This window comes from Amycolatopsis sp. WAC 01416 (assembly GCF_003947485.1).
Lineage (GTDB): Bacteria > Actinomycetota > Actinomycetes > Mycobacteriales > Pseudonocardiaceae > Amycolatopsis.
Window position 1 is genome coordinate 336620 of the sequence record NZ_QHHX01000007.1, and the last position, 228336, is coordinate 564955.

At 68.8% G+C, this 228336-nt stretch carries 215 protein-coding genes, 1 pseudogene and 1 riboswitch (2 of these 217 only partly in view); of the genes and pseudogenes, 113 read left to right on the forward strand and 103 right to left on the reverse strand.

From position 1 onward, the window contains the following. Together DL990_RS25415 and DL990_RS25420 are read right to left on the reverse strand one after the other, a co-directional pair. On the reverse strand, positions 1–618 hold the 5' portion of the coding sequence (locus DL990_RS25415; RefSeq protein ID WP_125787458.1) for a TioE family transcriptional regulator. The gene continues 87 nt to the left of window position 1, outside the view; only the first 618 of its 705 coding nucleotides appear in the window; it begins with the start codon at positions 616–618; the stop codon falls past the left edge of the window. Positions 619–639: 21 nt separating this feature from the next. Then, the gene (locus DL990_RS25420) at positions 640–1116 is read right to left on the reverse strand and encodes a DUF6194 family protein (RefSeq protein ID WP_125800123.1); all 477 of its coding nucleotides are present in this window, start codon (positions 1114–1116) and stop codon (positions 640–642) included. 59 nt (positions 1117–1175) lie between these two features. Between DL990_RS25420 and DL990_RS25425 the strand changes: the two genes are divergently transcribed. Then, positions 1176–1916 (forward strand): MerR family transcriptional regulator, encoded by a 741-nt coding sequence (locus tag DL990_RS25425; protein ID WP_233620565.1) that lies wholly within the window; start codon positions 1176–1178, stop codon positions 1914–1916. On the opposite strand, the gene DL990_RS25430 is transcribed toward DL990_RS25425, so the two are convergent. Beyond that, on the reverse strand, positions 1880–2134 hold the full coding sequence (locus DL990_RS25430; protein ID WP_199746589.1) for a hypothetical protein: 255 nt from the start codon (positions 2132–2134) through the stop codon (positions 1880–1882). The two genes, DL990_RS25425 and DL990_RS25430, sit on opposite strands and share 37 nt — an antisense overlap. A 115-nt stretch (positions 2135–2249) precedes the next feature. Here DL990_RS25430 and DL990_RS25435 point away from each other — a divergent pair, with 115 nt between their 5' ends. The 4 genes from DL990_RS25435 (at position 2250) to DL990_RS25450 (ending at position 6346) form a co-directional block, all read left to right on the forward strand. Further along, a complete protein-coding gene (locus DL990_RS25435; RefSeq protein WP_125800124.1) occupies positions 2250–3053 on the forward strand; it encodes a class I SAM-dependent methyltransferase in 804 nt (267 codons plus the stop codon). A 62-nt stretch (positions 3054–3115) separates the two neighbouring features. Then, entirely contained in the window at positions 3116–4705 is a 1590-nt protein-coding gene (locus tag DL990_RS25440; RefSeq protein ID WP_125787461.1) for an adenylate/guanylate cyclase domain-containing protein, read from the forward strand. 186 nt (positions 4706–4891) lie between these two features. Further along, entirely contained in the window at positions 4892–5563 is a 672-nt protein-coding gene (locus tag DL990_RS25445) for a papain-like cysteine protease family protein (protein WP_125787462.1), read from the forward strand. 9 nt (positions 5564–5572) lie between these two features. Beyond that, a complete protein-coding gene (locus DL990_RS25450; RefSeq protein ID WP_125787463.1) occupies positions 5573–6346 on the forward strand; it encodes a hypothetical protein in 774 nt (257 codons plus the stop codon). Here DL990_RS25450 and DL990_RS25455 read toward each other — a convergent pair. Continuing rightward, the gene (locus DL990_RS25455) at positions 6333–7247 is read right to left on the reverse strand and encodes a helix-turn-helix transcriptional regulator (RefSeq protein WP_125787464.1); all 915 of its coding nucleotides are present in this window, start codon (positions 7245–7247) and stop codon (positions 6333–6335) included. The two genes, DL990_RS25450 and DL990_RS25455, sit on opposite strands and share 14 nt — an antisense overlap. Before the next feature lie 159 nt (positions 7248–7406). On the opposite strand from DL990_RS25455, the gene DL990_RS25460 reads away from it, so the two are divergent. From DL990_RS25460 to DL990_RS25495, 8 genes are all read left to right on the forward strand, one after another. After that, positions 7407–8483 carry a M20 family metallopeptidase gene (locus tag DL990_RS25460; RefSeq protein ID WP_125800125.1) on the forward strand — a complete coding sequence of 359 codons (1077 nt, stop codon included), beginning with the start codon at positions 7407–7409 and terminating at the stop codon, positions 8481–8483. A 56-nt stretch (positions 8484–8539) separates the two neighbouring features. After that, entirely contained in the window at positions 8540–8812 is a 273-nt protein-coding gene (locus DL990_RS25465) for a hypothetical protein (RefSeq protein WP_199746590.1), read from the forward strand. Between the two features lie 57 nt (positions 8813–8869). Beyond that, positions 8870–10690 (forward strand): glutamine--fructose-6-phosphate transaminase (isomerizing), encoded by a 1821-nt coding sequence (gene glmS, locus DL990_RS25470; RefSeq protein ID WP_125787467.1) that lies wholly within the window; start codon positions 8870–8872, stop codon positions 10688–10690. 27 nt (positions 10691–10717) lie between these two features. Next, positions 10718–11071 carry a YciI family protein gene (locus DL990_RS25475; protein ID WP_125787468.1) on the forward strand — a complete coding sequence of 118 codons (354 nt, stop codon included), beginning with the start codon at positions 10718–10720 and terminating at the stop codon, positions 11069–11071. Positions 11072–11076: 5 nt separating this feature from the next. Continuing rightward, positions 11077–12264, forward strand: coding sequence for an RNA polymerase sigma factor (locus DL990_RS25480; protein ID WP_125787469.1), 1188 nt, complete (start codon positions 11077–11079; stop codon positions 12262–12264). A 62-nt stretch (positions 12265–12326) separates the two neighbouring features. Continuing rightward, a complete protein-coding gene (locus tag DL990_RS42215; protein WP_255431391.1) occupies positions 12327–12449 on the forward strand; it encodes a hypothetical protein in 123 nt (40 codons plus the stop codon). Then, a complete protein-coding gene (locus DL990_RS25490) occupies positions 12446–13339 on the forward strand; it encodes a carbohydrate ABC transporter permease (protein ID WP_125800126.1) in 894 nt (297 codons plus the stop codon). The genes DL990_RS42215 and DL990_RS25490 overlap by 4 nt, the downstream gene beginning before the upstream one ends. Positions 13340–13341: 2 nt before the next feature. Beyond that, positions 13342–14169 (forward strand): carbohydrate ABC transporter permease, encoded by an 828-nt coding sequence (locus DL990_RS25495; protein ID WP_199746591.1) that lies wholly within the window; start codon positions 13342–13344, stop codon positions 14167–14169. Positions 14170–14613: 444 nt separating this feature from the next. On the opposite strand, the gene DL990_RS25500 is transcribed toward DL990_RS25495, so the two are convergent. The 5 genes from DL990_RS25500 to DL990_RS25520 all read right to left on the reverse strand — a co-directional run bounded on the left by DL990_RS25500 (position 14614) and on the right by DL990_RS25520 (position 24385). After that, entirely contained in the window at positions 14614–15795 is a 1182-nt protein-coding gene (locus DL990_RS25500; RefSeq protein WP_370451375.1) for a DUF222 domain-containing protein, read from the reverse strand. 135 nt (positions 15796–15930) lie between these two features. Next, positions 15931–17292 carry a GH1 family beta-glucosidase gene (locus DL990_RS25505; protein ID WP_125800257.1) on the reverse strand — a complete coding sequence of 454 codons (1362 nt, stop codon included), beginning with the start codon at positions 17290–17292 and terminating at the stop codon, positions 15931–15933. Between the two features lie 11 nt (positions 17293–17303). Beyond that, positions 17304–18563, reverse strand: coding sequence for an ABC transporter substrate-binding protein (locus DL990_RS25510; protein ID WP_125800128.1), 1260 nt, complete (start codon positions 18561–18563; stop codon positions 17304–17306). 44 nt (positions 18564–18607) lie between these two features. Next, positions 18608–22261: a BTAD domain-containing putative transcriptional regulator gene (locus DL990_RS25515; RefSeq protein WP_125800258.1), complete on the reverse strand. Its 3654-nt coding sequence runs from the start codon at positions 22259–22261 to the stop codon at positions 18608–18610. Positions 22262–22321: 60 nt separating this feature from the next. After that, positions 22322–24385 (reverse strand): BTAD domain-containing putative transcriptional regulator, encoded by a 2064-nt coding sequence (locus DL990_RS25520; RefSeq protein WP_125800129.1) that lies wholly within the window; start codon positions 24383–24385, stop codon positions 22322–22324. A gap of 237 nt (positions 24386–24622) precedes the next feature. Here DL990_RS25520 and DL990_RS25525 point away from each other — a divergent pair, with 237 nt between their 5' ends. Continuing rightward, on the forward strand, positions 24623–24874 hold the full coding sequence (locus DL990_RS25525; RefSeq protein WP_125787475.1) for a hypothetical protein: 252 nt from the start codon (positions 24623–24625) through the stop codon (positions 24872–24874). Between the two features lie 82 nt (positions 24875–24956). Beyond that, positions 24957–25592 (forward strand): response regulator transcription factor, encoded by a 636-nt coding sequence (locus tag DL990_RS25530; protein WP_125787476.1) that lies wholly within the window; start codon positions 24957–24959, stop codon positions 25590–25592. Between the two features lie 103 nt (positions 25593–25695). Here DL990_RS25530 and DL990_RS25535 read toward each other — a convergent pair whose 3' ends face one another. The 3 genes from DL990_RS25535 to DL990_RS25545 all read right to left on the reverse strand — a co-directional run bounded on the left by DL990_RS25535 (position 25696) and on the right by DL990_RS25545 (position 27740). Continuing rightward, the gene (locus tag DL990_RS25535) at positions 25696–26622 is read right to left on the reverse strand and encodes a hypothetical protein (RefSeq protein ID WP_233620566.1); all 927 of its coding nucleotides are present in this window, start codon (positions 26620–26622) and stop codon (positions 25696–25698) included. Positions 26623–26715: 93 nt separating this feature from the next. Beyond that, positions 26716–27243, reverse strand: a complete 528-nt coding sequence (locus tag DL990_RS25540; protein WP_199746592.1) for an EF-hand domain-containing protein — start codon at positions 27241–27243, stop codon at positions 26716–26718. 98 nt (positions 27244–27341) lie between these two features. Continuing rightward, a complete protein-coding gene (locus DL990_RS25545; RefSeq protein WP_125800130.1) occupies positions 27342–27740 on the reverse strand; it encodes a YafY family protein in 399 nt (132 codons plus the stop codon). Between the two features lie 88 nt (positions 27741–27828). Here DL990_RS25545 and DL990_RS25550 point away from each other — a divergent pair, with 88 nt between their 5' ends. From DL990_RS25550 to DL990_RS25580, 6 genes are all read left to right on the forward strand, one after another. After that, positions 27829–29067, forward strand: coding sequence for an MFS transporter (locus tag DL990_RS25550; protein WP_125800131.1), 1239 nt, complete (start codon positions 27829–27831; stop codon positions 29065–29067). A gap of 35 nt (positions 29068–29102) precedes the next feature. After that, positions 29103–29309 carry a hypothetical protein gene (locus DL990_RS25555; protein WP_125787479.1) on the forward strand — a complete coding sequence of 69 codons (207 nt, stop codon included), beginning with the start codon at positions 29103–29105 and terminating at the stop codon, positions 29307–29309. A gap of 76 nt (positions 29310–29385) precedes the next feature. Continuing rightward, the gene (locus DL990_RS25560) at positions 29386–29562 is read left to right on the forward strand and encodes a CsbD family protein (protein WP_125787480.1); all 177 of its coding nucleotides are present in this window, start codon (positions 29386–29388) and stop codon (positions 29560–29562) included. 94 nt (positions 29563–29656) lie between these two features. Then, positions 29657–30316 (forward strand): pentapeptide repeat-containing protein, encoded by a 660-nt coding sequence (locus DL990_RS25565; protein ID WP_125800132.1) that lies wholly within the window; start codon positions 29657–29659, stop codon positions 30314–30316. Positions 30317–30377: 61 nt separating this feature from the next. Then, on the forward strand, positions 30378–30824 hold the full coding sequence (locus tag DL990_RS25575) for a helix-turn-helix domain-containing protein (protein ID WP_370451373.1): 447 nt from the start codon (positions 30378–30380) through the stop codon (positions 30822–30824). A gap of 4 nt (positions 30825–30828) precedes the next feature. After that, entirely contained in the window at positions 30829–31161 is a 333-nt protein-coding gene (locus DL990_RS25580) for a helix-turn-helix domain-containing protein (protein ID WP_125787482.1), read from the forward strand. A 3-nt stretch (positions 31162–31164) separates the two neighbouring features. On the opposite strand, the gene DL990_RS25585 is transcribed toward DL990_RS25580, so the two are convergent. The 3 genes from DL990_RS25585 to DL990_RS25595 are packed head-to-tail and all read right to left on the reverse strand — an operon-like array spanning position 31165 to position 33652. Continuing rightward, positions 31165–31755: a ClpP family protease gene (locus DL990_RS25585; RefSeq protein WP_125787483.1), complete on the reverse strand. Its 591-nt coding sequence runs from the start codon at positions 31753–31755 to the stop codon at positions 31165–31167. Then, positions 31752–32378 (reverse strand): ClpP family protease, encoded by a 627-nt coding sequence (locus DL990_RS25590; protein ID WP_125787484.1) that lies wholly within the window; start codon positions 32376–32378, stop codon positions 31752–31754. Before DL990_RS25590 ends, DL990_RS25585 begins: the two co-directional genes overlap by 4 nt. 56 nt (positions 32379–32434) lie before the next feature. Then, positions 32435–33652 carry a serine/threonine-protein kinase gene (locus DL990_RS25595; RefSeq protein ID WP_125800134.1) on the reverse strand — a complete coding sequence of 406 codons (1218 nt, stop codon included), beginning with the start codon at positions 33650–33652 and terminating at the stop codon, positions 32435–32437. A 117-nt stretch (positions 33653–33769) separates the two neighbouring features. Between DL990_RS25595 and DL990_RS25600 the strand changes: the two genes are divergently transcribed. Continuing rightward, entirely contained in the window at positions 33770–35329 is a 1560-nt protein-coding gene (locus DL990_RS25600) for a helix-turn-helix domain-containing protein (protein ID WP_125800135.1), read from the forward strand. Here DL990_RS25600 and DL990_RS25605 read toward each other — a convergent pair. The 3 genes from DL990_RS25605 to DL990_RS25615 are packed head-to-tail and all read right to left on the reverse strand — an operon-like array spanning position 35317 to position 37915. Next, positions 35317–36186: a polysaccharide deacetylase gene (locus tag DL990_RS25605; RefSeq protein ID WP_125800136.1), complete on the reverse strand. Its 870-nt coding sequence runs from the start codon at positions 36184–36186 to the stop codon at positions 35317–35319. The two genes, DL990_RS25600 and DL990_RS25605, sit on opposite strands and share 13 nt — an antisense overlap. Continuing rightward, positions 36183–37304 (reverse strand): tRNA-dihydrouridine synthase, encoded by a 1122-nt coding sequence (locus tag DL990_RS25610; protein ID WP_125800137.1) that lies wholly within the window; start codon positions 37302–37304, stop codon positions 36183–36185. The genes DL990_RS25605 and DL990_RS25610 overlap by 4 nt, the downstream gene beginning before the upstream one ends. After that, a complete protein-coding gene (locus DL990_RS25615) occupies positions 37301–37915 on the reverse strand; it encodes a DUF1989 domain-containing protein (protein WP_125800138.1) in 615 nt (204 codons plus the stop codon). Before DL990_RS25615 ends, DL990_RS25610 begins: the two co-directional genes overlap by 4 nt. 210 nt (positions 37916–38125) lie before the next feature. On the opposite strand from DL990_RS25615, the gene DL990_RS25620 reads away from it, so the two are divergent. The 3 genes from DL990_RS25620 (at position 38126) to fahA (ending at position 40763) form a co-directional block, all read left to right on the forward strand. Beyond that, the gene (locus DL990_RS25620; protein ID WP_125800139.1) at positions 38126–38668 is read left to right on the forward strand and encodes a MarR family winged helix-turn-helix transcriptional regulator; all 543 of its coding nucleotides are present in this window, start codon (positions 38126–38128) and stop codon (positions 38666–38668) included. 80 nt (positions 38669–38748) lie between these two features. Further along, the gene (locus DL990_RS25625; protein ID WP_125787491.1) at positions 38749–39591 is read left to right on the forward strand and encodes a hypothetical protein; all 843 of its coding nucleotides are present in this window, start codon (positions 38749–38751) and stop codon (positions 39589–39591) included. Beyond that, positions 39588–40763 (forward strand): fumarylacetoacetase, encoded by a 1176-nt coding sequence (gene fahA, locus DL990_RS25630; RefSeq protein WP_125787492.1) that lies wholly within the window; start codon positions 39588–39590, stop codon positions 40761–40763. Before DL990_RS25625 ends, fahA begins: the two co-directional genes overlap by 4 nt. A 127-nt stretch (positions 40764–40890) precedes the next feature. Here fahA and DL990_RS25635 read toward each other — a convergent pair whose 3' ends face one another. Genes DL990_RS25635 through DL990_RS25660 form a run of 6 tightly spaced genes read right to left on the reverse strand, consistent with a single transcriptional unit; the run spans position 40891 to position 46466 of the window. Then, positions 40891–42198 (reverse strand): ABC transporter substrate-binding protein, encoded by a 1308-nt coding sequence (locus DL990_RS25635; RefSeq protein ID WP_125800140.1) that lies wholly within the window; start codon positions 42196–42198, stop codon positions 40891–40893. Further along, on the reverse strand, positions 42195–43214 hold the full coding sequence (locus DL990_RS25640; RefSeq protein ID WP_233620567.1) for a branched-chain amino acid ABC transporter permease: 1020 nt from the start codon (positions 43212–43214) through the stop codon (positions 42195–42197). Before DL990_RS25640 ends, DL990_RS25635 begins: the two co-directional genes overlap by 4 nt. Further along, positions 43198–44076 carry a branched-chain amino acid ABC transporter permease gene (locus DL990_RS25645; RefSeq protein ID WP_125787494.1) on the reverse strand — a complete coding sequence of 293 codons (879 nt, stop codon included), beginning with the start codon at positions 44074–44076 and terminating at the stop codon, positions 43198–43200. Before DL990_RS25645 ends, DL990_RS25640 begins: the two co-directional genes overlap by 17 nt. Before the next feature lie 11 nt (positions 44077–44087). Next, positions 44088–44792, reverse strand: a complete 705-nt coding sequence (locus tag DL990_RS25650) for an ABC transporter ATP-binding protein (protein WP_125787495.1) — start codon at positions 44790–44792, stop codon at positions 44088–44090. Continuing rightward, positions 44779–45549 carry an ABC transporter ATP-binding protein gene (locus tag DL990_RS25655; protein WP_125800141.1) on the reverse strand — a complete coding sequence of 257 codons (771 nt, stop codon included), beginning with the start codon at positions 45547–45549 and terminating at the stop codon, positions 44779–44781. Before DL990_RS25655 ends, DL990_RS25650 begins: the two co-directional genes overlap by 14 nt. Before the next feature lie 59 nt (positions 45550–45608). After that, positions 45609–46466 (reverse strand): serine aminopeptidase domain-containing protein, encoded by an 858-nt coding sequence (locus tag DL990_RS25660; RefSeq protein ID WP_125787497.1) that lies wholly within the window; start codon positions 46464–46466, stop codon positions 45609–45611. Between the two features lie 140 nt (positions 46467–46606). On the opposite strand from DL990_RS25660, the gene DL990_RS25665 reads away from it, so the two are divergent. From DL990_RS25665 to DL990_RS25675, 3 genes are read left to right on the forward strand one after another with little or no spacing between them, the layout of a single operon-like run. Next, positions 46607–47203, forward strand: a complete 597-nt coding sequence (locus tag DL990_RS25665) for a QsdR family transcriptional regulator (protein WP_125800142.1) — start codon at positions 46607–46609, stop codon at positions 47201–47203. A 48-nt stretch (positions 47204–47251) separates the two neighbouring features. After that, entirely contained in the window at positions 47252–49618 is a 2367-nt protein-coding gene (locus tag DL990_RS25670) for a LuxR family transcriptional regulator (protein ID WP_125800143.1), read from the forward strand. 46 nt (positions 49619–49664) lie between these two features. Further along, positions 49665–50492: an LLM class F420-dependent oxidoreductase gene (locus DL990_RS25675; RefSeq protein ID WP_125800144.1), complete on the forward strand. Its 828-nt coding sequence runs from the start codon at positions 49665–49667 to the stop codon at positions 50490–50492. 95 nt (positions 50493–50587) lie between these two features. Here the strand turns inward: DL990_RS25675 and DL990_RS25680 are convergent, their stop codons facing one another. After that, positions 50588–51592, reverse strand: coding sequence for a prenyltransferase/squalene oxidase repeat-containing protein (locus DL990_RS25680; protein ID WP_233599050.1), 1005 nt, complete (start codon positions 51590–51592; stop codon positions 50588–50590). A gap of 132 nt (positions 51593–51724) precedes the next feature. Then, positions 51725–51868, forward strand: a riboswitch (cobalamin riboswitch). Between the two features lie 66 nt (positions 51869–51934). Here DL990_RS25680 and DL990_RS25685 point away from each other — a divergent pair. Genes DL990_RS25685 through DL990_RS25710 form a run of 6 tightly spaced genes read left to right on the forward strand, consistent with a single transcriptional unit; the run spans position 51935 to position 59417 of the window. Beyond that, the gene (locus tag DL990_RS25685) at positions 51935–54379 is read left to right on the forward strand and encodes a hypothetical protein (protein ID WP_125800145.1); all 2445 of its coding nucleotides are present in this window, start codon (positions 51935–51937) and stop codon (positions 54377–54379) included. After that, positions 54376–54954 (forward strand): flagellar hook-length control protein FliK, encoded by a 579-nt coding sequence (locus DL990_RS25690; RefSeq protein ID WP_125800146.1) that lies wholly within the window; start codon positions 54376–54378, stop codon positions 54952–54954. The genes DL990_RS25685 and DL990_RS25690 overlap by 4 nt, the downstream gene beginning before the upstream one ends. Then, positions 54951–55883 (forward strand): ABC transporter substrate-binding protein, encoded by a 933-nt coding sequence (locus tag DL990_RS25695; RefSeq protein ID WP_125800147.1) that lies wholly within the window; start codon positions 54951–54953, stop codon positions 55881–55883. Before DL990_RS25690 ends, DL990_RS25695 begins: the two co-directional genes overlap by 4 nt. Beyond that, on the forward strand, positions 55883–56995 hold the full coding sequence (locus DL990_RS25700; RefSeq protein WP_125800148.1) for an energy-coupling factor transporter transmembrane component T: 1113 nt from the start codon (positions 55883–55885) through the stop codon (positions 56993–56995). The genes DL990_RS25695 and DL990_RS25700 overlap by 1 nt, the downstream gene beginning before the upstream one ends. Continuing rightward, positions 56992–58587 (forward strand): ABC transporter ATP-binding protein, encoded by a 1596-nt coding sequence (locus tag DL990_RS25705; protein ID WP_125800149.1) that lies wholly within the window; start codon positions 56992–56994, stop codon positions 58585–58587. The genes DL990_RS25700 and DL990_RS25705 overlap by 4 nt, the downstream gene beginning before the upstream one ends. After that, on the forward strand, positions 58584–59417 hold the full coding sequence (locus DL990_RS25710; RefSeq protein WP_125800150.1) for an ECF transporter S component: 834 nt from the start codon (positions 58584–58586) through the stop codon (positions 59415–59417). The genes DL990_RS25705 and DL990_RS25710 overlap by 4 nt, the downstream gene beginning before the upstream one ends. A 4-nt stretch (positions 59418–59421) precedes the next feature. Here DL990_RS25710 and DL990_RS25715 read toward each other — a convergent pair whose 3' ends face one another. Next, positions 59422–59775, reverse strand: coding sequence for a hypothetical protein (locus tag DL990_RS25715; RefSeq protein WP_125787507.1), 354 nt, complete (start codon positions 59773–59775; stop codon positions 59422–59424). Positions 59776–59806: 31 nt separating this feature from the next. Next, positions 59807–60436 (reverse strand): SRPBCC family protein, encoded by a 630-nt coding sequence (locus tag DL990_RS25720; RefSeq protein WP_125800151.1) that lies wholly within the window; start codon positions 60434–60436, stop codon positions 59807–59809. Between the two features lie 115 nt (positions 60437–60551). Between DL990_RS25720 and DL990_RS25725 the strand changes: the two genes are divergently transcribed. The 4 genes from DL990_RS25725 (at position 60552) to DL990_RS25740 (ending at position 62647) form a co-directional block, all read left to right on the forward strand. After that, complete coding sequence (locus DL990_RS25725; protein ID WP_125800152.1) at positions 60552–61208, forward strand: TetR/AcrR family transcriptional regulator; 657 nt, start codon at positions 60552–60554, stop codon at positions 61206–61208. Positions 61209–61271: 63 nt separating this feature from the next. Continuing rightward, on the forward strand, positions 61272–61862 hold the full coding sequence (locus DL990_RS25730; RefSeq protein ID WP_125800261.1) for a hypothetical protein: 591 nt from the start codon (positions 61272–61274) through the stop codon (positions 61860–61862). A gap of 114 nt (positions 61863–61976) precedes the next feature. Continuing rightward, entirely contained in the window at positions 61977–62273 is a 297-nt protein-coding gene (locus DL990_RS25735; RefSeq protein ID WP_125787510.1) for a hypothetical protein, read from the forward strand. A gap of 140 nt (positions 62274–62413) precedes the next feature. After that, positions 62414–62647, forward strand: coding sequence for a hypothetical protein (locus DL990_RS25740; protein WP_125800153.1), 234 nt, complete (start codon positions 62414–62416; stop codon positions 62645–62647). Positions 62648–62651: 4 nt separating this feature from the next. Here the strand turns inward: DL990_RS25740 and DL990_RS25745 are convergent, their stop codons facing one another. After that, the gene (locus DL990_RS25745) at positions 62652–62876 is read right to left on the reverse strand and encodes a hypothetical protein (RefSeq protein WP_125800154.1); all 225 of its coding nucleotides are present in this window, start codon (positions 62874–62876) and stop codon (positions 62652–62654) included. 228 nt (positions 62877–63104) lie between these two features. Here DL990_RS25745 and DL990_RS25750 point away from each other — a divergent pair, with 228 nt between their 5' ends. Together DL990_RS25750 and DL990_RS25755 are read left to right on the forward strand one after the other, a co-directional pair. Next, a complete protein-coding gene (locus DL990_RS25750) occupies positions 63105–63422 on the forward strand; it encodes a hypothetical protein (RefSeq protein ID WP_233620568.1) in 318 nt (105 codons plus the stop codon). Between the two features lie 26 nt (positions 63423–63448). Beyond that, positions 63449–64162 (forward strand): hypothetical protein, encoded by a 714-nt coding sequence (locus tag DL990_RS25755; RefSeq protein ID WP_125800155.1) that lies wholly within the window; start codon positions 63449–63451, stop codon positions 64160–64162. A gap of 348 nt (positions 64163–64510) precedes the next feature. Here the strand turns inward: DL990_RS25755 and DL990_RS25760 are convergent, their stop codons facing one another. Further along, the gene (locus DL990_RS25760) at positions 64511–66166 is read right to left on the reverse strand and encodes a glutamate--tRNA ligase (protein ID WP_125800156.1); all 1656 of its coding nucleotides are present in this window, start codon (positions 66164–66166) and stop codon (positions 64511–64513) included. Positions 66167–66337: 171 nt separating this feature from the next. On the opposite strand from DL990_RS25760, the gene DL990_RS25765 reads away from it, so the two are divergent. The 4 genes from DL990_RS25765 to DL990_RS41535 all read left to right on the forward strand — a co-directional run bounded on the left by DL990_RS25765 (position 66338) and on the right by DL990_RS41535 (position 70194). Then, positions 66338–67576: a hypothetical protein gene (locus tag DL990_RS25765; protein WP_125800157.1), complete on the forward strand. Its 1239-nt coding sequence runs from the start codon at positions 66338–66340 to the stop codon at positions 67574–67576. Then, complete coding sequence (locus DL990_RS25770; protein WP_125787516.1) at positions 67573–69108, forward strand: substrate-binding domain-containing protein; 1536 nt, start codon at positions 67573–67575, stop codon at positions 69106–69108. The genes DL990_RS25765 and DL990_RS25770 overlap by 4 nt, the downstream gene beginning before the upstream one ends. Continuing rightward, positions 69095–69868, forward strand: coding sequence for a hypothetical protein (locus DL990_RS25775; RefSeq protein WP_125787517.1), 774 nt, complete (start codon positions 69095–69097; stop codon positions 69866–69868). The genes DL990_RS25770 and DL990_RS25775 overlap by 14 nt, the downstream gene beginning before the upstream one ends. Positions 69869–70017: 149 nt before the next feature. Further along, the gene (locus DL990_RS41535) at positions 70018–70194 is read left to right on the forward strand and encodes a hypothetical protein (RefSeq protein WP_199746593.1); all 177 of its coding nucleotides are present in this window, start codon (positions 70018–70020) and stop codon (positions 70192–70194) included. Here DL990_RS41535 and DL990_RS25780 read toward each other — a convergent pair. Next, the gene (locus DL990_RS25780) at positions 70141–71082 is read right to left on the reverse strand and encodes an MBL fold metallo-hydrolase (RefSeq protein ID WP_125800158.1); all 942 of its coding nucleotides are present in this window, start codon (positions 71080–71082) and stop codon (positions 70141–70143) included. The genes DL990_RS41535 and DL990_RS25780 overlap by 54 nt on opposite strands. 82 nt (positions 71083–71164) lie before the next feature. On the opposite strand from DL990_RS25780, the gene DL990_RS25785 reads away from it, so the two are divergent. Both DL990_RS25785 and DL990_RS25790 read left to right on the forward strand, forming a co-directional pair. Continuing rightward, positions 71165–72022, forward strand: coding sequence for a LysR family transcriptional regulator (locus tag DL990_RS25785; RefSeq protein ID WP_125800159.1), 858 nt, complete (start codon positions 71165–71167; stop codon positions 72020–72022). Between the two features lie 29 nt (positions 72023–72051). Then, entirely contained in the window at positions 72052–72468 is a 417-nt protein-coding gene (locus DL990_RS25790) for a hypothetical protein (protein WP_125800160.1), read from the forward strand. Positions 72469–72548: 80 nt separating this feature from the next. On the opposite strand, the gene DL990_RS25795 is transcribed toward DL990_RS25790, so the two are convergent. Beyond that, positions 72549–73454, reverse strand: a complete 906-nt coding sequence (locus DL990_RS25795) for a glutaminase (RefSeq protein ID WP_125800161.1) — start codon at positions 73452–73454, stop codon at positions 72549–72551. A gap of 171 nt (positions 73455–73625) precedes the next feature. Here DL990_RS25795 and DL990_RS25800 point away from each other — a divergent pair, with 171 nt between their 5' ends. Further along, positions 73626–75014, forward strand: coding sequence for an amino acid permease (locus DL990_RS25800; protein WP_125787522.1), 1389 nt, complete (start codon positions 73626–73628; stop codon positions 75012–75014). Between the two features lie 66 nt (positions 75015–75080). Here the strand turns inward: DL990_RS25800 and DL990_RS25805 are convergent, their stop codons facing one another. Together DL990_RS25805 and DL990_RS25810 are read right to left on the reverse strand one after the other, a co-directional pair. Continuing rightward, the gene (locus DL990_RS25805) at positions 75081–76565 is read right to left on the reverse strand and encodes a CoA-acylating methylmalonate-semialdehyde dehydrogenase (protein WP_125800162.1); all 1485 of its coding nucleotides are present in this window, start codon (positions 76563–76565) and stop codon (positions 75081–75083) included. Positions 76566–76585: 20 nt separating this feature from the next. Further along, positions 76586–77455, reverse strand: coding sequence for an aldolase (locus DL990_RS25810; protein WP_125800163.1), 870 nt, complete (start codon positions 77453–77455; stop codon positions 76586–76588). A gap of 109 nt (positions 77456–77564) precedes the next feature. Between DL990_RS25810 and DL990_RS25815 the strand changes: the two genes are divergently transcribed. Further along, positions 77565–78314, forward strand: a complete 750-nt coding sequence (locus DL990_RS25815; RefSeq protein WP_125795292.1) for a GntR family transcriptional regulator — start codon at positions 77565–77567, stop codon at positions 78312–78314. On the opposite strand, the gene DL990_RS25820 is transcribed toward DL990_RS25815, so the two are convergent. The 4 genes from DL990_RS25820 to DL990_RS25835 form a co-directional block, all read right to left on the reverse strand. After that, positions 78294–79751, reverse strand: a complete 1458-nt coding sequence (locus DL990_RS25820; protein WP_125800164.1) for an APC family permease — start codon at positions 79749–79751, stop codon at positions 78294–78296. The two genes, DL990_RS25815 and DL990_RS25820, sit on opposite strands and share 21 nt — an antisense overlap. A 287-nt stretch (positions 79752–80038) precedes the next feature. Further along, complete coding sequence (locus DL990_RS25825) at positions 80039–80500, reverse strand: MoaF C-terminal domain-containing protein (RefSeq protein ID WP_125787528.1); 462 nt, start codon at positions 80498–80500, stop codon at positions 80039–80041. A 99-nt stretch (positions 80501–80599) separates the two neighbouring features. Then, positions 80600–81073 carry a carboxymuconolactone decarboxylase family protein gene (locus DL990_RS25830; protein ID WP_125800165.1) on the reverse strand — a complete coding sequence of 158 codons (474 nt, stop codon included), beginning with the start codon at positions 81071–81073 and terminating at the stop codon, positions 80600–80602. Between the two features lie 78 nt (positions 81074–81151). Continuing rightward, entirely contained in the window at positions 81152–82000 is an 849-nt protein-coding gene (locus DL990_RS25835; RefSeq protein ID WP_125800166.1) for a cobalamin-binding protein, read from the reverse strand. 141 nt (positions 82001–82141) lie between these two features. On the opposite strand from DL990_RS25835, the gene DL990_RS25840 reads away from it, so the two are divergent. The 10 genes from DL990_RS25840 to DL990_RS25885 all read left to right on the forward strand — a co-directional run bounded on the left by DL990_RS25840 (position 82142) and on the right by DL990_RS25885 (position 95347). Further along, a complete protein-coding gene (locus DL990_RS25840) occupies positions 82142–83023 on the forward strand; it encodes an SIS domain-containing protein (RefSeq protein WP_125800167.1) in 882 nt (293 codons plus the stop codon). A gap of 7 nt (positions 83024–83030) precedes the next feature. Then, entirely contained in the window at positions 83031–83921 is an 891-nt protein-coding gene (locus DL990_RS25845; protein ID WP_125800168.1) for a 1-phosphofructokinase family hexose kinase, read from the forward strand. Between the two features lie 8 nt (positions 83922–83929). After that, positions 83930–84811: a class II fructose-bisphosphate aldolase gene (locus DL990_RS25850; protein WP_125800169.1), complete on the forward strand. Its 882-nt coding sequence runs from the start codon at positions 83930–83932 to the stop codon at positions 84809–84811. 81 nt (positions 84812–84892) lie between these two features. After that, positions 84893–86284 (forward strand): ABC transporter substrate-binding protein, encoded by a 1392-nt coding sequence (locus tag DL990_RS25855; protein WP_125800170.1) that lies wholly within the window; start codon positions 84893–84895, stop codon positions 86282–86284. Next, positions 86284–87228 (forward strand): carbohydrate ABC transporter permease, encoded by a 945-nt coding sequence (locus DL990_RS25860; RefSeq protein WP_125800171.1) that lies wholly within the window; start codon positions 86284–86286, stop codon positions 87226–87228. Before DL990_RS25855 ends, DL990_RS25860 begins: the two co-directional genes overlap by 1 nt. Before the next feature lie 10 nt (positions 87229–87238). Next, positions 87239–88168: a carbohydrate ABC transporter permease gene (locus DL990_RS25865; protein ID WP_125800172.1), complete on the forward strand. Its 930-nt coding sequence runs from the start codon at positions 87239–87241 to the stop codon at positions 88166–88168. A 6-nt stretch (positions 88169–88174) separates the two neighbouring features. Continuing rightward, positions 88175–89242 (forward strand): ABC transporter ATP-binding protein, encoded by a 1068-nt coding sequence (locus DL990_RS25870; protein WP_125800173.1) that lies wholly within the window; start codon positions 88175–88177, stop codon positions 89240–89242. After that, positions 89239–91095: a DUF5107 domain-containing protein gene (locus DL990_RS25875; RefSeq protein WP_125800174.1), complete on the forward strand. Its 1857-nt coding sequence runs from the start codon at positions 89239–89241 to the stop codon at positions 91093–91095. Before DL990_RS25870 ends, DL990_RS25875 begins: the two co-directional genes overlap by 4 nt. A 126-nt stretch (positions 91096–91221) precedes the next feature. Then, the gene (locus DL990_RS25880; protein ID WP_125787539.1) at positions 91222–92007 is read left to right on the forward strand and encodes a DeoR/GlpR family DNA-binding transcription regulator; all 786 of its coding nucleotides are present in this window, start codon (positions 91222–91224) and stop codon (positions 92005–92007) included. Positions 92008–92212: 205 nt separating this feature from the next. Continuing rightward, a complete protein-coding gene (locus tag DL990_RS25885) occupies positions 92213–95347 on the forward strand; it encodes a TIM-barrel domain-containing protein (protein ID WP_233620569.1) in 3135 nt (1044 codons plus the stop codon). A 182-nt stretch (positions 95348–95529) separates the two neighbouring features. On the opposite strand, the gene DL990_RS25890 is transcribed toward DL990_RS25885, so the two are convergent. Next, positions 95530–96171 (reverse strand): FMN-dependent NADH-azoreductase, encoded by a 642-nt coding sequence (locus DL990_RS25890; RefSeq protein ID WP_125783248.1) that lies wholly within the window; start codon positions 96169–96171, stop codon positions 95530–95532. 82 nt (positions 96172–96253) lie between these two features. Here DL990_RS25890 and DL990_RS25895 point away from each other — a divergent pair, with 82 nt between their 5' ends. After that, positions 96254–96733, forward strand: coding sequence for a MarR family winged helix-turn-helix transcriptional regulator (locus DL990_RS25895; RefSeq protein ID WP_125783246.1), 480 nt, complete (start codon positions 96254–96256; stop codon positions 96731–96733). Here DL990_RS25895 and DL990_RS25900 read toward each other — a convergent pair. Both DL990_RS25900 and DL990_RS25905 read right to left on the reverse strand, forming a co-directional pair. Further along, positions 96730–97032 carry a DUF6506 family protein gene (locus tag DL990_RS25900; protein ID WP_125800175.1) on the reverse strand — a complete coding sequence of 101 codons (303 nt, stop codon included), beginning with the start codon at positions 97030–97032 and terminating at the stop codon, positions 96730–96732. The genes DL990_RS25895 and DL990_RS25900 overlap by 4 nt on opposite strands. 141 nt (positions 97033–97173) lie before the next feature. Further along, on the reverse strand, positions 97174–97995 hold the full coding sequence (locus DL990_RS25905) for a LysR family transcriptional regulator (protein ID WP_125800176.1): 822 nt from the start codon (positions 97993–97995) through the stop codon (positions 97174–97176). A 38-nt stretch (positions 97996–98033) separates the two neighbouring features. On the opposite strand from DL990_RS25905, the gene DL990_RS25910 reads away from it, so the two are divergent. Then, positions 98034–98570: a DUF4352 domain-containing protein gene (locus tag DL990_RS25910; protein WP_233598759.1), complete on the forward strand. Its 537-nt coding sequence runs from the start codon at positions 98034–98036 to the stop codon at positions 98568–98570. 166 nt (positions 98571–98736) lie between these two features. Here the strand turns inward: DL990_RS25910 and DL990_RS25915 are convergent, their stop codons facing one another. From DL990_RS25915 to DL990_RS25935, 5 genes are all read right to left on the reverse strand, one after another. Further along, positions 98737–99450: an ABC transporter ATP-binding protein gene (locus DL990_RS25915; protein ID WP_125783240.1), complete on the reverse strand. Its 714-nt coding sequence runs from the start codon at positions 99448–99450 to the stop codon at positions 98737–98739. Further along, positions 99440–100213 (reverse strand): ABC transporter ATP-binding protein, encoded by a 774-nt coding sequence (locus DL990_RS25920; protein ID WP_125783238.1) that lies wholly within the window; start codon positions 100211–100213, stop codon positions 99440–99442. Before DL990_RS25920 ends, DL990_RS25915 begins: the two co-directional genes overlap by 11 nt. Next, complete coding sequence (locus DL990_RS25925; RefSeq protein WP_199746594.1) at positions 100210–101349, reverse strand: branched-chain amino acid ABC transporter permease; 1140 nt, start codon at positions 101347–101349, stop codon at positions 100210–100212. Before DL990_RS25925 ends, DL990_RS25920 begins: the two co-directional genes overlap by 4 nt. Beyond that, positions 101346–102317 carry a branched-chain amino acid ABC transporter permease gene (locus DL990_RS25930; RefSeq protein ID WP_125783234.1) on the reverse strand — a complete coding sequence of 324 codons (972 nt, stop codon included), beginning with the start codon at positions 102315–102317 and terminating at the stop codon, positions 101346–101348. Before DL990_RS25930 ends, DL990_RS25925 begins: the two co-directional genes overlap by 4 nt. A gap of 114 nt (positions 102318–102431) precedes the next feature. Continuing rightward, positions 102432–103586 carry a branched-chain amino acid ABC transporter substrate-binding protein gene (locus DL990_RS25935; protein WP_125783232.1) on the reverse strand — a complete coding sequence of 385 codons (1155 nt, stop codon included), beginning with the start codon at positions 103584–103586 and terminating at the stop codon, positions 102432–102434. Between the two features lie 464 nt (positions 103587–104050). Between DL990_RS25935 and DL990_RS25940 the strand changes: the two genes are divergently transcribed. Continuing rightward, positions 104051–104863, forward strand: coding sequence for a S9 family peptidase (locus tag DL990_RS25940; protein ID WP_125783230.1), 813 nt, complete (start codon positions 104051–104053; stop codon positions 104861–104863). Here DL990_RS25940 and DL990_RS25945 read toward each other — a convergent pair. After that, the gene (locus DL990_RS25945; protein WP_125800177.1) at positions 104829–105797 is read right to left on the reverse strand and encodes a LysR family transcriptional regulator; all 969 of its coding nucleotides are present in this window, start codon (positions 105795–105797) and stop codon (positions 104829–104831) included. The genes DL990_RS25940 and DL990_RS25945 overlap by 35 nt on opposite strands. Positions 105798–105953: 156 nt before the next feature. Then, positions 105954–106382: a PaaI family thioesterase gene (locus tag DL990_RS25950; protein WP_125800178.1), complete on the reverse strand. Its 429-nt coding sequence runs from the start codon at positions 106380–106382 to the stop codon at positions 105954–105956. A 183-nt stretch (positions 106383–106565) separates the two neighbouring features. On the opposite strand from DL990_RS25950, the gene polA reads away from it, so the two are divergent. The 7 genes from polA to DL990_RS25985 all read left to right on the forward strand — a co-directional run bounded on the left by polA (position 106566) and on the right by DL990_RS25985 (position 117392). Beyond that, positions 106566–109307, forward strand: coding sequence for a DNA polymerase I (gene polA, locus DL990_RS25955; protein WP_125783224.1), 2742 nt, complete (start codon positions 106566–106568; stop codon positions 109305–109307). Positions 109308–109371: 64 nt separating this feature from the next. Beyond that, positions 109372–110976, forward strand: a complete 1605-nt coding sequence (locus DL990_RS25960; RefSeq protein ID WP_233620570.1) for a serine protease — start codon at positions 109372–109374, stop codon at positions 110974–110976. After that, the gene (locus DL990_RS25965; protein WP_125800179.1) at positions 110973–113216 is read left to right on the forward strand and encodes a serine/threonine-protein kinase; all 2244 of its coding nucleotides are present in this window, start codon (positions 110973–110975) and stop codon (positions 113214–113216) included. The genes DL990_RS25960 and DL990_RS25965 overlap by 4 nt, the downstream gene beginning before the upstream one ends. Before the next feature lie 55 nt (positions 113217–113271). Further along, complete coding sequence (locus tag DL990_RS25970) at positions 113272–114687, forward strand: VWA domain-containing protein (RefSeq protein ID WP_125783220.1); 1416 nt, start codon at positions 113272–113274, stop codon at positions 114685–114687. Continuing rightward, entirely contained in the window at positions 114684–115772 is a 1089-nt protein-coding gene (locus tag DL990_RS25975; protein ID WP_125800180.1) for a hypothetical protein, read from the forward strand. The genes DL990_RS25970 and DL990_RS25975 overlap by 4 nt, the downstream gene beginning before the upstream one ends. After that, positions 115769–117058, forward strand: a complete 1290-nt coding sequence (locus DL990_RS25980) for an ABC transporter substrate-binding protein (protein ID WP_125783216.1) — start codon at positions 115769–115771, stop codon at positions 117056–117058. Before DL990_RS25975 ends, DL990_RS25980 begins: the two co-directional genes overlap by 4 nt. 10 nt (positions 117059–117068) lie before the next feature. Continuing rightward, the gene (locus DL990_RS25985; RefSeq protein WP_125783214.1) at positions 117069–117392 is read left to right on the forward strand and encodes a CU044_2847 family protein; all 324 of its coding nucleotides are present in this window, start codon (positions 117069–117071) and stop codon (positions 117390–117392) included. 359 nt (positions 117393–117751) lie between these two features. On the opposite strand, the gene DL990_RS25990 is transcribed toward DL990_RS25985, so the two are convergent. The 6 genes from DL990_RS25990 to DL990_RS26015 form a co-directional block, all read right to left on the reverse strand. After that, entirely contained in the window at positions 117752–118330 is a 579-nt protein-coding gene (locus DL990_RS25990) for a TetR/AcrR family transcriptional regulator (protein WP_125783211.1), read from the reverse strand. After that, positions 118327–120222, reverse strand: coding sequence for a YhgE/Pip domain-containing protein (locus DL990_RS25995; RefSeq protein ID WP_125783209.1), 1896 nt, complete (start codon positions 120220–120222; stop codon positions 118327–118329). The genes DL990_RS25990 and DL990_RS25995 overlap by 4 nt, the downstream gene beginning before the upstream one ends. Further along, positions 120219–120914, reverse strand: coding sequence for an ABC transporter ATP-binding protein (locus DL990_RS26000; RefSeq protein WP_125800181.1), 696 nt, complete (start codon positions 120912–120914; stop codon positions 120219–120221). The genes DL990_RS25995 and DL990_RS26000 overlap by 4 nt, the downstream gene beginning before the upstream one ends. Positions 120915–121085: 171 nt before the next feature. Then, on the reverse strand, positions 121086–122015 hold the full coding sequence (locus tag DL990_RS26005; protein ID WP_125783264.1) for a GNAT family N-acetyltransferase: 930 nt from the start codon (positions 122013–122015) through the stop codon (positions 121086–121088). Positions 122016–122047: 32 nt separating this feature from the next. After that, the gene (locus DL990_RS26010) at positions 122048–122950 is read right to left on the reverse strand and encodes a GNAT family N-acetyltransferase (RefSeq protein ID WP_125800182.1); all 903 of its coding nucleotides are present in this window, start codon (positions 122948–122950) and stop codon (positions 122048–122050) included. Further along, a complete protein-coding gene (locus tag DL990_RS26015; protein WP_125783203.1) occupies positions 122947–123798 on the reverse strand; it encodes a class I SAM-dependent methyltransferase in 852 nt (283 codons plus the stop codon). Before DL990_RS26015 ends, DL990_RS26010 begins: the two co-directional genes overlap by 4 nt. Positions 123799–124101: 303 nt before the next feature. On the opposite strand from DL990_RS26015, the gene rpsA reads away from it, so the two are divergent. Next, positions 124102–125610, forward strand: a complete 1509-nt coding sequence (gene rpsA / locus DL990_RS26020; protein WP_125783201.1) for a 30S ribosomal protein S1 — start codon at positions 124102–124104, stop codon at positions 125608–125610. A 174-nt stretch (positions 125611–125784) separates the two neighbouring features. Here the strand turns inward: rpsA and DL990_RS26025 are convergent, their stop codons facing one another. Further along, complete coding sequence (locus tag DL990_RS26025) at positions 125785–126009, reverse strand: hypothetical protein (protein WP_125783199.1); 225 nt, start codon at positions 126007–126009, stop codon at positions 125785–125787. Positions 126010–126206: 197 nt separating this feature from the next. Between DL990_RS26025 and coaE the strand changes: the two genes are divergently transcribed. Next, a complete protein-coding gene (gene coaE, locus DL990_RS26030) occupies positions 126207–127391 on the forward strand; it encodes a dephospho-CoA kinase (protein ID WP_125783197.1) in 1185 nt (394 codons plus the stop codon). Between the two features lie 7 nt (positions 127392–127398). On the opposite strand, the gene DL990_RS26035 is transcribed toward coaE, so the two are convergent. The 3 genes from DL990_RS26035 to DL990_RS26045 all read right to left on the reverse strand — a co-directional run bounded on the left by DL990_RS26035 (position 127399) and on the right by DL990_RS26045 (position 131196). Beyond that, complete coding sequence (locus DL990_RS26035; protein ID WP_125783195.1) at positions 127399–128919, reverse strand: glycosyltransferase family 39 protein; 1521 nt, start codon at positions 128917–128919, stop codon at positions 127399–127401. A gap of 89 nt (positions 128920–129008) precedes the next feature. Beyond that, entirely contained in the window at positions 129009–130541 is a 1533-nt protein-coding gene (locus DL990_RS26040; RefSeq protein WP_125783193.1) for a glycosyltransferase family 39 protein, read from the reverse strand. Positions 130542–130680: 139 nt separating this feature from the next. After that, entirely contained in the window at positions 130681–131196 is a 516-nt protein-coding gene (locus DL990_RS26045; RefSeq protein WP_125783191.1) for a DUF402 domain-containing protein, read from the reverse strand. A gap of 142 nt (positions 131197–131338) precedes the next feature. Here DL990_RS26045 and DL990_RS26050 point away from each other — a divergent pair, with 142 nt between their 5' ends. Continuing rightward, positions 131339–132622: a DUF5685 family protein gene (locus DL990_RS26050; RefSeq protein ID WP_125800183.1), complete on the forward strand. Its 1284-nt coding sequence runs from the start codon at positions 131339–131341 to the stop codon at positions 132620–132622. A gap of 51 nt (positions 132623–132673) precedes the next feature. Then, complete coding sequence (gene uvrB, locus DL990_RS26055; protein WP_125800184.1) at positions 132674–134830, forward strand: excinuclease ABC subunit UvrB; 2157 nt, start codon at positions 132674–132676, stop codon at positions 134828–134830. A gap of 216 nt (positions 134831–135046) precedes the next feature. Here uvrB and DL990_RS26060 read toward each other — a convergent pair whose 3' ends face one another. From DL990_RS26060 to DL990_RS26080, 5 genes are all read right to left on the reverse strand, one after another. Continuing rightward, a complete protein-coding gene (locus DL990_RS26060) occupies positions 135047–136456 on the reverse strand; it encodes a S28 family serine protease (protein WP_125800185.1) in 1410 nt (469 codons plus the stop codon). Between the two features lie 90 nt (positions 136457–136546). Beyond that, complete coding sequence (locus DL990_RS26065; protein ID WP_125783182.1) at positions 136547–137317, reverse strand: enoyl-CoA hydratase/isomerase family protein; 771 nt, start codon at positions 137315–137317, stop codon at positions 136547–136549. A gap of 46 nt (positions 137318–137363) precedes the next feature. Continuing rightward, positions 137364–137786, reverse strand: coding sequence for a hypothetical protein (locus tag DL990_RS26070; RefSeq protein ID WP_125783180.1), 423 nt, complete (start codon positions 137784–137786; stop codon positions 137364–137366). 257 nt (positions 137787–138043) lie between these two features. Beyond that, positions 138044–139003: an ABC transporter permease gene (locus DL990_RS26075; RefSeq protein WP_199746595.1), complete on the reverse strand. Its 960-nt coding sequence runs from the start codon at positions 139001–139003 to the stop codon at positions 138044–138046. Next, complete coding sequence (locus tag DL990_RS26080; protein WP_199746596.1) at positions 138996–141905, reverse strand: alpha/beta fold hydrolase; 2910 nt, start codon at positions 141903–141905, stop codon at positions 138996–138998. Before DL990_RS26080 ends, DL990_RS26075 begins: the two co-directional genes overlap by 8 nt. A gap of 318 nt (positions 141906–142223) precedes the next feature. Between DL990_RS26080 and DL990_RS26085 the strand changes: the two genes are divergently transcribed. Further along, complete coding sequence (locus DL990_RS26085; protein WP_125783177.1) at positions 142224–143198, forward strand: TerC family protein; 975 nt, start codon at positions 142224–142226, stop codon at positions 143196–143198. A gap of 30 nt (positions 143199–143228) precedes the next feature. Next, complete coding sequence (locus tag DL990_RS26090; RefSeq protein ID WP_125800187.1) at positions 143229–145190, forward strand: S9 family peptidase; 1962 nt, start codon at positions 143229–143231, stop codon at positions 145188–145190. 79 nt (positions 145191–145269) lie between these two features. Here DL990_RS26090 and DL990_RS26095 read toward each other — a convergent pair whose 3' ends face one another. The 3 genes from DL990_RS26095 to DL990_RS26105 form a co-directional block, all read right to left on the reverse strand. After that, a complete protein-coding gene (locus DL990_RS26095) occupies positions 145270–145926 on the reverse strand; it encodes an RES family NAD+ phosphorylase (protein ID WP_007028108.1) in 657 nt (218 codons plus the stop codon). Positions 145927–146120: 194 nt separating this feature from the next. Next, entirely contained in the window at positions 146121–146702 is a 582-nt protein-coding gene (locus tag DL990_RS26100) for a DNA-binding protein (protein ID WP_125783173.1), read from the reverse strand. 333 nt (positions 146703–147035) lie between these two features. After that, positions 147036–148016, reverse strand: a complete 981-nt coding sequence (locus DL990_RS26105) for a LacI family DNA-binding transcriptional regulator (RefSeq protein ID WP_125783171.1) — start codon at positions 148014–148016, stop codon at positions 147036–147038. A 114-nt stretch (positions 148017–148130) separates the two neighbouring features. Here DL990_RS26105 and DL990_RS26110 point away from each other — a divergent pair, with 114 nt between their 5' ends. Continuing rightward, positions 148131–149654 carry an FGGY-family carbohydrate kinase gene (locus DL990_RS26110; RefSeq protein WP_125783169.1) on the forward strand — a complete coding sequence of 508 codons (1524 nt, stop codon included), beginning with the start codon at positions 148131–148133 and terminating at the stop codon, positions 149652–149654. Here DL990_RS26110 and DL990_RS26115 read toward each other — a convergent pair. Then, on the reverse strand, positions 149585–150277 hold the full coding sequence (locus tag DL990_RS26115) for a helix-turn-helix domain-containing protein (RefSeq protein WP_233620571.1): 693 nt from the start codon (positions 150275–150277) through the stop codon (positions 149585–149587). The two genes, DL990_RS26110 and DL990_RS26115, sit on opposite strands and share 70 nt — an antisense overlap. 30 nt (positions 150278–150307) lie before the next feature. Here DL990_RS26115 and DL990_RS26120 point away from each other — a divergent pair, with 30 nt between their 5' ends. From DL990_RS26120 to DL990_RS26130, 3 genes are all read left to right on the forward strand, one after another. Further along, positions 150308–150712 carry an NUDIX domain-containing protein gene (locus tag DL990_RS26120; RefSeq protein ID WP_125783167.1) on the forward strand — a complete coding sequence of 135 codons (405 nt, stop codon included), beginning with the start codon at positions 150308–150310 and terminating at the stop codon, positions 150710–150712. A gap of 201 nt (positions 150713–150913) precedes the next feature. Beyond that, on the forward strand, positions 150914–151402 hold the full coding sequence (locus tag DL990_RS26125) for an MmpS family transport accessory protein (RefSeq protein ID WP_125800188.1): 489 nt from the start codon (positions 150914–150916) through the stop codon (positions 151400–151402). 26 nt (positions 151403–151428) lie between these two features. Beyond that, positions 151429–152196, forward strand: a complete 768-nt coding sequence (locus DL990_RS26130; protein ID WP_125800189.1) for an ABC transporter permease — start codon at positions 151429–151431, stop codon at positions 152194–152196. Here the strand turns inward: DL990_RS26130 and DL990_RS26135 are convergent. The 10 genes from DL990_RS26135 to DL990_RS26180 form a co-directional block, all read right to left on the reverse strand. Then, a complete protein-coding gene (locus tag DL990_RS26135; protein ID WP_125800190.1) occupies positions 152159–152845 on the reverse strand; it encodes a histidine phosphatase family protein in 687 nt (228 codons plus the stop codon). The two genes, DL990_RS26130 and DL990_RS26135, sit on opposite strands and share 38 nt — an antisense overlap. A gap of 19 nt (positions 152846–152864) precedes the next feature. Continuing rightward, positions 152865–154733, reverse strand: a complete 1869-nt coding sequence (locus DL990_RS26140) for a Na+/H+ antiporter (protein ID WP_199746608.1) — start codon at positions 154731–154733, stop codon at positions 152865–152867. 40 nt (positions 154734–154773) lie between these two features. Continuing rightward, on the reverse strand, positions 154774–155169 hold the full coding sequence (locus tag DL990_RS26145; protein ID WP_125800191.1) for a VOC family protein: 396 nt from the start codon (positions 155167–155169) through the stop codon (positions 154774–154776). Positions 155170–155174: 5 nt separating this feature from the next. Next, complete coding sequence (locus DL990_RS26150) at positions 155175–155579, reverse strand: helix-turn-helix transcriptional regulator (RefSeq protein WP_198941864.1); 405 nt, start codon at positions 155577–155579, stop codon at positions 155175–155177. Between the two features lie 117 nt (positions 155580–155696). Then, the gene (locus DL990_RS26155) at positions 155697–158795 is read right to left on the reverse strand and encodes a CBM35 domain-containing protein (protein ID WP_125783157.1); all 3099 of its coding nucleotides are present in this window, start codon (positions 158793–158795) and stop codon (positions 155697–155699) included. Between the two features lie 136 nt (positions 158796–158931). Then, the gene (locus DL990_RS26160; RefSeq protein ID WP_125800266.1) at positions 158932–159318 is read right to left on the reverse strand and encodes a YchJ family protein; all 387 of its coding nucleotides are present in this window, start codon (positions 159316–159318) and stop codon (positions 158932–158934) included. Positions 159319–159337: 19 nt separating this feature from the next. Beyond that, positions 159338–159715, reverse strand: coding sequence for a DUF1801 domain-containing protein (locus DL990_RS26165; RefSeq protein WP_125800192.1), 378 nt, complete (start codon positions 159713–159715; stop codon positions 159338–159340). 73 nt (positions 159716–159788) lie between these two features. After that, a complete protein-coding gene (locus tag DL990_RS26170; RefSeq protein ID WP_125783153.1) occupies positions 159789–159992 on the reverse strand; it encodes a helix-hairpin-helix domain-containing protein in 204 nt (67 codons plus the stop codon). A 28-nt stretch (positions 159993–160020) separates the two neighbouring features. Beyond that, positions 160021–160650: a hypothetical protein gene (locus tag DL990_RS26175; RefSeq protein ID WP_199746597.1), complete on the reverse strand. Its 630-nt coding sequence runs from the start codon at positions 160648–160650 to the stop codon at positions 160021–160023. A 547-nt stretch (positions 160651–161197) separates the two neighbouring features. Beyond that, a complete protein-coding gene (locus tag DL990_RS26180; protein ID WP_125800193.1) occupies positions 161198–162451 on the reverse strand; it encodes an HNH endonuclease signature motif containing protein in 1254 nt (417 codons plus the stop codon). A gap of 176 nt (positions 162452–162627) precedes the next feature. Between DL990_RS26180 and DL990_RS26185 the strand changes: the two genes are divergently transcribed. Continuing rightward, a complete protein-coding gene (locus DL990_RS26185) occupies positions 162628–162924 on the forward strand; it encodes an antibiotic biosynthesis monooxygenase (RefSeq protein ID WP_125800194.1) in 297 nt (98 codons plus the stop codon). A gap of 245 nt (positions 162925–163169) precedes the next feature. Beyond that, positions 163170–163967: a DUF1684 domain-containing protein gene (locus DL990_RS26190; RefSeq protein WP_199746598.1), complete on the forward strand. Its 798-nt coding sequence runs from the start codon at positions 163170–163172 to the stop codon at positions 163965–163967. On the opposite strand, the gene DL990_RS26195 is transcribed toward DL990_RS26190, so the two are convergent. From DL990_RS26195 to DL990_RS26220, 6 genes are all read right to left on the reverse strand, one after another. Continuing rightward, the gene (locus tag DL990_RS26195; RefSeq protein ID WP_125800195.1) at positions 163949–164944 is read right to left on the reverse strand and encodes a BtrH N-terminal domain-containing protein; all 996 of its coding nucleotides are present in this window, start codon (positions 164942–164944) and stop codon (positions 163949–163951) included. The genes DL990_RS26190 and DL990_RS26195 overlap by 19 nt on opposite strands. Beyond that, the gene (locus DL990_RS26200) at positions 164941–165744 is read right to left on the reverse strand and encodes a MerR family transcriptional regulator (RefSeq protein WP_125800196.1); all 804 of its coding nucleotides are present in this window, start codon (positions 165742–165744) and stop codon (positions 164941–164943) included. The genes DL990_RS26195 and DL990_RS26200 overlap by 4 nt, the downstream gene beginning before the upstream one ends. 46 nt (positions 165745–165790) lie before the next feature. Then, positions 165791–168697 (reverse strand): alpha-L-fucosidase, encoded by a 2907-nt coding sequence (locus DL990_RS26205; protein WP_125800197.1) that lies wholly within the window; start codon positions 168695–168697, stop codon positions 165791–165793. A 157-nt stretch (positions 168698–168854) separates the two neighbouring features. Continuing rightward, complete coding sequence (locus DL990_RS26210) at positions 168855–169541, reverse strand: hypothetical protein (protein ID WP_125783142.1); 687 nt, start codon at positions 169539–169541, stop codon at positions 168855–168857. A gap of 36 nt (positions 169542–169577) precedes the next feature. Continuing rightward, positions 169578–170303: a HEAT repeat domain-containing protein gene (locus DL990_RS26215; protein WP_125783140.1), complete on the reverse strand. Its 726-nt coding sequence runs from the start codon at positions 170301–170303 to the stop codon at positions 169578–169580. 190 nt (positions 170304–170493) lie between these two features. Beyond that, entirely contained in the window at positions 170494–170979 is a 486-nt protein-coding gene (locus tag DL990_RS26220) for a hypothetical protein (protein WP_125800198.1), read from the reverse strand. Positions 170980–171239: 260 nt separating this feature from the next. On the opposite strand from DL990_RS26220, the gene DL990_RS26225 reads away from it, so the two are divergent. Next, a complete protein-coding gene (locus tag DL990_RS26225) occupies positions 171240–172397 on the forward strand; it encodes a hypothetical protein (protein WP_125783136.1) in 1158 nt (385 codons plus the stop codon). A 3-nt stretch (positions 172398–172400) separates the two neighbouring features. Here the strand turns inward: DL990_RS26225 and DL990_RS26230 are convergent, their stop codons facing one another. Further along, positions 172401–173078 carry an MBL fold metallo-hydrolase gene (locus tag DL990_RS26230; RefSeq protein ID WP_125800199.1) on the reverse strand — a complete coding sequence of 226 codons (678 nt, stop codon included), beginning with the start codon at positions 173076–173078 and terminating at the stop codon, positions 172401–172403. Between the two features lie 107 nt (positions 173079–173185). Here DL990_RS26230 and DL990_RS26235 point away from each other — a divergent pair, with 107 nt between their 5' ends. Beyond that, on the forward strand, positions 173186–174409 hold the full coding sequence (locus DL990_RS26235; protein WP_125800200.1) for an acyltransferase: 1224 nt from the start codon (positions 173186–173188) through the stop codon (positions 174407–174409). 77 nt (positions 174410–174486) lie between these two features. Further along, entirely contained in the window at positions 174487–177342 is a 2856-nt protein-coding gene (gene uvrA, locus DL990_RS26240) for an excinuclease ABC subunit UvrA (RefSeq protein ID WP_125783130.1), read from the forward strand. Between the two features lie 72 nt (positions 177343–177414). Here the strand turns inward: uvrA and DL990_RS26245 are convergent, their stop codons facing one another. Next, positions 177415–178056: a fibronectin type III domain-containing protein gene (locus tag DL990_RS26245; RefSeq protein WP_125800201.1), complete on the reverse strand. Its 642-nt coding sequence runs from the start codon at positions 178054–178056 to the stop codon at positions 177415–177417. A gap of 261 nt (positions 178057–178317) precedes the next feature. On the opposite strand from DL990_RS26245, the gene DL990_RS26250 reads away from it, so the two are divergent. From DL990_RS26250 to DL990_RS26265, 4 genes are read left to right on the forward strand one after another with little or no spacing between them, the layout of a single operon-like run. Then, on the forward strand, positions 178318–178869 hold the full coding sequence (locus DL990_RS26250) for a sigma-70 family RNA polymerase sigma factor (RefSeq protein ID WP_199746609.1): 552 nt from the start codon (positions 178318–178320) through the stop codon (positions 178867–178869). Further along, positions 178866–179576: an anti-sigma factor gene (locus DL990_RS26255; protein ID WP_125800202.1), complete on the forward strand. Its 711-nt coding sequence runs from the start codon at positions 178866–178868 to the stop codon at positions 179574–179576. Before DL990_RS26250 ends, DL990_RS26255 begins: the two co-directional genes overlap by 4 nt. After that, complete coding sequence (locus DL990_RS26260) at positions 179573–180046, forward strand: SRPBCC family protein (RefSeq protein WP_125800203.1); 474 nt, start codon at positions 179573–179575, stop codon at positions 180044–180046. The genes DL990_RS26255 and DL990_RS26260 overlap by 4 nt, the downstream gene beginning before the upstream one ends. A gap of 9 nt (positions 180047–180055) precedes the next feature. Beyond that, positions 180056–180760, forward strand: a complete 705-nt coding sequence (locus DL990_RS26265; protein WP_233620573.1) for a carbon-nitrogen hydrolase family protein — start codon at positions 180056–180058, stop codon at positions 180758–180760. Here DL990_RS26265 and DL990_RS26270 read toward each other — a convergent pair. Next, complete coding sequence (locus tag DL990_RS26270; protein ID WP_125800204.1) at positions 180739–182148, reverse strand: MFS transporter; 1410 nt, start codon at positions 182146–182148, stop codon at positions 180739–180741. The genes DL990_RS26265 and DL990_RS26270 overlap by 22 nt on opposite strands. 97 nt (positions 182149–182245) lie before the next feature. Here DL990_RS26270 and DL990_RS26275 point away from each other — a divergent pair, with 97 nt between their 5' ends. Next, positions 182246–182647, forward strand: a complete 402-nt coding sequence (locus tag DL990_RS26275) for a helix-turn-helix domain-containing protein (RefSeq protein ID WP_007028064.1) — start codon at positions 182246–182248, stop codon at positions 182645–182647. Here DL990_RS26275 and DL990_RS26280 read toward each other — a convergent pair. Both DL990_RS26280 and DL990_RS26285 read right to left on the reverse strand, forming a co-directional pair. Continuing rightward, the gene (locus DL990_RS26280) at positions 182637–183218 is read right to left on the reverse strand and encodes a DUF6000 family protein (RefSeq protein WP_125800205.1); all 582 of its coding nucleotides are present in this window, start codon (positions 183216–183218) and stop codon (positions 182637–182639) included. The two genes, DL990_RS26275 and DL990_RS26280, sit on opposite strands and share 11 nt — an antisense overlap. A gap of 79 nt (positions 183219–183297) precedes the next feature. Further along, complete coding sequence (locus DL990_RS26285) at positions 183298–184620, reverse strand: cation:dicarboxylate symporter family transporter (protein ID WP_125789895.1); 1323 nt, start codon at positions 184618–184620, stop codon at positions 183298–183300. Positions 184621–184824: 204 nt separating this feature from the next. Between DL990_RS26285 and DL990_RS26290 the strand changes: the two genes are divergently transcribed. The 3 genes from DL990_RS26290 (at position 184825) to DL990_RS26300 (ending at position 187847) form a co-directional block, all read left to right on the forward strand. Then, a complete protein-coding gene (locus DL990_RS26290; protein ID WP_125800270.1) occupies positions 184825–186459 on the forward strand; it encodes a sensor histidine kinase in 1635 nt (544 codons plus the stop codon). Further along, entirely contained in the window at positions 186456–187124 is a 669-nt protein-coding gene (locus DL990_RS26295) for a response regulator (protein WP_125789886.1), read from the forward strand. Before DL990_RS26290 ends, DL990_RS26295 begins: the two co-directional genes overlap by 4 nt. A 174-nt stretch (positions 187125–187298) precedes the next feature. Continuing rightward, positions 187299–187847 carry a snapalysin family zinc-dependent metalloprotease gene (locus DL990_RS26300; protein WP_125789885.1) on the forward strand — a complete coding sequence of 183 codons (549 nt, stop codon included), beginning with the start codon at positions 187299–187301 and terminating at the stop codon, positions 187845–187847. Between the two features lie 119 nt (positions 187848–187966). Here DL990_RS26300 and DL990_RS26305 read toward each other — a convergent pair whose 3' ends face one another. Continuing rightward, a complete protein-coding gene (locus tag DL990_RS26305; RefSeq protein WP_125800206.1) occupies positions 187967–189220 on the reverse strand; it encodes a choice-of-anchor Q domain-containing protein in 1254 nt (417 codons plus the stop codon). Positions 189221–189287: 67 nt separating this feature from the next. On the opposite strand from DL990_RS26305, the gene DL990_RS26310 reads away from it, so the two are divergent. After that, positions 189288–190397 (forward strand): DUF5005 domain-containing protein, encoded by a 1110-nt coding sequence (locus DL990_RS26310; RefSeq protein ID WP_125789883.1) that lies wholly within the window; start codon positions 189288–189290, stop codon positions 190395–190397. Between the two features lie 98 nt (positions 190398–190495). On the opposite strand, the gene DL990_RS26315 is transcribed toward DL990_RS26310, so the two are convergent. From DL990_RS26315 to DL990_RS26355, 9 genes are read right to left on the reverse strand one after another with little or no spacing between them, the layout of a single operon-like run. Beyond that, entirely contained in the window at positions 190496–191083 is a 588-nt protein-coding gene (locus DL990_RS26315; RefSeq protein WP_125800207.1) for a hypothetical protein, read from the reverse strand. Positions 191084–191140: 57 nt separating this feature from the next. Then, positions 191141–192553, reverse strand: a complete 1413-nt coding sequence (locus tag DL990_RS26320; RefSeq protein WP_125800208.1) for a beta-N-acetylhexosaminidase — start codon at positions 192551–192553, stop codon at positions 191141–191143. A 1-nt stretch (position 192554) separates the two neighbouring features. Continuing rightward, entirely contained in the window at positions 192555–193427 is an 873-nt protein-coding gene (locus DL990_RS26325) for a carbohydrate ABC transporter permease (protein WP_125789880.1), read from the reverse strand. Beyond that, positions 193418–194377, reverse strand: coding sequence for a carbohydrate ABC transporter permease (locus DL990_RS26330; protein WP_125800209.1), 960 nt, complete (start codon positions 194375–194377; stop codon positions 193418–193420). Before DL990_RS26330 ends, DL990_RS26325 begins: the two co-directional genes overlap by 10 nt. After that, positions 194378–195661: an extracellular solute-binding protein gene (locus DL990_RS26335; protein ID WP_125789878.1), complete on the reverse strand. Its 1284-nt coding sequence runs from the start codon at positions 195659–195661 to the stop codon at positions 194378–194380. Between the two features lie 12 nt (positions 195662–195673). Next, positions 195674–196804, reverse strand: a complete 1131-nt coding sequence (locus DL990_RS26340; protein ID WP_125789877.1) for a lactonase family protein — start codon at positions 196802–196804, stop codon at positions 195674–195676. A gap of 27 nt (positions 196805–196831) precedes the next feature. Next, positions 196832–198220 carry a GntP family permease gene (locus DL990_RS26345; RefSeq protein ID WP_125789876.1) on the reverse strand — a complete coding sequence of 463 codons (1389 nt, stop codon included), beginning with the start codon at positions 198218–198220 and terminating at the stop codon, positions 196832–196834. Beyond that, positions 198217–199812 carry an amidohydrolase family protein gene (locus DL990_RS26350; RefSeq protein WP_125800210.1) on the reverse strand — a complete coding sequence of 532 codons (1596 nt, stop codon included), beginning with the start codon at positions 199810–199812 and terminating at the stop codon, positions 198217–198219. The genes DL990_RS26345 and DL990_RS26350 overlap by 4 nt, the downstream gene beginning before the upstream one ends. Positions 199813–199845: 33 nt before the next feature. Beyond that, on the reverse strand, positions 199846–201150 hold the full coding sequence (locus DL990_RS26355) for an amino acid deaminase (RefSeq protein ID WP_125800211.1): 1305 nt from the start codon (positions 201148–201150) through the stop codon (positions 199846–199848). Positions 201151–201300: 150 nt separating this feature from the next. Here DL990_RS26355 and DL990_RS26360 point away from each other — a divergent pair, with 150 nt between their 5' ends. From DL990_RS26360 to DL990_RS26370, 3 genes are read left to right on the forward strand one after another with little or no spacing between them, the layout of a single operon-like run. Next, a complete protein-coding gene (locus tag DL990_RS26360; RefSeq protein WP_233620574.1) occupies positions 201301–202242 on the forward strand; it encodes a sugar kinase in 942 nt (313 codons plus the stop codon). Continuing rightward, a complete protein-coding gene (locus DL990_RS26365; RefSeq protein WP_125800213.1) occupies positions 202239–203003 on the forward strand; it encodes an IclR family transcriptional regulator in 765 nt (254 codons plus the stop codon). Before DL990_RS26360 ends, DL990_RS26365 begins: the two co-directional genes overlap by 4 nt. Further along, the gene (locus DL990_RS26370) at positions 203000–203383 is read left to right on the forward strand and encodes a RidA family protein (RefSeq protein WP_034321592.1); all 384 of its coding nucleotides are present in this window, start codon (positions 203000–203002) and stop codon (positions 203381–203383) included. The genes DL990_RS26365 and DL990_RS26370 overlap by 4 nt, the downstream gene beginning before the upstream one ends. A gap of 208 nt (positions 203384–203591) precedes the next feature. On the opposite strand, the gene DL990_RS26375 is transcribed toward DL990_RS26370, so the two are convergent. From DL990_RS26375 to DL990_RS26385, 3 genes are all read right to left on the reverse strand, one after another. Then, complete coding sequence (locus DL990_RS26375; RefSeq protein WP_125800214.1) at positions 203592–204587, reverse strand: 1-aminocyclopropane-1-carboxylate deaminase; 996 nt, start codon at positions 204585–204587, stop codon at positions 203592–203594. Continuing rightward, the gene (locus tag DL990_RS26380; protein ID WP_125800215.1) at positions 204584–205231 is read right to left on the reverse strand and encodes a GntR family transcriptional regulator; all 648 of its coding nucleotides are present in this window, start codon (positions 205229–205231) and stop codon (positions 204584–204586) included. The genes DL990_RS26375 and DL990_RS26380 overlap by 4 nt, the downstream gene beginning before the upstream one ends. Positions 205232–205326: 95 nt before the next feature. Then, positions 205327–205686, reverse strand: a complete 360-nt coding sequence (locus DL990_RS26385) for a DUF1844 domain-containing protein (protein ID WP_005163289.1) — start codon at positions 205684–205686, stop codon at positions 205327–205329. A gap of 268 nt (positions 205687–205954) precedes the next feature. On the opposite strand from DL990_RS26385, the gene infC reads away from it, so the two are divergent. The 7 genes from infC (at position 205955) to DL990_RS26420 (ending at position 215408) form a co-directional block, all read left to right on the forward strand. After that, the gene (infC, locus tag DL990_RS26390) at positions 205955–206530 is read left to right on the forward strand and encodes a translation initiation factor IF-3 (protein WP_125789870.1); all 576 of its coding nucleotides are present in this window, start codon (positions 205955–205957) and stop codon (positions 206528–206530) included. Between the two features lie 70 nt (positions 206531–206600). Beyond that, the gene (gene rpmI / locus DL990_RS26395; protein WP_007028043.1) at positions 206601–206795 is read left to right on the forward strand and encodes a 50S ribosomal protein L35; all 195 of its coding nucleotides are present in this window, start codon (positions 206601–206603) and stop codon (positions 206793–206795) included. 63 nt (positions 206796–206858) lie between these two features. Beyond that, a complete protein-coding gene (rplT, locus tag DL990_RS26400; RefSeq protein ID WP_005163284.1) occupies positions 206859–207236 on the forward strand; it encodes a 50S ribosomal protein L20 in 378 nt (125 codons plus the stop codon). Further along, positions 207233–208066 carry an RNA methyltransferase gene (locus tag DL990_RS26405; protein WP_125800271.1) on the forward strand — a complete coding sequence of 278 codons (834 nt, stop codon included), beginning with the start codon at positions 207233–207235 and terminating at the stop codon, positions 208064–208066. Before rplT ends, DL990_RS26405 begins: the two co-directional genes overlap by 4 nt. A gap of 235 nt (positions 208067–208301) precedes the next feature. Beyond that, on the forward strand, positions 208302–209366 hold the full coding sequence (gene pheS, locus DL990_RS26410; protein ID WP_125800216.1) for a phenylalanine--tRNA ligase subunit alpha: 1065 nt from the start codon (positions 208302–208304) through the stop codon (positions 209364–209366). Then, positions 209367–211934, forward strand: coding sequence for a phenylalanine--tRNA ligase subunit beta (gene pheT / locus DL990_RS26415; RefSeq protein WP_125800217.1), 2568 nt, complete (start codon positions 209367–209369; stop codon positions 211932–211934). 87 nt (positions 211935–212021) lie between these two features. Further along, positions 212022–215408, forward strand: coding sequence for a tetratricopeptide repeat protein (locus DL990_RS26420; protein WP_125800218.1), 3387 nt, complete (start codon positions 212022–212024; stop codon positions 215406–215408). On the opposite strand, the gene DL990_RS26425 is transcribed toward DL990_RS26420, so the two are convergent. Beyond that, entirely contained in the window at positions 215389–216081 is a 693-nt protein-coding gene (locus tag DL990_RS26425; protein ID WP_125800219.1) for a DNA alkylation repair protein, read from the reverse strand. The two genes, DL990_RS26420 and DL990_RS26425, sit on opposite strands and share 20 nt — an antisense overlap. A 185-nt stretch (positions 216082–216266) precedes the next feature. On the opposite strand from DL990_RS26425, the gene DL990_RS26430 reads away from it, so the two are divergent. Both DL990_RS26430 and DL990_RS26435 read left to right on the forward strand, forming a co-directional pair. Then, positions 216267–217853 (forward strand): alpha/beta hydrolase, encoded by a 1587-nt coding sequence (locus tag DL990_RS26430; protein WP_125800220.1) that lies wholly within the window; start codon positions 216267–216269, stop codon positions 217851–217853. 366 nt (positions 217854–218219) lie between these two features. Next, a complete protein-coding gene (locus tag DL990_RS26435; RefSeq protein ID WP_125800221.1) occupies positions 218220–218714 on the forward strand; it encodes a helix-turn-helix domain containing protein in 495 nt (164 codons plus the stop codon). A 42-nt stretch (positions 218715–218756) separates the two neighbouring features. On the opposite strand, the gene DL990_RS26440 is transcribed toward DL990_RS26435, so the two are convergent. Next, positions 218757–219722 (reverse strand): YafY family protein, encoded by a 966-nt coding sequence (locus tag DL990_RS26440; RefSeq protein ID WP_125800222.1) that lies wholly within the window; start codon positions 219720–219722, stop codon positions 218757–218759. A gap of 90 nt (positions 219723–219812) precedes the next feature. Here DL990_RS26440 and argC point away from each other — a divergent pair, with 90 nt between their 5' ends. From argC to argH, 8 genes and pseudogenes are all read left to right on the forward strand, one after another. Beyond that, positions 219813–220841, forward strand: a complete 1029-nt coding sequence (gene argC / locus DL990_RS26445; RefSeq protein WP_125800223.1) for an N-acetyl-gamma-glutamyl-phosphate reductase — start codon at positions 219813–219815, stop codon at positions 220839–220841. Beyond that, positions 220838–221998 (forward strand): annotated as a pseudogene (argJ, locus tag DL990_RS26450) (bifunctional glutamate N-acetyltransferase/amino-acid acetyltransferase ArgJ). The gene argC and the pseudogene argJ overlap by 4 nt, the downstream one beginning before the upstream one ends. Beyond that, positions 221995–222915 carry an acetylglutamate kinase gene (argB, locus tag DL990_RS26455; RefSeq protein WP_125800224.1) on the forward strand — a complete coding sequence of 307 codons (921 nt, stop codon included), beginning with the start codon at positions 221995–221997 and terminating at the stop codon, positions 222913–222915. Before argJ ends, argB begins: the two are co-directional and overlap by 4 nt. After that, complete coding sequence (locus DL990_RS26460; RefSeq protein ID WP_125800225.1) at positions 222912–224105, forward strand: acetylornithine transaminase; 1194 nt, start codon at positions 222912–222914, stop codon at positions 224103–224105. The genes argB and DL990_RS26460 overlap by 4 nt, the downstream gene beginning before the upstream one ends. Before the next feature lie 16 nt (positions 224106–224121). Next, positions 224122–225051: an ornithine carbamoyltransferase gene (gene argF, locus DL990_RS26465; protein WP_125789858.1), complete on the forward strand. Its 930-nt coding sequence runs from the start codon at positions 224122–224124 to the stop codon at positions 225049–225051. Continuing rightward, complete coding sequence (locus DL990_RS26470; protein WP_034321647.1) at positions 225048–225569, forward strand: arginine repressor; 522 nt, start codon at positions 225048–225050, stop codon at positions 225567–225569. Before argF ends, DL990_RS26470 begins: the two co-directional genes overlap by 4 nt. Then, positions 225559–225912, forward strand: coding sequence for an argininosuccinate synthase domain-containing protein (locus DL990_RS26475; RefSeq protein ID WP_125789857.1), 354 nt, complete (start codon positions 225559–225561; stop codon positions 225910–225912). Before DL990_RS26470 ends, DL990_RS26475 begins: the two co-directional genes overlap by 11 nt. 26 nt (positions 225913–225938) lie before the next feature. After that, entirely contained in the window at positions 225939–227354 is a 1416-nt protein-coding gene (gene argH / locus DL990_RS26480; protein WP_125800226.1) for an argininosuccinate lyase, read from the forward strand. 60 nt (positions 227355–227414) lie between these two features. On the opposite strand, the gene DL990_RS26485 is transcribed toward argH, so the two are convergent. Further along, positions 227415–228110 (reverse strand): TetR/AcrR family transcriptional regulator, encoded by a 696-nt coding sequence (locus DL990_RS26485; RefSeq protein ID WP_125800227.1) that lies wholly within the window; start codon positions 228108–228110, stop codon positions 227415–227417. Positions 228111–228144: 34 nt separating this feature from the next. Here DL990_RS26485 and DL990_RS26490 point away from each other — a divergent pair, with 34 nt between their 5' ends. After that, positions 228145–228336: the start of a serine hydrolase gene (locus DL990_RS26490; RefSeq protein ID WP_125800228.1), read on the forward strand. It continues 1185 nt past the right edge of the window; 192 of the gene's 1377 nt are visible here — the first part of the coding sequence; its start codon is at positions 228145–228147; the stop codon falls past the right edge of the window.

Sequence of the window (228336 nt, forward strand, 5' to 3'; positions counted from 1 at the left end):
TGTCGACTCGAGCGGCACGACACCTCCGGCCGAGCGGACCTGGTCGATCAGCGGCGCTATCCGCTCCAGGAGGTAGCCGCCCCGCCGGAGCTGACGGGCCAGCTTGGCGTCGCGCACGTCGGCCGCGCTGTAGACGCGGTAGCCGGTCCGCGGGTCGCGTTCGGGCCGGAGCAGGCCCGCACGTTCCCATTCGCGCAGCGTGGCGGGCCGGACGCCGAGTTTCCTGGCCAGCGGACCGACGAACATCTCGCCCCGCTCGTGCGGCACGGGTTCGAGATCGCGGAGCGCGTCCGCGACGGCCTGGAGGGTGCGGCGATCCTCCAGCAGCTGCGCGTGGCTCTCGTCGACGAGCCTGAGCGCTTCCTCGACCGCGTCCCGGTTGACCGCCTCCATGATCGACGCCGCCGTCGCGTGACCGTGCCCGGGTACGAGGGCCAAGAACGCCCGCAGGGCCTGGGCGTGCCGGGGCGTGTAGGTGCGATAGCCGTGCGGACCGCGTTCGGCGGCGGGAAGGATGCCGTCCGCCTCGTAATTGCGGACGGCCTGCGTGGACAGGCCGTGCTCACGTGCCAGGTCGACCGGCCTGAGCCGCTCGCGGGTTTGAAGGTTTCGGCCCACCGCCCCACGATATTCGGTCCGCTAACCGCGCGAGGAATCCGCGCGCCGTTCGTACCGTGCGCGGGCCAGCCGGTAGGCCGTGCCGAGCAGTTCGCGGATGACCGCTTCGGTCTTCAACGCCGGGTTCACCACCGCCAGCCAGCCCGCCGTCCCGTACACCGGGTGGGCGATCACAGTGTCTTCGACGGCGGGGTCGATGTCGGTTTCGGCCGCGTCGCGGGGAGCGCGGCCGAGCAGGCGGGTGAAGTCCTCCCTGCCCGCGTGGATGTTCACGCGGAACGCGCCCGGCCGGTCCAGCCGCGAGGCCTCGTCGCCGGGGTAGTTCTTGGTCACGACCGTCGCGAAGGGCTGGACGTTCGCCGGGACGACGCCGTCGGGGGAGTAGTAGAAGAACGCGTCGCCCCAGCTGAGCTCCGGCCACTCGTCGCCCGGCCCCGGCGTGAGGGTCAGGACGCCGTCGAGGTCCGAAACGAAGCCGATGATGTCGTCGATGTTCATGTGTTCAAGCGTCGCATTAAAGTGCTTATGGAGGGTTCGGGTACGTTTTCGACGAGGTGATGGTGTCAAGTCTCAAATCACTGCGCACAGCGGAGATCGCTCGCCTGGCGGGCTACTCTGTGCAGCAGGTGCGGAATCTCGAACGTGACGGCGTGCTCCCGGCGGCGACGCGGACGGCCTCCGGCTACCGGAGCTACGAGGAGATCCATCTCCGGTCCGCGCTGGCCTATCGCGCGCTCGCCGCCGGAGTGGGGCCGGTCGAGGCGAAGAAGATCGTCCGCGCTCTGCATCGGGATCCGCTCCCCGACGTCCTCGCGCTCCTCGACGCCGCCCACGCCGGGGGCGACGCCGAACGCGCGGACCTCAAGGAGGCAAGGGAAGCCGTCCGGGTGATCTCCCGCGAACCGATCGCAGACGTCCGCGGCTCGGACTCGATGAGCGTCTCCGAACTGGCGTCGGCGCTCGGCGTGCGTCCTTCGACGTTGCGTCACTGGGACGCGGAACGGCTCGTCGTCCCCGGCCGCGACGAGCGGGGGACGCGGCGGTACACGCCGTCCCAGGTGCGGGACGCGCGGATCGTGCAGCAGCTGCGGTTGGCCGGGTACCGCGTCGCGCCCCTTCGGGCCCTGATGCCGGAGCTGCGGCGATCCCGGAGGCTGGAGGACGTCGCGGCCGCGCTCTCCGCCCGGGGCGCCGGGATCACGGCCCGCTCGCGGGCTCTTTTCGACGGCACCGCCGAGCTTTCCCGCGTGGTGGAGCCGGATCAGCGGGTGCAGCACCAGAAGACCGTCGCGTCGTAGGGCGAGATGACCAGCTTGAAGTACTCCTCGCAGTCGGTGAACCCGGCCCGCTCCGCCTGGGTCCTGGCGTCGTGGCGCGCGTGGAACAGCGCGAGGCCGAAGTCGCTCGACCCGTGGCCGACGAATTCCCTGGTCTCGAGCGGACTCGCGGAAGCAGGGGTGGCGATCGCGCCCATGACGGCGGCCGCGCCGAGCAGTCCGAGCAAGGTTCTCCTCATACCGACCACGCTAGGGCCGGTCCAGTGCGCGATTCGCCCACTGGATGGAGGTTCCTGCTGCCGCCGTCCGTCGCAGGCGGGTTCGCACGGGGCGCGAACCGGATATCGTCACGGCATGTCTTCTCGCGAAGTGGGAACCCGGCGCGCCTTCGACGCCGCGGCCGCCGATTTCACCGCGCTGGGCCGCCATCTGTGGGAGCCGATCGGCGCGGCCACGGTCGCGGCCGCCGGACTCGGTGAAGGTGACCGTGTCCTCGACGCCTGCTGCGGCACCGGGGCCTCGGCGATTCCCGCGGCGCGTGCTGTCGGGGCCGGCGGCGTGGTGGACGCGATCGACCTCTCCGGCCCGATGATCGGCGAGTTGCGCCGCCGTTCGGCGGATCTGCCGCAGCTGCGCGTGCACGAAGCCGACGCGACGGCGTGGGACACGGGCGACTACGACGTCGTGCAGTCCGCGCTCGGCATCTTCTTCTTTCCCGACATGACGGACGGCACCGAGCGGCTGATCTCCCGGGCCCGGTCCGGCGGCCGGGCCGTGTTCACCATCTGGCGCGGCGGATCCATGGTGGCGGCGGGCCGTCACCTCGGCCGCGCGGTGGCCGAGGTGACCGAGTCCGCTCCGCCACCGGAACGGAAACCGGGTTTGATCGACCGCGTCGATCAGGCCGACACTTATGCCGCATGGCTTTCCGAGCGGAATCTGTCCGATGTGGACGTCGTGGTCAACGAGCTGCGGCTGACCATGACACCGGAGGTCGCCTGGCTGGTCGTCATCGGCTCCGGGTTCCGTGGTCTTCTCGCCGACCTCGAACCCGGCGCCGTCGAGCAGGTGCGTGAGCGCTACCTCGATTCCCTGCGCGCCGAAGGCGTGACAGAACTCGACGCGACGACGCTGATCGGCTCCGGCACCGTCCGCTGACGACAGTGTCCGCTTCGGTGTACAGTCGTTCACTCAAACCGGGGTGAACGGGTGGGACACGGGTGCGACCAGACAACGACTCCACTGTCCGGGGCCGAGGGCAAGGACCGTTCGGCTCCTGGCTGCTCGGTCCGCTCGATCAGGACTCGGCCGTGTTGCGGCGCCGCGTCCAGGGGCTGCTCACCGGGACGCTGATCGCGACCAACGTCATCGGCGCGCTGGTCGTGGTCGGACTGGCGGCCCTGCTCATGCCCGCTCCCGGCATGTCCGGCGATCTCGTCCGCGTCACCGCGATCGCGGTCCCCGTCTACGTGGTCTCCGCCGTGGTCGTGGGCGCGCTGTGGGGCACCCGCGGCGCGTTGCGGACGTTGCGCTGGGCGGCCGACGGCCGGACGCCGACCGACGAGGAGCGCGCGGCGAGTCTTCGTGTCCCGTTGCGCCTGACGCTGGTCCAGGCGGTGCTGTGGGGCGTCGCGACCGTGGTCTTCGGCGTGCTGGCCGCGCTGGTGCAGCCGCGGGTGGTGCTCACCGAACTGCTCGTCGTCGCGTTCGCGGGTGTGGTCGTCTGCGCGATCGCTTATCTGGCGGGAGAGTTCATCCTGCGGCCGTACGCCGCCTTGGCGCTGACGGGCACCTCGCCGGCGCGGCGGCTCAGCGGCGGGGTCAACCTGCGGATGCTGCTGTTCTGGTGCCTCGGCACCGGCGTGCCGGTGGCCGGGCTGGTGGTCACGGCGGTGCTGGCGTGGGCGCGCGGCGACGTGTCGACCACGAAGCTCGCCATCTCGGTCATCGTGCTCGGCCTGGTGGTGCTGGTCTTCGGTCTGCTGGTGACCGTGTTCACCGCCCGCGCCGTGGTGAACCCGATCCGGTCGGTGCAGCACGCGCTCGGCCGGGTGCGTGCCGGTGACTTCGCCGTGGAGATCCCGGTCTACGACGGCACCGAACTCGGTCTGCTGCAAGCGGGCTTCAACGGGATGGCCGCCGGTCTCGCGGAACGCGAACGTTTGCGCGACCTGTTCGGCAGGCATGTCGGCGAGGACGTCGCGATCGAGGCGATGCGCACGTCCGCCGAACTCGGCGGCACGGTGCGGACGGTGTCGGTGTTGTTCGTCGACCTGATCGGGTCGACCGCGCTGGCCGCGAGCCGTCCGCCCGAAGAGGTCGTCGGCCTGCTCAACCGGTTCTTCGCGGTGGTGGTCGACGAGGTCGACCGCAACCACGGGCTGGTCAACAAGTTCGTCGGTGACGCCGCGCTGGCGATCTTCGGCGCACCGGTGCGGCTGGAGGACCACGCGACCCTCGCGCTGTCCGCCGGACGGGCGATTTCGCGCAGGCTGGCGGCGGAGGTGCCCGAATGCCCGGCCGGGATCGGCGTGGCGACGGGTGAGGTGGTCGCCGGGAACGTCGGCGACCCGCGCCGGTTCGAGTACACGGTGATCGGCGACCCGGTCAACGAAGCCGCCCGGCTGACCGAACTGGCGAAGAACGTCGAAGCCCGGTTGCTCGCTTCGTGGACGGCGATCGAGTCGGCGGCCGAAGACGAGGCCGCACAGTGGATGGCGACGGAGGACGTCACGTTGCGGGGCCGCAGCCGGCCCACCACGCTCGCGACACCCAAGTCCCGACCTGTGGTGGATTCACAGCCCTTGTGAAGGGGCCGTGAATCTTGCGCGGCGGCCCTCGCTCCGCCACACACGGACCTGATGTTTCCTGGCACGCGAGCGCGTCCATGCCCTGTGAACGATCACAGCGGCTCCTTCGCGCCCGGTGAGGGCGTTGTTCCCGAAGCCGGAGCGGCGCACGGTGATCTCCCCATCCCCGTGTCAAAGGAGACATCTGTGAAGAGTCTTTCGAGGGCCGCGCTGGCCACCGGAGCCGCCGTCTTCGCGCTGGGCATGCTGCCCGCCACCGCTCTCGCGCAGCCCGGCGACGCCGGGGACCGGCCCCACGGCCTGATCCAGACCCAGACCCACACCCAGGTGCGCGAGGTCGCGCCGGTGGCGGGGACCGCGATGACGGTCGCCGCGACCGCCGCCTCCAAGCAGCTGAACTACACCCAGCAGGTGCAGCAGTACAACCAATGGTGCTGGGCGGCGGACGGTTCGAGCATCGAGCGGTCGATGGGCGGCACTGCCACCCAGGCTCAGTTCTGCGCCGCGGGCAAGGGCACGTCGGCCGGGTACTGCCCGAACCAGCCCGCCCAGATCCCCGAGATCGTCCGCGGTTTCCGCGGCACCGGCTTCTCCGCGCAGGACGCGGGCGGGCCCATCGGTTTCAGCTCCGTCGTCAGCCAGATCGACGCCGGGATCCTGAACCTGACGGGGATCTACTGGACCTCCGGCGGCGGCCATGCCGAGGTGATCTACGGCTACGACTCGGCGAACCAGTCGATCATGGTCGGCGACCCGTGGCCTACGTATCAGCGCTACCAGACCTGGAACTACAACCAGTACCGCAGCAACGGCCAGTTCCGCTGGAACGACACCATCGTCAACATCCGGAAGGGCTGACCCGCGGTCATGAACACGATCTGCCGGAAGTTCGCCGGTTGTCTCGCGGTGGCCGTCGCGACGCTGCTGCCCGCCACGCTTCCCGCCGCGGCGGGTGAGGGAGTCGTCCCGCTTTCGGACGGCGATCTCGCGGCCGCCGTGCGTGTCGCCGGGCAGCCGGACGCGATCGGCCTCGCGAGATCGAACTTCCGGCAGGTCGCCCGGATCGAACCCCGGCGGATCACCATGGGGGAGAAGGGAATCCCGGTCTACACCCTCAATCCCGACTTCGTCAGGGGCATCACCGGCGCGCCCGCGGGTGTGCTGAGATCCGTCGCGGTGACGGCCACCGCGGATTCCGGCCAGAAGGCCACGCTGCAAGCGATGCCCGAGGGCGCGGGAAAATGGGTCGCGGCGAGCGTGTTCTCAGGCAACGACGAAGAAACCCTGAGCGTGCGGCTGAAGCCCGGTTCGGTCCTGCTCAACGAACCCCAGATCAACGGCTGGTACGAACTGGGCCCCGACGGTGTGGTGCTCCTGCAGGCGAGCCTGCCGCAGTCGCCGGTGGGGAAGTTCGTGCCGCTTTCCGGCTATCAGCGGGAAGTACACGGCCGCTACGCCGACAAACTGCCGGGATCGGACTACCAGCGCGATCGCGGGATCGGCTTCAGGCAGGCCGTGCCCCCGCCCGTCGACACCGGGCCGCCGGTCGCGATCGTGGCCGGTCTGATCGCCGCCGGGGTCGCCGGGGCGGGAGTCGTGCTGGTCGCGGTGTGGCGGAAACGCCGCCTCACTCCCAGATGAGGTCGATCCCCGCTATCCCGACGCCGAGATCCTCGAAGTAGGCACTGACCGTCGCACCCGGCCCGGGGTGCAGCGGTTCGCTCACCACGGGGGCCAGTTCTTCGCGCTCCCGCACGGTTTTGACGCAGCGGGCCGGGATCGCGCCGTCGTCGAACCGTATCCGGAGCAGATACGCCGACATGCGGGAGCGCACCGTCCGGTGGAAACAGGTCGAACGGACTGACGCGGCCAGGCGCAACGTGAACGCGAAGGTGTGTGTTTCCCCTTCGGCCAGGCCGCGGTCGAAGAGGAGCTCGAACACCATCCCCGGCGACGAGGCGCTTCGGCGCACTCTGCCTCTTCGGCAGCCGTCGGTCGCGAAGACCGTCGTGGCCTCCATGTCGGTGCCGGGTTCGTCCTGATGGGTCACCACGAAACCGTCCGCGCCGGGCTCCCGGGCCCGCACCACCATGGTCGAGGAGATCTCCGAGATCCGGCCTTCCCCGGTCATGGTCAGCACGTCGACGACGGTCGCGACGTCGAGCTTCGCGTTTCCCGCCGCGCCGGGTGTTTCGCTCAGTTCGTCCAGCAGCGAGCAGGTTTCGGTCCAGCTTTGCCGCAGTTCCGGCAACGAGGGCCTGCGGTCGTCGCCGGGCGGCCGCCGTTGCGGGCCGATCAGGACGACCAGACTGTCCGCGGGCAGGCCCAGCACCGCTTCGAGCGCGCGAACGACGTCGAGCGAGCGCGGCGTCGACGGATGCCGGAGCCCACGCTGCCAATAGCTCAAGGTCGATTCGGCCACGGAAACCCCGCGTGCCGCCAGATGCGCGCGGATCCGGGACAGGGAAAGCCCGCGGTGCTCCACCGCTTCGGAAAGCGCGCGGGGGAACGGGCTGGGCCTGAACTCGCGTTCCTGGTACATGGACACCCCCCACCGACGCCGGGTTGGCGCAAAGCATGCGCAGTCCGGCGCCGGTCGGCAACCGCCTAAGGTCGAAAACCGGACTTTCAGGCGAATTCGAGCCGCAGGCTTGCCCGATCCCATGCGCGGCGCCGACGGCGTATACGCGAAAGTGTTCGCATGACAGCCGACGCGATGATCGAAGACCTCAGGACGCTCGTCGAGATCGAGTCTCCTTCGGGGGACATCAAGGCTTTGACGGCCTCGGCCGAAGCCGTCGCCGCTCTCGTCGAGACCCGTCTCGGCGGAACCGCGACCCTGGTGGAGAGCGCGGCGGGACCGCACGTCCGGTGGTCCGGCGGCGGCGAGCCGCGCGTGCTGATCCTGGGGCACCACGACACCGTGTTCCCGATCGGCACCTTGGCGCGCCGCCCGTTCGCGGTGGCCGACGGCCGGGTGACCGGTCCGGGGGTGTTCGACATGCTCGGCGGACTGGTGCAGGCGATCCACGGCCTGGCGGCGCTCGAGGACCTGACCGGCGTCGAGATCCTGGTGACGGCCGACGAAGAAACGGGCTCGCACGAATCCCGGGCGCTCATCGAGGAGCGTGCCCGCGCTTGCGGCACGGTGCTGGTGTTCGAAGGAGCGGCCGACGGCGGCGGTCTCAAGATCGCCCGCAAGGGCTGCGGCACGTTCGAGGTCGTCATCACCGGCCGGGCGTCGCACGCCGGTCTCGAGCCGGAGGCCGGCGTGAACGCGCTGACCGAAGCCGCGCATCAGGTACTGGACATCGTCGCGCTCGGCAGGCCCGAGATCGGGACGAGCGTCACCCCGACCGTCGCTTCGGCGGGAACGGCGAGCAACGTCGTGCCCGCCTCCGCGACCGTCGTGGTCGACGTGCGGGTCGAGTCCGCCGCGGAGAAGGAGCGCGTCGAAGCGGGGTTCGCCGCGCTGACCCCGCGCCTCGAAGGGGCGGAAATCATGGTGCGGGGCGGGATCCACCGGCCGCCGATGCCCGAATCGGCCGCGGCGGATCTGTTCGCCGTCGCCGGGCGGCTACTGCCCGGAGTCGCCGGGGTGGCCGTCGGCGGCGGGAGCGACGGCAACCTGACCGCCGCGATCGGCGTCCCGACCCTCGACGGGCTGGGCGCCGTCGGCGGCGGAGCCCACGCCGATCACGAGTACCTGCTGGTCGAGTCGATGGTGGAGCGGGCAGGCCTCGTCACCGGCCTGGTGACGGCGACCCGAGGCCGCTGACCCGCTGTTCTTGCCCGATTTCGGGCAAGAACTGGCGTTTCGGAGGCCCGATGTGCATGATGGGCTCCGTGGAGGACGCGGACATCGTCGAGCAGGTGGCCTTGTCGACAGGTCTGTCGACGGCCATCGCCGCCCGTGTCGTCGAGGACGTCCTGGCGTTCTATCGGCAGTCTGTCGAGCAGTACGTCCGGGAGCGGCATGCCCGATTGCAGGCCGAGGGCGGGAAGAACCCCGAGATCTTCCCCCGGATCGCCGGAGAACTGAGCCGTCGTCTCGTCGCGCCTCCCGACCTGTCCGAGCGGCAACTGCGCCGCATCGTCTACGGCTGACGGAGCGCGCCCGCTCTTCGCGTGCCCTGTCCGTTTTCTCTGTGAGGTTGACTCGTCATGTGCGGAATCGTCGGCTACATCGGCGGCCAGAACGCCGCCCCGATCCTGATCGAGGGGCTGACGCGGCTGGAATACCGCGGCTACGACTCGGCCGGGATCTCCGTCCTGGGCGGTAAAGGCGCCCAGGTGCACCGGATCGTGGGGCGGGTGCGGAATCTGACCGCGGCCCTGCCCAAACGGCTCGCGGGCAAGGTCGGCATCGGGCACACGAGGTGGGCGACGCACGGTCCGGCGACCGAGGCCAACGCCCATCCGCACGTTTCCGAGGACGGCCGGATCTCGGTGGTGCACAACGGGATCATCGACAATGCCGACGCCCTCCGCGAGCAGCTCACGCAGGCCGGGGTGACGCTGACGTCGGAGACCGACACCGAGGTGCTCGCACACCTCATCGCGAGGTCGGGCGCGAAGACCCTCGAAGACGCGGTCGTCGAGGCCGTCTCGCGGGTCACCGGTACCTACGCGATCGCCGTGACCGACACCGGGCACCCCGACCGCGTCGTGGTCGCGCGGAACGGTTCGCCGCTGATCATCGGCGTCGGCGACCGCGAGATGTTCGTGGCCAGCGACCTGTCCGCGCTGGTCCGGCACACCTCGCAGGTGGTGCACCTCGACGACGGCGAGTTCGCCAGCGTCTCGGCCACCGGCTACCGCACCTTCACCGTCGACGAGAGCGACACCGGCAAGGCCGCCACGGCGATCGACATCCAGGCAGACGATCTCGACCTCGGCGGGCACCGGCATTACATGTACAAGGAGATCCAGGAGCAGCCGGAATGCCTGGAGCGCATGATCCGGGGCCGTCTCGACGACCGGTTCGGAGTGTCCCGTTTGGACGGTCTGAACCTGACTCCGCGTGACCTGCGTGGTTTCGCGAGGGTGAAGATCCTCGGCTGCGGCTCGGCGTACTACGCGGGCCAGATCGGCGCGACCATGATCGAGGACCTGGCGCGGGTCCCGGCCGACGCGGAGGCCGCGTCCGAGTTTCGCTACCGCAACCCCATCATCGAAGCGGACACGCTCTACATCGCGGTCAGCCAGTCCGGCGAGACGGCGGACACCGCGTTCGCCGTCGAAGAGGTCAAGCGCAAGGGCGGCCGGGTGGTCGGCCTCGTGAACGTCGTCGGCTCGACGATCGCGCGGGCCTGCGACGGCGGCCTGTATCTGCACGCCGGTCCGGAGATCGCCGTCGCTTCGACCAAGGCGCTCACCAACATGGCCGTCGGTTTCGCGATGATCGCGCTGGCGCTCGGCCGCGTCCGCGATCTGTCCAATGCGGACGGACAGCGGATCGTCGCGGCACTCCGCGCGTTGCCGAAGCAGGTCGCGGAGATCGTCGAGGCGGAGGCCCAGATCGCCGAGCACGCCAAGATCTGCGCGGACGCGCGGAGCCTGTTCTTCATCGGCAGGGTCCGCGGCTTCCCGGTGGCGCGGGAGGGCGCCCAGAAGTTCAAGGAGATCTCGTACCGGCACGCGGAGGCCTACCAGACCTCGGAGCTCAAGCACGGCCCGCTCGCGCTGATCGACGAGGAGCTGCCGACGGTCGCGATCGTGCCGTCCGACGACCTCGCCGACCGCAACCTGGCCGCGATGCAGCAGATCAAGGCACGCAAGGGCCAGGTGCTGGCGATCACCCACGCCGACGTGGATTTCGGCGATCTCGACGTGCCGCGGTTCGTCGTCCCGCGTTCGGAGCCCGAACTCGACCCGATCCTGCTCACGATCCCGTTGCAGCTGCTGGCTTACCACGCCGCGCTGATCCTCGGCCACGACATCGACAAGCCGCGGAATCTCGCGAAGTCCGTCACCGTGGAATGATCTCCTGAGCCGTCGAAGGGGTCAGTCATGAGGCAGTACCTGCTCGCCGTCCAGCTCGACGAGAGCACGCGGGACGCGCCCGAGGACGAGGTCCTGGCGATGATGGCCAGGACGGGCAAGGTCACCGACGAGATGAAGGCCGCCGGGTCCTGGGTCTTCGTGGGCGGCCTGGAGCACTCGGACGTCTCCACGGTCGTCCGTCCCGAAGGCGGCACGACCACGATCACCGACGGGCCGTTCGCCGAGACGAAGGAACAGCTCGGCGGGTTCTGGGTGATCCAGGTCGACGACCTCGACCAAGCGCTGGCCTGGGCCGAGAAATGCGCGCTCGCCTGCGGGCAGCCGATCGAAGTGCGGCCGTTCGGCGACCCGCGGCGTTGACGTCGATGGATTTCGACGGGATCTACCGGGCGGAGTACGGCCGGTGCGTGGCCACCCTGACCCGCCTCCTCGGCGACATCTCGCTCGCCGAGGAGGCGGTTCAGGACGCGTTCTCGACCGCGGTCGAGAAGTGGGCCGAGCCACCGCCCAATCCAGGCGGCTGGATCGTCACCACCGCCCGCAACCGGGCGATCGACCGCCTGCGCCGGGAATCCACCCGCGAGGCCCGGCACGCGCAGGCCTTGCTGCTGCACCAGCCGGATGAGCCCGCCGAGGTCGGGCCGGTGCGCGACGACCAGCTCCGCATGATCTTCACCTGCTGCCATCCGGCGCTTTCGCCGCTCGCGCGGACCGCGCTCACCCTGCGGCTGCTCGGCGGGCTGGAGGTGGGGGAGATCGCGCGGGCGTACCTCGTCCCGGAAACGACCGTCTCCCAGCGGATCGTCCGAGCGAAGAAGAAGATCCGCGACGCGGGCATCCCGTATCGGGTGCCGCGGGACGATGAACTCCCCGATCGGCTGGGCTCCGTGCTCACCGTGCTCTACCTGGTCTTCAACGAGGGATACACGTCCACGTCGGGAGACCTGCTGCGGACGGACCTCTGCCTGGAAGCGATTCGCCTCGCGAGAGCGCTCGCCGAGCTGATGCCGGACGAGCCGGAGGTGCTCGGGCTGCTGGCGCTGCTCCTGCTCACCGAAGCCCGGCGGCCGGCGCGGGTCGGGCCTTCCGGTGAGCTGGTGGTGCTGGCGGACCAGGACCGGTCCTTGTGGAATCGCGAGCTGATCGCCGAGGGGCACGAACTGGTGCGGCGATGCCTGCGTGTCGACCGGCCGGGTCCGTACCAGGTGCAGGCCGCGATCAACGCCGTGCACACGGACGGATCGGCGACCGACTGGACGCAGGTGCTGGCGCTCTACGACCGGCTGTGGCGGCTCACCCCGACACCGATCGTCGCGCTCAACCGCGCGGTCGCCGTCGCCGAGGTGCACGGCCCGGCGGCGGCACTGGACGGGATCGCCGAGCTGGATCTGCCGGGCTACCATCATCTGCCCGCCACCCGCGCGAACCTGCTCGCCCGCCTCGGCCGGACTTCGGAAGCCATCGCTTTCTACGACGAGGCGGTCGCCTTGGCCACCAACGACACCGAACGAGCCTTCCTGGAGAACCGCCGGGCACGCCTCGGGTCCCCGTGACGATCTCGACCAACTATTGTCGCGGTGACCGCTCATCCGCCAGGGCAGGAGGTGAGGCGACGGTGAAACGCGCGGCCCGCTTCGGGGATCTCGGTGACGTCGACACCCTGATCACCGACACCCGCGTCGATCCACAGGTGGCCGACGAGATCACCCGGGCTGGGGTCAAGGTGATCACCGTTTGAAGCGTACGGGCGAGCGGCTCGCCGGATATCTGATGACCGCGCCGTTCTACGTCCTGTTCGGCGTGTTCGGTCTCTTCCCGCTGCTCTACACCGCCTGGGTGGCGCTGCACCACTGGCATCTGGTCAACGGTGACACCGGGTTCGCCGGTCTCGGCAACTTCGCCGCCCTGCTCCAGGATCCGAAGTTCTACAACGCGCTCTTCAACACGGTCAGCATCTTCGTTCTTTCGACCGTCCCGCAACTGCTGGCCGCGCTCGGGCTCGCAGCACTCCTCGACCGCCCGTTGCGCGCGCGGACCCTGTGGCGGGCCAGTGTGCTGCTGCCCAACGTCGTCTCGGTGGTCGCGGTGGCGCTGGTGTTCAGCCAGCTCTTCGCCGAGGACTACGGCGTCGTCAACTGGGTGCTGGGCCTGGCGGGGTTCGACCCGGTGGACTGGCGGACGGACCGGTTCGCCGCGCACGTCGCGATCAGCGTGATGGTGATGTGGCGCTGGACCGGCTACAACGCGCTGCTCTACCTGGCGGCCATGCAGTCCGTGCCGCAGGAACGCTACGACGCCGCCATGCTCGACGGTGCCTCGCGCTGGCGGACCTTCTGGTCGATCACCGTGCCCGCGATCCGCCCGACCATCGCCTTCACCGTCGTCGTCTCGACCATCGGCGGGTTGCAGTTGTTCGCCGAGCCGCAGTTGTTCGACGACACCGGGACCAACGGCACCGGCGGCGCCGACCGCCAGTTCCAGACACTCGCCATGTACTTGTACGAGAAGGGGTTCGGCGAGTTCGACGCCGGATACGCGGCGGCCATCGCGTGGCTGCTCTTCCTGTTCTCGGCGGGCTTCGCGCTGGTCAACTTCTCGCTCGTGCGCCGGATGCGGGGCGGTGAGTGATCGTGGCGGCGAGGGAACGGACCGGATTCGTCGCCTACGGGCTGCTGCTCGCTGTCGCCGTCGCGTCGATCTTCCCGCTGTACTGGTCGTTCGTGGTGTCCTCGAAGGACAATTCCGCGCTCGGCGAGACGACTCCGCCGCTGCTGCCCGGCGGCAACCTGATCGAGAATGTGGGCAAGGTCTTCGACACCGTCGATTTCTGGCTGGCGATGCAGAACTCGCTGATCGTCGCCGGCACGGTGACCGTGTCGAACGTGCTGCTCTCCAGCATGGCCGGATTCGCCTTCGCGCGCCTGCGTTTTCCCGGCCGCGACTCGCTCTTCCTGGTCGTCATCGGCACCGCCATGGTGCCCGCCCAGCTCGGGGTGATCCCGCTCTACCTGGTGGTCGGCGAACTCGGCTGGTACGGGCGGCTGGAGGCGGTGATCGTGCCGGGCCTGGTCGGTGCCTTCAGCGTGTTCTGGATGCGGCAGGCGTGCGAGGAGGCGATCCCCGGCGAACTGCTCGACGCCGGCCGCGTCGACGGCTGCTCGACGGTGCGGCTGTTCTGGAGCGTCGCCCTGCCCGCCATCCGTCCTCAGGCAGCCGTGCTCGGGATGCTGACGTTCATGACGGCATGGAACGACTTCTTCTGGCCGTTGATCGTGCTCGACCCCAACGCGCATCCGACCGTCCAGGTGGCGCTGTCGCGGCTGGCGAGCGGTTACTTCACCGACTACTCGTTGATGCTGACCGCGGCCACGATCGGTGTGCTGCCCGTGATCGTGCTGTTCATCGTGCTGGCCAGGAAGGTGGTCGACGGCGTCATGCGTGGCGCGCCACGGGGCTGACGACCGCGGTCGCGTCGAGCGCCTGGGCTCGGTCTGGCAGGCGGGCTGTTGCCGTGTTTCGGTGATGTAGATGGGCTGCGGGTGGTTGCCCGGCCACCGCCAGACCAGACCAGACCAGAGTGTGGTCATGTCGGGTACCTGTGCAAGTTCATGAGTGGGTTCCGGCCGCGATCGAGTCGTTGCCGTATTTTGGCGACAGGGCTGGCGCCGATCGCGCAATCGCGGTCGTGGCGCCGTTGCCGTATTTCGGCGACCGGGCCGGTGGCGGTGGTCGCGGGTTCGGGCTGTTGCCGTGTTTCGACGATGCTGATGGGGTGCGAGTGGTTCCCCGGACACCGCCAGACCAGACCAGACCAGACCAGAGCGTGGTCACGTCAGGCGCCTCTGCAAGTTCATGAGCGGATTCCAGACCCGATCGAGCCGTGGCCGTATTTCGGCAACGGCTCAGAACGGTGGCGGTTCCTCGGCGCGGGGTTCGTGCAGTGGCGGCGGTGTGCTGTCGTAGCTCCGCCCCGTGGGGGTGGTGATGGTGAGAGTCCCGTCGGAAGCCAGCCGGTAGACCCAGCCGGGTTCGTCTTTGAGGCGGTGGTCACGGCGGCAGAGGTCGATCAGTTCGGTATCACTGGTGTGGCCGCCGTGTTGCCACGGCAGCGAGTGGTCGAGGTCGCAGGCTTGGGCGACGCGGTGGCAGCCGGGTCTTCGGCATTCCCGGTCGCGTACCCGCACGAACTCGCCCAACCCGGCGGTGGGCCGATACCGGTCACGGCCCAGATCCAGGACCTGTCCGGAGAGCGGGTCGGTGATGATCCGGCGCAGCACGGTGTCCGGCCCGGACGCGATGTGCCGGGCCAGCGAGGCCGGGATGTGGCCGTGTCCGGCCAGCTCGGCGGGATCCTCGTTCACGCCCAGATAGGTGTTGAGATCCATGTAGAGGAACACTTCGCACCGTTCACTCTTGCCGCCTTGACCACTGAGCAGGAGATCGAGGGCGACGTCGGCGCGGAGCTGGTCGAGGGTGCGGGGCTCGTCGCCGGTCTTGAGAGCGCGTGCTTCGCGGTCGATCCGGGTGTAGGCGGCGGCGACTTTCTCGACGGGGCCGTCTTCGACCTCGATCGAGGCGACCCCGGTCTCGCCCTGCCGGATCGAGAGGCGGCGCCCGGCGCGGTGGCGTTCGGTCCGAAGACCCGCCCCGTCGCGGTCGGCCATCATCGCCGCGTGGTTCGCCGCTTTCCGGATCTGGTCGGAGTTCCTGCCCGGTAACCGGTCCTCCAGTACCTCGTCCACCGCACGTGCGTCGTCGTTGGACAGCCACGCGGTGGCCGTGGCGACTTTCATCGCCCCGTAGCCGCCCACCTGCCCGCGATCCAGGAGCCCCAGTGTTCGTGGCAGCCGGGTGGTCAACGCCTGGGCCGTCGACACCAGTCCAGCCGCGTGACCGTCCACAACAGACAGAGCGAACGCGACTTCCTGCGTCACGCCGGCCGCACTGTCGCGGTGACGGTTCAGTTGCGCGAGAGCGCGGAAACGGACCGCTTCCAGTCGCGCGATTCCCTCCGACGCCGCCACGGCAGCGTCGACAGCATCCTTGTCCTCCAACGAATCCAGCGCGACATTGACCTCCTTCAACGCGGCAGAGGAGGTGATTTCCTTGAGTAGCGCCACAGTGGCGTTGCGTGTGTCCACACAGAGAACGTACAACCGACCACCGACAGTTTCCGGAGGCCGATTTTCGGCAACAACGAGGCCGGCCCTTCGGAACCGCTAGAGCCCGTTGCGCGCCACCACGTCCGCGTAGAACCGGGCGCTGTCCTTGAGTACTCGTTCCTGCGTCTCGAAGTCGACGTGCACGAGGCCGAACCGCTGCGTGTACCCCATGGCCCACTCGAAATTGTCCAGCAGCGACCAGGCCATGTAGCCGCGGACGTCGGCGCCCTGTTCGATGGCGTCGTGCACGGCGGCGAGGTGTTCGGCGAAGTACCGCACGCGTTTCGCGTCGTGCACGCGCCCGTCGACGACCTCGTCCTCGAACGCGGCGCCGTTCTCGGCGATCAGGAGCGGCAGGCCGGGGCAGTGTTCGTGCAGCCACAGCAACAGATCGGTGAAGGACGACGGCCGCTGCTCCCAGCCGAGCGAGGTCAGTTCGCCGCGTGGTCGCTGGACGTCCATCCCGCGCAGGCCGGGTAACGGGCAGTTGCTGTCGGCTTCGGGATCGTCGAGCCGTCCGGCGCGGGCGGGCGCGTAGTAGTTGACGCCCAGGACGTCCAGCGGCTGCGCGATCACTTCCAAGTCGCCGTCGGCGATCGCCGATTCCAGCGTGCCGAGATGCGCCAGATCCGCCAGCAATTCGGGCGGATAGCCGCGGCCGAGCAGGGGATCGAGGAAGAACCTGTTGTGCAGGAAGTCGAATTTGCGCGCGGCCTCGCGGTGCGCGGCGTCGTCCACGTCGGTCAGCACGGGGGCGAAGTTGAGCACGATGGACACTTCCTGCTCTCCGCCACCGGCCCGCAACGCCTGCGCGGCCCGGCCGTGCGCGAGCAGGAGGTTGTGCCCGGCGACCAGCGCCGCGCCCTCGTCCCGGATACCCGGCGCGTGGTCGCCGTTGCCGTAGCCGATGAAGGCGGCGCAGAACGGCTCGTTGATCGTGGTCCATTGCCGGACGCGATCGCCGAGTGCTTTGTGGACGGTCAGCGTGTAGTCGGCGAAACGGTCCGCGAGATCGCGGTTGGGCCAGCCGCCTTCCGCTTGCAGTGCCTCCGGCAGATCCCAGTGGTAGAGCGTCACCATCGGAGTGATCCCGTGCTCCAGCACCGTGTCGACGAGGCGATCGTAGAAGGCGAGGCCGCGCGGTTCGCTCGTGCGGCCGTCCGGCATCACCCGCGACCACGCGACGGAGAAGCGGTAATACGGCACGCCGAGTCCGCTCAGCAGGCCGATGTCCTCGCGATAGCGCCGGTAGTGGTCACACGCCGGTTCGCCGGTGGCGCCGTCGAGCACCCGGCCGGGCCGCGCGGTGAAAGTGTCCCAAATGGACGGTCCGCGGCCGTCGGCCGTCGTCGAACCCTCGATCTGGTAAGCCGCCGTCGCCGTGCCCCAGCGGAACCCGGCCGGAAACCCGCGTGTCACGTCGTCCTCGCTCATTTGGCGGCCGCGGCGCGGCCCTCCGTCGAAGCCTGGTTCCAGGCCTCGTCGAGCGATTGCCGTCCCTCCTCGACGCGGCCGAGCGCGTGCCCGTACACGGGCCGCACCTCGCCGTCACGCAGCCCGCGGTAGTTCGGCCGCAGCGCTTCGGCGGAGGCGGCGAAGATCTTGCCGACCGGCGCGTCGCCGAAGTACTTGCTGGTGTGGGAAAGCACGGCGCTGTCCTGATAGGCGCCGAGTGAGCTCGGCAGCAGCCCGCTTTCCAGGAAGATCCGTTTCTGCTGTTCGGGCGCGGTGAGCCAGACGGCGAGATCGTAGGCCTCCTTGCGGTGCGCGCCCTGTTTCGGCACGGTCAGGAACGAGCCGCCCCAGTTGCCCGCCTTGCCGGGAACCGCGGTGACGTCCCATTTGCCCGCCAGCTCCGGTCCGCCCGCCTCTTCGATCTGGGTGAGCATCCACGCGGGACAGGTGATGGCGGCGAACCGGCTCTGCTTGATCGCCACCGTCCACGGCTGCGTGAACGTGGTGACCGCCGCCGTCTCCTTCTTCAACGCCATCCCGCCCGCCAGTTCGAAAGCCTTGCGCACGTTGGGGTTCTTGTCCGCGACGAACGTGTCGTCCTTGGCGAAGTAGTTCTCCTCCGCCTGGTTGAGCATCGCCGTGTAGATCGTGCCCGCCGAGTCGGCGAATTTGACGTCTTCCGGCGCCTTGGCACTGAACCGCTCCCCGGTTTCGGCGAACTTCTCCCAGCTCGGCCACAGCGCGGCCACCTGATCGCGGTCGGTCGGCAGGCCGGCGTTCGCGAACAGGTCGCGGCGGTAGCAGAGGGCGAGGCTGCCCATGTCGGTGCCGAGCCCCATCACGAACTTCCCGCCGTCCGCGGTGCCCTGATCCCATTTCCAGGCAGGCCACTGCTCGCGGAGACCCTGCGCGCCGAATTCGGACAGATCGGTGAACTTGTCCGTGGACTGGCGGAACTTGGGAAGGTACTGCTCCTCGATCGCGACGACGTCCGCGCTGCCGCGTCCGGCGCCGAGGCCGGTGGCGAGCTGCCGGTGGTGCGTCTCGAAGTCGGCGACCCGGCCCTCGACGGTGATGCCCGGATGCGCCTTCTCGTAGTCGTCGAAGAGTTTCTCGTACCCGAACTCGCCGAAGGTGGCGACGGTGAGCTTGATCGGGTCGCCGGGTTCCGGCGTGCCCGAACAGCCGGTGAGCAACAGCACGAGGGCCGTCAAGCCGGCCAGCACGCGGTTCATGGTTCTCCTCGGTCGTACGGTGATGATCGCGTTCACGCCGGCCTTCACGCGAGCCGTCTGGGCAGCTGATCGCCGACGGTCAGCCGGGAATCCGCGTGCAGTTTGGTCAGCACCCTCGACACCAGCGACTGCACCGTCCTCCTCGGCAGGCTCAGCTCCGCGGCGATCTCGGGATTGGACAGTTTCGCCGCCACCAGCCGCGCGACCCGCAGCTCCAGTGGCGACAACGCGCCGCTGTGCCGGGGTCCGCGCGCGGCGCGGCTCAGCACCCCGTAGCGGCGCATCCGGTTTTCCGCGCGACGAATGCTCCAGGTGGCGCCCACTGGCCCGAGCACTTCGCACGCCTCGGTGAGCGAGCGGGTGGCCGCTTCGAGGTAACCGGCGCGGCCGAGCAGTTCGGCGGCGTCCTCCAGGGCGGCGGCGAGTTCGATCGGGCGGCCGACCTCGCGGTAGTGATCGGCCGCGGACAGCATGCCTTCGGCGTCGCCGTCGATCAGCGCGCGGCATCGGGCGGCGGCCGCGGTCGCCCTGGCGGGCACGGTCTCCTGGCTCGCCTCTTCGGCGCAGACGGCGAGCGCTTCCCGCGCGACGGCGTCGTTCCCGGCCGCGAGCGCGACGCGGACGACGTCGGGAAGCCATTGGTGGCGCAGCATCATCCGGGCGTAGTCGGGGCGCAGCACCGGCGCGATCAGCCGTAGCGCGTCGTCGAGCGCGCCGCGCTGTTCGGCGGCCATCGCCAGGGCAGCGAGGTAGAAGTCGCAGCTCTCGCGCTCGGACGAGTTCGACGGCGAATGCGCCTCGGCGGCTTCCAGATGGGCGCGGACGGAGACGCGTTCGCCCCGGTGGCCCGCGATGAGGGCGGCGACCCCGTGCAGCAACAGCGCGGCGGCGCCCGGCTCGCGCACCCCGTAGAAGGTGATCGCCGGGCCGTCCTCGGTGACCGAGTCCAGTTCGGCCAGCGCCTCGTCCCAGCGGCCGGTCCAGTAGTAGTGCACGGCCGCCGAAACCTGCGGACCGGTCGGCAGGCCGTGCCGGGCCGCCGTCTCGTACCCGGCGTGCAGCGTCGCGTCGGCCTCGGTGAGCCGGTCGAGGTTCTGCAGGGTGAAGAGGCGGTTGTCGAGCAGGTCGAAACGCAGGGTCGCCAGCTCGGCCTGGTCACCGGTGGTCTCGAGCGCGGCGTCGATCGCGGTCAGCGCCCGGTCGTGCTCACGGCGGATCGAGTGCACGAGCCACAACGTCTGCTGCGCGTGCGCGGCGGGATAGCGTTCGCCCGCCTCGACGGCTTCGGTGTGCAGGCCCCGCGCGATCCGTTCGGTCTCGTCGAGATCGTCGAGGGTGCCGCGCCGGAAGTTGGCGAGCAGGGTCCGGGTGCTGGTGCGCCACAGTTCCGGTATCGACGGATCGTCCGCGGTGTCGGCGAGTGCCTCGATCGCGCCGGGCGTGTCGCCCCGGCGGTAGCGCAGCGCGGCGAGGAAATGCCGCATCTGCGCCAGATCCGCCTTGTCTTCGACCATCTTCACCGCCTGCTCGGCTTCGGCCTCCGGCGCCTGTTCGAGACGGAACAGCACCCGCACCAGCGCGGCGATCAGCGTCCCCCGCTGTTCGCGGGTGGGCACCGTGCTGTCGAGCGCGTCGCGGAGGAGATCGGCCGCGATATGCGGGGCACGGTTGGACACCGCGACGTGGTTGGCGGTGAGCCAGCCCGCCAGCCACGGGTCGAACGGCACCGGCCCGGCCGCCAGCTGCTCGGCGACCCGTTTGACCGGCGCGCCCGCCCGCGCGAGCGACTCGGCGGCACGCCGGTGCAGCGCGGCGCGGACCGGTTCGGCGATGCCACCGTAGAGCGCCTGCCGCTGAAACGGATGGTGGAAGGCGAGTTTGTCGCCTGCGTACTCGATCACGCCCGCGGTGGTGGCCGGTTCCAGTTCCCGCAGGACCTCCAGCGGGCTCTTGCCCGCCAGCGTGGCGAGGTCTTCGACGGCGAATTCCGCGCCCAGCAGGGAGGCGGTGCGCAGGATCTCGGTCGTGGCCGGATCGAGGCATCCCAGCGTGCGGGCCACCGCGGCGAGCAGTGACCGCGGCGCGTTCTCGGTGCCGTCCAGGGTCACCTCGGCCACGCCCGCCTTGATCAGCAGCGAGCCGGTGCGCACCAGGTCGTGCGCGATTTCCCTGGCGTAGAGCGGGTTCCCGGCCGCGCGCCGGACCAGCGGACGCAGGCTCGGCCCCAGCCTGGCCCCCAGCACCACTTCGAACACGGCGGCGATCTCGTCGTCGCTCAGCACCTCGACCGGCATGATCTCGCCGTCCCTCGCCTCGACCCCGCGGCGCAGCCGGGCAAGGTCCCGGCGGCCGTGCCCGGTGCGGGTGGCGGCGACCAGCAGCAACGGCAGCTGGCGGGTGGCGGCGGCCAGCCGCTGCCACAGCAGCACACTGGCCTCGTCCGCCCAGTGGAGGTCGTCGATCACCAGCACCAGCGGGCCCGCCGCGCAGGTGTCGTCGACCAGTGCCAGCAGCTTGTCCACAGTGGACAGGATCGGGTCGGCGGGGCCCCAGTTCCCGTGCGCGGGCTCGGCGTGCAGCTCGCCTGCCAGCTTGGCCTTGGCCGGATCCGCCGCGCCGTGGTGCACGCCGAGGCATTCCATGATCACCTGCAGCGGGAAACGTTGCTGGAGCTCGTCGGCCGCGGTCCAGGCGAGCTGGCAGCCGCGTGCCGCGGCGCCCGACAGCCCGGCGATCAGCAGCTCCGATTTGCCGATGCCCGGTTCGCCTTCGAGCCAGACCGGACGGCCGCGGCCGGCGAGCACGTCGGTGACGAACCCGTCCAGCCGTTCGACCTGCCGGGTCCGGCCGGGCAGCCGGCTCTGGCCGCCGCGTTCGATCGCCTTGGCCACCGGCGGCGGCACGACCCGGATCGGGGCCGGTTTCGCGTCGGTGACAGGTTTTTCGGTGCCGCTCAGGATGCGCTGGTGCAGGTCACGCAGCGGGGCGCCGGGTTCGACGCCGAGCTCGTCCCGGAGTATTCGCCTGGCCTCGCGGTACGCGGCGAGCGCCTCGATCTGGCGGCCGCTGGCGTGCAGGGCACGCATGAGCGTCTCGTGCAGCGACTCGCGCAACGGATGCCGCCGTACCAGCGCGGTCAGCTCGGCCACCAGTTCGCGGTGGTCGCCGAGGCGGAGCAGCGCGGTGGCGCGCAGCTCGGTGGTGGCCAGCTGGAGTTCGGTCAGCCGGACGCGTTCCGCTTCCGCGAACGGGCCCGGTACGCCGGAATAGGCCTCGCCGCGCCAGACCCCGAGCGCGGTGGTGAGCCGCGTGGCCGCGCCGCGCTGGTCGGCGTGGGCGAGCAGCCTCCTGGCCGCGGCGGCGTCCTGTTCGAACCGGTGGACGTCGAGCGAGTCGCGGTCCAGCCGCAGGGCGTAACTCGATCCGGACGAACGCAGCATTTCGTGCGCGTCGCCGCCCGCCTTGCGGATCGCCCCGCGCAGGCCGGAGACGTAAGTGTGGACACTGCCGGTGGCACTGGCGGGTGCCGACTCGCCCCAGACGCTCGAAATCAGTTCGCCGAGCGAGATCGCCTGGCCGCGGCGAGCCGCCAGGGTGGCGAAAACCGCGCGCTGGCGGGCGGGCCCGAGCTTCAGCTCGACGTCTTCGAGCCAGGCACGAGGCGGCCCGAGCAACTCGACGCGCAGCCCGTTCGTCACGCCGGCTCCGTTTCTCGTCATGCACCGAAAGTGGCCGGATCACTACTGTGTCCCCGCAGTTTAGGACGTCCTCGGCGCGGTTCGGTCGCGCACCCGGGCGAGCGCGTGCAGCGGTGTGCACCAGGGCTGGGCGGGCAAGGAGGGCACAGCGTCCGTCGCGGGCAGCAGCAGCAGCGCGGCGAGTTCGCCCGCCAGGTCCTGATGCTGCTCCTCGGTGAGATTCCGTTGGCGAGAAAGCAAATGGAGCAGCTCGACGGCGGGTCCGGCCGGCAACGCGCGGACGTTGTCGAGCACCCATCGCGGGATCCAGGGCGCCGTCAGTTCGTCGCCTGCCTGGAGCAGTTGCTCGGCGACCCGGTCCGCGGGCGCGCCGGAGTCCGCCATGGTCGCGGCGATCTCCTGGTGCAGTACGGCGCGGATGGCGGGCGGGGTGTTCGCGGCGAAGACGGAGGCCACCAGCGGGACGCGGAACCGCAGGCGTTCTCCGTCGGATTCGAGCACACGCGCGGCGAGCGCCTCTTCGACCGCTTCGCTGAGCGCCGTCGGTTCGCGGCCGGTGACGTCCGCCAGCCCGGCGACCGTGAACGACGAGCCGAGCAGTGCGGCCGAGTTGAGTGTTCGCTTGCACGCCAACGAAAGCGTGGCGAGATGAGCTTCCACGATCGAGGCGATCCGGCTGTGCGGCGCGGTGGTCGCCTCCCGGCCGTCGGCGAACTCGGCGAACAGTTCGCACAGGTAGCCGACGTTCCCGGCGGTGTACTCGGCGGCGAATTCGAGGAAGTCCCGGCCGGGGCCCCTGGCCAGCGTCTCCTCGGCCAGCCCGGCGACGGCCGGGGCGTCGAACGGCGGCAGCGAGACGATCTCGCCGTCGAGCTCCGAGCGGAGGACGTCGAGCAGGCGGCGCCGGGGGAGCGGGCGCGCCGAACCGATCAGCAGCAGCGGCAGCCGCGCGGTGAACCGGTGAAGCCGCTGCCAGGCGAGCAGGCTCTCCTCGTCGGCCCAGTGCAGATCTTCGAAGACGAGCACCCGCGGCCCGGCTTCGCACAGTTCGGTGACCGTTTTGCCGAGATCGTCGAGTGCTTCGCCGCCGAGGCTGTCGGCGATGAGGTTCAGCGGGACCGCGCTGGTCAGTTCGTCGGCCGTGACCCAGCGCGTGCGGCTTCTCACCGAGGCGAGGGCCTGCGCGAGAAGCGTGCTCTTGCCGCTGCCCGCCTCGCCGTCCAGCCAGACCGTCCCGCCGCGGCCTTCGTTCAGCAGGGCGGACAGGTGCCGTCGCAGCCGGGCGAGCTCGAACTCGCGGCCGACGAAAATGGACGGCCGTCCGGGCGGCGTCGTCGGCCGGTGCCGTTCCGGCTGGTCGCGGTGGTGCAGCGACGGATCGTCGTCCAGGACTCGCTGCCGAAGGGTCAGCAGTTCCGGGCCGGGTTCGAGGCCGGACTGCTCGATGATCGTCTCGCGGGCGCGGTCGAACGCGGCCAGCGCCTCGGCCTGCCTGCCCGCCCGGAACAACGCGGTGACCAACATGCGGTGCAGACCTTCGCGCAGCGGATGGCGCTCGACCAGCACCGTGAGCTCGTCCACGAGTTCGCGGTAGCCGCCGAGGTACAGCGCGACCTCGGCCTGGCGTTCGAGCGCGCTCATGCGCAGTTCGTCCAGCCGGGCGCGCTGGGTCTCGGCGAACGGGCCGGGGATCCCGTCCAGCGCGGACCCCCGCCACTGCCCGAGCGCGGAGCGAAGCGACTCCAGTTCCCGCTGGTGCGCGCCGGCTAGCCGATGCGCGCGGGCGCGTTCCAGTTCGGCTTCGAAGACGTGGACGTCGACCTGCTGCTTCGGCAGGTCGAGGCGGTAACCGGCGCGGGAGGCGACGAGCGGTCCGCCCACCGGCTCCAGCGCGCGGCGCAGCGCGGAGATGTAGGTGTACACGATGCCGGTGGCACTGTCCGGCGGCTGCTCGCCCCAGACGGCGTCGATGAGCTCCTTGCGGGAGACGAACTGACCGGCGTGCAGGGCGAGCGCGGCGAACACCGCTTGCCGCTGAGCCGGCCCGAGGGCGATCTCGCCGGCGTCGGACCGGGCAGGGGGACCGCCCAGCAACCGCACCGTCAGCGAGGAAACCTCGTCCATGACCTGCCGCCTGTGCTTCCGACTGCCGAAAAAAAGGGGTCCTGCTCAGCAGAAAGCCTACTGGCGCCGATGTGGGCTTCGCAATCAAGCGGGCACCCACCGTATGGGTTTCGGCCGCCGGGTGAGGAACTGTTCTCCCGGACAGGTGACGGGCGAGTGGGCAAACCCGGACGTTCGCAGGGGCAAAGTGTCGTCCGGCGCTGGTGGCGGGTATGCGCGGCTGTGCATGCTGTGCCGGTGAGCCAGGATCAGGAGCTGTTCGCCGGAGATGTCCTGCTCAGCCTCGCCCAGAACGGCAGGCTGGTGCTCGACGCCGACGAGGCCGAAGCACGCATCACCGAGCTTCGGCGCACGCTGGCCTTCGGTCACGCCCTGCTCGCCGACCCGGACTACACCGGTCCCGAAGCCAGGCTCCGCGAAATCCTCGACGAGCTGCCGAAGTACGTGGAGGCGTTTCAGCTGGCCACGAAGTCCTTCACGCCTCGTTGAGAACTCGTGGAGACTTCGTGAAGAGCTCCTTCGCAGACTGTGTCCCATCCGACTGGGGCCGCGGACAAGCGGAGGGGACGAAGTGGACACGGAAACCCGACAGATCACCGTGGCGGTGCACGCGCCCGACCCGATCACCACGGCGGGCCTGGCCAGTCAGCTGGGCACGCAGCAGGGGATCGTCAGCCGGGATTGGGAGCGGCGCGCCGAGACCGACGTACTGGTGTTCGCCACCGAACGGCTGACGCCCGAAACGGTGCTCTGGCTGCGGCGGCTCGCCGCCGAGGACGGCAAGCCCGTGGTGCTCGTGGTGAGCCAGATCAGCGAGGCGGAACTCGTACCCGCCATCGAATGCCGGGTGGTGGCGGTGCTGCCGCGATCGGCCACGACCGGCGAACGGCTGGCGCACGCCGTCCGCGCCGCGGCCACCGGCGGCGGCGTACTCCCGCCGAGCCTGCTCGGCGAGCTGCTCAAACACGTCGAACGGCTCCAGCGCGAAGTGCTCGACCCGATGGGTGTCAACACCGCCGGGCTCACCACGCGGGAGATCGACGTGCTGCGGCTGATGGCCGAGGGCAAGGACACCGTCGAGATCGCCGGCGAGCTCAGCTACTCGGAACGCAGCGTGAAGCACATCATCCAGGGCATCACCGGACGGCTGAAGCTGCGGAACCGCCCGCACGCCGTCGCCTACGCCGTGCGGGCCGGGGTCATCTGACCGGAGCCCGACCTCACGTGATCAGAGGCGTAACTCACGTGATTGGAGACGTAACTCGCGTGATTGGAGACCGCACTGCGTGTTACGCCTCCAATCACGCGTGTTACGGGTTGTGCCGGGCCAGGCGTTCGGTGACGACGGCCAGTTCGAGGGGCTGATCGCGTTCGCGGGCGAGCCAGAGGCATTCGCCGGCGGGCTCCTCGCCGAGGCAGGCCCGGACCAGGTGTCGATGCAGCAACACGCGTCCCGTCGGCATAGCGGTGGCGAGAGTCTCCAGCGCGTCGAGTGCCTGCTTCGCCGCTGCCCGGTCGTTCCTCCGCAACGCGAGTTCGGCGAGATCGGCCCAGGCGATGTCCGTGCCGACGGCGAGCCCGCGAGTGGCCGCGTGCAGGCGCCGGGCGGCGCGGTCGGTTTCGCCCGCCGCGATGTCGACACGTGCTTCCGCGATGTCGAGCAGATGCGCCAGCGTCGGCGCCGTGGCGCGGGCCGAGGCCAGCAGTTCCCGTGCCTCGGCGGGCCGCCCCTGTGACAGCAGGACCGACACGGTCGAAAGGTGCATCGCGGCCGAGCCGATGTCGTAGCCGCGCGGCGAGCGGTCGGCGATGGCGCGGCGGGCGAGGTCGATCGCCCGGGCGGGCCGGCCGCGCATGGCCGCGAGCATCGAACGTTCGCCGTCCCGCAGGCCGGATTCGGGGAAGGCCTCGTCGGAGAGCAGCTTTTCCGCGCGAGCTCGTTCGCCCAGCACCAGCAACGCGGAGACGTACGAGGTGATCTGCTCGTTCCGGTGCAGCGGCACCGTCCTCAACGGCCACCGCTCGCGTTCGGTCAAGTTCGCGCCGAACCGTGCGGGCCGGCCGTTCCAGAGCTCGGCCAGGCCACCGAAGAGCTCGCCCAACATGGCCGAAACCGCCGACTCGGTGCGCCAGAAAACGTTCTCCGCCAACAGTTCCGCCGCTTCGGCCCACCGGTCCCGCAGGCACAGCGCGATCGCGCTCGAGACCGTCGAGTCGGCTTCCTGTACGGCGTCCACGCCTGCCATCGTGAGCCGACAGGGCGTTCAAGACGTGGTACGTGGCGGGGTCTGGCCCGTATGGACGCCGGGTCGGCCCGAAAGCCGCGACGGTCAGGCCGCGAGTGGTCCGAAGACCAGGGTGCCCGGCGCCTCGGCGTCGTCACCCGCCCAGAACTCCAGCCACAGCGCGGCGAACTCGTCCCGGGACAGCATTCCGTCACCGTCGGAATCCAGCAGCGGGAAGGTGGTGTCGGTGTCGGTGGGGCGGCCGTTCCAGACCTCGATCAGCTGGTGGTACTCCGCCGCGGAGATGAGGTCGTCGCGGTTCTCGTCGATCGCTTCGAACATCGCGTCGGCGGTCGCGGTCACGGCCTCGGGCGTGTCCGGCAGCTTGTCCACCACCAGCAGGACCTCGTCGAGGGTCACCTTGTCGTCGCGGTTCAGATCCGAGGCCGCCAGCAACGTCGTCCACCAGCTCAGCATGATGCCGGTCAGGTGCCGTTCGTCACCCGGCCCGCGCCGCCGCGCCCAGCGCTCGGCCAGTTCTTGGAAGTCCCGCTCCCGCAGGAAACCATCGCCGTCGGCATCCATCGCGGCGAAAACGCCCGAGATCTTGCGCCGTTGCAAGTCGCTAGCCATGCGTCCGAACGATAGAACCGCATGCGGTAAAGGCATATCGGCCATTCAGGGGCCCGGCGAGCCACGATCGGGGGACGGTCGTTCACTGGTTCCCGAGGTCATTTCCTGGTGAGCGCCGCGAGGATCTTGCCCAGCGCGGACTGCGCCACCGCCGAGGTGTACGGACCGACGGCGACCATGGAGGCGATGAGCGCCGAGGCCTCGCCCGGCGTCAGCGAGATCGGCGGCAGTACGGGACGTGCGTCGATGCCATAGCCGCCGCGCGGCCCCCGGTGAATGGTGATGGGAACGCCCGCTTCGCGCAGACGGGTGATGTCGCGTTCCACGGTCCGCAGGCTCACCCCGGTCGCCTGCGCGAGGCTCGCGCCGGTCACCCGGCGCGGCGCCCGCACCCGCAGGAGTTCGATGATCGCGTGCTGTCGCTCGATCAGGGGCGCAGCCTGGTGCAGCTGGATCATTCCCGCGATTCCCGGGGAACCGACCGGCCGCTGGGGCATTTCCGCTCTCCTCGACTTCGAATAACCGACCCGGCTTTGACGTCTATTGGATCTTAGGCTCGTTTTTCCTTCCAGTGATCGGATTTCGATGCCTTCATCTTTCGCGTTCCCCGGTGACTTCCGGCGCCTGTGGATCGGCCAGACGATCAGCGCGTTCGGCGACAAGGTTTCGCGGATCGCGTTGCCGACCGCCGCCCTGCTCGGGCTCGGCGGGACCGCATGGGACGTCGGACTGCTGGCCGCGCTGAGGTTTCTGCCGTTCGTGCTGATCGGCACCCTGGCGGGGGTGTGGGTCGACCGGCTCCCGCTCCGCGAGACGATGATCGGGGCCGATGCCGGCAGGCTGGTGGCGATGGGGTCGATCCCGGTCGCGTACCTGTTCGACGTGCTCACCCTCGCTCAGTTGTTCGTGGTCGCAGGTGTGGTCGGCGTGCTGACGGTCTTCTTCGAAATCGCCGCCCAGTCCTATCTGCCGGTACTCGCCGGACCTGAGGGCATCGTGGCGGGGAACGAACGGCTGCAGACCTCCCGCGCGGTCGCCGAGGTCGGCGGTGCGGCCGCCGCGGGCGGGCTGATGCAGATCCTCGGCACCGCGCTGGCGATCCTGGCCGACGCCCTGTCCTTTCTCGCTTCGTTGCTGACCTTGATGCTGATGCGCCACCGCGAACCGCCCCAGGCACGGGCCGGGGAGCCGCGATCGGCGCTGCGAGAGGCCAAGGAGGGCCTGACGGTGTTGTTGTCCGACGTCAGGCTGCGCAATCTGATGTTCGCGAGCACGACGGTGAATCTCGGCGTGGCGACAGGGAACGCCCTCGTGCTGGTCTTCGCCTACGGGGACGGAAAGCTGAGCCCGGGCGCCGTCGGTCTCGCGTTCGCGATCGGCACGGCCGGCCTGATCTTCGGCGCGATGTCGTCCGGCGCGATCGCCCGCAGACTCACCCTCGGCCGGACGCTGGCCACCTCGATCCTGCTGACCGGAGCGGGCTTCCTGCTGTTGCCGATCGGCGGAAACGAAGCCGCGTTGATCATGCTGATCGTGAGCCAGTTCCTCATCGGTTTCGCCGACTCGGTCTTCAACATCCACGTGCTCAGCCTGGTTCAGCGCATCACGCCGCCGAAGCTGATGGGCCGGGTCAACGGGACCGCGCTCTCCGTGGTCTTCGGCACCGGAACCCTGGGTGGCCTCGCGGCCGGCTTCGTCGGCACGGTCTTCGGCGCGCTGCCCGGACTGGTGCTGTCGGGCGCGATCATCTGCTGTGGCGCGGTATTCGTCCTCGGTCGACCTGATGACGGGCGTACCGGGGCGAAAGTATGTATAACGACCTAGACGGCCGGACGCCAAGCCGAACCTGGAGGTGGCGGATGACAGCCGAAGTCGAGCGGGCGGCGCACGCCTACTGCCCCGTCTGCAACCCGGATCCCGGACTCGGTGAGCGGGTCGCCGCGCTTTGCGGGGCCGTCCATCCCTACTGGGGCCGTCGCGAACGGCCGGTGAACAACTGCCCGGCGTGCGAAGCCCTCGCCGCGAAGACGGTGTACCCGTGCGGCCACACGGGTGGCGAGAGATGAGGGCCACAGCGGATACGCCGTTTCCGGAGGCGGAGGCCGGGTATCCGGAGGCGGCCGACAATGAAGGGAGGCCCTGATGAACGACAAGGCCGAGAACAAGGTCGAAGAGCTCAAGGGTAAGGCGAAGGAGGCCGTCGGCGACGCCACGGACAACGAGCAGTGGCAGGCCGAAGGCAAGACCGAGCAGGGCAAGGCCAACGTCAAGCAGGCCGGCGAGAAGATCAAGGACGCGGTGAAGGGCGTCCGCGACTGACTTGCGGGCCACCAGCGTGTGATGGCCCCCTTCCCTCGGCTCAGTCGTGGCAAGGGGGCCTTCACGCGCGAGCCCCTGCGGTACGGTCCGGATCATGGACTTCCGGGATTTCGACGGCATCAAGGTGCGGCGCCCTTCGGTCGAGCGTGACGGCCTCGAAAGCGAATCCGCCGTGCTCCGGGGCGACTTCGAATTCGACTCGGTCCATCTCGACGGCGGCGACCAGGACGGGGTCCGTGGCGGCGGCGAGATCGCGCATTGCCTCGTCTCCGACGTCAGCCTGGCGAACGCCCGCCTCGACAGGTTGGCGCTCTCCGACGTGACCCTCGAAGGGGTCGACCTGTCGAACGCGGCGATCCGCGAACTGACCGCACGCCGGGTCGAAATCCTTCGCTGCCGGGCGATCGGGCTGGGGGTCGCGATCGCGTCGGCCGTCGATCTCTATGTCGAGAACGCGCGGTTCGACTACGCGTCGGTGACGGTCGAGCGGGTGAAGAGTCCGGTCGTGTTCTCCGGCTGTTCGTTCCGGGAGACGGTGTTCTCCGGCGACCTGTCCCGGTTGACCTTTGTGGACTGTGAGTTCACGGACACGGAATTCGCCGCGACCGGCGCGCTGGACTGCGATCTCCGCGGCTCGCGGTTGTCCGGCGTCCGGGGGCTGGTGACTTTGCGCGGCGCGAAGATCACCGGCGAACAAGCCGTCTCGGTCGCGGGGATCCTGGCGACCGAGAGTGGATTGTCGGTCGTCGGATGACCTCCTTACCTGGCAACGAGTTCTGGAGGCAGAGCGTGCACCCGGTCGCCGAGGCGGGCACGTGCCACGAACCGGCCGGAGCGTGCAGGAAGGGATCCATTTCCAGCACATTGGCGTGCGCGCCGTCCGCTCTTGTCCACAGTGGACGCACGCCGCCCTCGTCGCCCGGCACATGGTGATGCCGCCGCACCGCGACGGTGGTCAGGCACAGTTCGTGCCTGCCCCGTCGCCCGGCGACGAGCTGGACGGTCTCCTCGAGTGGGCGGGCGACCGCCTCGGGACACCGTTGTCGGTGGGCGATCTGGCCGCGCACCTCAACGTCTCGCCCCGCACGCTCGCCCGGCGGTTCGCCGATCAGTTGGGCACCACGCCGGGGGCATGGCTGTTGACGCGCCGCGTGACCGAGGCGCGCGCTCCGCTCGCCGGGCGCGTACCGGCGCGCGTTCCGGGGCCCGGTTTCGCCTTGAGCGGAACGGCGCCCGCGCGTCCCGGCGCGATGTCACGATGATCGTATGGCGGACATCCTCCCTTTTCAGCAGAAGCGGCCCGAACCGGAGCCGCTGTGGCGTGACGTGCTCGGCAAGAGCCTGCGCGCCGCGCGGGAGGACCAGGGCGGCCGCCTCGTCGACATCGCGGAACGCGCCGGGATCTCGCCGCAGTACCTCTCCGAGATCGAACGCGGCCGCAAGGAACCGTCCAGCGAGATGATCGCCGCGGTCACCGGCGCGCTCGGGATCGACCTGGCGGACCTCCTCTTCGGTATCGCGGGCACGATCAGCCGGGGCGGCAGCACGGGTCTCGCGGTCGGCCGCCGCCCGCGAGGACCCGTACTCATGGCTGCGTAGGCGCTAGGCTCGTTCGTCGAGGACGCGGTCCGCGAGTCCGTAGGCGACCGCGCCCGCCGCGTCGAACACGCGGTCCCGGTCGGTGTCGTGCCGGAGATCCGAGACGGTGCGGCCGGTGTGCACGGAAAGGATCTCCTCCAGCTGCGTCCGCACCCGCACGACTTCGTCGGCTTGAAGGATGAGGTCCGGGATGGTGCCGCGTCCCTGTGCGGCGGGCTGGTGGAGCACCACCCGGGTGTGGGGCAGCACGAACCGGTGCCCCGCCTCGCCCGCGGCCAGCAGGATCGCGCCCGCCGCGACGGCCTGGCCGACGCAGGTCGTCGCCACCGGCGCCTTGATGAAGCGCATCGTGTCGTACAGCGCGAGCATCGCCGACGGGTCGCCGCCCTCGGTGTTGATGTAGAGGTTGATCTCCTGCTCGGGGTTGTCCGCCTCCAGGTACAGCAGTTGCGTGATCAGGGCGTTCGCCACGCCGGAGTCGATCGCGGTCCCGAGATAGATGATCCGCTCCGACAGCAGATGCGAGTAGACGTCCATGATCCGCTCGCCGGCGGGACTGCGGGAGATGACGTTGGGGATGGTGTAGGTGCTCATGCGCCCGCACCCCTTTCCGTGCCGAGGCCGAGTTTGTGCGTGCGGACGGGGACGACCTGGTCGAGGCTCTCGACGATGTGGTCGATGAAGCCGTATTCGCGCGCTTGCTCGGTGGTGAACCAGCGATCGTGGAGGGAATCGGCGAAGATCCGGTCGATGGGCTGCCCGGTGTCGTCGGAGATGAGGCCCAGCACCGTGTCCCGCGTGTAGCGCAGGTCGTCCGCCTGCACCTCCACCTCGACGGCCGAACCGCCGATGCCCGACGAGCCCTGGTGCATCAGGATCCGCGCGTGCGGCAGGGCGAACCGTTTGCCAGGGGTGCCCGCGGAAAGCAGGAACTGCCCGGCACTGCAAGCCAGCCCCAGCGCGAGGGTGGCGACGTCGCACGGCACGAGCCGCATCACGTCGCGGATGGCCAGCATCGAGGGGACCGAACCGCCCGGCGAATGGATCCACAACGCGATGTCCTTGCGGGGATCCTCGCTCGCCAAGGACAGGAGCTGGGTGGTGAGGACCGTGCCGTTGTCGTCGTCGAGCGCGCCGTCGAGTACCAGCACACGCTGGCTGAAGAACCGTTCCCGGAGCCGTTGGTCGAAGAGTGGCTGTTTCTCGTAGTCGGTCATGCCCCGACGATGCCGCCGGGGCGCGGGCGTCCGCCGGTTTCTCTGCTGTGAGCGGATCAGCCCACAGCAGGACGCTTGGCCGGGACCAACCAGGCGAGTCCCGCCAGGACGACGGCGAAGACGAGGACGAGGACATCGATGGTGAGACCCGGCTGAACCGGAAGGCCGAGGTGCACCCGTTCCTCGCCGAGGAAGGTCAGTAGACACATCGAGAGCAGGGTCAGCGCCGCGGAGACGCTGAGCATGATCTGCCCCGCCCGGACCCTGGCGAGCAGGCTCGCGCCACCCGCGACCGCGGCCACGCCGGCGAGGACCAAGCTGATGTCTCCCACCGTGATCGACAGATGCGCGAACTCGAAGAAGTAGTACGCCTGGTGCATGAGCATCGCGTTGCCGAGCAGTGCAAAGCCGAGCACGATGCCCGCCACCCCGGCCAGGACCGCGAACACGGAGGGCGGGGTCAGCCCGGGCCGCCGCGGCGCGGGCAGGATCGGCACCGGGGTTTCGATCCCGTTCGCGGCCTGGGCCAGCAGCGGGAGCGCGTGATCCGGCAGCAGGCGCGCTTGCGGCGCTTTCGCCAGCAGCCCGCGGAGGACGTCCGCGAGTGGCCCGTACGTCCGGTCGAGGGGCGGCTGCTCGTTGACGACGGCGTACAGCGTGGCCGCGACGTTCGCCCGTTGGAAGAAATTCCCGCCCTCGCTCGCACTCAGCAGGGTCACGCCGAGCGCCCAGAGATCCGAATGGGGAGTGCCCTCGTGCCCCGCGATCGTTTCGGGGGCGAGGAAGGCCGGGGTACCGACCGGGTCGAGGGCCTTGGCGATCCCGAAGCCGGTCAGTTTCACCGTGCCGTCGGGACCCACCAGGATGTTCGCGGGCCGGACGTCCCCGTGCACGATGCCCGCGGTATGCGCGGCGGCTAGCGCGCCGAGCACCATTCCGCCGATTTCGGCCACGAACCGCGGCCGCATCGGACCCGCCGACGCCAGCTCCTCCAAGGTCCGCGCCTCTACCAGGTCCATCACGATGAACGCCGTCCCGTTGTCAGCGACGACGTCGTGCACGGGCACCACCGACGGGTGATCCACCGCGACGCTGGCCTCCCGCTGGAGGCGTTCCACGACGGCGGGCTCGTGGGTGGGCAGCGGCAGTTCCTTGATCGCGACCCGGCGGCCGTCCGGCCCGTCCTCGCCACGCCACAGCACGGCCGTCCCGTCGCGACCCAGCTCCTCGAGCAGGGTGTAGCGCTCGGCGATCGTGCGGGAAACTGCCGTCACAGTGGCTCTCCTCGAATCCTGAAGGGTCTCCGAGGCACGCTAACCAGCGCTCATGACAAAACGATGAAATGGCCGTTCATCCATAAAGGACGTACGCGGCTGGATATATTCACAGTCATGCTGACGCTGGCGGCCCTGGCCGACGACCCGGATCTCGAACTGCGGGTGGTCGTCCCCGGCCGCGACGGGGCGCTCACCGAGCAGGTGCTGTGGGTGCACAACACCGAGCTTCCCGATCCCGGGCCGTACGTGCGCGAGCACGAGGTCGTGCTGACCAACGGCCTGTGGCTGGACCGCGTCGAGCCGTCGGAGTTCGTCGCACGGGTGGTCGGTGCCGGAGCGGCGGGGATCATCTTCGGGCTGCGCGTGGAGCAACGCGACACCCCTCCGGCGCTCGCCGAGGCGTGCCGGGAAGCCGGGTTGCCGCTGCTGGAGATCTCGGTGGCGGTGCCGTTCACGGCGGTCACCCGCGCGGCGGCCGCGATCCAGGCCGCGGACCGGCAGAACGCGTTGATGTCGCTGGTGCGCCGAGGGGACGAGCTCACCTCGGCGCTGTCGAGGGGCGCGGGCACGGCCGGGGTGCTCGCGGTCCTCCGCCGTGAGCACGAACTGCCGCTGGCGGTCGTGGACCGCATGGGCCGGGAGCTCGCGTCCGCCGGCGCCGGACTGGACGCCGGGCAGTCACGCGCCGCGGCGGAGGCCTTGGCCGGGCATCCGCCGCCACTGGAGGCGGATCTGGGCGCGGGGACCCGGGCGGCGTTGTTCCCGGTGGGCGCGATCCGGGCCGCGGACGCCGCGCTGCTGTGCCTGCGTCCCGTGGCCGACCTGACTCGCGAGGAGCGGGACGCGCTGGAGCAGACCGCGCGGTACCTCAGCCTGGAGGTGGCCCGGCATCAGGCGGTGCAGGCGATCGAGATGCGGTTCGCCGTCGAACTGCTGGACATGGTGCTCTCCGGCGCGCAACGCGTCGCGGAGGTGCCCGGCAGGCTGCGGGCGTTCGGGGTCGACCCGGACGGGCCGCTGGCGGTGATCGCGCTGGCGTTCGCGGGTGACGACGCCGCGACGCGGGCGGGGATGGCGGAGGCCGTGACGGACTTCCTGCTGGCGGACGGGCTGCCCGCGGTCGTGGCGGCGGGCAGCCGAGACGTCGTCGCGGTGCTGCCGTTCCGGTCGGGAAGGCAGTCGCCCGCCGCTTTCACGCCCCGGCTGGCGGCGGCGGTGTCACATCGGCTCGGCGGCGGGCGCGTGGTCGTCGGGCTCGCCGATCCCGTATCCGGCGCGGCCGAACTGCGCGTGCCGTTGTCGCGCAGCCGCGAAGCCTGCCGTGTGCTCCGCGGCAGGCGTGGCGGCCCGGTGGCGGCGAGTTTCGCCGAACTGGGCAGCTACCGGCTGCTGCTGGAGTCGCACGACGAGCAGTGGCGGCATACCTTCGCCGACGCCCTGCTCGGCCCGTTGCGCGAGCACGACCGCCTCCGCGACGGCGACCTGGAGACGACCCTGCGGGCGTTCCTCGACCATGACGGCCAGTGGGCGGCCACCGCCGCGGCGCTGTACGTGCACGTCAACACCTTGCGCAACCGGCTGGCCAAGGTCACCGAGCTGACCGGCCGCGACGTCGGGCGGACCGCGGACCGGGTCGACCTGTTCCTGGCGCTGGAGGCCGCTCAGTCCGGATAGACCGCCGGATCGATTTCGAGGCGCCGCAACGGTTCCACGGGCAAGGCAGGGTCGGCCAAGGCCGCGGCGGCCACGTCACGGCACCGGGCGAACCGGACGTCGCCGAGGCCGAGCCCGAACTCGATGAGCGAGCGCACGGCGGCCAGGCGCCCGGGCCTGCCCGACAGGAACGGGTGCAGGCACAGGTTGAACAGGCATCGGTAGCGGCGCATCGCGTCCAGCTCCGCGCGCCACATCTCCAGCACCCGCACCGGAGACGTGATCACCGAACCGATCTGCGGCGCGGGAAGGAACGCGTACTGCTCCCAGTCGTCGAGCGACCAGTGCACCGGCAGCTCCGCGATCCGGCCCGCCCCGGTCTCGATCAGGTACGGCCGGTCGTCGGCCATCAGCGACGAGTCGTAGCTCAATCCGTGCTCGGCCACCAGCGCCGGAGTGTCCCAAGTGGACTCCCAGCCCGCCGCGCGATGCCCGCTGATCTCGATGCCCTGTGCGGCGAAGACCGCCATGCCCCGTTCGAAATCGGCGCGCTGCTCGGCGGCGGTCATCGTGGTCGGCGGCCGGTGGCTGTAGGAGTGGTGGGCCACCTCGTGCCCGCGCTCCACGATCGCGGCGGCGAGGGCGGGCCGCTGTTCGGCGACCCAGCCCGGCACGAAGAACGTCGCGGGCACGGCCAGTTCGTCGAGCAGGTCGAGGACGCGTGGCACCCCGACGCGAGGCCCGTACGCCTGATGGGACATGGTCGACAGGTGTTCGGCGTAGCCCCGCCCTCGCGCGAGGATCGGGGATTCCGCGTCCACGTCGAAGGTCAGGGTCGCCACCGCAGCCGCGCCGCCGTGCCAGCTTGGTTCCGTCACGCTTGCCGACTCTCCCGCCAACGGCGCGCGTTCGCCACCGTGACCGTCGGGGAGACCATCGCCCGGTCGAACTCGGCCAGGGGTCGCGCCGCGGCGACGCGGGCGGGCAGATCCGGGTTGGCCAGCGCGCCGTGCCCGAGGGAGAGCAGGTCGGCGTGCCCGCCGGCGAGGACCTCGTGCGCCTGGGTGAGGTCGTGCATCCCGCCGTTGGCGATCACCGGCAGCCCGGTGACCTGCCGGGCGAGGGCGGTGATGGTGCCGCCGTCGGCCAGCTTCGCCGTCTCGAGCCAGTTCCGGCCCTCGCTGGCGATGTGGAGGTACTGCGCGCCCGCCTCCGCGACCGCGGCGAAGATCACCTCGGCGTCGTCCCGCCCGCCGGGCCAGCGGTAAGTGAAGTCGTTGACCTTCGTTTGCGACAGCCGCACACCGGTCACGAGCTCCGGCACGGCCTCGGCGACGGCGGTCACGACACCGGCGGTCAGCCGGATCCGGTTCGCGACCGGTCCGCCGTACGAGTCCGTGCGATGGTTGGTGTAGTCGGTGAGGAACTGGTCGAGGAGGTATCCGTTGGCCGCGTGCACCTCGACGCCGTCGAACCCGGCCTGACGGGCACGTACGGCCGCGGCCGCGAAGCCATCGACGACGTCGTCGATCCCGGCGGTGGTCAGCTCGCGGGGGACCGGCCACGGCCCGGAGCCGCCGTACGCGGGCATCATCTCCCTGCGCGGCTGGACGGCCGAAGGAGCGACGGTGTGGTCGCGGTGCGGATTTCCCTGGGAGATCGCCCCGGCGTGCATGAGCTGGGCGATCATCCTGCCGCCCGCCGCGCGTACTCCGGCGGTGACCACTCGCCAGCCCGCGACGTGTTCGTCCCGCGCGAGGCCCGGCTGGTTGAGGTAGCCCTGGCTGGCCGCGCTGTCGGGATAGGTGCCCTCGCTGAACACCAGCCCGAAGCCGCCGCGGGCGAATTCGGCGTAGTAGTCGGCCATTTCGCCGGTCGGGGTGCCGTCCGGGCCCGCCGAGACGCGGGACATGGGGGCGACGGCGTAGCGGTTGCGCAGCGCGAGGCCACCGAGCGTGGTGGGGGCCAGCGCGGGGTGCCCGACGGTCGTGGTCATGACTGAGTTCCTCCATTGTGGACGGTTTCGATGGCGAGCGGGGAGAGTCCGGCGTCACTGATCCGGACGAGGTCCTGCGGGCACGCGGAGACCACGACGACGCAGTCCAGTTCGGCGCGCAGGGTCACCGCGTCGCCTGGTCGCGAAGACGCGGTCAGCCAGCTCAGGCGCCCGCCCTCGCCGACCGGGATACGCATGAAGACGTTGATCGGCTGCGGCGTCGGACCCGCGAAGCTCAGGCCTTCGTCTGCCAGCGCCTCACGCAGGTTCGCGGCACAGGACCGGTGGCCTGGAGCGCCCAGCGCGGCGTACCGGGCCGGGTCGCAGGCCGGGATGAGCATGTCGTGCTCGCCGGGTGAGGTGTCTTCGACCAGGGTCAGGATCGGGCGGCGCAGGCCGGTCACGAAGGATTCGCCGACCGCGGGGAACAGCCGATCGATCCCGGCGCGGGTGTGCGCCGCACTGTGGTGCTCGGCCAGTTCGGCCCCGGTGTCGGTGAACGCGAACACGTCGCCGACCTGGCCCCCTTCGACGTCGATTACCCGGACGAGGTCTCCGGCGGCCACCCGGACGGCCTTGGCGGTACCCGGTGGGACTTGCGTTCTGCTCATGCCTTCAGCAAACAGGTGACGACTTGCGGTTCGCTATGGAGGAACCTCCAAGATCGAGCAGGCTGGATGGAGGAATCTCTACGCCGACGGCTTGGGGTCGATGCGGCGGCAGCGAGTTGCCCCCAATGTGCGCGGACCGGCCCTGGCGAAAGCGGGCGAAAAGTAGTTTCGACTTTGACCATTTTAGAGATACCGGGTTAGTGTCCGGCGATGGAAGACGTGGACGCTGTGGACGCGGCCGGACTGGACTTCTGGTCGTTCGTAGCGCTGGCGAACCGGCGGCTCGCGCAGGAGTACGGCTTCCGGCACCAGTTGGCGACCGAGGTGCTGCTGACCCTCAACCGTGCCTCGGACCTGGTGACCTACGACCTCGAAGCCGCGGTGCACCGGCCACGCGGCCGGTCGTGGTCGGCGTTCCGGCTGCTTTTCGTGGTCTGGCTCGCCGGACCGCTCGAACCGACCAGTGCGGCCCGGCTGACCGGGATGAGCCGGGCGGCGGTGTCGAATCTGGTCAAGACGCTGGTCGCGGAGGGGATGCTCCACCGGGTCCCGGACGAGCGCGACGGCCGTTCGGTGCAGCTCTCGCTGACCGAGGCGGGGCACGAGGAGATGGTCTCGGTCTTCCGCGAGCACAACGAGCGCGAGTTCGGCTGGACGAACGCGCTGACCGAGACCGAACAGCGCATCCTCGTCATGCTGCTGGGCAAGCTGATCACGAGCCGCGCCGGGTTCGGCACCCGGAGCCGCAAGTAGGCCTTCCCGTCGCGAGGACGACCCGGCTACGCTGCCCGAGGGGTAGTCAAAGTGTGAACTAAATCGGCGAGGAGGAGACCATGGTGGACGGCGGACGGATTCCCGCGCTCTTCGCCGGGCTGTGCGACGACGCCGCGGTGTTCCCGCCGGGGCTGGCCCCGTTGCCGGACGCCGTCGCGGCGCACGACGAGCACGTCTCCGCCTGGTACGCCGACCTGGTCGGCCCGCTCGTCATAGCCGCCACCGCGCTCGGCGACCTCGCCGAAGTGCTGGGTGGCCGGGACACCCCACTGCCGGTCTCGGTGACCCTGCCCGGCGGGCCCGCGCAGCTCGACGGCGTGCTCGAAGCCGTCGCCTCACTGCCGGTGGACCTCGACGCGCTCGAGATCGCCGTCCCGGAGGGGATGGGCGCGGACGAGGTGCTCGCCGCGATTTCGGGTGCCACCGCACCGGTTTTCGTCGAGATCCCGCGTGACGACCGGCGTCTTCCGTTGCTGACCGCCCTTTCCGGCACCGGCCACCGCGCGAAGTTCCGCACCGGTGGCGTCCGGGCCGACCTGTACCCGGGCGAAGCCGAACTCGCCGCCGCGGTCCGGGCCGCCGTCGGGGCGGGCGTTCCGTTCAAGGCCACCGCCGGGCTGCACCACGCCCTCCGCAACACCGATCCGGAGACCGGCTTCGAACAGCACGGCTTCCTCAACCTGATGCTCGCCGCGGACGCCGTCCTCACCGATGGCGACGCCGAAGCCGTTCTCGCCGAACGAGACGGCGCCGTCATCGCCGGACGGCTTCGGGCGCTGGACGCGGATCGCGTCGCCGCCGTCCGTGCGGCGTTCACGTCGTTCGGCACCTGCAGCATCACCGACCCCCTGACCGAACTGGCCGGACTCGGCCTGCTCGAGGCGCTCCGAGGAGAGGCATGACCACGATCGACGTCCCCGCAGGCTCGCTGTTCGGGATCGACAACCTGCCGTACGGCGTGTTCTCCGTCGACGGTGATTCCCCGCGCGTCGGCGTGCGCGTCGGCGACTCCGTTCTCGACCTGGCCGCGGCCCTCGGCGACGACGTCTTCGCCGCGCCGACGCTCAACCCGTTCATGGCGCAGGGATACGACCGCTGGGTGGCGGTCCGGGAGCGGATCCGCGACCTGGTCGACGGCGAGGTCCCCGACGGCGCGATCCACGCGATCGAACGGGTGACCCTCCACCTGCCGATCGAGGTCGCGGACTACGTCGACTTCTACGCCTCCGAGCACCACGCCTCGAACGTCGGCAGGTTGTTCCGCCCGGACGCGGAACCGTTGCTGCCCAACTGGAAACACCTCCCGGTCGGCTACCACGGACGGTCCGGCACCGTCCTGGTCTCCGGTACGGACATCGTGCGCCCGAGCGGCCAGCGCAAGGCTCCCGCCGACGCGGCGCCGGTGTTCGGTCCGAGCACGCGGCTGGACATCGAGGCAGAAATGGGGTTCGTCGTCGGCACCGGAACCCCGCTGAACGCCCCGATCGCCCCGGATGCCTTCCCTCGCCACGTTTTCGGCGCCGTCCTGCTCAACGACTGGTCGGCCCGCGACATCCAGGCGTGGGAATACGTGCCGCTGGGTCCGCACCTCGGCAAGAGCTTCGCGACGTCGATCTCCCCTTGGGTGGTGCCGATCCTGGCGCTGGAGGCCGCGCGGATCCCGCTGCCCGGCCAGACGGATCCGGAACCGCTGCCGTACCTGCGGGAGAGCGACCCGTGGGGCCTCGACATCGACCTGGTCATCGCATGGAACGGCGAGGAGGTCAGCCGCCCGCCCTTCCGCGAGATGTACTGGTCGCCGGCGCAGATGCTCGCCCACCTGACAGTCAATGGCGCCTCCTCGCGCACGGGCGACCTGTACGGTTCCGGCACGATCTCCGGACCGGAGAAGCACCAGCGCGGCGCGTTCCTCGAATTGTCCTGGGGCGGTAAGGAACCGCTCACGGTCAAGGGGGAGGAACGCACCTTCCTGCTGGACGGCGACGAGGTCGTGATCACCGGGACCGCGCCCGGCGCGAACGGCTCGCGGATCGGGTTCGGTGAGGTGCGGGGACGCGTGCTGCCCGCGGGTTGAGTCGGGTAGCGGCCGTTCCGTGAAGGACTCCTTGAGGGACCCAGAGTCTCTCAAGGAGTCCTTCACGGACCCCCGGAAGGCCATCACGAGCCTCGGCAGCACGCCACGGTTGCCTCACGACCACCTCTCAGCTACCCGGAATCCCGTTGGGCGGCGGCGCGTCGTTCGCCGCGGAGTCGTCCGCCTTGATGGGCGCGTCGTCGAGGTCGGTCACCAGTACCGGCGTCAGATCCTTGCCGACGCCTCCCTTGAGCTCGACCACCGACATCCCGGAGATGCCGAGGTGGCTGTCGGCGGAGTAGCGGAACGGCGCCAGTCCCGGTCCCTCGAACGCCTTCCCGGACTGCTGGATCACCTCGACGAGGCGCTCGCGCGTCAGATCCTTTCCGGCCGCCTGCAACGTTTGGACGAACGTGTACGCCTGCGCCATCCCGTAGACGCGGTAGTTCGTCAGGTCGCCGCCCTTGCCGTGCGCCTTCCAGATGTTCTGCCACAGCTTGGTCCACGCGTTGTCCGGCGCGTCGACACCCGGCAGGTACTCGGTGGTGATCACGCCGTCGATGAGCGACGCGCCGTTGGTGACCTTGCCTTCGGAGAACCGCGCGAGCAGTGAGCCGACGAGCGCCGGATCGGAGCCGACGTTGCTGTAGACCCACTTCGGTTTGAACCCGATCTTCAGCGAAGCCAGCTGCGAAAGCGCGGTGTACGACGGAACGGTGAAGCCCAGCACCAGATCGGCGCCCGCGGCCTTGAGTTTCGCGATCTGCGGCGCGATGTCGGTGTTGCCAGGGGAGTACTTCGCGACCTCCACGATCTGCTGGCCGAGATAACGCCGGGCGCCCTTCTCGCCGTCGCGGCCGAAGTCGTCGTCCTGGAGGAACAGGCCGACCTTGGCGTTCGGCAGGTTCTTCCGCACCCAGTCGCCGATGATCTTGCCTTCGATCTCGTAGTCCGGCTGCCAGCCGAAGGTGACCGGCGCCTTCTTCGGATCGTCGCCCCAGCGCAGCGAACCCGACGACACGAACAGGTCCGGCACCTTCGAGGTGTTCAGGAACTCGACGACGGCGCTGTGCGTCGGCGTGCCGAGGCCGCCGACCATCGCGAAGATCTCGTCCTTGAGCACCAGTTCGTTGGTGACGGCGCTGGTGTTGGTCGGGTTGTAGCCGTCGTCCTTCACCACGAACTCGATCTTGCGGCCGTTGACGCCGCCGTTCGCGTTCACGTAGTCGTAGTAGGCCTGGTGCCCGCTCGGGATCTCGCTGTAGCCCGGCGCGGCGACCCCGGTCAGCGGGAAATGCGCGCCGATCTTGATGGTCGTGTCGGTGACGCCGACCGTCGAGCCCTTCTGCTCGCCCTCGGGTCTGCCGCCCGCGCCGCAGGCGGCGGTGACCGTGACGGCCAGGAAGACGGCCACGGCCTTGGTCCAGCGTTTCATGAACTTCTCCTCGAGTGGATGAGTTTCCGCAGCCCGCCGGCGAGACCGGCGGGTGCGAGCAGCACGATCAGGACGGTGACCAGGCCGTAGATCAACGGCGCCAGATGCGCGGCCTGCACGTCGGAGAGGCCGAGATCCGTGCCCGCGCCGGTCACCAGCGGCGGCAGGAAGGTCAGCAGCGCGGCCCCGGCGAGTGCTCCGGTGAGGCTCCCGAGACCGCCGAGCACCACCGCGGACACCAGCAGCAGCGACAACGTCAGCGCGAACCCGCTCGGCGCCGCGAGCCGCGCCGACAACGCCATGAGCGCTCCGGCCAGCCCCGCGCAGCCCGCGCTGACGACGAACGCCCGTACCCGCGTGCGACCGAGGTCGATCCCGGCCAGTTCGGCGGCCACGTTCTCGTCGCGCACCGCCCGCCAATCGCGTCCGACGCGGCCACGGGACAGGTTCGCCAGCAGCACGAACACGACGATCACCGCGAGCCACGAAAGGTAGGCGAGGTAACGGATCGACGTGAGATCCTGGCCGGTGACGAAGTACGCGGCGTCGGCCAGCCAGCCGGGTATCTCCGGCATGCGCACGGGCAAGCCCTGCTCGCCGCCGAGCGCCTCACCGAAGAACAACGGGATGCCGGGCACGGCGACGGCGAGCGCCAGTGTCGCCCCGGCGAGATACGGGCCGTGCAACCTGGCCGCGGCGACCCCCACGAGCGCCCCGACGGCGAGCGTGATCACCACCGCCAGCAGCAGGATCACCGGCAGCGGCAAGACCGCCGACTTCAGCAGGAGCGCCGTCGAGTACGCGCCGACGGCCATCAAGGCGCCATGCCCGAGCGAGAGCTGCCCGTTGAGTCCGGTGAGGACGGTCAGGCCGCCCGCCGCGATCGCGAGGTACGCCATCGTGGTGAATTGCGCGGCGAGGAACGGCCCGGAAGTCTCCAGGACGAGTACGACGACGACCAGCGCGGCGAGCCCGCCCAGCAGATGACCGCGCAGCACCTCAGACCCTCCGTTCACGGACGACGGCGAACAGGCCGCCGGGTTTGAGCAGCAGCACCGCCATGAGCAGCACCAGCGCGGCGAGCGGCACCAGTTCCGCGCCGACGTAACCGCTCACCAGGCTCAACGACAGGCCGAGGACGACACCGCCGACGACCGCGCCGACCGGGCTGTCCAGCCCGCCGAGCACCGCGGCCACGAAGCCGTACACCACCACACCGTCCATATAGGACGGATGGACGAGGCCGCCGCCGGCGATCAGCAGGCCCGACAGCGAACCGGCGAGAGCGGCCAGCGCCCAGCCGAGGGTGAGCATCCGCCCGACCCGCACGCCGAGCAGGCGGGCCACTTCCCGGTCGAACGCCGCGGCGCGCATCCGCAGGCCAAGGTCGGTACCGCGGAACAGCACCACGAGCCCGATCAGCACGACGCCGACGGCGGCGATGGTGAACACGCCGAATCCGGTCAGCGCGATCGTCGTGTCGCCGACCCGGAACCCGGTGAGCCCGAACGGTGCCGGGAACGACCGGTACCGCGAGCCGAACACCAGCGCCGCCAGCGCGTGCAACACGATGAACAACCCCAGGGTGAGGATGACGGCGTTGATCTCGGCCTTGCCGTCGACGAACCGGACGACGAAGCGTTCCACCAGCGCGCCGAGCACGAGCCCGGAAAGCAGGGCCACCGCGAAACCGGCCCAGTACGACCAGCCGGCGTCGATCAGGACCAGCGCGAGGTAGGTGGTGATCATCGCCATCGGAGCCTGCGCGAAGTTCACGATCCGCGTCGCCCGCCAGATCAGCACCAGCGCCAGCGCGAACGCGGCGTACACCGCACCCAGCGTCAGGCCGGTGAGCGCGGTGGTGAGCAGTTGCTGCACAGTGCTCCCTTTCAGAATCCGAGGTAGGCGTGCCGGAGGTCGTCGTCCGCGACGAGCGCGGCCGCGTCCCGCCGGACGACGACCTCGCCGAGGTTGAGCACGACGCCGTGGTCGGCGATGGACAGCGCGCTGCGCGCGTTCTGCTCGACCAGCACGACGGCCAGTCCTTCGTCGTGGACGAGGCCGCGCAGCAGGCCGAAGATCCGCGCCACGATCCGGGGCGCGAGCCCCAAGGACGGCTCGTCGAGCAGCAGCACCTTCGGCCGGGAAAGCAGCGCGCGGCCGATGACCAGCATCTGCCGTTCCCCACCGGAAAGGACGTGCGCGGAACCGTTCTTGCGGTCGGCGAGCGCCGGGAAGAGGTCGTAGATCCGGCGGAGATCGGCCGCCGACGCGCGACCGCGTGCGCCGAGGGCGCCGAGCCGCAGGTTCTCCTCGACGGTCAGTTCGGCCAGTACGCCGCGGCCTTCGGGCACCTGCGCGAGTCCGAGCGCAGGAAGGTCCTCTGTGGACACTCGGCTCAGGTCCCGTCCCGCGAGCGAGACGCTGCCGCCCGTCGGCCGGACGAGTCCGGAGATGGTTCGCAGCAAGGTGGTCTTGCCCGCGCCGTTCGCGCCGAGCACCGCGGTGATCTCGCCTTCCGCGGCCGAAAGGCTCACGGAATCGAGCGCGCGCACCGGGCCGTAGCTCGCCGAAAGGTTCTCAACGGTCAGCACCGGCCACCTCCTCGCCGAGGTAGGCGGCCTGGACCGCCGGGTCGGCGCGGATCTCGTCCGGTGTCCCGCGGGCGATGACCCTGCCGAAGTCCAGCACCACGATCTCGTCGCAGACGCCCATCACCAGATCCATGTGGTGCTCCACGAGCATCACCGACATGCGTTCGGTCAGCCCGCGGACCAGGTCGCCGACCTCGGCGATCTCGGCCGACGACAGGCCGCCCGCCGGTTCGTCCAGCAGCAGCAGATCCGGTTCGGCGGCCAGCGCTCGCGCCAGAGCGATCCTTTTCCTCACCGGATAAGGAAGAGCGGCGGGATAGCGATGCGCGAGGTCGGCGATGCCGAACTCCTCCAACCGCGCCATCGCCCGTTCGGCCAGTGCCTTCTCGCTCTTCGTCATGCCCAGCAACGAAGTCCAGAAGCCGGACTTCGCATGCCTTCCCGCGCCCACGAGCACGTTCTCCAGCACGGTCATCCGGTCGAACAGGCCGAGTTCCTGCAGGCTGCGGGCGATCCCGAGGCCGGCGAGGTGATGCGGGCGCAACCGCCGCAGTTCCGTGCCGCGCCAGGCCAGCGTGCCGGTGTCCGGGCGGACGAACCCGCACGCGACGTTGAACAGCGGGGTCTTGCCCGCCCCGTTCGGGCCGATCACGCCGAGCACCCGGCCGGGCGCGACGCTCAGGGAGACGTCCGACAGCGCGACGAGACCCCCGAAGGTCACCGACACGCCGGACATCTCGAAGGTCGACAGGGTCACGCAAGAACTCCCAACGGAGAGAGGAGGTCCCGGCGCGGGTGCGCCGGGACCCAAGACACTCAGGCGTGCGGACACGTGTCCCGGTAGTCGCTGATCGTGCGGTCGTCCGGGGCCGGGCAGAGGAACTGTTCGTAGCGGGTGTCGTTGTCCACGAACCGCTTCAGCCACGAGATCGTGTACTTGGCCATGGTCGTGTTCGCGGTGTTCGGGAAGAAGTGGCTCGCGTTGTCCAGTTCCATGTACGCCTTCTCCGCCGAAGCGGGAATGCTGGTGTAGAACGGGATCGAGTGCGACGCCACCGGCGCGACCGAGTCGGACTCACCGCCGATGACGAACGTCGGCACCCGCAGCGAAGACCAGGACTTCTGGGTGTTCCACGGCGCGAGCGGCACCGCGGCCTGCAACGAAGGCCGGTCCTGAGCCGCTTCGAGCGAACCGCCGCCGCCCATCGAGTGGCCCGCGACCGCGAGCCGGGTGGTGTCGACGCGGGACCGGACGGTGCTGCGCTGGGTCAGGTAGTCGAGCGCGGCCAGCAGTTGGTCACCGCGGCTGTCGGGCTGGTCGTAGATCGTGTTGGTGTCGATCGTGAACACCACGAAGCCCTGCGACGCCAGCCGCGGGCCGATCCACGCGATGCTCGACTGGGTCGCGGTGAATCCCGGCGAGATGGCGACCGCGCCGAACGTGCCCTGCGTGGTGCTGGTGGGGTAGTAGATGGTGCCACCGCCGAACCCGGTGACGGCCAGGCTCGAAACGGAGGTCTGCGACACCGCGAACGAGCCGCGGGAGGCTTCGATGCTGCTTTCCGTCGGGTCCGGGCCTCGTTCGTAGGGATTCTCGGCGGCATAGGCCGTGGGAGCGATAGCGAGTGCCGCGACGGTGGCCAGTCCACAAAGGATCCGGGTCGTACTACGCATGGTGCCCTCTCCGTTCGCCGTTGAACACAGTCCGTGGTGATGGACTGTGGCAAACGGCCGGAGGAGGCTGCATCGGTGAAATCGCCAGTCTTGATCCGCGACCGCCCCCGCCGGGCCGCCCGCCCGTACGATCGGCGATCGTGAACCCCTCAGCCGAGGACATAGTCCGCACAGCGGCGCGGTGGATCGATCGCGGTGTCCGCGTCGACACCTCCGCCTTCGCCCAGGATCTCGGCATCTCGCGCAGCACCCTGTTCCGCCGTGTCGGCAATCGGGAAGACCTGCTCGGTGATGCCCTCTACTACCTGTCCGAGCGCACCCTGACGGCCGCCGCGCGCACCTGGGAGCGCGAAGAGGGCGACGTGGTGCGCAACGCGGCCGGTGAACTGCGCTGTCTTTCGATCATGCGCGAGTACCGGTCCGTGCTGGCGGCGAGCTCCGGGTTCCGGCGCTTCCTCGACGACGAGCCGGTGCTGGCGATCCGGCTGCTCACCGACCCGGACGGACGCGTCCAGCCGAGGGTGATCGCGGCCCACGTCGAGCTGCTTCGCCGGGACGTCGGGGACGGCGGTTTCGTGCCCGCGGTCGGCCTGGACAGCCTCTGTTACGCGATCGTCCGACTGGGAGAGGCGTTCCTGTACTCGGACGTCCTCGCCTCCCGGACACCCGATCTCGACGCGGCGTCGACACTGCTCGGAGCCCTCGTGGAAGGACGGGTGCCGACCAGGACCTTGTGAAACACTTGCGCCTGGTGTTTCATCGAGAGGGATCTCGAGGAGGCGCCGATGCCTGTGTACCCGCTGCGGGGCAGGGACGACCTCTTCGGTGGGCTGCGTTCGGTCGCCGGCCGTGCAGTGCTGGTCCACGGCACGGAGGGGCTTGGTAAATCGGCCCTGCTCACCGCGTTGCGCGCCACCCTCGGCGTCCGTCTCGTCGGGGTGCGGGGCCTGCGGGCCGAAAGCACGCTGCCGTATGGCGCCCTGCATCGGATGTTCGGCGCGTCCGTCTCCGGCGGAGCGGAGGCCAGGGACCGGCTCGGCGCCGTTTCGGCACCGACGATCTGCTGGGTCGACGACGCGCAGTGGGTCGATCCGGAATCCTTGGCGGCCCTGGGTTTCGCGGGCAGGCGGCTGGCCGGGGCCCCGGTCGGCATGGTGCTCGCGTCGCGATCCGGGTCCGACGAGTTCGACTCCGTCGAGCTGCCGCCGTTGACCGAATCCGCCGCCGACCTGGTGCTGCGCGATCGCGGTGTACCCGCAGGGGTACGCCCGCAGCTGGTCGAACTCGGCGACGGGAACCCCGCCGATCTCGTCGCGCTGGCGGCTTCGTTGACGCCCGCGCAGGCGGCGGGACGGGAACCGGTGTCGCCGATCCTTCGGGACCGCTTGCCTCGCTACGCGGCCGAGCTCGACGCGATGTCGTTCGAGGAACGCCTCCGGTTCCTTGCCACCTGCATGGACTCTTCCGCGAGGAACGCGACGTGGTACGCGGCGGCGTCACCGGCCGACCGTAGGGCGGCGCACGCGCGGCTGGCCTCCGCCGAGGAGGGGCCTGACGCGCTGTGGCATCGCGCGATGGCGGCCGCCACGCCGTCCGCGCCGCTCGCCGACGCGCTCGCCGCCGCACCGGCGGCGGACCACGCGGCCGCGGCACGGCAGCTCGAACGCGCCGCCGCCCTGACCGCCGATCCGGCCGCCCGGGCGGACCGGTTGCTGGCCGCCGCGGACGCGGCCTGGCAGGCGGGAAGACCAGGGTGGGCTCGGCTACTTCTGTCCAAAGTGGACAGAAATCCGGCTGCGGTGGCGTTGCTGCACGGGGAGATCGAGCTGCGCGACGGCGATCCCGCCGTCGCCACCCACGAACTCGGCGCGGCGGCGGAACTGCTGCCCGATCCGTCCGCCGCGCTCCTGCTGGCGGGCGAGGCACGGCGGCTCGGCGGCGACCTGAGCGGCTACCGGGCGCTCGCGCGGACGGTCCCCGACGGCGAGGGGCTTGCCTTCTCTCATTTCCGTGGTCTGACGTCGGTCTACGCCGGACGTCACGAGGACGCGGTCCTTCCGCTGAACGAGGCCGCCGGCCGGGGGATGGCCGGCGCGGACGTCGCCGGAGCCGTCTGGGCCGCCGAAGCGGCCTTCGCCCGCGGGCATGCCGAAAGGGCGCACGAACACGCGGCCGCCGCCGTGAGCCGCGCGAGACTCGGCAAACGGCACGCGGAACTGCCGTGGGCGTTGATCTACCTGTCGCTTTCGGCCATCGCGCTCGACCGGATCCCGTGCGCGCGGGCGGCGTCCCGCGACGGTCTGCGCGCGCCCCACAACCTGCGGATGGAACATCTGACGTTGCTGGGGCTGGCCGCCGCGCTCCTCGGCGACCGCGTACCGGAACTTGACGAGGCGACCGAAGGCATCGCCGAACGCGGTCTCGGCAGGCCGGCCGCCGTCGCCGCGTGGGCGAACGCCTGTCTGGACCTGGCCGAAGACCGGCCCGACGACGCCCTGAGCAGGCTCGAAGATCTCGCTTCGGGCGTCTCCGGCGACCAGCCGGTGATCCGGGTGCTGGCCACTCCGCAACTCGTCGAGGCCGCCGTCAGTTCCGGGCGGCCCGAACGGGCCCTGGCCGCGCTGGCGGTGTTCGACCGCTGGACCCTGGCCGGAGCGGAACCCTGCTGGCTCGCGCTGAGCCACCGCTGCCACGCGCTGACCGCGCCGGATCCGGAGACCGCGGAACGGCGTTTCCGGCTGGCCATCGACGCGCACCGGCGGGCGGGCGGCGCGGTCGAACTCGCCAGGACCCGGTTCGCGTACGCCACCCTGCTGCGCCGTCACCGGCGGACCCGGGACGCGCGCGACCAGTTCCGCGATGCCTTGCGCGGCTTCGAAAACGTCGGCGCCAAGCGGTTCGCCGAACGGGCCCGCGCCGGACTGCGCGCCACTGGCGAGACCGTCGACGTGCCGCACCGCTCGCTCGCCGGGCTCACGCCGCAGCAGGACGCCATCACCCGGCTGGTCGCGGCGGGGGAGACCAACAAGGAGATCGCGCGGCGGCTGGTCATCAGCCACCGGACGGTGGATCACCACCTGCGGAACATCTTCACCGCTCTGGGCGTCCGGTCCCGCGTGGAACTCGCGCGCCGCGTCGCCGCCGGGGAGTGACGGGCCCGGCGGAATACTCACCCCGGTCCTGGAGTCGTAGCCGAGTATGGACTTCGGTATCGCGACTTCAGTGACCGACGAAGGAATCCGGCCGCACGTACTGGCCGCGGCGTTGGAGGAGAAGGGCTTCGCCTCCCTCTACCTCCCCGAACACTCTCACATCCCGGTCAGCCGGGAGAGTCCGTACCCCGGCGGTGAGCTGCCGCGGGGGGCCCTCCGCAATCTCGACCCGTTCGTGGCGCTGGCCGCCGCCGCGACCGTCACCTCGACCCTCCGCCTCGGCACCGCGGTCGCCCTGATGATCCAGCGAGATGTGCTCTATACGGCCAAGGAGATCGCCAGCCTTGACCTGCTTTCCAACGGACGGGTGATCTTCGGCGTGGGAGCGGGCTGGAACATCGAGGAGATGCGTAACCATGGCGTCGAGCCGCGGACACGGGGCGCGCTGCTGACCGAACAACTCCAGGCGCTCAAGGAGATCTGGACCAGGGACGAAGCGGAGTTCCACGGAAAGCACATCGACTTCGACCCGGTCTACTCCTGGCCGAAACCGGTGCGGAAACCGCATCCGCCGATCTACGTCGCGGGCCAGGGGCCTGCGGGCCTCAAACGGCTCGCCGAGCACGCCGACGGTTGGCTGCCGCATTTCGTGACACCGCCGGAGGAATTGCGCCGGGTCCGGTCTTGGCTCGCCGACCAGGGCCGCGAGGACGTCCGGATCAGTGTGTTCGGTGCTCCGGCCGATCCCGGGCTGCTGCGACGCCTCGCCGCCGCTGGGGCCGACGAGGTCTCGCTCACCCTGCCGACGTTGCCCGAAGCCGAAACCCTGGAGCGTCTCGACGAGTTGGCCAAGACCATCGAGCCGCTCCGCTGACCGGACCTGCCCTCAGAGCCGTAACTCGCGTGATTGGAGCCGTAACACTTGAGTTACGCCTCTGATCACGCGAGTTACGTCTCTGGTCACGTGAGTTACGGGCAGGCGAGGACCGGGGCCTGCGGACGGCCGCCGCCGTGCAGGTCGCTCAGCGGAACCCTGGCCAGGCCGAGGATCGCCTGCGCGGTCGCGCGCGGGGCGGTCGACGGGTTCAGGCCCGTGGCGTCGTAGGCGATCGCGCCGCGGTCGGCCTCGGTGCCGGCGCAGCCGGTCTGCAGCGACCGCAAGAATTCCCGCGCCTTGACCGCGGCGGCGGGACGGTGCCCGGCCAGTGCCTGCGCGGCGAGTCCGGTGCTGTTGGCGTTCGGCGCGTTGGTGGCGAAACCGAAACCGCCGTTCGGGTGCTGCTTGGTGACCAGCCAGGAGGTGCCCTCGCCGGCGTTGACCGGGTCACCGGTGGCGCGCAAGGCCTGCACGACCGTCGCGGTCGCGTCGACGTCGCTCGTGCACGTCGCTTCGCCGAAGCTCAGGGGGAAACCGCCGTCGGGGCACTGGGTGCCCGCGAGGAACGTCACGGCCCGCTCCGGGACGTCGCCGGTGCGGTCCAGCGCCAGCAGTGCGAGCGACTGCGAAAGAGCGTTGGAGTAGTCGCCGTATTCGGAGCGGTCGGAGAACCGGCCGGACGGCGTGAGCGACGAAAGCAGGCCCGCCTTCAGATCGACGCCGCCGAACGACGCCGGGTTCTTGCCGCGAACCTGCGCGGCGAGCAGCAGTTTCGCGTGCGCGCCCGCGTACGCCTCGGTGCCGCTGCCGACGTAGCCCGTGGTGATCTCCGGTTTCGCCAGCCAGGCGATCGCGTTGCCCGCGTTCGTGTCCGACACCCCGGCCGCGGCGAACGCGAAGATCGCGTCGATCGTCGAACCCTGATCGGGAAACTTCTGGCCGCCGAAGTCGGCCTCGAACCTTTCCCCGTCGGCCATCTGCCTCGCGAGCCAGCCCGCGGCGGCGTCCGCCTTGTCGTGGGTGGCCGCGGCCGCCGGCGGAGCGGCGACCAGCCCGATGCCGCACACCATGGCGACAGCGAAAAGCAAACGTCTCATGAGAACCCTTCCCCCAACGACCGCGATGAACGACCCGAAGAGTCCCACCCCGGCCGAGCGTCCGGGTACCGCCGGGCGCGAAGAGCCGATGTGATCCTGGCAACCGACCTGGTCAGCGGTGCCTGCCGGAAGTGATCGGGTGTTAACCTCGATCGGCTCGACAACTGCACACCGCCGCCCGTGACGGGGAAGCCGGTCGAAATCCGGCGCTGTCGCGCAACCGTGGGCCCTTCACCAGGGCGAGCCGGGATACCGAACGGGCGGATGAACGAACCACTGTCGCGATAAACAGGGGTGACCGCGGCGTCCGCGCTGTCCTCCGTCATGCCGCTAGGAGGAGTCATGCGCCGCCGGTACCTCGCCGCAGTGGCGTTCGCCGTCAGTGTCGGCGTGGTCGCCGCACTGCTCACCGGGACGGCCGCCGCCGCGAACGATCCCGGCGCGGCGAAGGCGAATTCCCGCTGGCTCGCGACGAAGCTGAAGCCGGACGGCACGCTCGAAAACCCCAACGGGGGCGCACTACCCGACCACGGCCTGATGCTCGACGTGCTCTTCGCGCTGTACGCGTCGGGCGACGGCGCCAAGGCCGAGCCGATCATGAAGTTCCTCGACGACGAAGGCCACGCCACCGACTACTTCACCTGGGACGGACTGGTTCCCGGTGCCGGGTACGACAAGGTCATCGTCGGGGGCTCGCTCGCCAAGACGCTGGTCGCCGCCGAGGTTTCCGGCAGGGACCCGCGAAACGTCGACGGGTACGACCTGGTCGCCGAGACCCATGGCGCGATCATGCGCAAGGGCCCCGACAAGGGCCGGATCAGCGACTACTCCAAGGATCCGGACCTCGCCGGCGCGGTGAACAACGACGCGAACTCGTTCGGGCAGGCGCTCGGCGTCGTCGGGCTCGCCGCGGCGGGGGAGAACGACCGGATCGCCATCGACAGGTTGCTGGCCCAGCAATGTTCCGAGGGCTACTTCCGCCTCGTGTTCGAATACATTCCGACGAAGGAGACCGGCGACCACGTCACCCCGGACGGCCGCAAGGTATCGACCTGCGACGAAGGCAAGCCGCTCGACCTTTCCCCGACCGACGGCGACGCCACCGGCCTCGCGCTCTCGGCGCTGCTGGCCGCGCGGAAGGCGGGCGCGACCGGACTCGACGCCCCGATCGCCAAGACCGTCTCGTGGCTCAAGGCGAACCAGGCTTCCGGTGGCGGCTGGGGCGGTGGCGTCAGCACCGAGGCACCGAACACCAACAGCACCGGCATGATCGTCCAGGCGCTCGCCGACGCGGGCGGCGCCGAGGCGGCGGTGGACAAGGGGGTGCGGTACCTCAAATCCGCGCAGGCGAACGCCGCCGACTCCGGCACCAAGCTCGCGGGTGAACTCGGCGCGATCGCCTACAACCCGGCTTCCTACGAGGCCGCGCGAGCGTCCGGCATCAGCGGGGTCGACACCTGGATCCGCGCGGGTGCCCAGGCTTCGCTCGGGTTGTCGCAGGTCGGCTTCTACGCGCTCGCGAAGGGCGAAGCTCAGCCGCCGACCAGCGGCACACCGGCTCCCACGACGACCACCGTCATCACGAAGCCGGTGACGCCGCCGCCCAAACCCGGAAAGGCCGGCGCGTCCACCGGCGTCCGGGTGCGGACATCGACGGCGATCGCCACTCCGGACACGGCGACACCGGCCGCCCGCCTCGGCGCCTACCTGGCGAACCGGCTCACCGACGGTGACCACGTCGAGGTGACCGAGGACGGCAGGACCTACGTCGACTACGACGCCACCGCCGACGTGGTGCTGGCCCTGCGAGCGCTCGACCAGCAGCCGGACTCGGTCGCCCGCGCGTCGCAGTTCCTGGTGAAGCCGGAAGCCGTACAGGCTTATGCCCACGGCGCGCCGTACGAGCAGGGCGAGGCGTCGTATGCCGGACCGCTCGCGAAACTCGTGCTCGTCGCCGAATTCGCCAAGGCGGATGTCGCCGGGCGGTTGCGCGCCGATCTGGTGAAACTGCGCGGCGCCGGCGGCGAGTTCACCGACACCGGATCGTTCGCCGACGCCGACGAGACCGTGGAGCGGCACGCGTGGGCGGTGCTCGCCACCGCCGCCGACCCCGGTCCGGCGGTCGAACTGCTCCTTTCGCGCCAGTGCGCCGACGGAACCTTCCCGAAGCACCTTGACACCGTGGAGTGCGGTTCCGGTGACCTCGCCGCGACCGCCGCCGCGGTCACCGCGCTGGCCGCCCGTCCGCACACCGACGCCGCGCCTCCGACCAGGCGCCCGGACGGCTGGAGCGAGCGGCGCGTGTCGGCGTTCGTCTCCGCGGTGGGCGCGCTCGGCGTCCGGCCGACCGGTGAGGGCGTGGTCACCGGAGAGGGCGGCGAGCCGGACGTCGCGCTCAGCGCCGCCGTCGCCGCCGCGCGGCAGACCGCCGGACTCGACGCGAGCGGAACCGCGCGATCACTGGGCGCACTGGTCCAAGCCGATGGCGGTTTGGCCAAGGGGTCCGCCGGGGAGACCGATTTCCCGACCAGTCTGGCCGCCGCGCAAGGAGTCGCGGGCCGATCGTGGCTGACCGCGGCGGATTCGCCGCTCTCGCCCGCGATCCGGCTGCCGCTGACCGAGGCGAATCCGTCCGGCGCACCGGTACTGGCCGCGGAGCAGTCCGGCTCCCCGCCGTCATGGCTGATCTGGGGGCTGGCCGGGCTGGCCGTCCTGCTGCTGCTCACCGTGATCGCTCTGGTTTTCGTACTTCGCCGTTCCACCAAGAAAAAGGGGGCAACACCATGAAGAGAATGCTGGCCGTGACATCCGTCCTCATCGGACTGATCGGGCTTTCCGCCGCACCCGCGAACGCGGTCGACACCACCAAGGGCTACAACGGGATCTGCACCGGCTCCGACGCGCTCACCGGGGTCACCGTCGTGGTCGACTTCCAGGAACTGGACGGTAACGGCGGGGTGGCCGCGCCGACGATCACCCGCTGCTCGCCCAACGCCGCGCCGGGTACCGCCCGCACGGGCATCAAGGCCTTGCAGGACGCGGGAATCGCGGTCGCCGGCACCGCACGCTGGGGGCTTGCCTTCGTCTGCCGCGTGGAAGGCCGCCCGGCCGCGACGGAGACCCTCCCGCTGTCGACCAACCCCAACTACAAGGAGGCGTGCGTCACCACTCCGCCCACCGGCGCGTACTGGGGTTACTGGCATGCGGACGGTTCCGGCTCGACCTGGACCTACAGCACCTCCGGCGCGGTCAACCGGAACGTGACTCCCGGCGGCTTCGAGGGCTGGTCGTTCTCGCTGAACAAGTCGGCGACGACCAACCCGCCGCCCGCTGTCACGCCGAGGAACCCGGCCATCCCGTGAGGAGGGTTCTTCCCGCGGTGGCGGCGATCTTCCTGATCGCCGCCACGGCACCGTCCGCGCACGCCGTCGACCAGAGCAAGGGATATCCCGGGTTCTGCAAGGACGCCACCGGGGTCACCGTGGTGGTGGACTTCCAGCAGCTCGGCGGCACGGCCATCGTCCGCTGCAATCCCCAGACCACCCGCGGCACCGGACTGGACGCGCTCAAGGGCGCCGGTTTCCAGATCGCCGGGGTGCAGCGCTGGGGCGAGTCGTTCGTCTGCCGGATCGAGAATCGTCCTTCCGCGGCGGAGAACATCCCGGTCAGCGGCCGCGAGACGTACCGGGAGCTGTGCGTCGACACGCCTCCCGCGCAGGCATACTGGTCCTACTGGCACGCCTCGAACAACTGCGCGTGGGACTACAGCCAGTGGGGGCTCAAGAACCGGGACTTCACCCCCGGCGGGTTCGAGGGCTGGTCGTTCTCCTTGAACGCCAACGCTCAGAGCAACCCGGTCCCGCGGGTCTCCGCCGTGCGGCCGGGTACCGAGAGCCAACCGTGCGTGCCGCGCGAAGAGGCCAAGCCGGTCACCGGCGATCCCGGCGAGCGGCACCAGCGGCCGCAGCCGGGGAGCGGTCAGGCCGACGGTCCGCGACCGACGGCCGGTGCGGAGCCGGGCGCGGGGGAAGCCCCCGCCGCGGGGCCGAGTTCCGGCGCGCTCCCGCCGCCGAAGCCGCGTCCGAGCGCGTCGGCGAGGCCGAAGGCGCAGGACCCGTCGTCGAACGTCGCGTTCACCGGTGGTGAGAACGCCGAGGACGTCAACGCGGTGATCGAACGCGAGTCCGGGGCCAGCGACTGGGCACCCTGGGCCGCCGTCGGCGCGGTACTGGCGTTGTGCGTGGCAGGATTCCTGGTGGCACGCAGACGCAAACGCGCACAAGGAGTTTGATGACGTCCTACTTCCTGCCGCGCGACCTGCATCCGGCCGCCTGGTGGGTGTGGGCGCTGGGGCTCGCCGTCGCGGCGACCCGCACGACGAACCCGTGGCTGCTGCTGACCATCGTGGCCGTCGCGGGGTATGTCGTCGTCGCCCGGCGCAGTGAAGCGCCGTGGGCGCTGGCCTTCCGGCTCTACCTGTACCTCGGCGCGTTCATCGTCGTGATCCGCGTGTTCTTCCGCGTCGTGTTCGGCGGCGCCGAGGGTTCCACGATCCTCCTGCGGCTGCCCGAGATCCCGCTGCCGGAATGGGCGGCGGGGATCCGGCTCTTCGGCGACGTGTCCGCGGAATCGTTGCTGGGCGGGCTCTACGACGGGATGCGGCTGGCGGCGATGGTGATCTGCCTCGGCGCGGCCAACGCGCTCGCGAACCCGAAACGGCTGCTCAAGGCGATGCCGCCGGCGTTGTACGAGGTGGGCACGGCGGTGATCGTCGCGCTGTCGGTGTTCCCGCAGCTCGCCGAAAGCGTGTTGCGGGTCCGGCGGGCGCGCAAGCTGCGCGGGGGCTCGGGCAAGAAGAAGGTGAAGGTCCTGCACACCGTCCTCATCCCGGTGCTGGAGGACGCGCTTTCCCGTTCACTGCAGCTCGCCGCGTCGATGGACTCACGCGGCTACGGCCGCGCCGGACTGGTCGAGGCGCGGGCGAGGCTGATCACGGGAACGCTGATGATCGTCGGCCTGATCGGCGTCTGCGTCGGCGTTTACGCCACTTTGGACGGTTCGACGCCCCGATATCTCGCCGCACCGGTGCTTTCGGCGGGACTGGTGATCGGCCTGATCGGGTTCTGGTCGGCGGGCAAACGGGTGCGGCGCACGCGCTACCGGCCGGATCGCTGGCAGCCGCCGGAAATCCTCGTCGCGGTCAGCGGAATCGGGGTCGCGGTGATCCTGTTCGTGACGTCCAGCGTGAACCCGATGAACATGAACCCGTCGTTGATCGACCTGTCCTGGCCGTCGCTTTCGTGGGGGCCGCTGCTTGGAGTCCTGATCGGCGCGCTGCCCGCGTTCCTGACCCCGGCCCCCGAACCTCCCTACGCCGCAGTGGAAAAAGAAGTGCACGCATGATCGAACTGAAGAACGTCTCCTTCACCTATCACGGCCGCTCCGAGCCGGTGCTGGCCGACGTGACACTGTCCATCGGTGAAGGCGAACTCGTGCTGTTCGCGGGCCGGACGGGGGCGGGCAAGTCGACACTGCTCGGCACGATCAACGGTCTCGTCCCGCATTTCACCGGCGGCCACCTCGAAGGAACGGTCTCCGTCGACGGTGTCACGACGCGGTCCCGGCCACCGCGCGAGTTCGCGCACCTGGTCGGCGTCGTCGGCCAGGACCCGCTCGCGGGTTTCGTCACCGACACGGTCGAGGACGAACTCGCGTACGGCATGGAACAACTCGGCCTGAGCCCGCAGGTGATGCGCCGCCGGGTGGAAGAGACCCTCGATCTCCTCGGCATCGCGGAGCTGCGCAGGCGCGCGCTGCGGACGCTGTCCGGCGGGCAGCAGCAACGGGTGGCGATCGGCTCGGTGCTGACCACGCATCCCAAGGTGCTGGTGCTGGACGAGCCGACGTCGGCGCTGGACCCGACCGCGGCCGAGGAGGTGCTGGCGACGCTGGCCAGGCTGGTGGAGGATCTCGGCACGACGGTGCTGATGGCCGAGCACCGGATGGAACGCGTGATCCCGTTCGCGGACCGGATGATCCACGTCCCCGGCACCGGGGGAGTGATCGACGGGACGCCGCCGGAGGTGTTGCGGGACATGCCCATCGCGCCGCCGATCGTCCACTTGGGACGGTTGGCGGGCTGGGATCCGCTGCCGATGTCGGTGCGTGACGCCCGGCGGCGCGCGTCGTCGCTGTCCCTCGGCACCCCGCCCGCGCGTAGCACGACCGACGGCGAAGAGTTGCTGACCGCGGCCGGGGTCGTCGTGCGGTACGGGCCGAAGGTCGCGGTGCGGGAGGTCGACCTGACCCTGCGCGCCGGCGAGGTGCTGGCGATGATGGGGCGCAACGGTTCCGGCAAGTCGTCGCTGCTGTGGGCGGTGCAGGGCTCCGGCCCCCGGCAGGGTGGCAAGGTCACCGTCGGAGGCAAGGACCCGAAGACGCTGAGCAGCGCCGAGGCCCGCACGCTCGTCGGCATGGTGCCGCAGACCGCGAGTGACCTGCTGTACCTGCAGACCGTCGCCGCCGAATGCGAGGCGGCGGACGCGGAATCGGGTGCGGAGCCGGGGCATTGCCGTGAGCTGCTCGACAGGCTCGCTCCGGGCATCGATCCCGCGTCGCATCCACGGGACCTTTCGGAAGGCCAGCGGCTCGCACTCGTGCTCGCGGTGCAGTTGTCCGCCGCGCCGCGGATCATGCTGCTGGACGAACCGACCCGCGGCCTCGACTACACGGCGAAGTCGGCGCTGGCGCGGATGATCGCGTCGCTGACCGCCGAGGGGAGGGCGGTCGTCGTGGCCACCCACGACGTCGAGTTCGTCGCGACGATCGCGCACCGCGTGCTCGTGATGGCGGAAGGGGAGGTCGTCTCCGACGGTCCGACCGGCGAGGTGCTCGGCGGTTCCCCCGCGTTCGCCACGCAGATCGCCAAGATCCTCGGCGAGCCTTGGCTCACCGTCGAAGAGGTCCGATCGGCGCTGCCGCAGGAGGTCCCGTGACGACGGCGCCCGCGGTCCGGCTGGGTCCGCGCTCGGCGACGGTGCTCGGCCTCGCGTCGCTCGCGGGGCTGATGATGTTCCTCTGGCCGCTTCTGGTCCGCGTCGAACCCCAGTCGATGCAGCACGGCACCGACGCGCCGTTCGTGTTCCTCGGGATCCTGCCGATCCTGATCGTCATCGTGCTGGCCGAAATGTCCGAAGGGGGCATGGATTCCAAGGCCCTCGCGATGCTGGGCGTGCTTTCGGCGGTGAACGCGGCCCTGCGGCCCCTCGGTGCCGGGACCGCGGGTATCGAAACCGTGTTCTTCCTGCTGGTGCTGGCCGGGCGGGTGTTCGGGCCCGGCTTCGGTTTCGTGCTCGGCTGTACGTCGATGTTCGCCTCGGCACTGCTGACCGCCGGGGTGGGACCGTGGCTGCCGTTCCAGATGCTGTGCTCGGCGTGGATCGGGATGGGCGCGGGACTGCTGCCGCGCCGCGTCACCGGCAAGGCCGAGATCGCGATGCTGGTGGCCTTCGGGATCTTCGTCGCGTACGTGTTCGGATTCCTGATGAACCTGTGGTTCTGGCCGTTCATCACCGACGTCGAAGTGCCGTACCACGACGGGCACATCTCGTACGTCCCCGGCGCCCCGGTGCTGGAGAACCTGCACCGGTTCGCCGTGTTCACGCTGCTGACTTCGACGGCGGGATGGGACACGGGGCGCGCGATCACCAACGCGGTGGCGATCCTGGTGCTGGGACCCGCCGTGCTCGCGACGTTGCGCCGGGCTTCGCGGAAGGCCTCCTTCGGGGTGATCCCCTCGTTCACCGACGGCGTGCCCCGCAATTAGTCACCTACTTGCGGGCACGGCGCCGGACGTGACAGGTGACGGCGAACGCCACCCCCACGGCCACGATGATCGCGGCGAAGACGGGATGCATGTCCTTGGACAGGCTCTGCGCGCGTTCGGGTCCGATCGCCCAGAGCGCCAACGGCGTGGCGTAGGCCGCGGTGAGGGCGATCGCGCCCCAGCGGAGCGCCTTCAGCCTGGCGTCGCGCAGAGTGCCGATCAGGACGAGGGCGACCGGCACGATGGCGATCATCGCGAACTGGCCGAGGATCATGATCGGCACGGCCCAGGCCGAGATGATGACGGAGCGCGGTACGCGGCGGGTGACGGTTTCGCGGTCGAGCGGTTGAGTGGACATCGGTTTCCTCCTGAGGTTCGCGGGCCGGGGCTCAGCAGTGGGATTCGGCGGTGGCCTTGAGGTCCTTCAGCCAGGCTTCGAGGCCCCAGCCGAGGAACTTGGTCGCGGTGGGCACGTCGGCTTCGACCTGGGCACCGGACCAGTTCTCCTCGGTGCGGACGAGGACACCGCCCTTGACCTCGGTGAAGTTCCAGACGTGGATGCCGTTGTCGATGCCGAGGCCCTCGCCGATCGCGGGCCCGCTCCAGCGGATGCACTTGCCGCGCTGGAGCTGGTGGACGGTCGAGGTGATCGACAACGTGGTGGCGGGCGTCGTGGCCGTGGGCGGTGCCGGGGTGGTCCAGCGGAACCGGGAGTTCTTGCGGAGCGGGCCCCAGTCCAGGCGCTCGTTGCTCAACACCGGTTCCTGCCATGACGGCCAGCGTTCGACGTCGGTCTGAAGCCGCCAGATCTTGCTCAAGGGAGCGTTGATCAGGGTCTCGGTGCGGTAGTGGATCGGGGCCTTCGTGTCGATGGTCTTGCCCTGGCAGGAAAGCGGCGAAGGGGAAGCGGTGGCGGCTTGCGCGGGGGTGACGGTGCCGCCCAGAAGGCCGATCGCCAAGGGGAGCGCGAGCGCGGCGGCCCTGGCGACGGTGCGGCGGCGGGTCTTGGTGTCCGGCATGGTCTTTCTCCTTCATCTACTTAGCAGCACTTGCGATAGTTAGAAGCTATAACCACGAGAGGGTGAGTGTCAATAGGGAAAGTGATAACCTCTAACGGACGGGAAGGAGTGGTCGATGGACGCGGACGGGAAGACCTCGCGTGAGCGTTACCGGGTGCAGGTGCGCGCGGAGATCAAGCGGTACGCGTGGGAGCAGCTGGCCACGACAGGCGTGTCCGCGTTGTCCCTCAACGCGATCGCCAAACACGTCGGGATGAGCGGCCCGGCGTTGTACCGGTACTTCGCCAGTCGCGACGACCTCATCACGGACCTCATCCGCGACGCCTATCGAAGCCTCGCCGACACCGTCCGGGCGGCCGCCGCTTCCGGTGGCGTGACCGAAGTCGCCTACGCCGTCAGAGAATGGGCGCTGGCGGATCCGCAGCGATACCTGTTCATCTACGGAACTCCGATCCCCGGCTATCGCGCGCCCGGCGACACGACGGAGATCTCGAACGAGATCATGGCCGCGCTGATCGAGGTCCATGCCGCGGGTCCGGACGACGGACGGATGACGCCGTTCGACGTTCATCTCGAGGACCATCGCGAATGGGCGGGTGGTTCGCCGGTGCCGTCCGCTGTTCTCCGCCGTGCCGTGACGTTCTGGACCCGGCTCCACGGTGTCCTGTCCCTCGAACTGGCCGGGCACTTCGGCGGCATGGGATTCGACCCCGCCTTGTTGTTCGCCGCGGAGCTGGACGATCTGCTCGCGGGAGTGCCCCAATCCTCGTGATCGTTGTGCTAACTTCCGCGGATGCGCAAAGGATCCGGGGTTCCTTTCGGTCGTACGCTCACGGTGATCGTGTCGCTGCTCCTGGCTTCACTGATCGGCCCCGGTGCTGTCGCGAACGCGTCCGCCGGGCATCCGCCGCGGCACGGCTGTGAATGCGCCACCCCCTCGATCGACCGGTTGCAGCACTGGCTCGCTTCCGGTGAGGGCACCACGGTTCCGCCGACCGGCAGCCTGCTCGTCCGCGAACGCGGCGGTTACGCGGCCAAGGTGACCTTCCTCAACGCCGAATGGCACGTGGTCGTGGTGTGGCTGGGGAATCAGTTCGAAGCGCAAGCGGATCTCTCGAAATCCGCCGGTTTCTGGATGACCTACAGCGCGACCGACGACCTCTACGTCCAGCTGCGTCCCGCCTCGCACTGGAGCGGCGGCGACAAGTGGCTCACGAAGGTGCCGTCGACCGGCGGGAAGATCGTGAAGAAGTTCTTCAGCTTCAAGGCCGACGCGTGGACGACGCTGCCCGAGCTGGGTACGCCCGGCTACTCCTTCGCCTCGGCGCTGACCGAAGCGCGGGGGCTCGTCTTCGTCGGCAAGACCCCGAACAAGCTCGACTTCCGCGGTCTTGCGATCGACCGCTACCGGCCGCCCTGCCGCTGAATTCCTCGCGGTATTCACCTGTCCGGAGCGGCGGGGGCAGCGCACCGTGACCGATTTGTCCTGTACGGTGAACCTTCAGCCGCCTCTGCACGATCGATCCGAGGAGTACCCCAGATGAGCCTGTTCGACTCGCTGAAGGAAAAGGCCGCCGAACTCCTTGGCGGCGCGGGCGACAAGGTCAGCGAACTGACCGGCGTCGACCTTTCCGGCGCCGCCGACCAGGTCACCCAGTCCGCCGGCGGACTGGCCGAAACCGGCCAGGGGCTCGCCGAGAACGCCACCGCCGCGGGCCAGGACGCCGTCGACTCGGCCACCGCTGCCGGTCAGGGCGTCGTCGACTCCACCGGTGCCGTCGGTGACGCCGCCACCGGACTCGCCGGCGACGTGATCGACCCGAACGCCCGGGGCTGACCGCCCCCGGTCTCCCCGGTATCCCGTGGATATCGGGGAGACCGTCATGCTCCATTCCGGCGCTTCCCGAAAAGAATGTCCGCTCACGAGTCGTTCGGCGCTAACCTGACGGAAACGACTTCATCTGCGGGGGAGCGGACATGGTCGGAATCTGGATAGCGCTCGGGGTACTCGTCCTGGTGATCGGCATCGCCGTCGTCGCCGATCTGCGCGATCGCGGACGCGGCGGGACCCGCAAATTCATGTTGCCGGACTGGGCTTCCCGGCGTGCCGACTACACGGAGAACGACCTCGTCCACGGGCGCTGGGTGGAGAAGTCGCCGCGTGAGCAGGAAGAAGAGCTCCAGCGCCGGTACAAATCGGGCGAGGAGTAAGGACCTACGCGGCTGGCCTGGTCCAACGCCATGCGGCGTGCAGCACGGCGATAAGGGCCTCGTCGTCGTCGAAGGTGGGTTCTTCCCCGACCGGTATCCAAGTACGGTCGACGATCTCACCCAGCCTGCTCCGGATCACGGAGATTCCCGGGTAGGACAGCGCCGCGCGGCCGTCGTCGGCCACGTGGCGGGACTCCCAGTGCAGCTGGACAACACGATCAGCGCTCATCGACCACAACTTTCCGTACTTGCGTACCGGGTAAGTCGCCTGTCGGAGCCCGCGCGTTTCACCGCTGCTTTGTGACGTGCGCCCTTCGTACTGCGGATTCCCGCGCCGGATTCGATTCTTTTCGTGAATTCCGTGGAAAGGACGCCAAAGCGCCAAAGTGGTGACCCCGATCACAATCGTCGGTGAAGATCGTGGGAACATAAGGGCAAGGCTGCCGGATCCCGGAGGGTGAATGCTCCGCAGAATGCGTCGCTGGTTCGAATTGCTCAGTCTCGGCGGGTTGGCGGTGGTCGGCTTCGCGGAACAGCTCGGCTTGCCGGACGCTTTCCGGACGACGAGTGCGCCGCGCATATCGCGAAGGCCGAACAGGTGACGATCCTGAACACCTGGATCCCCAACCTGCAACGCCTGGAAAAGGAACTGGAAGCCGCGATCGCCGACCGGCGCGCCCAGGTGCGGATCATGCTGCTGCACCCGAGCTCGACACGTTGTGGGACATCGGCCGCGACGTGGACCTCGACGACTGGAACCGAAGCATCGACATGATCCGTTTCTGAGCAAGAGGTGTAGTGATGCGCGAACTCGACGAGTTCGAAGACGGTTTGATCGAGCGGTTCCGGAATCACCCGGCGCTGCGTGGCGTCACCGAGCTGTCGCAGGAGGGTCTGCAAACCGTCCTGCTGCAGCGGCGTTTCCTGTCGCTGGCCTTCACCATGGCCTACGACCTGGCGATCGACCTGCTCACCGACGAGCAGTCCAAACGGATCGCCCGCGTCATCATCCGTGAGGAGTACCCGGACACCACTTCGCCCGGCAGCACGCCTTCACACCGCGAGGACGTGATGGCGGACATCCTCGCGCTGGGCGTCCCGCGGGAAGCGCTGGTGCGGTCGCGGAAGTCACTGGCCACGACGGCCTGCGTCGACGCCACGATGGAGCTGATCGCCTCGGCGGGCGACTCGAAGTACGCCGACGTCGAACTGCTGACCATTCTGCGCTTCTGGGGCGAGGTGCTGGTCTCCGTCGAGTGCGGCGAACTGTGGCGCCGGATCGGCCCGGTGCTCGGCGACCGGTCCGTCTTCTACTACCCGCACCACGTGCACGACGCGAAGTCCCGCCCGCTCGCCGCCGCGTCCCCGCTCTCGCTCACGCATTCCGACCAGCTCGGGCTGCGGCTGGTGCAGCTGATCGACTCGAGCGAGGCGCGGGAGCGGTTCCGGGAGACGGAGCAGGCCGTCGTCGCGATCAAAACGGCGTTCTACGACCAGTTCCTGCCAGCCTCGTGAGTGGTAAGGACGGTTGTATTGAGGGGTAAGTCGAACGTGTCGTGGCGCGGGGTCGGTGTCGCTCCTGCGTACGCGTTCTCCTGGTAGTGAAGGAGGCTTTCGCTACCGTCAGATGTGATCCCTGGTGACAGTGAGACGGCTGTGACCTCGGCGGCCCGGTCGTGAAGTACATGAAGGCCCCCTTCCTTGCGCTAGACGCAAGGAAGGGGGCCTTCATGTACTTCGGCAAGGCGTGACTCGCGTGATTGGGGACGTAACTCGGGGGTGCCGGAGTCTGAACACGCGGTGTCGCGTCACCCAGCCACCGTCTCACCCGAGAGGCACCACATTGCCTTACCACTCACGGAGTCACTCGCCTACGAGACCGGCGAACCGGCCCAGCGTCTCCTCGCGGCCCAGCGCCTGCGTGATCGAGTGCAGGTCCGGGCTCCGGGTCGAGCCGGTGATCGCGATCCGGATGATCTGCGAAGCCTCGCGAATGGAGCCGGGGAAGCCTTCGGGGTTCTTCTTGAACTCCTTGGCGTTCTTCGCGAAGCCGTGCTTCGCCGCGACCTCGCGGATCTGCTGGAACCATTCCTGGCCGTCGTCGAGCTGCTGGTAGCTGCCGACGAAGTCCCGCGCCACGGCCTGGACGACCTCACGGCCGACGCCGAGGGCGGTGATCCGCTCGTCGTCGGGGCTCGCGACGGCGGCGTGCAGCTGCGGGAAGAAGAAGCCGTAGACGGCGCGGAACTCGCTCCACTTCTTCAGGTCCTTGCGCGGGTTCTCGGCGCCGTCGCGCTCGACGGCGAGGGCGCGGAGCGCGAGGTCCGGCTCGGCGTCGAGGACGGTCCTCAGCTCGGGGTCGAACCGCTCCGCCCAGGCGCGGACCTCTTCGAGGATCTCGGCGCCGGACAGCGTGGCGATGTGGTCGGCCGAGATGTCGTCGAGTTTGACCAGGTCGACCAGCGGGCCGGCGACACCGCATTCGTCCAGGTTGATCGGCTCGGCCAGGGCCTGGTCGAGCGGCATTTCGGCGAGCCGGCCGTTGGCCAGGCCGCGCAGGTAGTAGAGGACGGCCTTGGTGGGGTAGCCGGACTCGATGTAGAAGTCGACGCTCGCTTCCGGGTCCTTGCGCTTCGACAGCTTGCGCTTGCTGCCGCCCTCCTGCTTCATCAGCGGGGCGATGTGCGCGTAGGTGATCGGGTCGAAGCCGAGCGCGTCGAACAGCTGCTGGTGCACGGGCACCGACGAGATCCACTCGTCGCCGCGGATGACCAGGTTGACGCGCATGAGGTGGTCGTCGACGGCGTGCGCGAAGTGGTAGGTCGGCAGCCGGGGGCTCTGGTCGGAGCTCTTGAGGATGACGACGTCGTTGCGGTTGGCCTCGGCCTCCAGCGGGCCGCGGATGGCGTCGGTGAACCGGGCGCGGGCGCCGGTGTCGTCCGGCGCGCGGAACCGGACGACGTACGGGTCTCCGGCGTCGAGTTTGGCCTGGACGTCGGCGGGGTCGGCGTCGCGCCAGATGGCCCACGAGCCGTAATAGCCGGTCGGCAGCTTCGTCGCCTGCTGCCGGGCGGTGATCGCCGCCAGTTCGTCCTTGGTGGCGAAGTCGAGGTACGCGCGGCCGGAGCGGAGCAGGTGACGGACGTAGGTCAGGTAGATCTGCTCGCGCTCGGACTGCTGGTACGGGCCGTAGTCGCCGCCGCGGTGGATGTCCTCGTCGGCGGCGAGGCCGAAGTAGGCGAAGCCGCGCTCGAACTGGTCGATGGCGCCTTCGACCTCGCGGGAGCGGTCGGTGTCCTCGACCCGGACGAGGTAGCGGCCGCCGCTGCGGCGTGCGACGTCCTGGTCGATGGTGGCGACGTAGACGCCGCCGATGTGGACGAACCCGGTCGGCGAGGGGCCGAACCGGGTGACCATGGCGCCCTCGGGGAGCTCGCGGGCGGGGTAACGCTGTTCCCAGTGCTCGGGCTCGGGCAGGTCGGCGGGGAAGAGGGCGTCGATGACTGCTCGGTCCAGCATGGCGGTTCAGATCTCCCGGCGTCGTGGTGCATGGCGGTTTTCGCCACCGAAGAGCCTAACCGCCCGGCCTCCCGGCCTGGTGAGGGTGGGTACCGAAGCCGGATCGAGACGTGCTTTTCCGTCGGTGTGTCCCGGTAAAATGGGCTTGCCGGACATTCGGGGAGGAAATCGGTGACCACCGATAGCTCGCTTCGTGAAGAACCCCAGCTCACCATCCGACCAAAACCCTCGGCGTTCTTTCTTCGCCGTCGTTTTCTCCGCACTTTCGGGCCCGCGCTCGCGCTGGCCGTGAGCGGCCTGATCGCCCTGCTCCTGAGCGGGACGATCGTGGTGCCGTTCCAGCAGACCCTGGTCCTGCGCGGCAAGATGGGCTCCAAATCGGATCTCTTCGAGGACGCGAAGATCCAGGAGATCCTGATGCGCCACCACATCCGCGTCCACGTGACCAGGGCGGGATCACGTGACGTCGCCACCCACGACCTCAGCCAGTACGACTTCGTGTTCATGTCGGGCGAGCCTGCCGCGAGTCTCGTCCGGCGGTCGAGGGCGAACGAGTGGACGGGCACCGCGCGGCAGCCGTTCACCAGCCCGATCGTCCTCGCCACCTATCGCCGTTACGCGGAAACGCTGGAGAGCAACAAGATCGCCACGAAACCGCCAGGGCAGCAGGATCCGCTGTACTACACGCTGGATACCGAGAAGTTCATCCAGACGATGCGGCAGGAACGCACCTGGGACTCACTCGGCGTCGGCAAGTTCGGCGCGGACAACGGGAACAGGGTGCTGGCGCAGACGTCGAACATCTGCGACTCCAACTCGGGCGCGACGTACCTGATCTTGCTGGCGTTCCTGGAGAACGGCCGTCAGGTCCCGGTCGTCGACCCGCGGCCGGCGGGCGCGCCCGCGGGTCCGCCGAACCTGACGAGCGCGAAGGCGCTGGCCGACCGGGTCAAACCGCTCGTGGCGGCGCAAGGCTTCCCGTCGGCGGATCTGTCCGAGTCGTACGCGAATCTCGCCGAGGGAGACAAGCCGATCGTCGTCATCTACGAGCATCAGTACCTCGCGATGCAGTTGCGCGCCAAGGCGCAGAGCGGGCGGCCGGATCTCGACCGGGTCCTGCTGTACCCGAAGGACAACATCCTGACGAAACCGCAGTTCCTGGCGCTGAAGCCGGAAGCGGAACGGCTGGGCGAGCTGATCACCTTCGATCCCGAGCTGCAACGCCGTGCGATGGAGCTCGGATTCGGCGTCGCGACCCCCGCGGGCACCACGAAAAGCGCGCGGCTGTACGACTTCGTGCGCGAACAGGGGTTGACGGCCCCGGAGGTCGCGGGCGACGACAGCACCACGCCGCTACCGGACAATCCGGTGCTGGAAGAGATGATCAAGACCGTCGGGGACTGCCCGTGAAGCGGGTCCTCGCGGTCCTGTGCTGCCTGCTCCTGGTGGTCGCCGCCTGTACGAGCGGCGGGCAGAAGGTGAAACTGCGCGTGCTGGCCAGTTCCGAACTGGCCGATCTCGGGCCGATTCTCGACGACCTTCGCGGGGAAACGGGAATCGAACTGGAAATGGATTTCCGGGGAACCGTCGACGCGACCACTTCCCTCACGCCGGGGAAGGCCACCCACGATCTCGCCTGGCTTTCCACCGACCGGTATTTCCAGCTCAAGTACCGGCAGTCCGCGGACAAGGGGGAACGGCCGCTCGCGACCAAGACCATGGTGTCGCCGGTCATCGTCGGGATCACCCCGGCGAAGGCGGCCGAGCTGCGCCGCGGCAAACCGGACGGCAAGCTCTCCTGGGCCGATCTGGCGGACGCGGCGGCCGGTGGCGGGTTCCGGTTCGCGATGGCGGATCCGGCCAAGTCGACCAGCGGGCTCACCTCACTCGTCGGGGTGGCGACGGCCGCCTCGGGCACCGGCGCGGCGCTGCGGCTCCAGGACGTGAAATGCGACAAGCTGCAGGGCTTCCGCACGGGGCACACGCTCACGGCGGACACGTCGGCCGCGGTGACCGACCGGTTCGCCGAGCGCCAGGACGTGGACGCGATCATCGGGTACGAGTCCACTTTGCTCACCCTCAACGCGAGCGGCAGGCTCAAGACGCCGCTGGAGCTGGTGTACCCGAAGGACGGCATCGTCCAGTCCGACTACCCGCTCCTCCTGCTCGACCCGGCCAAACGGGAGGCTTACGACAAGGTCGTCTCCTGGCTGAGGAGCCCGGCGACACAGAAGAAGCTGATGGAGCGGACTCTCCGGCGGCCGATCGCCGGGGAGGTGGCGCTCGACCCGAGGCTGCCCGCCTCGATCGGGAACTCCCTGTACTTCCCCGACGAGCAGGCCGTCGTGGACAAACTGCTCGACGACTACGTGGCCCCCGCCGGCCGGACACCCGGACGCGTGATCTTCGTGCTCGACTTCTCCGGTTCGATGAAGGGGCCGCGGATCGCCGCGCTCCGGGCGACCTTCGCCGGGCTGAGCGGCGGCCCGGACGGCGGATTCGACCGCTTCTACCGCGGCGAGCGGCTCACGGTCCTCCGCTTCGGCGGGAAGATACTGGGGGACAAGGAGTTCACGATCGGCGGGCCGCAGGATCTCGACGCGCTGCGGGCCTTCATCGCCGCCGACGAGTTCGACGGCAACACGGCGGTCTGGTCCGCGCTCGGGGAGGCGTACGCGAAGGCCGGTGCCCATCGCCGTGCCGAGCCCGGCAGCGGCGTTTCGATCGTGCTGATGACCGACGGGGAGAGCAACACCGGCCCCGGCATCGAAGAATTCCTGCGCGCGCCAAGGGATCCCGGCGTGCACACGTACACCATCCGGTTCGGCGAGGCGAATCCCGCCGAACTGGATCGCGCGGCGGTGGCCACCGGTGGCCGGATGGTCGACGCGAACGCGACATCCCTGCTCGACGCCTTCAAGGAGATCCGTGGCTGCCGATAATCTGTGGTGGGAAGTCTGGGGATTGTGGCTCGCGGTCTGGGTGCTGACCGTGCTCGCCTTCGTCGCCGCGATCGTCGTTTTCGTACGGCATTGGCGCCGTGCCCGTTCCGACGGCGATCAGGGGATGGTCCGGGGCATCGGCTTCTACCTGCACACGAAATCCGTGATGGGCCTGTACCAGCTGCATCGCTACAACGAAGCGCTGGAACAGGAGGTGGAGAAACGGAAAAGCCGGGGCTGGCGGTTCTTGGGATCGGGCGGTATCGGTCCGCTCAGAGGGGAATCGGAGCGCACCGACACCGACGAGGAGTTCCGGCGGTACATCCGCAAGGCCGAACCGATCACGGTGATCGGCATCGTGACGAAGGTGCTGGAAAGGCACCACGACATCATCCACGTCGACCTGGCGAAGCAGGAACTCGTCCACAATCGCGCGCTGGTGAAGGAACTCGGCTGGTCCGACGGTCTCGAAAGCACCCGGCAGCTCCAGACCCGGCTGCGTGGTGTCGAGGCGTTCGTCTCCGTGAAGGGGTTGTTCCGTAAACGCTCCCAGACCGACACCGAGACGGTTTTCGTCGCGCCGTACGGCAACCCGGACGATCCGTCGAAGAGCAGGAGTGTCCGCTTCACCTGTGTGACCAGCGACCTGCGGGACTCCGCCCCGGCCGGTGCGTTCCGGGCGCGGTGCCTCGGCAAGGTCGAGGACTGGGATCCCGAAACCGGGGAACTCGTCGTCCATCCCATCGCCATCTTCAAGTAGCGCTCGGCTGCTCCACTCGCGCCACCCGGTTGACACGAGTGGAGCAGTCGAAAGCCACACCCCGTCCATAGCGCTTCACACTGTCGGTCGACGGGGGTGAACCTGCACGATTTCGGTATCAAACACCGCAGGTTCGAGGGAGATCTTCCATGAAGAGCACCGTTTCCGACGATATCCGTAGTTTCTTCGCCGACTCGGGTGTCGATGTCACCGCCGCCGGGCAGGCCGACGTCGAGATCGTGATCGATCACTTCGACAACTGGAAGAACACGTCAAGCGGAGGCACCTTCGGCTGCTTCACCGGTGCCTGCGGTCTCATGGCCTGAGTGATCGGCACAGAAGCAACCGACGCCCTTCGCGATCCAGTCCCGGCCTTCCCATTCGGGGTGGCGTTCGATCATCAGCGCTTCGACCTCGGCGGCGATGGTCTCTTCGGGGAGGGACGAGTCGCGCCGCGTCCAGGTCTCGTCACGCAGCAGTTCGAGGTACTCCCGGACGTCGGTCAGGATCCGGCGTCCGGAGACGTCGCCGTGGCCGGGGACGACGAGGTCCGGCCCGGCGGCGGCCAGCCGTCGCAGCACTTCGATCCAGCGCCCTCCCGAGACGTCGGTGTCGTACGGCGGGAACCACGGGAAGATCGAGAACTGGCCGGTCTCGACCAGATCCCCGGTGAACAGCACCCCCGCGTCGGGCACGCTCACCACCTGATCACCCTTGCTGTGGGCGCGTCCGGTGGCCTCCATACGCACGATCCGGCCGCCGAGATCGAGGTCGTACGTCTCGTCGTAGACCACGTCCGGGGCGACCAGGTCGACGCCTTCCAGTGCCCGGGCGACCGGGGTGCCGAGACCGCGGAACATCTCGAGATAGCCCGGTCCCTTGTGGACCAGGTCGGCCGCCTGCGCGCTGTTGACGAGGTAGGTCGCCTGGTCCGCGAAGGCCTGTGCGCCGAAAGCGTGCTCGGGATGGAAATGCGTCGTGGTCAGGTACAGCTTGCGGCCGCGGGCGTGTTCCGCGGCGAAGGCGAGCACCTTCTCGGCGTTGCGAGGACCGAGTCCGGTGTCGACGACGAGCACCGAATGCGACCCGCCGACGACCCCGATGTTGGGGACGAGGTCGACACCGAGATTCGGGATCACCACGAGGTCGTGAGCGATTTCGCGGGCCTGGCCGGGGTCGACGGCGGGTTCGTGGGTGAGGGGTTCGAAGGGCATGACCTCACTGTTCCGCCGGTCTCCGCCCGCCGTCCAAGTCCGATCCTCTGGTCTCGATACCTGATGGGTATCATCGCTGGTGATGGAGCTCCGACTGCTGCGCTACTTCGTGACCGTCGCCGAGGAGAGGCATTTCGGCCGGGCCGCCGCGCGGCTGCACATGACCCAGCCGCCGCTGAGCCGGGCCATCCGGCAGCTGGAGAACGAGCTGGGTGTCGTCCTGCTGCTCCGCTCGGCCGCCGGCGTCGAACCCACCGCCGCCGGGACCATCCTGTACGACGAGGCCCGCGCCCTGCTGGACCAGGCCGAACGCGCCCGCGCCCTGGTGACGGCGGCGGCAGGCCCCGCCACACTCACCATCGGCACCCTCGCCGACGGAGCGGGGGAGTCGGGCATCCGGCTGGCCGAGGCGTTCCGGCGACGCCATCCCGAGGTCTCGATCCGCTTCCGCGAGGCGGATTTCACCGATCCCACCACCGGCCTGCTCGCCGGGCTGGCCGACGTCGCGCTGACCCGGTCGCCGTTCGACGAGACCGGCATCAGCGTCCGCGTCCTGCGCTCCGACCCGGTGGGGCTGGTCCTGCGCGCCGGCGACCCGCTCGCCGGTCGTGAGTCGCTGAGGCTGGCCGACGTCGCCGATCGGCCCTGGTTCCAGCTGCCGGACGGGACGGATCCGCGGTGGCGTGAGTACTGGAACGGGGCGGCGCCCATCGGGGAACGGCCCACCGGTCCGGTGGTGCGCACGGTCAGCGAATGCCTTCAGGCCGTCCTGTGGAACGGCTCGGCAGGGATCGCGCCGCTCGGGCACGCGCTGCCCGACGGGCTCACCTGGGTGCCGCTGGCCGATATGCCGCCGAGCCCGCTCGTCGTGGCGTGGGTGACCGGGCGGGAGAGTCCGCTGATCCGCTCGTTCGTCCGGATCGCCGTCGCCGGGGTGTAAAGACGCCGGCTCCGGGGAAGTCATCGCCTATGCCGGACTCATCCCCAGAACCCGACGCCGCGACCGTCGACGCCGTCGGAAAGCTGGTCTTCGCGCTCGAAACAGTCGAACAGGCGCGCGGCCACCTGTACGCCTTCCACCACCTCACCGGAACCGCCGACTTCGCCCTCGGCGAGGCCGTCGAAGGGCTCCGGAAGGCCGGGCACGCGGACTGGGCCGAGCGGATCGAGACCGAGCTGATCGGGCTCAACGTGCTGTCGGACCGGTGGACCTTCCAGCTGATCGAGGAGTACGACGACGGCTACTACCGGGCTTACCGCGATCTGACCCGCGAGGTCGCCGAAGACTTGACCGGAGGGCGGCGGCACCTGCACGAAGAGCGGATCAAGCGGCAACGGCGGACCGAGGGGCGGCCGGGGCACGAAATGGGGCGGCCCAGCACCTGAGCCGCTCCTCTTCGTGGGCAGGACCTGGATCGTCTCCACGCGCTGCTTTCCGAGCCTCCGCTGGTCGAGCACGGAACCGATCAGAAGATCGACCAGCCGGTCAGGGTGGTGAACCGGTCCAGCGCCGCGACGCCCGCGACGGAGTTGCCGCGAGGGTCCAGTCCGGGGCTCCACACGCAGATCGCGCACCGGCCAGGGACGATCGCGACGATGCCGCCACCGACGCCGCTTTTGCCGGGAAGCCCGACCCGGTAGGCGAATTCGCCCGCCGCGTCGTAGGTGCCGCAGGTCAGCATCACCGCGTTGACCCGCTTGGCCGCGCTTCGCTCGAGCAGCCGGGTGCCGTCGTTGCGAACGCCGTGGCGGGCGAGGAACACCGCCGCGCGCGCGACGTCGCCGCAGTTCATCGCGATCGAGCATTGACGCACGTACTGATCGAGGACGGCGGGTATCGGATGCCGCATGTTCCGGTACGACGCCATGAAATAGGCGAGCGCGCGGTTGCGATCGGCGTGCGCGGCCTCCGAAGCGGCGACCTCGTCGTCGATCCCGATGTCCGTGCGGCCGCTTTCCGCACGAAGGAACCGAAGCAGTGTTTCCGCCGCATCGCCGTGGTGCGCCAGTTCGTCGGTCACCACCAGCGCGCCGGCGTTGATGAACGGATTGCGGGGGATTCCGTCCTCGTTCTCCAATTGCACCAGCGAGTTGAACGGGTTGCCGGACGGCTCACGGCCCACCCGCTCCCACACCCCGTCGCCATGGGAGAGCGCGAGCGCCAAGGTGAAGACCTTCGACATGCTCTGGATGGAGAACGGCACCTCCCAGTCGCCGACGCCGTGCACCCGACCGTCCACTTCGGCCACCGCGATGCCGAATTGCCGGGGTTCGACCCTTGCCAGGGCGGGGATGTAGTCCGCGACGGAGCCGCGGCCGATCTCCGGCGCGACGTCATCGGCGATCCGGTCCAGCAGCGCTGCGAGGTCCACGGCCGTAGCGTAGAAGTGCGTCTTCGCGCGCGAAGATCGGGGTTCGCGGGTGAACTTGTCAAATCGAAACGGGAAAATCCGGTTAAACCACCTGGGTGACGTCCCGCACACCTTAAGTCTTCCTTAGCACTGTTGGGTGACGTGCCGCACACGCTCTAGCGTCTGGCAACCATGGATTCCTCGCTGCTCACCGAAAAAGGTGAAAGCTACTCAAAAGCACTGGGCAACCGCCAAGTGCAGATGATCGCCATCGGCGGCGCGATCGGCGTCGGGCTGTTCCTCGGTGCCGGCGGCAAGCTCCACCAGGTCGGGCCTTCGCTGGTCCTGTCGTACGCGCTCTGCGGTATCGCCGCCTACTTCGTGATGCGCGCCCTCGGTGAGCTCGTGCTGCACGAGCCGACCTCCGGCAGTTTCGTCACCTACGCCCGCAAGTTCATCGGGCCGTGGGCGGGTTTCGCCTCCGGCTGGATGTACTGGGTGAACTGGGCGATGACCGGCATCGCGGAGATCACCGCGGTGGCGATCTACGTGCACAAGTGGCTGCCCGACGTGCCGCAGTGGATCACCGCGCTGGTCGCGCTCGGCGTGCTGATCCTGGTGAACCTGCTCTCGGTGAAACTGTTCGGCGAGCTGGAATTCTGGTTCTCGGTGGTCAAGGTGCTGGCCATCGTGGTCTTCCTGGTCACCGCGACCGGGCTGGTGCTCACCAGCGCGGACATCGGCGGCACCACGGCAGGCGTGCACAACCTGACCGCCCACAACGGTTTCTTCCCGGCGGGCATCGGCATCGCGCTGATGACGCTGCAGGCGGTCATCTTCGCGTACTCGGCGATCGAGGTCGTCGGCATCGCCGCCGGTGAGACCAAGGACGCCCGCAAGGTGCTGCCGAAGGCGATCAACGGGGTGGTCTGGCGGATCGGCGTGTTCTACGTGGGATCCGTGCTGATGCTGGCGATGCTGCTGCCGTGGCCGTTCTACAACGGCGGCGAGAGCCCGTTCGTCACCGTGTTCAGCAGGCTCGGGATCCCGGGGATCGGCGACGTGATGAACGCGGTCGTGCTCACCGCGGCGCTGTCGAGCTGCAACTCCGGGCTCTATTCGACCGGCCGTATCCTGCGGGCGCTCGCGGACAAGGGCGAGGCGCCGAAGTTCGTCGGCAGGATGAGCGGCCGTCACGTGCCCTATGGCGGGATCTTGTTCACGTCAGGCGCGTACGTGCTCGGCGTGGTGCTCAACTACCTGGTGCCGAAGGACGCCTTCGACATCGCGATCGCGATCGCCTCGCTCGGCGTGATCACCACCTGGGCGACGCTGATCTTCTGCCAGATGCGGATGCGCCAGGCGGCGCTGCGCGGGGAGCTGGAACGGCCGTCCTACCGGATGCCGTGGGCGCCCTACAGCGGCTGGGCGACGCTCGGTTTCCTCGCACTGGTGGTCGTCCTGATGGGCTTCTCCGACGGTGCCGAGAAGATCGCGTTCTACTCGATCCCGGTGCTGGTCGTGGTGCTCGCGGTCGGCTGGCGGATCGTCGGGAAGCGGCAGCGGCAAGAGGTGGGCTGACCCCACTCGCAATTGGTCACCTACTTGCGCTCACTCAGACCGCAAGTAGGTGACCAATTGCGTGGGTCAGCTGGACGTCGGGAAGTTGAAGCCCGCTGCGGAGTGCGGCCATCGCGTCGTGACGACCTTCGCCCGGGTGTAGAACCGGACGCCCGCCGGGCCGTGGATCGGGCTGTCGCCGATGAGGGAGTCCTTCCAGCCACCGAAGGAGTAGTACGACATCGGCACCGGGATGGGCACGTTCACCCCGATCATCCCCACCTTCACCTCCCGCTGGAAGCGCCGCGCCGCCTCGCCGCTGCCGGTGAAGACGGCGGTGCCGTTGCCGTAAGGGTTGGCGTTGATCAGCTCGATCGCTTCGTCCAGAGTGGACACCCGCACGATCCCGAGCACCGGCCCGAAGATCTCGTCGCGATACGCGGACATCCCGGTGGTCACCTTGTCCAAAAGGGACGGTCCGACGAAGAAACCGGTCTCGTGCCCCGCGACGCTCAGCTCCCGGCCGTCGACCACCACGGTCGCGCCCTGCTCCGCCCCGAGGGCGACGGAGTCGATCACCCGCCGCCGCGCGGCCTCGGTGACCACCGGGCCCATGTCGTTGCCGGCTTCGTACCCGGGGCCGACCTTGATCTCGGCCGCCTTGCGTTCGAGGATCTCGACCAGCCGGTCGCCCGCCGAACCGACGGCGACGCCGATGGAGATCGCCATGCAGCGCTGCCCGGCCGAACCGAACGCGGCGGCCGTGAGATGGTTCGCGGCGTACTCGAGATCGGCGTCGGGCAGGACGACGGCGTGGTTCTTGGCCCCGCCCAGCGCCTGCACGCGTTTGCCGGTGGCCGTCGCGCGTTCGTGGACGTACTTGGCGATGGGCGTCGAGCCGACGAACGACACGGCTGAGATACCGGGATGCTCCAGGATCGCGTCGACCGCGACCTTGTCCCCGTTGACCACGTTGAACACGCCGTCCGGAAGGCCGGCCTCGGCGTACAGCTCGGCGACCAGCCGGGACGCGGACGGGACCCGTTCGCTGGGTTTGAGCACGAACGTGTTGCCTGCCGCGATGGCGATCGGGTGCATCCACAGCGGGACCATGATCGGGAAGTTGAACGGCGTGATCCCGGCGACCACCCCGAGCGGCTGCCGGAAGTCGTGCACGTCCACGTCGCGTGAGACCTGGTCGGAGAAGCCGCCTTTCAGCGCGTCGGCGATCCCGCAGGCGTACTCGACGATCTCGCGGCCGCGGACGATCTCGCCGCGCGCGTCGTCGATCACCTTGCCGTGCTCGGAGGAGATGATCCTGGCGAGTTCGTCCTCGTGCTTCACCAGCAACTCGCGGAACGCGAACATCACCTTGGTCCGCTGCGAGAGCGACGAATCGCCCCACGTCTCGAAGGCCTTGCCCGCGGCGGACACCGCGATGTCCACATCGGACGGTTCCGCGAGAAGCACCTGCGCCCGCGGGCGCCCCGCGGCCGGGTCGAACACCGGCGCGGTGCGGGTGGAGCCCGCCGTGGTCGCGGTGCCGTTGATCCAGTGGTCGATGGTCTTCACGCGTTGTCCTCCACAGGTGTTCACAGCAGTCCGACGGCCGTGTCGACGGCCTTGGCGACGTCGCCGTCGTGCGGGTAGAGCAGGGAGCGGCCGACCACGAGGCCTTGCACGGTCGGCAGTGCGAGCGCCCGTTGCCAGGCGGCGAACGCGGCGTCGGGATCCTTGACCTCGCCGCCCAGCAGTACGGCGGGCAGCGTCGAGGCGGCCAGCACGCGCTCCATGTCTTCGACCACCGGGAGTTTCAGCCAGGTGTACGCCGACGAGCGGCCGAGCGCGGAGGCGATGGTGATCGACCGGATCACGGCATCGGGGGAGAGGTCGTTGCGCAGACGTCCGTCGGCCCACTCGGAGAGGAACGGCTCGACCATCGCGATCAGCTTCCGGTCGGCGAGGTCGTTGACCGCCTTCGCGGTGTTCTCGAGCGCGCTCGGCGTCGCCGGGTCGCCCAGGCAGATCCTGGTGAGCGTCTTGCCGCCGTCGAACCGCATCCGCTCGATCGTTTCGGCGTCGTAGCAGGCGAACCGGTCGTCGATCTCGAAACTCGATCCCGCGAGGCCGGTGCGGTTCATCGACCCGATGACGGTCTTGCCGTCGAGGGCGCCGAGGAGCAGCAGATCGTCGATGATGTCCGGGGTCGCCAGCACGCCGGTGTCCCCGGGGCGTTCCAGCGCCAGGCCGAGGCGGTCGAGCAGCTCGCCGCGGTCGGCCATCGCGAGCGGATCGGCGCCGACACCGTTCGCGCCGCGCGCCGGATGGTCCGCGGCGATGATCATCGTCCGGCCCTTGTCGTTGAACGGCGATTTCGCCCGGATCCGGGTGGCCGCGGCCACCGCGACGGCCCCCGGATCGCGTACCCGCGCGGCGACTATCCGGCGCACTGTGTCCGACACTTTCGTTCCTCCAGGCTCGCGTGGTGCTTCGACCTTCGCAAGCGCTCGGAGACTTTGTCAAGACATATGGACATAAGGTCATAGTCGCTCGTCGCGGTAGGCTCCGCGCATGAAACCCTGGGCACCCGGTGAGATCGTGGTGGATCCGAACGGCCCGGAGCCGCTGTACTCGCAGGTCGCCAGGCAGCTCGGCGCCGCGATCGAAGACGGCAGGCTGCCGAACGGCGCCCGGCTGGACAACGAGCTGGACCTGGCCGCGCGGCTGCACCTGTCGCGGCCGACCATCCGCCAGGCGATCCAGTCGCTGGTCAACCAGGGGCTGCTCGTCCGCAAACGCGGGGTCGGCACCCAGGTCGTCCGCACCAAGGTCGCCCGTCCGCTGCGGTTGAGCAGCCTCTTCGACGATCTCAGCGAACTCGGGGACAGGCCGGAGTCGGTCGTCCTCGTCAACCGGGTGGAGCCCGCGGACGACGAGGCGATCGAGCATCTCGAGACACCGGGCCTGACCCACGTCCGGCGGCTGAAGCGGGTGCGCTCGACCGGCGGCGAACCGCTGGCGATCATGAACAACTACCTGCCCGACGGCCTCATCGACCCGGCCGACGACGAACTGCGGGACAAGGGGCTCTATCAGTTACTGCGCTCGGCGGGTGTCCGATTGCACGCCGCGCAGCAGAACGTCGGCGCGCGGCAGGCGACTGAAGAGGACGCCGAACTGCTCGACGAGGAGCCGGGCGCGGCGCTGCTCACCATGCGACGCACCACCTACGACGACTCCGGCAAGGTCGTGGAATACGGCTGGCACGTCTACCGTGCCTCGCGCTACTCGTTCAACCTCTCACTGACCAACAGTCTCTGATGGCTTCGGCGCGGCGTCGCGTTCCAGATCGGTCTCCAACGCCGCGTACACCGAGGGCCGGAACTTGCGCAGCCAGCCGGCGAGTGCCAGCCCGGCCAGCGCGACCACCAGGAGCAGCCACGGCAGATGCGGGACGACGCCGTTGCTCGACCCGGCGAGCGTCGGGAAGTTGAGGATCGCCAGCGTCACGATGATCCCGAGCCCCACCGCGCCCAGCCCGGGGGCGATCAGCGTCTTCATCACCCGGCGATCCCGCGTCCGGCGGAAATAGACCAGGATCGCGACTGCCGCGAACAGTTGCAGGGTGAGAATGCCCAGCGTGCCGAAGCCGGTCATGCTCGCGGTGAGGTCGGCGACCGGGTCGAGCCCGGCGAGCCGGAACGCCAGTGCCACCACCGAGCCGAAGACCAGCTGGACGATCGAGGCGTAGCGCGGTGCTCCGTTGCGCGGACTGGTCTTGCCCAGCAGTCGCGGCAGCACGCCGACCCGGCCCAGCGCGTACAGATACCGGGTCGCCGAATTGTGCAGCGCCAGCAACGCCGCGAACAGGCTGACCACCAGAAGCAGCAACATCACCTTGGTCAGCGGGCCGCCGAGATACTCCTGTGCGACCGAGAGCACGAGATCTCCGCTCGAAAGATGTGCGACGGCCACGTCCTGCGCCTGTTCGGCGCCGATCGCGCTGACCACGGCCCAGGTCGTGAACGCGGCGAACACCCCGATGAACCCGATGGCGATGTAGGTCGCCCGCGGGATCGTCCGCTTGGGATCCTTGGCTTCCTCGCCGAACAGCGCTGTCGCCTCGAAACCGATGAAAGCGTTGGCGGCGAACAACAATGCCAGCCCGCCGGCACCCTGGAACAGCACGGAGGGGCTGAAGGCGGCGAACGAGAAGCCGTGCCGGAACAGCACGCTGAAGTCCATGACCAGCAGGATCGACACCTCGAGGATCAGCGAGACTCCCAGCACCTTCGCGCTCACCGCGATTCCCCGGCGGCTGAGCAGAAGGACCAGCACCACCGAAACCGCGCTCCAGAAGAGCCAATCGAGGTGGAGCCCGAAGACGTCGCCGATCGCCGTGGAGGTGAAGAACCCGCTCGTGCCGATGGCGCCCGCGACGAAACTGTTGTAGCCCAGCATCGCGACGAAACCGGCGACGAGCCCCGGCGTCCTGCCCAGTCCCTTGACCACGAAGGCGTAGAAGCCGCCCGCGCTGGTGAGCACCCGCGACATCTGCGCGTAGCCGACCGCGAACAGCAACAGGACGACCGTGGCCAGCAGGAAGGCCGCGACCATCCCGCCGCCGTTCCCGACCGCGATCCCGATGGCCGCGATCACGATCATCCCGGTCAACGGCGCGACCGCGGCGAGCACGAGGAAGACGATGCCTGGCACGCCCAAGACGTTCTTCGCGAGCGACGTGTCGTCCCGGCTCATTCGCTGCTCCTCATCTCCGCTGGACGGCCAGTATGGGAGCGGCTGCCCCGCGACCTTTGTCTCTGTGCGCGTATCGCTTGCCCATCAGCGCTGGGTGATGGCGGGAGGTGCGGAGTCCGCGAGGATTGACCGGAATCGACACGCCACGTTTGCCCCGCTTGGAGATCAGCGACGCCGGCCCCGCAGCCTTGGCGGCGAGTGACGGGAGGACCAGCAGGACCGCGCCGACGTACAGCGCGACGCCGTGCGGCACCGTCAGATGCCCGCTCTTCGATCGGGACGGCGGGTCAACTTCCGGCGGAGGACTTTGTCGCGGGAAAGGACGGCCACCCGTGCGGCCGCTCCAGAATCTCGATGGTCGCCTGGTCGACCAGGAAATACTGCCCGCCGTCCTCGCGCGGATTCGTATATGCCGCCGTCGCGACCAGACGGTCGAAGTCGGCCATCACCGCGATGGGGTAACCGCCGTCGAAGATCTCGCCGTGCGCGGCCGTCGCGACGGTCCCGGTTTCGTACCAGGTGACGAAGTACTGCGCCGGTCCGGTTTCGAAGACGCGCAGCGTCGCCTCTTTCTGCCGGACACCGGCGAAGTCGCCGGACACACCCGTCCAGATCATCGTCGTCCGGTCCGCGTAGTGCTGCTCCAGCACGTTCCCGGAGCCGTAGTGGAAGTTCGCGCGGAGCCCGACGAGGTCGGTGCTGAGCGGATGAGTCCCGGTCACCGGGAAGAAACGGACGTCGAGTCGCACGGGCTGAACCTCCGGATCGCGTGTTTCCGCAGGTTTATCAGCCCGTGGCGGCTCGATCGTTGTCCGGCGAAGCGATCCTGTTGTCGCTGGACGCGAGGATCAGTCGAACATGCCGGGCTGGTAGTCGCCCGCCGGCGTCCTGGCGATGACGTTGAGCCGGTTGTACGCGTTGATCGTGGCGATCAGCGCGATCAGGGCGCCGATCTGCTCGTCGTCGTAGTGCTTGCGTACCTGCGCCCAGGTTTCGTCGCTGACACCGTGGTGCGCGTCGGCGATGCGGGTGCCCTCCTCGGTGAGCGCCAGCGCCGCGCGCTCGGGCTCGGTGAACACGTTCGCCTCCCGCCAGGCGGCGACCAGGTTGAGCCGCACCGAGGTCTCGCCCGCGTGCGCGGCGTCCTTGCTGTGCATGTCGGTGCAGAAGCCGCAGCCGTTGATCTGGCTGGCGCGCAGCTTCACCAGTTCCTGGGTCGCGTGCGGCAGCGAGGACTCTTCGATCGGCCGGTTCGCGGCGCCGAGACGCTTGGCGTACTTGAGGATGACCTCGTTCTCGAACAGGTTGACGCGCGGTTCCATGATCTTTCCTCTCCGTCGGTTCCTGCACACATGACGAGTGGGCCGGAGAGGTTGTGACAGCTTCGGACGTGACGCCGGTCACGGGTGGAGGAGGTCGGCGAGGATCTCCGCGCCGTCGACGACACGGGGTCCGGGACGGTTGAAGTAGGCCGGCCCGTCCAAGATGTGCACGGCCGGAATGTCGTCCCAACCCGGTAAGCCGCTCAGTAGATGCAGTTCCGCTTCGGTCCGTTCGGGCGGGAAACCGCAGGGGATGAGCAACAGCACGTCGGGCCGTGCCTCGACGACGGTGTCCCACGTGATCGGACGGGTGTGTTCGCCCGCGACGGCGAGCAACGGGACGCCACCGGCGGTTTCGATCTGCTCCGGGACCCAGTGCCCGGCGGGCCAGAGCGGGTCGAACCATTCGATGGCGGCCACCCGCGGGCGCGGCCGTCCGGCGACCCGGGCGCGGACCGCGTCCACTCGTTCCCGGAGGAGACGGGCCTCGGCCGCCGCGCGCTCCGGGACGCCCAGCACCTCGCCGAGCGTGGCCAAGCAGGTGAAGACGCCGTCGAGCGTTCGCGGTTCGAGGCTGACCACCCGGGTGTCGCCGTCCAGCGTGCGTACGGTCTCCGAGACCTGCCGGTAGGAGACCGCGCAGACGTCACAGAGGTCCTGCGTGAGCACGACGTCGGGTTCGGCCGCCGCGAGCAGGCCGGCGTCGAGGGAGTACAGGCCCGAACCGCGATGCTCGCCGCCGACGGCCGCCGAAATCTCCCGGCTCGACAGCACGTCGTGGTCGATCGCGCTGCTCGTGACCACCGGGACGTCGTCCAGCGCGCCGGGGGGCCAGTCGCATTCGTGGGTCCGGCCTGCCAGCGACGGCAGGAGCCCGAGGGTCGCGACGAAGTCGGTCGCGGCGGGGAGCAGCGAGACGATTCGCATCCGTCCACGGTAGGCGACCGGCCCATCATGCACATCTGCGCGAGTCAAATGCGTGAAAGTGCGCTAACAGAGCATTGACGTTGCACAAAACTGCACCTAACGTGACAGCTATTGCGCACAACTGGCACGGATGGGGAGTTCATGAGCGGGACCTTCATGGCGGCGGAAATCGCGAGCCAGCCCGGCTGCTGGCGGGAAGCGGCGGCCCTGGCCTCGGCGAACAGTGATCTGCTGCCGCCGCCGGGCGCGCGGGTGGCGATCGTCGGCTGTGGCACGTCGTGGTTCATCGGCCAGGCGTACGCCGTCCTTCGCGAGTCCGCGGGGCTCGGCGAGACCGACGCCTTCGCCGCCTCCGAGTTCCCGGCGGGCCGTGGTTACGACCACGTCGTGGCGCTGACCCGGTCGGGTACGACGACCGAGGTCCACGCCCTGCTGGCGAAACTGCGGGGCAGGACGCCGACCATCGCGATCACCGGCGTGCCCCGCGAGATCGACGCCGCCGCGGACACGATCATCGACCTGTCCGTCGTGGACGAACGCTCGGTCGTGCAGACCCGGTTCGCCACGACGGCGCTGGCGATGCTGCGCGCGCACCTCGGCGAAGACCTGACCGCGGTCGCCGACCAGGCCGAACGCGTGCTCGCCGAACCGCTGCCCGACGAACTGGTCGCCGCGGAGCAGTTCAGCTTCCTCGGCACCGGCTGGTCGGTGGGCATCGCGAACGAAGCCGCGCTCAAGTTCCGCGAGGCGTGTCTGCTGTGGACGGAGTCGTATCCGGCGTGGGACTACCGGCACGGGCCGATCAGCATCAGCGAACCCGGCCGCGTGACGTGGATGTTCGGGCAGGCGCCGGAGGGGCTGGCCGACGACGTCGCCGGCGCGGGCGGCCTGTTCGTCGAGAGCGGCCTGGATCCGCTCGCCGACCTCGTCCGCCGCCAGCGCGTCGCCGGGGCCATCGCCGCCCGCAAGGGACTCGACCCGGACAACCCTCGCAGCCTCACCCGTTCCGTCGTGCTGACCTGAGGCCGCCGTGATCGTCACCGTCACGCCGAACGCCGCGCTGGACGTCACGTACACAGTGGACGGTCTGCGACCGGGCGCGGTGCACAGGGTGCGGGAAGTGCGGCACCGGGCAGGTGGCAAGGGCGTCAACGTCGCCCGCGTGCTGCACACGCTCGGTGCCGACGTCCGCGCGATCTTCACCGCGGGCGGCGCGACGGGAACCGCCGTCGTCGGCGACCTCGCGGCGGCGGGCATTCCGGCCGCCGCGGTCCCGATCGGCGGGGAGACCCGGCGCACCACCACGGTTCTGGCGGACGACGGCTCGGTCACGTTGCTGAACGAGCCAGGGCCGCGGCTCACCGAAGACGAGTGGCAAGCGCTTGCGGCGGCCGTACGAGCCCGGAAACCGGATGTGCTCGTCTGCTCGGGCAGCCTGCCGCCGGGCGCCGGGGGATACGCCGGACTCCTCGGCCGGGCACCGTCCATCTTGGACGCTTCCGGCGAGGCGCTGCTCGCCGGACTGGCCGGGCGGCCGTCCGTGGTCAAACCGAACGCCGACGAACTGCGCGAGGTCACCGGCCTGCGGGATCCGGTGGCCGCCGCGACCGAACTACGCAAGGCGGGGGCGGGCGCCGTCGTCGTCTCGCTGGGCCCGGAGGGGCTGCTTGCGGTGACCGGATCCGGCACCTGGCACGCGGCACCGTCCACTGTGCTCAGTGGCAATACCACCGGTGCCGGTGACGCCGTCGTCGCGGCGCTGGCATGGGGATTGAGCCGCACCGAACCGTGGCCGGACATCCTGCGCCGCGCCGTCGCGTTGTCCGGGGCGGCCGTGCTTGGCCCGCTTGCCGGGGACGTCGACCTCGCGCACTACGAAGCCGAACAGGGGCTGGTCGCCGTGCGCGCCCGCCCGGATTAGGAGACGTCATGCCTCTGGTGGGAACCGGGGAGATCGTCGGTGCCGCCGCGGCGGCCCGGCACGGCTGCGGCGCGTTCAACGCGATCCAGCTCGAACACATCACCGCGATCGTCGCCGGGGCGGCCGCGGCGGAAGCGCCGGTGATTCTGCAACTGAGCCAGAACGCCGTGAAGTACCACGGTTCACTGGCGCCGGTGGGCACGGCGGCGCTGGCCGCGGCGAGAGGCGCCGTCACTCCGGTCGCGGTGCATCTCGACCACGCCGAATCGGCCGATCTCGTCCGTGAGGCGGTCTCGCTCGGCTTCGGCTCCGTCATGTTCGACGCGTCCAAACTGGACTACACCGACAACGTGCGCGCGACCAGGGAAGTCGCCGCGTACTGCCACGACCACGGGGTCTGGGTCGAGGCCGAACTCGGCGAGGTCGGGGGCAAGGACGGCGTCCACGCGCCCGGCGCGCGCACCGATCCGGACGAGGCGGCGCAGTTCGTCGCGGCCACCGGCATCGACGCTCTCGCGGTGGCGGTGGGCAGTTCGCACGCCATGCTCACCCGTGACGCCGCCTTGGACTTCGAGCTGATTGCAAGGCTGCGGGAGCGGGTGCCGGTGCCGTTGGTGCTGCACGGTTCGTCGGGTGTGCCGGACGAGGGACTGGCCGAGGCCGTGCGGGCCGGGATGACGAAGATCAACATCGCCACCCAGCTCAACAAGGTGTTCACCGCCGCGGCCGCGGAAGACTGGCGCGCGCATCCGGAGCGCGTCGACCCGCGGAAGTATCTCGGTGCGGGAAGGGCGGCGGTCGCCGCCGCGGTGCGGCGGCTGCTGGGAGTGCTCAAGCTTGATCATGTTGAACCGGTCAAGGTGACGATTGAGCAGACTTTGCGCGATTGAGTGTTGACATGTGCGTGAAACCTCACAAAACTGCGCAACAACAAGCAGAACTTGTGTGATCTTCGATCCAGGTGGTGGCGGATGCGGGTAGGCAGGCTGACGGCATTGACGGCAGGGGCGGCGCTCCTGCTCGCGGGATGCGGCGGCGGGGACGTGGCCGGTGGCACCGGCGAGAACGCGCTCCCGGGCGTCGACCAGTTCCTCAACGCGCCCTGTCCGGAAGCGGGAGTGAAACCCGCGACGGACAAGGAATTCACGTACTGGTCCATGTGGACGGCCGACGAGCCCCAGGGCAAGGTCCTCCAGAAGGCCTTCAAATGCTTCCAGGAGAAGACCGGCGTCAAGGTCGACGTGCAGTGGCTGGGCCGCAAGGCCTACACCCAGAACCTGGTGCCCGCGCTGAACACCGACGCGGTGCCGGATCTGTTCGACCAGGACGTCAGCAAGGTCGGCGCGGCGGTCATGACGCCGGGTGGCACGCAGAGCGTCGACGACGTGTTCGCGATGAAGGTCGGCGAGGGCGACAAGACCGTCAAGGACGTGCTTTCGCCAAGCTCGTACGACTTCCCGCAGAACAAGGACCGCGAAGGCCACAACTTCATGGTCCCGTACACGATCCAGTCCAGCGCCTGGTGGTTCAACAAGGACACCGCCGGCGACATCCAGCAGCCGAAGACGATGGACGAGCTGATCGCCCTGTTCGACAAGGCGAAGTCCGACGGCAAGGCCGCCATCAGTCTCGACGGCGACATCCCGTTCTACAACATGTACTACTACACCCAGCTCGCCGAGCGGTTCGTCGGCGCGGGCGGGCTGTACAAGGCGGCGACCGACAAGACCGGCCAGGCGTGGAAGACCGAGCCCGGTTTCCTCAAGGCCGCCACCGAAACCGCGAAGCTGCCCAAGTACTTCATCGACGGCTGGGACGCGGCGAAGTTCCCGCAGGTGCAGCAGCGCTGGGCCGATGGCGACTCCCGGTTCCTCTACGTCGGCAGCTGGGCGCCGAGCGAGACCCGTGAGTACCTGGACAAGCAGGGCGCCGGGACGAAGATCAATTACAGCTCCTTCCAGTTCCCGATGCCCGAAGGCGCCACGCACGACACCGTCGAGCAGATGTCGATCGGCTTCTCGGTGACCAAGAAGGCCAAGCACGCCGAGGCGGCCAAGGCGTTCATCGCCTACTTCCTCAACAAGGACCTGCTCGCCGGCATCCCGATCGTGGCCGACAACCTCGTGCCGCGTGCCGACCTCGCCGTGCCGGACGACCTCAAGCAGGTCAAGGCCGCGCTGGACGACCCGAAGAAGGAACACGTCCTGCAGTACGACGGGATCGACGGCATCGCCGGCGGCAAATGGCAGACCGACGTCTTCGACCCGGCCGACATCGCGCTGCTGAAGGGCCAGCTCACGCCGCAGCAGTTCGTGGACCAGCTCGCCGTCAAGAGCGCCGAGTTCTGGAAGAACCAGGGCTGATGGCGACGGTCACGACGCCGACGCCGGCGCGGGCGGTGAAGGCCGGGGCTCATCTGCGCCGCAAGAAACGGCTGTTCTGGCCGTTCGCCGCGCCGGCGCTGGTACTGTACCTGGCCTTCCTGGTCCTGCCGACGCTCGCGACCGTGGTGCTGAGCTTCACCAGCTGGGCGGGCGCGGGCGACACCCCCGAACCCAACGGCGTCACCAACTACACGCAGATGTGGGCGAGCGACTCGTTCCAGTACGCCTTCCGCAACACGCTGATCTACGTGTTCCTCGGCGGGATCGGCACGTTCGCGCTGGCCTTCCTGTTCACCATGGTGCTGCGGGACATGAAGGGCGGCAAGATCGTCCGCGCCATCCTGTTCTTCCCGAACATCGTGGCGCCGGTGGCGCTCGGCATGTTCCTCGGCTTCGTGTTCAAGTACCAGCCGGGGAAACAGGGTCTGGCGAACTACGTGCTGGAAAGCCTCGGCGCGGACGCGGCGAAGTTCCTCGCACCGTCCAATGTGACCGGTGTCGTGACGGCTTCGCTGATCTGGGCCAGTTCGGGCTTCTACATCACCATCCTGATGGCCGCGGTCGACCGCATCCCGCCGTATCTCTACGAGGACGCCGAGCTGGGCGGCGCCTCGCCGTGGCAGAAGTTCAGGAACATCACGCTGCCGATGACCTGGGACGTCGTCGGCGTCGCCGGGGTGCTGTGGACGATCAACGCGCTCAAGATCTTCGAGCTGGTGTTCGTGCTGGCCGGTCCCGGCACCTACGCCCCGCCCAACGAGGCGTGGACGCTGGGGATCTACGTGTTCGACCGGACCTTCGGCTCGAACGGCACGCCGGACTTCGGTGCGGCCTGTGCCTGCGCGGTGGCGATGATCGCGCTGGTGTCCGTGCTCGTCGTCCTGCTCCGCCGTCTGATGCGCCGTGACGCGATCCAGTTCTGAGGGAGATCCCATGTCCGTCACCGACGTCGAGGCGCCCGCGCGGCGACCGGCGAAACCGGTGCGCAAGCCGCCACGCAAACCGCGTCCGGCACCCGGCTCCAAACGGTTCAGCCCGTTGCGGGTACTGGGCACCACGATCGTGTGGCTGTTCACCGCGGGCAACATCCTGGTGCTGTACTGGCTGCTCACGGCGTCGTTCAAGACACCGGTGGAGATCTTCACCAAGCCGTTCGACCTGCCGTACCAATGGTTCAAGAACGGCAAGCCGTTCCGGAACTTCATCTACGCCTGGAACAACGCCGGTTTCGGTGACGCGGTGCTGACGACCGTGGCACTGGTCGGGCTGGCGACGGTCGCGACCGTCGTCGTCTCGGCGCCCTGCGCGTACGCACTGACCAGGCTCGGCGTCCGCGGCGCCGGTCCGATGACGAACGTCGTCGCGATCGGCATGGGCGTGCCGTTCCAGACCGTGATCATCCCGCTGTTCGTGGTGCTCAGCAAAGTGCACATGGACAACGAGTACGGCCTGTTCGTGCTGTACGTGGCCCTGTCCATCCCGTTCACGGTGTTCCTGATGACCGGTTTCTTCCGGTCGCTGCCGGACGAACTGGAGGAGGCGGCCGCGCTCGACGGCGCTTCGCCGACGCGCACGTTCTTCTCGGTGATGCTGCCGCTGACCCGCGGCGGCATGATCACCGCGTTGACGCTGAACGCCATCGGCCTGTGGAACGAGACGCTGCTGGCGATCGTGTTCCTCAAGGACCAGGCGCATTTCACCCTGTCCCGCGCGCTGTTCACCTTCTACGGGGCCGCGAGTTATCAGTCGGAGTACGGCGGCCTGATCGCCGGGGTGGCGATCGTCGTGCTCCCGATGCTCGTGCTCTACCTCGTACTCGCCCGCCGGATCATCACCGGCATGACCCTCGGCGCCGGAAAGTAGGACCTGATGGCCACCGTGACCTTCTCCGACACCACCCGGTTCTACGCCGGAGTGGAACGTCCCGCGGTCGACGGCCTCGACCTCGAGGTCGCCGACGGCGAGTTCCTGGTGCTGGTCGGCCCGTCCGGCTGCGGGAAGTCGACCACGCTGCGGATGCTCGCCGGGCTGGAAGGCGTCGACGACGGCTCCATCCACATCGGCGATCGCGACGTCACCGAACTGCCGCCGAAGGAACGGGACATCGCGATGGTGTTCCAGAACTACGCGCTCTACCCGCATATGACGGTGGGGGAGAACATCGGCTTCCATCTGAAGCTGGCGAAGATGGCGAAGGCCGAACGCGAACGCAAGGTGCGCGAGGCCGCCGCCGTGCTCGACCTGACCGAGTACCTCGACCGCAAACCCGCGAAGCTGTCCGGCGGCCAGCGGCAGCGCGTCGCGATGGGGCGCGCGATCGTGCGCGAGCCGAGTGTGTTCCTGATGGACGAACCACTGTCCAATCTGGATGCCAAGCTCCGGGTGCAGACGCGGACGCAGATCGCTTCCCTGCAACGACGGCTGGGCATCACCACGCTCTACGTCACGCACGACCAGGTCGAGGCGATGACCATGGGGGACCGGGTCGCCGTGCTGAAGGACGGGATCCTGCAACAGTGCGACACGCCCGTCGGGCTGTTCGCGAAGCCGGTCAACGTCTTCGTCGCCGGGTTCATCGGCTCGCCGGCGATGAACCTGCTGGAGACCACTGTGGACAGTGGCGGCGCCGTCGCCGGTGGCACGCGGCTGCCGCTGACCCCGGCGCAGCGTTCGGCGCTGACCGGCCCCGGTATCGTCGTCGGTGTCCGGCCCGAGGGCTGGACGATCGGCGACGGCGGTTTCGAAGCCGTCGTCGAGGTCGTCGAGGAACTGGGCAGCGACCAGTACCTCTACTGCCGGGACGGCGACCGCGTGCTGACCGTTCGCACTCCGGGGATGGCCCCGTGGCAGCGTGGCGAGCCGATCTCCCTGACCCCGCGATTGGGTGCGGTGCACCTGTTCGACGCCGCGACGGGTGACAGGCTCCCGGACGCATGACCCGCCTGTACCGCACCGGTCTGCTGCTCCCGGCCGCCGAGCTGGGGCCGGAGAACCCGTTGCCACCGCTCCGGAAACCCGAAGCGGTGGCCAAGGTGTCCAATGTGGACGAGCTGCCGCCGGACCTGGCGGAGAACATCGGCTACGGCCGCCTGGACACACCCTTGCCATGCCTGCTTCAGGACGGCTACACCCGGGAGCGCGCGGAACGCGAGCTTCCGGCGTTGGTGCTGGAGAACGACAAGCTGCGCGCCACGGTACTGCCGTCACTGGGCGGGCGGCTGTACTCGCTGGTGCACAAGCCGTCCGGACGCGAACTGCTCTACCGCAATCCGGTGTTCCAGCCCGCGAACCTCGCGCTGCGGGACGCGTGGTTCGCCGGCGGTGTCGAGTGGAACCTCGGGAGCACCGGGCATACGACGTCGACCTGCGAGCCGATGTTCGCCGCCGAGATCGAGGGCCCGGACGGCACGCCGGTGCTGCGGTTGTGGGAGTGGGAACGCACCCGCGACCTGCCGTATCAAATCGACTTCTGGCTGCCCGACGGGTCGGATCAGCTGCTCGTCGCCGTGCGGGTGCGGAACCCGCATCCCTACGACGTCCCGGTGTACTGGTGGTCGAACATCGCGGTGCCGCAGAACGAAGGCACCCGTGTGCTGGCGCCCGCGACCCAAGCTTGGCACTACGGCTATTCTGGGCGGCTCGATCTGGTCGACGTCCCCGGCGAGCTGACCTATCCGGCCCGCGCCGAAGCCGCGGCGGACTACTTCTTCGAGGTGACCGGAAGGCCGTGGGTAGCGGCCGTCGAGGCGGACGGGACGGGGCTGGCCCAGCTGTCCACCGGCCGGTTGCGCGGCCGGAAACTGTTCCTGTGGGGCGAGTCCACCGGTGGGCGTCGCTGGCAGGAGTGGCTTGCCCCAGGCGCCGGCGGCTACCTGGAGATCCAAGCCGGGCTGGCTCGCACCCAGCTGGAGCATCTGCGCTTGCCGCCGGGGGAGAGCTGGGACTGGCTGGAGGCCTATGGCCCGGTCACCGCGGATCCGGCGGCGGCGCACGGGGAGGACTGGGCGACGGCGCGCGAGGCCGTCGCCGCCGGCCTGCCGTCGGCGGAAGCCATGGACGAATACCACGACGACTGGCGGAAGATCGCCGACGTCACCCCGGAATCCTTCCTGGTCACCGGTTCCGGCTGGGGTGCGCTGGAGAACCGGCGCGCGCCGATGTGCCTGCCCGGCACGCCGTTCCCGGACGAATCGCTCGGGCCGGATCAGGAGCCGTGGCTCGCGCTGCTCGACGGGACGCCGCCGGACGGGGATCCGCTCGCCGTGCCCCCGCCGACGCTGGTGAACCGGTACTGGGCGGATCTCATGGAGTACGCCCCGAAGAACTGGCTGACCTGGTATCACCGCGGTGTCGCGCTCTGGGCGGCCGGACGGCATTCGGACGCGGTCCGCGCCTGGCGTGAATCGGTCTCGGCGGACGAGAACCCTTGGGCACTGCGGAATCTCGCGGTCGCCACGGCCGGGCACGAGGCCGCCTGGCTGTACCGCCGGGCAGTCGCTCTGGCACCGTCGGTGCGGCCACTGGTCGTCGAGGCGATCGCGGCGCAACTCGCTGCGGGGCTCCCGGAAGAGGCGAGCGCGCTGCTGGAGGGGCTTCCCCGGGAAGGGCGGATCGCCTTGCTGACCGCCCGCACCCTGCTCGCCCAAGGCGACGTCGCCGGGGCCAAGGCCGTGTACGGCACCGGTTTCGAAGTCGCGAACATCAGGGAAGGGGAAACGTCTTTATCGGACACTTGGGCGGCGGTTTCGAACGAACCGCTGCCGGAACACCTTGACTTCCGGATGAAGTGAGCGGCCGGGCCACTCGACCGGCGTGCCGCTCGCGGCGGACAACCGCGATGCAGCATACTGCTCGAAACAGTGGCCAACAGCGCAACGTCATGCGCGATAGGCCGCAGCGAGCTAGGAGTGGCGCCGATGGCCCGGCACGAACGGCTGAGCACCCTGCTGGACCTGCTGGGGCAGCGGGAAAAGATCGACGTCGAGGACGTGGCCGAGGAGCTGAACGTCTCCGCGGCCACGATCCGGCGCGACCTCGATCATCTGGCGGAGCAGCAGTTGCTCACCCGCACCCGGGGCGGTGCGGTGGCCAACGACCTCGCCTACGACCTGCCGTTGCGCTACAAGACCGCGCGGCACGTACCCGAGAAGCAGCGGATCAGCGTCGCCGCGGCGGCGCTCGTGGCGCAGGGCATGGTGGTCGGCCTCAACGGCGGGACGACCACGGCCGGGGTCGCGCGGTCGCTGGCCACGCGGTCCGATCTGGCCGGTCTCCGTGATTCGCCCGGGCTGACCGTGGTCACGAACGCGCTGAACATCGCGCACGAACTGGCGGTGCGGCCGCATGTGAAGATCGTGGTCACCGGCGGGGTCGCGCGTCCGCAGTCGTTCGAGCTCAGCGGTCCGCTGGCCACCCGGGTCCTCAGCGAACTGACGATCGACCTGCTTTTCCTCGGCGTCGACGCGTTCGACGCGGACGCCGGCGCCTTCGCGCACCACGAGGGCGAGGCGAGTATCAACCGACTGATGGTCGAGCGGGCCGAACGCGTCGTCGCGGTCGCCGACGGTTCGAAGCTGGGCCGTCGTGCGTTCGCGCGGATCTGCGCGACCCCGGAGGTGCACGCGCTGGTCACCGATTCCAACGCCGATCCGAAGGTGCTGGCGGCGTTCGAGGCCGCGGGGGTCGAGGTCCAAGCCGTCTGACCGCTCCCGTCCAAGTACATGAAGGCCCCCTTCCTTGCGCCTAGGTACCGGAAGGGGGCCTTCATGTACTTGGGCACCTGTTGCCGCATAAGGATCTTCGTGCGACCCGACGAAAGTCGGCAGCACCGCTTCGGCGGATGACTTTGCGCGAACCGTGCGCTATACAGAGACCATCTTGCGTATTCATGCGCGAAAGGTGTCTCGAATGAGCAGAGTTGCGCAATCCCTGAGTTGTTTGGCCGCAGTGGCCTTACTCGGGCTTTCCCCGGTCGCCGCCCACGCCGATCCGGCCGCGGCGGCGTCCGGCAAGCTGGGCGATCTGACCGGGATCTCCGGCGACGGCGCCACGGTCACCCTGAATTCGGGAAGCGCCGCGGTGCGCGTCAGCTTCCCGGCCGAAGGTGCCGTCCGGGTCTGGCTGGCGCCGGACGGCACGTTCACCGATCCGGCCGGGAGCAAGATCGTGCTGCCGCGCACCGGCGACCCGGTGACGCCGAAGAGGACCGACAAGGGGGACTACTGGGCGGTTTCCACGGCAAAGGCCACACTGCGGGCGTACAAACACCCGTTGCGGCTCGCGTTGTACGACGGCGCGGACCGCAAGCGGCTCTGGGAGGAGTCGGCGCCGCTGTCCTGGACAAGCAAACAGACCACGCAGACCCTGGCACGAACCGCGGCGGAGCAGTTCGTCGGCGGCGGTGAGCAGAACGGCCGGTTCAGCCACCGTGACCAGACGATCCGGATCTTCGCCGACTACAACTGGAACGACGGCGGGGCCCCGAATTCGCAACCGTTCTACGCCTCCACGGCGGGATACGGCGTCCTGCGCAACACCTTCGCGCAAGGCACTTACGCCTTCACCGAACCGGTGCGCACCACGCACGACGAGCGCCGTTTCGACGCGACGTATGTCGTCGGCGACGGGCTCAAGGACGTCATCACCGGCTACACCGATCTCGTCGGGAAGCCTTTCCTGCCACCGCTCTACGGTCTCGAACACGGCGACGCCGACTGCTACCTGCACAACGCCAACCGCGGCGAGCGCCACACCCTGGACGCGGTGAAGGTCGCGGAGGGATACACCGAGCACGGGATGCCCAACGGCTGGATGCTCGTCAACGACGGCTACGGCTGCGGATACGAAAACCTCCAGCAGACGGGCGAAGGTCTGCGCAAGAACAACATGCAGCTCGGGCTGTGGACCGAGAACGGCGTGCCCAACCAGGTCGAGGAGGTCAAGGCCGGGGTCCGGGTCCGCAAACTCGACGTCGCGTGGGTCGGCCCGGGCTACGAGTTCGCGCTGAACGCCTGCGACACCGCGTACAAGGGCATCGAGGACAACAGCGACGCGCGCGGTTTCGTCTGGACACCGGTCAGCTGGGCGGGCGCGCAGCGCTGCGGCGTGCTGTGGAGCGGCGACCAGGCCGGTTCCTACGACTACATCAAATGGCAGATCCCGACCTACGCCGGCGCCACGACGTCGGGGATCGCGTACAACACCGGCGACATCGACGGCATCTTCGGCGGCAGCCCGCAGACCTACGCCCGCGACCTGCAGTGGAAGGCGTTCCTGCCGGTCTCGATGACGATGGACGGCTGGGCGGCGTCGGACAAGCAGCCGTGGCGATACGGCGAGCCGTACACCTCGATCAACCGCAAGTACCTGCTGCTCAAGGAGCGGCTGCTGCCTTACACCTACAGCCATTCGGTGGAGGCACACAAGACCGGCGTCGGCCAGGTCCGCCCGCTGGCGCTCGAATACCCGGACGACCCGAACGTCTGGGGCGAGAAAGCGAAGTACGAGTTCCTGTCCGGCAAGGACTTCCTGGTCGCCCCGGTGTACGAGAACTCGACCGTGCGCAACGGCATCTACCTGCCGAAGGGCACCTGGGTCGACTACTGGAGCGGCAAAACCTACACCGGACCGACCACTGTGGACGGTTACGACGCGCCGCTCGACACGCTGCCGCTGTTCGTCCGCGCCGGGGCCGTGGTGCCGATGTGGGCCGAGGGCACGAAGTCATGGCAGACCAGGGACAAGGGTGTGCTCGATCTCGACGTCTACCCGCAGGGCAAGGGCTCGTTCACACTCACCGAGGACGACGGCGTGACTCGTGCCTACAAGAACGGCGACCAGGCGAGGCAGACGTTCACCGTCGACGCGCCGACGTCGGGTCTGGGCACGGTGACGGTCGGGATCGGCGCCAGTTCCGGTTCCTACGCCGGGAAACCGGCGTCGCGGAACTACCAGCTGACCGTCCACACGGGAAGCAAGCCCGCGACCGTACTGGCCGGGACCTCGATCCTGCGGCAGTACGGCGGCAAGGCCGAGCTGGACGCGGCGGCCTCGGGCTGGTGGTTCGACCCGGCTGCCGGCGGGGTCGCGCGGGTCAAGACCGGCAAGGTGGGCGCCGGTGACCGGCAGGACGTCCGGCTGTTCGGCACGAGCGCGGTCGGCGGGATCTTCCCCGAGGACCGCAGCGGCTCGGTCGCCCTCTCCGTACCGGCGGTCGCCGGCCCCGGGCAGACCGCGACAGGCACGCTGAGCTTCACCAACGGCACGCCCCTGCCGGTCCGGAACGTCAAGTTCTCCCTGCCCGCCAACGGATTCCGCGCCGAGGTTCCGGCCGAGCCGCGGCTGGTGATGCCCGGCGAGACGGTACGGGTCCCGGTGAAGGTGACGCCGGACGCGGGAATCAAACCGGACGATTATCAGCTCACCGCGTCGGCGTCGTACCAGGCGCGGCTCGGGGAGAACCGGGTCACCGACTCGGTGACGGTCACCGTGCCGCACGCTTCGCTGGCCGCGGCCTACGGCAATGTCGGCGTCACCGACGCGGCCCACGTCGCGGTGGGGGACATCGACGGCGGTGGCAGCAGCTTCCGCGCGGAAGGGCTCGCCGAAGCCGGTCTCAAACCCGGTGCCGGCTTCTCCGCGCTCGGTGCTCGACTGACCTGGCCGCAAACCGGTACCGGGCAGAAGGACAACGTCCTCGCTTCCGGCCAGACGGTCGCGGTGCGGGGGACGGGCGCCAAGCTGGTATTGGCGGGAACCGGTACGGGCACGGCGAAGGGCACTGTCGTCGTCCGCTATGCCGACGGTAGTACCAGTCAAGCCGAGCTCGGATTTCCCAACTGGTGCTGCGCCGATCCCGCCCAGTACGGCGCGACCACGGTGGCGACCGTGCTGGGCAAGAACACCCGCGCCGGGGCGGCGTATCCGACCACGCCGTACCGGGTGTTCGCGAACTCCGTCCCGCTGACCGCGGGGAAGGAGGTCGTCGCGGTGACGCTTCCGTCGAACACCGCGATGCACGTCTTCGCCGCCGGCATCGGCTGAGCTCCCGTGAGTGGTAAGGACGGTTAGGGACCCAGGGGCCTCGGTCGTGGGGTTGTCCTGAAGGGCACCTTTGAGACGATGAAGGTCTCAAAGGTGCCCTTCACGACATAAGAGTTCGACGCCGGCCCATCGGAAGCACTGAAGGAGCCGCCCGCTCGGGAGGCAAGGTCACCGGTGCCGAGTCAGGCCGCGACAGGTGCCCACAAAGCGTCGATGACGCGTTCGGCCTCGGCCTGGCTGGCCTCGGCCAAGGGGATGAGGTCCGCCATCGCCGGGTTGGTCTTCGCCATGGTCAGCTCGGCGGTGACGAACCGCGGTGCGAGGCCGGTCAGCGAGACGCCGTGCGGGATCCACGACTGTGCGTGGTCCCAGCCTTCGCGCGGGGTGCCTTCGCCGTAACCGCCGCCTCGTGAGACCACGACGATGAAGTCGCGATCGCCGAGCAGGCCTTCCCTGGTCTCGGCGTCGAGCGTCAGCCCGGGCACGATCAGGTGGTCGACCCAGGCCTTGACCGTGCTCGGCGCGCCGAAGTTGTACAGCGGCAGGCCCAGCAGGATCGTGTCGGCCGACCTCACCTCGTCGACCAGGTCCGTGATGAGCCGCCATGCCTCGCCCTGTGCCGGAGTGTGCTGCTCCGGCGGCACGAACTTGGCGGTGTTGGCCGCCGCGCCCAGATGTGGCAGCGGGTCGGCGCCCAGGTCGCGGTAGGTGACGGTGCCCTCCGGATGCGCGGCGCGCCAGGCGGCCGCCGCCCGGGCGGTGAGGCGGCGGCTGGTCGAGTGCTCGCCCGTGATGCTCGAGTCGATGTGCAGCAGGTTCGTCATACCTACTATCTTGCATAGATAGTTTGTGCAACGCAAACCATTGATGCTGTGGCGGTCATCATGGGGCACGTACACTTGACGAGTGCCCGAACTCCCGGTCGTGAACCAGCCCCCGCATCGTTGCGGCGCGCTGCTCGACCACGTCACCCGCCGGATCCGGCTGCGCAGTGAGTCCGTCCTGACCCCGCTCGGCCTCCGGCCTCGGCACCTCGTCGCGCTGACCGTGCTGCGTGACTTGCGGGGCAGTTCCCAGCAGGACCTCGCGAAGACGCTGGAGATGGACAGCACGAACGTCGTCGGCCTGTTGAACGACCTCGAGTCCGCGAACCTGATCGAACGCAGGCGGTCGCCGGAGGACCGGCGTCGTCACATCGTCGAACTCACCGACGTCGGCGCCAAGCAGCTCGCCAAGGCCGAGTTCGCCCTCGCCGCGGTCGAGGACGAGGTGCTCGGCGCGCTCGACAAAGATCAGCGCGAGACCCTGTACACCCTGCTGTACCAGGCGACCAGCCGGACCGAGCCCGCCGCCTGCGTCGACGCCGCGCACCTCGAAAACTGCTAGCCGCCGAGGCCGAACAGGTCGTGAAGCTGTTCGGTGGCCTCGGCGCCGTACATGACGCTCCCGACCGGGACCTCGCTTCCCACCGCGTCGATCACCCGCGCCGTCCACACCGGACCGAACGCGCCGCACAGCTCGATCAGCTGCGCCCCTTCGTCGACCAGCCGCCGGGCAGCGGCGACGACCTGGTCCACGCGGCCGACCCCGATCAGTACCGTCAGGCATTCCCCACTGTCCACACGGGACACGTCGCGTGCCGGGTCGCAGCCATCGGCCAAGTACACGAAACCCCACTGTCGCATGACATTCCTCCTCCGTTGACGGGCGCCCCGAGGTAACCGCGAGTCGGAGGACGCTGTCCACGAGGCGGATCCGAACGGCCGTTCGGGATCACCTGAGAGGCGATGTCCAGCGTGCGGCGCGTAGCACCGAAGTGGGCGCTGTCATACCAATGCCGCGATCCGATCCGAAGACTCGTGCGCCGGATCCCAGACGAGCGCGTGCCGGACGACAGGCGCCTCCCGCAACGCGAGCCAGCGCAGGCCTCCGGCCGGTTCCTCCCGGGGACGCAAGGCGACGACGTCACCGCCGTGCCGCAACCCGGCGACGAACAACGACCGCCGAGGAGGTCCGGCGCGTACGTGAGCCGGCCGCCAGCCCGCCGCGGCGCAGCCCGCGAGCAGCCGGTCGTGGTAACCGGGAGCCAGCTTTCGTTCGTACAGAAGGAGGTCCAGGCCGGCGAGGTCGTCCCAGCCCACGTCCTCGAGTCGCGCCAGTGGATGAGCGTCGGAGACGAGCACCCCCAACGGCCTCTCGCTCACGACGACGACCCGGAGGCCGTCCACGTCTTCCGGCAGGGCGAGCAGACCGGCGTCGAGCGCACCTCGGCGGAGGAGTTCGAGCTGTCGCGTGGCGGAGACGTCGTCGACCTCCGCCCCGTCCGCGTACAGGGCGGGGAGCACGGACGGTGGCGCGCCCGGTGTCACGCCGATGCGGAGCGGCCGGCCCACGGTGTCGCGGACGGCTCGCGCGCCGAGGTCGGCCTCCTCCAGCATCCGGTGGGCGTGGGGCAGCAACGCCAGCGCGGCGGCGGTGGGCGTCATCCCGGCCTGGGTGCGCAGGAACAGGGTCGCGTCCAGCTCCCGTTCCAGCGCGATGATCTGCTGGCTGAGCGACGACGCCCGGATGCCGAGGCGCTCCGCCGCGCGGGTGAGATGCCCTTCCTCGGCGACGGCGCACAGATATCGAAGACGTCGTAACTCCACAGCCGCAGAGTAGCTCCGGACCAGGCAGAATCGATGGAGTGCGTATCGGAATCGTTCGGGGTCTCGCGGCGGCCGTCCTCCTGCTCGCCGGGTGCTCCGCCGAGCAAGAACAGCCGCCCGCCAAACCCGTCTACGACCTCCCCGCCCGCGAGGTCCGCCCGGACGAGACCGCCCTGCACCTGACACCGGCGACGAACGGGGAGACCGAGTTCTCGGTGATCGGCCTGGCCGCCGGGCTCCCCAGCCTCGCCGGCAGCCACGCCGAGTTCGACGCCAAAGGACAGTTCGTCCGGGTCCGGCTGGTGGTCACCGGGAAAGGCGTGTCCGGGATCCTCTTCGACACCCGGCGCCAGCAGCTGGTGACCGATTCCGGTGCCGTGATCGCGGTCGACAACCAGGCGATGACGATCAAACGACAGCCGGACAAGTTCGAGCTGGGTCGTGGCGTGCGGGTCGAGTTCGACCTCTACTTCGACCTTCCGAAGGAGGCGAAACCCGTGGTGCTGCGGGCTTTCGGCGGCCCGACGCTGACCGACATGAAGAACGTCACCGGAACCGACATCAAGCTGACATAGCTGCGTTACCGGGCCAGGGTGCCCCCAGTGTGGCATTGGGGTCGCTCGACGTCCCCAATGCCACATTGGGAGCACCGAACGAGCCACCCTTCACGCGCCCGCTGTGCCTAGCTCTTATAAGACAAAGGGCCCCGCCGCGAAAGCGACGGGGCCCCTTCGAAAGGCGTCAGACGCCCAGGTCGCCGCCGAGGTAGGCGGCCCGCACCTGCGGGTCGTCCAGCAGCTCGGCACCGCGGGCGCTCTTGACCACTTGACCGGTCTCCAGCACGTACGCGCGGTCGGAGAGCTTCAGCGCCTGCTGCGCGTTCTGCTCCACCAGCAGGACCGTGGTCCCGCGCTTGTTGATCTCGCGGATGATGTCGAAGATCTGTGCGATCAGCATCGGCGCCAGGCCCATGGACGGCTCGTCGAGGAGCAGCACCTTGGGTTTGGTCATCAGCGCGCGGCCGATGGCGATCATCTGCTGCTCGCCACCGGACATCGTGCCGCCGAACTGGGTCTTGCGTTCGTTGAGCCGCGGGAACAGCTCGTAGACCTCGTCGAGGTCGGCCTTCAGGTCGTCCTTGCGGGTGTAGGCACCCATCAGGAGGTTCTCCTGCACCGTCATACCGGGGAACACACCCCGGCCTTCCGGTGACTGGCCGATCCCGAGTTCGACCCGTTTGTGACCGGGGGTCTTCGAGATGTCCTTGCCGTCGAAGAGGATCCGGCCGCTGGTGAGCGGACGCAGCCCCGAGATCGTCTTCAGCGTCGTGGTCTTGCCGGCGCCGTTGGCCCCGATGAGCGAAACGATCTCGCCCTCGCCGACCTCGATGGTCATTCCCTTGAGCGCGGCGATCTTCCCGTAGTGGACGTTGATGTCCTGAACCTCAAGAAGCATCTTCCGCCACCCCCAGGTAAGCCTCGATCACCTTCTGGTTGTTCTGCACCTCTTGGGGGAGCCCTTCTGCGATCTTCTGGCCGAAGTCGAGCACGGCCAGCCGGTCGGCGATCTGCATGACCAAGCCCATGTCGTGCTCGATGAGCAGCACGGTACGGCCGTCATCACGGATCTTGCGGATCAGTTGCTGCAGCGAGTTCTTCTCCGCCGGGTTCATCCCGGCGGCGGGCTCGTCGAGCAGCAGCAGCTTCGGGCCGGTCGCGAGCGCACGCGCGATCTCCAGACGGCGCTGGTCGCCGTAGGAGAGGTTCTTCGCGGTGTTGTGCTCGACCCGGCCGATGCCGACGAAGTCCAGCAGTTCCCTCGCCAGCTCGCGGCCGCGCTTTTCTTCCTTACGGTGCCTGGGCAGGCCCAGCGTCGCGGTGATCGCCCCGGTCTTGTGCTGTGAGTCGGCACCCACCATCACGTTCTCCAGCGCCGACATGTTGTGGAACAGCCGGATGTTCTGGAACGTGCGGGCGATCCCGGCCTTGTTGACCTTGAAGCGCTTCATCCCGTCGACCTGGCTGCCGTTGAAGCGCACCTGGCCTTCGGTCGGCTGGTAAACGCCGGTGACCACGTTGAACACCGTGGTCTTGCCCGCGCCGTTCGGCCCGATCAGGGCGAAGATCTCGCCCTGGTTGATGGAGAGGTTGACTTCCTTCAAGGCCGTGACACCGCCGAAGCGCATCGTCACGTTGTCGAATTCGAGCAACGCGCTCATTTCGTGACCTCCGCCGAAGCTTCGGAATCCGGACCCGCGACTTCGGCGCCCATGGCACCCATCCCGCCCGTTCCTTCTCTTAGTTCCGCCTTGCGTTGCCGCGACGGCAGCAGACCCTCCGGCTTGAGCGCCATCATCAGCACGAGCACGCCACCGAAGACCAGGATCCGGTACTCGGCGAAGTCACGGAACCGTTCCGGGAGCCAGGCGACCAGGAACGCACCCAGGATCACGCCGGGCAGGTTTCCCGCTCCGCCGAGCACGACGGCCGCGAGGATGGTCGCCGACAAGATGAACGGGAAGTTCTCCGGCGCGATGAACACGGCCTTGCTGGCGTGGACACCGCCCGCGAGCCCGCCGATCATGGCGCCGATGGCGAACGCCAGCAGCTTGAACTTGAACGTCGGGACGCCCATGAGTTCGGCGGCGTCCTCATCCTCGCGAATCGCGGCCCAGGCCCGGCCGACGCGGCTCTTCTGCAGCCGCACCGAGAAGATGATCGCGATCACGATCGCAGCCAGGATCAGGTAGTAGTAAGGCGCCGCGTCCAGGAGGAATTCCGTGCCGAGCAGCGGCTCCGGGTGCGGGATGTTGGTGATGCCGCGAGCTCCGCCGATGGCGTCGGTGTTGTTCGCGGTGATCCGGACGATCTCACCGAAGCCGAGGGTGACGATCGCCAGGTAGTCACCGCGAAGCCGGAGAGTCGGCGCACCGAGGATGACACCGGAAATCGCCGCGAGGACGATGCCGACCAGGAACGTGGGCCAGACGAACCAGCCATAGTTCGTGCCCATCGTGGCCAGGGTGTAGGCGCCGATCGCGAAGAACGCGACGAAACCGAGGTCCAGCATTCCCGCGTGGCCGACCACGATGTTGAGGCCGATCGCCAGCAGGATGTAGATCCCGATCGGGAAGATCAGGACGTTCGTCCAGTCCGAGTCCGGGGACATGAACGAACCGATCGCCGGTGCGGGCAGGATCAGCGCGAAGATGATCAGGGCGAGGTACACGCCGTAACGCTGCCAATGCGGAGCGCGTGCCCACCAATCCCGCATGCCGTCCACGGGGTGAAAGCCGGCGCGCCCGGCCTTGCCGTTCTCTGGGGACTTTTCAGCCACTTCTTCGTTGCCCTTCATGCGCGTGCCCGCTGCAGCGATTCACCGAGGATGCCGGTGGGTCGGAACATCAGGACCAGCACCAATACCACGAAGGCGGTGACGTCCTTCCAAGCCGAACCGAAGAAGATGGAACTCCAGTTCTCCACCAGGCCGAGCACGATGCCACCGAGCAGAGCGCCGCGCAGGTTGCCGATACCTCCCAGCACGGCCGCGGTGAACGCCTTGATACCGAGGAGGAAGCCGATGCGGTAATCGGTGTTCTCGTACTCCATGACGTACAGCGCGGCGGCCACACCGGCCATCGCGCCACCGAGCAGGAACGTGAGGCGCACGATCTTGTCGATGCTGACACCCATCAGCACGGCGGCCTCGGGATCCTGTGCCGTGGCACGGATACCGCGACCGATGCGGGTGCGGCTCACCAGCTGGTCGAGGACGACCATCATGATCACGGCACCGACGATGACGAAGACGTGGTCCGTGCGCACGACACCGTTGCCGATGTGGAAAAGCTCCTCGTGCGGGATGAACCGCGGCGCGTTCTGTTGCACACGGCCGGATTTGTCGGTGATCCATTCGATGATCTCGAGGCCGAACAGCTCCTGGAGGAACAGCGAGGCGCCGATGGCGGAGATCAGGGCGGCGAGCCGGGTCGCGCCCTTCTTGCGGAGCGGCCGGTAGGCCACTTGCTCCAGCAGGACCGCCGCACCGCCGGACACGGCGGCCGACGCGATGATGATCAGCAGCAGTACCGCGATCATCCCGAACAGGCCGAGCGTGATCGGGGCGGTGCCACCCGCGATGGTGATGAGGACGAACAGGGACGTGACCGTCCCGATCATGAAGATCTCGGAATGTGCGAAGTTGATGAGCCGGAGCACGCCGTAGACCATTGTGTAGCCGAGGGCGATGAGGGCGTAGATGCTTCCGGCGACCAGTCCGCCGATGGTGCTACCGAGGAACTGGGCTTGCAGATCTTGAAGCATGACGTGGATGCCTTACGGGACGGGGCGAGGATTTCTTTCGCCACATTTGCGGGAAGCGGGGGTGCTGTTTCCGCACAGCGCCCCCGCTTCCGTTAGGTGTTCCTATCTGCTCCGTCAGCCGTTGAGCTTGGCTTCGGTCGAGACGCCGAGGTTCTTCAGGACACCACCGGTGACCTGGTAGACGTTGATCGCGTCCGTCGACGGTTCGCCGTTCTCCTTGAACTTGATCTGCTTCGAGACGCCCTTGAAGTCGATCGTCTTGAGGGCCTCGTTGATCTTCTCCGAGGTGGTGGCCCCCGCCTTGACCGCGTTGATGATGGCGGTCGCGGCGTCGTAACCCTCGCTCGAGTAGATCGCCGGGTCGACCTTGTACGCGGCCTTGTACTTGGTGCTGAACTCGTCGGTGGAGCCGGCGTCCGGGATGTTGCAGGGGCAGCCGACGACGGCCTTCTCGGCGGCCGCGGCACCCGCACCGCTCACGAGCTGGGCGTCGAGCGAACCGTCGCCGGTGGCGAAGGTGGCGGTCACGCCGCCGTCACGCAGCTGCTTGAGCAGACGGCCACCCTGGGCGTAGTAGCCACCGAAGAGGATGATGTCCGGGTTCGCGGCCTTGACCTTCTGCACGGTCGAGGAGTAGTCCGACGCGTCCTTGGCGAACTTGTCGCGCTCGGACGGGACGTTCTTCTCCTTCAAGGTCTTCTCGAAGTTGTCCGCCAGGCCGACACTGTATTCCTGGTCGTCCGAGATGATGTAGGCCTTCTTGGGCGACTTCGCCGTGATGAGGAAGTTGGCGATGGCCGGGCCCTGGCTGGCGTCACTCGCGACGACGCGGTGCCAGTACTTCCACCCGTTCGAGGACAGGCCCGCGTTGGTGGCCGATGGCGAGACGCTCGGGATCTTGTTCTGCTCCAGCTGACCGCCGATCGCCTTCGACTCACCGGAGAAGGCCGGGCCGATCAGCGCGGTGATCTTGTCCTGGCCGACGGCGGTCGCGATCAGCGACGTCGCCTGCTCGGGCTTGCCCTGGCTGTCGTATTCCTTGAGCTCCAGCTTCGTCGCCGGGTTCGTCTTGTTGTACTCGTCGATAGCGAGCTTCGCGCCGTTGCGGGGCGGGATCACGATCCCGGAGTTCTCACCGGTGAGGTCACCCATGAACCCGATCTTCAGCGTGCTGCTGTCACCGCTGCCGGACGAGCTGCTGCCGCCTGCACAGCCCGCCAGCGCCAGCGACGCAGCCGCCGCGACGGCGAAAACCCGTCCAAAACGCACTCCTGACACCGACTACCTCCCATGACCAACCAGCCGCCGGTAGGCGTTGCCCCCGACACAGGGGCTAGGTTAGGGCAGGAAGATATCCCCCTACGCCATGATCTGCCCAGACGCCCATCACTCTGTGTCCACATCGTGACGGTCGAAACCAGAACGAATTGCACGAAAAGGCGAATGTTGCCGGTTGACGAGTCTTCGCTGGTCACGCTGGGGATTCACCGGTACCACGCCGATCATGCTCGTGGGTAATGATCATGTTTCGGCCGCGTATCTTGCGCATTTTCAGCTCCTTCGTGGGCGGCCGTTCGTCGTAGCAATGCTGCCCCAAAGGGCGTCAACCGTGCCCCCGCTTCTCTTGCGCATGACAACCGACGGTTGTCGTCGCGGTCCGAACGGCTGTTGGATCTCGGCCCTGACCTCGCGATTAGCTGTCCTCAGAGCCGAAAACGAGGACAGGGGAGAACATGACGATGAGCGTCGAAGCGATCGAAGGCGTGGCCGCGGGAGTTCCGTTCGTGGCGTTGCCGCCGTCGGACCGGGAGCGCCCGGCGCCGTTGGTGCTGACCTGGCATTTGCTGGGCGCGCCGTTCAGCGAGGCGGCCATGGCCGCGGCGCTGCCCATGCGGGGACTGCGCGCGTGGCGGGTGCACCTCGGGTTGCCACTGACCGGGAAACGGTTTCCCGAAGGCGGTTTCGAGGGGTTCTTCCGCCTCGCGAGCGAGGACAACGTGCTCAACGTCGTCGAACCGCTCACCAGGCAGGTCGAGGCGGAGTTCCCGGCGGCGGTGGCGGAGCTGCGCTCGCGCTTGTCCATTGAGGACGGTCCGGTCGGGCTGGCCGGCGGTTCGCAGGGTGGCGCGGTCGCACTGCAGATGCTGACCCACGCCGAGATCGAGGTGGCGGCGGCCGCGCTGGTGAACCCGGTGACGCAGCTGGCGCCGGTGATCGCGGCGAACGAACGGGTCTACGACGTCACCTACCACTGGTCGGACCGGTCCCGCGCGGTCGCGAACGAGTACGACTACGTGCGGCGGGCGGACGAACTGACCGCGCCGATCCTGCTCGTCATCGGCGAGGAGGACGACGTCTCGATCACCGAACCGGCCGAAGCCCTGCACAAGGCGTTGGGGGAGCGGCGATCCGAACTCGTCACCATCCCCGGGATGGCGCATGGGTTCGCCGAGGCGCCCGGCCTCGAACCCGCTCCGCAGACGGAACACGCGAAGCTGGTCGACGCCGAGCTCACGCGCTGGTTCGCCCGGCACCTAGCTGTCTGAGGTCGTCGTCCGGCAGCCACGACCGCGCGGGATCGTAGGCGCACCAACCTTCTTCGTGGCTGGTCCGGCCGGCGAGCGCCAGCAGGCGCCGCAGGGCCGGGCCTTCGCCGCGCCGCCACACCACCGACCACGGGAACAGCGGCGACGGCTCGAAGGGCAGGACGCGCAGATTGAGGTCGGAGGCGAGGTCCATGTCGGCGCCGGCGAGGGTCACCCGCTGCTTCCCGTAACGGGTCTGTTCCAGTGTGTGTCGAAGGTCGTAACTGACCCCGGAGTCGTCGATCGGGACGTCGAATTCTTTGCATAGGCGTTGCAAATAAGAAAGCCATTCGATCGGCCCGCCCAATTGCGGAATCCAGATGCCGTCGTTCCGCAGATCCGACAGTTTCAGCGTTTCGTTGCTCGCCAGCGGATGTTCCGGGGCGAGAAGGGCTACCAGCGGTTCGAGCCGGACGAGCCGGTGCTCGAGCTCCGCGGGCACCTCGCGACCGAGGTCCGCGACCCGGCCGAACGCGAGGTCGATCTCGCCGCGGACCAGCGGGTCGAGGGCGTTGGCCAGCCCGCGCCCGGCGACGCGTTCGACCGCAAGGGCCGGGTCGCGCTCGGCGATGCGCCGCAGCATGAACAAGGGGGACAGTCGCGGGTCGATGACGTCGAGGCGTGGCGGGCGGTCCTGCAGGCCCATCGCGGCGACGGCGGCGTCCGCGGCCCGGATCAGCTCGCGCGCGTGCGGGAGGAAGCGGTCGCCGTCGGAGGTCAGTTCGACGGACCGGTTGGTGCGCCGGAAGAGCTGGACCGACAGGGCGTCCTCGAGCTTCCGGATCCGCTTCGACAGCGCCTGCTGGGTGAGGAACAGAGATTCTGCCGCGCGACCGAAATGGCCGTGATCGGCGGCGGCGGCGAACGCCCGCACCTGAGCCGTGTCGAGATCCACGCCCTCAAAGTACGTGAAGGCCCCCTTCATGTACCTAGGCGCAACGAAGGACCCCTTCATGCACTTCCGGACGTAGTGAAGGCCTCCTTGCCTACCCTCAAGGTAGTGAAGGAGGCCTTCATGGACTTCCAGCAGGCAGCCGAGAGCCGGTCAGGCTCAGACGCCCGGCGGCCGTTCCCGCACCACGCACGTCAGCCGCGCCGTGCAGGACCGGCGCCCCTGGTCGTCGGTCAGCACGATCTCGGCGGTGACGGTCCCGCGGCCGACGTGTACCGGCGTCGCGACACCGGTCACCCGCCCGGATCGGACCGCCCGGTGATGGGTGCAGGAGAGTTCGAGGCCCATCGTCGCCTTGTCGGTGCCGGCGTTGAGCGCGCACACCATCGAGCCGAGCGCCTCGGCGATGACGGCGTTCGCCCCGCCGTGGAGGAGGCCGTACGGCTGGAGGTTGCCCTCGACCGGGATGCTGCCCACGACGCGTTCGGGACCGAACTCGCTGATTTCGAGCCCGAGCTTGTCGTTGAGCTGCTGTCCGGCGAAGGCCGGGTCGATCCCGGCGAAGGATTCGAGGGCTTGTTCGGTCACGCAGCGCTCCTTAACATTCGTGAACCCGCGACCGCGTCGACTGGGCACACGTCATCGAGTTTTTCTCACGTCCTGCCTCCGGCCTGGCGAGTTTCCTGTGCCGAGAGGGCGGAGCAGCGTCGCCGACAGCCCGCAACCGACACGACAGGAGAACTGTCAGACCCTCACCCTAGACTCGCTCCCGTGAGCCCGAGTGAGAACACGACCGTTGCCAACGCCACACCCGTCACCGCACAGGCCGAGCGGCCCAAACTGCTGCTGATCGACGGCCATTCGATGGCGTATCGCGCGTTCTTCGCGCTGCCCGCGGAGAACTTCAAGACGAAGACCGGGCAGACGACGAACGCGGTATTCGGGTTCACCTCGATGCTCATCAACCTGCTGCGCGACGAGGCGCCGACCCACCTCGCCGTGGCGTTCGACCTCTCTCGCAAGACGTTCCGCTCGGAAACCTTCAAGGACTACAAGGCCAACCGCAGCGCCACGCCGGACGAGTTCAAGGGCCAGGTCGGGCTGGTCGAGGACGTGCTGAAGGTCCTCGGCATCCCGGCGCTGACCAAGGAGAACTACGAAGCCGACGACATCATCGCCACGCTCACGACACAGGCGACCGCCGAAGGCTTCGACGTCCTCATCTGTACGGGCGACCGTGACGCGCTCCAGCTGGTGACCGACCAGGTCACCGTGCTGTACCCGAAGCGCGGCGTGTCGGAGATGACCCGGTTCACCCCGGAGGCGGTCGAGGAGAAGTACGGCCTCACCCCGGCGCAGTACCCGGACTTCGCCGCGTTGCGTGGCGACCCCTCGGACAACCTGCCCAGCATCCCTGGCGTCGGCGAGAAGACGGCCGCGAAGTGGATCAGGCAGTTCGGCTCCTTCAACGAGCTGATCGACAGGGTCGACGAGGTCAAGGGCAAGGTCGGCGACGCGCTGCGCGAGCATCTCGGCGCGGTCATGCTGAACCGCCAGCTCACCGAGCTGATCCGCGACGTCGAGCTGGAGCTCGGCCCGACCATGCTCGAACTGCGCCCGTGGGACCGCGAGGCCGTGCACGCGCTGTTCGACGAGCTTGAGTTCCGTGTCCTGCGAGACCGTCTCTTCGCCACTCTGCAGAGCGCCGAGCCCGAGGCCGAAGAGGGCTTCGAGGTCAGCGGCTCGAAGCTCGCCCCGGGCGCGCTGACGGAATGGCTGTCTTCGCACACCGGCCAGGACCAGCCGGTCGGCCTGGCGTTCCGCACCACGGGGGCCTCGGTCCGCGCCGATCTGAAGGCCATCTCCTTCGCGGCCGCGGACGGCGAAGGCGCGTATGTCGACGTCACAGCGATGGACGCCGAGGACGACAAGGCGCTCACGGCCTGGCTCGCCGACGAGAAGATCCAGAAGATCGGCCACGAGCTCAAGGTCCCGCTGCACGCCGTCCGGGCGCGGGGCTGGACGTTCGCCGGGCTCGTCATGGACACCGCGCTCGCGGCGTACCTGGTCCGCCCGGGTCAGCGCACCTTCGAGCTCGACGACCTGGCCCTGCGGTACCTGCACCGCGAGCTGCGTTCCGAGGCCGACACCGGGGACGGGCAGCTTTCGCTGCTCGACGGCGGCGCCGAGGACATGGAGCAGAAGGAGATCCAGGCCGAGCTGGTCAAGGCCCGCGCGGTCGCCGAGCTCGCGGGCGCGCTGACCAAGGAACTCGAAGAACTCGGTGGCGCGCAGCTGCTCGCCGAGCTCGAACTGCCGCTGCTGCAGGTGATCACCGGGCTCGAAGCGGCGGGGATCGCGGTCGACATCGAGCATCTGACCGATCTGGAAGCGCATTACCTGAACCGGGTCACGCAGGCCGCGGACGAGGCGTACGCGGTCATCGGCAAGCAGGTCAACCTCGGTTCGCCGAAGCAGCTCCAGGTCATCCTTTTCGACGAGCTCGGCATGCCCAAGACCAAGCGCACCAAGACCGGCTACACCACCGACGCCGAGGCGCTGCAGAGCCTGTTCGAGAAGACCGAGCACCCGTTCCTGCAGCATCTGCTGGAGCACCGGGACGCGACCCGGCTGCGCACCACCGTCGAGGGCCTGATCAAGTCGGTCGCCGACGACGGCCGCATCCACACGACGCTTTTGCAGACGATCGCCGCCACCGGACGGCTCTCGTCGGTCGACCCGAACCTGCAGAACATCCCGATCCGCACCGAGGAAGGCCGCCGCATCCGCGACGCTTTCATCGTCGGCGACGGATACGCCGAACTGATGACGGCGGACTACAGCCAGATCGAAATGCGGATCATGGCGCACCTCTCGCAGGACGAGGGCCTGATCCAGGCCTTCAACAGCGGTGAGGACCTGCACACGTTCGTGGCGTCGCGCGCGTTCTCGCTGCCGCCGGAGGAGATCACCCCGGAACTGCGGTTCCGGGTCAAGGCGATGTCGTACGGCCTGGCGTACGGGCTTTCGGCGTATGGGCTTTCGCAGCAGCTGCGGATCTCGACCGAAGACGCCAAGGAACAGATGGAGGCGTACTTCTCCCGCTTCGGCGGCGTACGCGATTACCTTCACTCTGTCGTGGGTGACGCGGCGAAGGTCGGCTACACCGAGACGATCTTCGGTCGCCGTCGTTATCTGCCGGACCTCAACAGCGACAACCGGCAGCGCCGCGAGATGGCCGAGCGGATGGCGCTCAACGCCCCCATCCAGGGCAGCGCGGCCGACATCATCAAGGTCGCCATGCTCAACGTGCACAAGGCGCTGACCGAGGCGAAGCTGAAGAGCCGCGTGCTGCTGCAGGTCCACGACGAACTCGTCCTCGAAGTCGCCGATGGCGAGCGCGAGCAGCTGGAAGCGTTGGTGCGCCAGGGAATGGGCTCCGCCTACGAACTGGCCGTGCCGCTGGAGGTCTCGGTCGGGTACGGACGGTCCTGGAACGACGCCGCGCATTAGGCCTCGTGAGTGGTAATGACGGTCAGAACCGTCATTACCACTCACGATCGGTAGGGTCTTCCGCGTGACTTCCGAGCGCAGACGCTGGCGGGTGCGGCTGCGCGATCATCGTGGGCGGATCCTGGGCGCCGGGACCATGCTCGACGGTGAACACCTCCTCACCTGCGCTCATGTGATCGAAGGCCACGACGGCGTCGCGGTGGATTTCGTGGCGCTCCCCGGTGTGGAGCCGGGAATCGCCACGATCGTCGCGCAGGCGGCGCCCATCGGCGACGACGGCGGGGACATCGCGCTGCTCCGATTGCGTGACTCCGAAGAGCAGATCACCGGCGTCCCGCTTCACCGGACCGCACTCGAGGACGGCCAGCGCGTCCGCGCGTTCGGCTTCCCGTCCGGTTCGGACGGCATGTGGTCGCTGGCGACCGTCGTCGGCGACGGCGGTCACGGTCTCGAACGGGTCCAGCTGCACCGCACGCTCGACACCGAGCCGATCACCCACGGATTCAGCGGTTCCGCGGTGATCGCCGACAAGACCGGGCACGTCGTCGGCATGGTCGCGACCCGGTACGCGACCGAGGCCGCCCGCGTCTCCTGGATGATCCCGGTCGAGACCATGCTCGGTTACCTGCCGGAACTGCGCCGCTGGGCCGAGGGCAGTCCCGCGATCGACCCCGGTTTCGTCCAGTACCCGGAGCCGCCCGCGATGGACGTGCTGTTCGCGCGAGAATTCGCCCGCTGGCTCGGCGGCCACGGCCAGGCGGACGTCCGGGTGATCATCATGGGCGAGGACGATTCCGCCGTCGCCGCCTCGTTGCGGCGCGCGGTCGTCCTCGCCGACCGCGAACACGGGGCAGGCCGGAGCGTGACCGGGCCGACGGTGCCGCCCGTGGGCAGTGTCGTGCTCGCCGTCGACGCGGTCGGCAAGACCGCGGACGAGGTCCGGCGCCGCATCTCCGACCGGCTCGACGTCGCCGCGGACTCGCCCGCCGGCCGTCACGGGTCCGGCCGCACAGTCGTCGTCTACGGGATCGACGAAGCGGCCGAACCCGACGAACTCGTCGGTGACGTGCTCGTGCCGCTGGCCCAGCGCGCGCACGAACTCGGGCTGCGGCTCGCGCTGGCCTTCCGCGAGGAGACCTCGCCGGGGGTGAGTGTGGTCCGGTCGAGCACCGACGTCCTGCCCGACGGCGACGACGACATCGAGGGCCGTCTCGCCCTGCTGGAAATCCGGTTGGGTGAACTCGCCCGGCTGGAGAAGGACAATCTGGGCGACGCGCCCCGCTTCACCGAGGTCCCACAAGTCCATGCCAAGGCACGACGGCTGACAGGCGCGTTGACACAACTGCGGTCGGCGGAGCAGGACGGCGACTCCGAGTGGGTGAATCGGCAGCTTCCGGTCTGCGAGCGAGCCGTCGCCAAGACCATCGACCGCGCCCGCGACATCCGCCGCCTTCTCGACGAGAACCTCGTCAGGCGTGCGGAATTGCGTGCCCGGCTCGACGCATACGGGGAAATGGCCCGCAACAGTGGCTTCGTCGAAGACGTCGAACTGGATGCCGCCTACGCCCCCGCTTGGCGGACGCTCTTCGAAGGACCGTGCGACCTCGCGGCCGCGGCGGCCGCCGTCGAGCGATACGCGGACACCGTACGGAAACGGATCGACGGATGACGGCCTGCGGACACGACGGCTGCCCTGGCATGCTCGGCAAGACCGGCTTCTGCAAGATCTGCGGGTTGCCGCCCGGAACACCCGAAGAGCCCGCGCCGCGGGAGAAGCCGACCCTGGTGATCCCAGGTCCCGGTGAGGCATCGACTCGGATCACCAGCACGGTGGTCACCCGCTCCCAGCAGATCGCGGGCCACGCGACCGCGGACGACCGGGTCCCGCTGCCGATCGTCGAACTGCCCGACCTCGCGGGCCGCCTGCTGACCGAACCACATGTCCCGGAAGAGGAACGGTTCTGCGGCAGGCACGGGTGCACGGCCACCCCGGTCGGCCGCTCGATCGGCGGCGGTCCCGCGCCCACCGAGGGATTCTGCCCGGTCTGCCGGACGCCGTTCTCCTTCTCACCGAAGCTCGCGGCGGGTGACGTGGTCGACGGCCGCTACCACGTACTCGGCTGCGTCGCGCGCGGCGGACTCGGTTTCGTCTACCTGGCAACGGATTCCGGGCTCGGCGATCGGTACGTCGCGCTCAAGGGCCTGATCAACACGAACAACACCGCCGCCGTGCGGATCGCGGAGACCGAAAGTCAGGTGCTCACCGCGCTGGACCATCCGAACGTCGTCCGGATCCTCGACGTGGTCGAGCACGAGGAGTTCCGCTACATCGTCATGGAGTTCGTCGACGGGCTTTCCTTGCGGGAGATCAAGAACCGCGGCCGGGCCGGGCTGGATTCCAGTGAGGGGCGGCTGCTGGTCGAGCACGTCGTGGCGTACGGGCGCGAGATCCTGACCGCGCTCGACTACCTGCACGGCGAGGGCCTGCTGTACTGCGACATGAAGCCGGACAACGTGATCCACGGCGAGAAGCGGATCAAGCTCATCGATTTCGGCGCCATCCGCAAGATCTCCGACGACGAGAGCCCGACCGTCGGGACCGAGCACTATCAGGTGACCCCGCGCGAACGGGCTAAACACGGCCTCACCGTCCGGTCCGACATCCACACCGTCGGCGTGACGTTGCGGGAGCTCTTCCAGGCCAGCGACGGCTGGTCGGTCACCACCGACGCGCGCGGCGTCCGGTTCGGCATCGAATCGTTCATCCGCGTCCTCGACCGGGCGACCGCGCCGTTCGAGCAGCGGTTCGCGACCGCACGTGAGCTGCTGGCCCAGCTCGACGGCGTGCTCAGCGAAATCCTTTCCTTGCGGGACAAGCAATCCCGGCCCGCCGGATCGACGCTGTTCGCTGAAGGGGCGGTACTGCTCGACGCGGGACTCGGCCAGGCGCCGCCGCTGGAGCACTGGACGCGGGGGACACCGGTCTCGCTCGGCACGCGCCCGACCGCCGTGGAGATCGCCCTCGGCCTGCCGGTGCCGCGTGAGGATCCGGACGATCCGCAGGCGAACTTCCTCCGTGCCGTCCGTGCCCCCGACGCGGCGCGGCTGCTGAAGAAACTCGACAAGGTGCCGGGCTCGGTGGAGGTCGGATTCCGCCGGTGCCGGGCACAGCTGGAACTCGGCGCGACCGTCGAGGGCGCACTGGCGGTGGCGGAGGCCGAACGGCTGCTCGGCGAGCGCGCCGCCCATGACTGGCGGGTGGCGTGGCATCGGGGTCTGCTCGCGCTCGGCGCGGGCGATTTCGCCGCGGCCAAGGAGAGGTTCACCGCCGTGTACCGCGACATCCCCGGCGAGGAGCCGCCGAAACTCGCGCTGGGCCTCTGCGAAGAGCACCTCAACGGCGCGGCCGCCGCCGAGCGGTACTACGACGCCCTGTGGGTGCGGGACCGGTCCCAGGTCAGCGCGGCGTTCGGGCTCGCGCGGGTCCGGTTGCAGCGGGGTGATCGGGCCGCCGCCGTCGAAATCCTCGACCAGGTCCCGGAGTTCTCGCGCTACGACGAGGCCGCGCGGATCGCCGGGGTGCGGGTGCTGTCCGCGCCGATGCCCGGCACGGGGGACCTCCCGGCGTCGGCCGAACTCGACGACGCTGTGGTCCGGCTGGCCGCGTTGGACCTCGACGGAGACTCCCTCGACCGGCTGGTGACGGCCGTGCGCGAGACGGGACTGGCGGCCGTGCTCCTCGGGCAGGGCGGGATCACCGGCGGCGAGATCCTGCGGGCCGACGAGACGGGCGCCCGCACCGTGCTGGACAAGTCGTACCGGCGGCTCGCCCATCACGCGCCCGCGCCGGAAGCGCACGACGTGCTGATAGACCTTGCCAACTCGGTGAGACCGGTGACGCTGGTGTGAGCGCCTTGCCGAGGTCGATCGCGGTCGCGGGTTCACCTGGGAAGAAAGGGGACTGATGAGCGGGGAGCCGAGTCTGGGTCTTGAGGTGCACCAGAACAAGTTCCTGGCCGAGCGGGACCGGGCGATGACGGCGATCGTCCGGGTGGTCTCCCGCGGCGGTGAGGCGGCCGTGGCCAGGACGGCCGCCGAAGTCCTGATGATCGACTGCTCCAGTTCGATGCGCTTCCCCAGCACCAAGATCGGCGAGGCACGACGAGCAGCGGTGGCGGCCATCGACGTCTTGCCCGACGGCGTGCGGTTCGCCGTCATCCAGGGCACCGACGGCGCGAAGGTGATCTACCCGGCCGAGGACGGCCTGGTGACCGCGTCCGCGGCGACCCGGGCGGAGGCACGCGCCGCGGTCGAGCATCTGGCGGCCGTCGGCGGCACGGCGATGGGCGCCTGGCTCGCGAAGGCGCGCGACCTTTTCGAAGGCGTACCCGACGCCGTCCGCCACGCGATCCTGCTCACCGACGGCCGCAACGATTCGCAGACCAGGGCCGACCTGATGAGCGTGCTGAACAGCTGCGAGGGCCGGTTCGTCTGCGATGCCAGGGGGATCGGCGACGGCTGGGAACCCGCCGAACTCACCCAGATCGGCCGGGTCCTGCGCGGGAACGTCGACTCCATCGTCGAGGACGACAAGCTCGCGGAGGATTTCCGGCAGCTGGTCGAGAACGCGATGACGAAGGTGCTGCCCGAGGTCCGGCTGCGCGTCGGCACCATGCCGTTCAGCAGGTTGCGGTCGATCAAGCAGGTGTTCCCCGACGAGTACGACCTCACCGACCGGTGCCACGAGGTCGCCGTCCGCGAACTGGAGCTCTCGCTCGGCTCGTTCGCGAGCGACGAGACGCGGGATTACCAGCTGATCCTCGATCTCGATCCGGACCTCGAACCCAGCCACGGGCAGGACCGTCAGCTCGCGTGGACGGAACTCGTCCCCGTTCCCGGCGCCACGATCGCGGAGGACGCGCTGGCCATCGCGGGGCGATGGACCCACGACCCGATCCCGCCGACGCTGATTCACCCGATGGTCTCGAAGTACGCGGCGCAGGCCGATCTCGGCGAGGCGCTGACCGCGGGCGGTGACGCCTACGCGGCGGGTGACCGGGCCGGGGCCGAACGGGAGTGGGGCAGGGCGGTCGCGCTGGCCACCGCCGCGGGCGACGAAGAAACGCTCACCCGTCTCGAGGGGGTCGTGGAGATCGTGGACGCGGAGAAAGGGGTCGTGCGCCTGCGCCCGGATGCGACACGCAGCCACGCGTTGCACGTCGTCATCCCGTCGAGGGTTTCGGAAATCGCCCTTCCGCAGGAAGATCGGCCGATGCCCGACGCGTCACCGGTCGCCTGTGCCGACTGCCCCGCCCTTTCCCCCGCCGGGGCGAACTTCTGCGTCGGCTGCGGAAGACCGTTCGGCGAGGCGGTTTCGTGACGGCGACCCGTGTACGGCTGGTCCGGCTCCGCACCGCCCTGCTGGCGCTCACCCTCGCGGTCCTGGTGGTCTCGCTGTGGGCGTTCCAGAACGTCCAGGACACGGCCGAGACCGTCCGCGACCGGACCGCGCAGGCGGTGCTCGAAGTGACCGCCGCGCGGGCCGCGCTGGTGGCCGCCGACGCCGCAGCGATCACGAGTTTCGCCTCCGGCGAGGCGAGACTCGCCGGCCCGGGGCAGGAGTACTCGAATCAGCTGGCGCTGGCGAGCCAGAGCCTCGCGCGGGTCGCGGAGTTCAACCAGGCGGGTGAGGCGGGCGGTAACGCGCTGCAGGTGGTGGAAGGCCAGGTCGCGGCCTACTCGGGCTCCATCGGGCAGGCCGACGTGCACTTCCGTCAGCCGGACGCCGCCGTGCTGGGCGCCGTCGACCTCTGGCACGCCTCACGGCTCCTGCACGCCGCGGGCGGTGTCCTGGAGGAGCTGGAAGCGTTGCAGGGCAAACAACGCGACGCGCTGAACCGGCAACTGTCGGCCACCGGGATGAGCCCCGCGATGCTTCCGCTCTGGCTGCTGCCGGTGCTGGCCCTCCTGGTGCTGCTGGTCCTCACCCAGCTGTATCTGCGGAAACGGTTCCGCCGCGTGGCGAACGTCCCGCTGCTCGTGGCGACCGCGCTGATCGCCGCGATCGGGGTTGCCCTGGTGTTCACCCTGGTCAGCCGCGACCGGCTGGACTCGGTCGGGGAACGGCTCGACGGCGTCGCCGCCGCGCGGTCCGCGCAGATCAAGGCGGCTGACGACGCCGGCCAGCGACGGCTCGCCGACCTGCTGGCCGAGTACTGCGACGAGGAGCAGGGATGCGGAGTGACCGTCGACGAGTTCCGGGCGCGGGCACGGCAGGTCACCACGGTGGCGACGGACAACACCCGGGTGGCCACCGCGGGCGCGAAGGCGGTGGCGGCCGACGCCTCCGCCGCGGCCGAATCCGGCGGGCGGGAGTTCCTGATCCCGGCGGGCACCCTGCTCGCGGGCGCGCTGGTCCTCCTCGGGCTGCACGCCCGGATCGACGAATACCGGTACCGCCCGTGAACCGCCTGCTGGCCGTGCTGATGGCGCTCTCACTGGTCGCGGGCGGCTGTTCGGCGTCGGCTGACGACGGGCCGGTCGTCGTCCTCGCGTCCTGGACCGGGGAGGAGGAGAAGGCGTTCCGGCAGGTGCTGGACGCGTTCAAGGCCGACACCGGGATCGACTACCTCTACGAAGGCACCCGCGCGGTCGACCAGGTGCTCGCTTCGGACGTCCAACGCGGTACACCGCCGGACGTGGCCGTCCTGCCCAACGCCGGGGTGCTGGCGAAGTACCAGAAGTCGGGCGATCTGCTGCCGCTCGACGACGCCCTCTCCGCCGCGGTGACGCGGTCGTTCAGCTCGCAATGGGTCACCCTGCAGCAGATCGGCACCCAGAAGCTGTACGCCGTCGCGGTGAAGGCCGATCTGAAGAGCCTGATCTGGTACAACCCGGCGCGGCTGACCGGGATCCGCCCGACGACGTTCGAGGGGCTTCGCACGTATTCCGCCGGACTGACCGCGGCCGGTGGCACCCCTTGGTGCGTCGGGATGGGCGCCCCGCCCGCCTCGGGCTGGCCGGGAACCGACTGGATCGAGGACATCCTGCTGCACTCGGCGGGACCGGACAAGTACCGGCAATGGGCGTCCGGCGGTTTGCCGTGGACCTCCCCGGAGGTCGAACAGGCGTGGCGCGACTGGGGTTCCGTGCTCGAGCCCGCCGCCATCCGCGGCGGCACCGCGGCCGCGCTGCTGACGGACTTCGGCGACGCGGGCAAGGCGATGTTCACCGAGCCGCCGGGCTGCGCGCTCGAACACCAGGCGTCGTTCATCATGAGCCGCTACCAGAACTTCAAGCGAGCGGACGGGACGTTCCCCAAGCCGGGCACCGATTTCGACTTCCTGTCCTTCCCGGGACGCGACGTCTCAGAGGTCGCCGCCGACCTCGCCGGAATGTTCCAGGACACGCCCCAGGCGCGGAAACTGATCGAATTCCTGGCCTCGGAGAAGGCACAGCGGATCTGGCCGTCGATACCCCGCGCGAACGCGTTCTCCGCCAACCGGGAACTCGGCCTGGACGTCTATCCGGATCAGGTGAGCAGGCGGGTCGCGGACAGGATCACTTCGGCGTCCGCCCTGTGCTTCGACGCCTCGGACCTGATGCCCGCGACGATGACCGGCGCCTTCCACCGCGCCGTCCTGGAGTACCTGAGCAACCGCGACCGGCTGGACATCCTGCTGAAGCAACTCGAAGACGTCCGGAAGAGCATCCAGCCGGGTGAATGGTTGAAGATCCCCTGTGGACAGTGAAGGAGCATCGGTGAACGACCTGGCTCGGTTCCCGCTCGAAGGCGGCGGTTCGGTGGTCGTCGAGATCGACCCAGTCCCCGGCACCTCCCGTGTCTCCCGGCGCGACGACCTGGTCGAGGACGCCAAAGGGTCGTTCGAGGCGGCGCTGGCGAACGTGAAGGAGGCCGCCACGGCGGCACTGGACACCTTCCGGTCGATGACAAGGGGACCGGACGAGGTCGAGCTCAAGTTCGGCGTCAAGCTGACCGCTCAGGCGGGTGCGGTGATCGCGAAAACGGGCCTGGAAGGCAACTTCGAGGTCAAGCTGAAATGGACCCGGGACACCGAGGCCTGAAAGTGCGCTCGTAAGCAAATTGGTCGTGTGGAGGGACGACCGCGCGTGCCGTCCAATCAGTCACGCGAAACCGCCGTATCGGTACAGGGGCCGCCGCGACCCATACGTCATGTTTGGCTTACCTCTCAAAGAGAACACGACCTGTATTTGCTTACCTCTGCGGGACCAGCAGCCCGAGAGCTTGACGATGTGGGAATCGGGACGTTCAGTGTCCCGATTCCCACATCATCACGACGTCTTGCCGGTCCCTGATCAAGCTCATGTCACCCCCGGCACGGCCGAGCCACTCACGACCACCTGTACCGAACGGCCACGCGCCTCTGCCGCCCATGGTAACCATCCATAATGGACAGACGACCCTAACGCCCGAGGCCCCGGACCAGCACCATCACCGACTCCCGCACGTCCGCCCGCGTCCGCTTCGGCTGGAACACCTGCCAGTCGAGGGCGACCACCAGCATCGTGCCGAACAAGCCCGCCGCGGCCGTCGGGATCTGGACGCCGTCGGGCAGCCGCCCGGCGGCGTCCAGCCGGTGGAGCTGGTCGCGCACGATCGAGATGATCTCCTCGCGCAGCAACGTCAGTGTCTCGTGCCAGGTCCCTGGCGTGCGCCACATCTCGCTCACCAGGATCTGCGAGAAACCGGGGTATTCGGCGATGAACTCCAGCGCACTGTCCACTTGCGACTCGATCACGTCCATCGGGTCGCCGTCGCCGGTGGCCGCGCGCAGCCGGCTCGCGAGCACGCCGACGCCGTAGCGCAGCAGTGCGTCGACGAGACCGTCTTTGCTGCCGAAGTTGTAGTAGACGGTGCCTTTGGCGACCTTCGCCTCGGCCGCGATGTCGTCCACCGTCAGCCCGACGAGGCCGCGGCTGGCGGACAGCCTCAGCGTCGCCTCGAACAACTTCTGCTTCGTCGCCTCACCCCGGGGACTCACAACGCCAGCTCGGGTTTCAGCGCCGACACCGTCCAGGTGCGCCGTTTCCGCGCCGCCAGCGTCGAAACCAGGATCCCGCCGACGAGATACGCGACCAGGACACCGATGTCACCGAGGATCTCCATCGAGGCGCCACTGTAGAGCAGGTGCCGGAACCCGTCGATCGCGTAACCCATCGGCAGCACGATGTGCAACGGGTACAACGCGTCCGGGATCGTCTGCCACGGGAACGTGCCGCCCGCGCTGACCAGTTGCAGCACCAGCAGCACCAGGCCGAGGAACTTTCCGACGGCACCGAAGAAGGCGTTCAGCGCGTGCACCACGGAGGTGAAGGTGAGCGAGACGAGGATGGCGAACCCGATCGCGCCGAGCGGATGTGCCACGTCGATGCCGACCAGCCAGGTCACCGCGCCGAAGAGCACGATCACCTGCGCGATCCCCAGCAGCGCCGAGGACAGCCAGCCGCCGAGCGCGACCTTGAACGGCGACGCGCCGGCGGTCAGCGCGCGGGTCGAGAGCGGGCGCAGCAACAGGAACAGTACGAACGCGCCGATCCAGGTCGCGAGCGAGATGAAGAACGGGGCGAGACCGGCGCCGTAGGTCCCGGCCGAAGCGACGCCGGAGGAGTTGACCGCCACCGGGTCGGCGATGGTGTTGGCCGTCGCCGCGCGGGTGGGGTCGTCGGGGTTCGGGATCTCCTTGAGCCCGGCGGCGAGTCCGTCACGCAGTTGCACGGCGCCGTCGGCGAGCTGGTTCGTGCCGGTGACCGCGGTCTTCTCGCCGTCGTTCAGCTTCGCGGCGCCGTCCCGGATCTGCGTCGAAGCGTCGGCGGCCTGCGCGATGCCGCTGGTGAGCTGCGGCGTGGCGGAGGCCAGCTGGTGTGCGCCGTCGGACACCTGCCGCGCGCCGGAGGCGAGCTGGATGAGCTGGCTGTTCGCGCCCTGGATCTTCGTGTTCGCCTGGTCGACCGGCGAACGGAGGGTGTCGAGGCGGCTGAGGATCTCCTGCACCTTCGTCTCGGGGAGGCCTGCGCCGCGCAGGTCCTGCGCGAGCTGGGTGCGGTAGCCGTCGAGTTTGGCCTGGATGTCCCCGGAGGCCGTTGCCGCGAGCGAGGCCGCGTCGGCGACCTTCTGGTTCCCGTCGGCGACCTGGCCGGCGCCGTCCGCGAGTTTCTTCGTCTGGGCCGGGAGCTCGGCGGTACTGGATTTCAGGGTGCCGAGCCCGGTCGCCAGCTGGGAACTGCCGGAGGCGAGCTGGGAGGCGCCGTCGGCCAGCTGCTGCTGACCCGATTTGAGCTTGCCCGCGCCGTCCGCGAGCTGCGAAGCGCCTGTCGAGGCTTCTTGGATCTTGCCGTAGATCGTGGAGAAACCGACCAGGAACTTGTCCGCCGCCTCGCTGCCGACCTTCTCCGCGATCGTCTTGCGGACCTGCTCGGCCACCTGTTTCGCGATGGTCCCCGACAGGTAGTTGTTGGCGTCGTTGGTGGTCAGCGTGATGGTCGCCTGCTGGGGCTGGAAGTTGCCCGAGGACAGCAAGGCCGCGGAGAAGTCACGCGGGATGCCGATGGCGAACGAGTAGTTGTCGTCGCGGACGCCCTTGGCGGCCTCCTCGGGGGAGACCTCGTGCCACTGGAACGTGCCGGACTTGACGAGCTCGTCGGTCACTTCGCGGCCGACGTTGCGCTCCGCACCGGCGGAGTCCTTCGAACCGGCGTCCGAGGTGAAGACGGCGGCGGGCAGCTTGTCCAGGCGCGAGTACGGGTCGAAGTTCGCGTAGAGGTAGAAGGACGCGTAGAGCAGCGGCACCAGGACGAGCGCGGCCATGGCGAGTTTCGGCAGGGTGCCGCTGCTCAGCCGGCGCAGCTCGTTGGCGGCGATCCGGACGGGGTTCATTCCTGGTCTCCTGAAGTCTTCGCGGTCTCTTCGGTTTCGTCCGGCTCGGCCTCCGCCTCGGCGGGCGCGCAGCGCACGGGGTCGGGCTGCTCGAGAGCGCCGCAGCGTGCGGGCTTCTCCGGCAGGGCCGAAACCGGGGTGGTGGCGGTCAGCACGATCACGGCGAGGCCGCGCTCGGCGTGCTCGCGGGCGAGCTTCGCCCAGCTGTCGACGTCGCTGGTGTGCCTGTCCGGGGTGTCGAGCACCAGTACGCCGACGCCCTCGCGGCCGGCGGCCAGCGCGGTGAGCAGCCGGGTGCGCATCACCGCTTCGAGGTTCTCGAACCGGGTGGTGGCGAAGGCGGCGGCGTCGTGCTCGGCCAGCCAGCTCGCGACGGCGGCCTTGTTCGCCGGGCGCTTCGCGAGTTCGAGTTCCTCGCCGACGACGATCTGCAGCGACAACGCGCCGTCCGGGTCGCTCACGCCGGGGGAGTCGACGATCGCGACGACCTTCCGCGGGTCGCCGCCCTCGACGGTCACCGTTCCGGTGGCGGGCTTCAGTCTGCCCGCGAGCGCCAGCCCGAAGGCGGTGACGCCGACCCCTGGCTCGCCGTGCACGATCGCCAGCTCACCGCCCGAAACCGTGAGCGAAGTAGGCGACAGCAACGTGCCGTGGGGTCCGGTCACGGACACCCTGTCGGCTTGAACCCGCACGAAGAACTCCCAGGTCGGTGACTCGCGGAACTTAAACTGACTGGTCAGTTCAAAAGTTAGCCCTGACCTGGGAGGGATACAACCGTGGGGGGCCCATGTCACACGCAAGAGTGACGAAACCTCCGCAAACCGGACGACTCGCGCAGCCTTTCGGCTAACCCTGCTTTTCGATCAGCGCAGCGCCGAAGCCGGGTGGACCTCCCAGGACGTCCAAAGTGGACGATAACCCTGCCGGTGCCAGAACACCGAAGAGAGCGGGTTGGTCGGGTTGTAGTAGAGGTACGTGCCGTCCGCGCCGTCGCCTGCGAACTCCCCGTGCACCACGGACATCAGGGCACGGCCGAGCCCGCTCCCGCGTAGGCCGGCCACGGTGACGACGTTGTTGACGTATCCCCAGCGGCCGTGGGGGAGCAGTTCGGCCTCGGCCGACCCCGGTGACGAAATCACCCAGGCGGCGTGCGCGAACGCGGCGACCGTGCCGTCCCGTTCGGCCAGCCACAGCAGCGGGGCGTCCTTGTCGAGCGCGCGTTCCAGTGCGGGGGCGAGCAGCTCGGCGGCGTTCGAGCGGTGCCGGGTGGCGACCTGCCCGATGTAGTCGTGGGTCGACACGGCCATCGCGAGCACGTCGTCGAAGTCTTCGTACCGGGCCCGGCGGACGGTCACCCCGTCGACGGCCGGGTCTTCGCGGCGGTGGCCGGTGCGCACGGCGAGCGCGGACATCGGCACCAGGCCGTGGTCGAGGAAGGCCCGGATCGCCTCGGCGTCCCGGCTCGGCCAGTTGACCACGCACGACGAATCCTCGCCGGGGGATTCGGCGTCCATCCACGTCCGCCACGCGCGCAACAGCACGTCCATGCCCTCGGTGCCGGCGCCGCCGATGAACGGGAACAGCTGCCGCACGTCGGCGGCCGACCAGAGCAGGGGGACGTCGTCCGGACCGTGCAACTGCCGCTGCACCACGCCGGTGACCTGGACGCCCGACGCCGTGGCGGCGTCCACGCGCTCGCCGACGACCGGGGGCGGAGCCGCTTCGGGCAGGAGCCCGTCGATCGCCGCGAACCGGGTGCGGTGCGCGTCGAGCAACTTCTTCTCGATTTCCATCCCGTCCCCAGGGTCGACCGCGCCGGGCACCGCTACCGCAGGGCCGCCGCGGGGCCCGCCGCCCACGTCGTCCACAGTGGACGATAACCCTGCCGGTGCCAGAACACGGGGGAAAGCGGATTGGCCGGATTGTACGAGACGGAGGTACCGCGCAGCGACGGCGAGAACAGCTCGTCGTGCGCGACGGCGGTCAGCGCGCGCCCGATGCCGCGGCCCCGCGCGGCGCCGGTGACCGCGAGCGTCCCGACATAGCCCCACTCGCCCGGCGGTAGCCGCCCGGCGAGCGCGTCACCGGGGATCGGGGAGCGCTTTCCGCTGGTCACCATCCCCACCGTGACCCCTTCCTCCTCGGCGATCCAGACGCGGCCGCCGAACTGCAGGCCGCGCCGGACCTCCTCCGCGAGCAGGGCCTTGGCCCCTGGCCGGACGACACCGTGGCCGACGAACGAGGTGTAGCGAAGTTCTTCGAACCGGAGCTCGACGATCTCCTCCAGGTCGCCGCCCGAGGACTCCCGGACGGTCACGCCGGGCACGGTATGCGCGTCGCCCTTGGCGGGCGCGCGGACGGCCAGTGCCAGCTGCGGCGCGAGCCCGTGGTCGAGAAAAGCACGCATGACGGCGACGTCCCGGCTGGGCCAGGTGACCGTGCACGCCGAATCGGGTTCGGCGTCGGCGAGCGCGATCCGGTCACGCCAGGCGGACAGCAGTGCGCTCATTCCCGCGCCGGCGTCGGCGGGGAGGACCGCCGACAGGATCTGGAGATGCGCCGGACCCCAGAGCCGCTGCCAGGAACCCGCGGCGAACCGTACGTGCGCGATCGTCCCGATGGCACCACCGGCCTCCAGGGGTTCGCCGGGCGGGAGCGGGGGCGGGGGCGGAAGCAGCGGGTCGAGCGCGGCGAACCGCGCCCGTTGCCGCTCCGCCGCCGACTTCATCCCCGCTGGGTGCAGAAGATCGCGGTGCCGGGGAAGAGCTTGCCGCGCAACGGGCTCCACTGTCCCCACGTGCGGGAGTGCCCCTCCGGCCAGGCGGGCTCGATGAGGTCCGTCAGCGCGAAACCGGCGTCGGCGAGCGCGCGGACGTAGTCGCCGATGGTGCGGTGGTACTCGACGTAGGTCGCGACGCCCTCTTCGTCGACCTCGACGTACGGCGTGCGGTCGAAATACGGCTGCGTGACCGTGAGGCCCTGCGGTCCGGGGTCGTCGGGGAAGATCCAGCGCATCGGATGGGTCACCGAGAACACCCAGCGGGTACCCGGCCGGAGCACCCGGTGGACTTCGGCGAACACGACGTCCACCGACGCCACGAACGGGACCGCGCCGAAGGCCGAGCAGGCCGCGTCGAAGCTCGCGTCGGCGAACGGGAGCGACTCCGCCGTCGCCTGCACGAGCGGCACGGGGGTGCCGGTGCGCTCGTTGCCCTCCCTCGCGTGCCGCAGCATGCCCGCCGACAGATCGGTCGCGACCGCCTCGGCGCCCTGCGCGGCGAGCCAGCGCGAACACGCCGCCTGCCCGCAGCCGATCTCGAGGATCCGCTTGCCGCCGACTTCACCCAGAAGTGCCACGTCGGCCTCGCGGACGCCCTCCGGGCACCAGACGAAGTCCGCGTCGCCGAGGAAGCCGCCGTGGGTCGCCTGGTAGTCGTCGGCGTCGGCGTCCCACCACGCCAGGTTCGCGGCCGTCGCCTCGGGAGCGGAAACCGCCCGGTAGGCGACCCCCGCGGTGCCGAGCCGCTCCTCGGCCTCTGCGTGCCGTTCGGGCTCGGTGGCGGACTGCTGGCTCAAACCGATATCCTTTCCCCAGGTCAGGGCTTCGCGGGACAGTTTATCCGCCCGCCGTGATCGTGGGGGCGACCCTGATTGTGCCGTGTACAGGGGGCCGCGTAGGATATCTGTTAGCGCAGTGGGTTCGCGCTACTCTTTCCCCCGGTTCGCTCAGCGTCCGGGTCAGGGGGTCGCGCACCGGATGCGGTGATGCTCGCGGTCGTTCCCTGTGGACGTTTGCTTGTGTGGTCACCTCATGCCGGAGAGCCCATGGTGCACTAACCGCAAACCCACTACTTCCCATCCACCGGAGCAACCCGCCTAATGACGACCGACACCGCCACCGCCCCGACCGCCCCCATTGGGGCCCCGCAGGTCGCAATCAACGACATCGGGTCGGAGGAAGATTTCCTCGCAGCGATCGACAAGACGATCAAGTACTTCAACGATGGCGACATCGTCGAAGGAACCATCGTCAAGGTTGACCGTGACGAGGTCCTGCTCGACATCGGCTACAAGACCGAGGGTGTCATCCCCTCGCGCGAGCTCTCCATCAAGCACGATGTCGACCCGGCTGAGGTTGTCACCGTCGGCGATGAGGTCGAAGCCCTGGTCCTCCAGAAGGAGGACAAGGAAGGCCGTCTGATCCTGTCCAAGAAGCGTGCGCAGTACGAGCGCGCCTGGGGCACGATCGAGGAGCTCAAGGAGAAGGACGAGCCCGTCAAGGGCACCGTCATCGAGGTCGTCAAGGGCGGCCTCATCCTGGACATCGGCCTGCGCGGCTTCCTGCCCGCGTCGCTGGTCGAAATGCGCCGTGTGCGCGACCTGCAGCCGTACGTCGGCCGCGAGCTCGAGGCGAAGATCATCGAGCTGGACAAGAACCGCAACAACGTGGTCCTGTCCCGCCGCGCCTACCTGGAGCAGACCCAGTCCGAGGTGCGCAGCGAGTTCCTCAACGCGCTCGCCAAGGGTCAGGTCCGCAAGGGTGTCGTGTCGTCCATCGTCAACTTCGGTGCCTTCGTGGACCTGGGTGGCGTCGACGGCCTGGTGCACGTCTCCGAGCTGTCCTGGAAGCACATCGACCACCCGTCCGAGGTCGTCGAGGTCGGCCAGGAGGTCACGGTCGAGGTTCTGGACGTCGACATGGACCGCGAGCGCGTCTCGCTGTCGCTGAAGGCGACCCAGGAAGACCCGTGGCGTCAGTTCGCCCGCACCCACGCGATCGGCCAGATCGTGCCGGGCAAGGTCACCAAGCTCGTTCCGTTCGGTGCGTTCGTGCGCGTCGAAGAGGGCATCGAGGGCCTGGTGCACATCTCCGAGCTGGCCGAGCGCCACGTGGAGATCCCGGAGCAGGTCGTCCAGGTCAACGGCGACGTGATGGTCAAGGTCATCGACATCGACCTCGAGCGTCGTCGCATCTCGCTGTCGCTGAAGCAGGCGAACGAGGGCGTCACGCCGGAGACCGAGTTCGACCCCACCCAGTACGGCATGGCCGCCGAGTACGACGCCGAGGGCAACTACATCTACCCCGAAGGCTTCGACCCGGACACCCAGGAGTGGCAGGAAGGCTTCGACAAGCAGCGTGAGGAGTGGGAGCGTCAGTACGCCGAGGCTCACACCCGCTACGAGGCTCACATGAAGCAGGTCGTCAAGGCCGCCGAGGCCGACGCCGAGGCCGCTGCGGACGCCGCGACCGGTGTCACCTCTTCCTCGAGCGACTCGGGCGAGCAGAGCTACACCTCCGCTCCGGCCGAGGCCAAGAGCGGTGGCACGCTCGCCAGCGACGAGCAGCTCGCGGCTCTCCGCGAGAAGCTCTCGGGCGGCGCTGCCTGATCCAGGCGCTCAGCCAGTAGCTGACAGACAGCGGCCCCGGTCCTCCACGGACCGGGGCCGCTGTCTTACGCAATTCGGCACCTGGTTGCGATCCTTGCGCGCGCAAGGATCGCAACCAGGTGCCGAATTGCGGAAAAGATCAGCGCAAGTAGGTGACTGGTTGCGCGAGGGAAATCAGGAGGTGGCGGGCCGGACGGCCGGCACCCAGATGCGGTCGAGCGCGGCGGCGCGAGCCCTGCGACGGAGTCCGGCGAAGCTGTGCTTGGCAGGAACGAGGAGCGCGCTCAGCCACGTGCGCCGATATTCGGCGAGGGCCTCGGCCACGGGACGATGGAGGACACAGTGCACCAGTCCCGGCGTTCCGAGCCGGTGCCGCCCGACGTGCTTGCCGTCTGCCATCTTTCCTCCGTGTGGGCTACCTTCGCCGCGCACGGTACGCAATCAGGCTCCTGAAGCGGCGTAACCGCCCGGCGTGTCACCCATAAAGGTCGTGTAACGCGTCACTATGAACTTGCGTTTTGCATCCGGCTGTGCGCGGTGTGGCCGTTCCGTGACCCTGAGCGGTCGGTCCCGACCGCGCCACTAGGCTGACCGGCATGCTGCGTGTGGGCCTGACCGGCGGGATCGGCGCCGGAAAATCGACGGTGGCGAACCGGCTTTCCGAGCACGGCGCCGTCCTCATCGATTCCGACAAGATCGCCAGGGAAGTGGTCGAGCCGGGGACGCCGGGGCTGGCCGAGCTCGTCGAGGCGTTCGGGGAGGACATCCTCGCCTCCGACGGTTCGCTGGATCGGGCAGCGCTCGCCGCCAAGGCGTTCGCCGACGAGGAGTCCCGCAAGCGGCTGAACTCGATCGTCCATCCGAGGGTCGGCGCCAGGACCGCGGAGTTGATGGCGGCCGCGGCGCCGGACGCGATCATCGTCCACGACATCCCGCTGCTGGTCGAAGGCGGGCTCGCGCCGATGTACCACCTCGTCGTCATGGTCGACGCGCCGGAGGAGGTCCGCGTCCGCCGTCTGGTCGAGGCGCGGGGAATGGCCGAGACCGACGCGCGTGCCCGGATCAAGGCGCAGGCGACGACCGATCAGCGCCGGGCCGTGGCCGACGTCTGGTTCGACAACAGCGGAGCGCCCGACATCGTGCTCGCCGACGTCGACGCGTTGTGGGCGGACAGGCTGACCCCGTTCGAGGCGAACGTGCGGCTCCGCAAGCCGCGTGCGCCGATGTCGCCGAAGATCGCGCCGTACGACGAGACCTGGCCGGTGCAGGCCGAGCGGGCGCTCGCGCGAATCCGCGTGGTGACGGGTGACGACGCCGTGCGGGTCGATCACATCGGTTCGACCTCCGTGCCGGGGCTGCCCGCCAAGGACATCCTCGACCTCCAGCTGACGGTGTCCACTTTGGACAAGGCCGACGAGCTGGCCGAACGGCTGTCCGACGCCGGGTTCCCGCGTGCGGAAGGCGAATGGTTCGACGACGCGCACGGCGAAGAGGGGACTTGGCCGAAGCGGTTCCACTTCGGCGGCGATCCGCGCCGCCCGGTCAACCTGCACGTCCGCTCCCAGGAGACACCGGCTTGGCGGCTCGCGCTGCTGTTCCCGGAATGGCTGCGGCGGAACCCGGACGAGCGCGATGCCTACGCCGCGGTCAAGAACGCCATGGCCGCGAAGCACGCCGGCGACGGCACTGTCGAGCAATACACCGACGAGAAGCAGTTCTGGGTCGACGCGGCCTTCACTCGGGCCGACGCCTGGGCCGAGTCGACCGGCTGGACCCCGTAAAGCCTGGTCAGACCCGGAATTCCCGCAGGCCCGGCCACGCCGTCGCCCAGGCTTCGGTGTGACCGGTGACCAGCCAGATCGGCATCCCGCGGCTCACGTTGCGGACGCCGGCCGCGTTGTCCACACGGGCGACGATGCGGGCGTCGGTGAACGAACGCAGCAGCCGCGCCGGATCGGGCCCGACGAACAGGACGCTGTCCGCGGTCTCCGGCGGGTGCCCGAAGTACCAGAAACCCCGGCTGGGGCTGTACACGGTGGGCAGCCCGTAGTCGGCGCCGTATCTATCCAGCGCGCCGGCCTGCCAGTACCCGGCCGTGACGAGTGTGGTGCGCTCCCGCTGTTCCGGCGGGAGCCGGTGATAGGCGTCCGCGACCGAACGGGCGAGATCCGGCCAGCCGATCTCCTCCAGCGCGTACGCCGGGCGCGGTACGTCCCGGCCTTCCGCGAGCCAGGCGGCGGGCCACACCGGCAACGCGTAGGGGAGGGTGTACAGCGCGGAAAGCAGGAACACCGGCCAGGTCGGGACCCAGCGGAACCATCGGGACGGCTTCAACTGTCCGAAATGGACGGCCGCACCCGCCCAGAGGACGCCGAACATGCCCGCCGCGTAGTAGTACCGGCCGTTGGACAGGATGAAGAGCGCGATCACGCCGACGGCGGTCCAGCCGAGGAACCGGAACTCGCGCATCCTCGCCGAGAACAGCAGGACCCAAAGTCCATAAAGGACGCCGACGACACCGATGCCGAGCCCGGCGCCGGTCAGCAGGGCGGGCAGGAAGCCGGCGCGGCCGCTCCAGCCGCCGGTGGTCTCGTGGGCGATGACGTCGCCCATCTCCAGTTGCGGCCAGTCGTTCGCGGCCTGCCACCAGAGGGTGGGCACGAGGGAGAGCGCGGCGATACCCGCCCCGATCCAGAGTTTGGGCCTGCGCAAGAGATCCCGCGGTCCGAAGACCAGGATCGCGATCCCGGCGGCGACCCAGAATGTCGCGACGAGGAGCTTGACGTTGAGCGCGACGGCGGTCGCCACGCCCAGCCACAGCAACAAATTGTCGTCGCGCGTCCGCATCCACCGCACGAGCAGCCACACGATGAGCGCCCACAGGGCCGGGTCGATCGTCGAGGTGGCCAGGTAGTGCCCGCTGCCGAGGAACTGTCCGCAGATCGCGTACGCGGCGGCGGCGCGGGTCTGAGCCCGGCGGTCCCCGCCCATCTCGTAGGCGATGAGCCCGGTGAACACCACACCGGCGGCTGTCGCGAGGACGGCGGGGAGCCGGAAGACGAAGACGTTGCCCGGTGCGAGCGAATCCATCGCCAGCGCCAGGAACGGGAGCACCGGCGGCTGGTCGGCGTATCCCCAGGCCAGCCTCTTGCCGGCGGAGAGGAAGTACAGTTCGTCGCCGAAGTAGCCGTACCGCCACGCCGTCGCCAGCAGGGCCGCCGCGGCCGCGGCGGCGAGCAACGCCACCGGGAGCCGGGCGAACGCCGCGCCGGACACGGTCGGTGTTTCGGCCGCGTGGGCGGCTTCCATCCATTCCTCGCAGATCCCTCGGGTGCCGGTCCTCTCGCACCTTACGTGCCAACCACGTGGCGCGTCGGTCGTGAGAGGACCGGCGAGGCTCAGAAGCCCCAGTCCGCGAGCTTCGGCCATACCGTGTCCCAGGGCCCGTTCCGGCCGGTGGCCAGCCAGATCTTCATGCCCTGACTCACGTTCCGGACCCCGGCCCGGTTGTCGAGCGCGCCGACCTCGCGCACTCGCGTGAAGTACGGCACAAGTCCCGAAGGGTCGTTTCCGACGAACAGGATGTCGCGTGCCGATTCCGGCGGCCTCGGCAGCGTCACGTAGCCGCGGTTCGGACTCGACGGCGACGGAAGCCCGAGCTCCGGTCCATAGTGGTCGATCGCACTGGCCTGCCAGTACCTCGCCGCGATGATGCCCGTATGGGGTGGATCGGGAACGGCCCGGTGCGCCTGTGCCACCGACTCCGTGATCTCCCGCCAGCCGATCTCCTCGTCGGCGAAGATCGGCCGCACCCACTCCGGGGCGGTCGCCATGGCCGACCGCGGGAGGATCGGAAGCGCCTGTGGGATCGCGATCACCGCCGCCACCAGATACACCGGCCAGGTGGCGATCCAGCGCCAGTACTTCGACGCCCGGCCCGCTTCGATCTCCACCGCCGCGGCGGCGAACAGCGGGGCGAACATCCCCGCCGCGTAGTAGTAACGGCCGTTCGCCAGCAGGAACACCGCGAGCACGCCGAGCGTCGTCCACCCCAGGAACCGGTACGGCCGCAGGCGTTCGGATCGCAGCAGCCTCCACAGCCCGTAGCAGACCAGGACCATCCCGATCGGCACGCCCGCGCTCGTCACCAAGGTCGGGACGAACGTGGCCCGCCCGCCCCAGCCTGCCGAGACCTCTCGGGAGATCGCCGCGCCCATCGTCAGCTGTGGCCAGCCGTTGGCCGCCTGCCAGACGAGGGTGGGCGCGATCATCGCGGCGGCGATCAGCGCGCCGAGCCAGAGCGCCGGACGGCGGAGGAGATCGCGGGGACCGAACGCCACCGCGGCGACCAGCACGACGACCCAGAACGCCCCGATGAGGAACTTCGTGTTGAGCGCGAATCCGGTCACGACGCCGCTCCAGATCAGGAGCCCGTCCGCGCGGATCCGTACCCATCGGACGAGCAGCCAGAGCAGCAGCGTCCACAGGAACGGGTCGATCGTGCTGGTCGCCAGGTAGTGCCCGGTGCCGAGCATCTGGAGGGACACCGCGAAGGCCGCCGCCGCGATCATCTGTGCCTTGCGGCCGCCGCCGAGTTCCCTGGCGATCAAGGCGGTGAGCACGACGCCGGCGACCATCGCCAGCATCGCCGGGATCCGCAGGACGAACGGCGAATCGGCGCCGAACGTGTCCATCAGTCGCGCCAGGAGCGGCAACAACGGCGGCTGGTCGGCATACCCCCAGTCCAGATGCCGGCCGGCCGCCAGGAAATACAGTTCGTCGCCGAAGTAGCCGTAGCGACCGGCCGTCGCCGCGAGTACCACCCCCATCGCCCCTGCGATCGCCAGCACCGGTGCCCTCGCGAACGGCGCGACTTCCGCGCGTTCCCGCTCACCGGACCGTTTCCGGAGTCCCTCGGTCTCGATGACCACGGGTATCCGCCCCCTCTCGATCGGTTTCACCCGTGATCGAGAGTTCCGTGTGGGCGGCTTCCCGGGAATCCGTCGGCCGGTCGGGATCCGCTCACCGAAGGGATGAGGCGGAATCAATCGAACGATGGATGACGGCCGGTCAGTGCCGTCGCCAGCCGAGCGCGATGTCCTTTGTGGACAGCCAGCCACGCAGGTCGTGGCCGTGGGTGGCCAGCCCGTCGACCGTCGTGTGACTGACCCCGAGCGCGCGTTCGCCGTCGGCGGGGGAGAGCAGCCCGCCGGTGACCGCGGCGAGGAGTTCGTCGGTGTCGATCACCTGGACGGATTTCTTGTCCCGCAGGACGAGGTCCAGATAGAGATCGGTGGCGACCCAGACGCCGTCCTCACGGCGGACGTCGACGACGTCGAGATAGAAGTCCTGATCGCGTTCGTGGCCGGGGTTGAACCAGAAATCGGTGATCCGGAGGCCGAGTTCCGGCAGCAGCCAGGACTCGATGTAGTGGAACTGCCGTCGCCCCGGGGCAGGCCGCGCCATGTAAAGGCCGAAGGGCTCCTCGCGGTATTCGTCGACGTCCCTCACGACGCCCTTCGGATCGGTGTTGGTCTTCGCGGCCGGGTCGAAGTACTCGACCTTGGGCGGGTGCAGCGAGGTCATGCGCCCATCTTGGAAGGCGCGGACGCCCGCGAACACCGCCCAACCGGGTGGACGATCACGGTTTCGCGGTTCCGGGGGAGTAGCGCCGCACGGCCGGATAAGGTGCGCTGGTTCCGCCATAAGGGTGAGTGGGAGTCAAAGTATGTTCGGGATCATCAGGCCGTGTCGCCACCGGCTTTCCGCGGGTCTGCACGCGGACTGGCTCGCCCACCTGTGCGGCCTTTGCCTGGCGCTGCGCGACGAACACGGACAACTCGCCCGAATGGTGACGAATTACGACGGCTTGATCATCTCGGCGCTCGTCGAAGCCCAGTCGCCGCGTGCGGAGGGACGGCGTGACGCCGGCCCTTGCCCGCTTCGCGCGATGAAGGGGACGTCGGTCGCGAAGGGCGGCGGAGCCCAGCTCGCGGCGGCGGTCTCCCTGGTGCTGGCGTCGGCCAAGATCAGTGACCACGTCGAGGATCGTGACGGTGCCTTCGCGCGGCGTTCCGTCGCTCTCGCCGCGAGGCGGGTCGCGACGCGATGGGCGGATCAGGGGAGCCGCACGGGCATCCGGGTCGGTTTCGACACGGCGGTCCTGACCGAGGCCGTCGACCGGCAGGGCGAGATCGAAAACGCCGTCCGCCTCGGCGATTCGGCCGTCCTCGCCACCGAACCCGCCGAACTGGCGACGGCCGCCGCGTTCGCCCACACCGCCGTGCTGGCGGGCCGTCCGGAGAACGCCGGGCCACTGGCCGAGGCCGGACGCCTGTTCGGCAGGGCCGCGCATCTGCTCGACGCCGTCGAGGACCTCGCCGAGGACGAGGCCGCCGGCGCGTGGAACCCGCTGACGGCCACCGGGACCGGGCTCGCCGAGGCGCGGCGGCTCTGCGACGACGCCGTGCTCGGCGTCGAACTCGCCCTTCGCGAGGTGAGGTTCGATCAGCCCAAGCTGGTGCACGCGCTGCTGGTCCACGAACTGCGGCAGGCGGTGCGACGCGCTTTCGGGCACAACCTCACCGGCCACGGCCACGGTCCGCAGCAGCCGCCGCCGGGCTGGATCGGGCCCGGCCCCCAGCCGCAGCAGCATCCCCACCAGCCCTACCCGCCGCAGCAGTACCCGCAGGGCGGCTACCAGCCGCCGCCCCCGCCGCCGGGCGCTCCCGGTGGCGGAGGCCCGCCGCAGGAACCGCCGAAGAAGAAACGGAAGCACGGCGGCGCGCCGACCGACGGTCAGGGCGGTTGCTGCTGGACGCCGAAGTTCCGGGTGCCCGCTCAGCCGAGGGGGTTCTTCTTCGGTTGCGCGGTGGCGACCTACATGTGCTGTTCGTGCCAGTTCTGCTGCCGGGACCCGTTCCCCGGGGCGTGGAGCGGGAAGCCACACGAGGCCTGGTGCAACAACTGTGACGGTTGTGACTGCTGTAACTGCTGTGACTGTTCCTGCTGATCCGACCAGGCGAAACGGAAACTGTCGGACCCAGCGCCTACTCTTGAGGACGTGGCTTTCGCAACCGAACACCCCGTACTCGCCCACTCGGACCACCGGCCTGTCACCGACATCCCCCGGACCGGCGGCCGGTTCGAGGTCGTCAGTGACTACAAGCCCGCCGGTGACCAGCCGGCGGCGATCGACGAGCTCGAACGCCGGGTCAACACGGGCGAGAAGGACATCGTGCTGCTCGGCGCCACGGGTACCGGCAAATCGGCGACGACGGCCTGGCTGATCGAGCGCGTCCAGCGTCCGACGCTGGTGATGGCGCCGAACAAGACGCTGGCAGCGCAGCTGGCGAACGAGCTGAGGGAGTTGTTCCCGCACAACGCGGTCGAATACTTCGTCAGCTATTACGACTACTACCAGCCCGAGGCGTATATCGCGCAGACGGACACCTACATCGAGAAGGACTCGTCGATCAACGACGACGTCGAGCGGCTGCGGCACTCGGCGACGATGAACCTGTTGTCGCGGCGCGACGTCATCGTGGTGGCGAGTGTCTCGTGCATCTACGGCCTCGGCACGCCCCAGTCGTATCTGGACCGGTCTTCGAAGCTGAAGGTCGGCGAGCAGCTCGACCGGGACGTCTTCCTCCGCGCGCTGGTGGACGTGCAGTACACCCGCAACGACATCGCCTTCGCGCGCGGGACCTTCCGCGCCCGCGGCGACACGGTCGAGATCATCCCGGCGTACGAGGAGCTGGCGATCCGCGTCGAGTTCTTCGGCGACGAGATCGAGAAGCTGTACTACCTGCACCCGCTCACCGGCGACATCGTGAAAGAGGTCGACGAGGTCCGCATCTTCCCGGCCACGCACTACGTCGCGGGTCCGGAGCGGATGGAGAAGGCCATCCACGGCATCGAAGCCGAGCTGGAGCAGCGGCTGGCCGAGCTGGAGAAGCAGGGCAAGCTGCTCGAGGCCCAGCGGCTGCGGATGCGCACCGCGTACGACATCGAGATGATGCGCCAGGTCGGCTTCTGCTCCGGGATCGAGAACTACTCGCGGCATATCGACGGCCGCGGTGCGGGGACCGCGCCCGCCACCCTGATCGACTACTTCCCGGACGACTTCCTGCTGGTCATCGACGAGTCGCACCAGACCGTCCCGCAGATCGGCGGCATGTACGAAGGCGACATGTCGCGGAAGCGGAACCTGGTCGAGTTCGGGTTCCGGCTGCCCAGCGCGGTCGACAACCGGCCGCTGACCTGGGAGGAGTTCAGCGACCGGATCGGGCAGACGGTGTACCTGTCGGCGACGCCGGGGCCGTACGAGATGGGGCAGGCCGGTGGCGAGTTCGTCGAGCAGGTCATCCGGCCCACCGGCCTGATCGACCCGAAGGTGGTCGTGAAGCCCACCGAAGGCCAGATCGACGACCTGGTGCACGAGATCCGCGACCGGGCGGAGAAGGACGAGCGCGTCCTGGTCACCACGCTCACCAAGAAGATGTCCGAGGACCTCACCGACTACCTGCTCGAGCTGGGGATCCGGGTGCGGTACCTGCACTCCGAGGTCGACACGTTGCGCCGGATCGAGCTGCTGCGGCAGCTGCGCGCGGGCGATTACGACGTACTGGTCGGCATCAACCTGCTCCGTGAGGGTCTCGACCTGCCCGAGGTCTCGCTGGTCGCGATCCTCGACGCGGACAAGGAGGGCTTCCTCCGCAGTGGCACGTCGCTGATCCAGACGATCGGCCGCGCGGCGCGAAACGTGTCGGGCGAGGTGCACATGTACGCGGACAAGATCACCGACTCGATGCGGCACGCCATCGACGAGACCGATCGCCGCCGGGCCAAGCAGGTCGCCTACAACGAGGAGCGCGGTGTCGATCCGCAGCCGCTGCGGAAGAAGATCGCCGACATCCTGGACCGCGTCTACAGCGAAGCCGAGGACACGGAATCCGTCGCCGTCGGCGGCTCGGGCCGGAACTCCTCACGCGGCAAGAAGCCCGAGCAGGGCGATCGCGTGCGCAGCTCCGGGATGCTCGCCGACAAGAACGTCGCCGGGATGCCGCGCGCCGAACTGGCCGACCTCATCCAGCAGATGACCGACCAGATGATGCAGGCCGCGCGCGACCTGCAGTTCGAACTGGCGGCCCGGCTGCGTGACGAGGTCTCCGACCTCAAGAAGGAACTGCGCGGAATGGACGCGGCCGGCATCAAGTAGCCGCACGGCCTCGTGAGTGGCTCGGTACCGGAGTTTTCTTGTCCCGCTTGAGGTACATGAAGGACCCCTTCCTTGCGCCTGGCGCAGTGAAGGGGTCCTTCATGTACTGGGGACGGAGGCCTTCACGGACCGAGCCTGGCACCAACCGCAGCCGGAACCACGTAGGTACCTAAGCCACCCTTGGCTCTAACCGCCTTTGCCACTCACGACGGCCGGTCAGAGGCGGCGGCGTTCCAGCATGGTGAGGTCGGCGTCGAAGTCCGGGAAGCCGTCAGGCACCGAACGGGTGGTCACGCCGGGCGAAACCGGAGGCAGCCCGGCCCAGCGCCGTACGGTGTTCGTCGCCTCGGCGGCCTGAGCCGTGGGAAGCTGCGAGATCCGGGCGCCGTGGTTCCCGCCCTGCACCGTGTAGCTGTAGGAGTCCTTCGTGCCGAAGCCGAGCCGGAACGGTTCGGCGCCCCACGGGTCGTTCCCGCCGTAGACGAACATCAGCCGCTTCCCCTGCGACTTCACCCAGAAGTCGATGTCCGGCATCGCCAGGTGGTCGAACCGCGGGATGTCGACGGACTTCGGCACGAACGTCCGCGACACGTTGGCGCCCGGGTAGCGCAGCAGATCCCGGAGATAGCCCTCATAGGACTCGGGGGCGCCGAGCTGGTAGGAAGCCTGGAAGTAGTAGGGGACATAGATTTCGAGGTTCTGGTCGGAGTAGGTGTTGAGACTCTCGACGCGTTCGAACCAGGCGTAGACCTCGGCCGCCGGAGATCCGGCCTTCGGGATCGTCGCGCAGTCCGCCTGCTTCTGGTACTGCCAGAAGGCGAAGTACGAGTCGATCACCGAGATCTCCAGCGACACATCGGCCGAGCCGACGGTCTTGAACGTGTAGCCGTTCTTGGCCGCGTCGGCGGCGGCGAGTGCCGCGAACTCCGAACGCCGCGTCAGCACGTCGCGCTGGATCGCCTTCAGCGCCGAACGGCAGGCCGGATCGTCGCCGACGCCTGCCAGGAACCGGTTGTAGCGATCGTGCGAGTTGATGACGTCGTTGGGCGCGACGTACGGGATCGTCGCGTCGACGTCGTCCGGGAAAAACCTACGGAAGTAGGTCGCCGTCATGCCGCCCTTGCTGCCGCCGGTGGCGAGCCACTTGCCCGGATAGATCCGCTTGAACGCCTCGACGGCGCGGTGCTGGTCGGCGGCGGCCTGCCAGATCGTCAGCTGCTTGCCCCAGTCCGGATGTTCCGGCCGCGAGGGGGTGAAGAAGCGGTATTCCATCGACAGCTGGTTGCCGTCGACGAGCTGTGTCGGCTCCGAGCGGTTGGGCGATTGCGAGACGTTGTACCCGCTCGTGTACACCACGGTGGGCGAGCGGAATTCCTTGTGCAGCAAGGTGAATCGCTGCTGGAAGCTGCCGCGGTCCGGCCTGCGGTGGTCGACCGGCTGGGTGTAGGTGAGTTTGAAGAACCGGTACCCGGTCGGCGCCGGATTCTCCGAGACGACGGTCAGGCCGGGGATCCGGTCCAACGCGTCTCTGACGTCCTCGGGTGCCGCCTGCGCGGCCGGGGTGAGCCCGGCCAGTGCGAGAACGGTGATCGCCAGAACCGACCACGCGGCCGTGAGCTTCCGCATCCATGCCCTCCCCATCGGGACCTGTTGAGCGGTCGGATACTCACAGAGTCGCCGCCGGTGGGCAATCGCCTATCCGGTCGAGCCTGAAGATCAGGCCCGGCCGCCGAGCACCCGGTCCACGTAGGCCTTGATGGCCGCGAGCGCCTCGGGGGAACTCCACAGTTCGAGGACGTGGGCGTCGTCGCCGGTGCGGTGTTCGGCGATCCGCTCGTGGAACGGCCGGTGCAGTTGCGCCTTCGTGTGCGCGTACGCGGCCGCGGGGATCTCGGCGAGCTTCTTGGCCACCTCCACCGCCCGCTCGACGACGTTCTCGGGGGTGGTCACCTCGTTCACCAGGCCGAGCCGGAGCGCGTCTTCGGGAAGGTGGGTTTCGCCGAGGAACGCGAGTTCGGCGAGGACGTCCGCGCCGAACCCGGAGCGCAGGATCTCCAGCGCCGCCAACGGGAACGGCACACCGACGAGCAGTTCGGTGATCCCGACCCGGCTCGGACCGTCGGCGAGGATCCGGCGGTCGCAGGCGGCGGCGAGTACCGCCCCGCCGGCGATCGCGTGGCCGTTGACGGCCGCGACCACCGGGCCGGGGAAGCCGAACACCGAGAGGAACGCGTCCGACAGCGCGGGCAGGAAGTCTTCGAGGTAGCCCGCGCCGCCGTCGTGCACCCGCCGCAGGTCGACCCCCGCCGAGAAGATGCCGCCGGTACCGGTCAAGACGACACCGCGATATCCGCCGAGCTGGACGTCTTCGAGCCGGACGGTCAGTTCCTGGCAGAACTCGGTGTCGAGGGTGTTCGCCTTGCCGTGCCGCAGGGTGACGACGGCGATCCCGCCTTCGTCGTCCACTTGGATCGAGGAGGTGGCCATGGGCCGACCGTACCGGAGCAGGAGGAGACCTACAGTGGACCCGTTCTCAGTCCGCGAGGCGGACGGTGATCGTCGGGCTGTAGGACCGCTTGCGGTTCCAGCCGGTCTCGGCGCCGATGCTCAGCTGGATGGCCCGGTCGGCGGGCGCCCAGTAGCCGGTGCGGACGAAGTACGCGTCCATCGCGCAGAGCCTGCTGCTGGACTTGCGGTTGCAGATGGTCTCCCAGCCCCACTGCCTGCCGCTCTCCTCGACGCCGTTGCGGCGCACGAACAGATGCGGGTTGCCGATGTCGCGGCAGTAGGCGCTGCCCTCGGAGATGTAGAGGACGCCGTCGATCTTGTAGAACCGCTTGTTGTCGAGGAGTGTCACCTGACCCGAGACGGCGAAGCCGACCCGGCCGCCCTTGCCGGAGCTCATCGTCCAATCAAGAGAGAATTCCTGGACCGGGATCTCGATCGACTGGGTCATGGCGTGAGTCCCCGCTTTCTTCTCGCGTCGGCACCTTTCACTGAAGATAAGGATTTCCCGGAGGTCTCCGAAGATGAAAGCGAGGTTTTCACCCAATGAGTCGATGATCGGAAAATCGATGTTCTCATGCGCATGAAACACCGGTTACCGGCGCTAATGGGTGAAGGTCGCCACGGCCAGTGAAAACCGGGGCCCACCTGGGAAGAGGTTTTCGTCTTCCCGGTGGACCCCGGTGCTTTTCCGGTGCGAAAACGCTCTCAGCTGGTGATGTCCTTGGTCGCGAACCGGCGACCGGCCAGTAGGAAGAACACCGTGCCGTACAACGCCGCCGACAACATGCCGTTGGCCATGTTCGTCCAGTCGATGTCGGTGGAGATCAGGTCCATCCACGAGAACGCGAAATGCGTCGGCAGATAGTCCCGCAGCCCTTCGAGGGCGGTGATCTGGTCGAGGATCTGCGAGACGATCGCGACGATCACCGCGCCGCCGACGGCACCCAGCGGGGCGTCGGTGGCGACCGAGAGGAGCATTGCCAGCCCGGCCACCCATGCCAGCTGCAGGATGATGTAGATCGTCGCCAGCCCCATGGCCACGAGGCTGTCGCCGAACGACACCGCGTCGCCGGTCGGGCTGATCGCGTCGCCCGCGCCGTACCAGACGACGCCGACCACCAGCGACACCAGCGGCAACAGGATCAGCGCGACCGCGGAGAGGATGCCGGAGACGATCGCCTTCTGCCGTAGCACCCGATGCCGGGGGACCGGCATCGCGAGCAGGTACTTCAGGCTCGACCACGACGCCTCGCTCGCGATCGTGTCGCCGTAGAACAACGCCACGATCATCGGGAGCAGGAACGTCCCGGAGACGAACAGCGCGAGCACCACGAAGTTCGGCGCGCTCGCGGTGGCTAGGTCGACGAAGCCGCCGCTGCGGCGGTTCGGGTTGGCCTGCCCGATCTCGAACGCGATCACCAGGATGAACGGCAGCAACGCGACGAACCCGAGCATGAACTGGGTCCGGCGGCGTTTGAGCTGACGTTTCAGTTCGACGCCGAGCCGCAGCGTCCGATCGGCGCGGTAACCCGCCACCGCCCCGTCCGGGCCGACCTCGGTCGGTTCGTGCGACGCGACCTCGGTCAGCTCCAGCAGCGCCGCCGGATCGGTGTGCACGCCGTGATCCACCCGGGTCGCCGGGCCGGAACCATTGGTCTTACTCACCCTTCGAGTCCTCTCCGACCAGCTGCAGGAACGCGTCTTCCAGACGGCGCCGCGGCGCGTGCTGCTCGACCGCGACCCCGGCCCGCACCAGGGCGGCGACCGCCTCGGCGCGCGCGAGACCGTCGAGATCCGCGTGGACGAGTTCGCCGTCGACGTCGACGCCGGAAACACCGCCGACGTTCCGCAGCGCTTCGGCCGCTTCGGCGGGCTTGTCGACGCGGAACGTCGCTTCACCGCTGGACGCGGCCAGTTCGCCGACCTCACCCGAGGCGACCAGCATGCCGCGGTGCATCACGACCACGTGCGTACAGGTCTGCTCGACCTCGGCCAGCAGGTGGCTCGAGACCACCACGGTGCGTCCGGTCGCCGCATAGCGCTGGAGCACCTCGCGCATCTGGTGGATCTGTGGCGGGTCGAGTCCGTTGGTCGGTTCGTCGAGCACCATGAGCTCCGGCAGGCCGAGCATCGCCTGCGCGATCGCGAGCCGCTGCCGCATGCCCTGGCTGTAGGTGCGGACCCGCCGGTTCACCGCGTCGCCGAGCCCGGCGATCTCCAGTGCCTCCGCGAAGTGCGCCTTCTCCCTCGGCCTGCCCGTGCTCGCCCAGTACAGCTCCAGGTTCTCCTTGCCGGACAGATGCGGCAAGAAACCCGAACCCTCCACAAAGGACCCGATCCGGGACAGCACCGGCGCGCCGGGCGCGATCAGGTGGCCGAAGACGCGGATGGTGCCAGCGGTCGGCGTGATGAGGCCCATCAGCATGCGCAGGGTCGTCGTCTTGCCGGCGCCGTTCGGCCCGAGCAGGCCGAGCACCTGACCGGGTTCGACGCGGAAGGACAGATCCTTCACCGCGACGAAACCGCCCGCGTAGGCCTTGTGGAGACCTTCGATCACCAGCGGCGTCTTCGCCAGGCTCTCGTCGACGTCGTGGGCACGGCGGCGGCGGAACGCGGCGATCACCGTGATCACGATGCCCGCGAGCAGCGTTCCGGCGATCCCGAGCAGCTGCGCGATGGGCGCGCCCGCGCCGACCGAGTTGCCGGGGACGACCGGGACGCCGAGCTGCCCGCCGTCCGCCAGTTCGATACGGAATACCGCGGGCTCGACCGGTGTCGAGAACGCCTGGTCCGTCGTGCCGACGACCAGCCGGAGCGTATGCCCGGCCTCCAGTGGCCGCACGATGCCAGGCAGGGTCACCGTCACCTCGACCGGACCGCCGTCGGCGGGCAGCCCGGAAACGCGGAAGGGTGCGACGGCGTTGGCCGGAAGCGTGCGGACACCTTCCGAGTTGACGTCGTAGAGCTTCGCGAACAGGACGGCTTCCTTCTGCGGTGCCGCGGCGGACGGATCCGCGGAGACCCGCAGCCGGACCGTGGACGAACCGGCCACGATCGTCTGCGCGTCGAGCGGCGGCGTCGCGAACTGCGCGGCCTGCCCCGGCGGGTCCAGACTGAACAGCCCGGACAGCCGGGACGAACCGGCCACCGCCCCGTTCAGTCCGGGGATCCCGCTGACCGCCGCGGGATTCCCGCCGGCGGGCCGGACGACCGGCTGGGCCGGGCCCGCCAACGTGAACGGCCGCCGTTCGGTGGCGTCCCCGGTGGCTCCCGGGTACGCCGGGGCGGTGACGGTCCGGACCGAAGGGGCGCCGTTGGCCCGCAGCGTCCCCTGGATGTCGTAGCTGAACCCGGTGCCGGGATCGGTGCCCTGGCCGGTGAGCGAGAACTTGAGGAAGTCGGCGATCTGCGCCCGCAGCTTCTGTCCCGGTTTCCCGCCGTCGTGGCCGCCGGTGTACCAGATCGTGCGGACCTTGCCGCCCGCCGCGCTGATCTGCCGGGCGGTCGCGTCGGACTGGTCCAACCCGAACAAGGTGTCGCTTTCGCCCTGCACCAGCAGGGTCGGCACGGTGATCTTGTCCGTCACGGACGCGGGGGAGACGCGGCGGAGCAGGTCGACGGTCTTCTGGCTCGCTTTGCCGGTGGTGGCGAGCTCGGTGTAGGCCTGGCAGACGTCGGCGGTGAACCGTCCACAAGGGTCGGCGGGGCCGGACGGCGGCCGCTGTCCGTTCGGGCCGCCGAGCGGCAGGGACTGCGCCGCGGCACCCGCCGCGCCCGTGCCCTGTGCCGCGCCGGATTCACTCGTCTCGTCACCGGCTTCCGGGGCGTCGTTCGCGGGGGAGCCGCTCTGCGCCGCGCCGGAACCGGCGGAGAAGAAGATGCCCGCCCACGACCTCTTGAAGACGCCGTCGGCGGTGAACGCGCCGGCGGCCGGGGTGGTGGCGGCCGACGGCGAGGCCGAGGCGGCGTTCGGGAAGAGTCCCTGCGCGAGATCGTTGTAGGTGATCACCGGCGCGATCGCGTCGACCCGCTTGTCGGTCCCGGCGAGCAGCAGCGAAAGCGCGCCGCCGTACGAAGCGCCGGAAACGGCCACCTTCGGGTCGCCGTTCTCGCTGAGGACCTCGGGCCGCGCGGCCAGGCTGTCGATCAGCTTCCTGGCGTCGGCGACTTCACGGTCGGGGTCGTTCAGCGCGATCTTCCCGGTGCTGCGGCCGAAACCGCGCGCGGACCAGGCGAGCACGACGAAGCCCTTCTCGGCGAGTTCGCGGGCCTCGGTGGCGACACTGTTCTTGTCACCGCCGAAACCGTGGGCGAGCAGGACGGCGGGAGCGGGTGTCCGCTCGGGGAGGTACGTGGTCGTGTCGATCTTGACGACTTCGGACGAACCCGGGGTTTCGGGCAGGTCGAGGGTCGCTTCCTGGGTTTTGACCGCGGACGGGGCGGGTTCGCTGTTCGTCCACACGACGGCCGCGGCGGCCAGGACCACCACGACCGCGGCGAGCGCGATGAGCTTCGCGCCTCGCGTACGAGGGAGCGGGATTCGGGGCACGGAATGACCGTATTTCACCGAACCTGAGAGTCGCTTCCCCGGCACACACGGACCACACAAGCGTGACGTTAGGTCGTCATCAGAACGGGTATCCGACGTGGGAGAAGAGGAGGGTGTGACGGGAGTTACGCCATCTTCTTGGTGACAAGGGCAACCTTAACTGGCGTCATGCGTACAGACAGGTCAAACTGGACCAGCTGTGAGGGGAGTATTCCTTCGCGGCGGTGTCGTCAGCACGGTGGCCTTCGCAGGCCCCCGGCACCGTCGGCCGGTTTCGCACCGGCGGAAGAGACCTCCGGTTAGTTGCTGCTGTGCACTATCCGGAGGGTTGGATACATGTCTGTTCCCCTGTGGCTGTGGATCGCCACGGTCGGTGGCCTGCTCGCGCTCATCGCGCTGGACCTGGTCATCGTCGATCGCAAGCCGCATGAGGTCACCACCGGCGAAGCCGCCCGGTGGGTCATCTTCTACGTCGCCGTGGCCGTCGCGTTCGGCATCGGCGTCTGGGTCTTCGGGGGACACGACCCGGGAGTCGAGTTCTTCACCGGGTACATCACTGAGTACTCGTTGAGCGTCGACAACCTGTTCATCTTCATGATCATCATGACGTCGTTCAAGGTGCCCGCGATCCATCAGCACCGGGTGCTGCTGATCGGCATCCTGCTCGCGCTCGCCATGCGCAGCGTGTTCATCGCCGTGGGCGCCGCGCTGATCGCGCAGTTCGTCTGGGTCTTCTTCCTCTTCGGCGCGGTTCTCATCTGGACCGCGATCAGCATGGTCCGCAACAAGGACGAAGAAGAGGAATACGAGGAGAACGCGCTCACCCGCTGGGTGCGCAAGCTCTTCCCGGTCACCAACGAGTGGCACGGCCACAAGTCCTTCGTGAAGAAGGACGGCAAGCGCTGGATCACCCCGATGTTCCTGGTGATCGTCGCGATCGGCAGCGCGGACCTGCTGTTCGCGGTCGACTCGATCCCCGCGATCTTCGGCATCACGCAGGAGGCCTTCCTGGTCTTCACCGCCAACGCGTTCGCGCTGATGGGCCTGCGTCAGCTGTACTTCCTGCTCGGTGGCCTGGTCACCAAGCTGGTGTACCTGTCCTACGGCCTCGCGGTGATCCTCGCCTTCATCGGCGCCAAGCTGTTCCTGCACGCGCTGCACGAGTACCACGTGGTGCCGGACTGGCTGGACATCAACAACTGGGTCTCCCTGGGTGTCATCGTCGTGGTCCTGACGGTGACGACGGTTGCCAGCCTTCGCAAGGCGAAGAAGCTGGAAGCCGCTGAGCAGGAGTCTTCAATCAGTAGTTAGAGCTGCTAAGGATCGGGTACCGTCGGGGCCGTGCGTCCCGTTGACATCGAAGCCCTGACGGTCCCCGGCATCCCCGCGTTGCGCGGCGACCTGCTGCTCACCGCGGTGAGCAGGCCTGATCTGAAGACGAACAGCTACCGCGGCGGCCTGCGCAGGGTCGACCAGGGCGGCGGCGGGGAAGGGCCTTGGACCCACGGGGCCAAGGACTCCGCACCCGCCATCTCCCCGGACGGCAGGTGGGTCGCCTTCCTCCGCGCGGGGGAGGGGTCCGGGCGCGCGGCCAAGCCACAGGTGCACGTGATCCCCGCGGCCGGGGGTGACGCGAAGCGGATCACCGACCTGCCCCTCGGCGCGGGCGCCCCGGTCTGGGCCCCTGATTCCCGCCGGATCGCCTTCGTGGCCCGCGTGCCCGAGCCGGGCCGCTACGGCACGGAGAACGCGGACGGCGAAACGCCGGAGCCGGGCGAAGAAGCGCCGCGGCACATCACGAATCTCTTCTACCGGGTCGACGACGCCGGCTTCCTCAACGACCGTCCACAGCGTCTGTTCGTCGTGGACGCGGTCGCCGCGCTGGACGAGGACGCGCCCGCCGAGCTCACCCCGCTGACCGACGACCGCGCCGACGTCGACCATCCCTCGTGGACGGTCGACGGCGAGCAGGTCCTGATCACCGCGCCGCGTGACTGGGCCGCCGAAGACACCGTTCGTACGGATGTCTACGCCGTGCCCGCCGGTGGTGGCGAGCCCCGGCTGCTGGTCCGGACCCCGGGTACCGCGGACCGGCCGGTCGCCGCCCCGGACGGTTCGATCCTGTTCTACGGGGCCGAATTCCCCGGACTGGAGGACGTCGCCCGCAACACCGGGCTCTGGCACGCGCCGTGGCCTTCCGGTGACGAGCCTTCGCCCGCGCGGCGGCTGACCGACGTCGAAACGGTGGACTGCGACAGCGCGGCAAGCCCTCCGGTCGTCCTCGGCGACGAGGTCCTCGTCGTGGTCCGCACCCGCGGCGCCGCCGAACTGCACGCCGTTCCCCTCGACGCCGAGCTCGCCGAGCTGAAGTCGTTGCGCTACCTGGCGGGCGAGCGCGCGGCGGTGAAGTCGTTCGCCGTCGACGGCACGCGGATCGCCGCGGTGATCGGGACGCCCGAGAGCTCCGGTGACGTCGTGCTGCTGTCGGACGAGAGTCCCCACGTGCTCACCGACTACTCGAAGACGTTGCGGGACAACGGGATCCTGCCGCTGGAGGAACTGGACACGACCGCGCCCGACGGCTACCCGGTCCACGGCTGGATCGTCCGGCCCGAGGGCGACGGGCCGCATCCCGTGGTCTTGATGATCCACGGTGGACCGTTCGCGCCGTACGAATGGAAGGTCTTCGACGAGGCCCAGGTGCTCGCGGAAGCGGGCTACGCCGTCATCCTGGGGAACCCGCGCGGTTCCGCGGGCTACGGCGAAAGCCACGGCCGGAGCATCGTCCACGGCTTCGGCACGGTGGACGCGGACGATCTGCTGGCACTGCTGGACGAAGCGCTGAAGATGTCCAATTTGGACAGTGATCGCGTCGGCGTCATGGGCGGCTCGTACGGCGGTTTCATGACCAGCTGGCTCGCCGCGCACCACGGCGGCCGGTTCCGCGCCGCCTGGAGCGAGCGCGCGGTCAACGCCTGGGACTCGTTCGTCGGCAGTTCCGACATCGGCTGGTTCTTCGCCGGGGGTTACGTCGGCGACGACCTCGACGAGCAGCGCAAGCGCAGCCCGCTGACCTACGCGGGGAAGATCGACATCCCGTTCATGGTCGCGCACTCCGAACAGGACTGGCGATGCCCGCTGGAGCAGGCGCAGCGGATGTACGTGGCACTGCGGCAGAACGGCGTCCCGGCCGAGTTCCTGCTGTTCCCCGGCGAGGGGCACGAACTCACGCGTTCGGGGCTGCCGCGGCACCGGGTGCAGCGGTTCGACGCAGTACTGGAGTGGTGGGGGCGGCACCTCTGATCTTTCGGTCCCTGGGCCGCAATGAAGGGGCCTTTCATAGCAAAATTTGCTATGAAAGGCCCCTTCATTGCGCGAGAGGTCAGCTGAGAAGCGTGTAGTTCAGCTCTTCGCACACCCGACCCAGCGGGACGTCGAGCCCCGGATGGTCCAGCGGGAGCAGCACGTCCGGCGCGACCGGCAACGAGTTCCCGGCAGGCGGGTCCCACAGCGCGAGCGCGGGGCCGCCGGAGTCCATGGACGACCGGTACCAGACACCGTCGAGGTCGCCGAAGGCGGCGCGGATGGCGCGTGCCCAAGCTTGGGTGATCTTCTTCGGGCCGCTGGAGATCTCCTGCGAGGCGCCGACGCGGGTCGGCCACAGGCCGGCGAGGTCGAGCAGCCGCAGCGTGCGCGTCGGTCGCACGACGACCAGGCGCGGGCCGCGGGATTTGCGGTCGACCGTCGACGTGGTCTGGAAGACCTCCGCGATGCTCGTGCGCACGGTGAGGCCGAAGTACAGGACGCCGTTCCCGGGGTCGGTGACCGGGCGACCGCCGCGACCGGGGGTCTGCGGGTCGAAGCGGCCGTGCGGGAGCGGGCCGCTGTAGCGGAACGAGTTCCACTGCTGGGGGTGGTTGCCGTGCGCGGTGAAGATCCTGACCAGCCTGGTGCCGGGGTGCACCGTCACCACGTCGTTGGTGCGGTGCAGCTCCTTGACCAGGACAGAGCGTGCGGGCGGCAGGGGGAGCCGGGCCATACCTCGGGAGTCGTCCGTCCTTGTCGGGTGATCTTGCTCGGTGGGGTCAGCCTACGGCCTACCCCCGACTGAAATTTTCCGTCGTCGGGCAGAACACCTTAGCGTCTGGGGGTGAACCCGCGTCCGCGATCGCGTCGACAGGCTGCTACCTGGTCAAACCACTCACGCTCGCGCTCGATGGCGCTGACAAGCCGTCAGAACGGGGACCCGAGCATGGCCACCAGCTTGGCGACGTGCTCGGGATCGCCACCGGAGAGGAGCCATTGGCGCGGGGTGGCGGGATGGTCGTTGATCACCAGATCGGCCTGCGGGGTGCTCATGAACGCGGCGACGACGAGCGCGGGCTGGTCCTCGGGGACGGCGCGCAGCACGACCTCCAGGCCGGGCAGCACCCCGGAGCCCGCGAACTGCCAGGCGGGCAAGCGCCAGCCCTGGTCCTTCCAGCCGGTGAGCCTGCCCTCCTTCAGACGGTGTCTGATGCGGCTGTCGTCCACGCCCAGTGCTTTCGCCGCTTCCAGCACGCTCAGCGCCGAATCGGCGAGCACGGCGTGCGCGGCGACCGTGCGGGCACGGAAGTCCGGCTCGTCCTCGTCGCGCGGGGAGAGATCCAGGCCGACGTCGGTGAGCGCGGCGCGCTGGTCCGCCGAGAAATAATGCGACGGATCGGGGTTCGGTGGGGTCAGCCTCCGCGCCGCGTCCTCGACGAGGGTCAGGAACTCGTTGGCGTCGACCTTGAGGCCCGCCTTGGCGAGAACGTTCTCGAGCGCTATCGACATAGCGCCTAGGGTAACGCGTCTGTGCGGGTTCGTGCGGTCTCATCTCGGTTTCGTGGGTGAATTCACCAGAGATGAACACAGAGTGCACGGAATCAAACACGCGCAGTAGGCAATGTCGCCATAGTCTGCCGGGGTCGGGCGAGCTTGTCCAGGGCTTCGGCTTGACAGGTCGTAAGTAGGAATTTACCGTCCGGAAGGTAAACGATTTCTTCCCACCGCTTCGGAGAACCCGGCTGGCGTGGGGCCGGCTTGGGGGAACAAGGGGGTGGGGCGTTCCTGGGCGGCCGGTGCGAACCGGTCGCCCAGGCACGTCGTGCACCGGGATCTCCGGTTTCAGTCGCGCCGTGAACTCCGGCGCACGATCAGCTTCGCCTGCAGCGTCGTCGTGGTGGCTTTGCGCGTGCTGTCGCCGATCCGGGCGAGCAGCAGTTCGGCGGCGACCCTGCCCACCTCGTTCGCGGGCTGGGCGACCACCGTCAGTGGCGGGTCGATCAGTGTCGTCCACGGCGCGTCGTCGAACGACACGATCCCCACGTCCTGCCCCGAGCGCAGGCCGCGTGCGGCCAACGCCTCGAGAACACCGATCGCCATCGTGCTGTTGCCGACCAGCAGCGCGTCCGGCGGCTCGGATTCGTCGAGCAGGCTGAGCGCGGCGAGCCTGCCGCCCTCGGCGCGGAATTCGGCCCGCCGGGTGAGGGCGTTCTCCTCGCCGACGGCGTCGGTGTAGCCCGCCAGCCGGTCTTCGGCCGTGCGCACCCCGGCGGGCCCACTGACACAGGCGACGCGCCGGTACCCGCCGTCGATCAGGTGCCGCGTGGCGTCGCGGGCGGCGAGCCGGGTGTCGACCAGCACTTGGTCGCCGGTGTACTTCAGCAGCGGCCGGTCGACGGCGACCACGGGCGTGCCGCGCTCGGTCAGCCGGTCGACGTTGGTGGCCCGGCCGGTGGGGGAGAGCACCACGCCGGCGACCCGCTCTTGGAGGGCGACGTCGATGTAGCGCCGTTCCTTCTCCTCGTTGTCGTCGGCGTTGCACAGCACCACCGAATAGCCCGCGGTCTGCGCGATGTCCTCCACGCCGCGGGCGATCGCGGTGAAGAACGGGTTCTCCACGTCGGAGATGATGAGCGCGAGCACCGCGGTCTCCTGACGGCGCAGATTCCTCGCGAGCCCGTTCGGGTGATAGCCCAGTTCCGCGGCGGCCGCCTGCACCCGTGCCGCGAGTACCGGGTCCACAGTGGACTTCCCGTTGAGTGTTCTCGACACGGTCGCCGTCGAAACCCCGGCCTTCGCCGCCACGTCGTTGATGGTGGCCACCGTGACCTCCCCTTCTGCAGGTGTCTTGACACCTTCGCACGGGAAGAATAGCTTGGCCGACAATCGTTACCATCCGCTGATCGCGCTACTCGCGCTCGAAAGTGAGGACGTGCCGTGGGGGACCCGGGCCTGGTGCTCGGCATCGACATCGGCACTTCGAGTTCCAAAGGCGTCCTCGTCGATTCCCGGGGCACCGTGGTGGTGCGGGCTTCCAAATCACACGACACTTCCCGGCCCCGGCCAGGCTGGTACGAACACGACGCCGAAACCGTGTGGTGGCAGGATTTCCTGGCGCTGACAAGAGAACTTTCCGCGGGCGCCGGGGATCATCCCATCATCGGAGTGTCGGTCAGCGGGATCGGGCCGGTGCTGTTGCCTGCCGACGCTTCCGGGAAACCGTTGCGCCCGGCGATCCTTTACGGCGTCGACACCCGCGCATTCGACGAAATCCGCGAACTGAACCGGGAATTCGGCGAAGAATCCATTGTGGAACGCGGCGGGAGCGCACTCGGCTCACAGGCCGTCGGGCCGAAATGGCGCTGGCTCGCCAAGAACGAGCCGGAGGTGTTCGAACGGGCGGAACTCTTCCTGATGGCGAGTTCGTTCCTCGTGCTGAGGCTGACCGGTGAATACGTCCTCGACCATCATTCCGCGAGCCAATGCGACCCGATGTACGACCTGCGCGAGGCCCGCTGGGCGCCGGACCGGGTCGCCGCGATCGCCCCCGGCGTCGAGTTGCCCAGGCTCGCGTGGCCGACCGAGGTGGTCGGCTCGGTCACCGCCGAAGCGGCCGCGGAAACCGGCCTGCCGCAAGGAATCCCGGTGACGGCGGGCACGGTGGACGCCTGGGCCGAAGCGACCAGCGTCGGTGTCACCGCGCCCGGGGACACGATGCTCATGTACGGCACCACGATGTTCCTCATCCAGACGCTCGCCGATCCCCGTCCCGCGCCGGGGTTGTGGGCGACCCGCGGTGCTTTCCCCGGCACCTATTCGCTCGCGGCGGGGATGGCCACGTCCGGCGCGATCACCGACTGGCTGCGGGACCTCGTCGTCGGCGACTTCGGGGAACTGGCCGCGGCGGCGGGCGAGGTCCCGGCGGGCAGCCGCGGTTTGCTGTTGCTGCCGTATTTCGCGGGAGAACGGACACCCGTGCCGGATCCGGACGCGAGGGGCATCATCGCCGGGCTCACGACTTCCCATGGTCGTGCCGATCTGTATCGCGCGGCGCTGGAAGGCACGGCGTACGGGGTGCGGCACAACCTCGAAGCCATGCGGGAAGCCGGTGGCGGGACGCGCCGGTTCGTCGCCGTCGGCGGTGGGACGCGGGGCGGCGTGTGGACGCGGATCGTCAGCGACGTCGCGCGGATCGAGCAGGAGATCCCCGCGGAGACCATCGGCGCCGCGTTCGGTGACGCCGTCCTCGCGTCCTTCGCCATCGGGCGCGAACCGGATATCGAAGCCTGGAACCCCGTCGCCGAGATCGTCCGCCCGAGCGCGGACGCCGATGTCTACGACGAGTTCTACCCGCACTACCGAGCCCTGTACCAGTCCACAGTGGACATCGCTCACTTCCTGGCTCGGAAGAATTCGCTCGCCTTCACTCCGGAGAACTCCCGGCAATCCCGGCTCAAATGAGCTTGATCGGCGTAGCCCGCCGAGTACGCCAGCGAGGCGAGATCCGGCGCCGTTTCCGCGAGGCCGATGGCGCGTTGGAACCGGCTGACGCGCAGGTACGTCGCCGGGCCGTAGCCGACCGCGAGAGTGAACCGCCGCCGCAACTGCCGTTCCCCGGTGGTGAAGCGCTCCAGCGCGGCCGAAACGCGGGGAACGCCGCTGTCCAGCCTGGCGATCAACGCCGCGATCTCCCGGTCGGCTCGTCCCGCCCGGCGTTCCCCGACGACGTCGGTCAGCGAAGCGGCGCCGGAGAGCACTCGCTCGGCCAGCAGTTCGCCTTCCCCGCCCCACAGGTCACCGAGAGGAACACGCTGATCGCGCAGTTCGTCGGCGCCCAGCCCCAGGACGTCGCCCGCCCTGCCGGGCGCGAACCGCACGCCGCGAGCCTTGGCGCCCAGCGGCGTCTCCCAGGTCCAGGCCGTGGTGTCCGGCCCGGCGACGAAGACCTCGCCGCCGCATTCCACGAGGTCCACGCAGCCGTCGGGCACGATCCGCTTCGGCGCCTCGCCCGCGTCCTCCCACAGGCAGCGCACCACGCCGCCCAGCTCGCCGGGTGCCGTCGTCTCCCGATACACGGTTGCCATGATGCACCCGGGCTACGACAGAATCAGGACATGCCCGAGGGAGAGATCGATTCACTGGCCTGGATCCACGTCCGCGACCGCCGCCTGCTGTCGGTGCGGACCGAGGGAAAGGCCAAGTTCTACCTGCCGGGAGGCAAACGTGAGCCGGGAGAGGGCGACGTCGCCGGGCTGTGCCGGGAGATCAGGGAAGAACTCGGCGTCGAGCTCGACCCGCGGAGCTTCCGCTTCTTCGCGGTGCTGAACGAGCAGGCCGACGGCTACGCGGACGGCCGCCGCGTCCGCATGACCTGTTACACCGCCGACCATCGCGGGGAGCCCGCGCCCGGCCGCGAGATCGCGGAGTCCGCCTGGCTGTCCTCGGCCGACGCGCACCGCTGCCCGCCGGCGGGCAGGCGGGTGCTCGGTCTGCTCGCCGACGCGGGTCTCGTCGACTGAGTCCGGATCACTCAAAGTGAGCTGTTCGGCTCACTGCGTTTACGCTGATCGCCCCATGACCAGGCACTGTCCACTCACTAGGACACCCAATAGGGTGAATATCGGGTTTCTTCCCGATAACGGCTAACGCGGAGTCACCTTCGAACGAGAAGTAGTCGACGCACTCGACGGGAGTGCGCTCGGACGAGAGAAGACCTCTCCATGGGTGTTCCCACCGTGACCCCTCCGGCATCGGCGCCGGGGCAGGGTGCCCCCGGCAGGCTGAAGCCGCTGGGGACGGTCGTGGTCGTGCTGGGGGTGATGGCCGTCGCCGTCACGCTGACCGGTTACGTGCTGCCGAAGGCCTCGTCGCGGCCGGTGCAGAGCCCGCCCGTGCCGCAGGTCGAACAGGCCGCGGCCGCCGTGCGCACCGTCCTCCACTCGGTCGTCTACGAACTTTCCGGCGCGAAGGGCGCCCAGAACGTCACCTACGTCGCGCAGGGCTCGGAACTCATGCAGAAGACCGAGGTGACGGCGCCGTGGAGCACCACCTTCGAGCGCGAGAGCCAAGAAGGCCGCGACGAGTTCTACAGCCTCTCCGCGCAGGGGTCGGGCAGCGGCGCGCTGCGATGCCGGATCCTCGTCGACGGTGAGGTCGTCAGCGACCGCACCGCCCCCGCCGCGGGCGCTTCGGTGACCTGCACGGCCTGACCCGGCCCTGCGGCAGGATCATCCGCATGACGGATGGTGCGATCGCGTTCGGCCCGGTGCTCGCCGTGGTCCTGGCCGTGCTGGCGATCTTCGGCGCGGCCGTGGTGCAGTTCGGGCGGCTGGGACACGGCAAGGCGGTGCTGTTCGCGGCCGCGCGCGCCGTCGTGCAGCTCGCCGCCGTGTCGCTGGTGATCGTCGGGATCCTCGAATCGGGCTGGTTGACCGGCGGTTTCGTGCTGCTGATGTTCGCGATCGCGGCGGTCACCTCCGCACGCCGGATCGGGGTGGCGAAGGACCTGGCGTGGGTCGCGCTCGCCATCGCCTCCGGTGTGGTGCCGGTGCTGACGCTCGTACTCGCGACCGGGGTGGTCCCGTGGCGGCCCATCGCGGTCGTGCCGATCGCCGGCATCGTCATCGGCGGCGCGATGTCCGCGACCTCCCAGGCGGCCCGGCGTGCCCTGGACGAACTCGTGTCCCGGCACGGCGAGTACGAAGCCGCGCTGGCGCTGGGATTCCTGCGCCGCCCGGCCGCGCTGGAGATCTGCCGCCCCTCGGCGGGGCAGGCGCTGATCCCCGCTCTCGACCAGACCCGGACGGTCGGCCTGGTGACCTTGCCCGGCGCCTACGTCGGTGTCCTCCTCGGTGGCGCCGGGCCGGTGCAGGCCGGGGTGACCCAGGTGCTGGTGCTCATCGGGCTACTGGCCGCGGAGGCCGTGGCGGTGCTGGTCGTCGTGCACCTGGTCGCGGCCGGCCGGATCAGCCGAAAGGCGACTGAAGATGCGACGTGTCGTTGAACCGCCGCACCATCCAGTCGTCGCCCGACACCACCAGATGGGAGATCGAGCCGTTGTCCGCGCCGAGGAACGCGAATCGGTCCTTCGCGGCGCTGGCCTGCGCGAAGACCTCGCCGATGACGCCGCCGTGGGTGAACACGGCGATCCTCCGGTCCGGATTGGCCGCCGCGAGCCTGCCGATGGCGCCCCTGATCCGGTCGCCGAACGACTCCATCGTCTCCGCGCCCGGGATGACGTCCCAGCGCTGCTCGCGCCACAGCTGCTCGACGATCGGGTGGCCTTCGTAGGTGTAGCGCCGGAAAAGCCCGTTCTCCCAGTCGCCGAGGTGGATCTCCCTCAGGTCCGGCTCGACCTCCGGCGTGAGCCCGAGCTTCGCCGCCAACGGTGCCGCGGTCTGCGGCGTCCGGCGCAGTGTCGTCACGTACAACGCGGAGATCCGCTCGTCCGCCAGACGGCGGCCCACCCGCTCGGCGTGGTCCCTGCCCTCCGGCGCGAGGTCCGGATCGGCCTGCCCGTCGACGAGGTCGAACGGCGTGCTGCCCTTCGCGGGGGCCGATTCTCCGTGGCGGACAAGGAAGATCTCGGTCGCGCCGGGCGGGGGTGAGAACCGGTGCTGGCGGTATTCGACTTCCTGCTCAGGGGTGCTCATGTCCGCCGACGATACCGATTCACCCCAGCTGTTTGTCCACGAAGCACCAGCGCCAGGTCTCGCCGGGTTCGTGGCTGCGCATCACCGGGTGCAGGCTGTCGTGGAAGTGCTCGGTCGCGTGCTTGCCCGGTGAGGAGTCGCAGCAGGCGACGTTCCCGCATTTGACGCATTCCCGCAGATGCACCCAGGTCATCCCCTTCTCGACGCAGACGGCGCATTCGTCAGGCGCATTAGGCTGGACTTCTGGCCAACTCTTGGTCAGATGTTTGCAGGATCCCGCCGTCGCAGCGGGGGTGCGCAGTTCCCGATCGGAGTCCGGCACGGCCTCCTCCTCCCTGTCCAGCATGGATTCCTCGATGTCGAGGCGTTCGAGGATCCGGCGCAGGACATCATCATCGGCCATCCCGGAGTCACGCGCCTCCAGGAACTTCTCCCGTTCGACCTCGAGCAGCCGCAACCGCAGCCGCCGATAGGCGTCACTCGGGGTTTCGGTCAGCGTGCTCTGCCTGCCGAGCTCCTCCCAAGCCGAGTCCGAGCGGTGCTGGAGACGGCTGCGCAGGCGTTCGACGATGTCTTCCGGGTCTTCGGGAGTCCGGATCTTCTCCAGCTCTTCGAGCGCGGCCCTGGTCATGTCGTGGAGGACGGCCGCCTCCTGCAACGCGTCCACGGCCGGATCGGGCGGCGGCAGTTTCAGGCGGCGGACCAGCACCGGCAGCGTCGTCCCGTGCAGCAGCAGCGTTCCCGCCACGACGACGAACGCGACCAGCACCAGTACGGCACGCTGCGGAGTGTCCGCGGGCAGCACGAACGCCGCCGCGAGCGTGACGACCCCGCGCATCCCCGCCCACGCGATCACCGCCGAGTACCGCCACGGCCAGGCGTGACGGCCGAACAGCCGCCGTGCCAGGCCGATGCCCGCCATCCAGACGATCCGGGTGACGATGGTCGCGGCGAGGGTGGCGGCACAGATCAGGACCAGTTCCAGCGCGGTCAGCCCGCTGTCACCGACCTCGGACATGATCCGGCGGACCTGGAGCCCGATCAGCAGGAAGACGATGTTCTCCAGCAGGAACTGGATGGTCTGCCAGTTCAGCCTGCTGGCCAGCCGGGAGCGGCCCGATAGCATGCTCGGCGCCTTGTGCCCGAGGATCAGCCCCGCGACGACCACGGCGATCACGCCGGAACCGTGGATCGCCTCGGCTGCCAGATAGGCGACGAACGGAACCACCAACGACAGCGCGGTGTCGGTGACCGGATCTTCGAGCCGGGTGCGGATCAGCGCGGCGAGCGCGCCGACGGCGAACCCGATCACCAGCCCGCCACCGGCGGCGAGCAGGAAGTCCCCGCCGACCTGCAGAAGGCTCACCGAACCGGCGATGGCCGCGATGGCGGTCCGCAACGCGACCAGCGCGGCCGCGTCGTTGAACAGGCTCTCGCCCTCCAGCAGCCGGGTCAGCTTGCGCGGCATCCCGACCTTGCGGGCGACGGCGCTGGCGGCGACCGCGTCGGGCGGCGCGACCACCGCGCCGATCGCGAGCCCGGCGGCCAGCGGCAGGCCGGGGATCACCAGCCACGCCACGACACCGACCGCGGCCGTGGTGAAGATGACGAGCCCCACCGAGAGCAGCAGGATCGGCCCGCGGTTGCGGCGGAAGTCGATCAGCGAGGTGCGGATCGCGGTGGCGTACAGCAGCGGGGGCAGCAGCCCCAGCAGCACGACCTCCGGATCCAGTTCGTACTCCGGGACGCCCGGCACGTACGAGGCGACGACCCCGACCGCGATCAGGCACAGAGGCGCCGACCAGTCGAGTTTCCGCGCCGCGGCGGTGACCAGGAGGACGGCCACGACCAATGCCACGAGTTCTACCGCGATCTCCACGTCGCTCATCATCACCCGGAAGCCTCGGTGCGCGCGCACCGAGGCCGGGCTACCGCTCCTCGAACCGCACCAGGTTGCCCGCCGGGTCGCGGAAAGAGCAGTCGAAGGCGCCGTAGGACTGCTTCTTCGGTTCTTGGACGACGTCCGCACCCGCCGCCTGGACCCGGTCGAAGGTCCCGATCAGATCCGGGGTGGACAGCACGACGATCCCGTGGACGCCCTTGGCCATCAGTTCGGCGATCGTGGCGCGTTCCTCGCCGGTGATCTCCGGGCCGTCGGCCGGGGGATGGAGCACGAGCGACGTCTCCGGCTGCCCTGGCGGGCCGACCGTGGCCTGGAGCGGGCTTTCGGCACGCACTTCGAAGCCCAGGATGTCGCGATAGAAGGAAAGTGAAGCCTCGAGATCGTCCGCGGGAAGGTAGGACGCTCGAATCGAGAGGGTCATGCGACTCAAGGTAGGTCGGCGCGCGGCGGGGTCGCTTCTCGATTCCTGATCGGTCGCATGACCTGTTTGACGACGCAGCCGGGCATGCCGCGGCCGTCCTCCGCCGCCTGTTTGCGGTACGCGCTCGGCGAGATGCCGACCAGTTCGGAGAACCGCGTGCTGAAGGTGCCCAGCGACGAGAAACCGACGTCGAAGCACACTTCGGTGACCGACATGTCCCCGCGCCGCAGCAGCATCATGGCCCGCTCGATCCGGCGGGTCATCAGGTAGCTGTAGGGCGATTCGCCGTACGCGGCCCGGAATTCGCGGCTCAGGTGCCCGGCGGAGACGTGCACGCCGCGGGCCAGCGCCTCGACGTCCAAGGGCTGCGCGTAGTCGCGATCGATCCGGTCGCGGACACGGCGCAGCATCGCGAGGTCCCGCAGGCGCGGGTCGGGTTTGCCGGTCACCCGGAAAGCGTAACCCACGCGAGTACGGGAAAGGCCCCCTTCGCCAGGCGGCGAAGGGGGCCTCAGGCGACTCCCGGTCTAGAGGGTGATCTTGTCGATATTGGGGCCGCCGTTCGCCGTGGTGGCGACCGCCCTGATCTTGTTCACTCCCGCCGCCAGTGTCACCTTGACGGTTCTGGTCGTCCAGTTCGGCCAAGCCCCGGTGCCGCCGAAGCCGACACCGGACGCGCTGATCGTGCCGTTGACCGAGAAGTCGAGCGGCCGGTTCGCCGTCGTCCCGTTGGCGTAGCGGACGACCACGTCGTAGGTGCCCGCGGCCGGCACGTTCACCGTCCACTCGACCGAGCTGCCCGCGACGTTGTCGTAGTTGACGAACCCGGTGCCGGTGAACCCGGCGTGGTTCGACTCGACCGCGCCCTGGTCGATCGCGGCGTCCTCCGCCTGGTAATCGACCGGGTTGCCAGGACCGGGGCCCGACCCGTCGGCCGGAACGGTCTGCGTGCCGGTGTTCCAGCCCGAGACCCGCACCGAAGGCTTGGAGCCCTTGAGGTCGGCGGTGCGGTACTTCGCGGTCAGTGTGGTCGTTTCACCCGGCCACAGGCTCACCGCGTTGTCGTTCCACTCCACCGGGAGCACCGGCTTGCCCGCGGCGTCCACGACCTTCGAGTCGACGTAGAACGCCGGGAGCTTGCCGCCCGAGGTGTTCTTCAGCGTCACGGTGGTCGTGGTGGTGCCGTCGCCACCGGCGACCGACTTCGCCGTCGCGCTGACCGCGGACTGCCCGAGGTTCTTCAGCCCGGACAGATCGGCGTAGCCCGACTGGGGCGTGTAGTACCAGTCGCTGCCGGCCCAGTTCAGCGTGTCGGCCTTGGTGGAGAGCCAGTACACGTTCCGGCTGACCTCCTTGCCGGAGGAGTCGGTGAGCACCAGCTTCGCCAGGTAGGTCGTCGAAAGCCCGCTCACCGCCGGGACGGTGACCGCGGTGGCCTTGGCGCCCAGCGCGCCGACCGACAGGCCGGTCTTGGTGTTGCTGTACTTCTCGGTGCCGTCGAGGTTGTACAGCTTCGTGGTCGCCGTCAGCCCGCTCGCCGCGTTCGACGTCTGGTTGATCACCACGACCGAGCGATTGTCGTGCGAATACTGGATGTGCAGCGGCTCATTGGCCTTCTTCGCCCCGTAGTAGGCTCCGTTCTGGTCCATGTAGGCGTCGAACAGCTGCCAGTGCAGCGAAGTCCACGGGCTGTTGAGCATCCAGTAGATCAACCCGGTCGACGGGTTGGTGGAGTCGGTGTAGTTGCGTGAGTGCGATTCGAACTCCGCGCGGACGTTCTCGTACTGGGCGAGCTGCGCCTTCCGCACGAAGTCGTTCAGGTCGGCCGGCGCGCCGTAGCGCTTGGTGAGCGCGTTGCCGAACAGCTTCAGATCCGCGAACGTCGTCGACGAAGAGCGGTGGTACTGGGGTGCCGATGGGTTCTTCCACATCGTTTCCAGTTCGCTCGCCGACATCATCCGCTTCAACGTGTCCATCGTCGGGATGTCGACGCCGGCGCTGGTCTCCGAGTTGAAGTTCCACGCGCCGCCGCGATCCTTCTGCGACTTGTCGTACCAGTAGACCGGCGGGACGTAGTCGTACGGGCCGTTCATCTTCATGCCGGAAGCGCCCGTGATCGGGGACGGCCTCTTCGACGCCGACGGGATCACGGGGAGCTGGAAGTCGGCGGCCTTCATCGCGTCGAGGTAACCCTGCTCGATCCGCCTGTCCGGCGCGAAGTCGCTGCCGATGTGGAACGAGATGACGCTCGGGTGGTCACGCAGACGTTCGGCCTCCGAGAACATCGAAGCCTTGGCGATCGGGTAGTCCGACTCGACCCATGGCTCGCCCTTCTCCTCGCCGTTGACGTGCCCTTCCCATTTGTCGCAGCATTCCCAGCCCGGCATGGTCAGCACGCCGAGGTCGTCGGCGATGTCGAAGAACTCGTCCGGCTCGATGTGGCCTTCCAACCGGACCGTGTTGAGTCCGAGGTTCAAGACGTACTTGAGCTTGTCGGCCGCCGCGGTCTCGCTCCAGCGCAGGAAGAGGTCCGGGGTGTAACCGCCGCCGCGGATCAGCAACGGTTTGCCGTTGACGCTGTACTGCCGTCCGCCACTGGAGTTCAGCGGCGCCTTGACGTCACGGACGCCGAACTTCGACTTCGAGGTGTCCGACGGCGTGCCGCCGACACTCGCGGTCAGGTCGAGTTCGTACCGGTGCTGGCCGCCCATCCCGGCGGGCCACCAGAGATTCGGCTTGTCGAGGCCGACCAGGCCGAAGGTGACCGTCTTGCGTTCCTTGGCGGCCAGCGAGACCGTCTGGGTGATCGGCTTGCCCGCGACCGTGCCGGCGACGGTGGCCTGCACCGCGTTCGCCGAGTCGTTGCGGACGTCGGCCTTCACCGTGAGGTCGGCGTGGTCGAGCGAGGAGTTCAGCTTCTGGACCACGTGGGCGCTGCGCAGCGCGACCGGCCCGCTGCGGCGGACGAGGACGTCGCGCACGATGCCCATGTTCTGGTCCGGCGGGGTCTGCGCCCAGTCGATCCAGCCCATCGAGAGGTCGTTGTTGGGATCGTTGGGGTAGACCTTGAACGCGACGCTGTTGACGCCCTGGCGCACGTGCGCGGTGATGTCCAGGTCGTGGCGGGTGTAGGCGCCGTTGACCTGGTCCTTCGTCGCGATCTTGGTGCCGTTGACCCAGACGTCGGCCTTGGAGAGCACGCCGCTGAAGTCGAGATAGGTGCGCGACGACGTGTCCTCGACGTTCAGGTCCGTGCGATACCACCACGGCACGGCGAACTGCGCGGTCGGGACGTTCTTCATGTTCGTCGAGTAGAACGGGTCGGCGTACTTGCCGTTCTGCAGCAATCCGGCGTAGACCGTCGAGCGCGACGACACCGGGTACCAGCCGGTGGTGGGGAAGCCCGGCTTCGAGACCGCCGAGTCGTCGCTGACCTGTGCCGAGGACTGGATCACGTAGCCGGGGATCGGGGTGGCGTTGCCCGCGGCGGCGCCGACGGACAGCGGCACGGCCACCTCCGCGCCGGTGGCGGCGGGAGCGGTGGTCACCCCGCAGACCGCGGCGGCCAGCGCGGTGACGGTCAAGGCCAGTAACGGGATCCGTGTTCTCTTCTGCCGAAAACTCACGAGCGCGCCTCCTTGGGCACACGGCGGCGGACCTGGGCGGAAATCGTTAAGAAAGTTCCCTAACAATGTTGGGGGAGATAGTAGCCTCCACTCCGCGCCGGGAACAGACCCTTGCACCGGGTTCGTCAGCGCTTGCTCAGCTGACGGGCGCCACGTAGATCCACTGTCCGTCGACGCGGACGAAGCGGCTGTTCTCGTGCATGCTGCCGGGCCGGCGATCCTGGCGGTAGTGGGCCCGGAACTCCACGGTGCCCTCGTTCTCCAGTAGTCCGCCGCCGGTCTTGCCGAGGATCTCGAGGAACGTCCAGCGCTGTCCCGGATCGAGCTCGAGGTCCTCAGGCCGGGTCTTCGGGTGCCAGGTCTTCGTGAGATACGCGGTGTCGCCGACGGCGAACGCGCTGAACCGCGACCGCATCAGGAGTTCGGCGGTCGGCGCGGTCGCGGCTCCCCGGTGGAAGCGGCCGCAGCAAACGCCATACGGCTCGCCAAGGCCGCACGGGCAGCGGGATTCGTCGGTGATCACAGGCACGCCGCCGATTGTGTCATCGCGCCGTCGCGGTGACTTCGAGGTCTCGCGCCTGCTTGAGCCAGCCGGTGAACAGGTCGGCGTCGATATCCTCGACGGAGCGCAGCTTGACGTGCGCCATCTCCCGCGCGCTCGCCTCCAGCCTGCCGGACTCGTCGTCGACGAGCTGTCCCTTCCAGAGGGCGAAGGTGACGTACGACGAGTACGCCTTCATCAGGCAGACAAGGTTCTTCCCGGCGGCTTCGCCCACGCTCCAGGTCGGGGAGGCGTGGTACATCGCCTCCGCGGAACCCGGCAGGGCGGCGTTGACGATCGGGCGCAGCGTGGTGGCGACTTCCCGCAGGTTCTCGGGCAGAACGGCGATGTAGTCGTCGACATTCGCGAACTTGGCCATGACTGGATCTCCCTCGGTCGGTGTGCTGCGTTGAGCTAACCGTCCGAAGGTTCAAGTTGTCAAGACAAAAAAATTAGTCGGTGGGTTTGTATGTCTGACCTCGCGCTTCCAGGGCTTCGCGGATGATGCGGAGCGCTTTGGGGCCGACGCCGTGCAGGCTCGCGAGTTCGGCCTCGGTGGCGCGGGTGAAGTCCTCCAGGCGCGTGTAACCTGCGCCGGTGAAGGCCCGTGTCGCCGGTTTGCCGATGCCGGGCGGCAGGTCGCTCTGGTCGTCCATGGGATCCATTGTGGTCGCTGGTGCGGGGTCAAGGTGCGGGAAACTGGACGGCCACTTCGACAGTGGTCTCCAGCGTCGCCTCGCTCGGCCGACCGGCCTCGGGAGCGGACTCGGCGATCACGACCAGCTTCTTGGCCAGACGAGAGTCGTAGCTCTCGCCGGTGAAGCGGCTACCGTGCCGCACCTCGCCGAAAAGCGCGACGTTGCCGGTGTCGTCCCTGTCGACGAGCCTTTTCAGGTCGCTCGCCTCGCTCGCCACCGGCATCTTCACCCACGCGACGGACACGATGATGGTGTTCCCGGCGCCGTCATCGACGGTGATCGCCATGCGATCGAGGTCGACGCAAGGGTGGTGCAGGAAGAAACGCTGGACCTCACCGAAGGAATGCGGACCGCATTTCAGTTCCCGTTTCGCGGTTCTCTTGAGCTGGCGCCAGCCCAGGCGCTGCCATGCTTCGGAGTGACGGCCTTTTTGTGCGGACTTCTTGCTGGAGCTCTTGCCTTTGAGGGCCTGGCTCGCGGCGGAATCCAGGGAGGCCGCTGTGCCTCCGCCTATTCCACTGGTGGCGGCCACGACCACTCCCGCGGTGGCCAGCGCGCCCGCACCGTACTTGTATTTGATCCAACGACCGTCCGGGCCACGTGGTTGATTCACCATGACGCACTCCGTCCCCTCCCAAGTCCGGAACGGCCGATCCTGCTCCGGGTTTTGCCGAGGAATCGAGGACTCTTTCGCCAATACGCCCGAACGGAGTAGCAGATCTTCGGGATTCCGCCGGTACTGAACAGTTTTCAGGGGAGGGTCTCTCGCTCTCGGCTCAGCTGCCGTGGGCTCGTTGCCTGAACGAAGGGTGGTGAGTGGCGGCTGTGTGGATTTTGGTGCGTTGGGTGACCCGAAATCCACGCGGTCGTGCGTGATCGGTCCGGTCGGGGCCTTCTGCTGGCTCCTGGTTGTCGTTCCGTGAAGGACTCCTTGAGGGACTCTGGGTCTCTCAAGGAGTCCTTCACGGAACGGGACCACCCCCGCGAGGCTCAGCGGCATCGGCAGTCGCGACTTGAGCGCGTGAAGGAGGCCTTCACGCGCTCCCGGGTACGTGAAGGACCCCTTCCTGTACCTAGGCGCAAGGAAGGGGTCCTTCATGTACTTCAAGTCCGGTGGGCATGGCGAGGGGCCCGTCGCCGGTGTGGCTGGCGGGCTCCTCGGGTCACACGTGGTGGAGGGTGTTGCGCCGGGGTTTCTGTAGCGGATCTCGGTATTGGGGTGGGATGAACTCCGGTAACCCATCGGCCGCCATCCGGACTTCCCAATCACCGTGATGGATCAGCCGGTGGTGGAACCCGCACAGCAGTACGAGGTTCCGGAGGTCGGTGGGGCCTCCGTCTGCCCAGTGGTGAATGTGGTGGGCGTGGCAGTTCTTGGGCCGCCGGTGACAGCCGGGGAAGGCGCAGCCGCCGTCCCGGATGTTCAACGCACGCCGCTGGCCGGGGGTGACGAACCGTCGCAGCCGCCCCACATCGAGAGGTTCACCAGCGGCGCTCATCACGACCGGCAACATCAGGCAGTCGCAGGCCGCCAACCGGGCTTCGCGGGCCGTCATGGTCCCGACAAAGTCGAGGCAGGCGGTCCCGAGACCGGACTTCAACTCGTCGAGTCCGATGGTGACATGCAGCAGAGTGCGGTAGCCGCTGGTCCCGGGCTGATCCGGGCACGCGATCGCCAGATCCAGGATGTCGACCCACGCGTCGCCCATGCGCTCGCATTTCATCCGCAGATCCGCTTGACCGAACTCGTCCACCGGCCGCGGCGCCGCATACGCCTCCAAAGCCGCCGCCGTGCGAGCACCCGTCTCATCATCAAGGAGACCAGTCAGCTTCCAGAACCCGTCCTTGCGGCGCTCCAAAGTGATTTCCCGGCGCGGCGGAGCGGGTTCCGGATCCTTCGGTTCATTGCCGTCCGGGTCCAGCAGCGCAAGCAGGTTCGCTTCGGCGTCGGCGAGCTGGCGAGGTCCGGCGTCGCGGGCGAGGGTGGCGAGGATCTTCTCCGCACTCGCCCGATCCTCGGCAGAGGTCTCGGCCGGGAGCTTCTTCAAGATCTCCAGGATCTGATCGATCCGCTCATTCCCGACCAGCCCCTCGGCGGCCACGGCGGCGGTGGCGGGCGCGACAGCAGGAACTTCGGTGCCGTCCAAAGCGCGGGTCGGGTTCAACGCGATCGCGCGATTCACCACCGCACGCGCCTCACCGACCGACAATCCCGCTATATCGGCGAACCAGTTCGCCGTGCGGCCATACCCGTACAAGTCTTTGACGCCCCGAGACTCGACCTCCGCCAAATACCGCCCCAGTCCGGCGGTGGCCATCCTGATCACCTGCAACGACTGCTGCACGCCGTGGGCAAGCTCCAGCTTGCCGGCGCGCCACAGTTCTTGCGGCAATTCGGGAAGGAAAGTCTCGGACACCACTCAATAATACCGCAAAACAATCGAACAGGCGTTCGTAATTTTAAGCGACAGCGAAATCGAACGAACAACACTGAAGAGTGACGGCGCCGATAATGAGCCCACGTCTGCGTCACCGAATCGAACCCGCCGACGTCCCGAGTAGCCGACAAAGGCGGTCACCTAGCATCGGCCTCATGACGACAGTGGAACTGACCCGCTTCAAGGTCCCGGCCGACCGCGCGGACGAACTGCTCCAGGCCCGCCCCGCGATGCTCGCCGACTTCCGGGCCGACCGGGAGGGGTTCCTCGACGCTCAGCTGATCCGGGTCGACGACGAGACGTGGCTCGACGTCGTGTGGTGGCGTTCCTCCGAGGACTTCGCCGTGTCGCGGGAGAAGGGGGCGAATCTGCCGGGGATCAAAGCCTTCTTCGCGCCGATCGCCGAGTTGGTCTCCGCCGAGGAGGGCACTACCGGGGACTATCACGCCTAGGCCGTGTCCGGTAAGTCTGTTCGATGGGCTTCGTGATCCAGGTGGTTCCTGGCGGTGCGGGCGGATCGGCCTCGTACCGGGTCGTACTCGGCCGCGTCCGCCCGTGCCGTCAGGGACCACCTGGGCGCGAAGACCGCGAACATGACTTACCGGACACGGCCTAGCCCACATGCCGGGACGGGAAATATCGTCGTCGTCGAGCCGTTGACCTGGGAGAACGAGCAAGGTTACGGAAGGGATCGGCGATGAGCACAAGCCTGGACACGTTCACGCGGGACTGGCAGGGCTGGAAGACCGAGCGCGAGCGCGATCTCGCCGATCCGCTCGGCTGGCTCGCTCTGGTCTCGCTCGACTGGCTCGAGGACAAGCCGCGCGCGTACGAGGGGCTGCCCGGCGTGTGGTGGCAGGACGCCGACGCGGCGTACCTCGATCCGCAGGGCGCGGATCTCTCGCACGATGGTGAACGGGTCGCCGGAGTTCGTCGCTTCGAGCTGGTCAACAGTGGTGCGACCACCCGGGTCGTCGCGGGTGACATCGAGATCGAGGTGGCGCGTCGCGGCGGGTACCTGATCCGGACGCATGACCCGAAGGCGCCGGTGCTGAACGCATTCCGCGGTGTCCCGGCGTACGAGCCCGACCCGGCCTGGGTGCTGTCCGGGACCTTCGAGCCCTTCGACGAGCCGCGGCCGACCACGGTCGGCGCGGTCGTCGAAGGGCTCAGCCACGTCTATGTCTCTCCGGGCGTCGTGCGTTTCGAGCACGACGGCGTGGAGCACACGCTCACCGCGTTCAACGGCAAGAAGGACGGCCTGCTCATCCTGTTCACCGACGCCACGAGCGGCGTCACCACTTACGCGGCGAACCGGTCGCTCGCGGTGCCGTCGCCCGCCGAGGATGGATCCGTCGTCCTCGACTTCACCCGCGCGACGAATCTGCCGTGCGCGTTCACCGACTTCGCCACCTGCCCGTTGCCGCCGGCGGGCAACGATCTGCCGTTCGCGGTGGAAGCGGGGGAGAAGCTGCCTTACGAGCGCCCACACTGAACCGTCGCGAGCGCCGTCATCGCCTCCTGTTCGCGCTGAGCCAGCTCGGACAGGACGGCGGACGCGTCGGCCAGGTGCCGGGCGTCGCCGGTTTCCCCTGCCCGGGTGAACAAGTGCGCTACTTCGGTCCACAGTGGAGCGATCTCGCGGTACTTCTCATACGCGGTTCGGAGACCGGCGTCATCGACGAAGGCAGTGCATTCTTCGAGGAAGTCGCGGTAGATCCGGCGGAAGAGCGCGCCGCCGGTCCCCGCCCGTTCCATCAGGACGGCGGCCTGCGGCAGGTCGCGTGCCGGATCGCTGCCGCGGTCCAGCCACTTCCGCACCTGGACGGCGGCTTTGCCGATCCCGCGGTACCCGAGGTTCGCGATGGGCGGGGCGAGGAACTCCGCCGCGTTGGCCCGCACAGCATCCCGGAGGACGTCCGAAAGCGGCTTAAGCGGCTCATCGGCGCGAAGAGTGAACGAGCGGTTCTTCGCCGTCATGGGGCCCTTCTCCCCGCGGGCGCGTTCCAGGCTCTCCAGTGAGGTCGATACGGAGCCACCCTGCTGCGCCGTGTCGACAAGGAAGGCGGTTTCCTGGTCGTAGCCGCATAGAGCGGCGAAGTGCCCTCCGAAGTGGACTTTCGACGTGAAGTACTCCAGGTGGTACGAGTCGAGTTGCAGGCCGACCGGCGCACCGGCGTCGATCTCCTCGGCCACGTTCCGCCACGCCGTGCGCGCCGACGTCGTTTCCTTGACCCGCAAGGTCAAGCCGAGACGGTCGGCCAGCTTCCGGGTGATCTCGAAGGGTTTACTGCGCCCTCCGAGGAAAGGGAACGGCAGATTCTTCCCGTCCCAGTAGATGAAGCCGAGGCCTTCGCCGAGTCCGAACAGCATCGGTTCGGACAGTTCGATCCCGGCGTGCCGCAGGAGGACGTGGAGCGTGCTGGTCTCGCAGTGCTCTCCGCCCGCGGTGTCGACGCCGTCGAGGATCACGAGGTCACCGGCCAGGCGATCTCGGTGCGGTAGGACTCGGGCGCGACCGACGGCCCGGGCGCCACGAGGTACAGCTCCTCGGCGGGCCCGGCCGGGACGAGGTCGCGTTCGGCGATCCAGCGGCCGAGCGATCGGTACGCGGTCTCGACGTCGTCGTAGTCACCCTCGTGGATCGTCGCGACGAGCAGGCCCCCGGGAAGCTCGTCCGCGCCGATCTCGCCGTCATCCCGCACCGGCCCGTCCACCGGGACGAACAGTTCGACGGTCAGCTCATCGGGATCATCTGTGAGGTATCGGGTCCCGGGTGGGCCGGACGGCATGACTCCTTGCGCGGCGAGCACCGCGAACAGCCGCCCGTACGCGGGGCCGATCAGTTCGGCCAGGCCGCTCAGCGGCGTCCGGATCGACAGGCGGGCGATCGGCTGCGGCGTGCGCACGCGTTCGTAGACATGCAGCCACCGTGTCGGTTCGGCGAGCACGGAGTCGAGCCTGCCGCTGATCGCCGCGAGTTCCGCGGCCCGCGCCGCCACCCGGTCGTGATGCCGTTTGATCGAGGCCTTCACCTCGTCCGGCGTATCCGCGTCGAGGATCTCGGCGATCTCGGCCAGCGGCACCTCCAGCTCCCGCAGCCGCCGGATCAGGCCCGCGCGGGCGAACTGGCCGAGCGAATACCGGCGGTACCCGGTGCCGGGGTCGATCTCCGCGGGCACCAGTAGCCCGATCCGGTCGTAGTTCCGCAGCGCGCGGACCGACAGCCTCGTGGCGTGCGCGAACACGCCGATCGGCATCAAGGTCGTCATGGGACCAGCCTGAACCCTCTCCCGGGGAGAGGGTCAAGCCGGTACCTCACCCCAGTGACAGCCGATCGAGATCCGGGGCGGACGCGTGGTCGTTGTGCAGCTTGATCGTGTTCGCCCCCGCTCGCAGTTCGACCGGCACTGCCGTCGTGAGCCGGGTGTTGTTGCCCGCGCCGTCGACCTTCACTTCGATCGGCGTGCCGCCGTTGACCGTGACGAAGTACGAGCGCGGCCCGTTGACGGTGAAGTCGATGTACAGGGTGTAGCGCCTGGTCTCGGGCACGGTGACGTCATCGAACCGCACGGACGAGTCCGGATCGCCGCCGATGTTGCGGACCTTCTGCCCGCCCGAGCACACCCCGCAGTTCGTGACGCCCGCGTCACCGACGTCGTTCGCCGAGTCTTCGGCCTCCCGCATGAAGACCCGGTCCGCGGGCCGTGGGCTCACCCGCACCGGCTTGCTCACCGTTTTCGCCCGCCCGAGCAGGTCGAACGACGCGGTGACCGGGATGTCGGCCGCGGTGACGCCTTCGGGAGAGACCAGCGTCCACGAGGCTTCGAGCTCGTCCCCGACCCGCATGGACGCCGCCGCGGCCGGAGCACCTTGAAGGGTCCAGCCCGCCGGGACGACCGGCGCCATGGTGACCTTCCCGATCGTGTCGTCGGCGTCCAGCCGCAATTTCGCGGTCACCCGCAGGGACTGCCGTCCCGGTGCAAGCCATTGGACACCACCGGGTTCGACCGTCAGGGTCGTCTTCGGCGTGTAGGACGGCGGAGGCAGGGGAGCGATCGCGATCCGGTCGAGGCCCGGACCCGAGGGGGCGTTGCTGAACACCTTGACGGTGTTGGCGCCGGCCTTCAGCGCGACGGGGATCTCCGCCGAGGTCACGACTCCCGGTGTGCCGGCATCGATCGCGGTCTCGACGGGAGCACCGCCGTTGACGCTCACCGCCGCCGAAGTGGCGGGACCGCCCGTGGTGTCGAGCTGGAGCCGGTAGTCGCCGGCTTCCGCGACCATCACGCCCGGATAGGTGACCGAGTCGCGCGCGCCGCCACCGAGTCCGGTGACCTGGAACGATCCGGAGCAGGACGAACACCGGCCGAGGCGGGCGCGGCCGTCGTGATCGTTGCGGAAAGACTCGGCCTCCAGCGGAACCTGCGCGCCCAAGACCGAATCCGGGTAGCCGTAGGCCACCTTGATCTCATCGATCGCCAATTGCCGGTAGAAGGGTTTCGCTTGTGGCCCGGACCAGGTGTTCAGCACCTCGAGTTTGATGAACCGGGTCTGCCGTTCGCCGAAGTCGATGAACTGCACACCGCGGGCGCTCGGCATCGCGCCGGTGCGGACCGGCTCGCCCCAGTTCCGCCCGTCGTCGCTGACGTAGACGCGATAGTCCTTGATCCGGGACGAATCCTCCGGCCTGCCGAACGATTCGCGAGCGTGCGTCGGCGACATCTCACGCTGATTCACCGCGAGGTAGGTCGCCGACCGCCGCCTGCCGAGGTCCAAGGTCAGCGAGACCGGCTGCTTGCCGTCGGCGTCCCAATAGTTCTCGAAGTTCCCGTCGACGAGATTCGACGCCGGATGTCCGGCGCGTGAAGACGAAGCGGTCGCCTTGATCGTGCCGGAGTCGTGGAAGTACCGCTGCCCGGCCGTTTCCACCTTGAACACGGTGTCGTAGGTGTCCCAGTCCTTGATGTCCACAATGGTCAGATAGCCGCCGGATTGGCTGAAGCGCAGAGGTTTTCCCGTGCGTACATCGGACACCCCGGTCACCTTGTAGCCGTTGTCGCGCAAGCGGAGAAGGTCGGTGCTCGGCCGGGTGATCACGTGGAGGTACTGCGTGCGGGCGCCGGGCTCGACGGTGATGACGCCGTGCGCGCCGTCGTTCCAGAACCCGGGCCGCATGCCGCCGTACATGTACCCGCCGCCCTCTTTACCCTGCAGGGACGACTTGATCGGCGGCACCCAGCTCGCCATGAAGTTGTTGTACGCCTCCTGCCGCGGCGGGAACTTCCCGTTCACCATCGGGGTTTCGGCCATCAAGGACTTCATCGACGAACCCGCGTTGGCGATGTAGCGCCCGGTGGACAGCCGGAAGTCGACGGCCTGATCGGTGCCGTCGTACCACCAGGCGCCGTTGGTCGGCAGTTTGTAGTCGGCTTCGGTGAGCCGAGGCATCGGGGTGAACGCCGCCTGCGGGTAGTCGTACGGCGGGGTGATGCCGGTCTTCTGCTCGTTGCTGACCGTGTCCATGATCGGGGTGTCCTCGTTGTTGTTGCTCAGCAACCAGGACGGCCGTTTCTCCCGGATCTGTTCGTAGAGCTTGTGCTTCTCCCAGTAGTCGTTGTCGTTGTCGATCCAGAACCCGGAGAGGTCCGAGTAACGGTCCATGACCTCGTGGAAGAGGTCGTAGCTGTATTCGCCGAAGCCGGGACGGGTGGTCAGGTCGACCTGCTTGCCCTTGTAGGCGGAGTACGCGGCGGAATCCAGCGACTCGACACCGGTTTCCTTGTGCCACTGCGGATCGTCGGTCATGTAGAGGATCGTCCGGACACCCTTGGCGTTGCCGGCTTCGACGAGCTCCCCGAGGAGGTCGCGCCGCGTGGCGCAGCTGCCGGGGATCGCCGACGGCCACGGCCGCGCGTAGCCCAGCCTGCTGTGGAAAGTGGCGAGCACGATGTAGGAGGCGCCGAGCTTGCGGGCCTCGTCCACCCAGTAGTCCGCGCTCCAGCCGCCGTCGGTGACGGCGCGTTCCCAAGCGGCGCAGTCGGTCTGGCGTGGCGCGGTGAACATGCCCCAGTGGAGGAAGAGTCCCGCGGTGGCCTCGCGCAGCCACTGCTGGCGGGGATGGTGCACCTCCGCGCTCGCGGCCGTCGTGGTGAGCAGGCCCGCCACCAGGGCGAGGACAACGGCGAGCCAGGCGGTGCGGTGCGCTCGAACTCTCATGACCATCCGCTCTCATCCAGGGCGTGGTAACCGAGAGATCCGATGATTGCGTCAGATATGTCGGTGGTCAAGCCCCGTTGAGCGGGACACGGTCCAAGTCGTCGGAGGTATGGCGTGACCAGGCCCTCTCGTCTGCAGTACGAGAGGGCCTGCCGGTCGTGCTTCAGATGTTGAAGCCGGGGTGGGTCGCGAAGGCGTTGTCGATCACGAGATTCCCGCGCTGGCGGGCCCGTTCACGCAGTGCCGACGTCGTGCGGGCGCCCTGGGCGTAGAACCACCACAGGTAGAGCGCGCCGTACATCCAAGCGCCCTCGTAGCCCCAGGTGGAGTCGGCACCGCTCTTGCCGGCACCGAACACCGAACCCGCCGGGAAGTTCGCGTTGTGCGGCTTCCCGCCCTGGTGCCGCGATTCGTGGATCAGCGTCTCGGCCCGGCCGGGAACGTCCTTGGAGTACCAGAAACCCAGGTACACCTCGATCCGGTCGTCGACGAACGCCCCGCTGAACGAGCGCGCGATGGCGCTGCCGTCGCCGCACAGCGAACGGAGGTCGTCGCAGTTGTCGCGGACGTAGCGGCGCGCCCAGTTCAGCATCGCCCCGGAATAGGCGTCGTTCGCGTAGTCCTGTGCCGAATAGGTCAGCAGGTAGCACGCGTTGAACGTCCGGGCCAGCGGCTTGTCGGTGTTGCACGCGTCTTCCCAGCCGAAGCCGTCGTCCCAGTAGTCCTTGTTGCCCGCGAAGCCGTAGGTGTTCCAGAAATAGTCGATGTAGGTCTGATTGCAGATCGAGGCACCGTAGAAATTGTCCCCGGTCACGTTCTTGTCTGGCACGGTGTAACTGCAAGTGGCCATCAGAGATCACCTGTCCGTAGAAGGAATTCGTTCGATTCAGGAGCGCGGGGGCTCCGGCGGTGGCACGTCGTCGGTCCGCGAGTCCTTCACGTACCGTCCGCCGACGGCCTGCGGGACACCGCGGACGTCGACCCGCCGGATGTTCAGCAACCGCTCGTCTTCGGTGCCGCTGAGCGCCTCGCGCACCCGGGCGGTGAGGTCGGTGTCACCGGTCTCGGCGATGGCCTGGACCGCCGCGCGCCGTACCGTGAACACCTCGTGCCGGACCTGCCGCAGCAGCAGCTCCTTGGCCGCGCCGTCCCCGGCGGATGCCAGCCGTGCCAACGCTTCCACGGCGGTGGTGCGGATGATCACCTCTTCGCCGACGGTGCTGATCCCGTGTGCCGGGTCGTCGGAACGCTCCGGCGGGATCGGCTGCCGCAGCACGTTTTCGAGGGCAGGCACGGCGGCCGTGTGCCGCAGGTCGGTGAGCAACTGGACCAGGCCCCAGCGCTCCAGGTACTGCTCCTCGGACAGGGCGTCGTACTGCGCGCCGAGCGCGGGGACGACGTCGTCCGCCCGCTCGCGAAGCCTGTCGAGGCTGCGCTGGTAATTGCGTTCGGCGTCCTCGCCGGACGCGGCCATGGTTTCGGCGGCCTGGGTGACCAGTTCGCCGATTTCGCTGTTCGAGAAGCTTCCCAGGCCCGAACTGCCCGGGCCCGCTTCGAGATTGTCGCCACCCGAACCCAAGGACGGGGTATCGGGATTGCGTGGGGTCGGCATGAGGTTCTCCTTCGCAGCGGCGTTGATGCTGACGGAAGGAAGGAACGCGATACCGGACGCCAGATACCTGATTTTCCGAAAAATCGCCCGTTGGGGCGGTCGGGGTTTTTCACCGCGGGAATCCGAAAAGGACTTTGATCACCGGAAAGCATGCGCCCGGCGAAAAGCATTCACGGATTCCCGCCCGTGATCAATGGCGGACGTCGATGACGACCCGGTTCGGCGACGTCAGGGTGAACACCGTGACCGGTGTCCTCGACCGGACGCCGAGACCGATCGACAAGGTGCCTTCGTAGTCGCCGGTGACCGCGACCGCCATGACATTGCGCAGGGCGCGGGTCCGGAACTTCTGCGGCCCGGGATAGGTCGGATTCCCGGCGTCGTCGTGCGCGGCCGCCGGAGTCGCGGTGACCGCGATGAAGTATTCCCCGGTCAGCCAGACGATTTCGCCCGATCCGTCGGCGATCAACTCGTCGACGAGGTCGTACCGGACGGCGGGAGCCGGACCCGCGGTCAGGTCGAGCACGATCCGGTCGAACCCGGGGTTCTGGCCGGTGCGGATGTTCGTCATCGTGGGGATCTGTTGCGCCGCGGCGGAAACGGGTGCGACCGCGGCGAGGGCGCCGGTCAACATCAGTGCGGTGGCGGCGATCGCGCGTCGTAGGGTGATGGTCATGGCGATGACCTCCTGACGGAGAGTTGATTCCTTGAAGACGTCCGGTCGTGGAGGAGGTTGTATTCTTCGCGTTATCGTTACTGATCGTCGAATCCATGTCGGTCGATTTCGAAGTCGTTCGGAAAGTGGTTTTTCACATGCCCCACGCCGGCGACTCTTTGTCAGAAACGTCTTGACCATTGTCGAACTCGTCCGAGTGGTGTACTAGTACACCGTAGGGCGGGGCTCTCCGGGTGTCGCCACTGCTCGTGGAGGGCGTCGTGACGATCCAGTCGGTTGGTGAGCGCGTTTCCTGTTCCGCCGCGGCTGTCGAAGCCGCGTTGCGCTGGCTCGCGGTCCGCAAGGACGGCGGTCCGCTGAGGTTCCTGCACCACGCGATCGAAGACCCTGGGGGTGAATCGGGCACCGTGCTCGGTTGCCTGATCCGGCCGACCGCGTCGATGACGAGGGCGACCCCGGAGACGCGAGCCCTCGCGGTCTGGGGATTGATCCTGGACGAGATCGGCCGGATCGGAGCGGCCATCCGGTGTGACACTTTGAGCGCCGCGTTCCGGCTCGGCGGGGTGGAGTGGCGGTCGACCCTCGACGATCGGTTCAGGCAGTTGAGGAACCTGCCGGGCGGGTTCGAAGTACCGCCGCCGACCACGACGACGCCGATGCACAGAACCTGGCGGCGTGTGGTGAGTGACAAGCTTTCCCCTGTCCTGTCGGGAAAGCTGGCGGCACTCGCGGGTGATGGCGAAGCCTGGCGGCCCTATGTGGAAATCGCAAGGGCCTCGTTCTCGGAGCCTCGGGCATCCGGCGGCCGGACGCCCTCGAACGGCGCACAGCCCGTTTTCGTGGAACGTCAGCTGATAGCCGTGGAAATGCGGCGCCGAACCGCGCATCGCCGGCTGACCGTGAGGAACATCGTCGCCTGCGAGAACGGCGTCGACGGTTACACGGCGCGGGCCCTGACCGGATGGGACGGCGATCTGACGTCCATTCCCGTCAAAGCGATCTTCGGTTGCCGTGTCGAGACTTGGCCGGGGGAGCCAGACGCTGTAGACCTGCGCTTTCCGAAACCGCTACGCGAGGGCGATCGTCACGAGTTCATTTCCCTCGCCTGCGATGACGACCTCGACGCCGAGCGGCAGTGGGTCAACGTCGAAGTCGACCATCACGGAATCGCGCCGCGCGTGGTCGACGGCGAAGGCAAGGTGACCGGAGGCCTGAGCATCAGTGTCATCTTCGACGACTGCGTCCCCGAGGCCTGCTGGTGGTATGCGGAACAGACCGACTGCGAGCGCGTGGTCCGGCCGCGCGCCGGTGATCGGCATCTGCTGGAGATCAGGCGAGGCGTCGTCGAGCACACCTTCGTGGAGCCCTGTCGTCCGCGAGGGGAGTACGGGATCGCGTTTCACTGGCCACGAGCTTGAAGCTCACCAGCCGCGTTCGCGCCACTCCGTGAGCTTCGGCCGCTCAGCGCCCACCGTCGTATCGTCCCCATGTCCGGGATAAACCCAGGTCTCGTCCGGCAGTTCACCGAAGATCCGCGACTCCACGTCGTCCAGCAGCGACGTGAAATCCGAAGGCGAACCCGTCTTTCCCACCCCGCCTGGGAACAGCGAGTCGCCGGTGAACAGATGCGGGTGCCCGGCCGGGTCGCGGTACAGCAGCGCGATGGAGCCGGGGGTGTGGCCACGCAGGTGGATCACCTCGAGGGTGACCTGCCCGACCTTGACCGTGTCGCCGTGCTCGACGAGGAAGTCCGGCGGGATCGGCAGCGGCCCGGCGTCCAGCGGGTGGGCGGCGGTGTTCGAGCCGTTCGCGCCGGCGACGGCGCCGAGGGCCTGCCAGTGGTCCTGGTGCTGGTGGGTGGTCACGACGGTCTTCAGCGCGGGCCGGTCGGGGCCGTGGCCGATGAGGTCGGAGATCCGTTCCGGGTCGTTCGCGGCGTCGATCAGCAGCGCCTCGTTCTCGGCGCGGCAGACGAGCAGATACGCGTTGTTGTCCATCGGACCGACCGACAGCTTCGTGATGGTGAGCGCGTCCAGGGTGCGGCGGGCGGCGTCGCCGCCGGGGTCGACATGCCCGGTGTAGGTCTCGACGATGTTCACACCGCACACGGTAGTCGTTCGCCTGCAATCGGTTCCACCCGCACAGGTGGCGCACAGGGTCAGGACGTAGGCTCGCGTCGCCCCGCCAGCCGAACCACAGGACGCTCGTGCCCGACGCCTCGCCACGCGCCCCGCGCAAGATCAGCTGGGACGTCCTGCGCGTTGTCGCAGTCTTCGCGGTCATGCTCGGGCACGTCACCCATCAGGGGGCACTTCTGCATCCGGAACTGGTGGGGTACCCCTTTCGGGTAACCGCTCAGTTCGGTGCGGCCATCCTTTTGGTGATTTCCGCGTTCTTCGTCTGCGCGAGCCTCCGCAAGGGGCGCCCGGGGCGGTGGCTGTGGAACCGGGTCGCACGGCTGGTGCCCGCGTACCTGGTGGCGGTGCTCGTCACCTACGTCGTCGCCCGGTACGCGACGATCCGGTTCAGCGGCCTGCCGTTCCCGCCGGGCCTCGCCGGATTCCTGTTCGGCGTTCCGCACGGTCCGCCGTCCGATCCGTCGCCCTGGTATGTCCCCACCGGCGCCGATCTGCTCGCCAACCTGGGCATGGTCCAGGAATGGGGCTGGCGGTACGAACTCTTCTACTACCTCGACGGCGCCTATTGGACGCTGCCGGTCCAGCTCGTCGCGTTCACTGCCGCGGCGCTGCTGTGGCCGCGCCGGTGGCGCACCCACCGGCTCACCGTCGGGCTGCTGTGGGCGCTGATCCTGGTCCCGTTGTTCCTCCGGTTCGTCGTTTTCGACCCGGTTTCCACGCCGAAGCTCGTCGAGACCTTCTATTACGGGCTCGGCCTGCATCGTGTGCATGTCTTCGCGATCGGGATCGCGATCTGGCTGTGGGCGAAACGACGGCTGGCGCACTGGCATCTCGCGCTGTTCGTGCTCGTCGCCTGCGCGGCGCAGGATCTGCAGGTCTTCCCGTTCCACCAGGCCCTGCCGAACGATCCCGAGCGCTGGCCGTCGGCCGTCGGGTTCGCGATCATGCTGCTGCTGGTGTGCCTGGCCGCGCGCGGGCCGGACTGGCGGTTCCCCGGTCTGTCCCGGATCGCCCCGGCTGTCACCTGGCTCGCGGGCATCTCGTATGGTCTTTATCTGGTGCACCAGGAACTCGGTTACATCCTGGCCCGTGCCCTGCTGAACGTCGGCGTCCCCGGCTGGCTGCGTCTCCCCATCGTGCTGGCCGCCGCCGTATTCGGGGGCTGGGCGATCACCGCGGGCGTGGAACGACCGGTTCACCGGTGGCTCACCGCTCGCCGTCATCGACGCGATAAGCCTGGAAAACCGCAGGTCAAAGACTCGGAACCAGTTTCTGTCGGTGGTGCCTCGTAGCATGGAGGCGGCCGCCCGTGCAGCTATCGACCGGGACGGCGACCGCAGCTGAGAATGAAACCTGAAGGGACCCTGGCGTGGCTGATCGCCTCGTTGTTCGCGGCGCCCGCGAGCACAACCTCCGCGGTGTGGATCTCGACCTGCCCCGCGACAGCCTGATCGTGTTCACCGGTCTGTCCGGGTCCGGGAAGTCGAGCCTCGCCTTCGACACCATCTTCGCCGAAGGGCAGCGCCGGTACGTCGAGTCGCTGTCGGCGTACGCGCGCCAGTTCCTCGGCCAGATGGACAAGCCGGACGTCGACTTCATCGAGGGCCTGTCGCCCGCGGTGTCGATCGACCAGAAGTCCACCTCGCGTAACCCGCGTTCGACCGTCGGCACCATCACCGAGGTCTACGACTACCTGCGTCTGCTCTACGCCCGCGCCGGCAAGGCGCATTGCCCGCAGTGCGGCGAGGCGATCAGCAAGCAGACCCCGCAGCAGATCGTCGACCAGGTGCTCGCGATGGAGGAGGGGACTCGCTTCCAGGTGCTCGCACCGGTCGTACGCGGGCGCAAGGGGGAGTACCTCGACCTCTTCGAGAACCTGCAGCAACAGGGCTACGCGCGGGTCGTGGTCGACGGGACGATCCACCCGCTCACCGACCCGCCGAAGCTGAAGAAGCAGGAAAAGCACCAGATCGCCGTCATCATCGACAGGCTCTCGGTGAAGACCAGCTCGCGGCAGCGGCTCACCGACTCGGTCGAGACGGCGCTGCGGCTGGCCGACGGCCTGATCGAGCTCGACTTCGTCGACCTGCCGGAGAACGATCCGCATCGGGTGCGCGGGTTCTCCGAGAACCTGGCCTGCCCCAACGGCCATCCGCTGGCGATCGAGGACCTCGAGCCGCGGTCGTTCTCCTTCAACGCGCCCTACGGCGCCTGCCCCGAGTGCAGCGGTATCGGCGTCCGCAAGGAGGTCGACCCGGAACTCGTGGTCCCGGACGACGAGATGTCCCTCGGTGAGGGCGCCATCGCGCCGTGGGCGGGCGGTCAGAGCGCGGACTACTTCATCCGCCTGCTCGAATCGCTTTCGGAGACCATCGGCTTCCGGATGGACACTCCGTGGCGCAAGCTGCCGGCGAAGGTGCAGAAGGCCGTTCTGCACGGCGTCGACGAGCAGGTCCACGTCCGCTACAAGAACCGCTACGGCCGCCAGCGTTCGTACTACGCGGCCTTCGAGGGTGTCATCCCGTTCCTCGAGCGGCGCCAGGAGCAGACAGAGTCCGAGTACATGCGTGAGCGGTACGAGGGCTACATGCGCGAGGTGCCATGCCCGGCCTGTCAGGGCACGCGGCTCAAGCCGGAGATCCTCGCCGTCACCCTGGAGCACAAGACGCAGGGCGACCGGTCGATCGCCGAGGTCTGCGCGCTCTCGATCGCGGAGGCGTCGCAGTTCCTCGACGAGCTGGAGCTCGGCAAACGCGAGACGGTGATCGCCGGCGCGGTGCTGAAGGAGATCCAGGCGCGGCTGCGCTTCCTCCTCGACGTCGGGCTCAACTACCTCTCGCTCGACCGCGCTTCCGGGACACTGTCCGGCGGCGAGGCGCAGCGCATCCGGCTTGCCACGCAGATCGGTTCCGGTCTGGTCGGCGTGCTGTACGTGCTGGACGAGCCGTCGATCGGGCTGCACCAGCGGGACAACCACCGGTTGATCGAGACGCTGGTGCGGCTGCGTGACCTCGGCAACACGCTGATCGTCGTCGAGCACGACGAGGACACCATCCGCTCCAGCGACTGGGTGGTCGACATCGGCCCCGGCGCCGGCGAGCACGGCGGCCACATCGTCCACAGTGGACCGTACAAGAAGCTCCTGCGGAACAAGGACTCGATCACCGGCGCGTACCTTTCGGGCCGCAGCAAGATCGAGGTCCCGGCGATCCGGCGCCCGATCGACAAGAAGCGTCAGCTGACCGTCGTCGGGGCGCGCGAGCACAACCTGCGCGGCCTCGACGTGTCGTTCCCGCTCGGCTGCCTCGTGTCGGTCACCGGTGTCTCGGGTTCCGGGAAGTCCACGCTGGTCAACGACATCCTCGCGACCGTGCTGGCGAACAAGCTCAACGGCGCGCGTCAGGTCCCGGGCCGTCACACCCGGGTGAACGGGCTGGCGGGCGTCGACAAGCTGGTCCGCGTCGACCAGTCGCCGATCGGCCGTACCCCGCGGTCCAACCCGGCGACGTACACCGGCGTCTGGGACCACGTGCGCAAGCTGTTCGCCGCGACCACCGAGGCGAAGGTGCGCGGTTACCAGCAGGGCCGGTTCTCCTTCAACGTCAAGGGCGGCCGGTGCGAGGCCTGCGCCGGCGACGGCACGATCAAGATCGAGATGAACTTCCTGCCGGACGTCTACGTCCCGTGCGAGGTCTGCAAGGGCGACCGGTACAACCGCGAAACCCTCGAGGTGCACTACAAGGGCAAGACCGTCGCGGACGTGCTGAACATGCCGATCGAGGAGGCGGCCGAGTTCTTCGAGCCGATCAAGGCGATCCACCGGCACCTCGCGACGCTCGTCGACGTCGGTCTCGGCTACGTCCGGCTCGGGCAGCCCGCGCCGACGCTGTCGGGCGGTGAAGCGCAGCGCGTCAAGCTCGCCAGCGAACTGCAGAAGCGGTCCACCGGCAAGACGGTGTACATCCTCGACGAGCCGACCACCGGTCTGCACTTCGAGGACATCAGCAAGCTGATCGGCGTGATCAACGGCCTGGTGGACAAGGGCAACACGGTGATCGTCATCGAGCACAACCTCGACGTCATCAAGACCTCGGACTGGATCATCGACATGGGTCCCGAGGGTGGTTCCGGCGGTGGCACCGTGATCGCGGAGGGCACGCCGGAGTACGTCGCTTCGGTCGAGGAGAGTTACACCGGGCAGTTCTTGAAGACCGTTCTCGCCTGAGTCACCTAGTGCAATGAAGGGGCCTTTCATAGCAAAATTTGCTATGAAAGGCCCCTTCATTGCGCGCGGGAACTAGGCAGGCGCCTTCCCCGTTGTCCGGTCCAGCACCGGCGAGGCGGGCCCGTAGTAGAACGCGCGCAGACGGTACGAAGCGCCCTCCTCGCCCGGCATCGAAGCGAGCCCGGCCGACGTCGTCCCCGGATCCGAGACCTCGACCGGCACGAACTCGGCCGCGCCGGATTTCTTGATCTCGACGAGGAAACCGTCCTCGTCGGTGGAGTGATCGGTCCAGCTGAACCGCACCATGCCTTCCGGCGCGGGCTCGGCCCGAAACGAGGCAGGGGCGGCTGAGCCGCCAGGGGTCCGCAGCGACACGGCCGGTCCGGACGCGGCGGGAGCAGGGGGCCCGGAGACGGTGACAGCGTCCGACACGGCGCCGTAGAACGGCCGGATCCGGTAGTAGAACCGCGTTTCCGGCATGAGGTCCGGATGCCGGTAGGTCGTCTGCCGCGGCGGCACGAACCGCAGGATCGTGTACTCGCCGCGCGGATCGGTCGTGTACTCGACGATCCGCCCCGCGACGTTCGGATCGTCGTCGGGCCAGCTCAGGTCGACGTTCACCGGATCGGTCAGCGTCGCGGTGAAACCGGGTTCCCCACCGCAGCCCGACACGAAAGCGACGGCCAGCAGAACGGTCGCGAGTTTCCTTGGCACGCCTCGAACCCTCCCGGGAATCAGGCGGCGGCGGAATCCGGAGGCGTCAGCATACGAGCGCGTCCGGTGATCGACAAGGCCCCGGGTGAACCGTTCCGCGACGCCGTCCGTGTGGGAGGCAAGAGGAGGCGGCCATGGAGAACCGAGGAGAGGCCGGTGCCGATGCACAGTTCGATCGCGGCGCGCGCCGAACGATCCACTCTGCCCATGCGGGTTGCAGTACTGTCCTCGCCGACCCAGAAGACCGTCGGGAGGACGCGAGTGGCGATCGGAGGCTGGCGGCCCAAAAAGGCCAAAGGCGAGGACTTGGTCCGGCACTTGTACGCCGAACACGGGCGAAGCCTGCTGGCGTACGCGACGAGGCTGACCGGGGACCGCGCGGCCGCGGAGGACGTCGTGCAGGAGACCCTGGTCCGGGCCTGGAAACACGCCGAAGACCTGCAGAACGACGCGAAGGGATCGGTGCGGGGCTGGTTGCTCACGGTCGCCCGGAACATCATCACCGACCGCGCGCGGGCCAGGGCGGCACGGCCGCCGGAAGTGGCGGAGCCGGAGGAAGGCGTGCCCACCCCGGCGGTGGAGCGGGACCACGCGCAGAGCGTCGTGGACTCCATGGCCGTACTCGGGGCGATGGACGGCCTCTCCACGGAACATCGTGAGGTACTGGTGGAGATCTACTACCGGGGCCGCACGGTGGCCGAAGCGGCGAGATCCCTGGGCGTGGCCCCGGGTACCGTTAAGTCGAGATCTTATTACGCGTTACGGGCGCTCAGAGCCGTGATGTCGGGACCAGGGAAGGAGGTGGCGCGATGAGTGCGGTCGGACATGACCAGGGCCAGCTCGCCGCCTACGTCCTCGGTGGGCTCACCCCGGCGGAAGCGGCCACTTTCGAGACGCATCTGGCGAACTGCCCCACGTGCCGTCGTGAGGTTCGCGAGCTGTCGGAGCTGCGGTATCACCTCGACGAAGTGCCGCCGGAGGCGTTCCTCGAAGGTTCTCCCGACGGCGGTGATCTGCTGCTGCAGCGCACGTTGCGTCAGGTCCGCGACGAAGAAGGCGCGCAGGAGCGGAAGCCCCGCCGCTTCCTCGCCGTGGCCGGTGCGGCCGTACTGGTCGTCGTGGCGCTGGGCGCCGGGGTGCTGGTCGGCAGGCAGAGCACGCCGGAGCCGTCGACGGTGGCCCTGCCGGTGCCCGCGGTGACCGCCCCGGTGCCGGGCACCCGCGATCTCGCGGCCACCAACCGGATCACCGGAGTGCAGCTGGCGGTCCGGGTGATTCCGGCTGCGGGCTGGGTACGGCTCCACGCCAAGGCGACAGGGGTCCGTGAAGGCGAGAAATGCGCGCTCGTCGTGGTGACCAGGAACGGCGAGCGGGTCAACGCCGGCAGCTGGCTCGTTTCGGAGAAGGGACAGCGAGAGGGCACCGGGGTCGACGGTTCGGCATTGGTCGCCCCCGACGACGTGGCCTCGGTCGAGGTCGTGACCATGGACGGCCGGAACCTGGTGTCGGCGGAGGTATGACGGGTTCGCTCACGGGTCGCGGAGGCGGTTGGTACCGCTTCCGCGACACGTGGCTGCTCCCCGCCTCACCCCAAGCGGTGTTCGACGCCGTCGTCGACCTGGCCGCTTATCCGCTGTGGTGGCGTGACGTCCGTTCGGTCAGCCAGGTCGACGAGGACACCGCCGAACTCGTCTGCCGGTCCAGGCTGCCGTACGCGTTGACCGTGCGGATGCACCGAGACCGGCAGGACGAACGGGAGGGCCGGATCCGGGTCCTGCTGAGCGGTGATCTGGAAGGGACGCTGGCCGGTGCTCTCGTCGCGGTGGAAAGCGGCACCAGGCTGGACATCACCCAGGAGGTCGAGGCGCGGAAACCGTTGCTGCGCAAGCTCGACCGTGTCGCGAGGCCGGTTTTCCGGATCAACCACGCGCTCATGATGCGGCGGGGGCAAAACGGATTGCGGGGGTATCTCGGAACGTCCACAGGTTAGGCTCGCGCCATGCGTGTCGCGACCGTGCAGCCGTTCACCGTCCCCGCGGACGTTTCCGCGAACATCGCCGAACACGCGAGGCTCCTCCGGATCGCGGAAGCCGATCTCTGCGTCTTCCCCGAACTTTCCTTGAGCGGCTTGGAGTTCGAGGCGCTCGCCGCCGACCCCGGCCTGTGGCTGTCCCAGGACGACCCCCGCCTCGATCCGCTTCGGGAGGCGTGCCGGGCCAGTGGTGTCCACGCCGTCATCGGGCTCCCGCTCGTGGAGGACGGACGGCGGTACATCGGTTCGCTCGTTCTCGGGCCGGACGGGGAAACCGTTGCCACCTATGCGAAACGCAATCTGCACAACAGCGAGGAAGAGCTGTTCGAGCCGGGTGGGCGCCGGGTGATCATCGAGGTCGGCGGTAGGCGCCTCGGCCTCGCGATCTGTCTCGACGCCGCGAACCCGGACCACGCCAGGGAGCTCGCCGAAGCCGGAGCCGAGGTCTACGTCCTCAGCGCACTCTTCAGTGAGGGCCAGGAACAGCGGCTGCTCGACCAGGTCGGCGTCGCGGCCGGGTATGGGATGTGGGTCGTGCTTTCCCAGTATTCCGGCAAGACCGGCGGGATGGCCGCGTTCGGTGGCAGCGGTGTCTGGAAACCCGGAGGCGCCGCCGAGGTGCGGCTCGGCGGCGAGGTCTCCGAATGGGCTTACGCGACGATCAGTTCCTGAGCCTTCCGAGCACGCAAAGCCACGGCCGCGACGAAGACGGCGAGAGCGAGCAGTCCGGCGCTCAACGCGTACGCGGTCCTGTAGCCACTTGTGAGCGCTTCGTCCACCGCGGTGCCTTCGGCCAGTAGCGATCCGGTGCGGGACGCGGCCGCGGTCGCGAGCACCGCCGTCCCGATCGCCGCGCCGATCTGCTGCGTGGTGTTGATCAGCCCCGAAGCGATCCCGGTGTCGGCGGCGGTGACGCCGGACATCGCCTGTCCCATCAGCGCCGGCATCGCCGCGCCGAACCCGGCGCCCATCAGGACGAGCGCGGGCAGGACGTCCGTCGTGTAGTTCCCGTCCGCCTCGACGGTGGCGAGGAAGCCGAGTGCCAGCGCGACCAGCGAAAGCCCGGTGACGAGCACCGTTCGTGCCCCGAAGCGGTGATTCAGTCGCTCGGCGAAGACCAGTGACATCACCGCGATCGAGAGCGGAGCGGGCAGGAAGGCGAACCCGGTGCTCAGTGCGTCTAGCCGGAGCACGCGCTGCAGGTAGAGCGCGGTGATGAACTGGAAGCCGAACAGACCGGCGACCATCAGGACCATCACCGTGTTCGCCCCGGACACCGCCCGGAGACGGAAAATCCGCAGCGGCAGCAACGGTTGACGCGCCATCGCTTGCCGGAGCACGAATCCGGCGAGCAGCAGCAGCGACGCCCCGAGTAGCCCGAGCGTGCGGGCGTCGGCCCAGGTGTACTCCTCGGCCTTGACGATCGTGTAGACCAGCAGCATCAGTCCGCCGGTCACCAGTCCGGCACCCGTGACGTCGGTGCCACCGCGCAGGCCTGGGCCTCGGTCGTCCGCGAGCAGCCGGACGGCCAGCACGACCGCGACCGCGCCGATCGGCAGGTTGACGAAGAACGTCCAGTGCCAGTCGAGCAGCTGGGTGAGCGTGCCGCCCGCGATGAGCCCGATCGACGAGCCCGCGGCCTGGGTGAAGCTGTAGACGCCGATGGCCTTCGCCCCTGCCCGCGGTTCCGGGTAGAGGGTGGTGATCATCCCGAGCACCACGGCCGACGCGAGCGCGCCGCCCGCGCCCTGCAGGAAGCGGAACACGATGAGCTGCGTTTGGTCCTGTGCGATTCCGCAGAGCAGCGAAGCGAAGGTGAACACGCCGAGTCCGGCCAGGAAGACCCGTTTCCGGCCGAGCAGGTCGCCCAGTCTGCCGGACAACAGGAGCAGCCCGGCGAACGCGATCAGGTAGGCGTTGACCACCCAGGCCAGGGTGGACGGTGTGAAGCCGAGGTCGTTCTGGATCGCGGGCAGCGCGACGGCGACGATCGAGCCGTCGAGAACGACCATCAGCGAGACGGCGCAAAGGACGGCGAGGGCGAGAGCGCGCTGTGGCATGAAGAATCCCTTGAAATCCCAGGTGATGCCTTGGTGCATCACTTGTAACAGCGCCCATCTTGTGTGACTCTCTTCCCTGCCGGAAGGAGGCACTTTCATGTCCCAGGGGAACACCGATGTGACCGCGCAGGCCAGGGTCGTCGACCCGGAAAAACTCGAGGTGTGCACCGTGCTCGAGGTGATCAACCGGATCAGCGGGAAGTGGGCGATCGGCATCCTGCTGGAGGCCACGCGCGGTCCGGTGCGGTTCACCGAACTGGAGCGGTCGGTGGAGGGGATCAGCAGGCGGATGCTCACGCTGACGTTGCGGAACCTCGAACGTGACGGGCTGCTCGTGCGCACCGTGTATCCGACGGTGCCGCCGAAGGTGGAGTACGAGGCCACGGCGATGGCGAAGGAGCTGTACGCGTCGCTGAGCGGCTTGCTGAGCTGGGCCGAGCGCCACCGCGACTCGATCGCCGCCTCCCGCGTCGTCTACGACGAGAAGGTCAGCGCCTGACGCCTGCCGAGTGCACGGCGCGCTGGACGTGGGAACAGAGCAGGTCGAAGTACATCTTCTGGAAGGGCAGGTCCGTGTTGTTCTTCGCGGACCAGCTTTCCCACAGGCCGCCCGGCCGCAGATAGCGTGACGTGTACGCGGTCGTGAGGTCGGCGTCGACGTGGTGCAGGGCCGCGAGCGCCCACTCCTGGTCGTAACGCAGGTCCGGCCGGGCGAGGTAATGGTCCAGATAGGACACCAGGATCTCGGCGTCGGCGATGGTGCCGAATCTCGCCAGCGCGAAGCAGTAGCCCTGTCCGGCGAACACCAAGCCGCTTTCCAGGAACAGGTCCCGGATGCGCCCGCGCCACGCGGTGCGGCGGCCGACTCCGATGAGCCACGCCGCGGTGATCCGTGGCCGCCAGTCCGCCGCGAGCAGCTCTTCGAGTTCGTCGTCGGTGATCGCCCGCGCGTCCTCGACGAGGTCACGCAGGAATATCTCGCGTTCGGGTCCGCTCATCATCCCGGCGAAGTTGCCGTGCAGCAGCTTCGAGTACCGCGCGAGCACGTAGCGGTCGATGGCGTCCGGCATGCGTTCAGTTTGCCGGAATGAGGAAACCGCGGTGCGAGGACGGGGGACCCTCGCACCGCGGTTTCGTTCTTGCCGTGCGCTACACGCGCGCCACGGCTTTCTCCCTGTCTCCGTCACTGTCCTCGTGGGGATCCGAGACGTGATCGTCGATCAGGGTGGCTTCGTCGAACGGGGCCTGTCCGCTGAAGACCTGGTTCGCCCGCTCGCGGTCGAACTCCTTGGTCCACGTTCCGACCAGGACGGTCGCCACGGCGTTGCCCGCGAAGTTGGTCAGCGCGCGGGCCTCGGACATGAACCGGTCGATGCCGAGGATGAAGCCGACGCCGTCGACCAGTTCCGGCCGGTGCGACTGGAGCCCGCCGGCGAGGGTGGCGATCCCGGCGCCACTGACGCCCGCGGCGCCCTTCGACGCGATGATCATGAACAGCAGCAAGGAGATCTGCTCGCCGAGCGACAGCGGCTGGTCCTGCGCGGTCGCGATGAACAGCGTCGCCATGGTCAGGTAGATGGCCGTGCCGTCGAGGTTGAACGAATAGCCCGTTGGCACGGTGATGCCGACGACCGGCTTGGAGACCCCGAGGTGCTCCATCTTCGCGATCAGGCGCGGCAGGGCCGATTCGGACGACGAGGTCGACAGGATCAGCAGGAATTCACGGCCGAGATAGCGGAGCAGGGTGAAGATGTTGATCCGCGCGCCGAGCCACAGCACCGAACCGAGCACACCGAACACGAACACCAGGCAGGTCAGGTAGAAGCCGATCATGATGACGGCGAGGCTGCGCAGCGCCCCCCAGCCGGTCTCTCCGACCACGGCGGCGATCGCGCCGAACGCGCCGACCGGGGCCGCCCACATGATCATTGCCAGGATCCGGAACACGAGCCGCTGGATGTGCTCGATGCCGCGGCGGATCGGCTCGCCCTTCGTGCCCAGTTTCTGCACGGCGAACCCGGCCAGCAGGGCGACCAGCAGCGTCTGCAGCACCTGGCCTTCGGTGAACGCGGAGCCGAAGCTGGTCGGGATGATGCCGAGCAGGAAGTCGACGGAGCCTTCGCCGCCCTCGGCCTGTGTGTGCGCTTTCGCGGCGGCGGCCGGGTCGAGATGCAGGCCCTCGCCAGGGTGCAGGAGGTTGCCGACGACGAGGCCGATCGCGAGCGCGAACGTCGACATCATCAGGAAGTAGCCGAGCGACAGCAACCCGACCTTGCCGACCTTCGCGGCCTTCGCCACCGATCCGATGCCGAGCACGATGGTGCAGAAGATGATGGGGGAGATCATCATCTTGATCAGATTGACGAAGCCGGTGCCGAGTGGCTTGAGTTCCTTGGCCAGACCCGGCGCGGCGAACCCGACGATGACGCCGAGGACGACCGCCGCGATCACGGCCAGGTACAGGTAGTGCATCTTGTCTCGGCGACGCGGCGCCGCTTCGGGCGTTGTAGGCACCTTTGCCTCCAGCTCAGGGGGTGTTCGTGGGATTGCCGGTCACTATCACCCGGGCAGGTGAGCTGGGTCACGGTTGTGTTCATTGAGTTCGCGCGAGTGGTTTCCGGGGAATTCCGGCCGGGCGCGCTGGGCGGCACCGGTGGCGTGTGCTGGTATGGGCGGGTGCCCTCGACGACGCGGAACCGGACCAGACGCGGCAGTCTCGCCCGCCAGCTGCTGATTCTCCAGCTCGTCGTGCTCTTCGTCCTCGTCGCGGCGGGGGTGACCTTCGCCTATCTCGATTCCGTCCGCGCCACCGAACACCGGGCGGAAGACAAGGTGATCGCGGTCGCCGAAGCGGTCGCGGACGCGCCAGGGGTACTGGCTGCCTTGTCCACATCGGATCCCAGTTCTACGTTGCAGCCGTTCGCGCAGAGTGTCCGCGCGGACACGGACGTGGATTTCGTGACCATCATGGACAAGAACGGAATCCGCTACACGCACCCGAATCCGGAGCTGATCGGCAAGCCGTTCATCGGGAACATCGGCGAGGCGCAACGCGGCGCGCGGGTCCTGGAGACCTACGCCGGTTCGCTCGGCCCGTCCGAACGCGTCGTGGTGCCGGTGCACGGTGCCGCCGGACAGGTCGTCGCGCTGGTGTCGGTCGGCATCACCGTCGAAGCGATCGACGCCGAACTGCGGGAACGGCTGTGGCCGCTGATCGGGGTCGCGGTGGCGGTGCTGGTGGTCGGCGGGATCGGCAGTTATCTGGTCAGCGCCCGGCTCCGGCGGCAGACCAGGGGGATCGCGCCCGAGGAACTGAGCAACCTGTTCGAGTACCACGAAGCCGTCCTGCATTCCGTGCGCGAGGGCCTGCTGCTCGTCGGCGGCGACGGGCGAGTGGTGCTGTGCAACGACGGCGCCCGCGCGCTGCTGGGGGTCGACGACGACCCGGTCGGCCGGGAACTGTCCTCATTGGACGTTCCGGAAGACCTTGTCGAAGCGTTCACCTCGGGGGAGGAGCGCACCGACGAACTCCACCTCACCGAGGCCAGGGTGCTCGTCGTCAGCACGGCGCCGGTGCGCGCACGGGGGAAGGCGATGGGCACCGTCGTGATCCTGCGCGATCACACGGAACTCCAGGCGCTGACCGGGGAACTGACCACGGTGCGTGGGCTGGCCGAGGCGCTGCGGTCGCAGGCGCACGAGGCGGCGAACCGGCTCCACACCGTCGTTTCGCTGGTCGAGATCGGCCGCCCCGAACAGGCCGTCGAGTTCGCTACCGAGGAACTCGCGCTGGCGCAGGAACTCACCGACCGCGTGGTCGGCGCGGTCGCCGAACCGGTGCTCGCGGCGTTGCTGCTCGGCAAGGCGGCGGAGGCGAGCGAGCGAGGCGTCGAATTCACGATCACGCCCGACACGGTCATGGAGGACTCGGACACCGGCGTCCCGCCGCGAGATCTGGTGACCATCCTCGGGAACCTGATCGACAACGGGATCGACGCCGCGGCGGGGAACGCCGGCGACGGCGGACGGCCCGGGGTCGAGGTCACCGTGCGATCCGACCCCGGCGAACTGCTGCTGCGGGTCGCCGACACCGGCCCGGGTGTGGACGACGTCGAGGACGTCTTCCGGCGCGGCTGGTCGACCAAACCGGAGGACGGGCACGGACTCGGCTTGGCACTGGTGGGTCAGGCGGTGCGTCGGCACAGTGGGACGATCGACGTCGGCCGCGAAGAGGGCGCGGTGTTCACTGTGCGCTTGCCACTGAAGACTCCGCAGACTCCGCAGATACCGCCGAAGGAGCCGACGCGATGATCAAGGTGCTGGTCGTCGAGGACGAACCGGTGGCCGCCGACGCGCATCGGGTGTACGTCGAGCGAATGCCCGGTTTCACCGTGTCCGGTGTCGTCCATTCCGGCGGCGACGCGTTGCGGTTCTGCGAACGCGAACCGGTCGACCTGGTGCTGCTGGACTTCTACCTGCCGGATACGCACGGGCTCGCGGTCTGCCGGTCGTTGCGCGCGGCCGGCCTTCCGATCGACGTCATCGCGGTGACCTCGGCGCGGGACTTGGCGCTGGTCAAGGCCGCCGTGTCGGTCGGCGTGGTGCAGTACCTGCTGAAGCCGTTCACGTTCGCCTCGCTGCGGGAAAAACTGGAGCGCTACGCCGAGTTCCACGGCGCTTCGGGCGAGGTCACCGGCCAGGCCGAGATCGACCGTGCGCTCGGCACCCTGCGCACGACCGAGCGGCAGGTGCTGCCGAAGGGGATGAGCTCGCAGACCCTGGAAGCGATCACCGAGGTCCTCGCCTCTGCCGCGGACGGCCTCTCCGCCGGGGCGGCCGCGACCGCGATCGGTGCCTCCCGCGTCACCGCGCGCCGCTACCTCGAGTACCTCGCCGACAACGGCCTCGCCCAGCGCGAGCCCCGCTACGGCCAGGTCGGCCGCCCCGAGGTCTGGTACAAACCGAAAACCGTATAACGACCTATACGTCAGCCCATGGTGGGATATCGTCGTATGCGAACACGTGCATGTCAATAGGGCGAAAGTGTTGGTAAATCACCAGCTGGCGGAAGCGACGAAAGTCGGTGCCGAGCTTCGGCGGGGACTCCTAAATTCACGAACCATTCCGTTGTCCTCACAAGGAGTGGGTCCATGGCAAGGAAGTTCTTCGTCTCCGCGTCCGTGAGCTTGGCGCTGCTGGCCGTTCCGGTCACCGCGGGCCAGGCCACGGCAGCGGTCCAGCCTGCTCAGCAGACCGTGGCGGCCACCACGGTCTACTACGACGCTTCGGGGGCGCCCAGCTTCCGCGCCGCCATCCAGGCGGGCGTGGCGAATTGGAACAACTCGGTGTCCAACGTGAAGCTGCAGGAGAGTTCGTCGGGCGCCACCCTGCGCTACACCGAAGGCAACGACCCCTCGGGTTCGTACGCCGAGACCGACGGCCACGGCCGCGGCACCATCTTCATCGACTACACGCAGGCGCAGCAGTACAACCAGACGCGGATCGCCGCGCACGAGACCGGCCACGCGCTGGGCCTGCCGGACAACTACCAGGGCCCGTGCTCCGAACTGATGTCCGGCGGCGGCCCCGGCCCGTCCTGCACCAACGCGACGCCGAACGCCCAGGAGATCTCGCGGGTGAACTCGCTGTGGGCCAACGGGCTCGTCGCGGCGGGCGCCATGCAGCGCATCTACAACTGACGCTCGGGATTCCGTGAAGGCCTCCTTCCCTGCTCCATCCATGCCCCGCCGCCGCCCTCAACGGACGCGCTGCGCGCACAGCCTGGATTCGAGGTAGGGAAGGAGGCCTTCACGGCGTTCTAGCCCTGAAACTCGTAGGCGCCCGCGTCGACCCGCGCACCGGCGAAGACCGGGTTGCCGTCGACGTCGCGGTCGTCGTACTTCGTCGTGCCGAGGTCGATCGCCGGGCTTCCCGCCTGAAGGATCAGGTTCGTGGCCGAGGTGAACTTCGGATCCGCGACCTTGTCCGTCGCGCCGGCGGTGAACTGCCGGAGCCCGCCGAAGTACACGTTGTGGTCGGTCGCGGTGAAGGTCGCGTCCGCGTAGCCGACCTTGTACGCCGCCTGGACGACGTTCTGCGTCATCGTCAGCATCTGGTTCGTGCAGCCGCCGTAGCAGACGAAACCTTCCGCCTCGGCGTTCGGGAGCCGGAGCGAGTTGTTGCGGAACACCGTGCCGAGCACCGGCCCGTTGCCGTCCTCGGCGCCGCGCGTGATGATCCCGCCGCGCGTCTTGGCGCCGAAGACCGCGTTGTACTCGAAGACGTTGCCGGTCGAGACACCGTCGGGGTCCTTCGCGTCCGTGCCGAGTTCGGTGAAGGTCTCGTTGTCCTCGGAGATGTTGTGGTGGATGACGTTGCGGGAGCCGTAGAAGATCTCGACCGCGGCGCCGTCGAGGCCGCCGAAGTCGTCGGCTTTCGCGATCGAGCCGCTGATCCGGTTCCAGCCGATGTCGGAGTCGTTGCCCTGGACCAGGATGGCGAACGCGCCGGAGTCGTCGTTGCCGCCAGGGGTCACGACGGTCATGTGGTTGTTGTCGACCAGGTCGTTCTGCGTGACCTCGGTGCCCTCCGCGGACGGCGCGATGTACACGCCCGCGCCGGCGCCGGTGATCAGGTTCGACAGCACCTTGTCGCGGTCGCCGGACACCTTCACCCCGGCCCACGAACAGCGTCCCGCGTCGGCCGCGACGCCGACCTGGAGGTCCTTCACCACGATGTCGTTGCCGGCGAGGTCGACACATGCTTCGGTGTTGCCCTTGACGATCGGCCGCGCGCCGGTGCCGTACGCGCCGATCGTGACGCCCGAGCTTTTGACGGTGAGGCCGCCGGACCAGGCGCCGCCGCGACGCAACAGGACGGTGTCGCCCGCGGCGAAAGTGGTGGCGGAGACCTTCGCCAGGGACTTCCACGGGGTCTGTTGCGAAGTGCCGCTCGCGGTGTCGCTGCCGGAGACCTGGTCGACGTAGTAGGTCTTCGGGGCGGCTTCGGCCGTCGTGAATCCGGTGCATGCGAGAGCGGCGAGCATGCTCACGGAAAGCAGTTTCCAGGACATGCCGCGGACCGTAACCATCCGCCGCACAAGGCTCGTACAAAGTCCACGGTGGCTTTAGCATGATCCGATGCGTCGGGCGTCGCGGATTCTTGTAGCGGCCGCGCTGCTGTTCAGCGCCGTGGTGGCGAGCAGCGGGATCATGCCGGCGCCGCGGCCCGTGGTTCCCCTCGCGGGGCTGAACGAGCTCTGGAACGGCTACGGCGATCAGGGCGGGCACTGGACCGGCGGGGATCGCACGGTGTCGGTGCCGCTGCCGGACGGCCGCACCGCGTGGCTGTTCTCGGACACGTTCCTCGGCACGGTGAACCCGGATCACAGCCGCCCGCCGGACAGTCCGATCGCCCGCAACACCCTGGTCGTCCAGCAGCCGGACGGCACGCTGGGGGAGACGCTGCACGGCGGCACCGCCGACGACCCGGAGGCCTTGATCGGGCTCGCGGGCTCGGACGAGCATTACTGGGTCGGCGACGGAGTCGTCCAAGGCGACGTCCTGCGGGTGCTCTACAACCGGTACCGGACGACGGGGTCCGGCGGCCTCGACTTCCGGAGCACCGGGACTTCGCTGGCCACCTTCCGGTTGCCCGGGCTGACACCGTCCGAGCTGCTGGCGATCCCGGTGGGCGACAAGGTCGCGTGGGGATCGGAGCTGCTCGAAGACGGCGGGTACACCTACATCTACGGTGCCGAACAGGGACACCTCCGGCTCGCCCGGGTGCCCGTCGGGAGCCTTCGCGGACCTTGGCAGTTCTGGACCGGCGTCGGTTGGTCATCACACGAGGAGGACTCCGCCCGGATGCTCGCCGGGGTCGGGACGGCGTTCTCGGTGACCCGCGTCGGCGGCGAATACGTGCTGATCACCATGGACACCAGCCCCGGCTTCAGCCCGGTGATGCTCGCCTATACCGCGAGTTCGCCGACCGGCCCGTTCCGGGATCCTGTCGTTCTCCACCGGGCGTCCGAAGCGAGTGACCGGCGCATCGTCTACGACGCGACAGCGCATCCGCAGCTGAGCCGTCCAGGGAAGCTCGTGGTGTCGTACAACGTGAACAGCCTTGACCACGCCGACAACATCGCGGACGCGCGGATCTACCGGCCGCGATTCGTGGAGGTCGCCTGGCCGCCGGTAGTGAGTCTTTTGGGTCGTTCTGACCGTCCTTACCACTCACGACCGGCTTGACCGCCTCGGTATCGGCGTCCTCGCCCGTCCGAGTACATGAAGGCCCCTTCCTTGCCTAGGTACAGGAAGGGGTCCTTCATGTACTGGGGAAGGGTGGTTCACGGACCGGGCCCGGCACGACCACCCGGCGCTTCGATGCTCAAGGGAACCGACGTGTCACCGGTGAGCTGGTTCAGCCGGGTCATGGTCCGGTCCAGCTGCTCCGCCAGCCGCGGGATCGTGCTCGACGGGAGATATGCCTCGGCGCCGGCGTCGAGGAGACGGCGCACCGGGCCGTCGTACTTGACCCCGAGTTCGGCGTCCTCGATCTCCGTGATCACGATCCGGGCCTTCGGATACAGCGCGCGGAAGTTGCCGATCAACTGCGGGCTGCTCGGCGGGACCAGCAGGACGTCGACGCTCGGGGGAGCCGAGCGCAGGTCCAGCACGAGGTAGCCGGGGCCGAGGCGCTCGGACAACGAGTCCCGCGCCGACGCGGACAGCTTCATGGCGGTGGCCACGACTGTGATCTCGTCGGAGTCCGGCGAAGGGAACGGTTCTTCGCGGACAGCGGCGGAAATCGTCCCGATCGTCTCGCCGTTCCGCGTGATGAGCACGTCCTCACCGGGGCGGAGGGTGTCGATGAGCGCTACGAGTTCTTCAGGAAGCTGGGAGGCGTCGACCCACCGCGCGGACTGATCACTCATCACCCCATGATGGCCCGCGTCCCTGCACCTGTTGCAAGGAAGGGGTCCTTCATGTACTCACCTCTGCCGCGGCCGCCCCGGAACTCCAGGCCGTGTCTGCCAGGGGAGCGGCCCGTCCAGCGGCCGGTACTCGACACCCATCGCGTCCAGCCTTGGCAGGTGGTGGTCCCGCAAACGCGGCAGGAACTCCGCGTAGTCCCGGCCTTCTGGGCTGCTCCACGCCACCTCGGCGAAAGCACAAAGCCGCGGGAAAGCGACGTAGTCCACCCGCCGCACGGTGTCGAGATGCTCCGACCACACCTGCGCCTGCGCGCCGAGAATCGTCTTCCCCTCGGGGAAGTCCGCGGGCACCGGCTCGTAGCCGTAGAAGCTCTCCAGTGTGCTCAGGTAGCCGACGGGGATCGGTTCGTCGGGGTGGTCGGACTGCCGGTGGTCCAGATACACATGGTCCTCGGGGCACATGACGACGTCGTGCCCCGCGGCCGCCGCGCGGGCCCCGGCCGCCTCGCTCTGCCACGAGCCGATGACCATCGGCGGCAGGTCTCCCGCTTCGAGGACCTCGTCCCAGCCGAGCGGACGGCGTCCTCGTTCGACCAGGTGACGCGCGATCTCGCGGACGAACCGGCCGTGCTCCTCGGTCGCGCCGGGCACCTCGTCGCCGCCGAGCGCGATGACCTCGGACGGGAAGATGTCCAGTACATGGTCGAAGATGCTCTTGAAGAAGTCCACTGTGGACTTCTTCGTGTTCAGCAGAGACGTGCTGATGCCCCAGCTCGTCCAGACCTCCCACGGTTCGGCGGTCTCCGGCCCGAGTTCGGGATAGGCGGCGATCGCGGCCCGTGCGTGCCCGGGGATGTCGACCTCCGGGACCACCGTCACCGAACGCGCGGCGGCGTACGCGACGATCTCGCGGAGGTCGTCGGTCGTGTAGAACCCGCCGTGCGGCCGCCCGTCCCGTTCCGGCCCGTCGTGCCGTCCGACCATGGACGACTTCCGCCAGCCGCCGACCTCGGTCAGCTCGGGGAACTCGGGGACCTCGATCCGCCAGCCCTGGTCGTCGGTCAGGTGGAGGTTGAGCACGTTGAGCTTGTGCGCCGCGATCAGGTCGACGAACCGCAGCACCTCGGCCTTGGTCCGGAAATGCCTCGCCACGTCGAGTAGACAGCCGCGCCACGCGAACCGAGGGTGGTCGGTCACCACCCCGCACGGGATCGCCCGCTGTCCACTGTGGATCGACACGGTCCGGAACGCGTCCGGTCCGATGAGCTGCCGGAGCGTCTGACGGCCGTAGAACTCGCCTGCCGCGTCGGCGGCGTGCAGGGTGACACCGGACGGGTCGATCTCCAGCCGGTAGCCCTCGGCAGGCAGCGTGGTGTCGGTACGGACGTCCACTTCGGACGGTACTGGGCACTGTCCCGGCAAGGGTTCCACCGAGACGGGACGGGGGAGCAAGGTTTCGAAGCCAGGCATGTCAGCCCTTCACCGCGCCGCCCATGACGGACACGAGTCGTCGTTGCACGAGAATGAAGAACACCAGCACCGGGATGGTCATCAAGGTCGAACCCGCCATCACCGCGCCCCAGTCGGTGTCCTCCGGTTTGAAGAACACCAGGATCGCGAGCGGGAGCGTCTGGTTCTCGGTGTTGGAGATGATGAACGTCTTGGCGAACAGGAAGTCGTTCCAGGCGTGGATGAACGCCAGCACACTGATCGCCACCAGCCCGGGCGCCACCAGCGGGAAGAGGATCTGCCAGGTGAACCGCATCCGGCTCGCGCCGTCGATCTTCGAGGCCTCTTCCAGCTCCTGCGGTACCGCGGCGACGAAGCCTCGCAGCATCCAGATCGCGAACGGCAGGCTGAATGCCAGGTGTACCAGGATCAGCGAGCCGAGGTGGTTGGTGCCGAACGCCGGCGCGACGTCGCCGACCGACCGCATCAGGAAGAACAGCGGAATGGTCAGCGCCTCGACCGGCACCATCTGCGCCACCAGCACCATCACCAGCAGGACGGTCTTGCCCTTGAAGTTGAACCGCGTCAGCGCGACGGCTGAGAGGAACGAAAGCAGCAGCGACAACGCCACCACCACGACGGCCACGATCACGCTGTTCAGGAAGAACAACGCGAACCCTTCACCGCTCAGCACCCGTTCGAAATGCTCCAGGGTCGGCGTGAGCGTCCAGGGGCGAGGGTTCTCCGCCTGGATCTGCCCGGTGGGTTTGAAGGCCGAAAGCACCATCCAGTACACCGGGAAGGCGACCATCCCCGCGATCACCACGCAGACGATCTCGGCGATCAGTCGTCCCGGGCGCTTGATCCGGCGAGGCGGCGCTGTGGTCACACCCATCCCGCGCTCCGGCGTTGCGACCGGACGTACAGCCCGGTGATGGACAGCAGCAGCAAGGTCATCACGACTCCGAGCGCCGCGCCGAGACCGTATTCCTGTCCGGCGAAGGCCTGTTGATAGGCGAAGACGTTGAGCACGAGGTTGCGCCCGGCCACGCCGCCGCCGTTGGTCATCACGTAGATCTGCGTGAAGATCTTGAAGTCCCAGATGATCGACTGGATCGTGGCGATGGTCAGCAGCGGTCGCACCATCGGCAGCGTGATCGACCACGTGGTGCGCCAGGTCGAGGCACCGTCGAGGTACGCGGCCTCGATGACCTCCTCCGGTACTCCCTTGAGCCCCGCGTACATCGTCACCATGACGAACGGGAACGAACACCAGATGACCTCGGCGGCCACCAGCCCGAACGTGCTGAACGTGTCGAAGGTCCAGGAGTGGTTCGCCATCCCGGTGAACCCGAGGCCCGAGAGAACCTCGTTGACCAGGCCGAAGTCGGCGTCGAACAGGAACAGCCAGACGTACGAGCCCGCCATCGCCGGCGTCGCCCACGCGGCCAGCGCCGCCAGGAACAGCGGGACCCGCGCCCAGGCGCGGACCCGGGTCGCCAGCACGGCGAGCCCCGTCCCGAGCGCGAGGCTGCCGACGACGCAGACCGCGGTGAAGCCGAGGGTTTTGGCCAGCACCTCCCAGAACTGGACGTTCTCCAGCAGGTCGACGTAGTTTCCGAAGCCGAGGAAGACCAGCGGCGCGTTGCCGACCGCTTGCGGCTGGCCGTAGTCGTAGAACGAGATCAGGACGAGCTGGTAGATCGGGTACACCAGCATCGCCAGCAGCAGGATGCCGCCGGGCGCCAGATAGAGCAGGGCCGCCCGGCCGTCCCGGCGACGGCGGGGCGACCGCCGTGCCGGGACGGCCGGAGCCGTGGTGCGGGAGATGTGCTTGGTGACCACTTAACCGAACGCCTTGTTCATCTCGGCGGACGCGGTGGCCAGCGCGGCAGCGGGATCCTTGCCGCCGGTCGCGATCTGCTGGATCGCGGTCGGCAGCACGTTCTGCGCGTCGATCTTCGACCAAGCCGCGGTGGCGGGGACGAACTTCGTGCCCGCGGTGAGCGTGTCGACGAACGGCTTGACCGACGGGTCGCTCGCGGCGAGCTTCTGCTGGACGCTGCCGAGCGTGGGCAGGTTGCCCATGGCGACGTACATCTTCTCCTGGTACTTGGCGCCACCGAGCAGCTGGGTGAACTCGACCGCGAGGCCCTTGCGCTTGGTCGCGTTGAAGACGCCCAGCAGGTTGCCACCCGCGAACGCCGGGGCGATCTTGCCTGCCTCGGTGCCCGGGAGCGGGATGATCGCGTACTTGCCCTTCACCTGGCCCGCTTCGACGGCCTTGCGGTTGAAGTCGCCGCCGATCGACATTCCTGCCTTGCCACCGGCGAACGCCGTGATGCTCTGCGTCCCGGTCAGGTTGGCGCACTGTTCGGGCGGGCAGATGTCCGCCTTCAGCAGGTTCGCGTACGCCGTGACGCCGGCCTTGGCCTGCTCGGAGTCCATAGTGGACTTCCACTTGTCGCCGTCCTGCTTGGCGATCTCGCCGCCGTGTGCCCACAGGAAGGGCAGCATCGCGTAGGTGTACTTGCCGCCGACGGAGATGCCGTACAGCTCCGGCTTCTTGGCGCGGATCGTCTTCGCGGTCTCGGTCAGCTCTGCCAGTGTCGTCGGCGGCTTGAGGCCGAGTTCGGCGAAGAGGTCCGTGCGGTAGTACAACGCGCGGATGCCGGTGAACCACGGAAGCCCGTAGGTCTTGCCGCCGGACTTCGCCGTCTCCAGCACCGCGGGCAGGATGTCCGCCCCTTCCTTCCACGACGACAGATCGCCGGTCAGGTCGGCCAGCGCGCCGGTGGCGGCGTAGCTGGACACGTCGGTGTTGCCGAACTCGGCGACGTCCGGCGCGCTCGCCGGATCGTTGAAGGCGCCGGAGAACTTGTCCGCGCGGCCTTCCACCGGAATCCACTGGACGTCGACCTCGACGCCCGAATGCGCCGCCTTGAACTCGGCGATCGCCTCCTTGACCGCAGCCTCCTTGGGCGCGCGGTTGGCCTCGTCGAACAGCCAGACCCGGACGGTGCCGGTCTTCTCGTCACCGCCGCCCGCGGCCGGAGTGTTCTGCGCCGGTGCACAGCCCGCGACGAGGCCGACAGCCGCGAGGCCCGCGATGAGTACGCGAGTTCTCATGGGATTTTCTCCTTAAGCGAAAAAGACGGAATTGACCTGGGGGAGCGCGAGCTTCCCGGCGACGGCACCGGGGAGACCGGTGCCGGGATCGCGCGGCAGCCAGCTGAGCGTGCCGGACTTGTCGCTCGAGACGTAGAACCAGCGCTCGGTCGGGTCGAGCGTGAAGTGACGCGGGTACACCCCGCCGACGGGCGCGTTGTTCAGCAGCTTCAAGGACTTCCCGTCCTCGCTGACGCCGAACGACGCGATCGTGTCGGAACCACGCACCGAGGCGTAGACGAACTTCCCGTCCTTGGACGTGGCGATCTCGCCCGGGTACTGCTCGCCCGGGGTGCCCGCCGGAACGGCCGGGACGACCTGTCCAGCGGTGAGCTTCCCGGTGGCCGGGTTCCACGCCGCGACGGTCACCTCGGCACGCAGCTCGCCGAGGATGTAGGCGTACTTGCCGTTCGGGTGGAAAGCGAGATGCCGGGGCCCGGCGCCCGACGGGAGCTTCAGCTGCTGGTTCAGCTTGAGTTTCCCGGTCGTGGTGTCGAGTTTGTAGACATAGACCGAATCCGCGCCGAGATCGACCGCGAGCACCCACTTGCCGGTCGGATCGTTGACCACCTGGTGCGCGTGCGCCTGGCGTTCGGCGCCCTTGTGCTGGGCCACATCGACGACGTCTCCGAGTTTCCCGCCCGCGAGGATCGGGAGGACGACGACGCTGCCGCTGCTGTAGTTCGCGGCCAGCACGTACTTCTGGCTGGAGTGGACGCTCAGATGTGTCGGATGCTGCCCCTTGGCCGACTTCTTGTTGAGCAGCTTGGGTTTCACCGGATCGGCCAGGCTGAACGCGGAGATCTGGCCGTTCTCGTCCTCGTTGGTCACATAGAGCGTCTTGCGGTCGGCACTGATGTCGAACCAGGAAGCGTTGCTGACTCCCGGAATCGTCCGGTCGACGACGAGCGCGTTGGTCGCCGCGTCCCGGTGAGCGACATCGAGCCCGTGCCCGGAACTGGTGTAGCTGCTGAGGTAGATGGCCCCGGTTCCCTTCGGTCCGCAGGATTGTTCGGAAGCATTCGCGAGGTGGGAACCGAGAACGGTGGTGAGTCCAGCCGCTCCGACGGCGCCGAGGAAGGTGCGTCGATCCAGTCCGGTCATCGTGATCTCTCCCAGTCGTCGGGTGGTTTAAACCACTGCCATCAGCAATGCTGCCACGCCGAAACCGGAAACGGAAAGGACGGTTTCCAAGACGGTCCAGGTTTTCAGGGTCTGCGGCACGGTCATGTTGAAGTACCGCGAGATGATCCAGAAACCGCCGTCGTTCACGTGCGAGGCGATGATCGAGCCCGCCGAGATCGCGACGACCAGCAGCGCGAGCTGCATCTGCGAGTAGCCCAGCGTCGCCACCGTCGGCGCGACGATGCCGCTCGTGGTCACGATCGCGACGGTCGCCGAACCCTGCGCGATCCGCATCCCGCAACTGATCACGTATGCGGCCAGGATGACCGGGAGACCGGCGTTGTCCAGCGACCCCGCGACGGCCTTGCCGATCCCCGTGGCGGACAGCACGGCGCCGAAGAACGCACCCGCGCCGACCACCAGCAGGATCATCGCGACCGGGCGGAGCGACTTCGCCGAAAGCTCGCTCAAATCCTTGCCTGTCAAGCCTCGGCGCAGGCCGAGCAGCCAGGACGCGAGCAGCACCGAGATCGTCAGCGCGACCGCCGGGGTGCCGATGAACGCCGCGACGCCGGCGGGCGCGGAGTTCTTGGGAAGCCAGATGCTGCCGAAGGTCCCGGCGAGGATCAGCACCAGCGGGACCGCGATGATCGCCAGCACCAGCCCGAGCGGCGGCGGGTTCTCCTCCTTTTCGCCTTCTTCCTCCGCGACCAGGAACTCCGCGGGAACCGGAACATCGACGCGTTTGCCGATCCACGTCGAGTACGCGACCCCGCCGACGAGGAACGCCGGGATACCGCAGACCAGGCCCATCAGGATGATCCAGCCGAGTTCCACGTGCAGCAGGCCCGCCGCGGCGACCGGGCCGGGGTGCGGCGGAAGGAACGCGTGGGTGATGGAAAGACCGGCGAGCAGCGGCAACGCGTACAGCACCAGCGAGCGGCCGCCCTGTTTGGCGGCGACGTAGACCAGGGGTGCCAGCACGAAGATGCCGATGTCGAAGAAGACCGGGATACCGAAGACGAAACCCGCGAGACCCATCGCCAACGGGGCCCGCTTCTCACCGATGGCGCGCAGTAGCGCGCCGGTGAGGACCCTTGCCCCGCCGGAACGCTCCAAAATGGACCCGAGGATGGTGCCGAGTCCGATGATCGCGGCGATATGGCCGAGGATCCCGCCGAAACCCTTTTCCAGAAGGGAATCCGACGCCTTCTGTGCGGAGCCGACGATCTGGCCGACCGGCAGGCCCGCGGCCAGCGCGGTCAGCAGGCCGACCACGATCAAGGCGATGAAGGGCTCCAGCTTGACCTTGATGATGAGGAACAGCAAGACCGCGATCGAGACGGCGGCGAGGGTCAGGAGACCTCCCGTCGAATGTTGGAGCCAGTCGATCATCGGGCACTCCCGGGGTTCCGCAGTGAATGGCCGGCGAGGGCGCCGGTCGGTTGACCATCGTCGATGGCGGCGACACCGTTGACGAAGACATAGGGGATACCGGCGGCCTGCTGCCGCGGTTCGTCGAACGTGGCGGTGTCGGCGACGGTTTCCGGGTCGAACAGCACGAGGTCCGCCGCGTATCCGGCGCGGACGAGGCCCCGGTCGGTCAGCCGCAGGCGCTGTGCCGCGCGGCCGGTGAGGTGGGCGACGCATTCGGCGAGGTCGAGGACGCCGAGTTCGCGGACGTAGCGCGCGAGGTAACGCGGGAACGTGCCCCAGGCGCGGGGATGCGGCCGCGCCCCGACGAGCAGCCCGTCGCTGCCGCCGGTGTGTGTGCGGTGGCGCATGATCGCCTGGACGTTCTCCTCGTGCCCGACGTGCATCAGGCACGACGTGCCGAGCTTTTCCGAGATCAGAACGTCGAAGTACAGCTCCGCGGCCGGTTTGCCGGCACGCTGCGCCGAAGCGGCGACGGAATATCCGACGAGATGGGCGTTCTCGTCCCGGCGGACACCGTTGATCTCGATGGCCTCCCAGTCGATCGGCACCCCGTGCGCACCGTCGGAGCCGGTTTCCTCGATCTCGGCGCGGATCCGCTCACGAGTGTCCACATCGGACAACCGGGTCAGCGTGGCGTCGAGCCCGCCTTCGGTCGACCAGCTCGGCAGCAGCGCGGAAAGGTAGGTGGCGCCGGGAAGATAGGGATAGGTGTCCAGCGTGATGTCGCAGCCGTCGTCGAGTGCCCGGTCGAGCAGCTCCAGCAGATCCGGCGCCTTGCCCTTGTTCACCGAGAAGTTCATCGTGGCGTGGGCGAGGTGCAATGGGCAGCCCGAACGGCGGGAGACGTCGACCATCTCGCCGAACGCTTCGAGTGCGCCCTTGCCGTAGCTGCGGTGGTGCGGACTGTAGAAGCCGCCGTTCTCCCCGACGACCCGGCACAGCTCGACGAGTTCCTCGGTGGTCGCGTACATGCCCGGCGTGTAGGTGAGCCCGGACGACATGCCCATCGCGCCCTCGGCCAGCCCGGTCGCGACGAGTTCCTTCATCGCGTTCATCTCGGCTTCGGTCGCGGGCCGGTCGTCCCAGCCGACGGTGAGCATGCGGACGGTGCCCTGCGGCACCAGGTAGGCCGCGTTGACCGCGACCGGCGCGTCGAGCCGGTCGAGGTATTCGCCGACAGAGCGCCAGTTCCAGTCGAATCCGGCCGGATCGTCGTTCCACCCGGCGAGCTGCTGGCGCAGCGCCGCGAGGACCTCGTCGTTCACGGGCGCGTAGGAGAGCCCGTCCTGTCCGAGCACCTCGGTCGTGACGCCCTGGGAGAGCTTGGCGAGGTGATCCGGATTGGCGAGCAGCTGGAGGTCGGAATGCGAATGCATGTCGATGAACCCGGGCGCGAGCACGAGTCCTTCGGCGTCGATGGTGCGGCGGCCCGCGAGCGAGCCGGGTTCGGCGACACTGGCGATCCGGCCGTCGGTGATGCCCACGTCGTGCCTGGTGAGCGGATCCCCGGTGCCGTCGGCGACCAGTGCGGAGCGGACAACGATGTCCATGGCGATTCTTCCTCTGCGGCGGTGGAGGACGGATCAGAAATGGGTACGGACGAAATCGAGCACGGTCTCGCCGTCGGGGCCGACGACCGGGATCAGGGGCCATTTGTCGAAGACGGTGCACGGATGCGACAGACCGAGGGCGATCCAGTCGCCGACCTCGACCGGCGACGACGCGGGCAGCGTCAGAAAGGCGTGCTGGTCGTTCATCTTCTGGATGGAATGACCTTCGAGCGCGGACGGTGGCCCGTCGCCCTTGCGGATCAGGCGCGGCTCGGGCATGCCTTCGTCGAAGGAGGCGTCCCGTTTGCCGATGGTGAGCAGCGCGAGTTCGTCCGTCGGCTTCGACGTGACCTGCGCCCAGGCACGCAGCGCGGAGCGGAACGAGGCGACGCCGCCGATGCGCGGGTGTTCGCCCAGCGGCGAGATCACTCGGTAGAAGCCGTCGTCGTGGGTCACGTAGGCGCCGCTGCGCAGGATCGGCAGAACGTCCAGGCCGCCCCAGTCCTTGGTGAGCTCGTCGGCGACGCGATCGAAGTACGCGCTGCCTCCGCCGGTGACGATGATCTGGCCGGCGTCGTCGAGCAGGCCCTTGGCGTGGAAGGCGAAGACGAGTTCCCGCAGACCGTCCACATAGGAGCTGATCAGCTGGAGCGACTTTTCGTCCGTGTGGTGGGAAAGCGCGCCTTCGTAGCCGCCGGATCCACGTAACCGCAGAGCCGGGCTCGCGTGCGCGGCTTCAGCGACGGCGAGCGCGGTCTCGGCGTCGCGAACACCGGTGCGGCCACCTTCGGCGCCGAGTTCGACCAGGACGTCCACCTTGCGGCGGGCTCCGCGCAGGGCCTCGGTCATCAGCTCGACGCCGCGGACCGAATCGACCCAGCAGACGAACTCGAAGTCGTCGTCAGCGTCCAGTTCGGCGGCGAGCCACTTCAGGCCCGAGGGGTCGAGCAGCTGGTTCGCCAGCAGGATCCGCGAAACGCCGAACGCCCGGTAGATCCGCAGGTGGCCGGCGTTCGCGCAGGTGATACCCCACGAGCCGTGCTTCAGCTGCCGCTCGAACAGCTGCGGCGCCATCGTCGTCTTGCCGTGCGGGGCCAGCGCGACCCCGCGTTCGGCGCACCAGTCCGCCATCGTGCGGAGGTTGTGTTCGACGGCCTCTTCGTCGAGCACCACGAACGGGCCGAGAAAGCCGTCTTCGAACAGCTTCGCGCCGCGGGCGGCGGCGTCGCCGATCGTGAGACCGGACAGCGAAGGCGCGACCGAGCGGAAGCGCCAATCGACGCGCTCCTCCCGGACGGCCGCGACCGCGGCGGAATCGATGGTGCCGGCTTCGAACATGAGGTTCACCTCGGTTGCGTATGTTGCAACGGACGTTGCGCATATTGCGTGGGATAGGTGTAGCATCCGGTCCGCTGGAGGTCAACGGCGTGACGACTAGGAGACGCGAAGGTGACAAGCGCGCCCCACGTTTTGTGCATCGGGGAGTCGATGGCCTTGTTCGTACCGGCCGAATCCGGGCCGCCCGACGAGGTACGTAAGTGGGTGCGAAGCATCGGAGGGGCCGAATCGAACGTCGCCTGCCATCTCCCCGCGCTGGGTTTCACCAGCGCCTGGGTGAGCGCGGTCGGCGACGATCCGTTCGGCCGCGCGCTCGTGCGCGAGATCGGCGCGGCGGGGGTGGACGTCAGCGCGGTCGTGGTCGACCCGACGCGCCCGACCGGTCTCTACATCAAGGAAAGCGGAGCGGACGGCAGCCCCGTGCGCTACTACCGCAAGGGCTCCGCCGCGTCCGGAATGGACGCCGGGCTGCTGGGGAAACTTGATCTCGACGGGGTACGCGTCATCCACCTGTCCGGTATCACGCCCGCCCTGTCGGACGGTTGCCTCGACCTGGTGCGAGCACTGATGGAACGGCCACGTGGCGACACGCTGGTGTCGTTCGACGTGAACTTCCGGCCCGCGCTGTGGACCGGGCGCGACCCGTCGGTGCTGGCCGGACTGGCCGCCCGCGCCGACATCGTGCTGGCAGGCGAGGACGAGGCCGAGCGAGTGTGGGGGACCGGCGACCCGGAACGCCTGCGCGCCGCGGTGCCGGGGCCGAAGACGCTGGTCGTCAAGCACGGGGCGCGCGGGGTGACGCTGATCGACGGCGACGAAGCACCGCTGTTCTCTCCCGCGCTCCAGGTCGACGTCGTGGAGCCAGTCGGTGCCGGTGACGCCTTCGCCGCCGGTTTCCTCGCCGCCACGCTGCGCGGCGACGACCCCGCGACCCGGCTGCGGCGCGGCCACCTGCAGGCCGCGGCCACCTTGCTGACCCACGACGACGTGGGAACGCCGCTGCCCGGATCCGTCGTCGAAGCGCTCCTCGGGGCGGATGAGGCAGCATGGGCGGCGGCGAAGCTGACGGACAAGGGATTGGTGGGCGGATGAGCCAGAGCCTGGACAGGGCGCTCACGTTGCTGAGCGGGCTCGCCCGCGAGCCGAAGACGCTGGACCAGCTCGCCGAGGAGATCGGTGTGCACAAGTCGACCGTGCTGCGGTTGCTGCGCACCCTGGAGACGCATCACTTCGTGCGCCGGGAAGGGCAGCGGTACTACCGGCTCGGCAGTGCGCTCTTCGACCTCGCGCAGCAGGCGCTGGAGGATCGCGACGTCCGCCGCACCGCGCAATCCGCGCTCGCCGGGCTCAACGCCCGCACCGGGCACACTGTGCACCTCGCCTCCTATGAGGACGGAGAGGTCGTCTACATCGACAAGTTCGAGGGCAGGCATTCGGTGCGGATGTACTCGCGCATCGGGAAACGCGCCCCGCTGCACTGCACCGCCGTCGGCAAGGTGCTGGTCGCGGCGATGACGCCGGAGAAGCAGGCGGACGTGGTCTCGCGGATCGACTTCTTCGTCCGCACCCCGAACACGATCACCACGCCCGAGGCCTACGGGAAGGAACTCGCGCTCGTCGCCGACCGCGGCTACGCGGTGGACAACGCCGAGCACGAGGACTTCATCCACTGCGTCGCCGCGCCCGTCCGCGGCCCCGGCGGCGTGGTACTCGCCGCCGCGTCGGTGTCGGTGCCGAAGGTGCTGCTCGACTACGACGGCCTGATGGCGCTCGTCCCGGAACTGATCGCCGCCGCCGAAGAAGCTTCCGTCCACAGTGGATGGACGGGGAACCGAAAGGGGAAGTTGGAATGAGCAAGACCGCGATCAGCACGGAGAACGCGCCGAAGCCGGTGGCCGCGTTCTCGCAGGCGGTCCGCAAGGGCAACATCCTGCAGGTGGCCGGCCAGGTCGCCTTCGACCCGGCCACCGGCGCCATCGTCGGCGAGACCGTCGGTGAGCAGACCGAGCAGACCTTCAAGAACATCGAGGCGGTGCTCGAGGCCGCCGGTTCGAGCCTGGCCGACGCGATGATGGTGCGCGTGTACCTGACCGACGTCGACCACTTCGGCGCGTTCAACGAGGTCTACAACAAGCTGATCGGCGAGGCGCCGCACCCCGCCCGCACCACCGTGTACGTCGGCCTGCCTGCCGGACTGCTGGTGGAGATCGACGTCCTGGCCGTGACGGACTGATCCCGCGTGCCATGAAAGGCCCCTTCATTGCAAAATTTGCGATGAAGGGGCCTTTCATTGCGTGAAGACACGGTCGCTTGTCCAGACGACATGGTCGCCCGGTGGGCGGAGCTGATGGTGTGCCGGTCAGTCCGTGAAGGCCTACTTACCTACCCTGATGGTAGTGAAGGGGGCCTTCACGGACTTGCGGATCGCCACTCACGAGGCGCTAGAGCACGCTCGTGTACCCGTTCAGCGCGGGCTGACCGCCCAGGTGCGCGAAGAGCACGTTCGAGTCCCGCGAGATCTCACCGCGGGAAACGAGGTCGATCAGCCCCGCCATGGACTTGCCTTCGTACACCGGATCGGTGAGCACGCCCTCCAGCCGCGCCAGCGTCCGGATCGCGTCGAGGGTCGACTCGTCCGGGATGCCGTAGATCCCGGCGTGGTAGCGCTCGTCCAATTCGACCTCGCCGATCTCGCCGGCATTGATCAGCTCTGCGGTCGCGCTGGCGATGCGGGTGATCTGATCGCGCGTCTCGGCCGGTTCGGCCGACCCGTCGATGCCGAGGATCCGTCGCGGCTTCCCGGAAAGCGCGGCCCCGGCGACCATCCCGGCCTGAGTGCTGCCGGTGACGGAGCAGACGATCACCGTGTCGAAGAAGACGCCGAGTTCCGCCTCCTGCGCTTCGAGTTCGACCATCCAGTTCGCGAAACCGAGCCCGCCGAGCCGGTGGTCCGAGCCGCCGGCCGGGATCGCATACGGCTTTCCGCCGCCGGCCTCGATCTCCTTGAGCGCGTTTTCCCAACTTTCCTTGAAGCCGACGCCGAATCCCGCCTCGACCATCCGGATGTCCGCGCCGAGGATGCGCGAAAGCTGGATGTTGCCGACCTTGTCGTACATCGGGTCGTTCCAGTCGACCCAGCTCTCCTGCACCAGCACGGCCTTGAGCCCGGACCGCGCGGCGGCCGCGGCGACCTGGCGGGTGTGGTTCGACTGCACGCCGCCGATCGAGATCAGCGTGTCCGCGCCCGAGGCGAGCGCGTCGGCGACCAGGTACTCGAGCTTCCGGGTCTTGTTGCCGCCGAACGCGATCCCGGAGTTGACGTCCTCGCGTTTCGCCCAGACCTTCGCGCCGCCGAGATGGGCGGTGAGCCGTTCGAGCGGGTGCACGGGGGAAGGGCCGAACAGCAGCGGGTAGCGCGGGAAATCGGCGAGGGTCATGGCGTCTCCAGGAGGTCTTCGAGTTCGGTCCAGATCGTGGCGGTGATCGCGCAGGCCGCGTCGACGTCGCCCGCTTCGATGGCGTCGACCAGCTCCGCGTGACGCTGGACCGACCGGTGCGCGGGCAGAGAGCCGAAGCGGGCGTATTCGAGACGGCGCAGCAGCGGCGTGTAGCGGGCCAGCGTCGCGGCGATCGCCCGGTTGCGCGCGGCGGCGACAGGGACGTCGTGGAGTTCGTCGTCGGCGGCGATCGCGGCCGCGATGTCCCCGGCGGCGATCGCGTCGGCGAACCGGGCAGCGACCGCGCGCATCGCGGCGACCTCCGCCGGCCCCATCCGCGGGGCACCCGCCCGGACGGCGACCTCGTGCAGCGTGCGCACGAGCTGCAGGGCGTCCCGGACGTCGTCGGGAACGAAACCGGCCACACGCGTGTAGCTCTGCGGCTTCGACTCGACGAGGCCGTCCTCGATCAGCCGAAGCAACGCCTGGCGCACCGGCGCCCGGGAAAGCCCCAGCTGTTCGGCGAGGTCGCCGTCGCGCAGGTTCGTGCCCGGCGGCAGCGTCCCGTCGATGATCGCCCGGCGGATGTTCTCGTAGGCCTCGTCCCTGAGGAGAGACCGCGGCACCTTCGCTAACCCACTCACATCTGAAATGTTAGTTGATGCCGGAGTGGAAGTACATGAAGGCCCCCTTCCTGTACCCAGGCGCAAGGAAGGGGGCCTTCATGTACTACGGAGGGCTAGTAGACCGGTCCCGTGTACTTCTCGCCCGGTCCCTGGCCGGGCGCGTCGGGCACGGCCGAAGCCTCGCGGAACGCCTTCTGCAGCGACTGGAGGCCGTCGCGCAACGGGCCCGCGTGCAGGCCGAGGTACTCTGCCGAAGCGGTGACCAGCCCGGCGAGGGCGGTGATCAGGCGACGGGCTTCGTCGAGGTCGCGGTGGGGTGAGCTGGCCGGGTCCTCGTCCGCGAGGCCGAGGCGTTCGGCGCCCGCGGAGAGCAGCATGACGGCCGCCCTGCTGATCACCTCGACGCTCGGGATGTCCTCCAGGTCGCGGACGTCCGGGGAATACGGGGGCTGCTGAACGGGTTCATCTGACACGTCTGGTACCCTTCCACGAGCGACCAGCCCCTGAGCGATCGGGGGCGGCAAGTGGAGCCCCGCTCCCACCCGTGTCACCGCCGCAACACCAGGTGTCCGGGTCCGGTCTCGCCAAGACGATTTCGGGCGTCGAGGCGGTGTGTTCGGTTCTGGAGATCGAACACGATCGGAAAGAGTGGGCCCCGCGTACCGCACGGTACCGGGGCCTTAGGTATGTGGGCACCAGGTCGAAACGGTAGAAGAATTTACCTCGAACCAGGGAGGCCCCATCAGCGCCGAGACACGCATCAACGACCGAATCCGGGTACCGGAGGTCCGCCTCGTCGGGCCGGCCGGTGAACAGGTCGGCATCGTCCGGATCGAAGATGCGCTGCGGCTGGCACAGGAGAACGATCTCGATCTCGTCGAGGTCGCCCCGCAGGCCCGTCCGCCCGTATGCAAGCTCATGGACTTCGGCAAGTTCAAGTACGAGAGCGCGCAGAAGGCCCGCGAGTCCCGCCGCAACCAGCAGCTCACCGTCATCAAAGAGCAGAAGCTGCGGCCGAAGATCGACCAGCACGACTACGAGACCAAGAAGGGTCACGTGTCGCGGTTCCTTGCGGCAGGCAACAAGGTCAAGGTCACGATCATGTTCCGCGGTCGCGAGCAGTCCCGGCCGGAACTCGGGTTCCGTCTGCTGCAGAAGCTCGCCGACGAGGTGACCGAGCTCGGCTTCGTCGAGTCGTCGCCGAAGCAGGACGGTCGCAACATGATCATGGTGTTGGCCCCGCACAAGAACGTGAAGCCGCAGAAGGCCGCGAAGGCAGCCAAGGACGAGTCGTCCGAGCCGCCCGCCGACGCGTAGCGCCGACCAGCACATGTCAGCGGCACACCGGGCACAACCGGTGTGCCGCCGCACGGAAGAGGACAACGTAATGCCGAAGATGAAGACGCACAGCGGGACGTCCAAGCGTGTCCGCGTCACGGGTTCGGGCAAGCTGCGCCGCCAGAAGGCCGGCCGCCGCCACCTGATGGAGAAGAAGTCCAACAGGCTCACCCGTCGCCTCGAAGGCACGACCGAGATCGCCAAGAACGACGTCGGCCGCGTCAAGCGCCTTCTCGGCCGCTGACACCCCGCACTTTGTAAACGCCGGGCGCGCCATCGCGCCCCCAGATCGACAGGATGGACCCCAGTGGCACGCGTCAAGAGGGCTGTCAACGCCCAGAAGAAGCGTCGCGCGACTCTCGAGCTCGCCAGCGGCTACCGCGGCCAGCGTTCGCGGCTGTACCGCAAGGCGAAGGAGCAGACGCTTCATTCGCTGAACTACGCCTACCGGGACCGTCGTGCCCGCAAGGGTGACTTCCGCCAGCTGTGGATCACCCGTATCAACGCGGCGGCCCGCGCCAATGGCGTGACCTACAACCGGTTCATCCAGGGCCTCAAGGCCGCGGGTGTCGAGGTCGACCGCAAGATCCTCGCGGACCTCGCCGTCAACGACGCCGCCGCGTTCACCGCGCTGGCCGAGCTGGCCAAGGCGAACGTGAACACCGAAGAGAAGAAGTCGGCCTGACCGGCGACAGCGCTCTCCACCGACCCGGGGCCGCTCCGTTCACCGAACGGACGCCCCGGGTCGTTGCTGCGCGCAAGCTCACCCGCCGGGCCGAACGTGACAAGACCGGCCGGTTCCTCGCCGAGGGCGCGAACGCGGTCGAAGCCGCGCTCGACCACGGCGGCACGGTGTACGAGCTGTTCGTCACCGATCGCGCCGCCGCGCAGCACGAGCGCCTGGTCATCGCCGCGCGCGAGGCAGGCGTCCCCGTCTCGCCGATCACCGATCGCGCGGCCGACGGGTTGTCAGAGACCGTGACGCCGCAAGGCATCGTCGCGGTCTGCGCGCTCGTCGACCGTCCACAAGAGACCGTCCTGAAGCCGGGCGCGAAGCTCGTCGTCGTCCTCGTCGACGTCGCGGACCCCGGTAACGCGGGCACCGTGATCCGGGTCGCGGACGCCGCCGGCGCCGCCGGGCTCGTCCTCGCCGGGGACAGCGTCGACCCGCACAACGGCAAATGCGTCCGCGCGGCCGCCGGCAGCCTGTTCCACCCCGCCATCACCAGGATCCGGGATGTCGACGCGGCCTTGAAGGCCTGCTCCGCCGCCGGACTCCGCACCTTCGGCGCGCACGGCTACGCCGACACCGAGCTCGATCAGGTCACCTTCGACGAGCCCACCGCGTGGGTCTTCGGCAACGAGGCGCACGGACTGCCGCAGGGAGTTCTGGAGACGGTCGATCTCGCGGTCAAGATCCCGATGTACGGCCGGGCGGAGAGCCTGAACCTCGCGACGGCCGCCGCGATCTGCGTGTACACGAATGCGATGGCCTCCCGGACCGCGACCACGTAGAGTCGCGGGCGCACGCCGTCGCATCACGACACCAAGGGAGCTCTCATGGAACGCACTGTTCGTTCCAGCACCTTGTTTACGGCGTAGAGCGCGTTTTTCGCACTTCCGAGTGACGGTGTGCCCAGCCCGAGGGTGATCGGGGGCCGCCGTTCGCTGTCCCATAGAATTCAGCAGCTGCTAAACCCATGTGTGCGCTCGCGTGCACCGGACCAGTCCCAGCGGACGCCGAGGAGTTATGTCCGAAGCCAACGACAAGCAGGACCCCCAGGCGGGAACGCTCGCGCCGGAAACGTTGACGGCCGCCGTCAAACAGGCCGAGACCGATTTCGCGGCCGCGGCGGATCTCGACGCGCTGGCCGCGGTCAAACCCGTTCACCTCGGGGACCAGTCTCCGCTGCTGCTCGCCCGCCGCGAGATCGGCGCCCTGCCGAAGCAGGAGAAGGCGGAGGCGGGAAAGCGGGTCAACGAAGCGCGCCAAGCCATCCAGGCCGCCTTCGACGCCCGCCGCGCCGTGCTCCAGGTCGAGCGCGACGAAAAGGTGCTCCGCGAGGAGACAGTCGACGTCACGCTCCCGTGGGACCGCGTGCCCCGTGGCGCCCGGCACCCGATCGCGACCCTGTCGGATCGGATCGCCGACGCGTTCATCGCGATGGGCTACGAGGTCGCCGACGGTCCGGAACTCGAGGCCGAGTGGTTCAACTTCGACGCGCTGAACTTCGGCAAGGACCACCCCGCGCGCCAGCTGCAGGACACGTTCTACCTCGGCGAGGAGGACTCCGGCCTGGTGCTGCGGACCCACACCTCGCCGGTGCAGGCCCGCACGCTGCTGCACCGTGACCTGCCCGTGTACGTCGTCTGCCCCGGCCGCACCTACCGGACCGACGAGCTCGACGCCACGCACACCCCGGTGTTCTCGCAGGTCGAAGGCCTCGCGGTGGACAAGGGCCTGACGATGGCGCATCTCAAGGGCACCCTCGACGCTTTCGCCCGCGCGATGTTCGGCGAAAGCTCGAAGACCCGCCTGCGCCCGCACTTCTTCCCGTTCACCGAGCCGTCGGCCGAGGTCGACGTCTGGTTCGAGGAGAAGAAGGGCGGCGCCGGCTGGGTCGAATGGGGCGGCTGCGGCATGGTCAATCCCAACGTCCTGCGTGCCTGCGGCGTCGACCCCGAGGTCTACTCGGGCTTCGCCTTCGGCATGGGTATCGAGCGCACCCTGCAGTTCCGCAACGGAATCCCGGACATGCGCGACATGGTGGAGGGCGACATCAGGTTCACCCTGCCCTTCGGAACGGAGGCCTGAGTGAAGGTCCCAGCCAGCTGGCTGACCGAACACCTCGACGTCGACGAGGAGGTCACCGCCCAGGATCTGGCCGACGCCTTCGTGCGCATCGGCATCGAGGTCGACGACGTCCGGAAACTCGAACCGGTCACCGGTCCGCTCGTGGTCGGCCGTGTCGCCGAGATCGAGGAGCTCACCGAGTTCAAGAAGCCGGTCCGCTTCTGCCGCGTCGACGTCGGGGAGCCGGAGAACGACGCCAAGCCTGACGAGAACGTCGACGCCGACGATGACGATGACGACGAAGGCCCCTTCGAGGACGACGGTCCCACGGGGATCAGGACCCGCGGGATCATCTGCGGTGCCACGAACTTCGCCGAGGGTGACCTGGTCGTCGTCGCGCTGCCCGGCACGGTGCTGCCCGGTGGATTCGAGATCGGTTCGCGCAAGACCTACGGCAGGCTCAGCGACGGCATGATCTGCTCGGCGAGCGAACTCGGCATCGGTGACGACCACTCCGGCATCCTGGTGCTGCCGCCGAGCACGGCCAGCCCCGGTGAGGACGCGAACAAGCTGCTCGGCCTCGAAGACACCGTCCTCGAGGTGACGCCGACCCCGGACCGCGGGTACACCCTGTCGGTCCGCGGCCTGGCCCGCGAGCTGTCCAACGCGCTCGACGTCCCGTTCGGCGACCCGGCCTCCATCGAGGTCCCCGAGGCCGAGAGCGACGTCTGGCCGGTGCACCTCGAAGACACCGAGGGCTGCAAGCGGTTCGTGCTGCGCCGCGTCAAGAATCTCGACGCGACCGCGCCGACGCCGTGGTGGATGCGCCGTCGCCTGATGCTGTCGGGTATCCGCTCGATCTCCCTCGCGGTCGACGTGACCAACTACGTGATGCTCGAACTCGGGCATCCGCTGCACGCGTTCGCGACCGGTGCGGTCAAGGGCGATCTGGTGGTGCGCAAGGCGAAGCCGGGCGAGAAGCTGACCACTTTGGACGATGTCGAGCGCACGCTCGACCCGGACGACGTGGTGATCGCCGACGACAGCGGCGTCATCTCGCTGGCGGGCACGATGGGCGGCGCGTCGACCGAGATCACGCCGGAGAGCACCGATGTGCTGCTCGAAGCGGCGCACTGGGATCCTTCGTCGATCAGCCGGACGGCCCGCCGTCACAAGCTGTTCTCCGAGGCGGCCAAGCGGTTCGAGCGCTACACCGACCCGCAGCTGTGCGCGGTGGCCGTCGAACTCGCGGCGCGCCTGCTGCGCCAGTACGGCGAAGGCTCGATCCTGCCCGGCCGCACCGACGAGGGCGGCGTCGAGCCGAACCCGCCGGTGACCATGCCGATCAGCCTGCCCGACCAGGTGGCCGGGGTGCGCTACCAACGCGGTGTCACGGTCAAACGGCTCTCGCAGATCGGGTGCAAGGTCAACGTGGGCACCGCCGAGGACGGTACCGCGCTGGTGACCGCGATCCCGCCGAGCTGGCGCGGTGACCTGGTGCAGCCCGCAGACCTGGTCGAAGAAGTCCTTCGGCTCGAGGGGTACGACAGCATCCCGTCGGTGCTGCCCGAGGCCCCGGCCGGCCGGGGCCTGACGGACACCCAGCGCCGTCGCCGCTCGGTCGCGCGTGCGCTGGCGGAGAACGGCTACGTCGAGGTGCTGCCCTTCCCGTTCATCTCGGACTCGGTCTGGGACGCGTTCGGGCTGCCCGAAGACGACGTCCGCCGCAGCACCGTGAAGGTCCGCAACCCGCTGGAAGCGGACAAGGACCGGATGGCGAGCAGCCTGCTGCCGGGGTTGCTGGAGATTCTCCAGCGCAACATTTCCCGTGGCTTCAAGGATGTCTCGCTGTTCCACATCGGACAGGTCGTGCTGCCCGGACCGAACCCGATCCCGATGCCTTCGCTCGGGGTGGACCGGCGGCCGACCGACGAGGAGCTCGCGGTGCTGGAGGCGGCGGTCCCGCCGCAGCCGCTGCATGTCTCCGTCGTGCTCGCGGGCCAGCGTGGCCGCGCGGGCTGGTGGGGCGAGGGCGAGCAGGCGAACTGGGCCGACGCGGTGCAGGCCGCGCGGCTGGTGGCGCAGGCCGCCGGTGTCGAGCTGACCACGGCCGCGGCGGACCAGCCGCCGTGGCACCCCGGTCGTTGCGCGCAGCTGCGGGTGGGGCAGTGGCCCGTCGGCTACGCCGGCGAGTTGCACCCGAAGGTCGTCGAGGCGCTCGGGTTGCCGCCGCGCACCGTCGCGATGGAACTCGACCTGGACGCGATCCCGATCCCGGACGGCCGTCCTGCGCCGCGGATCTCGGCGTACCCGCCGGTGCTGCTCGACGTCGCACTCGTCGCGGAGACGGGTGTGCCGTCGGCCGACCTTGCCGAGGCGCTGCGCGAAGGCGCGGGCGAACTGCTCGAGGACATCACGCTGTTCGATTCGTACCAGGGCGAGCAACTGGGCGAGGGCAAGCGTTCGGTGGCGTACAAGCTGCGGTTCCGCGCCGCGGACCGCACGCTGACCGTCGACGAAGCCACCAAGGCTCGCGACGCCGCCGTCGCGGTCGCCGGTGAACGCTTCGGCGCTAGCCTGCGGACCTGATCCGAAAGTCCGTGAAGGCCCCCTTCCCTCGGCTCAGCCGAGAGAAGGGGGCCTTCACGCGCTTCAGGTGTGGCAAAGTGAGGACTTGTGTCACGTCCAGACGGTCGGTCCAGTATCCAAGACATCGCCCGTGCCCGGCTGAGCGACGGTTTCGTCGGCAGGGTCGGGGAACGCGAGGACTTCCGGGGGAATCTGGGGTTGCCCGGGAGCGACCGGCGCCGCCGGTACCTGTACTCGGTGCACGGTCTCGCCGGGGTCGGCAAGTCGTTCCTCCTCGAACAGCTTCGCGGTATCGCCGAGGAAACCCGCGCCGCCGTCGGGTTCGCGGACGACCGGCAACAGGATCTGCCCGCGACACTGGTCAAACTGGCGAAGGACCTCGCCCGCGGCGGGCACGAGATGCGCCGGTTCGAGAAGCGCTACGAGTCGTACCTCAAGGCGCGGGAACGGCTCCACAACGATCCGCAGGCTCCGGCGGCAGGCCGCGAGCTCGTGACGAAGGCCGTGGTCAAGGCAAGCCTCGGGGTGGCGAAGACCCTGCCCGGCGGAAGCATCGCCGCCGACGCGATCGACGCGGACGCGACGGCGAAACAGCTGGAGCAGTTGCAGGTCTACCTCGCGGCGAAGTTCAAGCGGAAGGCCGATGTCCAGCTGCTCCTGGAACCGGCGGAGGAGCTGACCAAACCGTTCGTCGAGGACCTCTGGCGTATTCCGGAGACCCGGCAGATCGCGCTGTTCTTCGACACCTTCGAACGGACCGCGCCGGTACTGGAGACCTGGCTGCTCGACCTGTTCGGCGGGCTGTACGGCGATCTGCCGCAGAACCTCGTGCTCACCGTGGCGGGCCAGTTCCCGCTGGACGAGGCGAAATGGAACCGGCACGCGCCGCTGGTGCGCGAGATCGAACTCCGGCCCTTCACCGAGCCGGAGGCGCGTCACCTGCTCGCCGAGCACGGGATCACCGACGAGCAGGTGGTCGAGACCGTGCTGCGGCTGACTGACGGGCTGCCCGTCCTGGTCGCCATGCTGGCGCAGGGAAACCCCACCGAGGCGGACGCGGTCGGCGATCCCAGCGATGACGCGGTCAAGCGGTTCCTGCACTGGGTTCCCGACAAGGCCAAACAGAAGATCGCCGCCACGGCGTCGTTGCCCCGTGTCCTGGACGAGGACGTCATCGGCGTGCTGACCGGGAAGGAGACCGCGGGGGAGACCTTCCGCTGGTTGCGGGAGCTGCCGTTCGTCGGGCGGCGCGAACTCCCGGTGCGTTATCACCCGGTGGTCCGCGGTCCGATGGTGCGGTTGGAGCGCGGCAGTTCGCCCGCCGCGTTCGCCGAACTCCACCGCAAGCTCAGCGAATACTACGAAGGCCGGTGCGCCGAACTCGGCCTCAGCAGCCACCGCGACGCCTGGAACGACGAGCGCTGGCAGCGAAGAAAACTCGAGCACACCTACCACCGGTTGTGCGGGAGCCCGGCCGAAGCGCTGCCGGACGCACTGCTCGGCGCCGCCGAGATGATCACCACCGGCACGGCTGCCGCTCGTGCTTGGGCGCGCATGATGGAGCAGGCGGGGGTCGACGCGGACGCGCCCGCGGTACTGGGCTGGGGGCAGCGCCTGGCCGCCGCGGTCGGCGACGGCGACGGCCCGCGGGAGATCCAGGTGCTCGACCTGCTCGCCGGTGCGGCTGAGCTCGACGCGGCCCGCCTTTCCACGGTGCTCCGGCGGCGCGCGTGGGCCTACGAAGGCCAGGACGACGTCGAGGCGGCGAAACGGGATTTCGACCGGGCTCTCGACTTGAACCCCGCCGACCCCTACGTCTGGAGTGACCGGGGCAACCTGTTCCGCGACGAAGGCGAATGGGAGCAGGCGTTGTCGGATCTGAACCGGGCGATCGAACTGGACCCCACCTACGCCTACTCGTGGCGCGGGCGCGGGTCGGCCCGGGCCCGGTTGGGCGACCTCGAGGGTGCGATGGCCGACCTCGATGAGGCCGTCCGCCTTCAGCCGGAGCACCGGTGGGCCTACAGCATCCGGAGCGAGGTGCACTTCAAACGAGGCGACGTCCGGAAGGCGATCGACGAGATCGAGATCGCGATCCGGCTCGACCCCGACTATGCCTGGGCCGTCCACTACCGGGCGACGCTGTTCGCGGAGCTGGGGGACAAGGACGAGGCACTCGCCGGTCACCGCGCGGCCGTCGCCCTCCGCCCCAAGGAGGTGTACTACCTGACGGAGCTCGCGTCGTTCCTTGAGCAGACCGGAGACGTGGACGCCGCGTCGGCGACCTTCGACGCGATCGTCGCGGCGGATCCGGAAAGCGCCAGTGCCCACGCGATCCGGGCGGCGTTCCACCGCCGCAACGAGCGAAGCAGGCTCGCGATCGACGGTTTCACCGCCGCGCTCCGGATCGACCCGGACTACGAGTGGGCCTACTACATGCGCGGTCTGGCGCACGACGATCTGGAAGATCGCGTGACGGCGCTCGCCGACTTCGAAAAGGCGGTCGAGCTGGCCCCCGAAGACGCCGAGAATCATCTGCAGCGGGGGATCACGCTCAGCCGGCTGCAGGGGTACGGCGAAGCGGTGAAATCCTTGGACCGCGCGATCGAACTCGATCCCGGCAACGAGTGGGCGTACACCTGGCGCGCGATGGCCCACCAGCGGTCCGGCGATCACCAGGCCGCCCTCGCCGACATCGACGCCGCGGTCGCGGCGAACCCGGCGATGGCCTTCTTCCACAGCACCCGGGGCGACATCCTCAGAGACCTCGACCGGCACGAGGAAGCCCGCGCCGCGTTGGACGAGGGGATCCGGCTGGGACAGGACGGGGGATACGCGTTCTATCGGCGTGCCCGCCATCGCCTCCTCTTCGAGGATTTCGAAGGTGCGTTGTCCGATGTGGACAGCGCGCTGACCGCCGGGCAGGACGAGAGCGCCCGCACCTTGCGCGCGGAGATCCGCCGTCAGGCGGGCGAGTACCGCGAAGCGATCCAGGACCTGCGCGAATTGGTCGCCGCGGATCCCGAGGACGCCGACCACCGCGAGAACCTCGGGGAAGCTCTGCTGTTCGCGGGGGAGACGGACGAGGCGATGGAGATCCTGCGCCCGCTCGCGCCGGACTCCGTTTGGGCTCGTGACCTCCTGTCCCTCGCCTGGCTGAAGACCGGACGGACGGGCGAAGCGCACCGGGCCATCGCCGCCGGCCTCGACGAAGCGGTCGCGCGAAACGCGGACGGCGACTTCGATTGGGAGAACGAGGTGCAGCCGCTCTTCTATCTCCTCGTCCTCGGACGTCACGCCGAAGCGACACGTGAGCTCACGGCGCTGCTCGACAAGGTTCCGCCCCAGGACACGCGACTCATCCTGCTCCGTGACTTGAAAGACCTTCGAGAGCTGGTGCCCGAACTCGGCGGCGTGATCGAGGAGCTCGTCGCCCTCATCCCGAGGCCGGTGCTCAACCGCCCAGGTGCTTGAGCGCCTCCTTCCTGGACAGAGTGGACAGTGCCGGATGCGCGGCGACGAAGGCGCGCACCCAGTCCGGCTCGGTCTTCGCGTACTCGCGCAGAGCCCAGCCGATTCCCTTGCGCAGGAAGAAGTCCTTGTCGTCGAGGTTGGCCTCCACCGCACGGGTGAGCAGATCGGTGTCCGTTCCGCCCTTGGCACCGATCTGGCAGATGACCGAGGTGCGGCGGCGCCACCTGTCCTCGTCGTAGGCCCAGGTCAGCATCAGGGTGGTCACCGTCTCCGGCTCCGCCCGCAGGATCGGCCCGACGCGGCGGATGGCGGCCTCGTCCACGTAGTCCCACCAAGCGCCCGTCACGATCATCTCTTCGTACAGGCCGAGCAGATCGCTGTCCTGCCAGCGGGTGTAGGCACGGTGGCCGGAAAGGGCGATCGCCGCATAACGCTCTTCACGGAATTCCGCTTCGCGCCACAGGGTGAGCGCGGCCGTCGTGAAACTCACTCGATCGGGTAGTGGATGTTCGGCGTAAACCCGTTTCAGCAAGGCCGTCCGAGGCGGGGACGCCACACCGAGGAACGGCATCTCAGACTTCATGTACGCCCGCATCGACGGAGCTTTCCCCGGATCGGCCAGTTCGGCCAAACCGTTGCGAACCGCCGAAACCAGGCTTTTCACCTCGTCCACGCGTTCTCCTTTCCCCAGTCCGCGCCGCGAGCGTACGACAGGGGACCGACAAGACGGATATGCCCGGATCGAGGCGGGGATACCGACTAAAGAGGGATGGCGGTCAACGTGTCGGTCAGCGAGATTGAAGCCGGTTCTCGGTAGCTTCGGCCCGACCGGGTCGAACGCGGACGAAAAGGAACACAGTGAAGAAATTCGTTGCCGCCCTGGCGGTCGCGGGGATCGGCGTCGGCACCATGGCGCTCGCTCCCTCCGCCACGGCCGCCTCGGCGTCGGACTTCGATCCGAAGCCCATCTCCTGGGGAGCGTGTACGCGCCCGAGCCTGGTCAAGGCCGGCGCGGAATGCGGCTTCCTCGAGGTCCCGCTGGATTACGCGAAGCCCGGCGGGGAGAAGATCTCGATCGCCGTCTCGCGCGTGAAGCACAAGTCCGCCCAGTCGCAGGGCGTCATGGTGGTCAACCCGGGCGGACCGGGAGGGTCGGGCCTCGGCCTGTCGACCCTCGGCCGGGCCGTCCCCAAGAAGGCGGGTGAGGAGTACGACTGGATCGGCTTCGACCCGCGCGGCGTCGGGGAGAGCAAGCCGTCGCTGACCTGCGACGGGAACTACGCCTCCTACAACCGCCCGCAGTACGTGCCGACCACGCGCGCCCTCGAGACGGCGTGGCGCGAGAAGGCGAAGGGCTACGCGAAGGCGTGCGCCAAGAACGGCGCGATCCTCGATCACATCAAGACCATCGACGTCGCGAAGGACGTCGACAGCCTGCGCAAGGCGCTGGGCGAGAAGCAGATCAACTACTACGGCTTCTCCTACGGCACCTACCTCGGGCAGGTCTACAGCACACTGTTCCCGCAGAACGTGCGGCGGATGGTGTTCGACGGCACCGTCGACCCCCGCGACGTCTGGTACAAGGCGAACCTGAACCAGGACATCGCCTTCGACAAGAACATCAAGATCTACTTCGGCTGGCTCGCGAAGTACGACGACGTCTATCACCTCGGCAAGACCGCGTCCGAGGTCGAGAAGCTGTGGTACGCCGAGCAGAAGAAGCTGTACGACAAGCCCGCGGGCGGTGTCATCGGTGGTTCCGAATGGACGGACATCTTCCTGCAGGCCGGCTACTACGTCTTCGGCTGGGAGGACATCGCGAACGCCTTCTCGGGCTGGGTGCACAAGGGTGACTGGCAGACCTTGAAGGGCCTGTACGACGACTCCAACCCGCCGGGCCAGGACAACGGCTACGCGGTGTACGCGGCCGTGCAGTGCACCGACGTGGCGTGGCCGCAGAGCTGGCCCCGCTGGAAGTTCGACAACTGGGTCACGCATTTCCGGGCGCCGTTCGAAACCTGGGGCAACGCCTGGTTCAACGCGCCGTGCCTCGACTGGCCCGCGAAGCCCGGCAAGCCGGTGGAGATCGACGGGAGCAAGGTCCCGGGCATCCTCCTGGTCAACGAGGAGAACGACGCCGCGACGCCGTACCCCGGCAGCCTCGAGGTCCGCAAGCGCTACCCGAACTCGAGCCTGATCAGCGCTCCGGGCGGCACGACGCACTCGGGTTCGCTGTCCGGTGTGTCCTGTGTGGACGACAAGATCGCGGACTACCTGCTGACCGGGAAGCTGCCCGTGCGCAAGCCGGGCAACGGTTCGGACGTGCAGTGCGCGCCGGTCCCGCAGCCGGTGCCCGCCGGTGCTTCCGCGGCACCCAAGTCCGAGGTGCCTTCTTCGGTGGCGGAAGTGAAGAAGGAAGCGCTGGCTCAGGCGCTGCCTTTCTGATCCTTTCTCGGAAGTTCTGCCCCGGTCCGGTTTTCCGGACCGGGGCTTTCCTTTGGCCCGGGTGGTCCTGCCGGGCGTTGCGAAAGCCACTTTCGCAACGTTGAAGGTTGCGAAAGTGGCTTTCGCAACATCCTTTGGCCCGGTCCCGCGGTATTGAGGGGTAACGGTCGCTCGACAGTCGCCCCACCTGAAGGCCCCCGCCCAGGGTCCGCCCCACAATTCGCCACCTACTTGCGCCCGAAACGCGCCATGACCGGCACCCTCTCGGTCCCAAAGGCGATGAAAGTACCGGTCATCCACCGCCCCCGGCCGAAGTCCCCTCGCCGCGCCACGGAATTGTCGGGGCCGCCCGTTAACGTCCCCGGCATGACCATCGTCGAAGAGCACCGGACCGAGATCCGCGTGCAGGACACCGTTTATCGCATCGAGGTCGCCGCCCGTGAGGGTGGCGGCGCGGCCGGGGAAGACCGCTGGGTGACCGTAATGGTCGGCGGAGCCGGACCGCAGGAGGAGCCTGTCGCCGAAGGCAGGCTCGACATGGACGCCGAAGCCATACCGGCCTTGGCGACCGTCCTTTCCGACACGCTGCTGGCGTTCGCCGGGCGGGGCAACGGCCGGAACAGCCGCCGAAGATCGGCGGATCGCCCCGCGCATCAAGGCTCGCCGTGGTCCGACGAGCTCGACGCGGAACTGGAAAGCCGTTGGCTGGCCGGGGAAAGCGTCGAGGAGATCGCGCGACGGTTCGAACGGACACCGGGCGGGATCCGGGCCCGGCTGCCGAGGGTCGGTTGCGACCCGGAGCGCCGCGGCGCGTACCTCCCGAGTCCGCCGAGCCGGCGAGAGGTAGGTGAACTCGTCTGAATCCCGGCGGCCGCAAGGGTCAGCAGGCCCTCGCGGCCGCCGTCAGTCCACTGTGGACGCCGTGCCGCGATTCGCCCGCGCCGCCATTTCCCGGAGGTGGCCGACCAGTTCCGGTGGTTCGTGCACGGTGAATTCGCAGCCGAGCCCGAGGATCCGGAAAGCGAGCCAGTCCAGGGTGTCCGTGCCCGCGTGAAAAACGCAGGTCTCGTCGTCGATCGGTTCCAGCTCGCCGAAACTCTCGCCGATCGTGGAGGTGACCTGGCTGATCGGCGCGTGCAACGTCACGCGTGCGCTGTAGGTGGGAAGGAGGCTGTACATCCTGTCGGTGACGTAGGCCGCCACGTCTTCCGCGGGTGGTTGTCTCGGGGTCGCCCGGCCGCCGGTCGCCCGTGGTTCCGAGACGCGATCCGCGCGAAAGATCCGCCAGTCGTCCCGGTCGAGGTCGTAGCCGAGCAGGTACCAGCGGCGTCCGGCCGAGACGAGCCGGTGCGGTTCGACGTGCCGCCGGGATGCGGTCCCGACGCCGGTGCGGTAGGTGAACCGGGTCCGCTCGGTGTTGGCGATCGCGCCGGCGAAGACGGTGAGGTGCTCCGGGTCCACCGCTGGGCCGGTGCCGGGCAGCGGCACGGTCGCGGCACCCAGCGCACCGACGCGATAACGGAGCCGCGAGGGCAGCACCTGCTCGAGTTTCGCGAGCGCCCGCACCGAAGACTCCTCGATACCCGAGATCGCCTGCCCGGCGGCGCCGCGGAGCCCGACCGCGATCGCGACGGCCTCTTCGTCGTCGAGCAGCAGCGGCGGCATCGCCGTGCCGGCGCCCAGCCGGTAGCCGCCCTCGGAGCCTCGAGTCGCCTCGACGGGGTAACCGAGCTCACGCAGCCGGTCGATGTCGCGCCGGATGGTTCGCGGGCTGACCTCCAGTCGTTCCGCGAGCTCGCTGCCAGGCCACTCCCGCGGGGTTTGCAGGAGTGACAGCAGGGTGAGCAGCCGGGCGGGCGTGTCGGTCATGCGGTCAAGGATGCCCGTATGCGGGCCCGTATCGGGTGAGCCACACGACTTTGTTTGATTGAACTTGCATGGGAGTGCATAATCATGCGTATGACGGTGAAGATCGCGGTGGCCGGAGCCAGCGGGTACGCGGGCGGCGAACTCCTGCGCCTGCTGCTGACCCATCCCGAAATCCAGATCGGTGCGCTGACCGCGGCCAGCTCCGCGGGCACGCCGCTGATCCAGCACCAGCCGCACCTCGCACCACTGGCGGACCGTGTCCTGCTGGAGACGACCCCCGAAACCCTGGCCGGGCACGACGTCGTCTTTCTCGCCCTGCCGCACGGCCACTCCGGCGCCATCGCCGCGCAGCTTGGCCCGGACGTCCTTGTGGTCGACCTCGGCGCGGACCACCGCCTGTCCGACGCGGCCGACTGGCAGCGCTGGTACGGCGGGGACCACGCCGGGCAGTGGCCGTACGGGCTCCCCGAGCTCCCCGGCGCCCGAGAGCGCTTGGCCGGGACCAAGCGCATCGCGGTCCCCGGCTGCTTCCCGACCGGTGGCTCGATCGCCCTCGCTCCGGCGCTCGCCGCGGGTCTGGTCGAGCCGGAGGTCAACGTCGTCGCCGTCACCGGGACCTCCGGCGCGGGCAAGAGCCTGAAGCCGAACCTGCTCGGTTCGGAGGTGATGGGTTCGGCCACCGCGTACGGCGTCGGCGGCGCCCACCGGCACACCCCCGAATTCGCGCAGAACCTCTCGGCGGTCTCGGGCGAGCGGGTCAAGGTCTCGTTCACCCCCGTGCTGGCCCCGATGCCGCGCGGGATTCTCACCACCGCCAGCGCGCCACTGAAGACCGATCTGGACGCCGACGGCGCCCGCGAGGTCTACGAAAAGGCGTACGCCACCGAGCCGTTCGTGCAGCTGCTGCCCGCGGGCCAGTGGCCGTCTTCGGCATCGGTCGTCGGCTCGAACAACGTCCAGCTGCAGGTCACCGTCGACGCCGACACCCGGCGCCTGATCGTGGTCGCGGCCATCGACAACCTGACCAAGGGCACCGCGGGAGGTGCCGTCCAGTCGATGAACATCGCACTGGGCCTCCCGGAAACCACCGGACTACCGACCGTAGGAGTCGCGCCGTGACCGTCACCCAGCCGAAGGGATTCCGTGCCGCGGGCGTCGCCGCCGGGATCAAGGCCGAGGGCAAGCTCGACCTCGCGCTCGTCGTCAACGACGGGCCGCTGCAGGTCGCGGCCGGCGTGTTCACGCGCAACGTGATCAAGGCCGCGCCCGTCCTGTGGTCGCAAGAGGTGCTCAAGCAGCAGCGGCTCAAGGCCGTCGTCCTCAACTCGGGCGGCGCGAACGCCGCCACCGGGCCCGGCGGTTTCCAGGACACCCACCAGACCGCCGAGAAGGTCGCCGGGCTGTTCGAAGCCGGCGCGATCGAGGTCGCAGTCTGCTCGACCGGCCTGATCGGTGAGCGGCTGCCGATGGACGCGCTGCTTTCCGGCGTGGACACCGCCTTCGGGCGACTCTCCACCGGCGCCGAAGCCGGCCTCGATGCCGCCACCGCGGTCATGACCACCGACAGCAAGCCGAAGCAGGCGGCCGCGGGACACGAAAGCGGTTGGAGCGTCGGCGGGTTCGCCAAGGGCGCGGGAATGCTCGCCCCGAATCTCGCGACGATGCTCTCCGTCCTCACCACCGACGCGGTCGTCACGCCCGAGGTCCTGGACAGGGCTTTGCGCGCCGCCACCGGCGTGACCTTCGACAGGCTCGACGTCGACGGCGGGACGTCCACCAACGACACGGTGCTCGTCCTCGCGTCCGGCGCCAGCGGCGTCGAACCGACCGAGGCCGAACTGACCGAACTGCTCACCACGGTCAGCCTCGACCTCGTGCTGCAACTACGCGCGGACTCCGAAGGCGCCACCAAGTACGTCGACGTCACGGTCGCCGGCGCGGCGAGCGAGGCCGACGCCATCGCCGTCGGCCGGACGATCGCCGAGGACAACCTGGTCAAGACCGCGCTGTTCGGTTCGGACCCGAACTGGGGCCGCATCGCCATGGCGCTCGGCCGGGTACCCGCGAAGATCGACCCGGAGAAGGTCGCCATCGCGATCAACGGCGTCACCCTGTTCGCCGACGGCACTCCCGCGGCGGACCGCTCCGAGGCGGATCTCTCGGGGCGTGACATCCAGATCGTCGTCGACCTCGGCCTCGGCTAAGGCGGGGCGACGATCTACACGACCGACCTCTCGCACGCGTACGTCGAAGAGAACAGCGCGTACTCGTCATGAGCCCTTCCGAATCCACCGTCCCCGCGGACGAGCGGCTCGCGACGGCCGCCGAGAAGGCCGCGATCCTGATCGAAGCCCTGCCATGGCTACAGCGCTTCCACGGCGCGACCGTCGTGATCAAGTACGGCGGCAACGCCATGATCGACGAGAGCCTCAAACAGGCCTTCGCCGAGGACATGGTCTTCCTGCGCATGGCCGGGCTGCGCCCCGTGGTGGTGCACGGCGGCGGCCCGCAGATCACCGCGATGCTCAACCGGCTCGGCGTCGAAGGCGAGTTCAAGGGCGGTCTGCGGGTCACCACACCCGAGACGATGGACATCGTCCGCATGGTGCTGACCGGCCAGGTCAGCCGCGAACTGGTCGGCCTGATCAACGCGCACGGCCCGTACGCGGTCGGAATCTCCGGCGAGGACGCGCGGCTGTTCACCGCCGAGCGCAAACAGGCCACTGTGGACGGTGTGCCGGTCGACATCGGGCTCGTCGGCGAGGTTTCCGAGGTCAACCCGGACGCGGTGCTCGACATCGTCAACGCGGGCCGGATCCCGGTGGTGTCCACCGTGGCCCCGGACGTCGACGGCGTCGTGCACAACATCAACGCCGACACCGCCGCCGGCGCGCTCGCGGGTGCGCTCGGCGCGGAAAAGCTCGTCGTGCTCACCGACGTCGAAGGCCTCTACGCCAACTGGCCGGACCGCGGTTCACTGGTCGACCGGATCCGCGTGGACCGCCTCGAAACCCTGCTTCCCGGTCTCGCCAGCGGCATGATCCCGAAGATGGAGGCCTGTGTGCGCGCCATCCGCGGCGGCGTCCGCCGCGCGCACGTGATCGACGGCCGCATCGCCCATTCGGTACTGCTGGAGGTCTTCACCTCCCGCGGCATCGGTACCATGGTCTTCCCCGAAACGGAGCTTCCGTGACCACCCTACAGTCCAATGTAGACGGCCAGGAGCACTGGACGTCGTCCCTCATGGACAACTACGGCACCCCGGCGCTGACCCTGGTCCGCGGCGAGGGTGCGAAGGTCTGGGACGCCGACGGCAAGCCGTATGTCGACCTGCTTGGCGGGATCGCGGTCAACGCGCTGGGGCACGCCCATCCCGCCGTGGTCGCCGCGGTCACCGAACAGGTCGCGAAACTCGGGCACACCTCGAATCTCTACGTGAACCCGGTCGCCGTCGAATTGGCCGAGACCCTCCTCGACGTCGCAGGCCTGTCCGGCAACGCGAAGGTCCTGTTCGTCAACTCCGGCGCGGAGGCCAACGAAGCCGCGCTGAAGATCAGCAGGCTCACCGGGCGGACCAAGATCGTCGCCTGTGAGGGGGCCTTTCACGGCCGCACCATGGGCGCCTTGTCGCTGACCGGTCAGCCGTCGAAGCGGGACGCGTTCGCGCCGCTGGTCCCGGGCGTCACCCACGTTCCCTATGGTGACGTCGACGCGCTTCGCGCCGCGGTGGACACCGAAACCGCGGCGGTGTTCCTCGAGCCGATCCTCGGGGAGGCGGGTGTCGTCCCGGCGCCGGACGGCTATCTCCAGGCCGCGCGGGAGATCACCAAGGCGACCGGGACCCTGCTGGTCCTCGACGAGGTGCAGACCGGTATCGGCCGCACCGGCGCGTGGTTCGCCTTCCAGCACACCGGCATCGTCCCGGACGTCATCACATTGGCGAAGGGGCTCGGTGGCGGTCTGCCGATCGGCGCGGTCATCGGCGTCGGCGAAGCGGGGGAGCTGATGAAGCCGGGCCAGCACGGCACCACCTTCGGCGGCAACCCGATCTGCTGCGCCGCCGGGCTCGCCGTGCTCAAGACCATCGCCAAGGAGAACCTGAACGACCACGTTTCCGCTCTGGGCAAGGACATCGCCTCCCGCGTCGAGGAGCTCGGCCATCCGCTGGTGGCCGGGGTTCGCGGTGCCGGGCTGCTGCTCGGCATCGCGTTGCGCGAACCGGTCTCGGCCACGGTCGCCAAGGCCGCGCAGGACGCGGGGTACCTGGTCAACCCGATCGCCCCGGACACCATCCGGCTGGCGCCGCCGCTGATCCTGAGCGCCGACGAGGCCGCGGGATTCCTCGAAGCCCTTCCCGGGGCGCTCGATTCCACCACCACCTAGGACAGAGACCAAACGCATGCTCCGCAACTTCCTCCGTGACGACGATCTCAGCCCCGCCGAACAGGCCGAGATCCTGGACCTCGCCGACCAGCTGAAAGCAGAGCCGCTGAGCTCGCGCGCGCTGGAGGGCAAGTCCGTCGCGGCGATCTTCGAGAAGAACTCCACCCGGACAAGGTTCTCCTTCGAGGTGGGTATCGCCCAGCTCGGCGGGAACCCGGTCATCGTCGACGGACGCTCCATGCAGCTCGGCCGCGAAGAGACCATCGAGGACACTTCGCGGGTGCTTTCGCGGTACCTGGACGCGATCGTCTGGCGGACTTTCGCCCAGAAGCGCATCGACGCGATGGCGTCGGCGGCGAGCATCCCGGTGATCAACGCGCTCACCGACGAGTTCCACCCTTGCCAGGTGCTCACCGATCTGATGACCATCCGCGAGCGCAAGGGCAAGCTCGCCGGGCTCACCCTGGTCTACCTCGGCGACGGCGCGAACAACATGGCGCATTCGCTGCTGCTGGGCGGAACCACGGCCGGGATGCACGTCCGGGTCGTCTCGCCGGAGGGCTTTCAGCCCGATCAGCAGGTCATGCTCGACGCCAAGCACCGATCGAGTGAAACCGGCGGCAGCACCACGGTCTTCACCGATCCGTACGCCGCCGTCGAAGGCGCGGACGTCGTCGTCACCGACACCTGGACCTCGATGGGTCAGGAGAACGACGGCCTCGACCGCGTCGGCCCGTTCCGGGAGCTGCAGGTCAACGCCGCGTTGATGCGCCGCGCCGCGGACGAGGCCATCGTGCTGCACTGCCTGCCCGCGCACCGCGGCTGGGAGATCACCGACGAGGTCATCGACGGACCGGCGAGCGCGGTCTGGGACGAGGCCGAGAACCGGCTGCACGCGCAGAAGGCCTTGCTGGTGTGGCTCATGGACGAGAAGCGGCGACGATGACCGGCAGCAGGGTCACCCGGCAGGCCCGGATCACCGAACTCGTGTCCACGATGGCCATCCGCAGCCAGACGGAGCTCGCGAAGCTCCTGGCGGCGGAAGGGATCGACGTCACCCAGGCGACGCTGTCGCGGGACCTCGACGAACTGGGGGCGGTGAAGCTCCGGGGTGCGGATTCCGGCGCGCCGGTGTATGTCATTCCGGAGGACGGCAGCCCGGTACGCGGGGTGCAGGGCGGCACGTCCCGGCTCTCGCGGTTGCTCGCCGAACTGCTCGTTTCGGCGGACTCGTCCGGGAACCTGACGGTGCTGCGCACTCCGCCGGGCGCGGCGCAGTTCCTGGCCAGCGCCATCGACAGGGCGGCGCTGGAGGAGGTCGTCGGTTCCATCGCAGGCGACGACACGGTCGCGGTGATCGCGAGGGAACCGTTGTCCGGCAAAGACCTGGCCGAGCGCTTCATGGCGCTGGCCCGACGGTCGTCCACAGTGGACGGCGGTGAGGAGACCGAAGGTGACGCCTGACGGGTTCGCCTTCCCGGATGATCCGGAGAAGCTGGTCATCACCTTCGACGAAGGTGTGCCGGTGGCCATCGACGGGGAGACCGTGACGCTGCTGGAGGCCTTCCAGCAGCTGAACCGACGTGTCGGCGCCTTCGGGCTCAGAGGACGCGAAATCTACGAGGGGCCCGGCGCGCTCGCGCTGGTCACCGCGCACGAGGAACTGCAAAAGGTCAGTTCCGAGCGGGTGTCCGGCGAGGTCCGCCTGGTCCTGCACCGCGGGAACGCGGTCGTGAACTCGGCGCGCGACGAGCGCGCGCTGTACGACTTCGGCACAGGCGCTACCTTCGACCGATCAGTCGCCTGAAGTAATCAAAGAATTCGAGGAGTGTCGTGAGCGGGAATGAGCAGCCGGTGCAGCTGTGGGGCGGCCGGTTCGCCAGCGGGCCGGCGGAGGCGATGGCGGCGCTGAGCGCGTCGACCCATTTCGACTGGCGGCTGGCGCCGTACGACATCGCCGGGTCGCGGGCCCACGCGCGAGTGCTGCGAAAGGCGGGGCTGCTCACCGATGACGAGCTGACCGGCATGCTCGCCGCGCTGGACACCCTGGCGCAGGACGTCGAGTCGGGTGCGTTCACCCCGACCGTCGCCGACGAGGACGTCCACACCGCGCTCGAACGCGGCCTGCTGGAGCGGGCGGGCACCGAACTCGGCGGCAAGCTGCGGGCGGGACGTTCGCGCAACGACCAGGTCGCGACGCTGTTCCGGATGTGGCTGCGCGACGCCGCCCGCCGGGTGGTCGCGGGCACCCTCGGGGTGGTGGACGCGCTCGTTTCGCAGGCGAAACGGCACCCGGACGCGATCCTCCCCGGCCGCACGCACCTGCAGCACGCCCAGCCTGTCCTGCTGGCGCACCACCTGCTCGCGCACGGTCAGTCGCTGCTGCGCGACGTCACCCGGCTGCGTGATTGGGACGCTCGCACCGCCGAGTCGCCCTATGGCTCCGGCGCGCTCGCGGGTTCCTCGCTGGGCCTCGACCCCGAGGCCGTCGCCGCGGAACTGGGCTTCGACACCAGCGTCGAGAACTCCATCGACGGCACCGCCTCGCGGGACTTCGTCGCCGAGTTCGCCTTCGATGTCGCGATGCTCGCGGTCAACCTGTCCAGGATCGCCGAAGAGGTGATCATCTGGAACACCGCCGAATTCGGCTACGTCACCCTCGACGACGCCTGGGCGACCGGCAGTTCGATCATGCCGCAGAAGAAGAACCCGGACGTCGCCGAGCTGACCCGCGGCAAGGCCGGGCGGCTCATCGGCAACCTGACCGGTCTGCTCGCGACGCTCAAGGCGCAGCCGCTCGCGTACAACCGTGACCTGCAGGAGGACAAGGAGCCGGTCTTCGACTCCGTCGAGCAGCTGGAACTGCTGTTCCCGGCGATCGCGGGCATGCTCGAGACGCTGACCTTCCACACCGACCGGCTCGCCGAACTGGCGCCCGCCGGCTTCACCCTCGCCACGGACATCGCCGAATGGCTGGTGCGCCAGGGTGTTCCGTTCCGTGTCGCGCACGAAGCGGCGGGGGAGAGCGTCCGTGTCGCCGAAGCCCGCGGTGTCGGCCTGGACGAACTGACCGACGAAGAGTTCGAGAAGATCAACCCGGCCCTGACGTCCGCCGTCCGCGAAGTGCTGACCGTCGAGGGCTCGGTGAGTTCGCGCAATGCTCGTGGCGGTACCGCTCCAGAGCGCGTGGCCGAGCAGCGGGACCGGCTGGTCGCGCGGGTCGCCGAACACCGCGCCTGGCTGAGCTGAGTTCTCGCGTGAAGGCCCCCTTCCCTCGGCTGAGCCGAGGGAAGGGGGCCTTCACGCGCTTCAGGGAAGCCTCGTCGCCAGCCCGGCGAGGACGCAGGCGAGGCCGCGCTCGAAGTCGTCGTCGTTGGTCTCGCCCGGTTTCTGGTTTCGCTGTGCGGCGTAGAGCTTCTTCAGCCGCGGGTGGTCCCGCACCGCTTGCTCGGCCGCGGGCCACAGACGATCTTTCCATTCCTGCTCGCTCTGCCCACTGCGCTTGAGCGTCGTGAGCCATGCGGCTTCGCTGGTGGCTCTCCCGACGACGAACGCCATGACCGTGTTCCACGCCAGATCGGCGTCGTCCAACGAGAATCCGGCGTCTTCGAACAGAGCGAGCGCCGCTTCCGACAGCTTCAGGACGTTCGGCCCCAGATACGCCACCCCAGCCTCGCCGAGCAGCGAGCCGATCCAAGGATGGCGGAGGAAAACCGAACGCAGATCTTGCGCGAACGTCGTCGCGGCCGTTCGCCACGGGCCCGGCTCCGGGAGCGCGACCTCGCCGTAGACCTCGTCGACGACCAGTTCGGACAGCTCGTCCTTGCCTGCCACATGCGTGTACATCGATGCGGCGGCCACGTCGAGCCGGGTTCCGAGCTTCCGCATGCTCAGCGCGTCGATGCCTTCGGCGTCGAGAAGCTCGATCGCCGCGGAAACGATCTGCTCTCGGCTCAGCGATGGCTGCTCGCGTTTGCGTTTCGGGGGCCGCATCCACACCGACATCACATTCCCCTCATTTCTCCGTACAGTGTTCAGTATGCCTAACAGTGTACGGACAACTCTCGACCATGACCACTGGCAGTCCCGCCTCGACGACCTGCGGGCCGAACACCGCGTACCGGGAGCGACCCTCGCGGTGCTGAAGGACGGCGAGATCCACGAGTTCGCGAGCGGGATCCTGCATCGGGGGACCGGAGTGGAGGCGACCACCGGCTCGGTCTTCCAGCTC

What these genes read in the sequence shown, in the direction of transcription:
- DL990_RS25725 (WP_125800152.1), top strand. Translation starts at nt 60,552, where the DNA reads ATGGACGCGGACGGGAAGACCTCGCGTGAGCGTTACCGGGTGCAGGTG.
- DL990_RS25420 (WP_125800123.1), bottom strand. Translation starts at nt 1,116, where the DNA reads ATGAACATCGACGACATCATCGGCTTCGTTTCGGACCTCGACGGCGTC.
- DL990_RS25480 (WP_125787469.1), top strand. Translation starts at nt 11,077, where the DNA reads ATGGATTTCGACGGGATCTACCGGGCGGAGTACGGCCGGTGCGTGGCC.
- DL990_RS25465 (WP_199746590.1), top strand. Translation starts at nt 8,540, where the DNA reads ATGATGGGCTCCGTGGAGGACGCGGACATCGTCGAGCAGGTGGCCTTG.
- DL990_RS25675 (WP_125800144.1), top strand. Translation starts at nt 49,665, where the DNA reads ATGGACTTCGGTATCGCGACTTCAGTGACCGACGAAGGAATCCGGCCG.
- DL990_RS25755 (WP_125800155.1), top strand. Translation starts at nt 63,449, where the DNA reads ATGCGCGAACTCGACGAGTTCGAAGACGGTTTGATCGAGCGGTTCCGG.
- glmS (WP_125787467.1), top strand. Translation starts at nt 8,870, where the DNA reads ATGTGCGGAATCGTCGGCTACATCGGCGGCCAGAACGCCGCCCCGATC.
- DL990_RS26325 (WP_125789880.1), bottom strand. Translation starts at nt 193,427, where the DNA reads ATGGGTGTGACCACAGCGCCGCCTCGCCGGATCAAGCGCCCGGGACGA.
- DL990_RS25785 (WP_125800159.1), top strand. Translation starts at nt 71,165, where the DNA reads ATGGAGCTCCGACTGCTGCGCTACTTCGTGACCGTCGCCGAGGAGAGG.
- DL990_RS25890 (WP_125783248.1), bottom strand. Translation starts at nt 96,171, where the DNA reads ATGACGAACCTGCTGCACATCGACTCGAGCATCACGGGCGAGCACTCG.
- DL990_RS26200 (WP_125800196.1), bottom strand. Translation starts at nt 165,744, where the DNA reads ATGACGACCTTGATGCCGATCGGCGTGTTCGCGCACGCCACGAGGCTG.
- rpmI (WP_007028043.1), top strand. Translation starts at nt 206,601, where the DNA reads ATGCCGAAGATGAAGACGCACAGCGGGACGTCCAAGCGTGTCCGCGTC.
- DL990_RS25520 (WP_125800129.1), bottom strand. Translation starts at nt 24,385, where the DNA reads ATGGACGAGGTTTCCTCGCTGACGGTGCGGTTGCTGGGCGGTCCCCCT.
- DL990_RS26010 (WP_125800182.1), bottom strand. Translation starts at nt 122,950, where the DNA reads ATGAAGTCGGCGGCGGAGCGGCAACGGGCGCGGTTCGCCGCGCTCGAC.
- DL990_RS26125 (WP_125800188.1), top strand. Translation starts at nt 150,914, where the DNA reads ATGGGTGTTCCCACCGTGACCCCTCCGGCATCGGCGCCGGGGCAGGGT.
- DL990_RS25735 (WP_125787510.1), top strand. Translation starts at nt 61,977, where the DNA reads ATGAGCCTGTTCGACTCGCTGAAGGAAAAGGCCGCCGAACTCCTTGGC.
- DL990_RS25700 (WP_125800148.1), top strand. Translation starts at nt 55,883, where the DNA reads ATGACGTCCTACTTCCTGCCGCGCGACCTGCATCCGGCCGCCTGGTGG.
- DL990_RS25915 (WP_125783240.1), bottom strand. Translation starts at nt 99,450, where the DNA reads ATGCTTCTTGAGGTTCAGGACATCAACGTCCACTACGGGAAGATCGCC.
- DL990_RS25920 (WP_125783238.1), bottom strand. Translation starts at nt 100,213, where the DNA reads ATGAGCGCGTTGCTCGAATTCGACAACGTGACGATGCGCTTCGGCGGT.
- DL990_RS26150 (WP_198941864.1), bottom strand. Translation starts at nt 155,579, where the DNA reads ATGCTGCGCCGTGTCCGCGACCGGATCGATCGCGACTACGCGCAGCCC.
- DL990_RS25875 (WP_125800174.1), top strand. Translation starts at nt 89,239, where the DNA reads ATGACCCGCCTGTACCGCACCGGTCTGCTGCTCCCGGCCGCCGAGCTG.
- DL990_RS26300 (WP_125789885.1), top strand. Translation starts at nt 187,299, where the DNA reads ATGGCAAGGAAGTTCTTCGTCTCCGCGTCCGTGAGCTTGGCGCTGCTG.
- DL990_RS25930 (WP_125783234.1), bottom strand. Translation starts at nt 102,317, where the DNA reads ATGCTTCAAGATCTGCAAGCCCAGTTCCTCGGTAGCACCATCGGCGGA.
- DL990_RS25860 (WP_125800171.1), top strand. Translation starts at nt 86,284, where the DNA reads ATGGCGACGGTCACGACGCCGACGCCGGCGCGGGCGGTGAAGGCCGGG.
- DL990_RS25790 (WP_125800160.1), top strand. Translation starts at nt 72,052, where the DNA reads ATGCCGGACTCATCCCCAGAACCCGACGCCGCGACCGTCGACGCCGTC.
- DL990_RS26345 (WP_125789876.1), bottom strand. Translation starts at nt 198,220, where the DNA reads ATGATCGACTGGCTCCAACATTCGACGGGAGGTCTCCTGACCCTCGCC.
- DL990_RS25585 (WP_125787483.1), bottom strand. Translation starts at nt 31,755, where the DNA reads ATGAGCACCTACACCATCCCCAACGTCATCTCCCGCAGTCCCGCCGGC.
- DL990_RS26025 (WP_125783199.1), bottom strand. Translation starts at nt 126,009, where the DNA reads ATGGCAGACGGCAAGCACGTCGGGCGGCACCGGCTCGGAACGCCGGGA.
- DL990_RS26295 (WP_125789886.1), top strand. Translation starts at nt 186,456, where the DNA reads ATGATCAAGGTGCTGGTCGTCGAGGACGAACCGGTGGCCGCCGACGCG.
- DL990_RS26115 (WP_233620571.1), bottom strand. Translation starts at nt 150,277, where the DNA reads ATGGCAACCGTGTATCGGGAGACGACGGCACCCGGCGAGCTGGGCGGC.
- DL990_RS25780 (WP_125800158.1), bottom strand. Translation starts at nt 71,082, where the DNA reads ATGCCCTTCGAACCCCTCACCCACGAACCCGCCGTCGACCCCGGCCAG.
- DL990_RS25635 (WP_125800140.1), bottom strand. Translation starts at nt 42,198, where the DNA reads ATGAAACGCTGGACCAAGGCCGTGGCCGTCTTCCTGGCCGTCACGGTC.
- argC (WP_125800223.1), top strand. Translation starts at nt 219,813, where the DNA reads ATGACGGTGAAGATCGCGGTGGCCGGAGCCAGCGGGTACGCGGGCGGC.
- DL990_RS25820 (WP_125800164.1), bottom strand. Translation starts at nt 79,751, where the DNA reads ATGAGCCGGGACGACACGTCGCTCGCGAAGAACGTCTTGGGCGTGCCA.
- DL990_RS26095 (WP_007028108.1), bottom strand. Translation starts at nt 145,926, where the DNA reads ATGGCCCGGCTCCCCCTGCCGCCCGCACGCTCTGTCCTGGTCAAGGAG.
- DL990_RS26005 (WP_125783264.1), bottom strand. Translation starts at nt 122,015, where the DNA reads ATGGAAATCGAGAAGAAGTTGCTCGACGCGCACCGCACCCGGTTCGCG.
- DL990_RS25885 (WP_233620569.1), top strand. Translation starts at nt 92,213, where the DNA reads ATGAGCAGAGTTGCGCAATCCCTGAGTTGTTTGGCCGCAGTGGCCTTA.
- DL990_RS26045 (WP_125783191.1), bottom strand. Translation starts at nt 131,196, where the DNA reads ATGACCTCGCTGCACCCGCCCAAGGTCGAGTACTTCGACCCGGCCGCG.
- DL990_RS26315 (WP_125800207.1), bottom strand. Translation starts at nt 191,083, where the DNA reads ATGAGTGATCAGTCCGCGCGGTGGGTCGACGCCTCCCAGCTTCCTGAA.
- DL990_RS25850 (WP_125800169.1), top strand. Translation starts at nt 83,930, where the DNA reads ATGCCTCTGGTGGGAACCGGGGAGATCGTCGGTGCCGCCGCGGCGGCC.
- DL990_RS25995 (WP_125783209.1), bottom strand. Translation starts at nt 120,222, where the DNA reads ATGAACCCCGTCCGGATCGCCGCCAACGAGCTGCGCCGGCTGAGCAGC.
- DL990_RS26350 (WP_125800210.1), bottom strand. Translation starts at nt 199,812, where the DNA reads ATGGACATCGTTGTCCGCTCCGCACTGGTCGCCGACGGCACCGGGGAT.
- DL990_RS25970 (WP_125783220.1), top strand. Translation starts at nt 113,272, where the DNA reads ATGAGCGGGGAGCCGAGTCTGGGTCTTGAGGTGCACCAGAACAAGTTC.
- DL990_RS26085 (WP_125783177.1), top strand. Translation starts at nt 142,224, where the DNA reads ATGTCTGTTCCCCTGTGGCTGTGGATCGCCACGGTCGGTGGCCTGCTC.
- DL990_RS26360 (WP_233620574.1), top strand. Translation starts at nt 201,301, where the DNA reads ATGGCCTTGTTCGTACCGGCCGAATCCGGGCCGCCCGACGAGGTACGT.
- DL990_RS26070 (WP_125783180.1), bottom strand. Translation starts at nt 137,786, where the DNA reads ATGACCCAGTCGATCGAGATCCCGGTCCAGGAATTCTCTCTTGATTGG.
- DL990_RS25555 (WP_125787479.1), top strand. Translation starts at nt 29,103, where the DNA reads ATGACAGCCGAAGTCGAGCGGGCGGCGCACGCCTACTGCCCCGTCTGC.
- DL990_RS26260 (WP_125800203.1), top strand. Translation starts at nt 179,573, where the DNA reads ATGACGGGTTCGCTCACGGGTCGCGGAGGCGGTTGGTACCGCTTCCGC.
- DL990_RS26120 (WP_125783167.1), top strand. Translation starts at nt 150,308, where the DNA reads ATGCCCGAGGGAGAGATCGATTCACTGGCCTGGATCCACGTCCGCGAC.
- DL990_RS26440 (WP_125800222.1), bottom strand. Translation starts at nt 219,722, where the DNA reads ATGACCGACACGCCCGCCCGGCTGCTCACCCTGCTGTCACTCCTGCAA.
- DL990_RS25425 (WP_233620565.1), top strand. Translation starts at nt 1,176, where the DNA reads ATGGTGTCAAGTCTCAAATCACTGCGCACAGCGGAGATCGCTCGCCTG.
- DL990_RS26305 (WP_125800206.1), bottom strand. Translation starts at nt 189,220, where the DNA reads ATGTCCTGGAAACTGCTTTCCGTGAGCATGCTCGCCGCTCTCGCATGC.
- DL990_RS25620 (WP_125800139.1), top strand. Translation starts at nt 38,126, where the DNA reads ATGGAAGACGTGGACGCTGTGGACGCGGCCGGACTGGACTTCTGGTCG.
- DL990_RS25840 (WP_125800167.1), top strand. Translation starts at nt 82,142, where the DNA reads ATGAGCGGGACCTTCATGGCGGCGGAAATCGCGAGCCAGCCCGGCTGC.
- DL990_RS25660 (WP_125787497.1), bottom strand. Translation starts at nt 46,466, where the DNA reads ATGCGTAGTACGACCCGGATCCTTTGTGGACTGGCCACCGTCGCGGCA.
- DL990_RS26370 (WP_034321592.1), top strand. Translation starts at nt 203,000, where the DNA reads ATGAGCAAGACCGCGATCAGCACGGAGAACGCGCCGAAGCCGGTGGCC.
- DL990_RS25670 (WP_125800143.1), top strand. Translation starts at nt 47,252, where the DNA reads ATGCCTGTGTACCCGCTGCGGGGCAGGGACGACCTCTTCGGTGGGCTG.
- DL990_RS25705 (WP_125800149.1), top strand. Translation starts at nt 56,992, where the DNA reads ATGATCGAACTGAAGAACGTCTCCTTCACCTATCACGGCCGCTCCGAG.
- DL990_RS26035 (WP_125783195.1), bottom strand. Translation starts at nt 128,919, where the DNA reads ATGGAAGCCGCCCACGCGGCCGAAACACCGACCGTGTCCGGCGCGGCG.
- DL990_RS26130 (WP_125800189.1), top strand. Translation starts at nt 151,429, where the DNA reads ATGACGGATGGTGCGATCGCGTTCGGCCCGGTGCTCGCCGTGGTCCTG.
- DL990_RS26365 (WP_125800213.1), top strand. Translation starts at nt 202,239, where the DNA reads ATGAGCCAGAGCCTGGACAGGGCGCTCACGTTGCTGAGCGGGCTCGCC.
- DL990_RS26275 (WP_007028064.1), top strand. Translation starts at nt 182,246, where the DNA reads ATGTCCCAGGGGAACACCGATGTGACCGCGCAGGCCAGGGTCGTCGAC.
- DL990_RS25830 (WP_125800165.1), bottom strand. Translation starts at nt 81,073, where the DNA reads ATGGAACCGCGCGTCAACCTGTTCGAGAACGAGGTCATCCTCAAGTAC.
- DL990_RS26185 (WP_125800194.1), top strand. Translation starts at nt 162,628, where the DNA reads ATGACGACAGTGGAACTGACCCGCTTCAAGGTCCCGGCCGACCGCGCG.
- DL990_RS26435 (WP_125800221.1), top strand. Translation starts at nt 218,220, where the DNA reads ATGACCATCGTCGAAGAGCACCGGACCGAGATCCGCGTGCAGGACACC.
- DL990_RS25545 (WP_125800130.1), bottom strand. Translation starts at nt 27,740, where the DNA reads ATGCCCCAGCGGCCGGTCGGTTCCCCGGGAATCGCGGGAATGATCCAG.
- DL990_RS25475 (WP_125787468.1), top strand. Translation starts at nt 10,718, where the DNA reads ATGAGGCAGTACCTGCTCGCCGTCCAGCTCGACGAGAGCACGCGGGAC.
- DL990_RS26375 (WP_125800214.1), bottom strand. Translation starts at nt 204,587, where the DNA reads ATGACCCTCGCCGATTTCCCGCGCTACCCGCTGCTGTTCGGCCCTTCC.
- coaE (WP_125783197.1), top strand. Translation starts at nt 126,207, where the DNA reads ATGCTGCGTGTGGGCCTGACCGGCGGGATCGGCGCCGGAAAATCGACG.
- DL990_RS25745 (WP_125800154.1), bottom strand. Translation starts at nt 62,876, where the DNA reads ATGAGCGCTGATCGTGTTGTCCAGCTGCACTGGGAGTCCCGCCACGTG.
- DL990_RS26255 (WP_125800202.1), top strand. Translation starts at nt 178,866, where the DNA reads ATGAGTGCGGTCGGACATGACCAGGGCCAGCTCGCCGCCTACGTCCTC.
- DL990_RS26340 (WP_125789877.1), bottom strand. Translation starts at nt 196,804, where the DNA reads ATGACCGGACTGGATCGACGCACCTTCCTCGGCGCCGTCGGAGCGGCT.
- DL990_RS26060 (WP_125800185.1), bottom strand. Translation starts at nt 136,456, where the DNA reads ATGCGGAAGCTCACGGCCGCGTGGTCGGTTCTGGCGATCACCGTTCTC.
- DL990_RS26265 (WP_233620573.1), top strand. Translation starts at nt 180,056, where the DNA reads ATGCGTGTCGCGACCGTGCAGCCGTTCACCGTCCCCGCGGACGTTTCC.
- DL990_RS25625 (WP_125787491.1), top strand. Translation starts at nt 38,749, where the DNA reads ATGGTGGACGGCGGACGGATTCCCGCGCTCTTCGCCGGGCTGTGCGAC.
- DL990_RS25455 (WP_125787464.1), bottom strand. Translation starts at nt 7,247, where the DNA reads ATGTACCAGGAACGCGAGTTCAGGCCCAGCCCGTTCCCCCGCGCGCTT.
- DL990_RS25690 (WP_125800146.1), top strand. Translation starts at nt 54,376, where the DNA reads ATGAAGAGAATGCTGGCCGTGACATCCGTCCTCATCGGACTGATCGGG.
- DL990_RS25865 (WP_125800172.1), top strand. Translation starts at nt 87,239, where the DNA reads ATGTCCGTCACCGACGTCGAGGCGCCCGCGCGGCGACCGGCGAAACCG.
- DL990_RS25510 (WP_125800128.1), bottom strand. Translation starts at nt 18,563, where the DNA reads ATGAACCGCGTGCTGGCCGGCTTGACGGCCCTCGTGCTGTTGCTCACC.
- DL990_RS25760 (WP_125800156.1), bottom strand. Translation starts at nt 66,166, where the DNA reads ATGCTGGACCGAGCAGTCATCGACGCCCTCTTCCCCGCCGACCTGCCC.
- DL990_RS41535 (WP_199746593.1), top strand. Translation starts at nt 70,018, where the DNA reads ATGAAGAGCACCGTTTCCGACGATATCCGTAGTTTCTTCGCCGACTCG.
- DL990_RS25925 (WP_199746594.1), bottom strand. Translation starts at nt 101,349, where the DNA reads ATGAAGGGCAACGAAGAAGTGGCTGAAAAGTCCCCAGAGAACGGCAAG.
- DL990_RS25720 (WP_125800151.1), bottom strand. Translation starts at nt 60,436, where the DNA reads ATGCCGGACACCAAGACCCGCCGCCGCACCGTCGCCAGGGCCGCCGCG.
- DL990_RS26280 (WP_125800205.1), bottom strand. Translation starts at nt 183,218, where the DNA reads ATGCCGGACGCCATCGACCGCTACGTGCTCGCGCGGTACTCGAAGCTG.
- DL990_RS26170 (WP_125783153.1), bottom strand. Translation starts at nt 159,992, where the DNA reads ATGGACGACCAGAGCGACCTGCCGCCCGGCATCGGCAAACCGGCGACA.
- DL990_RS25715 (WP_125787507.1), bottom strand. Translation starts at nt 59,775, where the DNA reads ATGTCCACTCAACCGCTCGACCGCGAAACCGTCACCCGCCGCGTACCG.
- argF (WP_125789858.1), top strand. Translation starts at nt 224,122, where the DNA reads ATGCTCCGCAACTTCCTCCGTGACGACGATCTCAGCCCCGCCGAACAG.
- DL990_RS25870 (WP_125800173.1), top strand. Translation starts at nt 88,175, where the DNA reads ATGGCCACCGTGACCTTCTCCGACACCACCCGGTTCTACGCCGGAGTG.
- argB (WP_125800224.1), top strand. Translation starts at nt 221,995, where the DNA reads ATGAGCCCTTCCGAATCCACCGTCCCCGCGGACGAGCGGCTCGCGACG.
- DL990_RS25450 (WP_125787463.1), top strand. Translation starts at nt 5,573, where the DNA reads ATGAACACGATCTGCCGGAAGTTCGCCGGTTGTCTCGCGGTGGCCGTC.
- DL990_RS25900 (WP_125800175.1), bottom strand. Translation starts at nt 97,032, where the DNA reads ATGCGACAGTGGGGTTTCGTGTACTTGGCCGATGGCTGCGACCCGGCA.
- DL990_RS26320 (WP_125800208.1), bottom strand. Translation starts at nt 192,553, where the DNA reads ATGCCTGGCTTCGAAACCTTGCTCCCCCGTCCCGTCTCGGTGGAACCC.
- DL990_RS25855 (WP_125800170.1), top strand. Translation starts at nt 84,893, where the DNA reads ATGCGGGTAGGCAGGCTGACGGCATTGACGGCAGGGGCGGCGCTCCTG.
- DL990_RS25685 (WP_125800145.1), top strand. Translation starts at nt 51,935, where the DNA reads ATGCGCCGCCGGTACCTCGCCGCAGTGGCGTTCGCCGTCAGTGTCGGC.
- DL990_RS25550 (WP_125800131.1), top strand. Translation starts at nt 27,829, where the DNA reads ATGCCTTCATCTTTCGCGTTCCCCGGTGACTTCCGGCGCCTGTGGATC.
- DL990_RS26065 (WP_125783182.1), bottom strand. Translation starts at nt 137,317, where the DNA reads ATGGCCACCTCCTCGATCCAAGTGGACGACGAAGGCGGGATCGCCGTC.
- DL990_RS26205 (WP_125800197.1), bottom strand. Translation starts at nt 168,697, where the DNA reads ATGGTCATGAGAGTTCGAGCGCACCGCACCGCCTGGCTCGCCGTTGTC.
- DL990_RS25565 (WP_125800132.1), top strand. Translation starts at nt 29,657, where the DNA reads ATGGACTTCCGGGATTTCGACGGCATCAAGGTGCGGCGCCCTTCGGTC.
- DL990_RS26165 (WP_125800192.1), bottom strand. Translation starts at nt 159,715, where the DNA reads ATGGCCAAGTTCGCGAATGTCGACGACTACATCGCCGTTCTGCCCGAG.
- DL990_RS25815 (WP_125795292.1), top strand. Translation starts at nt 77,565, where the DNA reads ATGAAACCCTGGGCACCCGGTGAGATCGTGGTGGATCCGAACGGCCCG.
- DL990_RS26135 (WP_125800190.1), bottom strand. Translation starts at nt 152,845, where the DNA reads ATGAGCACCCCTGAGCAGGAAGTCGAATACCGCCAGCACCGGTTCTCA.
- DL990_RS25880 (WP_125787539.1), top strand. Translation starts at nt 91,222, where the DNA reads ATGGCCCGGCACGAACGGCTGAGCACCCTGCTGGACCTGCTGGGGCAG.
- DL990_RS25740 (WP_125800153.1), top strand. Translation starts at nt 62,414, where the DNA reads ATGGTCGGAATCTGGATAGCGCTCGGGGTACTCGTCCTGGTGATCGGC.
- DL990_RS26310 (WP_125789883.1), top strand. Translation starts at nt 189,288, where the DNA reads ATGCGTCGGGCGTCGCGGATTCTTGTAGCGGCCGCGCTGCTGTTCAGC.
- DL990_RS26215 (WP_125783140.1), bottom strand. Translation starts at nt 170,303, where the DNA reads ATGCCGACCCCACGCAATCCCGATACCCCGTCCTTGGGTTCGGGTGGC.
- DL990_RS26050 (WP_125800183.1), top strand. Translation starts at nt 131,339, where the DNA reads ATGTTCGGGATCATCAGGCCGTGTCGCCACCGGCTTTCCGCGGGTCTG.
- DL990_RS26270 (WP_125800204.1), bottom strand. Translation starts at nt 182,148, where the DNA reads ATGCCACAGCGCGCTCTCGCCCTCGCCGTCCTTTGCGCCGTCTCGCTG.
- DL990_RS26470 (WP_034321647.1), top strand. Translation starts at nt 225,048, where the DNA reads ATGACCGGCAGCAGGGTCACCCGGCAGGCCCGGATCACCGAACTCGTG.
- DL990_RS26145 (WP_125800191.1), bottom strand. Translation starts at nt 155,169, where the DNA reads ATGACCCTCTCGATTCGAGCGTCCTACCTTCCCGCGGACGATCTCGAG.
- DL990_RS25680 (WP_233599050.1), bottom strand. Translation starts at nt 51,592, where the DNA reads ATGAGACGTTTGCTTTTCGCTGTCGCCATGGTGTGCGGCATCGGGCTG.
- DL990_RS26175 (WP_199746597.1), bottom strand. Translation starts at nt 160,650, where the DNA reads ATGGTGAATCAACCACGTGGCCCGGACGGTCGTTGGATCAAATACAAG.
- DL990_RS26140 (WP_199746608.1), bottom strand. Translation starts at nt 154,733, where the DNA reads ATGAGCGACGTGGAGATCGCGGTAGAACTCGTGGCATTGGTCGTGGCC.
- DL990_RS26335 (WP_125789878.1), bottom strand. Translation starts at nt 195,661, where the DNA reads ATGAGAACTCGCGTACTCATCGCGGGCCTCGCGGCTGTCGGCCTCGTC.
- DL990_RS26285 (WP_125789895.1), bottom strand. Translation starts at nt 184,620, where the DNA reads ATGCACTACCTGTACCTGGCCGTGATCGCGGCGGTCGTCCTCGGCGTC.
- DL990_RS25965 (WP_125800179.1), top strand. Translation starts at nt 110,973, where the DNA reads ATGACGGCCTGCGGACACGACGGCTGCCCTGGCATGCTCGGCAAGACC.
- DL990_RS25580 (WP_125787482.1), top strand. Translation starts at nt 30,829, where the DNA reads ATGGCGGACATCCTCCCTTTTCAGCAGAAGCGGCCCGAACCGGAGCCG.
- rpsA (WP_125783201.1), top strand. Translation starts at nt 124,102, where the DNA reads ATGACGACCGACACCGCCACCGCCCCGACCGCCCCCATTGGGGCCCCG.
- DL990_RS26355 (WP_125800211.1), bottom strand. Translation starts at nt 201,150, where the DNA reads ATGTTCGAAGCCGGCACCATCGATTCCGCCGCGGTCGCGGCCGTCCGG.
- DL990_RS26485 (WP_125800227.1), bottom strand. Translation starts at nt 228,110, where the DNA reads ATGTCGGTGTGGATGCGGCCCCCGAAACGCAAACGCGAGCAGCCATCG.
- DL990_RS26220 (WP_125800198.1), bottom strand. Translation starts at nt 170,979, where the DNA reads ATGACCATCACCCTACGACGCGCGATCGCCGCCACCGCACTGATGTTG.
- pheS (WP_125800216.1), top strand. Translation starts at nt 208,302, where the DNA reads ATGTCCGAAGCCAACGACAAGCAGGACCCCCAGGCGGGAACGCTCGCG.
- DL990_RS25610 (WP_125800137.1), bottom strand. Translation starts at nt 37,304, where the DNA reads ATGACCACGACCGTCGGGCACCCCGCGCTGGCCCCCACCACGCTCGGT.
- DL990_RS25800 (WP_125787522.1), top strand. Translation starts at nt 73,626, where the DNA reads ATGGATTCCTCGCTGCTCACCGAAAAAGGTGAAAGCTACTCAAAAGCA.
- DL990_RS26210 (WP_125783142.1), bottom strand. Translation starts at nt 169,541, where the DNA reads ATGGCCACTTGCAGTTACACCGTGCCAGACAAGAACGTGACCGGGGAC.
- DL990_RS25460 (WP_125800125.1), top strand. Translation starts at nt 7,407, where the DNA reads ATGACAGCCGACGCGATGATCGAAGACCTCAGGACGCTCGTCGAGATC.
- DL990_RS25435 (WP_125800124.1), top strand. Translation starts at nt 2,250, where the DNA reads ATGTCTTCTCGCGAAGTGGGAACCCGGCGCGCCTTCGACGCCGCGGCC.
- DL990_RS25540 (WP_199746592.1), bottom strand. Translation starts at nt 27,243, where the DNA reads ATGGCTAGCGACTTGCAACGGCGCAAGATCTCGGGCGTTTTCGCCGCG.
- DL990_RS25835 (WP_125800166.1), bottom strand. Translation starts at nt 82,000, where the DNA reads ATGCGAATCGTCTCGCTGCTCCCCGCCGCGACCGACTTCGTCGCGACC.
- DL990_RS25560 (WP_125787480.1), top strand. Translation starts at nt 29,386, where the DNA reads ATGAACGACAAGGCCGAGAACAAGGTCGAAGAGCTCAAGGGTAAGGCG.
- DL990_RS25615 (WP_125800138.1), bottom strand. Translation starts at nt 37,915, where the DNA reads ATGAGCAGAACGCAAGTCCCACCGGGTACCGCCAAGGCCGTCCGGGTG.
- fahA (WP_125787492.1), top strand. Translation starts at nt 39,588, where the DNA reads ATGACCACGATCGACGTCCCCGCAGGCTCGCTGTTCGGGATCGACAAC.
- DL990_RS25590 (WP_125787484.1), bottom strand. Translation starts at nt 32,378, where the DNA reads ATGACCGACTACGAGAAACAGCCACTCTTCGACCAACGGCTCCGGGAA.
- DL990_RS25600 (WP_125800135.1), top strand. Translation starts at nt 33,770, where the DNA reads ATGCTGACGCTGGCGGCCCTGGCCGACGACCCGGATCTCGAACTGCGG.
- DL990_RS25940 (WP_125783230.1), top strand. Translation starts at nt 104,051, where the DNA reads ATGACGATGAGCGTCGAAGCGATCGAAGGCGTGGCCGCGGGAGTTCCG.
- DL990_RS25430 (WP_199746589.1), bottom strand. Translation starts at nt 2,134, where the DNA reads ATGAGGAGAACCTTGCTCGGACTGCTCGGCGCGGCCGCCGTCATGGGC.
- DL990_RS26100 (WP_125783173.1), bottom strand. Translation starts at nt 146,702, where the DNA reads ATGTCGATAGCGCTCGAGAACGTTCTCGCCAAGGCGGGCCTCAAGGTC.
- DL990_RS26190 (WP_199746598.1), top strand. Translation starts at nt 163,170, where the DNA reads ATGAGCACAAGCCTGGACACGTTCACGCGGGACTGGCAGGGCTGGAAG.